At 60.9% G+C, this 230,686-nt stretch carries 183 protein-coding genes, 2 tRNA genes and 6 pseudogenes (2 of these 191 only partly in view); 113 read left to right on the top strand and 78 right to left on the bottom strand.

Annotated elements, in window-relative coordinates; translation table 11 throughout:
• Positions 1–365, top strand: partial view of a protein adenylyltransferase SelO gene (selO, locus tag PSH81_RS02235; RefSeq protein ID WP_226455560.1) — the 3' end only. Its footprint begins 1,099 nt before the window's first position; only the last 365 of its 1,464 coding nucleotides appear in the window; the start codon falls outside the window, past its left edge; it ends in the stop codon at positions 363–365.
• A gap of 25 nt (positions 366–390) precedes the next feature.
• A complete protein-coding gene (gene trxC / locus PSH81_RS02230) occupies positions 391–825 on the top strand; it encodes a thioredoxin TrxC (RefSeq protein ID WP_192298314.1) in 435 nt (144 codons plus the stop codon).
• A 100-nt stretch (positions 826–925) separates the two neighbouring features.
• On the opposite strand, the gene PSH81_RS02225 is transcribed toward trxC, so the two are convergent.
• A complete protein-coding gene (locus PSH81_RS02225; RefSeq protein WP_192298315.1) occupies positions 926–1,141 on the bottom strand; it encodes a DUF6124 family protein in 216 nt (71 codons plus the stop codon).
• A 453-nt stretch (positions 1,142–1,594) separates the two neighbouring features.
• The gene (locus PSH81_RS02220; protein WP_071482694.1) at positions 1,595–2,365 is read right to left on the bottom strand and encodes a ParA family protein; all 771 of its coding nucleotides are present in this window, start codon (positions 2,363–2,365) and stop codon (positions 1,595–1,597) included.
• Positions 2,366–2,713: 348 nt separating this feature from the next.
• Between PSH81_RS02220 and PSH81_RS02215 the strand changes: the two genes are divergently transcribed.
• Genes PSH81_RS02215 through PSH81_RS02120 form a run of 20 tightly spaced genes read left to right on the top strand, consistent with a single transcriptional unit; the run spans position 2,714 to position 20,113 of the window.
• Positions 2,714–3,430, top strand: coding sequence for a beta-ketoacyl synthase chain length factor (locus tag PSH81_RS02215; protein WP_192298316.1), 717 nt, complete (start codon positions 2,714–2,716; stop codon positions 3,428–3,430).
• Positions 3,409–4,224, top strand: a complete 816-nt coding sequence (locus tag PSH81_RS02210; protein ID WP_226455557.1) for a 1-acyl-sn-glycerol-3-phosphate acyltransferase — start codon at positions 3,409–3,411, stop codon at positions 4,222–4,224. Before PSH81_RS02215 ends, PSH81_RS02210 begins: the two co-directional genes overlap by 22 nt.
• Positions 4,199–4,471, top strand: a complete 273-nt coding sequence (locus PSH81_RS02205) for a phosphopantetheine-binding protein (protein WP_192298318.1) — start codon at positions 4,199–4,201, stop codon at positions 4,469–4,471. Before PSH81_RS02210 ends, PSH81_RS02205 begins: the two co-directional genes overlap by 26 nt.
• Before the next feature lie 9 nt (positions 4,472–4,480).
• Positions 4,481–4,735: an acyl carrier protein gene (locus tag PSH81_RS02200; RefSeq protein ID WP_003209389.1), complete on the top strand. Its 255-nt coding sequence runs from the start codon at positions 4,481–4,483 to the stop codon at positions 4,733–4,735.
• Positions 4,732–5,277 (top strand): hypothetical protein, encoded by a 546-nt coding sequence (locus tag PSH81_RS02195; RefSeq protein ID WP_226455556.1) that lies wholly within the window; start codon positions 4,732–4,734, stop codon positions 5,275–5,277. The genes PSH81_RS02200 and PSH81_RS02195 overlap by 4 nt, the downstream gene beginning before the upstream one ends.
• Positions 5,274–6,944, top strand: coding sequence for an acyl-CoA synthetase family protein (locus PSH81_RS02190; RefSeq protein ID WP_305391929.1), 1,671 nt, complete (start codon positions 5,274–5,276; stop codon positions 6,942–6,944). The genes PSH81_RS02195 and PSH81_RS02190 overlap by 4 nt, the downstream gene beginning before the upstream one ends.
• Before the next feature lie 17 nt (positions 6,945–6,961).
• Positions 6,962–7,696, top strand: coding sequence for a glycosyltransferase family 2 protein (locus PSH81_RS02185; protein WP_226455554.1), 735 nt, complete (start codon positions 6,962–6,964; stop codon positions 7,694–7,696).
• Positions 7,693–8,628, top strand: a complete 936-nt coding sequence (locus tag PSH81_RS02180; RefSeq protein WP_192298322.1) for a glycosyl transferase — start codon at positions 7,693–7,695, stop codon at positions 8,626–8,628. The genes PSH81_RS02185 and PSH81_RS02180 overlap by 4 nt, the downstream gene beginning before the upstream one ends.
• Positions 8,612–10,153, top strand: coding sequence for a histidine ammonia-lyase (gene hutH / locus PSH81_RS02175; protein ID WP_305391928.1), 1,542 nt, complete (start codon positions 8,612–8,614; stop codon positions 10,151–10,153). The genes PSH81_RS02180 and hutH (PSH81_RS02175) overlap by 17 nt, the downstream gene beginning before the upstream one ends.
• Entirely contained in the window at positions 10,146–10,571 is a 426-nt protein-coding gene (locus tag PSH81_RS02170; RefSeq protein WP_305391927.1) for a thioesterase family protein, read from the top strand. Before hutH (PSH81_RS02175) ends, PSH81_RS02170 begins: the two co-directional genes overlap by 8 nt.
• Positions 10,568–11,278 (top strand): outer membrane lipoprotein carrier protein LolA, encoded by a 711-nt coding sequence (locus PSH81_RS02165; RefSeq protein WP_305391926.1) that lies wholly within the window; start codon positions 10,568–10,570, stop codon positions 11,276–11,278. Before PSH81_RS02170 ends, PSH81_RS02165 begins: the two co-directional genes overlap by 4 nt.
• A complete protein-coding gene (locus PSH81_RS02160) occupies positions 11,268–13,580 on the top strand; it encodes an MMPL family transporter (RefSeq protein ID WP_305392747.1) in 2,313 nt (770 codons plus the stop codon). Before PSH81_RS02165 ends, PSH81_RS02160 begins: the two co-directional genes overlap by 11 nt.
• A 33-nt stretch (positions 13,581–13,613) precedes the next feature.
• Entirely contained in the window at positions 13,614–14,861 is a 1,248-nt protein-coding gene (locus PSH81_RS02155; RefSeq protein WP_305391925.1) for an NAD(P)/FAD-dependent oxidoreductase, read from the top strand.
• The gene (locus PSH81_RS02150; RefSeq protein ID WP_226455549.1) at positions 14,858–15,592 is read left to right on the top strand and encodes a class I SAM-dependent methyltransferase; all 735 of its coding nucleotides are present in this window, start codon (positions 14,858–14,860) and stop codon (positions 15,590–15,592) included. Before PSH81_RS02155 ends, PSH81_RS02150 begins: the two co-directional genes overlap by 4 nt.
• Positions 15,589–16,071: a hypothetical protein gene (locus PSH81_RS02145; RefSeq protein ID WP_305391924.1), complete on the top strand. Its 483-nt coding sequence runs from the start codon at positions 15,589–15,591 to the stop codon at positions 16,069–16,071. The genes PSH81_RS02150 and PSH81_RS02145 overlap by 4 nt, the downstream gene beginning before the upstream one ends.
• A complete protein-coding gene (locus tag PSH81_RS02140) occupies positions 16,068–17,234 on the top strand; it encodes a beta-ketoacyl-[acyl-carrier-protein] synthase family protein (RefSeq protein WP_192298327.1) in 1,167 nt (388 codons plus the stop codon). The genes PSH81_RS02145 and PSH81_RS02140 overlap by 4 nt, the downstream gene beginning before the upstream one ends.
• Positions 17,231–17,692 carry a hotdog family protein gene (locus PSH81_RS02135; protein ID WP_192298328.1) on the top strand — a complete coding sequence of 154 codons (462 nt, stop codon included), beginning with the start codon at positions 17,231–17,233 and terminating at the stop codon, positions 17,690–17,692. Before PSH81_RS02140 ends, PSH81_RS02135 begins: the two co-directional genes overlap by 4 nt.
• Positions 17,689–18,417: a 3-oxoacyl-ACP reductase FabG gene (fabG, locus tag PSH81_RS02130; RefSeq protein WP_305391923.1), complete on the top strand. Its 729-nt coding sequence runs from the start codon at positions 17,689–17,691 to the stop codon at positions 18,415–18,417. Before PSH81_RS02135 ends, fabG begins: the two co-directional genes overlap by 4 nt.
• Entirely contained in the window at positions 18,417–19,643 is a 1,227-nt protein-coding gene (locus PSH81_RS02125) for a beta-ketoacyl-ACP synthase (RefSeq protein WP_226455546.1), read from the top strand. The genes fabG and PSH81_RS02125 overlap by 1 nt, the downstream gene beginning before the upstream one ends.
• 26 nt (positions 19,644–19,669) lie before the next feature.
• A complete protein-coding gene (locus PSH81_RS02120; RefSeq protein WP_305391922.1) occupies positions 19,670–20,113 on the top strand; it encodes a hypothetical protein in 444 nt (147 codons plus the stop codon).
• Between the two features lie 225 nt (positions 20,114–20,338).
• Here PSH81_RS02120 and PSH81_RS02115 read toward each other — a convergent pair whose 3' ends face one another.
• Complete coding sequence (locus PSH81_RS02115; protein WP_192298332.1) at positions 20,339–20,725, bottom strand: type II toxin-antitoxin system PemK/MazF family toxin; 387 nt, start codon at positions 20,723–20,725, stop codon at positions 20,339–20,341.
• Positions 20,726–20,812: 87 nt separating this feature from the next.
• Complete coding sequence (locus PSH81_RS02110; RefSeq protein WP_305391921.1) at positions 20,813–21,706, bottom strand: LysR family transcriptional regulator; 894 nt, start codon at positions 21,704–21,706, stop codon at positions 20,813–20,815.
• Positions 21,707–21,862: 156 nt separating this feature from the next.
• Here PSH81_RS02110 and PSH81_RS02105 point away from each other — a divergent pair, with 156 nt between their 5' ends.
• Together PSH81_RS02105 and PSH81_RS27420 are read left to right on the top strand one after the other, a co-directional pair.
• On the top strand, positions 21,863–23,107 hold the full coding sequence (locus tag PSH81_RS02105; protein ID WP_370694904.1) for an MFS transporter: 1,245 nt from the start codon (positions 21,863–21,865) through the stop codon (positions 23,105–23,107).
• Positions 23,108–23,138: 31 nt separating this feature from the next.
• Positions 23,139–23,600: pseudogene (locus PSH81_RS27420) on the top strand (retron system putative HNH endonuclease); the annotation flags it as partial.
• On the opposite strand, the gene PSH81_RS02090 reads toward PSH81_RS27420, so the two are convergent.
• From PSH81_RS02090 to pilM, 11 genes and pseudogenes are all read right to left on the bottom strand, one after another.
• The gene (locus PSH81_RS02090) at positions 23,558–24,136 is read right to left on the bottom strand and encodes a cytochrome b/b6 domain-containing protein (protein ID WP_305391918.1); all 579 of its coding nucleotides are present in this window, start codon (positions 24,134–24,136) and stop codon (positions 23,558–23,560) included. The pseudogene PSH81_RS27420 and the gene PSH81_RS02090 overlap by 43 nt on opposite strands.
• A 194-nt stretch (positions 24,137–24,330) precedes the next feature.
• A complete protein-coding gene (gene hemE / locus PSH81_RS02085) occupies positions 24,331–25,398 on the bottom strand; it encodes a uroporphyrinogen decarboxylase (protein WP_192298336.1) in 1,068 nt (355 codons plus the stop codon).
• Between the two features lie 244 nt (positions 25,399–25,642).
• Positions 25,643–27,061: an FAD-dependent oxidoreductase gene (locus PSH81_RS02080; RefSeq protein ID WP_088423072.1), complete on the bottom strand. Its 1,419-nt coding sequence runs from the start codon at positions 27,059–27,061 to the stop codon at positions 25,643–25,645.
• A gap of 32 nt (positions 27,062–27,093) precedes the next feature.
• Positions 27,094–31,539: a glutamate synthase large subunit gene (gltB, locus tag PSH81_RS02075; RefSeq protein WP_305391917.1), complete on the bottom strand. Its 4,446-nt coding sequence runs from the start codon at positions 31,537–31,539 to the stop codon at positions 27,094–27,096.
• A gap of 353 nt (positions 31,540–31,892) precedes the next feature.
• The gene (locus tag PSH81_RS02070; protein WP_192298339.1) at positions 31,893–33,467 is read right to left on the bottom strand and encodes an SPOR domain-containing protein; all 1,575 of its coding nucleotides are present in this window, start codon (positions 33,465–33,467) and stop codon (positions 31,893–31,895) included.
• A gap of 10 nt (positions 33,468–33,477) precedes the next feature.
• Positions 33,478–34,578 (bottom strand): 3-dehydroquinate synthase, encoded by a 1,101-nt coding sequence (gene aroB, locus PSH81_RS02065; protein ID WP_192298340.1) that lies wholly within the window; start codon positions 34,576–34,578, stop codon positions 33,478–33,480.
• 125 nt (positions 34,579–34,703) lie between these two features.
• On the bottom strand, positions 34,704–35,222 hold the full coding sequence (aroK, locus tag PSH81_RS02060) for a shikimate kinase AroK (RefSeq protein WP_192298341.1): 519 nt from the start codon (positions 35,220–35,222) through the stop codon (positions 34,704–34,706).
• A 4-nt stretch (positions 35,223–35,226) separates the two neighbouring features.
• Positions 35,227–36,483 (bottom strand): annotated as a pseudogene (locus tag PSH81_RS02055) (type IV pilus secretin PilQ); the annotation flags it as partial.
• Between the two features lie 124 nt (positions 36,484–36,607).
• On the bottom strand, positions 36,608–37,579 hold the full coding sequence (locus tag PSH81_RS02050; RefSeq protein ID WP_226455539.1) for a pilus assembly protein PilP: 972 nt from the start codon (positions 37,577–37,579) through the stop codon (positions 36,608–36,610).
• Positions 37,576–38,127, bottom strand: a complete 552-nt coding sequence (locus tag PSH81_RS02045) for a PilN domain-containing protein (protein ID WP_192298343.1) — start codon at positions 38,125–38,127, stop codon at positions 37,576–37,578. Before PSH81_RS02045 ends, PSH81_RS02050 begins: the two co-directional genes overlap by 4 nt.
• Positions 38,127–38,780 (bottom strand): type IV pilus biogenesis protein PilM, encoded by a 654-nt coding sequence (pilM, locus tag PSH81_RS02040; RefSeq protein WP_226455538.1) that lies wholly within the window; start codon positions 38,778–38,780, stop codon positions 38,127–38,129. The genes PSH81_RS02045 and pilM overlap by 1 nt, the downstream gene beginning before the upstream one ends.
• 220 nt (positions 38,781–39,000) lie before the next feature.
• Here pilM and PSH81_RS02035 point away from each other — a divergent pair, with 220 nt between their 5' ends.
• A complete protein-coding gene (locus PSH81_RS02035) occupies positions 39,001–41,463 on the top strand; it encodes a penicillin-binding protein 1A (protein WP_370694903.1) in 2,463 nt (820 codons plus the stop codon).
• 138 nt (positions 41,464–41,601) lie between these two features.
• Here the strand turns inward: PSH81_RS02035 and PSH81_RS02030 are convergent, their stop codons facing one another.
• Both PSH81_RS02030 and rpmE read right to left on the bottom strand, forming a co-directional pair.
• Positions 41,602–42,870: a malic enzyme-like NAD(P)-binding protein gene (locus tag PSH81_RS02030; protein WP_192298346.1), complete on the bottom strand. Its 1,269-nt coding sequence runs from the start codon at positions 42,868–42,870 to the stop codon at positions 41,602–41,604.
• A gap of 287 nt (positions 42,871–43,157) precedes the next feature.
• Positions 43,158–43,391: a 50S ribosomal protein L31 gene (rpmE, locus tag PSH81_RS02025; protein ID WP_005784030.1), complete on the bottom strand. Its 234-nt coding sequence runs from the start codon at positions 43,389–43,391 to the stop codon at positions 43,158–43,160.
• 217 nt (positions 43,392–43,608) lie between these two features.
• Here rpmE and PSH81_RS02020 point away from each other — a divergent pair, with 217 nt between their 5' ends.
• From PSH81_RS02020 to PSH81_RS01975, 10 genes are all read left to right on the top strand, one after another.
• A complete protein-coding gene (locus PSH81_RS02020; RefSeq protein WP_305391915.1) occupies positions 43,609–45,828 on the top strand; it encodes a primosomal protein N' in 2,220 nt (739 codons plus the stop codon).
• A 182-nt stretch (positions 45,829–46,010) separates the two neighbouring features.
• The gene (gene argS, locus PSH81_RS02015; protein ID WP_226455536.1) at positions 46,011–47,747 is read left to right on the top strand and encodes an arginine--tRNA ligase; all 1,737 of its coding nucleotides are present in this window, start codon (positions 46,011–46,013) and stop codon (positions 47,745–47,747) included.
• A 1-nt stretch (position 47,748) separates the two neighbouring features.
• Positions 47,749–48,450, top strand: coding sequence for an SPOR domain-containing protein (locus PSH81_RS02010; RefSeq protein WP_192298349.1), 702 nt, complete (start codon positions 47,749–47,751; stop codon positions 48,448–48,450).
• Positions 48,451–48,706: 256 nt separating this feature from the next.
• Positions 48,707–49,237, top strand: a complete 531-nt coding sequence (gene hslV, locus PSH81_RS02005) for an ATP-dependent protease subunit HslV (RefSeq protein WP_003171209.1) — start codon at positions 48,707–48,709, stop codon at positions 49,235–49,237.
• A 37-nt stretch (positions 49,238–49,274) separates the two neighbouring features.
• The gene (hslU, locus tag PSH81_RS02000; RefSeq protein ID WP_012721807.1) at positions 49,275–50,612 is read left to right on the top strand and encodes an ATP-dependent protease ATPase subunit HslU; all 1,338 of its coding nucleotides are present in this window, start codon (positions 49,275–49,277) and stop codon (positions 50,610–50,612) included.
• Between the two features lie 168 nt (positions 50,613–50,780).
• Positions 50,781–51,158, top strand: coding sequence for a gamma-butyrobetaine hydroxylase-like domain-containing protein (locus PSH81_RS01995; protein ID WP_226455535.1), 378 nt, complete (start codon positions 50,781–50,783; stop codon positions 51,156–51,158).
• Between the two features lie 251 nt (positions 51,159–51,409).
• Positions 51,410–53,089 (top strand): class II poly(R)-hydroxyalkanoic acid synthase, encoded by a 1,680-nt coding sequence (gene phaC, locus PSH81_RS01990; RefSeq protein ID WP_226455534.1) that lies wholly within the window; start codon positions 51,410–51,412, stop codon positions 53,087–53,089.
• 149 nt (positions 53,090–53,238) lie between these two features.
• A complete protein-coding gene (phaZ, locus tag PSH81_RS01985; protein WP_017738853.1) occupies positions 53,239–54,084 on the top strand; it encodes a poly(3-hydroxyalkanoate) depolymerase in 846 nt (281 codons plus the stop codon).
• Between the two features lie 88 nt (positions 54,085–54,172).
• Positions 54,173–55,855: a class II poly(R)-hydroxyalkanoic acid synthase gene (gene phaC, locus PSH81_RS01980; protein ID WP_305391914.1), complete on the top strand. Its 1,683-nt coding sequence runs from the start codon at positions 54,173–54,175 to the stop codon at positions 55,853–55,855.
• A gap of 27 nt (positions 55,856–55,882) precedes the next feature.
• Positions 55,883–56,500 carry a TetR/AcrR family transcriptional regulator gene (locus PSH81_RS01975; RefSeq protein WP_192298353.1) on the top strand — a complete coding sequence of 206 codons (618 nt, stop codon included), beginning with the start codon at positions 55,883–55,885 and terminating at the stop codon, positions 56,498–56,500.
• Between the two features lie 41 nt (positions 56,501–56,541).
• Here the strand turns inward: PSH81_RS01975 and PSH81_RS01970 are convergent, their stop codons facing one another.
• Positions 56,542–57,237 (bottom strand): response regulator transcription factor, encoded by a 696-nt coding sequence (locus tag PSH81_RS01970; protein WP_226455532.1) that lies wholly within the window; start codon positions 57,235–57,237, stop codon positions 56,542–56,544.
• A gap of 308 nt (positions 57,238–57,545) precedes the next feature.
• On the opposite strand from PSH81_RS01970, the gene PSH81_RS01965 reads away from it, so the two are divergent.
• The 8 genes from PSH81_RS01965 to PSH81_RS01930 all read left to right on the top strand — a co-directional run bounded on the left by PSH81_RS01965 (position 57,546) and on the right by PSH81_RS01930 (position 64,903).
• The gene (locus PSH81_RS01965; protein ID WP_192298354.1) at positions 57,546–58,124 is read left to right on the top strand and encodes a fimbrial protein; all 579 of its coding nucleotides are present in this window, start codon (positions 57,546–57,548) and stop codon (positions 58,122–58,124) included.
• 91 nt (positions 58,125–58,215) lie between these two features.
• Entirely contained in the window at positions 58,216–58,992 is a 777-nt protein-coding gene (locus PSH81_RS01960; protein ID WP_226455531.1) for a molecular chaperone, read from the top strand.
• A gap of 8 nt (positions 58,993–59,000) precedes the next feature.
• Complete coding sequence (locus tag PSH81_RS01955; protein WP_370694877.1) at positions 59,001–59,768, top strand: molecular chaperone; 768 nt, start codon at positions 59,001–59,003, stop codon at positions 59,766–59,768.
• 123 nt (positions 59,769–59,891) lie between these two features.
• Positions 59,892–62,459: a fimbria/pilus outer membrane usher protein gene (locus tag PSH81_RS01950; protein WP_305391913.1), complete on the top strand. Its 2,568-nt coding sequence runs from the start codon at positions 59,892–59,894 to the stop codon at positions 62,457–62,459.
• A gap of 64 nt (positions 62,460–62,523) precedes the next feature.
• Positions 62,524–63,462 (top strand): fimbrial protein, encoded by a 939-nt coding sequence (locus PSH81_RS01945; RefSeq protein WP_226455529.1) that lies wholly within the window; start codon positions 62,524–62,526, stop codon positions 63,460–63,462.
• A gap of 15 nt (positions 63,463–63,477) precedes the next feature.
• Positions 63,478–64,002: a fimbrial protein gene (locus PSH81_RS01940; protein ID WP_226455528.1), complete on the top strand. Its 525-nt coding sequence runs from the start codon at positions 63,478–63,480 to the stop codon at positions 64,000–64,002.
• Between the two features lie 130 nt (positions 64,003–64,132).
• Positions 64,133–64,357: a hypothetical protein gene (locus tag PSH81_RS01935; protein ID WP_329959605.1), complete on the top strand. Its 225-nt coding sequence runs from the start codon at positions 64,133–64,135 to the stop codon at positions 64,355–64,357.
• A gap of 15 nt (positions 64,358–64,372) precedes the next feature.
• Positions 64,373–64,903 (top strand): fimbrial protein, encoded by a 531-nt coding sequence (locus tag PSH81_RS01930; protein ID WP_226455527.1) that lies wholly within the window; start codon positions 64,373–64,375, stop codon positions 64,901–64,903.
• Between the two features lie 83 nt (positions 64,904–64,986).
• Here the strand turns inward: PSH81_RS01930 and PSH81_RS01925 are convergent, their stop codons facing one another.
• The 3 genes from PSH81_RS01925 to PSH81_RS01915 all read right to left on the bottom strand — a co-directional run bounded on the left by PSH81_RS01925 (position 64,987) and on the right by PSH81_RS01915 (position 66,707).
• Entirely contained in the window at positions 64,987–65,892 is a 906-nt protein-coding gene (locus PSH81_RS01925) for a phasin family protein (protein ID WP_305391912.1), read from the bottom strand.
• 12 nt (positions 65,893–65,904) lie between these two features.
• The gene (locus PSH81_RS01920; RefSeq protein WP_192298362.1) at positions 65,905–66,327 is read right to left on the bottom strand and encodes a phasin family protein; all 423 of its coding nucleotides are present in this window, start codon (positions 66,325–66,327) and stop codon (positions 65,905–65,907) included.
• A gap of 104 nt (positions 66,328–66,431) precedes the next feature.
• Positions 66,432–66,707 carry a polyhydroxyalkanoic acid system family protein gene (locus PSH81_RS01915; protein WP_053140503.1) on the bottom strand — a complete coding sequence of 92 codons (276 nt, stop codon included), beginning with the start codon at positions 66,705–66,707 and terminating at the stop codon, positions 66,432–66,434.
• A 300-nt stretch (positions 66,708–67,007) separates the two neighbouring features.
• Here PSH81_RS01915 and ubiE point away from each other — a divergent pair, with 300 nt between their 5' ends.
• The 12 genes and pseudogenes from ubiE to PSH81_RS01860 all read left to right on the top strand — a co-directional run bounded on the left by ubiE (position 67,008) and on the right by PSH81_RS01860 (position 77,001).
• The gene (ubiE, locus tag PSH81_RS01910; protein ID WP_060754560.1) at positions 67,008–67,778 is read left to right on the top strand and encodes a bifunctional demethylmenaquinone methyltransferase/2-methoxy-6-polyprenyl-1,4-benzoquinol methylase UbiE; all 771 of its coding nucleotides are present in this window, start codon (positions 67,008–67,010) and stop codon (positions 67,776–67,778) included.
• Positions 67,778–68,401: an SCP2 domain-containing protein gene (locus PSH81_RS01905; RefSeq protein ID WP_192298363.1), complete on the top strand. Its 624-nt coding sequence runs from the start codon at positions 67,778–67,780 to the stop codon at positions 68,399–68,401. Before ubiE ends, PSH81_RS01905 begins: the two co-directional genes overlap by 1 nt.
• Positions 68,398–70,002 (top strand): ubiquinone biosynthesis regulatory protein kinase UbiB, encoded by a 1,605-nt coding sequence (ubiB, locus tag PSH81_RS01900; protein WP_192298364.1) that lies wholly within the window; start codon positions 68,398–68,400, stop codon positions 70,000–70,002. The genes PSH81_RS01905 and ubiB overlap by 4 nt, the downstream gene beginning before the upstream one ends.
• Before the next feature lie 41 nt (positions 70,003–70,043).
• A complete protein-coding gene (gene hisI / locus PSH81_RS01895; RefSeq protein ID WP_012721796.1) occupies positions 70,044–70,436 on the top strand; it encodes a phosphoribosyl-AMP cyclohydrolase in 393 nt (130 codons plus the stop codon).
• 2 nt (positions 70,437–70,438) lie between these two features.
• Complete coding sequence (locus PSH81_RS01890; RefSeq protein WP_003209299.1) at positions 70,439–70,771, top strand: phosphoribosyl-ATP diphosphatase; 333 nt, start codon at positions 70,439–70,441, stop codon at positions 70,769–70,771.
• Between the two features lie 25 nt (positions 70,772–70,796).
• Positions 70,797–71,075 carry a twin-arginine translocase TatA/TatE family subunit gene (locus tag PSH81_RS01885; RefSeq protein WP_003171180.1) on the top strand — a complete coding sequence of 93 codons (279 nt, stop codon included), beginning with the start codon at positions 70,797–70,799 and terminating at the stop codon, positions 71,073–71,075.
• A 10-nt stretch (positions 71,076–71,085) separates the two neighbouring features.
• Entirely contained in the window at positions 71,086–71,481 is a 396-nt protein-coding gene (tatB, locus tag PSH81_RS01880) for a Sec-independent protein translocase protein TatB (protein ID WP_192298365.1), read from the top strand.
• A complete protein-coding gene (tatC, locus tag PSH81_RS01875) occupies positions 71,478–72,269 on the top strand; it encodes a twin-arginine translocase subunit TatC (RefSeq protein WP_017738833.1) in 792 nt (263 codons plus the stop codon). Before tatB ends, tatC begins: the two co-directional genes overlap by 4 nt.
• Positions 72,266–72,973 (top strand): 16S rRNA (uracil(1498)-N(3))-methyltransferase, encoded by a 708-nt coding sequence (locus PSH81_RS01870; protein WP_226455524.1) that lies wholly within the window; start codon positions 72,266–72,268, stop codon positions 72,971–72,973. Before tatC ends, PSH81_RS01870 begins: the two co-directional genes overlap by 4 nt.
• A 97-nt stretch (positions 72,974–73,070) precedes the next feature.
• Positions 73,071–74,081 (top strand): annotated as a pseudogene (locus PSH81_RS27415) (methyl-accepting chemotaxis protein); the annotation flags it as partial.
• Positions 74,082–74,114: 33 nt separating this feature from the next.
• Positions 74,115–74,987: a methyl-accepting chemotaxis protein gene (locus PSH81_RS27410; RefSeq protein ID WP_370694902.1), complete on the top strand. Its 873-nt coding sequence runs from the start codon at positions 74,115–74,117 to the stop codon at positions 74,985–74,987.
• A gap of 106 nt (positions 74,988–75,093) precedes the next feature.
• Positions 75,094–77,001 carry a methyl-accepting chemotaxis protein gene (locus PSH81_RS01860; RefSeq protein WP_305391910.1) on the top strand — a complete coding sequence of 636 codons (1,908 nt, stop codon included), beginning with the start codon at positions 75,094–75,096 and terminating at the stop codon, positions 76,999–77,001.
• A 138-nt stretch (positions 77,002–77,139) separates the two neighbouring features.
• Here the strand turns inward: PSH81_RS01860 and PSH81_RS01855 are convergent, their stop codons facing one another.
• The 21 genes and pseudogenes from PSH81_RS01855 to hutC all read right to left on the bottom strand — a co-directional run bounded on the left by PSH81_RS01855 (position 77,140) and on the right by hutC (position 102,178).
• On the bottom strand, positions 77,140–77,874 hold the full coding sequence (locus PSH81_RS01855) for an amino acid ABC transporter ATP-binding protein (RefSeq protein ID WP_017738829.1): 735 nt from the start codon (positions 77,872–77,874) through the stop codon (positions 77,140–77,142).
• On the bottom strand, positions 77,867–78,826 hold the full coding sequence (locus PSH81_RS01850) for an amino acid ABC transporter permease (RefSeq protein WP_192298370.1): 960 nt from the start codon (positions 78,824–78,826) through the stop codon (positions 77,867–77,869). The genes PSH81_RS01855 and PSH81_RS01850 overlap by 8 nt, the downstream gene beginning before the upstream one ends.
• 141 nt (positions 78,827–78,967) lie before the next feature.
• On the bottom strand, positions 78,968–79,765 hold the full coding sequence (locus PSH81_RS01845) for a transporter substrate-binding domain-containing protein (RefSeq protein ID WP_192298371.1): 798 nt from the start codon (positions 79,763–79,765) through the stop codon (positions 78,968–78,970).
• Between the two features lie 219 nt (positions 79,766–79,984).
• Positions 79,985–80,785, bottom strand: coding sequence for a transporter substrate-binding domain-containing protein (locus PSH81_RS01840; RefSeq protein ID WP_226455521.1), 801 nt, complete (start codon positions 80,783–80,785; stop codon positions 79,985–79,987).
• 148 nt (positions 80,786–80,933) lie between these two features.
• Positions 80,934–83,542: pseudogene (gene mdoH / locus PSH81_RS01835) on the bottom strand (glucans biosynthesis glucosyltransferase MdoH).
• Positions 83,535–85,271 carry a glucan biosynthesis protein G gene (locus PSH81_RS01830; protein ID WP_305391909.1) on the bottom strand — a complete coding sequence of 579 codons (1,737 nt, stop codon included), beginning with the start codon at positions 85,269–85,271 and terminating at the stop codon, positions 83,535–83,537. The pseudogene mdoH and the gene PSH81_RS01830 overlap by 8 nt, the downstream one beginning before the upstream one ends.
• Before the next feature lie 267 nt (positions 85,272–85,538).
• The gene (gene dtd / locus PSH81_RS01825) at positions 85,539–85,976 is read right to left on the bottom strand and encodes a D-aminoacyl-tRNA deacylase (protein ID WP_305391908.1); all 438 of its coding nucleotides are present in this window, start codon (positions 85,974–85,976) and stop codon (positions 85,539–85,541) included.
• The gene (gene pip / locus PSH81_RS01820; RefSeq protein ID WP_192298376.1) at positions 85,973–86,944 is read right to left on the bottom strand and encodes a prolyl aminopeptidase; all 972 of its coding nucleotides are present in this window, start codon (positions 86,942–86,944) and stop codon (positions 85,973–85,975) included. Before pip ends, dtd begins: the two co-directional genes overlap by 4 nt.
• Before the next feature lie 103 nt (positions 86,945–87,047).
• Entirely contained in the window at positions 87,048–87,983 is a 936-nt protein-coding gene (locus tag PSH81_RS01815; protein ID WP_305391907.1) for an alpha/beta hydrolase, read from the bottom strand.
• 66 nt (positions 87,984–88,049) lie between these two features.
• Positions 88,050–88,985, bottom strand: a complete 936-nt coding sequence (locus PSH81_RS01810) for a choline ABC transporter substrate-binding protein (RefSeq protein WP_226455518.1) — start codon at positions 88,983–88,985, stop codon at positions 88,050–88,052.
• A 198-nt stretch (positions 88,986–89,183) separates the two neighbouring features.
• Entirely contained in the window at positions 89,184–89,984 is an 801-nt protein-coding gene (hutG, locus tag PSH81_RS01805; RefSeq protein ID WP_305391906.1) for an N-formylglutamate deformylase, read from the bottom strand.
• Positions 89,985–89,995: 11 nt separating this feature from the next.
• On the bottom strand, positions 89,996–91,201 hold the full coding sequence (hutI, locus tag PSH81_RS01800) for an imidazolonepropionase (protein ID WP_305391905.1): 1,206 nt from the start codon (positions 91,199–91,201) through the stop codon (positions 89,996–89,998).
• A gap of 106 nt (positions 91,202–91,307) precedes the next feature.
• Positions 91,308–92,840, bottom strand: coding sequence for a histidine ammonia-lyase (hutH, locus tag PSH81_RS01795; protein WP_192298381.1), 1,533 nt, complete (start codon positions 92,838–92,840; stop codon positions 91,308–91,310).
• 23 nt (positions 92,841–92,863) lie between these two features.
• Complete coding sequence (gene hutH / locus PSH81_RS01790) at positions 92,864–94,372, bottom strand: histidine ammonia-lyase (RefSeq protein WP_226455515.1); 1,509 nt, start codon at positions 94,370–94,372, stop codon at positions 92,864–92,866.
• Positions 94,373–94,509: 137 nt separating this feature from the next.
• Complete coding sequence (locus PSH81_RS01785) at positions 94,510–95,334, bottom strand: glycine betaine/L-proline ABC transporter ATP-binding protein (protein WP_192298383.1); 825 nt, start codon at positions 95,332–95,334, stop codon at positions 94,510–94,512.
• Positions 95,331–96,182 carry a proline/glycine betaine ABC transporter permease gene (locus PSH81_RS01780; protein WP_305391904.1) on the bottom strand — a complete coding sequence of 284 codons (852 nt, stop codon included), beginning with the start codon at positions 96,180–96,182 and terminating at the stop codon, positions 95,331–95,333. The genes PSH81_RS01785 and PSH81_RS01780 overlap by 4 nt, the downstream gene beginning before the upstream one ends.
• A 72-nt stretch (positions 96,183–96,254) precedes the next feature.
• Positions 96,255–97,220, bottom strand: a complete 966-nt coding sequence (locus tag PSH81_RS01775; protein ID WP_192298384.1) for an ABC transporter substrate-binding protein — start codon at positions 97,218–97,220, stop codon at positions 96,255–96,257.
• 69 nt (positions 97,221–97,289) lie between these two features.
• Positions 97,290–98,738, bottom strand: coding sequence for a cytosine permease (locus PSH81_RS01770; RefSeq protein ID WP_192298385.1), 1,449 nt, complete (start codon positions 98,736–98,738; stop codon positions 97,290–97,292).
• Positions 98,739–98,896: 158 nt separating this feature from the next.
• Positions 98,897–100,567: a urocanate hydratase gene (hutU, locus tag PSH81_RS01765; RefSeq protein ID WP_124525413.1), complete on the bottom strand. Its 1,671-nt coding sequence runs from the start codon at positions 100,565–100,567 to the stop codon at positions 98,897–98,899.
• Positions 100,568–100,910: 343 nt separating this feature from the next.
• Entirely contained in the window at positions 100,911–101,471 is a 561-nt protein-coding gene (locus PSH81_RS01760; protein ID WP_305391903.1) for a HutD family protein, read from the bottom strand.
• Entirely contained in the window at positions 101,468–102,178 is a 711-nt protein-coding gene (gene hutC, locus PSH81_RS01755) for a histidine utilization repressor (protein WP_370694901.1), read from the bottom strand. The genes PSH81_RS01760 and hutC overlap by 4 nt, the downstream gene beginning before the upstream one ends.
• A 147-nt stretch (positions 102,179–102,325) precedes the next feature.
• On the opposite strand from hutC, the gene PSH81_RS01750 reads away from it, so the two are divergent.
• On the top strand, positions 102,326–103,690 hold the full coding sequence (locus PSH81_RS01750; RefSeq protein WP_305391902.1) for a formimidoylglutamate deiminase: 1,365 nt from the start codon (positions 102,326–102,328) through the stop codon (positions 103,688–103,690).
• 117 nt (positions 103,691–103,807) lie between these two features.
• On the opposite strand, the gene PSH81_RS01745 is transcribed toward PSH81_RS01750, so the two are convergent.
• The 6 genes from PSH81_RS01745 to PSH81_RS01720 form a co-directional block, all read right to left on the bottom strand.
• Positions 103,808–104,377, bottom strand: coding sequence for a lipocalin family protein (locus PSH81_RS01745; RefSeq protein ID WP_192298390.1), 570 nt, complete (start codon positions 104,375–104,377; stop codon positions 103,808–103,810).
• A 30-nt stretch (positions 104,378–104,407) separates the two neighbouring features.
• Positions 104,408–104,662 (bottom strand): hypothetical protein, encoded by a 255-nt coding sequence (locus PSH81_RS01740; RefSeq protein WP_017734861.1) that lies wholly within the window; start codon positions 104,660–104,662, stop codon positions 104,408–104,410.
• A gap of 240 nt (positions 104,663–104,902) precedes the next feature.
• Positions 104,903–105,913 (bottom strand): class 1 fructose-bisphosphatase, encoded by a 1,011-nt coding sequence (locus tag PSH81_RS01735; RefSeq protein ID WP_033897713.1) that lies wholly within the window; start codon positions 105,911–105,913, stop codon positions 104,903–104,905.
• Between the two features lie 108 nt (positions 105,914–106,021).
• Positions 106,022–107,371: a DUF3999 domain-containing protein gene (locus PSH81_RS01730; protein WP_226457634.1), complete on the bottom strand. Its 1,350-nt coding sequence runs from the start codon at positions 107,369–107,371 to the stop codon at positions 106,022–106,024.
• Positions 107,371–110,892 carry a DUF2339 domain-containing protein gene (locus PSH81_RS01725; RefSeq protein ID WP_305391901.1) on the bottom strand — a complete coding sequence of 1,174 codons (3,522 nt, stop codon included), beginning with the start codon at positions 110,890–110,892 and terminating at the stop codon, positions 107,371–107,373. The genes PSH81_RS01730 and PSH81_RS01725 overlap by 1 nt, the downstream gene beginning before the upstream one ends.
• Positions 110,893–111,094: 202 nt before the next feature.
• Positions 111,095–113,545 (bottom strand): glycogen/starch/alpha-glucan phosphorylase, encoded by a 2,451-nt coding sequence (locus PSH81_RS01720; RefSeq protein WP_226457632.1) that lies wholly within the window; start codon positions 113,543–113,545, stop codon positions 111,095–111,097.
• Positions 113,546–113,784: 239 nt separating this feature from the next.
• On the opposite strand from PSH81_RS01720, the gene PSH81_RS01715 reads away from it, so the two are divergent.
• Complete coding sequence (locus tag PSH81_RS01715) at positions 113,785–114,219, top strand: YkgJ family cysteine cluster protein (RefSeq protein ID WP_017734855.1); 435 nt, start codon at positions 113,785–113,787, stop codon at positions 114,217–114,219.
• A 203-nt stretch (positions 114,220–114,422) separates the two neighbouring features.
• On the opposite strand, the gene typA is transcribed toward PSH81_RS01715, so the two are convergent.
• Positions 114,423–116,243 (bottom strand): translational GTPase TypA, encoded by a 1,821-nt coding sequence (gene typA, locus PSH81_RS01710; protein ID WP_181080294.1) that lies wholly within the window; start codon positions 116,241–116,243, stop codon positions 114,423–114,425.
• Positions 116,244–116,382: 139 nt separating this feature from the next.
• Entirely contained in the window at positions 116,383–117,837 is a 1,455-nt protein-coding gene (gene thiI, locus PSH81_RS01705) for a tRNA uracil 4-sulfurtransferase ThiI (protein WP_192298395.1), read from the bottom strand.
• Between the two features lie 334 nt (positions 117,838–118,171).
• Between thiI and glnA the strand changes: the two genes are divergently transcribed.
• The 4 genes from glnA (at position 118,172) to ntrC (ending at position 123,110) form a co-directional block, all read left to right on the top strand.
• The gene (gene glnA, locus PSH81_RS01700; protein ID WP_192298396.1) at positions 118,172–119,578 is read left to right on the top strand and encodes a type I glutamate--ammonia ligase; all 1,407 of its coding nucleotides are present in this window, start codon (positions 118,172–118,174) and stop codon (positions 119,576–119,578) included.
• 293 nt (positions 119,579–119,871) lie between these two features.
• Complete coding sequence (locus PSH81_RS01695) at positions 119,872–120,297, top strand: cupin domain-containing protein (protein ID WP_305391900.1); 426 nt, start codon at positions 119,872–119,874, stop codon at positions 120,295–120,297.
• Positions 120,298–120,591: 294 nt separating this feature from the next.
• Positions 120,592–121,677, top strand: coding sequence for a nitrogen regulation protein NR(II) (glnL, locus tag PSH81_RS01690; protein WP_010213871.1), 1,086 nt, complete (start codon positions 120,592–120,594; stop codon positions 121,675–121,677).
• On the top strand, positions 121,674–123,110 hold the full coding sequence (gene ntrC / locus PSH81_RS01685; protein WP_192298398.1) for a nitrogen regulation protein NR(I): 1,437 nt from the start codon (positions 121,674–121,676) through the stop codon (positions 123,108–123,110). Before glnL ends, ntrC begins: the two co-directional genes overlap by 4 nt.
• 548 nt (positions 123,111–123,658) lie before the next feature.
• Here ntrC and PSH81_RS01680 read toward each other — a convergent pair.
• Entirely contained in the window at positions 123,659–124,099 is a 441-nt protein-coding gene (locus PSH81_RS01680) for a hypothetical protein (RefSeq protein ID WP_192298399.1), read from the bottom strand.
• Here PSH81_RS01680 and PSH81_RS01675 point away from each other — a divergent pair.
• Positions 124,098–124,553, top strand: coding sequence for a tRNA (cytidine(34)-2'-O)-methyltransferase (locus tag PSH81_RS01675; RefSeq protein WP_226457630.1), 456 nt, complete (start codon positions 124,098–124,100; stop codon positions 124,551–124,553). The genes PSH81_RS01680 and PSH81_RS01675 overlap by 2 nt on opposite strands.
• A 128-nt stretch (positions 124,554–124,681) precedes the next feature.
• Here the strand turns inward: PSH81_RS01675 and secB are convergent, their stop codons facing one another.
• The 3 genes from secB to PSH81_RS01660 are packed head-to-tail and all read right to left on the bottom strand — an operon-like array spanning position 124,682 to position 125,862.
• Positions 124,682–125,161, bottom strand: coding sequence for a protein-export chaperone SecB (gene secB / locus PSH81_RS01670; protein ID WP_226457629.1), 480 nt, complete (start codon positions 125,159–125,161; stop codon positions 124,682–124,684).
• 34 nt (positions 125,162–125,195) lie between these two features.
• On the bottom strand, positions 125,196–125,447 hold the full coding sequence (grxC, locus tag PSH81_RS01665; RefSeq protein WP_192298402.1) for a glutaredoxin 3: 252 nt from the start codon (positions 125,445–125,447) through the stop codon (positions 125,196–125,198).
• A gap of 1 nt (position 125,448) precedes the next feature.
• Positions 125,449–125,862 (bottom strand): rhodanese-like domain-containing protein, encoded by a 414-nt coding sequence (locus PSH81_RS01660; RefSeq protein ID WP_192298403.1) that lies wholly within the window; start codon positions 125,860–125,862, stop codon positions 125,449–125,451.
• A 151-nt stretch (positions 125,863–126,013) separates the two neighbouring features.
• On the opposite strand from PSH81_RS01660, the gene gpmI reads away from it, so the two are divergent.
• From gpmI to PSH81_RS01630, 6 genes are all read left to right on the top strand, one after another.
• Positions 126,014–127,540: a 2,3-bisphosphoglycerate-independent phosphoglycerate mutase gene (gene gpmI, locus PSH81_RS01655; protein WP_226457628.1), complete on the top strand. Its 1,527-nt coding sequence runs from the start codon at positions 126,014–126,016 to the stop codon at positions 127,538–127,540.
• A gap of 259 nt (positions 127,541–127,799) precedes the next feature.
• A complete protein-coding gene (locus tag PSH81_RS01650) occupies positions 127,800–129,095 on the top strand; it encodes a murein hydrolase activator EnvC (RefSeq protein ID WP_192298405.1) in 1,296 nt (431 codons plus the stop codon).
• Positions 129,096–129,125: 30 nt separating this feature from the next.
• Entirely contained in the window at positions 129,126–130,442 is a 1,317-nt protein-coding gene (locus PSH81_RS01645) for a S41 family peptidase (protein ID WP_192298406.1), read from the top strand.
• A gap of 1 nt (position 130,443) precedes the next feature.
• Positions 130,444–131,229, top strand: a complete 786-nt coding sequence (locus tag PSH81_RS01640; RefSeq protein ID WP_226457627.1) for a divergent polysaccharide deacetylase family protein — start codon at positions 130,444–130,446, stop codon at positions 131,227–131,229.
• Between the two features lie 66 nt (positions 131,230–131,295).
• Entirely contained in the window at positions 131,296–132,885 is a 1,590-nt protein-coding gene (locus PSH81_RS01635; protein WP_226457626.1) for a serine protease, read from the top strand.
• A gap of 79 nt (positions 132,886–132,964) precedes the next feature.
• A complete protein-coding gene (locus tag PSH81_RS01630) occupies positions 132,965–134,230 on the top strand; it encodes a Vps62-related protein (RefSeq protein ID WP_226457625.1) in 1,266 nt (421 codons plus the stop codon).
• On the opposite strand, the gene PSH81_RS01625 is transcribed toward PSH81_RS01630, so the two are convergent.
• The 7 genes from PSH81_RS01625 to PSH81_RS01595 form a co-directional block, all read right to left on the bottom strand.
• A complete protein-coding gene (locus PSH81_RS01625) occupies positions 134,183–134,938 on the bottom strand; it encodes an ABC transporter substrate-binding protein (RefSeq protein WP_226457624.1) in 756 nt (251 codons plus the stop codon). The genes PSH81_RS01630 and PSH81_RS01625 overlap by 48 nt on opposite strands.
• 66 nt (positions 134,939–135,004) lie before the next feature.
• Positions 135,005–135,775 carry an imidazole glycerol phosphate synthase subunit HisF gene (gene hisF / locus PSH81_RS01620; RefSeq protein ID WP_003171107.1) on the bottom strand — a complete coding sequence of 257 codons (771 nt, stop codon included), beginning with the start codon at positions 135,773–135,775 and terminating at the stop codon, positions 135,005–135,007.
• A gap of 9 nt (positions 135,776–135,784) precedes the next feature.
• Positions 135,785–136,522: a 1-(5-phosphoribosyl)-5-[(5-phosphoribosylamino)methylideneamino]imidazole-4-carboxamide isomerase gene (hisA, locus tag PSH81_RS01615; protein WP_008435688.1), complete on the bottom strand. Its 738-nt coding sequence runs from the start codon at positions 136,520–136,522 to the stop codon at positions 135,785–135,787.
• A 39-nt stretch (positions 136,523–136,561) separates the two neighbouring features.
• Positions 136,562–136,819 (bottom strand): DUF2164 domain-containing protein, encoded by a 258-nt coding sequence (locus tag PSH81_RS01610; RefSeq protein WP_133076491.1) that lies wholly within the window; start codon positions 136,817–136,819, stop codon positions 136,562–136,564.
• Positions 136,820–137,458 carry an imidazole glycerol phosphate synthase subunit HisH gene (gene hisH, locus PSH81_RS01605; RefSeq protein ID WP_226457623.1) on the bottom strand — a complete coding sequence of 213 codons (639 nt, stop codon included), beginning with the start codon at positions 137,456–137,458 and terminating at the stop codon, positions 136,820–136,822. It abuts the gene before it with no gap.
• On the bottom strand, positions 137,458–138,051 hold the full coding sequence (gene hisB, locus PSH81_RS01600; RefSeq protein WP_003218037.1) for an imidazoleglycerol-phosphate dehydratase HisB: 594 nt from the start codon (positions 138,049–138,051) through the stop codon (positions 137,458–137,460). Before hisB ends, hisH begins: the two co-directional genes overlap by 1 nt.
• Before the next feature lie 221 nt (positions 138,052–138,272).
• Positions 138,273–139,934, bottom strand: a complete 1,662-nt coding sequence (locus tag PSH81_RS01595) for an OFA family MFS transporter (RefSeq protein WP_226457622.1) — start codon at positions 139,932–139,934, stop codon at positions 138,273–138,275.
• Positions 139,935–140,260: 326 nt separating this feature from the next.
• Between PSH81_RS01595 and PSH81_RS01590 the strand changes: the two genes are divergently transcribed.
• The 4 genes from PSH81_RS01590 (at position 140,261) to PSH81_RS01575 (ending at position 143,995) form a co-directional block, all read left to right on the top strand.
• Entirely contained in the window at positions 140,261–142,483 is a 2,223-nt protein-coding gene (locus tag PSH81_RS01590) for an AsmA family protein (protein WP_226457621.1), read from the top strand.
• Positions 142,480–143,547: an A/G-specific adenine glycosylase gene (gene mutY / locus PSH81_RS01585; protein WP_192298416.1), complete on the top strand. Its 1,068-nt coding sequence runs from the start codon at positions 142,480–142,482 to the stop codon at positions 143,545–143,547. Before PSH81_RS01590 ends, mutY begins: the two co-directional genes overlap by 4 nt.
• Positions 143,544–143,816, top strand: a complete 273-nt coding sequence (locus tag PSH81_RS01580) for an oxidative damage protection protein (protein ID WP_192298417.1) — start codon at positions 143,544–143,546, stop codon at positions 143,814–143,816. The genes mutY and PSH81_RS01580 overlap by 4 nt, the downstream gene beginning before the upstream one ends.
• A gap of 103 nt (positions 143,817–143,919) precedes the next feature.
• Positions 143,920–143,995 (top strand) — tRNA-Phe (locus tag PSH81_RS01575).
• Positions 143,996–144,127: 132 nt separating this feature from the next.
• Here PSH81_RS01575 and PSH81_RS01570 read toward each other — a convergent pair.
• Together PSH81_RS01570 and PSH81_RS01565 are read right to left on the bottom strand one after the other, a co-directional pair.
• Positions 144,128–145,726 (bottom strand): glycosyltransferase family 39 protein, encoded by a 1,599-nt coding sequence (locus tag PSH81_RS01570; RefSeq protein WP_305391899.1) that lies wholly within the window; start codon positions 145,724–145,726, stop codon positions 144,128–144,130.
• Between the two features lie 77 nt (positions 145,727–145,803).
• A complete protein-coding gene (locus tag PSH81_RS01565) occupies positions 145,804–146,769 on the bottom strand; it encodes an arsenic resistance protein (protein ID WP_305391898.1) in 966 nt (321 codons plus the stop codon).
• A 303-nt stretch (positions 146,770–147,072) separates the two neighbouring features.
• On the opposite strand from PSH81_RS01565, the gene PSH81_RS01560 reads away from it, so the two are divergent.
• Both PSH81_RS01560 and PSH81_RS01555 read left to right on the top strand, forming a co-directional pair.
• A complete protein-coding gene (locus PSH81_RS01560) occupies positions 147,073–148,038 on the top strand; it encodes an alpha/beta fold hydrolase (protein ID WP_305391897.1) in 966 nt (321 codons plus the stop codon).
• Between the two features lie 19 nt (positions 148,039–148,057).
• Positions 148,058–148,471: a hypothetical protein gene (locus PSH81_RS01555; RefSeq protein ID WP_305391896.1), complete on the top strand. Its 414-nt coding sequence runs from the start codon at positions 148,058–148,060 to the stop codon at positions 148,469–148,471.
• A gap of 93 nt (positions 148,472–148,564) precedes the next feature.
• On the opposite strand, the gene gabP is transcribed toward PSH81_RS01555, so the two are convergent.
• Complete coding sequence (gabP, locus tag PSH81_RS01550) at positions 148,565–149,956, bottom strand: GABA permease (RefSeq protein WP_305391895.1); 1,392 nt, start codon at positions 149,954–149,956, stop codon at positions 148,565–148,567.
• A gap of 553 nt (positions 149,957–150,509) precedes the next feature.
• On the opposite strand from gabP, the gene PSH81_RS01545 reads away from it, so the two are divergent.
• The 5 genes from PSH81_RS01545 to PSH81_RS01525 all read left to right on the top strand — a co-directional run bounded on the left by PSH81_RS01545 (position 150,510) and on the right by PSH81_RS01525 (position 154,713).
• On the top strand, positions 150,510–151,283 hold the full coding sequence (locus tag PSH81_RS01545; RefSeq protein WP_010213906.1) for an ABC transporter ATP-binding protein: 774 nt from the start codon (positions 150,510–150,512) through the stop codon (positions 151,281–151,283).
• A 13-nt stretch (positions 151,284–151,296) separates the two neighbouring features.
• Positions 151,297–152,049, top strand: coding sequence for an ABC transporter substrate-binding protein (locus PSH81_RS01540; RefSeq protein WP_226457615.1), 753 nt, complete (start codon positions 151,297–151,299; stop codon positions 152,047–152,049).
• A gap of 72 nt (positions 152,050–152,121) precedes the next feature.
• Positions 152,122–152,817, top strand: a complete 696-nt coding sequence (locus PSH81_RS01535) for an ABC transporter permease (RefSeq protein WP_017738340.1) — start codon at positions 152,122–152,124, stop codon at positions 152,815–152,817.
• 38 nt (positions 152,818–152,855) lie between these two features.
• Positions 152,856–153,545: an ABC transporter permease gene (locus PSH81_RS01530; RefSeq protein ID WP_026013808.1), complete on the top strand. Its 690-nt coding sequence runs from the start codon at positions 152,856–152,858 to the stop codon at positions 153,543–153,545.
• Positions 153,526–154,713, top strand: coding sequence for a methyltransferase (locus tag PSH81_RS01525; protein ID WP_305391894.1), 1,188 nt, complete (start codon positions 153,526–153,528; stop codon positions 154,711–154,713). The genes PSH81_RS01530 and PSH81_RS01525 overlap by 20 nt, the downstream gene beginning before the upstream one ends.
• A 241-nt stretch (positions 154,714–154,954) precedes the next feature.
• Here PSH81_RS01525 and bcsQ read toward each other — a convergent pair whose 3' ends face one another.
• Entirely contained in the window at positions 154,955–155,914 is a 960-nt protein-coding gene (gene bcsQ / locus PSH81_RS01520) for a cellulose biosynthesis protein BcsQ (protein ID WP_305391893.1), read from the bottom strand.
• Between the two features lie 269 nt (positions 155,915–156,183).
• Between bcsQ and lapG the strand changes: the two genes are divergently transcribed.
• Complete coding sequence (gene lapG, locus PSH81_RS01515; RefSeq protein WP_305392746.1) at positions 156,184–156,900, top strand: cysteine protease LapG; 717 nt, start codon at positions 156,184–156,186, stop codon at positions 156,898–156,900.
• An 11-nt stretch (positions 156,901–156,911) separates the two neighbouring features.
• On the top strand, positions 156,912–158,858 hold the full coding sequence (gene lapD, locus PSH81_RS01510; protein WP_305391892.1) for a cyclic di-GMP receptor LapD: 1,947 nt from the start codon (positions 156,912–156,914) through the stop codon (positions 158,856–158,858).
• A 56-nt stretch (positions 158,859–158,914) separates the two neighbouring features.
• Here the strand turns inward: lapD and PSH81_RS01505 are convergent, their stop codons facing one another.
• Together PSH81_RS01505 and PSH81_RS01500 are read right to left on the bottom strand one after the other, a co-directional pair.
• Complete coding sequence (locus PSH81_RS01505; protein ID WP_305391891.1) at positions 158,915–159,253, bottom strand: tryptophan synthase subunit beta; 339 nt, start codon at positions 159,251–159,253, stop codon at positions 158,915–158,917.
• Positions 159,254–159,376: 123 nt separating this feature from the next.
• The gene (locus PSH81_RS01500; protein ID WP_305391890.1) at positions 159,377–177,712 is read right to left on the bottom strand and encodes a retention module-containing protein; all 18,336 of its coding nucleotides are present in this window, start codon (positions 177,710–177,712) and stop codon (positions 159,377–159,379) included.
• Positions 177,713–178,053: 341 nt separating this feature from the next.
• On the opposite strand from PSH81_RS01500, the gene PSH81_RS01495 reads away from it, so the two are divergent.
• The 5 genes from PSH81_RS01495 (at position 178,054) to PSH81_RS01475 (ending at position 184,019) form a co-directional block, all read left to right on the top strand.
• Positions 178,054–179,406, top strand: a complete 1,353-nt coding sequence (locus PSH81_RS01495) for a TolC family outer membrane protein (RefSeq protein ID WP_305391889.1) — start codon at positions 178,054–178,056, stop codon at positions 179,404–179,406.
• Between the two features lie 45 nt (positions 179,407–179,451).
• Positions 179,452–181,605, top strand: a complete 2,154-nt coding sequence (locus PSH81_RS01490) for a type I secretion system permease/ATPase (RefSeq protein WP_192298430.1) — start codon at positions 179,452–179,454, stop codon at positions 181,603–181,605.
• The gene (locus PSH81_RS01485) at positions 181,595–182,971 is read left to right on the top strand and encodes an HlyD family type I secretion periplasmic adaptor subunit (protein WP_226456766.1); all 1,377 of its coding nucleotides are present in this window, start codon (positions 181,595–181,597) and stop codon (positions 182,969–182,971) included. The genes PSH81_RS01490 and PSH81_RS01485 overlap by 11 nt, the downstream gene beginning before the upstream one ends.
• A 108-nt stretch (positions 182,972–183,079) precedes the next feature.
• Positions 183,080–183,155, top strand: a tRNA-Thr gene (locus PSH81_RS01480).
• A gap of 522 nt (positions 183,156–183,677) precedes the next feature.
• Complete coding sequence (locus tag PSH81_RS01475) at positions 183,678–184,019, top strand: DUF6124 family protein (protein ID WP_305391888.1); 342 nt, start codon at positions 183,678–183,680, stop codon at positions 184,017–184,019.
• Between the two features lie 66 nt (positions 184,020–184,085).
• On the opposite strand, the pseudogene PSH81_RS01470 reads toward PSH81_RS01475, so the two are convergent.
• Positions 184,086–184,193, bottom strand: a pseudogene (locus PSH81_RS01470) (3-oxoacyl-ACP reductase); the annotation flags it as partial.
• 65 nt (positions 184,194–184,258) lie between these two features.
• Between PSH81_RS01470 and PSH81_RS01465 the strand changes: the two are divergent.
• The 8 genes and pseudogenes from PSH81_RS01465 to PSH81_RS01430 all read left to right on the top strand — a co-directional run.
• Positions 184,259–184,657: pseudogene (locus PSH81_RS01465) on the top strand (tyrosine-type recombinase/integrase); the annotation flags it as partial.
• A gap of 911 nt (positions 184,658–185,568) precedes the next feature.
• The gene (locus PSH81_RS01460; RefSeq protein ID WP_305391887.1) at positions 185,569–186,546 is read left to right on the top strand and encodes an integrase domain-containing protein; all 978 of its coding nucleotides are present in this window, start codon (positions 185,569–185,571) and stop codon (positions 186,544–186,546) included.
• A complete protein-coding gene (locus tag PSH81_RS01455) occupies positions 186,543–186,818 on the top strand; it encodes a hypothetical protein (protein WP_124431124.1) in 276 nt (91 codons plus the stop codon). Before PSH81_RS01460 ends, PSH81_RS01455 begins: the two co-directional genes overlap by 4 nt.
• A gap of 330 nt (positions 186,819–187,148) precedes the next feature.
• Complete coding sequence (locus tag PSH81_RS01450; RefSeq protein WP_305391886.1) at positions 187,149–188,324, top strand: nucleoid-associated protein; 1,176 nt, start codon at positions 187,149–187,151, stop codon at positions 188,322–188,324.
• Positions 188,325–188,382: 58 nt separating this feature from the next.
• Entirely contained in the window at positions 188,383–190,068 is a 1,686-nt protein-coding gene (locus PSH81_RS01445) for an AAA family ATPase (protein WP_305391885.1), read from the top strand.
• Positions 190,061–191,224 (top strand): hypothetical protein, encoded by a 1,164-nt coding sequence (locus tag PSH81_RS01440; protein ID WP_305391884.1) that lies wholly within the window; start codon positions 190,061–190,063, stop codon positions 191,222–191,224. The genes PSH81_RS01445 and PSH81_RS01440 overlap by 8 nt, the downstream gene beginning before the upstream one ends.
• Before the next feature lie 620 nt (positions 191,225–191,844).
• Positions 191,845–196,419 carry an AAA family ATPase gene (locus PSH81_RS01435; RefSeq protein ID WP_305391883.1) on the top strand — a complete coding sequence of 1,525 codons (4,575 nt, stop codon included), beginning with the start codon at positions 191,845–191,847 and terminating at the stop codon, positions 196,417–196,419.
• Between the two features lie 933 nt (positions 196,420–197,352).
• Positions 197,353–199,482 (top strand): M48 family metallopeptidase, encoded by a 2,130-nt coding sequence (locus PSH81_RS01430; protein ID WP_305391882.1) that lies wholly within the window; start codon positions 197,353–197,355, stop codon positions 199,480–199,482.
• A 73-nt stretch (positions 199,483–199,555) separates the two neighbouring features.
• On the opposite strand, the gene PSH81_RS01425 is transcribed toward PSH81_RS01430, so the two are convergent.
• Positions 199,556–200,851, bottom strand: coding sequence for an OprD family porin (locus PSH81_RS01425; protein WP_192298439.1), 1,296 nt, complete (start codon positions 200,849–200,851; stop codon positions 199,556–199,558).
• Between the two features lie 410 nt (positions 200,852–201,261).
• On the opposite strand from PSH81_RS01425, the gene PSH81_RS01420 reads away from it, so the two are divergent.
• Positions 201,262–203,337 (top strand): TonB-dependent siderophore receptor, encoded by a 2,076-nt coding sequence (locus PSH81_RS01420; protein WP_305391881.1) that lies wholly within the window; start codon positions 201,262–201,264, stop codon positions 203,335–203,337.
• 130 nt (positions 203,338–203,467) lie between these two features.
• On the opposite strand, the gene PSH81_RS01415 is transcribed toward PSH81_RS01420, so the two are convergent.
• The 3 genes from PSH81_RS01415 to PSH81_RS01405 all read right to left on the bottom strand — a co-directional run bounded on the left by PSH81_RS01415 (position 203,468) and on the right by PSH81_RS01405 (position 208,043).
• Complete coding sequence (locus PSH81_RS01415) at positions 203,468–203,680, bottom strand: hypothetical protein (RefSeq protein ID WP_192298441.1); 213 nt, start codon at positions 203,678–203,680, stop codon at positions 203,468–203,470.
• Positions 203,681–203,914: 234 nt separating this feature from the next.
• Complete coding sequence (gene aguA, locus PSH81_RS01410) at positions 203,915–205,021, bottom strand: agmatine deiminase (RefSeq protein WP_192298442.1); 1,107 nt, start codon at positions 205,019–205,021, stop codon at positions 203,915–203,917.
• Positions 205,022–205,142: 121 nt separating this feature from the next.
• Entirely contained in the window at positions 205,143–208,043 is a 2,901-nt protein-coding gene (locus PSH81_RS01405; RefSeq protein WP_305391880.1) for an aminotransferase, read from the bottom strand.
• Positions 208,044–208,194: 151 nt separating this feature from the next.
• Between PSH81_RS01405 and rfbB the strand changes: the two genes are divergently transcribed.
• Genes rfbB through PSH81_RS01370 form a run of 7 tightly spaced genes read left to right on the top strand, consistent with a single transcriptional unit; the run spans position 208,195 to position 215,263 of the window.
• Positions 208,195–209,277 (top strand): dTDP-glucose 4,6-dehydratase, encoded by a 1,083-nt coding sequence (gene rfbB / locus PSH81_RS01400; RefSeq protein ID WP_226456747.1) that lies wholly within the window; start codon positions 208,195–208,197, stop codon positions 209,275–209,277.
• A complete protein-coding gene (gene rfbA / locus PSH81_RS01395; protein ID WP_192298445.1) occupies positions 209,274–210,149 on the top strand; it encodes a glucose-1-phosphate thymidylyltransferase RfbA in 876 nt (291 codons plus the stop codon). The genes rfbB and rfbA overlap by 4 nt, the downstream gene beginning before the upstream one ends.
• On the top strand, positions 210,146–210,691 hold the full coding sequence (gene rfbC / locus PSH81_RS01390) for a dTDP-4-dehydrorhamnose 3,5-epimerase (RefSeq protein ID WP_305391879.1): 546 nt from the start codon (positions 210,146–210,148) through the stop codon (positions 210,689–210,691). Before rfbA ends, rfbC begins: the two co-directional genes overlap by 4 nt.
• A complete protein-coding gene (gene rfbD, locus PSH81_RS01385) occupies positions 210,688–211,569 on the top strand; it encodes a dTDP-4-dehydrorhamnose reductase (protein WP_305391878.1) in 882 nt (293 codons plus the stop codon). The genes rfbC and rfbD overlap by 4 nt, the downstream gene beginning before the upstream one ends.
• A 36-nt stretch (positions 211,570–211,605) precedes the next feature.
• Positions 211,606–213,414 carry an ATP-binding protein gene (locus PSH81_RS01380; protein ID WP_192298448.1) on the top strand — a complete coding sequence of 603 codons (1,809 nt, stop codon included), beginning with the start codon at positions 211,606–211,608 and terminating at the stop codon, positions 213,412–213,414.
• Positions 213,411–214,787, top strand: coding sequence for a sigma-54 dependent transcriptional regulator (locus PSH81_RS01375; RefSeq protein ID WP_192298449.1), 1,377 nt, complete (start codon positions 213,411–213,413; stop codon positions 214,785–214,787). The genes PSH81_RS01380 and PSH81_RS01375 overlap by 4 nt, the downstream gene beginning before the upstream one ends.
• A 20-nt stretch (positions 214,788–214,807) precedes the next feature.
• Positions 214,808–215,263 (top strand): YiiD C-terminal domain-containing protein, encoded by a 456-nt coding sequence (locus PSH81_RS01370; RefSeq protein WP_192298600.1) that lies wholly within the window; start codon positions 214,808–214,810, stop codon positions 215,261–215,263.
• 128 nt (positions 215,264–215,391) lie between these two features.
• Here PSH81_RS01370 and cysQ read toward each other — a convergent pair whose 3' ends face one another.
• Both cysQ and nudE read right to left on the bottom strand, forming a co-directional pair.
• Positions 215,392–216,228, bottom strand: coding sequence for a 3'(2'),5'-bisphosphate nucleotidase CysQ (cysQ, locus tag PSH81_RS01365; RefSeq protein ID WP_226456743.1), 837 nt, complete (start codon positions 216,226–216,228; stop codon positions 215,392–215,394).
• On the bottom strand, positions 216,225–216,791 hold the full coding sequence (gene nudE, locus PSH81_RS01360; RefSeq protein ID WP_305391877.1) for an ADP compounds hydrolase NudE: 567 nt from the start codon (positions 216,789–216,791) through the stop codon (positions 216,225–216,227). Before nudE ends, cysQ begins: the two co-directional genes overlap by 4 nt.
• A gap of 87 nt (positions 216,792–216,878) precedes the next feature.
• Here nudE and yrfG point away from each other — a divergent pair, with 87 nt between their 5' ends.
• The gene (gene yrfG, locus PSH81_RS01355; RefSeq protein ID WP_305391876.1) at positions 216,879–217,541 is read left to right on the top strand and encodes a GMP/IMP nucleotidase; all 663 of its coding nucleotides are present in this window, start codon (positions 216,879–216,881) and stop codon (positions 217,539–217,541) included.
• Positions 217,542–217,650: 109 nt separating this feature from the next.
• On the opposite strand, the gene lysM is transcribed toward yrfG, so the two are convergent.
• A complete protein-coding gene (gene lysM / locus PSH81_RS01350; RefSeq protein WP_305391875.1) occupies positions 217,651–218,091 on the bottom strand; it encodes a peptidoglycan-binding protein LysM in 441 nt (146 codons plus the stop codon).
• A 132-nt stretch (positions 218,092–218,223) separates the two neighbouring features.
• Here lysM and PSH81_RS01345 point away from each other — a divergent pair, with 132 nt between their 5' ends.
• The 4 genes from PSH81_RS01345 (at position 218,224) to PSH81_RS01330 (ending at position 223,108) form a co-directional block, all read left to right on the top strand.
• Positions 218,224–219,111 (top strand): LysR family transcriptional regulator, encoded by an 888-nt coding sequence (locus PSH81_RS01345; RefSeq protein WP_226456740.1) that lies wholly within the window; start codon positions 218,224–218,226, stop codon positions 219,109–219,111.
• Between the two features lie 97 nt (positions 219,112–219,208).
• Entirely contained in the window at positions 219,209–220,048 is an 840-nt protein-coding gene (gene fdhD / locus PSH81_RS01340; RefSeq protein WP_226456738.1) for a formate dehydrogenase accessory sulfurtransferase FdhD, read from the top strand.
• Entirely contained in the window at positions 220,045–222,393 is a 2,349-nt protein-coding gene (locus PSH81_RS01335; protein ID WP_226456736.1) for an FdhF/YdeP family oxidoreductase, read from the top strand. Before fdhD ends, PSH81_RS01335 begins: the two co-directional genes overlap by 4 nt.
• A 241-nt stretch (positions 222,394–222,634) precedes the next feature.
• Positions 222,635–223,108: a glycine zipper domain-containing protein gene (locus tag PSH81_RS01330; protein WP_017737565.1), complete on the top strand. Its 474-nt coding sequence runs from the start codon at positions 222,635–222,637 to the stop codon at positions 223,106–223,108.
• Positions 223,109–223,257: 149 nt separating this feature from the next.
• Here the strand turns inward: PSH81_RS01330 and PSH81_RS01325 are convergent, their stop codons facing one another.
• From PSH81_RS01325 to PSH81_RS01315, 3 genes are all read right to left on the bottom strand, one after another.
• Positions 223,258–223,689, bottom strand: coding sequence for a thioesterase family protein (locus PSH81_RS01325; RefSeq protein ID WP_226456735.1), 432 nt, complete (start codon positions 223,687–223,689; stop codon positions 223,258–223,260).
• Between the two features lie 23 nt (positions 223,690–223,712).
• Positions 223,713–225,650 carry an ATP-dependent DNA helicase RecQ gene (locus PSH81_RS01320; RefSeq protein WP_305391874.1) on the bottom strand — a complete coding sequence of 646 codons (1,938 nt, stop codon included), beginning with the start codon at positions 225,648–225,650 and terminating at the stop codon, positions 223,713–223,715.
• A gap of 232 nt (positions 225,651–225,882) precedes the next feature.
• Positions 225,883–227,058 carry a tetratricopeptide repeat protein gene (locus PSH81_RS01315; protein WP_192298459.1) on the bottom strand — a complete coding sequence of 392 codons (1,176 nt, stop codon included), beginning with the start codon at positions 227,056–227,058 and terminating at the stop codon, positions 225,883–225,885.
• Positions 227,059–227,233: 175 nt separating this feature from the next.
• On the opposite strand from PSH81_RS01315, the gene PSH81_RS01310 reads away from it, so the two are divergent.
• From PSH81_RS01310 to PSH81_RS01285, 6 genes are all read left to right on the top strand, one after another.
• On the top strand, positions 227,234–227,404 hold the full coding sequence (locus PSH81_RS01310) for a YhfG family protein (RefSeq protein ID WP_017737561.1): 171 nt from the start codon (positions 227,234–227,236) through the stop codon (positions 227,402–227,404).
• A complete protein-coding gene (locus tag PSH81_RS01305; RefSeq protein ID WP_226456732.1) occupies positions 227,404–228,003 on the top strand; it encodes a putative adenosine monophosphate-protein transferase Fic in 600 nt (199 codons plus the stop codon). The genes PSH81_RS01310 and PSH81_RS01305 overlap by 1 nt, the downstream gene beginning before the upstream one ends.
• Positions 228,004–228,268: 265 nt before the next feature.
• Positions 228,269–228,625 carry a hypothetical protein gene (locus tag PSH81_RS01300; protein ID WP_305391873.1) on the top strand — a complete coding sequence of 119 codons (357 nt, stop codon included), beginning with the start codon at positions 228,269–228,271 and terminating at the stop codon, positions 228,623–228,625.
• A gap of 273 nt (positions 228,626–228,898) precedes the next feature.
• Positions 228,899–229,369 carry a hypothetical protein gene (locus tag PSH81_RS01295; RefSeq protein WP_226456730.1) on the top strand — a complete coding sequence of 157 codons (471 nt, stop codon included), beginning with the start codon at positions 228,899–228,901 and terminating at the stop codon, positions 229,367–229,369.
• 277 nt (positions 229,370–229,646) lie between these two features.
• Positions 229,647–230,003: a DUF1493 family protein gene (locus PSH81_RS01290; RefSeq protein ID WP_305391872.1), complete on the top strand. Its 357-nt coding sequence runs from the start codon at positions 229,647–229,649 to the stop codon at positions 230,001–230,003.
• 186 nt (positions 230,004–230,189) lie between these two features.
• Positions 230,190–230,686, top strand: the 5' portion of a protein-coding gene (locus PSH81_RS01285; RefSeq protein WP_305392745.1) for an EamA family transporter. It continues 355 nt past the right edge of the window; the window shows 497 of its 852 coding nt (coding positions 1–497); its start codon is at positions 230,190–230,192; the stop codon falls past the right edge of the window.

Raw genomic sequence — 230,686 nt, 5'->3', positions numbered from 1 at the left:
CCCTGTTCTTCCGCCGCCTTGGCGATGAGTCGGCGGCGCTGGCCGTGGCGAAGCTGCGTGATGATTTTGTCGACAGGGCCGGGTTTGATGCCTGGGCCGACCTGTACAAGGCCCGCGTTGAACGGGACGGGGATTACAGCCAGGAACAGCGCCGCGAACGGATGCACGCGGTGAACCCGCTGTACCTCCTGCGCAACTACCTGGCGCAGAACGCCATCACCGCTGCCGAGTCCGGAGACTACAGTGAAGTGCAGCGGCTGCATGAGGTGCTGAGCAAGCCGTTTGAAGAACAGCCGGGGATGGAGCAATACGCGCAGCGGCCGCCGGATTGGGGTAAACATTTGGAGATTAGTTGTTCGTCGTAACCTTTCAATTACTGTAGGAGCCCTCATGTCCAACCCTCTCGTCATCCCCTGCCCTCACTGCAACGGCCTCAACCGCATCCCCGGCGAACGCCTGGGCGACGCGCCCAAGTGCGGGCGCTGCAAGCAGCCAGTCTTACTGAGCAAGCCTTTCGAGCTGAAGCAAGGCGACTACGCCAGCCAGATCAAAGGAGACTTGCCGCTGCTGGTGGACGTGTGGGCCGACTGGTGTGGGCCCTGCAAATCCTTTGCGCCGGTGTTTGAGCAGGCGGCGGGGCAACTGGAGGGTAAGTGCCGGTTGGCCAAACTGGACAGTGAGGCCAATCAGCAGCTGTCGGCGCAGTTGGGGATTCGTTCGATTCCTAGCTTGATCCTGTTCAAGAACGGCCGCGAAGTGGCGCGCCAGAGCGGGGCGTTCCCGTTGCCGCAGTTGATGGCCTGGCTGCGCAGCCAGGGCGTGTAACTCGGTCGAAATGTGGGAGCTGGCTTGCCTGCGATGACAGTGTTGAATTCACTACAGCTATCGCAGGCAAGCCAGCTCCCACATTGATCGCATTGCAGGTTCAGGCCAGTGGGGCTTCGCGGTCCATCATCTGGCCGACCAGCAGCACGCCCAGTTCGCTCAATTGGTGGATCGCCAAGGCCACGTCGCGGTGTTCGCCGGTGAGGTCGTTGGACAGGTTGAGCAGCAGGGTGCGCACGGAAGAGAAGGTTTCGTAGCTGTTGAGCACGAGGGTTTCGGTGGGGAGGTTGGGGGTGACGCAATAAACATTAGCCATGGATCGTCTCCTAAATGGAGCTGCAACCGACCGCTACTAAACAGAGGGTGGCAGCTGTACGCAGGTTAGTAGACCGGGAGACGCAACCGGCGCGCTCGAAAGCGCCCTCCGTACAGCCACCATAAAATGGAGAATTGCTGTACGCCTCAACACGGGCTACTAAACCCGATCACTGAACATTCAGCGACCGGCGAACCTTAAGAGACACCCCTCCAGACGCACAAGCCGGCGGATTCTGGCGTACGCGTAGGCAACGATACAAGGCTCATGCCCTATTGCCAGACCTGTCCTACAGCCTCTGTGGGACAAATCCAAATCCCTCTGCCGGAATGCAAAACAAATGTGGGAGCGGGCTTGCTCGCGAATGCGGTGGGCCAGTCAAAATATTTGTGACTGATACACCGCATTCGCGAGCAAGCCCGCTCCCACAGGGATTTTCAGTGATCTGTCAGATCAGGCGTTTTCCAGCAGGTTATGCAACTCCACAAACTGCTGGGTCAGCTTGTGCCGTGGGTCCAGGTGGATCAGCGGTTTGCTCTCCTGGTGCGATTCGCGCATACGTACCGAACTGGCCAGGTACACCGGCAGCACCGGCAGGCCCTCGGCAATCAACTCGTCGAGCATCTGCTGCGGCAGGCTCGCCCGGGCCTGGAACTGGTTGACCACGATGCCTTCCACTTCAAGGCCTTCGTTGTGGTCTTCCTTCAATTCTTCGATTTCCGCCAGCAGGCCGTACAGGGCCTGGCGCGAGAAACTGTCGCAATCGAAGGGGATCAGTACGCGATCAGCGGCAATCAGCGCTGAAACCGCATAAAAATTCAGGGCTGGCGGTGTGTCCAGGTAAATCCGGTCGTAGTCTTCGCTCAGCTCGTCCAACAACTTTCGCAGCTTGTTGATCTTGTGCTTGGCCTCAAGCTTGGGCTGCAAGTCAGCCAGCTCGGCGGTGGCGGTGATCACGTGGAGGTTATCGAAGGGGGTTTCGTAGATGTCCACCTGGTTTTTCTTGGAAAACGGCCCGGAAGACAGGGTCTGCTTGAAGAAATCCGCGATCCCCATGGGGATGTCGTTGCCGGTCAGCCCGGTAAGGTACTGGGTTGAATTGGCTTGTGCATCGAGGTCCACCAACAGGGTTCGATAGCCTTCGCTGGCGCTGACTGCCGCCAGGTTGCAGGCGATGCTGGACTTGCCCACACCGCCTTTCTGATTGAACACCACACGCCGCATGGAAAAACCTCCGTGTATCAATGAATGTCCGAGTGTAGAGGGCAAAAGCGCCTGTTAGCTACCTCGTTCATCCATGCATTGCTGCATCACGGGCGATTGGCGCGCGGACTGTCATCCATCGCCGACAAATGAAACAGAACGAACCGACAATCCAACCGGACCTGCGGTAACGGACAATCTGTAAATCTTTCCAACACATTTGTAATCAGCCTTGAACAATTCATTACCAAAGTTTGCTAGAACCCCACGGCACCGGGATAATGCGCGCCATTCGGCCATTGCTCCCTGTCCCGGTATTCGGGGCCAACGGCCGCACATGGAAGCCCGCAGGGGCGGGATAACCTCTCAGTGATCAATTTCAATATCGCCCAATGGCGTGCCTGGGCCCCAGGTCTCGACAGCGCGCAGGACTGGCACACCTGGTGCCAGGCCCCGGTGTTGCTGCCAGCCAGCGAAGCCTCCCCCGACGTGTCGTTCCTGCCGGCCATGCAGCGCCGTCGCCTCAGCCGCCTGGCGCGCATGGCGTTCAGCGTCGGTTGGCCATTGGCCGAAGGCCTGCAGGATCTGCCGCTGGTGTTCATCTCCCGGCATGGCGAAACCCCGCGCACCCTCGACATCCTCAGCGACCTGGCCAACGACCAGCCCCTGTCGCCGACCCAGTTCAGCCTGTCGGTGCATAACGCGGTGATTGGCCTGTGGTCGATCCTGCGCAATGAAACCAGCGAAATGACCGCCCTCGCCGCCGCCGGCGATGGCCTGGAGCACGGCGTGCTCGAAGCCGCCGCGCTGCTCAACGAAGGCGCCCCGGCGGTGTTGCTGGTGATCACCGAAGAACAGCCGCCCGCCGCCTACGCCAGCTGGATCAAAGACGTGCCATTCCCCTACGCCCTCGGTCTGTTGCTGACACCGGGCGACGAGTGGCAGCTGGAACTGCACACCGGCACTGTCCAACCCACTCAAACCCAGTGGCCCCACGCCCTGAACCTGCTGCGCACCCTGCTCACCGAGCAGGGCGCCTGCCAACATGCCTGGAAGAACCGCGTATGGAACTGGCAACGCAAGTAATGACCGACAAGCCACGGCAGGCCTACTACTGGCGCCTGTTCGCGACCGCCATCAGCTTCCTGACCTTTGGCATCGGCGGCCTGTGCCTGCGTTTGCTGGTATTCCCGCTGCTCAGTTGCCTGCCGGGCGATGCCAAGCAGCATCAACGGCGCGCCCGCCACACCATCAGTTGCCTGTTCTGGTTTTTCATTCGCCTGATGTACCGCCTGGGCATCCTCACCTACAGCGTCGAAGGTGCGGAAAAACTCGGCCGCCCAGGCCAGATGATCGTCGCCAACCACCCGTCGCTGATCGATGTGGTGTTTCTGATCGGCCTGATGCGCCAGACCAACTGCGTGGTCAAGCAGAGCCTGTTCCAGAACCCGTTCATGCGTGGCCCGGTGCGCGACGCGGGCTACATCAGCAATGACGGCAGCGCCGACATGCTCGACGCCGCCGCCGACGCCCTGCGCGACGGCCAGACCCTGATCATTTTCCCCGAAGGCACCCGCACCACACCCGGTGCCGCGCCCGCCTTTCATCGCGGCGGCGCCGCCATTGCCCTGCGCGGTGCGACAATCGTCACCCCGGTGGTGATCAAGGTCAGCCCCACGACCCTGACCAAGGCCGAACCCTGGTATCGCATCCCAAAACGCCGCTTTCACTTCAGTTTGCGCGTGGGTGCCGATATAGAACCACAGGCGTTCGCCACACTGGGGCCCGCGCCCCAGGCTTCACGCAAGCTCAACGATTACCTGCACGACTATTTTATTAAGGAGCTCGCCGAAGATGAGCAACCGAGACACACGCCTTGAGCAAGAAATAAAGGCGCTGATCATCGAGGCCCTGGGCCTTGAAGACATCAGCGTCGACGACATCGGTAGCGACCAAACCCTGTTCGGCGAAGGCCTGGGCCTGGACTCGGTAGACGCCCTGGAGTTGGGCCTGGCGATCCAGAAAAAGTACGGCATCAAGATCGATGCCGACGCCAAGGACACCCGCAATCACTTCACCGACGTGGCCAGCCTTGCGGCGTTCGTCACGGCCCGACAGGCAGCTTGAGACCGTACCATGCAAACTCGTGACGATATTTTCAACACCTTGCGCGATGCCCTGGTGGAACTGTTTGAACTGGAGCCGGAACGCGTCACCCTTGACGCCAACCTGTACCAGGACCTGGAAATCGATAGCATCGACGCGGTGGACTTGATCGACCATATCAAGCGCCAGACCGGCAAGAAAATCGCTGCCGAAGAGTTCAAGGCGGTGCGCACCGTGAACGACGTGGTTGAGGCGGTGTACCGTCTGGTCCAGCCCGCCGCATGAGCCGACTGATCGGCCTTGGCCTGTTGTTGGCGGGGCTGCTGTACCCCTTTGCGGTGTATTACGGCACCGAGCACTTTGCACCGTGGCAATTCGGCCTGCTGTTGGGCAGCCTGTGGCTATTGCGCGCAATGACCGGCGCGCGGCGTCCCGGCAGCCGCTGGATGGCCTTGGCGGTGATCGTGTTCTGCCTGCTGTTGGCCTGGTTCGACAACCCGCACTTGCTGCGCTGGTATCCGAGCCTGGTCAGCGCATTCATGCTGGCGCTGTTCGGCCTGAGCCTGAAATACGGCCCGCCGATGGTCGAGCGCCTGGCGCGCATGACCGATCCGCAACTGCCACCCCATGCGATTGTGTATACGCGCCAGGTCACCGTGGTCTGGAGCGCGTTTTTTCTATGTAATGGCCTGCTCGCCGCCGCCCTCACCCTATGGGCGCCACTGAGCTGGTGGACGTTGTACAACGGCCTGATCGCCTACGGGTTGATGGGGCTATTGTTTGCCGTGGAATGGCTGGTACGACAAAGGGTTCGAGGCCGCGTATGAATGGGTTGAAACTTGAGCAGTTGCTGCTTGAGCCGCTGGAACAGCGTCCGGTCACGACCGAACCTGCAATGAATCACGCCCAGCTGTGGGAGCAGTCCCTGAGCCTGGCCGCGGGCCTGCAAGCGCGTGGTATCCAGCACGTCGCCGTGCACCTGGAAGACGCCGGCCTGCTGGCGATCGCCCTGCTGGGTGCCTGGCGAGCCGGTGTCGGCGTACTGCTGCCCGCCGACTTGCAACCGCAAACCCGCCAACGCTGGGACGCAGCCGTCGACGCCTGGTTGACCGAAGTCGCGGACCTCGACGCCCTGTATCAGGCGCCGTTGAGCGCTGCGGCGCTGGATCTGGACACCTGTCAACTGAGCCTGTGCACCTCCGGTTCCAGCGGCGAACCCAAGCGCATCGACAAGACCCTGCGCCAACTGGCCAACGAAGTCGACGCCCTGGAAACCCTGTGGGGCGCAGACCTGAAAGACGCCTGCATCATCGGCAGCGTCGCCACCCAGCATATCTACGGGTTGCTGTTCCGCGTGCTGTGGCCCCTGTGTGCCGGGCGTACCTTTGTGCGCAAGCAACTGGCCTTTCCCGAGGACTTGCAGCGCGCCAGCCGCGAACACCCACAATTCGCCTGGGTTGCCAGCCCGGCGCTGCTCAAGCGCATGGGCGACAACCTCGACTGGCCGGCGCTGAGCCAGGTAGCGCGGGTGTTTTCCTCCGGCGGTGCCTTGCCCATCGAGGCCGCTGGCGAGTTGTACGACCGCTTGCAGCAATGGCCGACGGAAATCCTCGGCAGCTCGGAAACCGGCGGCATCGCCTGGCGCCAGGGCGCACAGCCCTGGCAGCCGTTCGCCGACGTGGCGCTGAGCCAGGACGCCGACGGTGCCCTGCGCATCGCCTCGCCCTATTTGCCCGCCGGGCATGTCGAACAGACCGCCGACGCCGCGCGCATCCATGCCGATGGCCGCTTCGAACTGCTCGGGCGCCTGGACCGCATCGTCAAGCTGGAAGAAAAACGCATCTCCCTGCCCATGCTCGAACAGGCGCTGATGGCCCACCCGTGGGTCGCCGAAACCCGCCTGGGCGTGGTCCAGGAAAACCGCGCCTCCCTCGGCGCGCTGGTGGTGCTGAGCGCCGAAGGCCTGCATGCCCTGCGCAATCAAGGCCGTCGTGCGCTCACCCAAGCCCTGCGCCAGCACCTGAGCCAACACTGCGAAGCCTTGGCGCTGCCGCGTCGCTGGCGTGTGCTGCGCCAGTTACCCCTCAACAGCCAAGGCAAACTGCCCCAGGCCCACGTCGAGGCGTTGCTGCTGGCCCCACGGCCAAAAGCCCCACAAGTGCTGGAACAAATCGAAGCCGACGGCGAATGGACCTTGCAACTGAGCATCCCGCCGGACCTGGCCTACTTCAGCGGCCACTTCCCGGTCACGCCGGTATTGCCGGGCGTGGTGCAGATCGAATGGGCGTTCAACCTCGGCCAGCAACTGCTCGACCTGCCCGCGACCTTTGCCGGGATGGAAGTGCTCAAGTTCCAGCAACTCGTACGGCCGGGCGACCACATCCAACTGCACCTGCGCTTTGATCAGGAGCGCAGCAAGCTGTACTTCGCCTACCGCAATGGCGAGGCGGCCTGCTCCAGTGGGCGGATTTTGCTGGAGAAACCAAGTGAATAAGCTTCTGTGGGCAAACCATGCATAACCCCTGCGCCCTGATCCCGGTCTACAACCACGAAGCCGCCGTGCCCGCCGTGGTCCAGAGCCTGCTGAACAGCGGCCTGCCCTGCCTGCTGGTGGACGACGGCAGCAGCCCGGCCTGTGCGGCGGTGCTGGCACAACTGGCAAGCCTGGACAACGTCACCTTGCTGACCTTGCCGAACAACCAGGGCAAGGGCGGCGCGGTCATGGCCGGTTTCCGTGAAGCCGCACGCCTGGGCTTCAGCCACGCCCTGCAAGTGGACGCCGACGGCCAGCACGACCTGCGTGAAGTCGAGACCTTCCTCGACGCCTCGCGCACCCACCCCGACGCCGTCATCTGCGGCTACCCCGAATACGACGAGAGCGTGCCCAAGGGACGGCTGTACGCGCGCTACCTGACCCACGTGTGGGTGTGGATCAACACCCTGTCGCTGCAGATCCGCGACTCGATGTGCGGCTTTCGCGTGTACCCGCTGGCCCCCACGCTGGCACTGATGGACTCGGCCTACATCGGCACGCGCATGGATTTCGACTCCGACATCCTGGTGCGTCTGGCCTGGCGCAACCAGCCGATGCGCTGGCTGCCGACCCAAGTGCATTACCCGGCTGATGGCCTGTCGCACTTCCGCCTGCTGCGCGACAACGTACGCATCTCGGCGATGCACACCCGCTTGTTCTTCGGCATGCTGGTGCGTGCGCCGATGATCCTGTGGCGACGGTGGCAGGCATGAGCGACAGCGCCAAGCACTGGGCCGACCGCGAGGAGCGCGGCAGCTTCCTGCTGATGAAACTCACCGCGTTCGCCGCCAAGGTTCTTGGCCGCCGCGTGCTGAGCCCGCTGCTGTACGCCATCGTCCTGTACTTCTACTTGTTCGGCCGCACTGCGCGCCAGAGCGCCTGGCAATACCAGCAGCGCCTGGCCGACTGGAGCGGGCGTGACGAGCTGCGCCCGACCCAGCGCAAAGTCTTCGGCCAGTTCATGGCCTTCGCCGACTCCCTGCTCGACAAGCTCGACGTATGGAACGGCAAGCTGCGCCTGGAGCAGATCGAGATCAACGATCCGGCCAAGTTACGCGGGCAACTGCGCGGCGAGCGCGGGCAAATGCTGGTGGGCGCACACCTGGGCAACCTCGAAGTGTGCCGCGCCCTCGCCGAAATCGGCGAGCAAGTGACCATGAACGTGCTGGTGCACACCAAGCACGCCGAACAATTCAACCGCCTGCTCGGGGAAGCCGGGGCGACCCACTTGCGCCTGATCCAGGTCAGCGAGCTGGACCCGGCCACCATGCTGCTGCTCAGCCAGCGCCTGGATGACGGCGAGTGGCTGGCCATCGCCGGCGACCGCGTGCCCCTGCATGGCGGGCGCACGGTACGCGTGGACTTCCTCGGCCACGATGCCGCCTTCCCCCAAGGCCCGTGGCTGCTGGCCGGCTTGCTCAAATGCCCGGTGAACCTGCTGATGTGCCTCAAGCACCAAAGCCGCTATCGCCTGACCATCGAGCCGTTCACGCCGTTGATCGAATGGAAACGTAATACCCGCGAGCAGGTCATAGCCCTATGGACCGCGCGTTACGCCGCACGCCTGGGTCAGTTCTGCCTGGAAGCGCCCCAACAATGGTTCAACTTTTACCCTTTCTGGAAGACCGATGACGACGCATCTTGAGCCGGTAACCTTTGGCGAACGCGCCTTGCGCATCGAAGACGTGCTGGCCCTGGCCAACCGTCAGGCGCCCACCCAATTGCAGTGCGATGCCGCCTATCGCCAGCGCATCGCCAAGGGCGCGCAGTTCCTCGACTCGCTGCTGGACAAGGAAGGCGTGATCTACGGCGTGACCACCGGCTACGGCGACTCGTGCGTGGTGGCCGTGCCGTTGCAGCACGTCGAAGCGTTGCCCCGCCACCTGTACACCTTCCACGGTTGCGGCCTGGGCAAGCTACTCGACGCCCAAGCCACCCGCGCCGTGCTGGCCGCGCGTTTGCAGTCGCTGTGCCACGGCGTGTCCGGGGTACGCGTGGAACTGCTGGAGCGCCTGCATGCGTTCCTCGAACACGACGTGCTGCCGCTGATCCCGGAAGAAGGTTCGGTGGGCGCCAGCGGTGATCTGACGCCGCTGTCCTACGTGGCCGCGACCTTGTCCGGCGAACGTGAAGTGATGTTCCGTGGCGAACGCCGCCAGGCCGCCGACGTGCACCGTGAGCTGGGCTGGGACCCGCTGGTGTTGCGCCCCAAGGAAGCCCTGGCGCTGATGAACGGCACCGCCGTGATGACCGGCCTCGCCTGCCTGGCCTTCGCCCGCGCCGACTACCTGCTGCAACTGGCCACGCGCATCACCGCGCTGAACGTGGTGGCGCTGCAAGGCAACCCGGAACACTTCGACGAACGCCTGTTCGCCGCCAAGCCGCATCCGGGGCAGATGCAAGTCGCCGCCTGGCTGCGCAAGGACCTGGCGATCGACGCGCCGACTGCACCGCTGCATCGCTTGCAGGACCGCTACTCGCTGCGCTGCGCCCCCCACGTGTTGGGCGTGCTGGCCGACAGCCTGAACTGGCTGCGTTCGTTCATCGAAATCGAACTGAACAGTGCCAACGACAACCCGATCATCGACGCCGAAGAGGAGCGCGTGCTGCACGGCGGCCACTTCTACGGCGGCCACATTGCCTTCGCCATGGACAGCCTCAAGACCCTGGTGGCCAACGTCGCCGACCTGCTCGACCGCCAGCTCGCACTGCTGGTGGACGTGCGTTACAACCACGGCCTGCCGAGCAACCTGTCCGGCGCCCCCAAGGACCGCGCGATGATCAACCACGGCTTCAAGGCCGTGCAGATCGGCACCAGCGCCTGGACCGCCGAAGCGTTGAAAAACACCATGCCGGCCAGCGTGTTCTCGCGCTCCACCGAATGCCATAACCAAGACAAAGTGAGCATGGGCACCATCGCCGCCCGCGATGCGATCCGCGTGCTGGAGCTGACCGAACAGGTCGCCGCCGCCACCTTGCTCGCCGCCAACCAGGGCGTATGGCTACGCGCCCAGGCCGAAGACGCCCGGCCGTTGCCGCCAGCCCTGGCCGCGATGCACGAACAACTGGCCCAAGACTTCCCGCCGGTGATCGAAGACCGTGCCCTCGAAGGCGAACTGCGCCTGTGCCTGCAGCGCATTGCCGCACAACACTGGAGGCTGCATGCGTAGCCCCGGCGTGCTGCACTGCGACACCGAAATCCTCGTGCCGTTTTTCGACGTCGACACCATGAACGTCGTCTGGCACGGGCATTACGTGAAGTACCTGGAAGTGGCGCGCTGCGCGCTGCTCGACAAGCTCGGCCACAACTACACGCAGATGCTGGAATCGGGCTATGCGTGGCCGGTGATCGACATGCAGTTGCGCTACGTGCGTGGCGCCGTGTTTGGCCAGACCATCAACGTGCGTGCCAGCCTGGTGGAGTGGGAAAACCGTTTGAAGGTCAATTACCTGATCACCGACCTGGCCAGCGGCGAGCGCCTGACCCGCGCGAGCACTGTGCAAGTGGCGGTGGAAATCGCCAGCCGCGAGATGCAACTGGCCTCGCCAAAAGTCTTCACAGACGCCGTAGAGAGAGCCCTGAAATGAGGTCCCCTGTGGGAGCGGGCTTGCTCGCGAAGGTCGTCAACGATATTGCAACCCGCCTGGCACTACGCGGCGTCCTCAGGTCCTTCGCGAGCAAGTCGAATCGTCGCACCGCCGCTCCCACATGGATCGCGCTGATCTTGCTGTTCAGTATTCCAAGTCTGGCCCGTGCCTTCGACTTGCAGCAACTCAGCGACCAACTCGCCAAACCCTCGGTGATCCACGGCAACTTCACCCAGGAAAAACACCTGCGCGCCCTGCCCCAGCCGCTGGTCAGCAAAGGCACCTTTGTGCTCGCCAAGGACCACGGCCTGCTATGGCGGCTCAAAACCCCGCTGCAACAGGACTACCGCATCAGCGCCCAGGGCATTGCCCGCCGCGACGCCAACGGTTGGCAGCCGCTGCCGAACAAGAGCGCCGGTGCCGAGCAGAATCGCCTGTTCCTCGCCGTGCTTCAGGGCGACAGCAGCGGCTTGCAACGCGACTTCGAACTGCAACTGCAAGGCGAAGCCAACGACTGGAAACTGACGCTGATCCCACGCTCGCTGCTGTTAAAACAAGTCTTCACCCAGATCAATATCGACGGTGGCGAGCTGGTGCAAAACATCGAGCTGCTGGAAACCCAGGGCGACAGCACCCTACTGCGCATGCAAGACAGCACCGCAGCCCTGCCCCTGAGCGACGCGGAGCGACATGACTTTGCCCAGTGAGCGCCTGCTGCCGCGCCTGTTCCTGATCCTGCTGGTGGCCGTGCTGGCCCTGGCCGGCTGGCAGTGGCGCCATGGCGCGCCGTTGTCGGCCAACCTGATGGAACTGGTGCCGGGCAACACGCCGGACGCGCTCGAACAAAAAGCCGAACAGCGCATGCAAGAGCCGCTGAACCGCGAAATGCTGGTGCTGGTCGGGCATGCCGACCGCCAGCAAGCGGTGGCCGTGGCGCAACAGTTGGGCGAGCGCTGGCAGGCCAGCGGGCTGTTTGAAAAGGTCCAGTGGAACCTGCAAGCGGACCTGCCGGCGCTGCGCGAGCAACTGCTGCGCGGGCGCCTGGCGATGCTCTCGGCCAAGGACCGCGAACAACTGATCGAACAGCCCGACGCGTTTATCCAGCAACGTGTGCAAGCGCTGTTCGACCCCTTCACCGGCTTCAGCCTGGTGCCGAGCCAAGATGACTGGCTGGGCCTGACCGGGCGCATCCAGAACAGCCAACCGCAGCACGGCGCGGTGCAGTTGGACATTGGCAGCGGCGCGTTGATCGCCGATGCCGACGGCAAGAGCTGGGTGCTGCTGCGTGCGCGCACCACCGGCAATGCCTTCGACATGAAATTGCCGCTGCAAGTGGCGGACCTGCTCCAAACCAGCCGTGCACAGGCCGGCGAGCAAGGCGCCCAGCTACTCGCCGCCAGCGGCCTGCTCTATGCGGCCAACGGTCAGCAGCAAGCCACGCGGGAGATCACCTGGGTCGGCGGTGGCGCCACCGTGGGCATCCTGCTGTTGCTGTTGCTCGCGTTTCGCCGCTGGCGCGTGCTGCTGGCGTTTGTGCCGGTGCTGGTGGGCATGCTGTTTGGCGCGGTGGCCTGTGTGGCGCTGTTCGGCCACATGCATGTGATGACCCTGGTGCTGGGCTCCAGCCTGATCGGCGTGGCGGTGGATTACCCGCTGCACTACCTGTCAAAAAGCTGGAGCCTGAAACCCTGGCGCAGTTGGCCGGCCTTGCGCCTGACGCTACCGGGGCTGAGCCTGAGCCTGGCCACCAGTTGCATCGGCTACCTGGCCCTGGCCTGGACACCGTTCCCGGCGCTGACCCAGATCGCGGTGTTCTCCGCTGCCGGCCTGGTCGGTGCCTACCTGTCCGCCGTGTGCCTGTTGCCGGCGCTGCTCAAGGGTGTGGAACTGCGCCCGGCGCAGTGGCCGCTGCGCATCGCCGAATGCCTGTGGCTGGTGCGTGCCTCGTTGCTCAAGCGCGTACCCAGCCCGGCATTGCTGGCGCTGCTGTTGCTGTTTTGCGCCGGTGGACTGTGGCAGCTCGACAGCAAAAACGATATTCGCCAGTGGATCGGTGCGCCGCCGCAATTGCTCCAAGAGGCCCAGGCCGTGGCGCGGATCACCGGGTTCCAGCCCACCAGCCAGTTCTTCCTGGTGCGCGCCGAGAACCAGCAGCAGTTGCTGGAGCGTGAAAGTGCCTTGGGCCAACGCCTGGATCAACTGGTGAACATGGACAAGCTCCAGGGCTACCTGGCGCTCAATCAACTGGTCAGCCTGCCCGCCGAGCAACAACGGGTGCGCGATGCGCTGAACAACCTGCCCCAACACTGGCAACCGCTGCTGGACCTCGGCGTCCCCGTCGCCGCCCTGCAGGCCGAAGTCGCACAACTGCAAGCGCTGCCCACCCAAGACATCGACGCCGCACTGGCCGGGCCCCTGGCCGAGCCTTGGCGCACGCTGTGGTTGGGCCCGGTGGACGGCGGCGTGGCAGCGATGGTCAGCCTGCAGGGCCTGAACAACCCGGCGTTGCTGCGCGTGCAGGCCGTGGATTTGCCAGGGGTGCAACTGGTCGATCGCCTCGGCGATTTGAACCGGGTATTTGCCGACACACAGATCAGCGCGGCCGAATTGAAATTGATGTCGTGCGTGCTGATCGTGTTGTTGCTGATCCTGCCGTTCGGCTTCGGCGGCGCCTTGCGCATCGTCGCGCTGCCGTTGCTCGCCGCGCTGTGCAGCCTGGCCAGCCTTGGTTGGCTGGGCCAGCCGCTGACCCTGTTCAGCCTGTTCGGCCTGCTACTGGTCACGGCGATCAGCGTCGATTACGCGATCTTGATGCGCGAGCAGATCGGCGGCCCGGCGGTCAGCCTGTTGGGCACGCTGCTGGCGGCGTTGACAACCTGGTTGTCGTTCGGCCTGCTGGCCGTGTCCAGCACGCCGGCGGTGAGTAATTTCGGCCTATCGGTCAGCCTCGGCCTGGCATTCAGCTTTATGCTGGCGCCCTGGGCCGGGCAACAGAAGCACGCCTTATGAATGTGATTATCGCCAAAGTGGCAAGGAGCCCTCGTGCCCATAGTTGAAATGGAACGTCGCCAGGTGGTGGTGATCGGTGCCGGTCCGTCCGGGGCCATCGCCGCCGCGCTGCTAAAGCGCAAAGGGCATGATGTATTGATCATCGAGCGCCAGCATTTCCCGCGGTTCTCGATCGGCGAAAGCCTGCTGTCGCACTGCATCGACTTCATCGAAGAAGCCGGCATGCTCGACGCCGTGCAGGCCGCCGGGTTCCAGGTGAAGACCGGCGCCGCGTTCGCCTGGGGCGAGCGCTACAGCGCGTTTGATTTCAGCGACACGTTCAGCCAGGGCAAGCCGACCACCTTCCAGGTGCAGCGCGGCGAGTTCGACAAGTTGCTGGCCGATCAGGCAGCGCTGCAAGGCGTGGACATCCGCTACGGCGAAACCATCGTCGGCGTCGATTTCAAAGGCGAGACCCACTACCTGCACGTGCGCCGCGAGAACGGCAGCGAGTACCACCTCAAGGCCAAGTTCGTGCTCGACGCCAGCGGCTACGGCCGCGTGCTGCCGCGCCTGCTGGACCTGGAAGCACCGTCGGATTTCCCGGTGCGCCAGGCGGTGTTCACCCATATCGAAGACCGCATCGAACACCCCGGTTTCGACCGCACCAAAATCCTCATCACCACCCACCCGACCCAGCGTGACATCTGGTTCTGGAGCATCCCGTTCAGCAACGGCCGCTGCTCGGTGGGCGTGGTCGCGGCCAAGGAGCATTTCGACGGCCGCGACGGCGACCTCGATGCCTGCCTGCGTGGGTTTATCGAGGAAACCCCAAGCCTGTCCACCGTACTGCAGAACGCCGTGTGGGATACGCCGGCGCGCACCATCGGCGGCTACTCGGCCAACGTCAAGACCTTGCACGGCCCGGGCTTCGCGCTGCTGGGCAATGCGGCGGAGTTCCTCGACCCGGTGTTCTCCTCCGGGGTGACCATCGCCATGCGTTCGGCGAGCATGGCTGCCGGCCTGTTGCATCGCCAATTGAAGGGCGAGGCGGTGGACTGGCAAACCGAATTCGCCGAGCCATTGAAGCGCGGTGTCGACACTTTCCGCTGCTATGTCGAAGGCTGGTACGCCGGGACTTTCCAGGACGTGATCTACCATCCGGACAGCTCGCCGGAGATCCGTCGGATGATCTGCTCGATCCTCGCCGGTTACGCGTGGGATGATCGTAACCCGTTTGTCAGCGAGCCCAAGCGGCGCCTGCGGATGTTGTCGGAAATCTGTGCGAGTGAGCCGGTATGAGCAGTCAGTACCTGAGTAAAAACTACGTCGAAGAAACCAAGTTCGGCTTCTGGTTCCTGCGCAGCCACACCTGGCAGCACCACGTGTTGCGCGTGGCGATCAACGACCTGCGCAGCCTGTTCAGCGACCCCTTGCCGCCCGCGCCGGTGTTGCTCGACGCCGGCTGCGGCCAGGGCAAGTCGTTCCAGTACTTGCAGCAGGTGTTTGCGCCCGAGCGCCTGATCGGCCTGGATGCCGACCCTCACAGCCTCGCACTGAGCCAAGCCGAAGCGGCGCGCCAGGGCCTGTCCGTCGAGTTGATCGGCAGCGACTGCGCCACCCTCGATGTGCCGGACGCAAGCGTCGACATCCTGTTCTGCCACCAGACCTTCCACCACCTGGTCGAGCAGCACCGCGCGCTGAAAGAGTTCTACCGCGTGCTCAAGCCGGGTGGTTATCTGCTGTTTGCCGAGTCCACCGAAGCCTATATCGACACCTGGGTGATCCGCTGGCTGTTCCGCCACCCGATGCATGTGCAGAAAAGCGCCGAGCAATATCTGGAGATGCTCCGCGAGCAGGGTTTTGAATTCGGTCCGCAGAACGTCTCGTACCCGTATCTGTGGTGGAGCCGTTCCAGCGATTTCGGCCTGCTCGAACGCTGGGGCCTGCGCAAGGCGCCGCCGGTGGGGCAGCGCGAAGAAACCCTGGTCAACTGTGTGGCTCGCAAACCATTGGCGAGCACCGCCCCATGATGCGTCTGTTGCTGATCGGTTGCCTGTTGCTGCTGGGCGCCTGCGCCAGCCAGCCGCCGCTGCCGAAGAATCCCCCGGCCCTGGCGTTGCCGTTGCAATTGCATGTGCAGCGCCTGGCCGACGGCCAGAGCCAGGACTGGCTGTTGGTGATCCAGCGCGAAGGCGCTGGCATCCGCTGGTCGATGATGGACCCGCTGGGCATTCCCCAGGCCCGGCAAAAACTGGTCAATGGCCAATGGCAGGCCGACGGCCTGCTGCCGCCCAATCCCCAGGCCCGCGAGCTGTTTGCCGCGTTGCTGTTTGCCCTGGCTTCGGCGGATGAGGTGCGCACGCTGTACCCCAGCGCGCAGGCCATGGACCTGACGCGCACACTGCCGGGGCATTGGCAGATCATCTACCAGTCGTCCGAGGCTTTCAGCGTGAACATCAGCGGGCAGCCGTTGAGCTACCGCATCACCCCGCTCGGAGCCGCCCAATGACCGCCTACCTGAATGCCCTCGGCGTGATCTGCGCCCTCGGCCGTGGCCAGGCCGAAGTCAGCCGCAGCCTGTTTGCCGGTGACTGTTCGGGCATGCGCGCCGAAAGCGGCTGGGTGCCCGAACGCGTGTTGCCGGTGGGCAGCGTGCACGGCGAACTGGCAGCCATCCCGCTGGAATTGGGCCAGCAGAGCAGCCGCAATAACCAGTTGTTGCTGGAGGCGGCATTGCAGATCGAGGGCGAGATTCGCCAGGCGATCCACACCTACGGCCCGTCGCGGGTCGGCGTTGTGCTCGGCACCAGCACCTCGGGCATCGACGAGGCCAGTCGCGGCATCGCCCATTACCTGCGCGAACACCAGTTCCCCGGCGACTACGATTACCAGCAACAGGAACTCAGCGCCCCGGCGAACTTCCTTGCCGACTGGCTGCAACTGAGCGGCCCGGCCTATGTGATCTCGACTGCCTGCACCTCCAGCGCCCGTGCGTTGATGAGTGCCCAGCGCCTGTTGGACCTGGGCGTGTGCGACGCCGTGATCTGCGGCGGCGTCGACAGTTTGTGCAAGCTGACGCTCAACGGCTTCAGTTCGCTGGAAGCGGTGTCGAACGAGCGCTGCAACCCGTTTTCGGTGAACCGCAACGGCATCAATATCGGCGAAGCCGCGGTGCTGTTCGTGATGAGTAAAGAGCCGGCGCCGATTGCCCTGCTGGGCAGCGGCGCGAGTTGCGATGCACACCATATCTCCGCCCCCGAGCCCAGCGGCAAGGGCGCGTTGCAATCGATGCGCAAGGCCCTGGCCAGCGCGCAACTGACGCCTGAGCAGATCGGCTACCTGAACCTGCACGGCACCGCCACCCAGCACAACGACGCCATGGAGAGCCTGGCCGTGGCCAACCTGTTCCCCGGCGGCGTGCCCTGCTCGTCGACCAAACCCATGAGCGGCCACACCCTGGGGGCCGCTGGAGCGCTGGAAGCGGCGTTCTGCTGGCTGAGCCTGACCCACGGCCAACTGCCGCCGCACCTCTGGGACGGCCAGCCCGATCCGGCACTGCCCGCCCTGAAGTGGGCGCACCTGGGCGAAACCCTGGAAAAACCCCGCCTGATGAGCAACTCGTTTGCCTTCGGCGGCAACAACGTCAGCCTGATTATCGGAGAGGCCCCATGACCCCTTGGCCACTCGCCGAACTGCTGCCCCATGCCGGCGACATGATCCTGATCGATCAGGTGCTGTCGTTCGATGAAGAGCAGATTCACACCCGCCTCACCGTCACCCCCGGCGGCCTGTTCAACCGCCCGGACGGCAGCCTGCCGGCCTGGGTCGGCATCGAGCTGATGGCGCAAAGCGTCGCCGCCTATGCCGGCTGCCGCGCGCGCCAGAACGGCGAAGCGGTGGAACTGGGCTTCCTGCTCGGCACACGCAAGTTCGAGTGCAACGTGGAGCACTTCCCGGCGGGCGCCGAGCTGAAGATCCACGGCATACGCTCCCTGGAAGACGACAACGGCATGGGTGTGTTCGAATGCCACCTCACTGGTGACGGGATCCAGGCCAGTGCGCGCTTGAATGTATTTCGACCGCCCCAGGCGGCCAACTATTTAGATGAATCGAAGGACGTAACGCCATGACTGAATCCGTACTGGTCACCGGCTCCAGCCGTGGTATCGGCCGCGCCATTGCCTTGCGCCTGGCCCAGGCCGGCCACGACATCGTGCTGCACTGCCGCAGTGGCCGTGCCGAGGCCGACGCGGTGCAGGTCGAGGTCCAAGCCCTGGGCCGCAAGGCGCGAGTGCTGCAATTCGATGTGGCGGACCGCGCGGCCTGCAAGGCAATCCTTGAAGCGGACGTTGAGACAAACGGCGCCTATTACGGCGTGGTGCTCAACGCCGGCCTGACTCGCGACGGCGCGTTCCCGGCCTTGTCGGAAGACGATTGGGACGTGGTGCTGCGTACCAACCTCGACGGTTTCTACAACGTGCTGCACCCGGTGATGATGCCGATGATCCGCCGCCGCGCCGCTGGACGCATCGTCTGCATCACTTCGGTTTCCGGGCTGATCGGCAACCGTGGCCAGGTCAACTACAGCGCCTCGAAAGCCGGCCTGATCGGGGCAGCCAAAGCGTTGGCCATCGAGTTGGGCAAGCGCAAGATCACCGTCAACTGCGTCGCACCGGGCCTGATCGACACAGCGATGCTGGATGAAAACGTGCCGGTGGAAGAGTTGATGAAGATGATCCCGGCACAGCGCATGGGCACCCCGGAAGAGGTCGCCGGTGCGGTGAATTTCCTGATGTCGGCCGAGGCCGGTTATATCACCCGCCAGGTCCTGGCCGTGAACGGAGGCCTGTGCTGATGAAACGCGTCGTAGTGACCGGCATGGCCGGCATGACTTCCCTGGGCAGCGATTGGGCGACCATCTCGGCCAACTTCCGCGCCAACCGCAGCGGCATCCGGCGCATGGATGAGTGGGACCGTTTCACCGAATTGAACACGCGCCTGGCCGGGCCGATCGACGATTTTGTCGTGCCCGCCCACTGGACGCGCAAGCAACTGCGCAGCATGGGCCGTGTCTCGCGCTTTGCGGTGTGGGCGGCGGAGCAGGCGTTGCAGGACGCCGGTTTGCTGGGTGACGAGTCGATCAAGGATGGGCGCATGGGCGTGGCCTGCGGTTCGTCCACCGGCAGCACCGACGAGATCAAGGCATTCGGCAATATGCTGCTGAACTCGGTGGCCGAGGGCCTGAATGCCAACTCCTACGTACGCATGATGCCGCACACCACGGCGGCGAATATCAGCATCTTCTTTGGCCTGACCGGGCGGCTGATCCCCACGTCCAGCGCCTGCACCAGCGGCAGCCAGGGCATCGGGTATGCCTACGAGGCGATCAAGTTCGGCCGCCTGCCGTTGATGCTCGCCGGTGGCGCCGAGGAACTGTGCCCCACCGAAGCCATGGTGTTTGATGCGCTTTACGCCACCAGCCTGAAAAACGATGCGCCGCAGACCAGCCCACGCCCCTACGACAGCGGCCGCGATGGCCTGGTGATCGGCGAAGGCGGCGGCATGCTGGTGCTCGAAGAACTGGAACATGCGCTGGCGCGCGGTGCCCATATCCACGCGGAACTGGTCGGTTTCGGCAGCAACGCCGACGGCCAGCACACCACGCGCCCGGAACAGAAAACCATGCGCCGCGCCATGGAGCTGGCGCTTGAGGATGCAGGCTTGGAGCCGGCGGCCATCGGCTACGTCAACGGCCACGGCACCGCCACCGACCAAGGTGACGTCGCCGAGACCCTGGCCACCCACGCCTTGTTCGGCAGCCGCATGCCCATCAGTTCGCAGAAAAGTTTTCTCGGCCACACCTTGGGCGCGTGCGGCGCGCTGGAGTCGTGGTTCAGCATCGAGATGATGAACCGCAACCAGTACGTGCACACCTTCAACCTGGACGTGGTGGACCCGCAATGCGGTGAGCTCGATTACCTGCAAGGTGAGTTCCGCGAGATGCACCACGACTACGTGATGAACAACAACTTTGCCTTTGGCGGCGTCAACACCTCGCTGATCTTCCGCCGCTGGTCCTGACTTTTTAATCGATTGGAGAATACGGAATGTCTTCCTTGCTACGCGCCACCCTGATCACTCTCGCCCTGTTGACCACCGCCGGTTGCACCAGCAAGCCGGTGCTCAACACCCAGCACGAACTGCCGGCCAACGCCCAGGTCGGCGAAGAAAAAATCAAGCAGGTCATCCTCAGCGCCCTGCAAAAACGCGACTGGACGGTACAACGCCTGAGCCCGCAACTGGTGCAGGCCGAGATCACCGTCCGCAACCAGTACTACGCGGCCATCGACATCCGCTACACCCGCAACAGCTACGCCATCACCTACCGCGACAGCCGCTCCCTGGGCTACAAGGACGGCAAGATCCATCGCAACTACAACCGTTGGGTGAACAACCTGGACAGCGACATCATGGCCGGGCTGCGCAGCAACGGCGTGAGCGAGTCGGGCTCGGCGGCGCAGTTGTTTGAACAGACGGGCACGACCAAATAACACTGAGACCGCTCCCGCGCCACATCCAGAAACGACAAAGGGCGCCTTTCGGCGCCCTCTTCACAAACAGGTTGGCTTGTCATCGCCTCGTCCTGCCTGGCTCTGCGATGGCTGGTTGCCCAGGATCCTCAGAGTCTCACAAGCCCCTTTCGGGAACGAGAGCAGTATGCCTGAAAGCAGCTCGCCTGCAATCAGTGGCAAAAAGCCGCTCGCCCAGCGCCAAGCTCATCGCAACCCAAGTGCACTGCGCACCGCCGCTTTTATCGCGTGAAACTGCTCACTGGTGAGCTCAGCGATTTTGTAAGTTCGTTTGCCATGACGATCTTTGCTTTTTATTCGGTCCAGCCGGCCCAAACTCACGGTCGCCACAATGTCGCATTTTGCCCAACAGATCGGATTGGCGCCGTGAAGATGACTGTCGAGTTGTAAGTGGTGCTCCAATACCGTCTGTGGAGCGGTAGTACTCAGCGGCACTACCGTTACCAGCAGCTTATTGGTTCGGTGCCTGCGTATCACAATAACGGGCCGAATCTTGATGATTTCCGGGACTTCATAGCCGCGAAAATCACAAATCAACACGCTGCCCTCCTTGGGCTGGTAGAGAAGTGTCATCCATATCACTCACTTGAGAAAAAGCGATTCTGCGCAACTTTCTCGCGAATAACTAAGTCGCTTGCGTTACCTGATATGTGACCGCGCCTACACCGACGCCTTGCGCGTCAACAACTCCACAAACGCTTGCGCCATCGGCGTTTGCACGCCCTTGCGCTGCACCAGCCACACCGATGTCACCGCCTCCTCATCCAGCAACGTGCGATAGACCACGCCATCAATCCGGATGCGCTGGTAAGACGCTGGCAGCACCGACACCCCCAATCCTGCCGCCACCAGGCCGATGATGGTCATCGCCTCCCCTGCCTCCTGGGCAAAGTGCGGGCTGAAGCCGGCGTCACGGCACAGGTTCAGCAACTGCGCATAGAGACCGCTGCCGTAGCTGCGCGGGAAAAACACGAAGGGTTCCTCGGCCAACTGCGCCAGGTGCAGGCCGCGCTCGCTGCCTTGCGCCAACGGGTGACCGGCGCTCAGTACGGCCACCAGCGGTTCGCGCATCAACTCGATCACACTCAGGGAGTCCGGCAACGGCAGCGGGCGCATCAAGCCGACCTGGATCGACTCGTCCACCAGTGACTCGGCCACTTCGGTACTGCTCATTTCCTGCAGGTTCAGATGCACCGCCGGGAACGCCTGGCGGAAGGCAAAAATCGCCTGGGGAATGCTCGCGTTGAACGGCGCCGACGAGGTGAAGCCGATCTTCAATTCACCCAGTTCACCCAATTGCGCACGCCTGGCCACATCAGCGGCCTTGTCGACCTGGGCCAACACCAATCGCGCCTCATGCAGGAACAAGCGGCCGGCCTCGCTCAGCTCGACCCGACGATTGGTACGCTCGAACAACCGCGCGCCTACCTCCTGCTCCAGTGCCTGGATCTGCTGGCTCAGCGGCGGTTGCGAGATGCCCAGCACCTGCGCGGCGCGGCCGAAATGCAGTTCTTCGGCGACAGCGATGAAGTACCGCAGATGTCGTAATTCCATGCCAGCCTCATTAGGTCGTAAAAGCTCTCAAACAGGTCGAACAATATATTGGAAAGAATCATTAGCCAGCTATATTCTTTTTGCATGGCCGGTCCTGGCACGCTTCCCCTCCCCGAGGTCCCCGTGAATTCTGCTGTCGCTCCACTCGCTCAAGAAGTGCCACCCACTGCCCTGGATGAGGTGGTGGCCCAGCTCAATGACGCGTACATCGAAAAAGGCACGCCGATGTTCATGCGCACGGTACTGGCGCTGTTCTGCGGTGGTTTTGCCACGTTTGCCCTGCTGTATTGCGTGCAGCCGATGATGCCGGCGCTGTCCCATGAGTTCTCGATCAATGCAGCGCAGAGCAGCCTGATCCTGTCGGTGTCCACCGCGATGCTGGCCCTGGGTTTGCTGATCACCGGACCGATCTCCGACACCCTGGGGCGCAAGCCGGTGATGGTCGCCGCGCTGTTCTGTGCAGCAACGGCGACGATTGCCAGCGGCCTGATGCCGACGTGGGAAGGGATCCTCTTGATGCGCGCGTTGGTGGGTTTGTCCCTGAGCGGCCTGGCCGCCGTGGCGATGACCTACCTGAGCGAAGAGATCCACCCGCAGCACATCGGCTTGGCCATGGGCTTGTACATCGGTGGCAACGCGATTGGCGGCATGAGCGGGCGCCTGATCATCGGCGTGCTGATCGATTTCGTCAGCTGGCACACCGCGATGCTGATCATCGGCGCCCTGGCGCTGATCGCCGCCACGGTGTTCTGGAAGATCCTTCCCGAATCGCGCAACTTCCGCGCCAGCAGCCTCAGGCCGCGCAGCCTGCTGGATGGGTTCGTCATGCACTTCAAGGACGCGGGCCTGCCGTGGCTGTTTCTTGAAGCGTTTCTGCTGATGGGCGCATTCGTGACGATGTTCAACTACATCGGCTATCGCCTGTTGGCCGATCCCTACGACTTGAGCCAGGCCGTGGTCGGCCTGCTGTCGCTGGTGTACCTGTCGGGCATCTACAGTTCGGCGAAAATCGGCTCCCTGGCCGACCGCCTCGGCCGCCGCCGCGTGCTGTGGGCCACCATCGTGCTGATGCTCAGCGGCATGCTCCTGACCCTGTTCTCCCCGTTGTGGCTGATCGTACCGGGCATGCTGATCTTCACCTTCGGCTTCTTCGGCGCCCACTCGGTGGCCAGCAGCTGGATCGGCCGCCGCGCGGTGAAGGCCAAGGGGCAGGCGTCATCGCTGTACCTGTTCTGCTATTACGCGGGGTCGAGCGTGGCGGGGACGGCGGGCGGGTTCTTCTGGCATTACGCCGAGTGGAATGGAATTGGCGGGTTTATCGTGGCGTTGTTGGTGGGGGCGTTGCTGGTGGCGTTGAAGTTGGCGAAGTTGCCGCCGTTGCAAGACGCAAAAAGCACGTAACACCTGTGCCTCTGGCAGTTCTGATGCCGCATCCAGGCATATCGAGCACTTCCGACCGCAAGAGCACTTCGCAGAGCTGGGGCTGGAGTACCAGAATCTTCACGCATCCTGCATCAGGGAAACCAAACGTGGCTCCCCACTGCATTGCGGACATGTCAAAGGCGACTGGTTTGACGAAGCCGAGCACATATCACCGGTGGAGGAAGGCTGCGAGGAGCGCTTTCGCTACTTATTGACCGGAGAAATACAAGCAACCAACACCGATGATTCGCCAGCAGCAAAAATGATCGAAGTCCTGGCTTTGAACATCGCCTACCTGAACAACCGACGCCAGAGTGCCATTAAGCGTGTTTTTGCCCCGGATTTTGTAGCGCAGGCCACCGATGAGGACTTCAAAACCCTGACTAAGGCGCTGCGCGAAACAGCACTCGCTGATCAGCAAGCCTTCGATCACGTCGTTGCACGATTCGCTGAACAGATTCTGACATCCTGATCCCTACGTACGGCAGCGGCTGTCTTATCAAACGACATCCGCGCCATCACCCGCTTACCACGCGTTTCATGCAGCACCACCGCACCAATATGTGCGACCAGCATCAGCAACAACCCCACACACGACAGCACATGCACGCGGGTGTACCAGACAATGGCCGCCGGGTCACTTTCGAACGGGGCGATGGTGAACAGGTTAAATACGTTGATCGGCCGGTCCATCATCAGCACGCCCGTGGCCAGTACCACCGCCAGCATCAGGTACATGGCCTTGTGCACCAGCAGCGCCAGGTACTCCTGCGGCGTACGCTTGATGGAAAAATCCAGGCCGTGGCCAAACGAGCAATACAGCCGCATGACAAAGACCGGGATGTACAGGCTGGTCAACGACACGTTGAAAAAGCCGACCCACGCCTTGACCGGGGCGGGCACGGTAAACATCGCCACAACAAAGCCTGACAGCAGCGCCCACAGAATAATGACGGCCGATATCCAGTGCAGGAGCTTCTGGATCGTTGAATAGGGGGAAGTCTTCATCTCGAAATCACCTGACAAGCAACGCCAATCAATGGCGAGTGGAAGAGTCGGGTAGGATTTTTACCGAGGCGAACTACCTAGACTGTAGGAGAAATCCTAAAGAACCGAGATTACCCAGACAGTGCTGAACGGCGGCTGAAACGCAACGAGCCCCCCTTTGCAGGCAAAGGAGGGCTCGTGTCAGGCGGGGGTGTTTACTGGTGGTATTGCGCAGACAGTTCATGCACCGCCCGCAAGAACGCACCCGCATGCTCCGGGTTCACTTCCGGCGTGATGCCATGGCCGAGGTTGAACACGTGCCCGCTGCCCTTGCCGTAGCTGGCCAGGATGCGGCCGACTTCGGCACGGATCGCTTCCGGCTTGGCGTAGAGCACGGTCGGGTCCATGTTGCCTTGCAGCGCGACACGGTTTCCGACGCGCTGGCGGGCTTCACCGAGGTCGCAGGTCCAGTCCAGGCCGAGGGCGTCGGCACCGGCGTCGGCGATGCTTTCCAGCCACAGGCCGCCGCCCTTGGTGAACATGATCACCGGCACTTTGCGGCCTTCGTGTTCGCGGATCAGGCCGCTGACGATCTTGCGCATATAGGCCAGGGAGAACTCCTGGTACGCCGCCGCCGACAGGTTACCGCCCCACGTATCGAAGATCTGCACCGCTTGCGCGCCGGCCATGATCTGGCCGTTGAGGTAGGAGGTGACCGACTGTGCCAGCTTGTCCAGCAGCAGGTGCATGGCTTGCGGGTTGTCGTAGAGCATGGCCTTGGTCTTGCGGAAGTCTTTCGACGAACCGCCTTCGACCATATAGGTGGCCAGGGTCCAGGGGCTGCCGGAGAAGCCGATCAGCGGCACGCGGCCGTTGAGCTCGCGGCGGATGGTGCTGACGGCGTCCATCACGTAGCCAAGGTCTTTGTGCGGATCAGGGATCGGCAGGGCTTCGATGTCGGCCAGGGTGCTGACGACCTTCTTGAAACGCGGGCCTTCGCCGGTTTCGAAGTACAGGCCCTGGCCCATGGCATCAGGAATGGTGAGGATGTCGGAGAACAGGATCGCCGCGTCCAGTTGCGGGTAGCGGTCCAACGGCTGCATCGTGACTTCGCAGGCGAACTCCGGGTTCATGCACAGGCTCATGAAGTCACCGGCATTGGCGCGACTGGCGCGGTATTCCGGCAGGTAGCGACCGGCCTGGCGCATCATCCACACAGGGGTGACGTCCACGGGTTGCTTGAGCAGGGCACGAAGGAAACGGTCGTTCTTCAGGGCAGTCATGTCGGCATCCGCAAAAAAAGTGCGGGCATTTTCTCAGAGCCGGACGCAAAAGGCACGGAGTGAGCCGTGCCTTTTGTCTATCGGGTTGATTTGAAGCAATGTCTTGAACACGCTGAAACCAAATGTGGGAGCGGGCTTGCTCGCGAAAGCGGTGGGTCAGTCGACACATTTGGTGACTGATACTCCGCATTCGCGAGCAAGCCCGCTCCCACAGTTTGATCCCGTTTCAGCTCGGGATCGGGGGTCAGACTTGCAGGTAATCCAGGATACCTTCGGCAGCATTGCGGCCTTCGAAGATCGCGGTTACCACCAGGTCAGAACCGCGCACCATGTCGCCACCGGCGAAGATCTTCGGGTTACTGGTCTGGTGCTTGTACTGGCCTTGTTCCGGGGCCACGACGCGGCCTTGGCTGTCGGTCTGGATCTGGAACTGTTCGAACCACGGCGCCGGGCTTGGACGGAAACCGAAGGCGATGACCACGGCGTCGGCAGGGATGATCTCTTCGGAACCCGGGATCGGCTCGGGGCTGCGACGGCCACGGGCGTCCGGTTCGCCGAGACGGGTCTCGACCACCTTCACGCCTTCGACGCGATCTTCACCGACAATCGCAATCGGCTGGCGGTTGTAGAGGAATTTCACGCCTTCTTCCTTGGCGTTCTTCACCTCTTTGCGCGAGCCGGGCATGTTGGCTTCGTCACGACGGTAGGCACAGGTCACCGACTTGGCGCCCTGGCGGATCGAGGTGCGGTTGCAGTCCATCGCGGTGTCACCACCGCCGAGTACCACGACCTTCTTGCCTTTCATGTCGACGAAGTCTTCCGGCGACTTTTCAAAGCCCAGGTTGCGATTGACGTTGGCGATGAGGAAGTCCAGCGCGTCATACACGCCCGGCAGGTCCTCACCGGCAAACCCGCCCTTCATGTAGGTGTAGGTGCCCATGCCCATGAACACGGCATCGTATTCTTCGAGCAGTTGCTCCATGGTCACGTCTTTGCCGATTTCGGTATTGAGACGGAACTCGATACCCATGCCGGTGAACACTTCGCGACGGTGGCTCAGGACGGTTTTTTCCAGCTTGAACTCGGGGATACCGAAGGTCAGCAGGCCACCGATTTCCGGGTTCTTGTCGAACACCACCGGGGTCACGCCGCCACGCACCAGCACGTCGGCACAACCGAGGCCGGCAGGACCGGCGCCGATAATGGCGACGCGCTTGCCGGTCGGCTTGACCTTGGACATGTCCGGACGCCAGCCCATGGCGAACGCGGTGTCGGTGATGTACTTCTCCACCGAACCAATGGTCACCGCGCCGAAGCCGTCGTTGAGGGTGCACGCACCCTCGCACAGACGGTCCTGCGGGCACACCCGGCCGCAGACTTCCGGCAGGGTATTGGTCTGGTGCGACAGCTCGGCGGCGGCGAGGATGTTGCCCTCGGCCACCAACTTCAGCCAGTTGGGAATGAAGTTGTGCACCGGGCACTTCCATTCGCAATACGGGTTACCGCAACCCAGGCAGCGGTGGGCCTGGTCGGCCGAGTGCTGGGGTTTGAAGGGTTCGTAGATTTCCACGAACTCTTTCTTGCGTTGACGCAACAGTTTCTTCTTCGGATCTTTGCGCCCGACATCGATGAACTGGAAGTCGTTATTCAGACGTTCAGCCATGTTAAAACCTCATCAAACTCTTCAGGCGCATATCACTGCGGGTTGGCACGGATGCTGGAAAGCAACGATTTCAGGTTGGCAGCCTTGGGCTTGACCAGCCAGAAACGACGCAGGTAATCATCGAGGTTTTCGGCGAGGTTGCGGCCCCATTCGCTGCCGGTCTCCTCGACGTACTCGTCCAGCACGTGCTGCAAGTGGTTCCGGTAGGACTCCATGGCTTCGCCGCTGATCCGCTGGATCTCGACCAACTCGTGGTTGACCTTGTCGACGAAGGTGTTGTCCTGGTCGAGCACGTAGGCGAAACCGCCGGTCATGCCCGAACCGAAGTTGTAACCGGTCTTGCCCAGTACCGCGACAAAGCCCCCGGTCATGTACTCACAGCAGTGATCGCCGGTGCCTTCCACCACGGTGTGGGCACCGGAGTTACGTACGGCAAAACGCTCACCGGCGGTGCCGGCGGCGAACAGCTTGCCGCCGGTGGCGCCGTACAAGCAGGTGTTGCCGATGATGGCACTGTCCTGAGTCTTGTAGACGCTGCCTTTAGGCGGAACGATCACCAGCTTGCCGCCGGTCATGCCCTTGCCCACGTAGTCGTTGGCGTCGCCTTCGAGGTACATGTGCAGGCCACCGGCGTTCCACACGCCAAAGCTCTGGCCCGCAGTGCCCTTGAAGCGGAAAGTGATCGGCGCCTTGGCCATGCCCTGGTTGCCGTGCTTGCGCGCGATTTCGCCGGAGATGCGCGCGCCGATCGAACGGTCGCAGTTGCAGATGTCCAGGGCGAATTCGCCACCGCTGGCCTCCAGGATCGACGAGCCGGCGATCTCCACCATCTTCTCGGCCAGCAGGCCTTTGTCGAATGGCGGGTTGCGCTCGACACCGCAGAACTGTGGCTTGTCGGCCGGGATGTGATCGCTGCCGAGCAGCGGCGTCAGGTCCAGGTGATGTTGCTTGGCGGTCTGGCCCTGAAGGATTTCCAACAGATCGGTACGACCGATCAGCTCTTCAAGGGAACGCACGCCCAGCTTGGCCAGCCACTCACGGGTCTCTTCGGCGACGTAGGTGAAGAAGTTCACCACCATGTCGACGGTGCCGATGTAGTGATCCTTGCGCAGCTTCTCGTTCTGAGTGGCGACGCCGGTGGCGCAGTTGTTCAGGTGGCAGATGCGCAGGTATTTGCAGCCCAGGGCGATCATTGGCGCGGTGCCGAAGCCGAAGCTTTCGGCGCCGAGGATTGCGGCCTTGATCACGTCGAGGCCGGTTTTCAGGCCACCATCGGTCTGCACCCGGACTTTGCCACGCAGGTCGTTGCCGCGCAGGGTCTGGTGGGTTTCGGCCAGGCCGAGTTCCCACGGTGCACCGGCGTACTTGATCGAGGTCAGCGGCGATGCGCCGGTGCCGCCGTCATAACCGGAGATGGTGATCAGGTCGGCATAGGCCTTGGCCACACCGGCGGCGATGGTGCCCACGCCGGCTTCTGCTACCAGTTTCACCGAGACCAGGGCCTGCGGGTTGACTTGCTTGAGGTCGAAAATCAGCTGCGACAAGTCTTCGATCGAGTAGATGTCGTGGTGCGGCGGTGGCGAGATCAGGGTGACGCCCGGCACTGCGTAACGCAGCTTGGCGATCAGACCGTTGACCTTGCCGCCTGGCAGCTGGCCGCCTTCGCCGGGCTTGGCGCCCTGGGCGACCTTGATCTGCAGCACTTCGGCGTTGACCAGGTATTCCGGAGTCACGCCGAAACGGCCAGTCGCCACTTGCTTGATCTTCGAGCTCTTGATGGTGCCGTAGCGCGCCGGGTCCTCGCCGCCTTCGCCGGAGTTGGAACGCGCACCCAGGCGGTTCATGGCTTCGGCCAGGGCTTCGTGGGCCTCGGGCGACAGCGCGCCCAGGGAGATACCGGCAGAGTCAAAGCGCTTGAGGATCGATTCCAGCGGCTCGACTTCGCTGATGTCCATCGGCGTGTCCAGGGTCTTCACCTTGAACAGGTCGCGGATCATCGACACCGGGCGGTTGTCCACCAGGCTCGTGTATTCCTTGAACTTGGCGTAGTCGCCCTGCTGCACGGCGGCTTGCAGGGTGTTGACCACGTCCGGGTTGTACGCGTGGTATTCGCCACCGTGCACGAACTTGAGCAGGCCGCCTTGCTGGATCGGCTTGCGCGCGCTCCAGGCTTCGGCCGCGAGGGCTTTCTGCTCGGCTTCGATGTCGACGAAACGCGCGCCCTTGATGCGGCTTGGCACGCCACGGAAGCTCAACTCGCAGACTTCTTCGGACAGGCCGATGGCTTCGAACAGTTGCGCACCGCGATAGGACGTGACGGTGGAGATGCCCATCTTCGACAGGATCTTCAACAGGCCCTTGGTGATGCCCTTACGGTAGTTCTTGAACACCTCATAGAGGTCGCCCAGCACTTCACCCGTACGGATCAGGTCACCCAGCACTTCGTACGCGAGGAACGGGTACACCGCCGAGGCGCCGAAGCCGATCAACACCGCAAAGTGATGCGGGTCGCGGGCAGTGGCCGTTTCGACAAGGATGTTGGAGTCGCAGCGCAGGCCTTTTTCGGTCAGGCGGTGGTGCACCGCGCCGGTGGCGAGCGAGGCGTGAATCGGCAGCTTGCCCGGGGCGATGTGGCGGTCGGTCAGCACGATCTGGGTGCGACCGGCGCGCACGGCTTCTTCGGCCTGGTCGGCGACGTTGCGCACCGCGGCTTCAAGGCCGAGGCTCTCGTCGTAGTTCAGGTCGATGATCTGGCGGTCGAAGCCAGGGCGGTCCAGGGTCATCAACGAACGCCACTTGGCCGGCGAGATCACAGGCGAGCTGAGGATCACACGGGAAGCGTGCTCAGGCGACTCCTGGAAGATGTTGCGCTCGGCACCGAGGCACACTTCCAAAGACATCACGATGGCTTCGCGCAGCGGGTCGATCGGTGGGTTGGTCACCTGGGCGAACTGCTGGCGGAAGTAGTCGTACGGCGTACGCACGCGCTGGGACAGCACGGCCATCGGCGTGTCATCGCCCATGGAGCCGACGGCCTCGTAGCCTTGCTCGCCGAGCGGACGCAGCACCTGGTCGCGCTCTTCGAACGTGACCTGGTACATCTTCATGTATTGCTTGAGCTGATCGACATCGTAGAACGCCGAACCGTGGTCGTTGTCTTCCATGGTCGCCTGGATGCGCAGGGCGTTCTTGCGCAGCCATTGCTTGTACGGGTGACGCGACTTCAAGCGGTTGTCGATGGCATCGGTGTCGAGGATCTGCCCGGTTTCAGTGTCCACGGCCAGGATCTGGCCAGGGCCGACGCGGCCTTTGGCGATGACGTCTTCGGGCTGGTAGTTCCACACGCCGATTTCCGACGCAAGGGTGATGAAACCGTTGGTGGTGGTGACCCAACGCGCCGGGCGCAGACCGTTACGATCGAGCAGGCACACCGCGTAGCGACCGTCGGTCATGACCACGCCGGCCGGGCCGTCCCACGGTTCCATGTGCATCGAGTTGTACTCGTAGAATGCACGCAGGTCCGGGTCCATGGTCTCGACGTTCTGCCACGCTGGCGGAATGATCATGCGCACGCCACGGAACAGGTCGATGCCGCCGGTGACCATCAGTTCGAGCATGTTGTCCATGCTGGAGGAGTCGGAACCCACGCGGTTGACCAGCGGGCCGAGCTCTTCGAGGTCCATCAGGTCGTTGGCGAACTTGGTGCGACGGGCCACGGCCCAGTTGCGGTTACCGGTGATGGTGTTGATCTCGCCGTTGTGGGCGAGGAAGCGGAATGGCTGGGCCAGCGGCCATTTCGGCAGGGTGTTGGTGGAGAAGCGCTGGTGGAACACGCAGATCGCGGTTTGCAGGCGCTCATCGCTCAGGTCTGGATAGAAGGCGGTGAGGTCCGCCGGCATCATCAGGCCTTTGTAGATAATGGTCTTGTGGGAAAAGCTGCAGATGTAGTGGTCGGCATCGGCGGCGTTGGCCACGGACGAACGACGACGGGAGGTAAACAGCTTGATCGCCATGTCCTGGTCGCTGAGGCCGTCGCCTGCGATGAACACTTGTTCGATCTGCGGCAGACGCTCGTTGGCCAGGCGGCCGAGTACGCTGGTGTCGATCGGCACTTTGCGCCAGCCGACCAGTTGCAGGCCGGCCGCGAGGATCTCGCGGTTCATGTTCTCGCGAGCGGCTTCGGCTTTTACCGGGTCCTGGTTGAAAAACACCATCCCCACGGCGTACTGCTTGGGCAGGTCGACCGCAAATTGCTCTTTGGCGACAGCGCGCAGGAACAGGTCGGGCTTTTGGATCAGCAAGCCGCAACCGTCACCGGTCTTGCCGTCGGCGTTGATCCCACCGCGGTGGGTCATGCAGGTCAGGGCCTCGATGGCCGTTTGCAAAAGGGTATGACTGGGCTCGCCCTGCATATGGGCTATCAGGCCGAAACCGCAGTTATCCTTGAATTCATCGGGTTGGTACAGACCTGCTTTCATAGACACTTTCTCACCAGGCTGCCTCTTATATCGAGGCAAATTTCTTTTCAATTCAACCGGTTACCTTCCACGCCGAACGTACGCCGGCTTAGCGGGGGCAAAAGGGAGGTCATTGTACACACCGACACAGACGCTCACAAATTTAGCGACGAAATGTCGCAAATCTATGTCGCATTTATGAAAGGTTTAAAGCGATATGCTGTGCTAGTCAAAACTTTTTTAATTCTGACCGCTACGACTCAAAAGCCACTGTGACGCAGACACCACAAAGCGCGCGGCCTGTGAGGGCAGCACGCACTTGCGGATATTTTTTGAGGTGCCGGGAGGGCGGCCTGGGTAAGGCCGCCGGATCTTCAGCGAGTTGCTGCCAGTTCTTGTTGAACGCTGGCGACAGTGCGAGGCCAAGGTTTACCAGCCTGAACCTTCGCTGGCAAGGATTTGATCGCAGAATCAGCGGCTGCACGGCTGGAGAAGTTGCCGTAGGTGATCACGTAGAGAGGCTTGCCGTTGAGTACTTTCTTGAAGTAACGGTACTCGCCGCCCTGCTCTTTCACGAACGCCTGGGCGTTGGCTTCGGAGCTGGTGCCTAGGATCTGCACCACGAAGTTGCTCGCAGGCTGGCTGCCGTACCAACCGCTACCCGCTGCACCGGCCTTGGCGACGGTGACAGGCTTTTCAGCCGGCTTGGCGGCCGGAGCCGGGGTTGGCTTGGCGGCTGGCGCTGGCGCCGCGACAACCGGCTTGGTCACTGGCGTCGGCTTGGCGGTGGCGACGGTCGGTGCCGGCGTCGGCGTCGGCTTGGCAACTGCCGCTGGCTGGCCTGCCGGCACGCCCGCAGGTGGCGCGGTGGTGGTCACGGTTGGCGGTGTGGCGCTGGAGCCTTCCACCGGCACGCCGTCGTCGCCTTCGGAGATGCCGCCGGCTTCTTCGGCGAGCGGGCCGCGCATCACCGGCTGGCCGACCATCGGCAGGTTGGTTGGCTGGCCGGAGTTGGCGAATTCGACATTTGGCGTGGGCTTGCCCAGTGGCAACTGCGCCTGTTCGGTTGGCGCGCCAGCGGTGGTCGGGGCCTTGTTGCGGCCCGGGATCAACCAGGCGGCGGCGACGGCAACCACGACAACGGCGGAAATCGCCAATACGTGCTTCTTAGGCATAGTGAACCCCATCTTTGGACGCTTGACCGCAGAGCGGCTGGCAATCATGGCTTCGATCATCGCATCGCGGGCGACCTGGTTGATGGTGCCAGGCCAGCCGTCGGAGCTTTCGTGAATATCAGAGATCTGCTGGGCGGAGAAAAGTTCGATACCGGCCCCTGCGCCTTCCAGGCGTTGAGCCAGGTATTCGCGGGTTTCCTCTTCTTCGTACGGTTGCAATTCGATCACGTGGAACAGCTCTTGATCGCCACTGATCTGCTCCAGATCGGCGATCAACGACGACTCACCAAACAGGAACACGTGGGGACGGCCTTCCGGCGTGCCGGCTGCCAGCGCCAACAGCGCTTCCAGCGCGGATTCGTCAAGCTGCTCGGCGTCATCCACCAGCAAGTAGACTTCCTGGCCGGTCAGGCCCAATTGCACCACTTGCTTGAGGATCGCATTCGGCTCGGCGCTGGACACGTCCAGGGCCTGGGCCACCTGGCGCAGCACACCCGCCGCATCACCGGCCCCGCGAGCGGATACGACCACGCTCTGCACCGATTGCTTGTTGGTACTGGCCACCAGGGCCTGGCGCAGCAAGGTCTTGCCGCTGCCCAACGGGCCGGTGACCACCAGCAGCAACTGGCTGTAGCGCGCCAGGTGGTGCAGTTGCCCCAGCACTGGCTTGCGCTGGGCCGGGAAGAATTTGAAGCCAGGCACCCGTGGAGCAAAAGGGTCGTGGCTTAACTGGTAATGGCCGAGGAACGCCTCGTCGGCATGCAAACTAGTCATCGGAATCTGGTTAACCTTTCAGCTGAGCCAGGGCGCGGTAATCCGCTCCCAGCGTGGCCTGTAGAATCTCTTTTGGATAATCGTCGGTCACCACCGCTTCGCCCATGCGGCGCAACAGCACCAGTCGTAGTCGACCGTCGATCACTTTCTTGTCTATCGCCATATGTTCGAGGAAGTCCGCCTCGGTCATTTCCTCCGGCGGAATGACCGGCAAACCGGCGCGCTGGAACAGGCGGATACCACGATCACGCTCCTGGGCACTGATCCAGCCCAGGCGCTGCGACATGTCCAATGCCATTACTGTGCCAGCCGCTACGGCCTCCCCATGCAACCACACACCATAGCCCATGTGCGTTTCGATCGCATGGCCGAAAGTGTGGCCGAGGTTCAGGGTGGCCCGTACGCCGGACTCCCGTTCATCGGCATTCACCACCAGCGCCTTGGCGGCGCAGGAGCGGGAAATCGCTTCGGTGAGGGCGACCTGATCGAGGTTGCGCAGGGCGTCGACGTGCTCTTCCAGCCAGGCCAGGAACGGCTCATCGCAGATCAGCCCGTACTTGATGACTTCCGCCAGGCCCGCCGACAACTCGCGCGGCGGCAAGGTATTGAGGGTGGCGGTGTCGATCAGCACTGCCTGAGGCTGGTAGAACGCGCCAACCATATTCTTGCCCAGCGGATGGTTGATACCGGTCTTGCCGCCCACCGACGAGTCGACCTGGGACAGCAAGGTGGTCGGCACCTGGATAAAGTCCACGCCACGCTGGTAGCAGGCCGCCGCAAAGCCGGCCATGTCGCCGATCACACCGCCGCCCAGGGCGATCACGGTGGTGCGGCGGTCATGGCGTGCGGTGAGCAGGCCATCAAAGATCAGTTGCAGGGTTTCCCAGTTCTTGTGGGCTTCGCCGTCGGGCAGGATCACCGAGATCACCGAATACGCCGCAAGACTGCGGCTCAGACGCTCAAGATACAGCGGCGCGACCGTTTCGTTGGAGATGATCGCCACTTGCCGCCCGGCAATATGCGGTGCGAGCAACTCGGGCTGGTCCAGCAGACCTTCGCCAATATGGATCGGGTAGCTGCGCTCGCCTAGATCGACCTTAAGTGTCTGCATGTGTCCCCGCGTTAGAGATGTATTGACGACCGGCAACGTCGAGACTCGGCGTTGCCTGATGGCTCTACGCCACACCCCAGAGGGTGATGGCGCGCCGCCGAGAATAGCGCATTTCGGGCCTGGCTTTAACGGGGTGGCAGCCGTTGCAGGCGCTCAAGAATATCGAGGACCACCATCCGAGGTGGCCGCTCATCGGTTTCCACCACCAGATCGGCGATCTCCCGATACAGCGGATCGCGCAGCGCCAGCAGGTCCCGCAAGGTTTTTTCCGGGTTGGCCGTGCGCAGCAGCGGGCGATTGCGATCGCGGGCGGTGCGGCCAACCTGTTGCTCGACCGAGGCATGCAGGTAAACCACCCGACCACCGGCATGCAGTGCCCGACGGTTCTCTTCGCGCATGACTGCGCCACCGCCGGTGGCCAATACCACGCCGTCGAGGCCGCACAGCTCGGCGATCATCGCCTGCTCGCGGTCCCGAAAGCCCAGTTCGCCTTCCTTATCGAAGATCCATGGGATATTGGCACCCGTGCGCACTTCAATTTCCTTGTCGGAATCTTTGAATGGCAGGCGCAGCTCTTTGGCAAGCAAACGGCCGATGGTGCTTTTTCCAGCGCCCATCGGTCCTACAAGAATCAAATTTCGCACAGAATCAACGACTCACAGCAATCGCCTGGTTATTCATAATACGCGGAGTCAGGAATACCAGCAGCTCGGATTTTTTCTCCGCCAGCACATCGCGCCGGAAAAGGCGGCCAAGATACGGCACATCGCCCAAAAATGGCACTTTATCTACCACTTTGCTTTGGGTATTGGAGAAAACTCCGCCAATGACAATGGTCTCGCCATCCCGGACCAGCACCTTGGCGTTGACTTCGTTCTTCTTGATCGGCGGCACATCGTTGAGTTTATTCAGGTAGTCGGGCTCGTCCTTGGTGACCTTGACCTCCATGATCACGCGGTCATCCGGGGTGATCTGCGGGGTGACCTCCAGGGACAGCGAGGCCTCCTTGAACGACACCGATGTGGCGCCGCTGGAGCTCGATTCCTGGTACGGAATCTCGGTGCCCTTGAGGATGCGTGCGGTTTCCTTATCGGATGTAACCACCTTGGGCTGTGAGACGATTTCGCCGTTACCGGTTTTCTCCATGGCGGTCAGTTCCAGGTCCAGCAGCAGGTTGTCGGTGACGTAGGCCACGCCCAGCCCCGAGGTGCCGGTAATCGCCCCCAAATCGACAAACGGCGAGCTGGGCGGGCTTTCCGGCAGCTCCGCGCCTTCCGGCAACGGCTTGCGGATGCCCCCGCCCGCCCAGTTTCCACGATTGAGCCGTCCGCCCCAGCGCGCCCCGAGGCTTTTGTCGTAATCCACGTTGGCCTCGACAATCCGCGCTTCGATCATCACCTGGCGCACCGGAATATCCAGTTGCGCCACAATCCGCCGCAGCTCCTCCAGGCGCTCGCCGGTCTGGTAGGCAATGATGTTATTGGTGCGTTCATCCACCGCCACCGAGCCACGCTCATCGGTGACACCCTCAAACCCGCTCATCGACTGGAACAGTTTGGCCAGATCAGCGGCCTTGGCGTAGTTGACCTGCAACAGTTCCCGGCGCAGCGGCGCCAATTCGGCCATCTGCCGGCGCGATTCCAAACTCAGCAATTCACGCGCGGCCAACTCCTCGGCGGGTGCAACCAGCAAGGCACCGGCCTTGATCCGTTTATCCAGGCCTTTGGCTTGCAACACCAAGTCCAGCGCCTGGTCCCAGGGCACATCCTTGAGCCGCAGGGTAATCGAGCCTTGCACGTCGTCGCCGGCCACCAGGTTGAGGCCCGCCACATCGGCAATTTGCTGCAACACGGCGCGCAGCTCGACATTCTGGAAGTTGAGGTTGAGCTTGTCGCCAGCACCCGCCACCGGGGGCGGCAGGTGGATCAGGTCGACGCGATTGGGCACAGCAGCAGCCATCGGTGCCGTGAACGCTATCCATAGCGCCACACCGAAGGACAGGAAAGTCCTTTTCATTGGTTTTATTCCGTTATGAGTTGACGTTTAACGCGAGGGTTCGCGGGCGCTCCAACCAGTCGCCCTGTTCATCGGGAAATAACTCGACCAGCTCGATATGCCCGGCGTAGATGGCGGTGATCCGACCGTGATGCGGCCCGAGGTAGTCGCCGACCGCCAGCCGATGCACTTCGGAAGCCGCACGCAGCAAGACAAAGGCCTGCATACCACGGGACAGGGTGCCGACCATTTCGAATTGATCGACCGCCAGCGCTTCGAGGATGCCCCGTGGCCGAGCAAGGTCCGGCGCTTGGGCCGGCCGACCACGGGTGCGGGTGACTTGAACCGCAAGGGGCTGGAAAGGATCGCGCAATCCCTGGGGGTCGTAGACAAAGGACGGGGCCTGCGCCACGTACTCACCCACCCCAGCGCTTTGCTGCGCGCGCCAATAAGTCCTGGCCAGCAGATCAAGGCGCAACAGCTTGCCGTCAGGCCGCAGGGCGAGGTCATGCACCGTGGTGATCCGCGACAGGCCGCCCAGGGCACTCACGAACCTTGCCAGGTCGTGAAAGGTCCCGCTGACGCCAATCTGCACCGGCTGCTCGATATAGAACGGACGCGCCTGCTCATCCAACGGCGTGATGCTTTCTACCAACAGACCATTGGCCAGCGCCAACCGCGCCGTGTCGTCAAGCAGACCGGGCATTGCGGACTCGCCGGGCAATTGCCGCCAACGCGCCTCGACCTGCTCGCGCAGCACCTGCAACTGCTGGGTACGCTGTTCAAGGCCGGCAGCCAGCACGCTTTTTTGCGCCAATTGCTGCTCAAGCGCCACGCCGTTCAGTTCAGCCTGGCGCAAACGGTCCTGTGACGCGTCGAGATACAGCCTATCGCCCACCAGCAGCACCAACCCTGCCAGCGCACAGCCTGACAAGAGCTTGCCTGCCAAAGGCCATGTTGCAGCGTTGTGATAGAGCGAGCCGACATCGAGCCTGACCCGGCTCATGGCTGAACCTCGCCTGGCGCTCCCTTGCGCACCATCAACTGGAATTCATTGTCGCCACGCACGCCTTCCGTTCGCACATGTTGCAAGCGGGTGGCGCTGGCACCTTGCGAGGCCTCCAGGCGGCGCATCAATTGGGCAATATCCTGGCTGGACTCGGCACTGCCACGGACACTCACCGCATCGCCCTTGGCCACCACCTCATGCAGGTGCACGCCATCAGGCACCGCGCGCGCCAACTGGTCCAACAGCTGGGCGCCGGACGAGCGAGCGTCGTGCAAGTCCTCGACCACCTTCATGCGCTGCGCCAATTGCCGGCCTTGCACGTGCAGGTCGTCGATGGTCTTGATGCGCGCATCCAGGACCGCAATGTCGCTATCGACGCGGCTATTGCGCGTGACCTGGCGGTCGATGGCTTGGTCGATCACTTGATTGGCCAGCCACACCGCTGCGAGCGCCACACCAGCGAATGCCAGCAGCAACATCAGGAAAAATTTGCGCCGCCGCTGCGCGAGTGCCTGGCGCCAGGGTAATAGGTTGATTCGTGTCATCAAGCGAAACTCCTCAGGGCCAACCCGCAAGCAACTCCCATTCCCTGGGCATCCATAGCCCATCGTTCGCCATCGACTTGATGGCTCGGCGTGAAGCTGGGGAAATCCTGAAGGCAAGCGCGCGCCAATGCAAACCGTTCTATGTCCACCACCCTCGGCATCAACCCAGCCAGGGCCAGGACCGCCGCGCGCGCCTCGACCTGTTCCCTGAGGCACGCCGCCAGCAGCACCTCGACGCGCATGGGGTCATGGGCACAAGGGCCCTGCACATAAAAGTCGAGCGCCATGTCATCCAGTGGATAGGGAATGTATTGATCCGCCTCCATCTGGATCTTCCAGCCCATCTCGTCGTCGCTGAGCCCAGCCTCCATTTCGATCACCTGCGTGATGACCGAAGGCCCCGCCACGGCAACGGCCGCGTACCTGGTCGATGTGTGCAGCCGCGACAACGCCTGGCGCAGCGCCTGCCCGGCAGCCGCAAGGTCGAGCACGGCGCCATCGACCACCACATGGGCCGGCAACGCCTGGATGACATAGCCTTGCACGCTGTAACCGCGAATTGAACGGCCCAGTTCGACCAGCTTGATCTCCTGATCATTAAGATCGACGCCCAGGACGCTGGCGACTTTTCGCCTGAAAAATCCCTTTTTCATAAAACTCCCCAAAACTTTCCCTGTCATACCGCCTGATTGCTGCCGCGCACCGTGCATTCGGTCGGCTTGTTTGAGAGGCGCGAATGACGCCCCAAGCCGAAAAATGCTTTAATGCGCAGCGTTTTTCCCCGCTTTTATCTGCAGCCCGGGTCGATCCATCGTTTGCCATGCATGCCCCGACGCCTAACCCATTCTTTTCTCTGGAAATCCAAAAGCCTTGATTCGTCTGCTGAAGTTTTTCGGGTACTCCATTGTCGCGATCGTCTGCGGGCTGCTGCTCGTACTCAGCGGGGCCTACCTCTACCTTAGTCCGGGTTTACCCTCCGTAGAGGCACTCAGAAGTATCCAGTTGCAGATTCCTTTGCGGGTCTACAGCAGCGATGAAAAGCTGATCGCCGAGTTCGGTGAAATGCGCCGCACCCCGATCCGTTTTGCCGATATTCCGCCCAATTTCATCAGCGCCTTGCTGTCGGCCGAAGACGACAATTTCGCCAACCACTACGGCGTCGACCCAAGCAGCCTGGTGCGTGCAGCCACGCAATTGGTAAAAAGCGGACACATTCAATCCGGCGGCAGCACCATCACCATGCAGGTGGCGAAGAACTTCTTCCTCACCAGCGAACGCAGTTTTTCGCGCAAGGCCACAGAGATCCTGCTGGCCTTGCAGATTGAACGCCAGCTGACCAAGGACGAGATCCTTGAGCTGTACGTCAACAAGATCTACCTGGGCAACCGTGCCTACGGCATCGAGGCGGCGTCGCAGGTCTACTACGGCAAGTCGATTCGTGATGCCAGCCTGGCGCAGATGGCGATGATCGCCGGCCTGCCCAAGGCGCCGTCGCGCTTCAACCCACTGGCCAACCCGGCGCGCAGCAAAGAGCGCCGCGACTGGATCCTGGGGCGAATGTACAAGCTGGGCAAGATCGACCAGCACGCCTACGAAACCGCCGTGGCCGAGCCGTTGAACGCCAGTTACCACGTGCCGACGCCGGAAGTGAACGCACCGTATATCGCCGAAATGGCCCGTGCCGAGATGGTCGGCCGGTATGGCAGCGAGGCCTACACCGAAGGTTTCCGCGTCACCACGACCGTTCCGAGCGACACCCAGGAAATCGCCAACAACGCCGTGCATTCCGGCCTGATCACCTACGACCAGCGCCACGGCTACCGCGGCCCCGAATCGCGTCTGCCGGGCAAGACCCTGAGCGCGTGGACCACCGAACTGGGCAGGCAGCGCGCGATCAGCGGCCTGGAGCCGGCCATCGTGACCCAGGTGAAGAAAGACGGCGTGCAGGTGCTGACCCGCACCGGCGAAGCCCATGTGTCGTGGGACAGCATGAAGTGGGCCCGCCCGTTCCTGAACACCAACAGCATGGGCCCGATGCCCAAGCAGCCGTCGGATGTGGCGCAGGTGGGCGATTTGATCCGCGTGCAACGCCAGAAGGACGATAGCCTCAAATTCAGCCAGGTGCCGGTCGCCCAGGGCGCGCTGGTCTCCCTGGACCCGCAGAACGGTGCGATCCGCGCCCTGGTCGGCGGCTTTGCCTTCGAGCAGAGCAACTACAACCGCGCCACCCAGGCCAAGCGCCAGCCGGGCTCGAGCTTCAAGCCGTTCATTTACAGCGCCGCGCTGGATAACGGCTACACAGCCGCCAGCCTGGTCAACGATGCCCCGATCGTGTTTGTCGACGAGTACCTGGACAAGGTCTGGCGTCCGAAGAACGACACCAACACCTTCCTCGGCCCGATCCGTATCCGCGAGGCGCTGTACAAGTCGCGCAACCTGGTATCGATCCGCCTGCTGCAAGCGATGGGCGTCGGCAAGACCATCGACTACATGACGCGCTTTGGCTTCAACAAGTCGGATCTGCCGCCGAACCTGTCCCTGGCCCTGGGCACCGCGACCCTCACGCCAATGGAAATCGCCACCGGCTGGAGCACCTTTGCCAACGGCGGCTACAAGATCACGCCGTACCTGATCGACAAGATCGAAAGCCGCAATGGCGACACCCTGTTCACCGCCAACCCACCACGGGTGCCGGGTGATGTGGTCAACGGCATCGCCGCCACGGACGGCCTGGCCGCGCCGAGCAACGGCGGTATCACCATCGAACCGACGCCAGGCGCCACGCCGGCCGCCAACGCCGCCGTACCTGCCGAGCCACAGGCGCCGGCAGTGGCCGAACGGATTGTGGATGGTCGCACCACCTACATCCTCAACAGCATCCTTGAAGATGTGATCAAGAAAGGCACCGGCCGCCGTGCCCTGGCCCTCGGCCGTGCGGACATCGCAGGCAAGACCGGCACCACCAACGACTCCAAGGACGCCTGGTTCTCCGGCTACAACGGCGACTACGTGACCACCGTATGGACCGGCTACGACCAGCCGGAAAGCCTCGGCCGTCGCGAATTCGGCGGCACCGTCGCGCTGCCGATCTGGATGAGCTACATGGGCGCTGCCTTGAAGGACAAGCCGTTGCATACCCAGCCGGAGCCGGAAGGCATTCTCAGCCTGCGGATCGATCCGGTCAGTGGCCGTGCCGCCTCGCCAAGCACGCCGAATGCGTACTTCGAACTGTTCAAGAGCGAAGACACGCCGCCGTCGGTCAATGAACTGGGCAATGGTGTGGTGCCAGGCAGCCCGCTACCTGCAGACGAGGCGGCGCCGATCGATCTGTTCTGATGCAGATCCAGTGTGGCAGCTGGCTTCTGTGGGAGCTGGCCCCACATTTAGATCTGTGCAAGGCTCAAACAAATCACCACACAGCAAAAAGCCCCGACTCGCGAGAGCCGGGGCTTTTTGTTGGTGCGCTACAACGGCTTAGCCGTTGAACACATCATCCACGCTTTGCAGCGGGTAGTTCTTCGGATACGGCAGGGTGGCCACACCGGTCTCGATGGCGGCTTTGGCCACGGCATCGGAGATCAGGGTGATCAGGCGCTTGTCCATTGGCTTCGGAATGATGTACTCACGACCGAATTCCAGCTTGGCGCCGCCGTAGGCGTCGCACACGTCCTGAGGCACTGGCAGCTTGGCCAGTTCACGCAGGGCGTTGGCAGCAGCCACTTTCATTTCTTCGTTGATGCGCTTGGCGCGAACGTCCAAGGCGCCACGGAAGATGAACGGGAAGCCCAGTACGTTGTTGACCTGGTTCGGGTAGTCCGAACGGCCGGTAGCCATGATCACGTCGTTACGGGTGGCGTGAGCCAGTTCCGGCGCGATCTCTGGGTCCGGGTTGGAGCAGGCGAACACGATCGGGTTGGCCGCCATGGACTTCAGGCCTTCGGCGCTCAGCAGGTTCGGGCCGGACAGGCCGACGAACACGTCTGCACCGTCAAGGGCATCAGCCAGGGTGCGCTTGGAGGACGGGTGGGCAAACATCGCCTTGTACTGGTTCAGGTCGGTGCGCTCGGACTGGATCACGCCCTTGCTGTCGACCATGTAGATGTTTTCCAGCTTGGCGCCCATGCTCACGATCAGCTTCATGCACGAGATAGCTGCCGCACCGGCGCCCAGGCAGACGATCTTGGCGTCAGCCAGGGTCTTGCCGGCGATTTCCAGGGCGTTGATCATGCCGGCCGCGGTAACGATCGCGGTGCCGTGCTGGTCATCGTGGAATACCGGAATGTCGCACTGTTCGATCAGGGCCTTTTCGATCTCGAAGCACTCAGGTGCCTTGATGTCTTCCAGGTTGATGCCACCGAAAGTGATGGAAATGCGCTTTACGGTGTCGATGAAAGCCTGCGGGCTCTCGGAATCGACTTCGATGTCGAAAACGTCAATGCCGGCAAAGCGCTTGAACAGCACGCCCTTGCCTTCCATGACCGGCTTGGAAGCCAATGGGCCAAGGTTGCCCAGGCCCAGAATCGCGGTGCCATCGGAAATCACTGCAACGAGGTTGCCTTTGCCGGTGTACTTGTACGCCAGCTCAGGGTCGCGTGCGATTTCACGTACGGGCTCGGCCACGCCAGGGCTGTAGGCCAGCGACAGGTCGCGGGCGGTGGCGGTGGCTTTGGTGAGCTCTACACTCAGCTTTCCTGGACGAGGATGGGCATGATATTCGAGAGCGGCAGTTTTCAAATCAGACATATCGGCATTCCGCTTTTACTGTTGGTCGACGGACCGCCGAGGATACGCGTGTCGTAAAGTCCCTACAAGACTGGGTAGTCACCGGTGTCAAGGCCCCAAACCGACGTACTTTGGTCTAAGGCCACGGGATACAAGGGCTCAACTGTTCACAATCGCCTAAAAAAATGTCTACAATTTTTTATTAATGCATCAATTAAATGCGATTCTCTCAAATTCCAGGCACAAAAAAGGCGTCCACAAGGGACGCCTCTTTTTTCAGCAGGAAAAGCCCAGGGGGCTTTTCAGCCTTACTCTGCTGGAGTAGCAGCAGGCTTCTTGCCGAAAGCGCCGAAACGGTCAGCAAAGCGCTGTACACGGCCGCCGGTGTCCAGAGTTTTCTGCTTACCGGTGTAGAACGGGTGGCACTCGTTGCATACGTCAGTACCCAGTGGCTTGCACAGGTTCGAACGAGTTTCGAACTTGTTACCGCAGCTGCAGGTTACTTCGATGGTTTCGTACGCTGGATGGATATCGGCTTTCATGGTGACTTCCTCGGGCTGCGTGCCGCCACTCGACACTATTGTCGAATACCGCACGTAATTAGGCCGCGGATTCTACCAGACCTTTTTAAACGCGCAAGCGGCGCTTTGGGCGTGAAACTTCCTTTCATCAGAAAACCATCGGCTACCCCAAGCCCTCCCCTGTCTGCTAGGCTCCCGCCCCTGCGCCACCGCCTGCCTTTATAGATGAGACCCCCGCGTGCCCGACGCCATCTTGCGCCTCGCCCTGCCTTCGCCCCTGCGCCGCCTGTTCGACTACCGGGCCCCGGCCGGCGTGCTGCGGACGCAGTTGCAACCAGGCATGCGCGTGCGCGTGCCGTTCGGGCGCCGGGAAATGATCGGCATCCTGGTGGAAGTCACCGACCACAGCGAAGTGCCGGCAGAGAAGCTCAAGCCTGCACTGGCAATCCTCGACGCCACGCCACCGCTGCCGCCCGCGCTGTTCAAGCTGTGCCTGTGGACCGCCCAGTATTACCAGCACAGCCTCGGCGACACCCTGAGCTGGGCGCTGCCGGTGCTGCTGCGCCAGGGCGAACTGGCCGAAGCGCGCCAGGAACGTTTCTGGTCGATGGTGCCCGGCGCGCGCCTCGATGACCCGCGCATCGCCCGCGCCCCGCGTCAGCGTGAGGCCCTGGCCACCCTGGCGCAGCATCCCCATGGCGTGGCCCATCAGCTGTTAAGCAAGCTGATGCTGAGCAAAGACAGTCTCGACCTGCTGCTGGCCAAGGGCCTGGTGCAGGTGGAAATCCGCAAGCACGCCCCCGACCCACGTCACGAACACTGGCTGGCCCAACCGGAACTGCCGCTGAACCCCGAGCAACGCGCTGCCTACGAGGCGATCCGTGCAGGCTTCGACAGTTTCCACGCGTTCCTGCTGGCCGGGGTCACCGGCAGTGGCAAGACCGAAGTGTATTTGCAACTGATCCGCGAAACCCTGCAGGCCGGCAAACAGGCGCTGGTGTTGATCCCCGAGATCAACCTGGGCCCGCAGACCCTGGCGCGTTTCGAGCAACGCTTCAACGCGCGCATCGCCCTGGTGCACTCGGCGGTCAACGACCGAGAACGCCTGGAGTCCTGGCTCGCCGCACGAGATGGCGAGGCCGACATTATTATCGGCACCCGCTCGGCGCTGTTCACCCCGATGAAAAACCCCGGGCTGATCATCATCGACGAAGAACACGACGGTTCCTACAAACAGCAGGAAGGCCTGCGCTACCACGCCCGCGACCTCGCGCTGGTACGCGCGCGCCAGGAAGACATCCCGATTGTGCTGGGTTCGGCCACGCCGTCCCTGGAGAGCCTGCACAACGCCTACACCGGCCGTTACGGCCTCCTGCGCCTGAACGAACGTGCAGGCGGCGCCAAACAGCCACGTTTCCTGCGCCTGGACGTAAAAAGCCGCCCGCTGGACAGCGGCATTTCCGGGCCGATGCAACAAGCCATCGGCCAGACCCTCGCCGCCGGCCAGCAAGTGCTGGTGTTCCTCAACCGTCGCGGCTTTGCGCCGACGCTGTTGTGCCATGACTGCGGCTGGATGTCCGAGTGCGAGCGCTGCGACGCGCGCATGACCGTGCATCAGCGCCACGGCGAGCTGCGTTGCCATCACTGTGGCCATGTGGAACGGGTGCCACGCCACTGCCCGCAGTGCGGCAAAGTCGACCTGCGGCCGGTGGGCGCGGGCACCGAACGGGCCGAAGAGCGCCTGGGCATCCTGTTCCCGGACTACCCGGTGTTGCGGGTCGACCGCGACAGTACCTCGCGCAAAGATGCGATGAACCAGCTGTTCGCCACCATCCAGAAAGGCCAGCCGTGCATTCTGATCGGCACGCAGATGCTGGCCAAAGGGCACCATTTCCCCAGGGTGACACTGGTTTCGATCCTGGATGCCGACGGCGGTCTGTTCTCCGGCGACTTCCGCGCCAGCGAGCGCATGGCGCAGTTGATCGTGCAGGTCGCCGGCCGTGCGGGGCGCGCTGAAGAGCCGGGCAAAGTGATTATCCAGACACACCTGGCCGACCATCCACTGCTGATTCAGCTGACAGAGCAAGGTTACTTTGCCTTCGCTGAACAGGCCTTGAGCGAACGCCGCTCCGCCGGCCTGCCGCCGTTTGCCCACTTGGCCTTGCTGCGCGCCGAAGCGCACAAGCCGGGGCAGGCCGAAGGTTTTCTCGACGAGGCATGCAGTGCCGCCGAACGTTTGCTCGGTGAGCTGGGTCTGAGCGGCATCGAGTTGCTCGGCCCGGTGCCCGCACCCATGGAGCGCCGCGCCGGGCGTTATCGTGCCCAGCTACTCTTGCAGGCGACGTCGCGAGCACCATTGCATCGGCTGTTAAGTAGCCTATTGCTTGCTCTGGAGCAAATGCCCAGCGGCCGGCAAGTGCGATGGTCGATGGACGTCGACCCCGTGGATCTGTATTGATCGATTGGTCCCACTGTTTGGATTGTGAACGCCCTTAAATGTGGGGGCGGGCTTGCCCGCGATGAGGCCCGCAGGTCCGCCAACCCGTCTGAACGGTTGGCAAGCCCGCCCTCGCCACGGATAATGCCCAGTTTTTCCACCTGCGCATCGCGCGCCGCCGCTTGCGGCACAAAGAGAACACCATGAAAGACACCATTCGCCAGCTGATCCAACAAGCCCTCACCCAACTCGTCAACGAAGGTGTGTTGCCTGAAGGCCTGACGCCGGCGATCCAGGTGGAAAATACCCGCGACAAGACCCACGGCGACTTTGCCAGCAACATCGCGATGATGCTGTCCAAGCCTGCAGGCATGAAGCCACGTGACCTGGCGGAAAAAATCATCGCCGCGCTGCCCGCCGATGACAGCGTGACCAAGGCCGAAATCGCCGGCCCTGGCTTTATCAACTTCTTCCAGAACACCCAGGCCCTGGCCTCGCGCCTCGATGCCGCGCTGGCCGACGCCAAGATCGGCGTGCACAAGGCCGGCGACGCCCAGCGCGTGGTCATCGACCTGTCTGCGCCAAACCTGGCCAAAGAGATGCACGTGGGCCACCTGCGCTCCACCATCATTGGCGACGGCGTGGCCCGCGTCCTGGAGTTCCTCGGCGACACGGTGATCCGTCAGAACCACGTGGGCGACTGGGGCACCCAGTTCGGCATGCTGATGGCCTACCTGCAAGAAAACCCGATCACCAGCAACGAGCTGTCGGACCTGGAAAACTTCTACCGTGCCGCGAAGAAGCGCTTCGACGAATCCGAAGAGTTCGCCGACCGCGCTCGTGGCCTGGTGGTCAAGCTGCAAGCCGGCGACGCCGAATGCCTGGCGCTGTGGAACCGCTTCCGTGAGATTTCCCTGTCTCACTGCCAGGAAATCTACGAGCTGCTCAACGTCAAATTGACCATGGCCGACGTAATGGGCGAAAGCGCCTACAACGATGACCTGATCAACGTGGTCAACGACCTCAAGGCCAAGGGCCTCTTGGTCGAGAGCAACGGCGCGCAGTGCGTGTTCCTCGAAGAATTCAAGACCGCCGATGGCGAGCCGCTGCCGGTGATCATCGTCAAGGCTGACGGCGGCTACCTGTATGCCACCACCGACCTGGCAGCCGTGCGCTACCGCAGCGGCGTGCTCAAGGCCGACCGTGCGCTGTACTTCGTCGACCAGCGCCAGGCCCTGCACTTCCAGCAGGTGTTCGAAGTGGCGCGTCGCGCGGGCTTCGTGACCCACCCGATGCACATGGAACATATGGGCTTCGGCACCATGAACGGCGCCGACGGCCGTCCGTTCAAGACCCGCGACGGCGGCACCGTCAAGCTGATCGACCTGCTCAACGAAGCCCAGGAACGCGCCTACACCCTGGTCAAGGAAAAGAACCCGGAGCTGGCCGAGGCCGACCTGCGCAACATCGCCCGCGTGGTGGGCATTGGCGCGGTGAAATACGCCGACCTGTCCAAGCACCGCACCAGTGACTACAGCTTCAACTTCGAACTGATGCTCAACTTCGAAGGCAACACTGCGCCGTACCTGCTGTACGCCTACACCCGCGTGGCCGGCGTGTTCCGCAAGTTGGGCAAGGACTTCAGCGAAGTCGAAGGTCATATCGTGCTGGATGCCCCGCACGAACAGGAACTGGCGGCCAAGCTGGCGCAGTTCGGCGAAGTGCTGAACAGCGTCGGCGAGAAAGGCACGCCGCACATCCTGTGCAGCTACCTGTATGAAGTTGCCGGCCTGTTCTCCAGCTTCTACGAGAACTGCCCGATCCTCACCGCCGACGACGAAGCGCAGAAGCAAAGCCGCCTGCGCCTCGCCGCCCTGGCTGGTCGTACCCTCAAGCAAGGCCTGGAACTGTTGGGCCTGGAAACCCTGGAGCGCATGTAAGTTGGCTGCCAAGAAAAAACCTGCACCCAAGCGCGGCGCCAGCCGCTACCAGGCCCCGGCGAAGAAGCCGATCCCGGGCTGGCTGTGGATGGCCATCGGCCTGTCGGTCGGCGCGTTTATCGTGTTCCTGATGAAGCTGGACCCGGGCAAGGGCGATGACGTCAAACGGGTCAAGCAGGAGCAGCAGAAGATCACGAAAATGGCCGAAGCCAACAAGACCGCGCCAAGTCCTACAGCACCAGTGAAGCCGAAGTACGACTTCTACACACTGTTGCCGGAGTCCGAAGTGATCGTGCCACCTGACGCCGTGCCGGAGAAAACCCTGCCGACCCCACAAGTGCCGACCACACCGGTCACGCCTGCGGAAGCGGCAAAGATCGACACCGCACGGGCCCAGGCCGCGCTGGCCGGGATCACCCCGCCGCCAGCACCGCCGGTTGCCGAGACCAAAGCGGCGCCGGTGACCAAGTTCTTCCTGCAAGCGGGCTCGTTCCCGAAGCAGGCGGATGCGGATCGCGTGAGGGCGCAGATCATTCTGCTGGGTCAGGCGGTGACCGTGGAATCCGGCACGGTGAAGGATGCGACCTGGTATCGCGTGCTGGTGGGGCCGTTCAGCAACCGTGAACAGCTGACCGTGGCGCAGAAACAACTGGCTGGCGCTGGGTTCAGCAACCTGTTGTTACAACAACGCCAGAGCCGCTAAACCCAAGAACACAGCAGGCCCATGTGGGAGCGGGCTTGCTCGCGAATGCGCTAGATCAGTCAATATTTTCGGCGGCTGACACACCGCTTTCGCGAGCAAGCCCGCTCCCACATTTGATCTATAGCGTTCTCAAGAGTGTGTCAGATCAATACACACCACTCGTCCGCACACCGCCCCCACGGTTGAAATCCCCCCCACCATCCCCATATCAGTTTTCACCAGGGCATTTTCGCCCCGCTGTGTGGAGACTCTCCCCTTGACCACCATCGTTTCAGTACGTCGCCACGGCAAAGTCGTCATGGGCGGCGACGGCCAGGTTTCCCTTGGCAACACCGTGATGAAAGGCAACGCCAAGAAAGTGCGTCGCCTGTACCACGGCCAGGTTCTCGCGGGCTTTGCCGGCGCTACCGCCGACGCCTTCACCCTGTTCGAGCGTTTCGAAGGCCAGCTGGAAAAACACCAAGGCCACCTCGTGCGCGCCGCAGTTGAACTCGCCAAAGAATGGCGCACCGACCGTTCCCTCAGCCGCCTTGAAGCCATGCTGGCCGTGGCCAACAAAGACGCGTCCTTGATCATCACCGGCAACGGCGATGTAGTTGAGCCCGAGCATGGCCTGATCGCCATGGGTTCCGGCGGTGGCTACGCCCAGGCGGCCGCCAGCGCACTGTTGAAGAAAACCGACCTGTCGGCCCGTGAAATCGTCGAGACCGCCCTGGGCATCGCCGGCGACATCTGCGTATTCACCAACCACAACCAGACCATTGAGGAGCAGGACCTCGCCGAGTAAGCCGTAGGCTTATTCCGGCTTGAGGCCGCCAAACATTATGTCCATGACTCCCCGCGAAATCGTCCACGAACTCAACCGCCATATCATCGGCCAGGACGATGCCAAGCGCGCCGTTGCCATCGCACTGCGTAACCGCTGGCGCCGGATGCAACTGCCCGAAGAACTGCGCGTTGAAGTAACGCCGAAGAACATCCTGATGATCGGCCCGACCGGCGTCGGTAAAACCGAGATCGCCCGCCGCCTGGCCAAACTGGCCAACGCACCGTTCATCAAGGTCGAAGCCACCAAGTTCACCGAAGTGGGCTACGTGGGCCGCGATGTCGAGTCGATCATCCGTGACCTGGCCGACGCCGCCCTGAAGCTGCTGCGCGAACAGGAAATGACCAAGGTCAGCCACCGCGCCGAAGACGCAGCCGAAGAGCGCATCCTCGACGCCCTGCTGCCGCCGGCACGCATGGGGTTCAACGAAGACGCCGCACCGGCCTCGGATTCCAACACCCGCCAGCTGTTCCGCAAGCGCCTGCGTGAAGGCCAGTTGGACGACAAGGAAATCGAGATCGAAGTCGCCGAAGTGTCCGGCGTCGACATCTCCGCCCCGCCTGGCATGGAAGAAATGACCAGCCAGTTGCAGAACCTGTTCGCCAACATGGGCAAGGGCAAGAAGAAAAGCCGCAAGCTCAAGGTGAAGGAAGCGCTGAAACTGGTGCGCGACGAAGAAGCCGGGCGCCTGGTGAACGAAGAAGAACTCAAGGCCAAGGCCCTGGAAGCGGTCGAGCAGCACGGCATCGTGTTTATCGATGAGATCGACAAGGTGGCCAAGCGCGGCAACTCCGGTGGCGTCGATGTATCCCGTGAAGGCGTGCAGCGCGACCTGCTGCCGCTGATCGAAGGCTGCACCGTGAACACCAAGCTGGGCATGGTCAAGACCGACCACATCCTGTTTATCGCCTCCGGTGCGTTCCACCTGAGCAAGCCAAGCGACCTGGTGCCGGAGCTGCAAGGCCGCCTGCCGATTCGCGTGGAGCTCAAGGCGCTGACCCCGGGCGACTTCGAGCGCATCCTCAGCGAGCCCCATGCGTCGCTGACCGAGCAGTACCGCGAGTTGCTGAAAACCGAAGGCCTGGGCATCGAGTTTCAGCCAGACGGCATCAAGCGCCTGGCGGAGATTGCCTGGCAGGTCAACGAGAAGACCGAGAACATCGGTGCCCGTCGCCTGCACACCTTGCTGGAGCGTTTGCTCGAGGAAGTGTCCTTCAGTGCCGGCGATCTGGCTGGGGCGCAGAATGGCGAAGTGATCAAGATCGACGCTGATTACGTCAACAGCCACTTGGGCGAATTGGCGCAGAACGAAGACTTGTCTCGTTATATCCTGTAAGGCCGCTTTGCTTTAATTGTGGGAGCTGGCTTGTGTGGGAGCTGGGCTTGCCCGCGATGCAGGCACCTCGGTGTATCAGTGATACCGAGGTGATGCCATCGCAGGCAAGCCAGCTCCCACATAAGCCAGCTCCCACATGTTTGAGCCGGTTTCTTCAGGATTATCGCCATGTCCAAATTCCCCACCGCTGTAAACCTGCACAAAACCTCCAACACCCTCGGCCTCACCTACGGGCCCGATGAGGTCTACCAACTCCCCGCCGAGCTGCTGCGCACCCACTCGCCTTCGGCCGAGGTCCAGGGCCACGGCAAACCCATCCTGCAATTCGGCAAGCTCAACGTGAAGTTGATCAAGATCGAACCGGCCGGCCAGTACGCACTGAAATTGACCTTCGACGACGGCCATGACAGCGGACTGTTCACCTGGGACTATCTCTACCAGCTGGCCGTGCGCCAGGATGCGCTGTGGGCCGATTATCTGGCCGAACTCAAAGCCGCTGGCAAAACCCGCGACCCGAGCCAATCGGTCGTGCGGCTGATGCTCTAGTCCAGGCGTCTTGCTCTTTAGAGGGCATTTTCTAATTTCATCTGCTTGAATGCCCTGTCGCGTGGCCAACGAATGGCCCGCTTGCGAAAAAAATTAAACTCGGGTAACCAATGGAACTGGCAAGTTCCCTGCATTTGACGATGCGGTATCAACGGTCACCCGAGTCGCAGTACCTGGCTTGTGTCGTGTATCGAAACTTGGTGCACAGAGCGGTAGCCGGTACTCGTCTTTCGGACAATGGAGCGTCGTAGATGAGTAACAAGAACAACGATGACTTGAAACGCCAGGCCTCGGAAAACACCCTGGGGCTGAACCCGATCATCGCGTTACGGAAAAAGGACTTACTCGCCTCGGCGAAGATGGTGCTGACCCAAGCCATCAAGCAACCGTTGCACAGCGTCAAGCATGTCGCGCACTTTGGCGTCGAACTCAAGAACGTGATGTTCGGCAAGTCCCAACTGGTGCCGGAAAGCGATGACCGTCGCTTCCATGACCCGGCCTGGAGCCAGAACCCGCTCTACAAGCGCTACCTGCAAACCTACCTGGCATGGCGCAAGGAACTGCACGACTGGATCGGCGACAGCAACCTGTCCCCCCAGGACATCAGCCGCGGCCACTTCGTGATCAACCTGATGACCGAAGCCATGGCCCCCACCAACAGTGCGGCCAACCCGGCGGCGGTCAAACGTTTCTTTGAAACCGGCGGCAAGAGCCTGCTCGACGGTTTGTCCCACCTGGCCAAGGACATGGTGCACAACGGCGGCATGCCGAGCCAGGTCAACATGGGCGCCTTTGAAGTGGGCAAGACCCTGGGCACCAGCGAAGGCGCCGTGGTGTTTCGCAACGACGTGCTGGAGCTGATCCAGTACAAGCCGATCACCGAACAGGTGCACGAGCGCCCGCTGTTGGTGGTGCCGCCGCAGATCAACAAATTCTACGTATTCGACCTGAGCCCGGATAAGAGCCTGGCGCGCTTCTGCCTGCGCAATGGTCAGCAGACCTTTATCGTCAGCTGGCGCAACCCGACCAAGGCCCAGCGTGAATGGGGCCTGTCGACCTATATCGAGGCGCTCAAGGAAGCGGTGGACGTCGTCACCGCGATCACCGGCAGCAAAGACATCAACATGCTCGGCGCCTGCTCCGGCGGCATTACCTGCACCGCCTTGCTCGGCCACTACGCCGCGCTGGGCGAAAAGAAGGTCAACGCCCTGACCCTGCTGGTCAGCGTGCTCGACACCACCCTGGACACCCAGGTGGCGCTGTTTGTCGACGAGCAAACCCTGGAAGCGGCCAAGCGCCACTCCTACCAATCCGGGGTGCTTGAGGGCCGCGACATGGCCAAGGTGTTCGCCTGGATGCGCCCCAACGACTTGATCTGGAACTACTGGGTCAACAACTACCTGCTGGGCAACGAGCCGCCGGTGTTCGACATCCTGTTCTGGAACAACGACACCACGCGCTTGCCGGCCGCGTTCCACGGCGACCTGATCGAACTGTTCAAAAACAACCCACTGGTACGCGCCAATGCCCTGGAAGTGTGCGGCACGCCCATCGACCTCAAGCAGGTCACCGCAGACATCTACTCACTGGCCGGCACCAACGACCACATCACACCCTGGCAGTCCTGCTACAAGTCGGCGCAACTGTTTGGCGGCAAGGTCGAGTTCGTACTGTCCAGCAGCGGGCATATCCAGAGCATCCTCAACCCGCCGGGCAACCCCAAGGCGCGCTACCAGACCAGCGACAGCCTGACGGCAACGCCGCTGGACTGGCAGGAAAATGCCACCAAGCACACCGACTCCTGGTGGCTGCATTGGCAGGTTTGGCAGGCGGAGCGGGCGGGGAAGCTGAAGAAGGCGCCGACAACATTAGGCAATAAAACCTACGTCGCGGCGGAAGCGGCGCCGGGCACCTACGTACACGAACGCTAGATTGAAATGAGATCCAAATGTGGGAGCGGGCTTGCTCGCGAATGCGGTGTGTCAGTCAGCACATCTGATACTGATGCACCGCATTCGCGAGCAAGCCCGCTCCCACATTCAGACTGCATTCCGGCAGTAACACTTCACAGGGCTTGAGCATGCCGCAACCGTTCATCTTCCGTACCATCGACCTGGATGGCCAGACCATCCGCACGGCGGTGCGCCCGGGCAAGCCTCACTTGACGCCGCTGCTGATCTTCAATGGCATCGGTGCCAACCTTGAGTTGGTGTTTCCGTTCGTCCAGGCCCTGGACCCAGACCTCGAAGTGATCGCCTTCGATGTGCCAGGAGTGGGCGGTTCGTCGACGCCCAAGCGACCGTACCGGTTTCCCGGCCTGGCCAAGCTCACCGCGCGCATGCTCGATTACCTCGACTACGGCCAAGTCAGCGTGGTGGGCGTGTCCTGGGGCGGCGCGCTGGCACAGCAATTTGCCTACGACTACCCGGAGCGCTGCAAGAAGCTGATCCTGGCGGCCACGGCGGCAGGCGCGGTGATGGTGCCGGGCAAACCGAAGGTGTTATGGCTGATGGCCAGCCCGCGCCGGTATATCCAGCCGTCCCACGTGGTGCGCATTGCGCCGATGATTTATGGCGGCTCGTTCCGCCGCGATTCAAAACTCGCCGCCGAACATGCGAGCAAAGTGCGCTCGGCCGGCAAGCTCGGTTACTACTGGCAATTGTTCGCCGGGCTGGGCTGGACCAGCATCCACTGGCTGCACAAGATCCGCCAGCCGACCCTGGTGTTGGCGGGGGACGACGACCCGCTGATCCCGCTGATCAACATGCGCATGCTCGCCTGGCGCATTCCCAACGCACAGCTGCACATCATCGATGACGGCCACCTGTTCCTGATCACCCGGGCCGAAGCCGTGGCGCCGATCATCATGAAGTTTCTTGAAGAGGAGCGCATGCGTGCGGTGATTCATCCACGCCCGGCGGTGTAAGGACACACCGCCGCGCAACTTGCCAGGAACCGACTAAGGTTCTGAATTGGCGTGCCCGTTTGATGGCTTGACGAAGGAGTGTTGGCTCATGCGAGAAAGACCCGTGACAGACCCGGCGCCCACCCCGGCCGCGTTTATCAATGCGCAAAATGCGATCACCGGCCTCAGGGGGCGGGACTTGCTCTCGACCCTGCGCAGCGTGGCCGCCCACGGTTTGCGCAACCCGGTGCACACCGCCCGGCATGCCTGGGCGTTGAGCGGGCAACTGGGCCGCGTTTTGCTGGGCGAAACCATGCATGAGCCCAACCCCAAAGACAGCCGCTTCAGCGATCCCACCTGGAAACTCAACCCCTTCTACCGCCGCAGTCTGCAGGCCTACTTGAGCTGGCAGAAACAGACCCGTCACTGGATCGACGACCTCTCCCTGAGCGCCGATGACCGCGCCCGCGCGCACTTCGTCTTTTCCCTGCTCAACGATGCGGTCTCCCCCTCCAACACCCTGCTCAACCCGCTGGCCATCAAGGAGCTGCTCAACTCCGGTGGCAACAGCGTGGTGCGCGGCGTGACCAACCTGTTCGAAGACCTGCTGCACAACAACGGCCTGCCGCGCCAGGTCAGCAAGCAAGCGTTCGAGGTCGGCAAGACAGTGGCCACCACCCCCGGCGCGGTGGTGTTTCGCAACGAGCTGCTGGAGCTGATCCAGTACAAGCCCATGAGCGAAAAGCAGTACGCCAAGCCGCTGCTGATCGTGCCGCCGCAAATCAACAAGTACTACATCTTCGACCTGAGCCCGGCCAACAGCTTTGTGCAGTACGCCCTGAAAAACAGCCTGCAGACGTTTATGGTCAGCTGGCGCAACCCGGATGTGCGGCATCGCGAATGGGGCCTGTCCACCTACGTCGCCGCGCTGGAAGAAGCGCTCAACGTATGCCGCGCGATCACCGGCGCCCGCGAGGTCAACCTGATGGGCGCCTGCGCCGGCGGCCTGACCATCGCCGCGCTGCAAGGCCACCTGCAAGCCAAGCGCCAGCTGCGGCGCGTCTCCAGCGCCAGCTACCTGGTGAGCCTGCTCGACAGCCAGATCGACAGCCCCGCGACCTTGTTTGTCGACGAGCAGACCCTGGAAGCGGCCAAGCGCCGCTCCTACCAGCAAGGCGTGCTGGATGGCCGCGACATGGCCAAGGTGTTTGCCTGGATGCGTCCCAACGACCTGATCTGGAATTACTGGATCAACAACTACCTGCTGGGCAAGGAACCGCCGGCCTTCGACATCCTGTACTGGAACAACGACAACACGCGCCTGCCCGCCGCGCTGCATGGCGACTTGCTGGACTTTTTCAAGCACAACCCGCTGAGCCATTCCGGTGGCCTTGAGGTGTGCGGCACGCCGATCGATTTGCAGAAGGTCACGGTGGACAGCTTCAGCGTGGCCGGGATCAACGACCACATCACGCCGTGGGATGCGGTGTATCGCTCCACCCAGCTGTTGGGCGGCGAGCGGCGCTTCGTGCTGTCCAACAGCGGGCATATCCAGAGCATCCTCAACCCACCGGGCAACCCCAAGGCCAACTACGTCGAAAACCCCAAGCTGAGCAGCGACCCACGCGCCTGGTACTACGACGCCAACCATGTCGACGGCAGCTGGTGGCCGCGATGGCTGGAGTGGGTCCAACAGCGCTCCGGCGTGCAACGCGAAACCCTGACCGCCCTGGGCAACCAGAATTACCCACCGATGGAGGCGGCACCTGGCACTTATGTGCGGGTGCGCTGAGCCCAACGATCAGATTAAGAAGACTGGATGAAGACCCGCGACCGTATCCTTGAATGCGCCCTGCACCTGTTCAACCAGAAGGGCGAACCGAACGTATCGACCATGGAGGTGGCCAATGAAATGGGGATCAGCCCCGGCAACCTCTACTACCACTTCCATGGCAAGGAGCCGCTGGTGCTCGGGCTGTTCGAACGATTCCAGAATGAGCTGGCGCCGTTGCTCGACCCGCCGGCGGATGCGCAGCTGGAGCCCCAGGACTACTGGCTGTTCCTGCACCTGATCGTCGAGCGCATGGCTCATTACCGGTTTCTGTTCCAGGACCTGTCAAACCTGGCCGGGCGCCTGCCAAAGCTGGCCAAGGGCATTCGCAACCTGTTGACGGCGCTCAAGCGCACCCTCGCCTCTTTGCTGGCCCGGTTGAAAGCCGGCGGGCAGTTGGTCAGTGGCACCCAGGCACTGGGCCAACTGGTGGAGCAGATCACCATGACCCTGTTGTTTTCCCTGGATTACCAACGGATTCTCGACCGAGAAGGCGAAGTACAAGTGGTTGTCTACCAGATCATGATGCTGGTCGCACCGCATCTGTTACCACCGGCGCGACAGGCGACCGAAAGATTGGCACTACAGTATGTAGATGCCCCCTAGTTAAATGCCACTAACTACAGATGCTTCTTACAAACCGCTCATTAACTGGGCTCACCAAACTGCCGAGTAAACTTGAAAAGCTCGCTATCGCTTTTGATTCCCAGCTTTCGATAGGCCGACTGTTTCTGCGTACTGATGGTACTTGCACTGCGCGAAAACTTTGCTGCAATTGAATTCACCGACATGCCATCGAGAAAGCAACGCAATACTTCCTGCTCTTTGGGCGTAAGACAAGCGTTCAAGCGAAACGGTGATGACAACTCAAGTTTGGTCTTTATGTTCTCCCCCTCAGAAATGGGTTGCATACCTTGAATGGCCGATAACATACAAGGCTGCAGGTAAATCCGCCCCTGGGCGACGGTGCGGATGGCCGCGATCAATTCAGTCATCTTCTGGGTCTTGCCCAGCACCCCCCAACTTCCAGCTTTCAAGGCCAACGAAACGCTTGCGGGGGTGTAGTGCGACGACACCACAATAGGCTTGCACTGCTTGAAACGCCGGCTTAACGCGCGGATCAGGGTCAGGCCATCAATGTCCGATGGCCCGAGGATAAAGTCCATGATCACTATGTCCGCCGGGCGCCGTGCAAGTGCCTCCAGCAACTCCCGCCCCGTCCCGAAGGAGCCGATCACATCGAAGTCGCCTTCATTGGCCAGCCCTAGTTCGATCCCCTGTCGAACCATCTCATGATCATCAAGCAACATGAGGGTATGCGTATTGGAAGAAGAAGTAGGCATCAAAAAACCCGTTAAGTGAGAACAACCAAAAACTCTCTAGCTTATAGCGAACACGGTATATCCCACCCACACCTGTGGATCAACACGGGAAAATAATAAGGACGGTTCTTTCAGGTGCGCCTTACAGTGGCGTCTTACACCGCAAAGTCAATGCAACAATTTTGATTGAATAGCGCATTTTTCGAATTATCACGAGATAAAACTCGCGACTTCTCTATAGGCAGTTTTCTTTTTCCCGCACACATTATGCCCCGCCCGCCAACTAGCAAAATGACGGGACATACTGAAAACTCATGATCGGGAATACTATGAAATTCAATACTCTGCCTACACTTGCTGCTATTGCCCTGGCCGCGGCCATCTCGCAAACCGCCCATGCCGCCAATGACGGCACCATCAACTTCAGCGGACTGGTCAACGATACAACCTGCACCATCGAAGGTTCGGCACCCGGTACGGGCGCTGTGGTCAAGGACGTCAACCTGGGCGGAGTCTCGGCTGCGCGCCTGGCGAAACCTGGCGACCGTGCCAACCTGACTGGCTTCACCATCCGCATCGGCGCACCGGGTGAAGGCAGCTGCACCAACGGCCGCACCGCAATGGTTGCGTTCGACCCCACCAGTCCGGCCATCGACGTAGCAACCGGCCGACTGAACATCGACGGCTACGACAACCCCGATGACACCGAAAACGCCAAGAACGTACAGGTGGAAGTCACCAACCGCAACGGCTCCCCAATCAACGTCTACACCGAAAAATCCGAAGGTGTGGTGATCGCCGACAACCAGGCTGTCATCCCGCTGGCCGCGCAAATGTACGCCACTGCCCCCGCTACCGAGGGTACGGTCAAGACGCGCGTAGGTTTTATGGTTGTGTACGCCGACTAAGGGGCCAGGGCCTGCGCACAAGCATGCCTTGTCTATAACGGACCTGCCTTAAACGCGCAGGTCCCTCCCCGATCCGAAGAGTTGCGAGACTATGAAAAAAATGGCCTGCCGAGTGCTTGCCACCTGTGCCTTTGGATGGTTAACGCTACAAGCGCTAACCGCCCATGCAGGCGTGATTATTTATGGCACACGTGTGATCTTTCCGGCTGAACAGCAGGAGGTCGTGGTGCGCCTGGAGAACAAGGGCGACCGTCCGGCACTGGTCCAAACCTGGCTGGATACCGGCGATGCGCGCTCGACACCCGCGACGGCGCAGACGCCCTTTACCCTCTCGCCGCCGATCTTTCGTATCGAGCCGAACCAGCAGCAAGCCCTGCGCCTGCGCTATCTGGGTGAAACAGCGCCCAACGATCGCGAAAGCCTGTACTGGCTGAATGTGCTGGAGGTGCCACCCCGCTCAGCCAATTCCGAGCAAAACAACCAGATAGAACTAGCGTTCCGGACCCGTTTGCGTGTGTTCCTGCGCCCGCCGGCACTGCCCTATCCAGTGGCCAGCGCACCATCGAAACTGCAATGGCAGCTGGTGCCTCACGAGCAGGGGTATGCCCTGCAAGCGACCAACCCGACGCCATACCATATTTCCCTGACCTCGGTTGACTTGCTGAGCGAAGGAAGACGCTTCAGCAAAGCACCCAACAAGGAAGCCAACGACAGTCTGCTGATGCCGGCCGGTGACGTGAAACGGTTTGCGCTACCGCTGCTGCGTGATCGCCCCAACGGCACACCGAAAGTGGAGTTCACCACCGTGAGCGACTTCGGCGCTCGGGTGCGCCACTCGGCCAGTCTTACTCCTTCAGTCGCCAGATGATCTCGCCCATGAAATCGATCTTTATCTCGTCTTTGTCATTCCCGTTCATGGCATGGGCATTCGCGTTGTTTGGCGCCACGTCCGTGCATGCGAGCGTGGTAATCAACAGTACACGGATCATCTATCCGCAGAACGACAAGGAAGTCACCGTCAGGCTGGAAAGCAAGAATCAGGCGCCAGTACTGATCCAGGCCTGGCTGGACAGCGGTGACGAACACTCGACTCCGGATCTGGCCGTAATTCCCTTTATCGCCACTCCCCCGATTTTTCGCATGGAGCCAGGCAAGCAACAGGTGGTGCGCCTGGCGTATACGGGCGACAACCTGGCGGCGAAGCAGGAAAGCCTGTTCTGGTTCAACCTGCTGGAGGTACCCGCACAGTCCCAGGACGCCAAGCAAGCCAATCAACTGCAGCTGGCCTTTCGCTCCCGGATCAAGCTGTTCCTGCGCCCGCCAAACCTGCCCTATGGGGTCGACGCCGCGCCGGCAAAACTGCAATGGCGCCATGAATCGACCGAGCGCGGCCAAATCCTGGAGGTCTATAACCCCACGCCTTACCACGTGACCTTCGACCAGATCGACGTGCTGGAGGCAAAGCTGCGCCATACACGCAAGGCCGCACTCTCTGGTGCCGAAAACATGGTGGCGCCTGGCGGCCGCAATCGCTTTGAACTGCCCAGCCTCAAGTCACCGCCGGGGGCTGCGACCACGGTGGAGTTCCAGACGCTTGACGACTTTGGCGTAAGGATCTCCCACAGCGCCAAGGTCTCGAAATGACCGACCTGGCCAGCCCGACACCGTAGTTCTCCAACCCCGGACACACCTGTTGGATGCCCTTTTTCCTGGGCAGGGCCTCCCCTTGCCCGAATTCGGACAGCACTTTTTTTGGAAATGGTAAACATGAGCTTGAACACGCCTGCCAGAGCAAGACACTGGTCCCCGACATGTCATCGGCTGAAGCTTACGGCGCAGAGCTTGTTGCTGCTCGGCGGAGCACACTCGATGGCCGCCCACGCGGTGGAGAATGTCGAGTTCAACCCGGCCTTCTTTCCGGATGGCACGGGTGGCCAGCAGCTCGATATTTCAAAATTCAGCCAGGGCAACGTCGTACTGCCCGGCAACTACCGCAGCGACGTCTACCTCAACGGTCAGTGGATTGGCCGCGAAACGTTGTCCTTCGTCGCGGTCGAGGGCCAGGACTCGGCACAGATGTGCCTGGAGCGTGACGCACTGCTCAGGTTCGGCATCGACCTGGACGCACCGCAAAAACAACCCATCGAGGACGGCCAGGCGCCGATTCCCGAGTTTGCCGGTTGCGAGGATATTTCAACCTACCTGCCAGGCAGTACCAGCCATTTCGACTCAGGCGAAAACCGCCTGACACTGCAGGTTCCACAGATCTACATGGCACGTACAGCACGCGGCTATGTCGACCCGAAACACTGGGACAGCGGCATCAATGCGGCCTTCGCACGCTACAACGTCAACACCTTCAATACACGCACGAACGGCCGCTCGATCAACTCCCATTACCTGGGCCTGAACTCCGGGCTCAATCTGGGTGACTGGCATTTGCGTCATAACGGCAGCTTCAGCCAGACCGACGCCGCCTCGGGTTATCAAAGCAGCAGCACCTATGTGCAACGCGAACTGAGCCCGCTGCGCTCACAAATGATGGTGGGCGAGATCTACACCCCGGGCGAGCTGTTCGACAGCGTGCGCCTGCGCGGTGCCAGCCTGTTCAGCGATGACCGGATGCTGCCGGATTCCATGACCGGCTTTGCGCCTGTGGTGCGTGGTGTCGCCGAGACCAATGCCCGCGTGACCGTGCGCCAACGTGGCGTGTTGCTGGATGAAGTCTCCGTGGCCCCCGGCCCGTTTGTGCTCAACGACCTGTTCCCCACGGGCTATGGGGGTGACCTGACTGTCACGGTCACCGAGGCCGATGGCCGCCAGCGCGAATTCATCGTGCCGTTTGCCGCCAACGCCAACCTGCTGCGTGCGGGCTACAGCCGCTATTCACTGAGCGTCGGCCTGCTGGATGAAATCGGCCTGAACCATCCACCCAAACTGATGCAGGCGACCTACCAGCACGGCCTCAACAATCTGCTGACCGGCTACACAGGGGCGGTGGTGGGTGAGGACTATCATTCGCAGTTACTGGGGACGGCCTTCAATACCCCGTTTGGCGCGCTGTCCTTCGACTTGACCAATTCGAACGCAAACCTGCCCGGCCACGGGTCCCGGGACGGGCAAAGCGTGCAGTTGCGCTACAGCAAGAACTTCACCGATTCCGGCACTCACTTTGCCCTCGGTGCCTATCGGTACTCCACGCAAGGCTTCCTGAGCATCGCCGACGCCGCGAGGGTGCGCGACCTGGCCATCGACGGGCGCAGCCTGGACAACCTGTCACGCCTGCGCGACAGAATGGATATCAGCCTCAACCAGAGCCTGGGCAACAGCTCGGTTTACCTCACCGGCTCTTCGCAGAACTACTGGAACCGCGCAAGCGGCAACCTGACCTTCACCGCAGGCTACACCGGTAGCTGGCGGGGCATGCACTACACCCTCAGCGCCCAGCGCACCAAGGACTTGCTGAGCGACAGGATCGACAAGCGAGTGGATCTGACCCTGAGCCTGCCACTGGGCAGGGATGCTCGCTCGCCGACCCTGACCACCACAGCCTTTCGCGGTAATCAAAGCAGCGGCGAACGTGTGAACCTCGGCGGCACCCTGGGTGAGCGCAACGAGTTCAGCTACGGCGTGGGCAGCAGCAGGACCCAGGGCAGTGACAACGCCCTGAGCGCCGACGTGAAATATCAGGCGAGCCATGGCGTGCTGTCCGCAGGGTATGGCCAGAGCAACAGCTACCGCGCAACGTCCCTCGGCATGACCGGCGGCATCGTCGCTCACTCGGGAGGCGTGACGTTCGCCCCGGAGCTCGGCGACACCATCGGCATCGTCCAGGCTCCCAGTGCACAGGGCGCGCGGATCAATGGCAACCACAGCGCCCAGGTCGGCAAGAGCGGTTACGCCGTGGTGCCCCACCTCACGCCTTACCGCCAGAACGTGGTGGAACTGGACCCCAAGGACTTGTCCGTGGATGTGGAGCTCAAGACCGCCGCACAAAACATCGCGCCGCGCGCCGGGTCGGTGGTGAAGTTGCAGTTCGATACGGTCAGCGGCCAGGCGCTCTTGATTACGGCGCAGCGTGAGGATGGCAGCCCGCTGCCGTTCGGTTCGGATGTGTTCGATGAGGATGGCGCCAGCGTGGGCATTGTTGGCCAGGGCGGCAAAGCGTTCGTGCGCGTTGCGAAGGATCAGGGGCTGTTGACCGTCAAGTGGGGCAGCAATGACGACGCCTCTTGCCGCCTGCAATACGGCCTGCAGAAAGACCCGGTGGGAGATGCGACACCGCGTTTACGTCATCTGAATGCTGGCACGTGCTCTGCCAACACACGTGGCTGATCCTGCGGGCGCGCACCTCGCGCCCGCGGTTCCCAATAACCTCTTCTGATTACAGGACATGAAGATGAAGTCCCCCATCCTGCTGGCTTCGACACTACTTGCGCTTGGCATGCCGATCGCCGCCCAAGCGAGGTGCGACAGGTTTCAAAATGACACGTTCACCTTGAACCTGCCCGCGAACATCACGGTCCCGGACAGCCTTCCCGTCGGAAGTGTCATCACTCGCCAAGCCTTCAGCGGTACGGCTCCCGCCTACTTTGCAAATTGCACCGTTGCCACCCCCACCGGAGTGTTTGGAAGATATTCACGCCTGCAAGACCCGGCTACCGGCGCCTACCACACCGAGGTTCCAGGCATCGGCTTGCGCATTACGATGACGTGGGCCGGCGGCGGCCCCGCCGCCTTCGCACTGTACAACCAAGGTTACCAACAGGTTTACGGGAAAATTCCCAGCTTCACCTCAGCGGAGGCCACCTTCTACAAAATCGGCCCTGTGACCAGCGGGACAGTACCGAGCGGCATGTTCTGGGAAAAGACCTGGGTTATCGCTCCAGAGCGTTTCCGCCTACAACTCGGCAGCCCTGTACGTTTTGTCAGGCCCGCAGCCACCTGCGACCTGGCAGCCGGTGACGTCAATCGCACCATCACCCTGCCCCCGATAAAAGTCGGCGACTTGAAAGACGTGGTTTCCGCAGGCGTGCACAACTTCGACCTGACCGCCACCTGCACCAACGCCTCCAATGTCACCTTTCGGTTTACCGGCACGCCCGCCCCAGGCAACAGTTTGCTGTTTGCCAATACCGGCACCGCCGGGGGCGTGGCCCTCTGGCTGTACTCGCGCATCAACGGCGTTCCCCAGACCATCAGTACCAATGGCACTCGCACGCTTGCCGTCTCGGGCAATCGCGCAGTCTTGCCGCTCAGCGCGGCTTATCACAAGAACGGCACGGTCAGCCAAGGCACGCTGGCCAGTACCACCACCGTCAACATCACTTACAACTAAAACCTGGGAGTCCCCATGAACATCCGAACCTTTCCCCTACTGCTGGCAATCACTGCAAGCCTCGCCATTCCTGCTGCCCACGCGGCCACGACAGGCACGTTACGCTTTGCCGGCCAGGTCGACGCCGGCACGTGCAACCTGGCTGCCGGCGATGAAAACCGCACCGTTACATTGCCCACGGTCAAGATTTCGGATTTTGATTCGGCCGTTTTCACGGGAGCAATGAATTTCGAGATTACGGCAGAATGCGAATCCGACATTCGCAACGTGATTTTCCTACTCACCGGTACGCCATCCGTTGACAACGGACTGCTATTCGCCAACGTCGGCACCTCGGGTGGCACGGCACTTTGGCTGAGAAGCGGTGCAAGCGGAGCAACCTTCCCTGCCAATGGCTCCCCTGCCGACCGCAGTCGAACGATTGCGACAAGCGGCAACAAGGCCGTACTGCCGATGTGGGCGGCCTACCACGTAACCGGCAAGGCGATCACCCAAGGCACCCTGGATAGCACGGCAACCGTTTCCATTACTTACAACTGACCACAGCCTGGCTGCCTGGCCACCTTCATCCGGCCGGGAGGGTCGGTTACGCCTTACACCCCCCGTCCATTTCATTAACAGAACAGAAGATGAAGCGTGACCTCACTTCACCTCGGTACGAGCCCGCGACGTGCTCTTCGCCAACACCGGCAGTACGGCTGGGGTAACCCTGTGGTTCGGTTCACGCATCGATGGGGTCCAGCGAACCATCTCGCCTAGTACCGACAACGCGCGCACGGTGACCGTTTCCGGCAATCGCGCGGTCTTGCCACTCAGCGCGGTTTATCACAAGAACGGCACGGTCAGCCAAGACAGGCTGTTCAACGCCGCCACTGTCAACATCACTTACAACTAAAACCTGGGAGTACCCATGAACGTCCGACCCCTTCCCCTACTGCTGGCAATCAGTGCAAGCCTGGCCATTCCTGCTGCCCAGGCGGCCACGACAGGCACGTTACGCTTTGCCGGCCAGATCAATGCTGGAACGTGTAACCTGGCGGCCAAAGACGTGAACCGCACCATCACCCTACCAACGGTCAAAGTGTCGGATTTCGATGACATCAGCGTTATTGGAGCAACGGAATTCGACATCACCGCCGAATGCGAATCGGACATCCGGAATGTAACGTTCCTGTTTACCGGCACTCCCGATACGCTCATACCGGCAATATTTGCCAGCACGGGAACGGCGAAGGGCGTTGCCGTGCGAATAAGGGCGGGGACGCCCACTGAAAAAACGGTGATGTACGCCATGGGCATCCCCATCCAGCGCAGCCGCACAATAGCGACAGCCAGCAAACAGGCAGTCCTGAGCGTTGAGGCCGCGTACCAGAAAAACACGGCCCCCCTTGCTCAGGGAACGGTGGACAGCACTGTCACCATTTCAATCACTTATAACTGACGCACACATGGGCCGAGCGCTTGGCCACAAACAAAAAAATGCCCGGCCTCTGCAGGACGGGCATTTTTGTGTCCGTGTAGAACTCAGGACTGACTGGATGGCGTCGGGGTTGCCGGCGCTGCAGTCGGGGTTGCCGCAGGCGTCGGTGCAGACACCGAGTTGGCGGTCGAAGCGGTAGGCGCCGTGGCAGGCTTGGCCGCGACAGCTGGCTTCGGTGCGACGGGCTTTTTGGCGACCGCTGGCTTCTTGACAGCAGGCTTCGCGGCTGGCTTGGCCACTGCCGGTTTAGCGGCGGGTTTAGCAGCTGCTGGCTTGGCGGCAGCGGTTTTAGCCGCAGGTTTCGCCGCTGGCTTTGCAGCGGATTTGGCGGCGGCTTTAACAGCCACTGGCTTGGCAGCAGGTTTAGCAGCGGCCGTTTTGGCCGCTGGCTTGGCGGCGGCTTTTGGCTTGGCGGCGGCTTTTGCCGGCGCCTTGGCCACGGGCTTGGCAGCCGCTTTCACCAACGGCTTGGCGGCGGTTTTTGCAGCCGGTTTGGCAGCCGCTGTTTTAGCGGCAGGCTTGGCGGCGGCTTTCACTGGAGCCACTTTGGCGCCGGTGAGTTTTTCGATTTGCTTGGTCAGGGTATCGACCTTGCTGTGCAGCGCTTTGACTTCAGCCTTGCTCGGCACGCCCAGACGCGAAATGGCACTGTTGAGGCGCTTGTCCAGAGCCCCTTCCAGTTCGCCCCAAGTACCCAGTACTTGTTTCTTCGCATCACTGATACGCGAACCGGCAGTTGCCTTGGCGGCAGTTACTTTTTTACCAACTGCGCTATTGGCTACTTTCTCGGCCTTCTCGCCGTCTTTAACCAGAGTCTCGAAGAGTTTGCTGCCGTCACTGTCGATCTTCGAGTAAACGCCTAAACCAGCCAGCCAGATTTTGCGGGAATATTCTTCAACTTTCCCGACCCACGAGCTGCCTTCTTTCTGAGGTTTCTTTTGAACAGCCATCCCGATGTCTCCTTAGTGTTTACGCGCGACACGTTCGAGCAATGCCGTCAGCTCTTCGAGCTTAGCAGAGAGTGTCTCCACGTCATGTTTAGACGCAATGCCGATTCGATTCAAGGCACTTGCAACACGAGTATCAAAAGCTTTTTCAACTTTATCCAGCTGAACTTCTACCAGACCTTTGACAGAGGAGACATTACTCTTTACTTGGTCAATCTGACTATTGGCGGCGTCAAGTTGTTCAACAGCAACTTTTTTACCTTTACTTTCAACATGTTGACCCGCCTTGACGAGTTCCTTGAAGTACTCGTTGCCCTCGCTTCCAACCTTGGCATACGCACCAAGGCCCGCCAGCCAGATCTTGCGGGCGTAGGTTTTAACCTCGCTCAGGGCAGTAGTCGGGGCATCGATTTTTTTCTTCAAGATAACTTTGGCCATGGTGCACCTCACGCGAAATAGGGTGGAGGAACGGCCCGCAGGAGTTGAGGGCTTGGGCACAAAGTAGGAGGAAAAATTAGAATCGGCACCCTAGAACACTCGGATCACGCCAATGCCTTATCCAGGGCTTTCTCGATTTCGGACTTGATGGTGCCACTCATGGCCGACATCAACAGGCCCAGTTCCACATCAATACGCAACGAATCATCTGCAACCAATACCGTGCCTTTAACCCCCGAACGCTTGAGGTTCAAGGTATCGCCAGACCACGATGGCTCCAGGCCATATTGCTCCTTGAGTTTATGCGCCAACTTCTCGGCCTTTGCCCGAGCGCCTTCTTTACCCAGGGAATGTGCACGCTCAACGGTAATACGGGCCATTGCAATGACTCCTCTTTATTGCGGTTTGGATACCTTCGATGCGGCAAAAGGTCTCGGTGACCATCCATCTTACCTATACGCAACTCGACAATCTGTAGTGAGCGGGCTTGCCCCGCGCTGAGTGGCGCAGCCGCCCCAAACCCAGGCAACGCGGTCTTTCTGAAACTCCCAGGCGTCCTTGCGGGGGGCGGCTTCGCCACCCAGCGCGGGGCAAGCCCGCTCACTACAGATTGAGCCTTGCCAAGACAAAGCAGGCCTTGGGGATTATCATGTGCCGCATTCTCTTTTGGTGACAGCGATATGACTGATCAGCGCAAAGGCAGCGATGCCGAACCCACCACTCACTTCGGCTTCAAGAACGTCCCGGAAAGCCAAAAGGCGGAAAAAGTCGCTGAGGTGTTCCACTCCGTTGCGGCCAAGTACGACCTGATGAACGACGTGCTCTCCGGCGGCATGCACCGCCTGTGGAAGCGCTTCACCATCGAGCTGTCCGGCGTGCGCGCCGGCAATCGCGTGCTGGACATCGCCGGCGGCACGGGCGACCTGGCAGCCAAGTTCTCCAAGCTCGTCGGCCCCACCGGCCAGGTGGTACTGGCGGACATCAACGGTTCGATGCTCAAGGTCGGTCGCGACCGCCTGCTCGACAAAGGCGTGGCCGGCAATATCGAATTCGTCCAGGCCGACGCTGAAAAGCTGCCGTTCCCCGACAACCATTTCGACTGCGTGACCATCGCCTTCGGCCTGCGCAACGTGACCCATAAAGAAGACGCGATCCGCTCGATGCTGCGCGTACTCAAGCCGGGCGGCCGCCTGTTGGTGCTGGAGTTCTCCAAACCGACCAACGCACTGATGTCCAAGGTCTACGACACCTATTCCTTCGCCTTCATGCCGTTGATGGGCAAGCTGATCACCAATGACGCCGAAAGCTATCGCTACCTGGCCGAATCGATCCGCATGCACCCCGACCAGGAAACCCTGAAGTCGATGATGGTAGAAGCCGGTTTCGACCGCGTGACCTACCACAACATGACGTCCGGCATCGTCGCCCTGCACCGCGGCATCAAGCCCTGATGCTGCTCCAGGGCCTTCTCGCCAGCGTTGAGCACGGCCTCAACCGTGTGCTGCGCCTGGACAGCACCGCCCTGGCGCGGCTCGCGCACTTGACCGGCAAGGTGATTGCCGTCGATTGCCGCAGCCCCGCCGTGCAGCTGTTTATCCTGCCCAGCGATGAAGGCCTGCTGCTCGCCAGCACCTGGGCCTGTGATGCCGACTGCACCCTGCGTGCGCCGGCCTCCAGCCTGTTGCACCTGGCCCTGAGCCGCAACAAGACCGCGATCCTGCACAGCACCGAAGTCGAACTGGAAGGCGACAGTTCGGTGCTGATGGACCTGGCCGCCGTATTGCAAGACCTGGAGCTGGATTGGGAATACGAGCTGTCACGCTGGATCGGCCCGGTGGCCACCCAGTTGATCAGCGGGCACCTGCGCAGCCGTTCGCGGTGGTATCAGCAAGGGTTCGCCAGCCTCAACCAGAACCTCGCCGAATACCTGAGCGAAGAATCGCGCACCCTGGTCGGACAACGGGAAGCGCAAGCGCGCTTTCGTGAACTCGACAAGGCCAAAATCGACCTGGAACGCCTTGAGGCACGCTTCGAGCGCCTGAGCCGTTCCCTTGATCCAAGCGATAACGCATGAAGCTGCTCGCCGTCCGCCGTTTGTTCCGTATCCAGCGCGTCGTAATCCGCTACCAACTCGATGACCTGCTGTTCGCCCTGCCACTGCCGTGGTTCCTGCTAGCGGTGCGCTATGTGCTGCCGTGGCGCTGGTTCCCGCGCAAGAAGCTGGAGCTGAGCCGTGGCGCGCGCCTGCGCCTGGCGTTGCAGGACCTGGGGCCGATCTTTATCAAGTTCGGGCAAATCCTCTCGACCCGCCGCGACCTGCTGCCCGAGGACATCGCCGACGAGCTGATGCTGTTGCAAGACCGCGTGCCGCCGTTCGACTCGCAACAGTCGATGAAGCTGATCGAAGAACAGCTGGGCCGGAAGATCAGTGAAGTATTCAGCCGTTTCGACGTCGAACCGCTGGCCTCCGCCTCGGTCGCCCAGGTGCACGCTGCGCAACTGAAGAGCGGCGAAGAAGTGGTGGTGAAAGTGATCCGCCCGGGTCTCAAGCCGATCATCGGCCAGGACCTGGCGTGGCTGTTCATCCTCGCCCGCGCCGCCGAGCGCTTCAGCGCCGATGCGCGCTTGCTGCACCCGGTGGACGTGGTTGCCGACTACGAAAAAACCATCTACGACGAACTCGACCTGCTGCGCGAAGCCGCCAACGCCAGCCAGCTCAAGCGCAACTTCGAAGGCTCGCCGCTGCTGTACGTGCCGCAGGTGTATTGGGACTGGTGCCGCCCCAAAGTGCTGGTGATGGAGCGCATCTACGGCGTGCAAGTCACTGACCTCGCGACCCTGGCCGACCAGCGCACCGACATGAAGATGCTCGCCGAGCGTGGCGTGGAGATCTTCTTCACCCAGGTGTTCCGCGACAGCTTCTTCCACGCCGACATGCACCCCGGCAACATCTTCGTCAGCACCGTCAACCCGTGGAGCCCGCAGTACATCGCGATCGACTGCGGCATCGTCGGCAGCCTGACCCCACAGGACCAGGACTACCTGGCACGCAACCTCTTCGCCTTCTTCAAGCGTGACTATCGCCGCGTGGCGCAGTTGCACATCGATTCGGGCTGGGTGCCGGCGGAAACCAAACTCAACGAATTCGAAGCTGCCATTCGTACGGTGTGCGAACCGATCTTTGAAAAACCGCTGAAGGACATTTCCTTCGGCCAGGTACTGATGCGTCTGTTCCAGACCGCCCGACGTTTCAATATGGAAGTGCAACCGCAGTTGGTCCTGTTGCAGAAAACCCTGCTGAACATCGAAGGCCTGGGCCGCCAGCTGTATCCGGACCTCGACCTGTGGAACACCGCCCAGCCGTTCCTCGAACGCTGGATGCGCGAGCGGGTCAGCCCGAAAACCCTGATCGGCAATCTGCACAGCCAGTTCGAACAACTACCGCACTTGGCCAACATGACCCGCGACCTGCTGGAGCGCATGTCCCAGCCCCACGCCAAGGACCCAGCGCCGCCGTGGCACAAGCGCAAGGACGACTGGTTCCTGCGCCTGCTCGGCGCCGCGCACCTGACCGGCGGCATTGTGCTGGCCCTGGGCGGGCCGTTGAATCAATTGGGCCACTGGCCGGCCGGTATCATGGTCGCCGTGGGCGTTTATCTGATCGTGCGCCGATAGCCGATCCGGTTATACACTGTCGCAAATTGCCGGAGCCGAACATGAAAGACTGGCTGGACGAGATCAAATGGGACAGTGACGGCCTGGTGCCGGCCATTGCCCAGGACTACAAGACCGGGCGCGTATTGATGATGGCCTGGATGAACCGCGAGGCCCTGAGCCTCACCGCCACTGAGCAGCGCGCCATTTACTGGTCACGTTCGCGTGGCAAACTGTGGCGCAAGGGCGAAGAGTCCGGGCACGTGCAGACCCTGCACGAGATGCGCATCGACTGCGACGCCGACGTGGTGATCCTCAAGGTCGAGCAGATCGGCGACATCGCCTGCCACACCGGCCGTCACAGCTGCTTCTACCGCGTGTTCGAGAACGGCGAGTGGAAGGTTGTCGAACCGGTGCTCAAAGACCCGCACGCCATCTACTCCGCAGGACACTAGACATGAGCGATACCCTGAACCGCGTGGCCCAGGTGCTGGAGGACCGCAAAGGCGCGGACGCCGACAGCTCCTACGTCGCCAGCCTTTACCACAAGGGCCTGAACAAGATCCTGGAAAAACTCGGCGAAGAATCCGTCGAGACGATCATCGCCGCCAAGGACGCGCAAATCAGCGGCGACTGCAGCGATGTGATCTACGAAACCGCCGACCTGTGGTTCCACAGCCTGGTCATGCTCGCCCAACTGGGGCAGCATCCGCAGGCCGTGCTGGATGAACTGGACCGTCGTTTCGGCTTGTCCGGGCATGCCGAAAAGGCATCGCGCCCCTCCGCCTGAATAACTTTTACTGAGGATTTGCAGCATGGGTATTTTTGACTGGAAACACTGGATCGTCATTCTGGTGGTGGTGGTATTGGTATTCGGCACCAAGAAACTCAAGAACCTGGGCACGGACGTCGGCGAATCGATCAAGGGCTTTCGCAAAGCCATGAACGACGACGAAAAACCTGCCGACCCGGCCGCCAACCCAGTGCCACCGGCGCAGCCAGTGCACCCGCAGGCCACCCAGCCGATCACCGAGCGTCGTACTTTCGACGTGCAGGCTGAGAAAGTCGAAGAGCCGACCCGCAAAGACTCGTGAGCACTGACTAATGTTTGGTATCAGCTTCTCTGAACTGCTGCTCGTCGGCCTCGTGGCCCTGCTGGTACTGGGGCCGGAACGCCTGCCCGGTGCGGCACGCACGGCCGGCCTGTGGATCGGCCGCCTGAAACGCAGTTTCAATGCGATCAAACAGGAAGTTGAACGGGAAATCGGCGCCGACGAGATCCGCCGGCAGCTGCACAACGAACATATCCTGTCGTTGGAGCAAGAGGCGCGCAAGATCCTGTCGCCGGTCCAGGAGCCCGCCAAACCGGTCGAGCCCGTGGCCGAGCAGAGCATCGCACCGACCACCCAGACCCCACCTGTTGCGCCCACCGAGCCTGCGCCGACGCCCGTTGCGTCGCCCGCGCCCCATGACCCTACATTGCCGCCGCGAGCCCCATGAGCGCTGATAAACCGGAAAACGACCAGCACATGCCGCTGGTCTCGCACCTCACCGAGCTGCGTACCCGCCTGCTGCGTTGCGTAGCGGCGATCTTCATCATCTTTGCCGGGCTGTTCGCCTTCACCCAGCAGATCTATACCTTTGTCTCGACGCCCCTGCGCCAGTATTTGCCGGCCGGCGCGACGATGATCGCCACCGACGTGTCGTCGCCGTTCCTCACGCCGTTGAAGCTGACGATGATGGTCTCGCTGTTCCTGGCGATCCCGGTGATCCTGCACCAGATCTGGGGCTTTATCGCACCGGGCCTGTACAAGCATGAGAAGCGCATCGCGGTGCCGTTGCTGGTATCGAGCATTTGCCTGTTCTACACCGGCATGGCGTTCGCCTACTTCCTGGTGTTCCCGCTGATCTTCAAGTTCTTCGCCGCCGCCACACCGGCCGGTGTGGAAATGATGACCGACATCACCAGCTACCTCGACTTCGTGATGACGCTGTTCTTCGCCTTTGGCGTGGCCTTCGAAATCCCGGTGGCCGTGGTGTTGCTGGTGTGGATCGGCGTGGTCAACGTGGCGTACCTGAAGAAGATCCGCCCGTACGTGATCATCGGCTGCTTTGTGGTCGGCATGATCCTCACGCCACCGGACATCTTCTCCCAGACCCTGCTGGCCGTGCCGATGTGGATGCTGTTCGAGATCGGCATCCTGTTCAGCAGCCTGATCACCAAGCGTGGCGACCACCCGGATGATCAGCCAGCCGACGACGACCAGCCGCCAGCGACCCAGCCGTGAACCTGCTGCTACTGGAAGACGCCGACTTCATCGCGGCCGACCGTGTGGTGCTGCGTGATCGGCGCCTGGTGCACATGCAGGAAGTCCACCGCGCAGCCGTCGGCGACAGCCTGCGCGTGGGCCGCATCGGCGGGCTGATGGGCAATGCCCAACTGCTACGCCTGGAAGACAGCGAGGCCGAACTGCAAGTCAGCTTCGACCAGCCGCCGCCGGCCAAGCTGCCGCTGACCCTGCTGCTGGCCCTGCCCCGTCCGAAAATGCTGCGCCGGGTCCTGCAAACCGTGGCGGCCATGGGCGTGCCAAAGGTGGTGCTGCTCAACAGCTACCGTGTGGAAAAAAGTTTCTGGCAGACGCCATTCCTCGAGCCGCAAGCCATTCGCGAGCAACTGATCCTCGGCCTGGAACAGGCGCGGGACACGGTGCTGCCCGACATCATCATCGAAAAACGCTTCAAGCCGTTCGTCGAGGATCGCCTGCCGGCCATGGCCGCTGGCACCCTTGGCCTGATTGGCCATCCCGGCGACTACCCGGCCTGCCCGCGTGGGCTGGACGAACCGGTGACCCTGGCAATCGGCCCGGAAGGCGGCTGGATTCCCTACGAGGTCGACTTGCTGGCCAAGGCGGGTTTGCAGCCGGTGCAACTGGGCGCCCGCATCCTGCGCGTCGAAACCGCCGTCACCGCCCTCCTGGCCCGACTGTTCTGACCCGCCCCCAGGCATCTGATCGCGTCGCTACAGAATCCCCGACACAGGCCGATACACCCTGAATAAGTCCAAGCCTTGTTCCAGGGGAGTTCGCAGCATGTATCGTTGGTTAGCCGAAAAGCTGGGGAATGTCAGCGTCAAATCCAAGTTGGGTGTAGGTTTTGGCCTGGTGTTACTGCTCACGCTCATGATTACCTTCACCGGCTGGAGCGGCCTGAGTGGCGTGATCAGCCGTGGCGACAAGCTGGGTTTCATCTCCAGCGTCAATGAACTGACCAAGGATTTGCGCCTGGCGCGCCTGGACTACGAAATGCGGCGCGGCGAACAAGGCCCGGCGGCGGTCAATGCGCTGCTGGTGAAACTGGAAGCCGGCCTGAAAACCGCCGACGGCATGATCGATCAGCCGGCCGACAACCTCCTGGTGGACGATCAACTGGCCGCCGTCGAGCAATACCGCCGCGCATTCGAGGCCATGGTCCAGGCCGGGGCAAACCGTGAAAATGCGCGCAGCAAGCTGGGCGATACCGCCGACAACGCGGTGCTCAAAGTCGGCGAAATCGAGAAAGCCCTGCTGCAAGGCGACAGCGTCACGCAGTTCAACAGCGTGGTAGACCTGAGTAAGTTGATCCAGCAAGCGCGCTTCCAAGTGCGCGGCTACACCTACAGCGGCAAGGTCGAAGCCGAGCAGCCTGCGCTGGACGCCATCGACAACGCCCTGAAGAAAATCGCCAGCCTGAACGGCCAGGTCCCTGATCAATATTCGACCAACCTGCAACAGGCCAGCGTCTCGCTGCAAGCCTACCGCGCCGCCGTCAGCCAGTACCGTGACTCCCAGGTTGCCAGCGTCGCTGCCATGAAAATCATGGCCGAGCAAGGCGACATCCTGCTCGATCGCAGCAAAAAACTCACCGCGTCCCAGACCGTGGTGCGTGACAACGATGCCGCCCAAGCCAAGCAAATGCTGGCACTGGCCACCGTACTCGCACTGGCGTTCGGCCTGATTGCCGCGTGGGCCATCACTCGCCAGATCATCATTCCACTGAACCAGACCCTCAAGGTCGCCGAGCGCGTAGCCTCTGGTGACTTGAGCCACAACCTCGACTCCGCGCGCCAGGACGAACTGGGTCAGCTGCAACGCGCCATGCAGAGCATGACCGTCGGCCTGCGTGAACTGATCGGCGGCATCAGCGACGGTGTTACCCAGATCGCCAGCGCCGCCGAGCAATTGTCGGCCGTGACCGAACAGACCAGCGCCGGGGTCAACAGCCAAAAAGTCGAGACCGACCAAGTCGCTACCGCGATGAACGAGATGGCCGCGACCGTGCAAGAAGTGGCACGCAACGCCGAGGAAGCTTCCGAAGCCGCCGTCGCTGCTGACCAGCAAGCCCGCGAAGGCGACAAAGTGGTCGGCGAAGCCATCGCCCAGATCGAACGCCTGGCCAGCGAAGTCGGCAACTCGACGGTGGCCATGGGCGATCTGAAACGCGAAAGCGACAAGATCGGCAGTGTGCTCGACGTGATCAAGTCCGTGGCCCAGCAAACCAACCTGTTGGCGCTCAACGCCGCGATTGAAGCCGCACGTGCCGGTGAAGCCGGGCGTGGCTTCGCCGTGGTGGCCGACGAGGTGCGCAGCCTGGCCCTGCGCACCCAGAAGTCCACCGAAGAGATCGAAGAACTGATCGTCGGCCTGCAAAGCGGTACCCAACAGGTCGCGACCATCATGGACAACAGCCGCGATCTCACCGACAGCAGTGTCGAGCTGACGCGCCGCGCCGGCAGCGCACTGGCGAGCATCACGCGCACGGTGTCGACCATCCAGGCGATGAACTCGCAGATCGCCACCGCCGCCGAACAGCAAAGCGCCGTGGCCGAAGAGATTAACCGCAGTGTGTTGAACGTGCGGGACGTGTCCGAACAAACCTCTTCAGCCAGTGAAGAAACGGCCGCATCCAGCGCCGAGCTGGCACGCCTAGGGATTTACCTACAAACACTGGTAGGACGCTTCCGCATTTAATTAGCAGCTTGTGAAATTTCCTACGCAGTTATCAGCCCGGCACTGAGCCAAATCGATTTAGCGTTTCCTTTACTGCGAAACGCTTAATTCGATTTGGAGGTGCGTCATGTTTTCCCGGCTGACCCGTTTGCTGGTCAACGCCAGCGTCCGCGTCAAGCTTGCCATCGGTTTCGGGCAAGTGCTGATGCTCAGCTTCGCCATCGCCGTCACCGGCTGGCAAGCCTTGAATGCCATGATCTACCGCTCCACCAACCTGACGACCCTGGGGCAATTGGCGGTTGCTGGCCAAGCCATGCGTGCTGATCGCATCGTCTACCGCACGCTGACGGACCCGAACAGCCGGGGCAAACTCACCACACACATCGAGACCATCGAAACCCATCTGGCCGCCCTTTCAAGCCGCATGCGAGACCCGGCCGACCGCCAGCGCCTTGAACAGGCCACACGCCTGGTCACCGACTTCAAGGCGGCACTCAGCGAGCTAGCGCCCCTGATCGAGCACCGCGAAAACGCCCGCAGCCCACTCGATAAGACCGCACAGCAAGCCAGCGACACCCTGGCCCAACTCGCCAGTGAGCTGCCCGACCAGCAAGATCAGACAGCCCTGGATGCCATCGAAAACCTGCGCCAGGCCATGGTCCGTGCCGATGAAGGCGCCCAGCGCCCCGCATGGGCCGCCGCATCGCTGGAGGCCTACGCCCAGGCAGTCAGCGACGCGTTGCAGGCGCTGGAGGCCGCACTGGCCGCTGTCACGGCTCTGCCGGTGGACTCGACCCTGCTCAAGAGCGACATCGCCAATTACCGCGAGCAGCTACTCAACCTCAAGCAAGCCCAACTCAACACCGAAACCGTGCAGAACCGCTTCGAACAACAGCTCGATCAATTACTGGAACAAAACGAGCAGATGAGCCAAGGCCAAACCTTCAAACGCGACGACGAAGCCGGCAAGACCCGTCTGCTGCTGATCAGTGTGACCGTCGTCGCACTGTTGCTCGGCACTCTGGCCGCCTGGTGGATCGCCCGGCAAATTGCGGTGCCACTGCGTGAAGTGCTGGCCCGCGCCAACCGTATCGCCGAAGGCGACCTGAGCCACGACATGCCGGTGGGACGCCGCGATGAACTGGGCCAACTGCAGCACGCCATCGGGGACATGACCCACAACCTGCGCCACCTGATCAGCGGCATCGGCGACAGCGCCCGGCAGATCGCCAGCGCGGCCACCGAGTTATCAGCCGTCACCGAGCAGACCCGCAACGGGGTCAACAAGCAAAAAGATGAAACCGATCAGGTCGCCACCGCGATGAACCAAATGCTCGCCACCGCCCAGGAAGTCGCCCGGCATGCCGAGCAAGCATCAATCGCGGCAAACGAGGCTGACCGCCAAGCGAGTGCCGGCGACAAGGTGGTGGCGCAGGCGGTTGAGCAGATCGGCCAGCTGGCCGAAGAAATGGCACTTTCAGGCCGCGCAATGCTGACGTTGCAGCAAGAAAGCCAGAAGATCGCCAGCGTGCTCGACTTGATCAAGTCCGTGTCCCAGCAGACCAACCTGTTGGCCTTGAATGCCGCCATCGAGGCCGCACGCGCGGGCAGTGCCGGCGAAGGTTTTGCGGTGGTGGCCGATGAAGTGCGCAGCCTGGCGCAACGCACCCAGGCGTCTGCCGAAGAGATCGAAGGTTTGATCCTCAGCCTGCACAACGGCACCCAGCACGTGGCCGAGACGCTGGACAGCAGCCGCAACCTGACCGACGACAGCGTCGACCTGACCCGCGACGCCGGCGAGGCACTGGCCGCGATTGCGCGCACGGTGGCGATCATCCAGGAAATGAACCCGCAGATTGCCGCGGCCGCCGAAGAACAAAGTGCGGTGGTCGAAGAGATCAATCGCAGCGTGTTGCAGGTGCGCGACGTGTCCGAACACACCGCCGCCGCCAGCGAAGAGACGGCGGCGGCGAGTGTTCAGTTGACGCGGTTGAGCATGGATCTGCAGGCGCTGGTGGGCAAATTCCAGCTCTGACCCCGTAGTGAGCGGGCTTGCCCCGCGCTGGGTGGCGCAGCCGCCCCAAATCCAGGCGCCTCGGTCTTCCTGAAACACCGCGGTGGACTGTTTGGGGCGGCTGCGCCACCCAGCGCGGGCAAGCCCGCTCACTTCAAGTTACAGGACCTGGCGCAGGAAGGCCTGGGCGCGTGGGTCTTTTGGCGCGTCGAAGAATTCGGCCGGGGCGGCGTCTTCGAGCAATTTGCCGTGATCGAAGAACAGCACGCGGTCCGCCACTTCGCGGGCAAAGCCCATTTCGTGGGTGACGCAGACCATGGTCATGCCTTCCAGGGCCAGGGTCTTCATCACGTCCAGCACTTCGCCGACCATTTCCGGGTCGAGCGCCGAGGTGGGTTCGTCGAACAGCATGACCTTGGGCTCCATCGCCAACGCACGGGCAATCGCCACGCGTTGCTGCTGGCCGCCGGAGAGGCGCGACGGAAACTCGTTGGCCTTCTGCGCAATACCGACCTTTTCCAGCAGCGCCAGGGCCTTGGCCTCGCGCTCTTTCTTGCCGCGCTTGCGCACGACTTTTTGCGCCAGGCAGAGGTTTTCCAGCACGGTCATGTGGGGGAACAGGTTGAAGTGCTGGAACACCATGCCGACTTCGCGACGGTAGGCGTTCACGTCGGTTTTCGGATCAGCCAGTTGCAGGCCGTCGATACTCACCGAGCCGGAATCGAACTCTTCCAGGCCATTGAGGCAGCGCAGGAAAGTGGACTTGCCGGAGCCCGACGGACCGATCACCACCAGCACTTCGCCCTTGGCCACCTGGGTGGTGACGTGGTCGACCGCGCGCACCACATGGCCACGGGTATCGAAGACTTTTACCAGATCGCGGACTTCAATCACTTTGGGCGAGCCTCCGCTCAAGCCGGCTGGCCATTTTCGACAGCGGCAGGTTGATCAGCAGGTACAGGCCTGCAACGCAGAACAGGATTTCAAACGGCGAGAACGAGGTGGTGATCACCTCGCGACCGCTCTTGAGCAGTTCGGTGATCGCGATCACCGAGACCAGCGAAGTGTCTTTCACCAGGCTGATAAATTGCCCAGCCAGCGGTGGCAGCACGCGCTTGAATGCCTGCGGCAACACTACGTGACGCATCGACTGGCTGGCGCTCAAGCCCAGGGAGCGCGCAGCTTCGTTCTGGCCACGGGTGATTGACTGCACGCCGGCGCGGACGATTTCCGCCACGTAGGCGCCCGTGAACAGCGACAACGCGGCAATCCCGGCAAATTCCCGGGACAGGTTGAGCACCGTGCCGATAAAGAAATAGAAGATGAAGATCTGCACCAGCAGCGGCGTACCGCGCACCAACTCGACGTAGATGGTCGACAGGTCGCGCAAGGTCGGGTTGTTGGACAGACGGCACAGGCCGGTCGCCAGCCCGATCGCCAGCCCCAGGATGCCGGAGACCACCGACAGCCACAGCGTGGTCCACAAGCCCCACATCAACGGGCCCAACGCCCAATGCCGGGTCACACCGATCACGTCGCCTTCGGCCACGTCATCGCCGCGCGCCACTTGCAGGCTGTTGTCGGCCACGGTCAGCGTCTGCAGGGCACCCGCGTCGTTGCGCAGGGTCACTTCGGCGACATCGCCTTTGCGCACCAACTCAACCACGGTAGAAATATCCGCCGCGCGCTGGGATGTTTCAGCCTGGTAGGCGAAGTACTGCGGTACGCGGTTCCAGCGCCATTCGTAGGACATCAGCGAAGTGGCGTAATACAAGGCACCAGCCAGACCGACCAGCACGACCACGGTCAGCAGGTGCCAGGGCCATTGGGCTTTTTTCTGTTTCATTTCAAATTCCGCGATTTGTGTTGCTTGTCAGGCCGTCTTCGCGAGCAAGCCCGCTCCCACACTCGACCGAGTTCCAACATGAAATGCGGTCAAAATGTGGGAGCGGGCTTGCTCGCGAAGGGCGCGACTCGGTCTAAACCTTTATTCCATGTCCTTGAGCCACTCGGAGCTCTTGAACCACTTGTCATGGATGCGATCGTAGGTGCCGTCGTTACGGATCTGGTGCAGGAAGTTGTTGATGAAGTTGATGCTGTCGTAATCGCCTTTTTTCAGGCCAAACGCCAGGGGTTCGAAGGTGAACGGTTCTTCGAGGAACACCAGCTTGCCGTTGCCGACTTTCTTCTCGGCGACCACGTTGTACGGCGCGTCATACACAAAGGCATCAGCCTTGCCGTTGACCACGTCCAGCACGCCTTCCTGCTCGTTGTCGTAGCCGTGGTACTTGGCTTTGGAGATCAGCTTCTTGGCGACCATCTCGCCGGTGGTGCCGAGCTTGGAAGTCAGGCGGTACTTCTCGTCGTTCAGGTCTTTGTAGGACTTGATGGTGCCTTCCAGATCCTTGCGGATCAGCAGGGTCTGGCCGACCACGATGAACGGTTCGCTGAAGTTCAGGCGCAGGTTGCGCTCCTGGGTCAGGGTCATGCCGCTGCCGATCATGTCGAACTTGCCGGTCAGGAAGGCCGGGATGATGCCGTCGTAGCCGGTGGAAACCAGCTCCAGCTTGACGCCCATGGACTTGGCCAGGGCCTTGAGGATGTCGACTTCGAAGCCGATGATTTCACCGCGCTTGTCTGTCATTTCGAACGGCATGTAGGTCGGGTCCATGCCGACCTTCAGCGTGCCGCGCTTGACCGCATCGTCGATCGCGCCGGCCTGGGCCGCAGTGGCCGCGACCAGCGCGGTGACGCCAAGCAGCAGCATCGAAAGATACTTTTTCATCATCAAGTCCCCTGAACGATTCTTATGAGGTCGGCGCGCAAAAGGGCTGCACCATTTCGGGGTGCGATCCTAACCCACTCGTCTGCCGTCACAAAGGTTTCACGGGTATTTGTTGTCGGCGTATGTCGGAAATGCCCCACAAATTCCGGAAGAACCCCAGGGGCAGACACTTCAGCACCTGGATTCGGCAACTGGCGGATGTGTAAGCAGTTATGACTTTCACTCAATGTCCGCCATCCAGTCGGTACCCCTGAACCACTTGTCGTGCAGCCGATCATAGGTGCCGTCCTGGGCCACCTGATTGAGGAAATGGTTGATCCAGTTGAGGCTGTCGTAATCGCCCTTTTTCAGGCCGAACGCCAAGGGCTCGTAGGTGAAGGGCTGCTCCAGGGCCAGCAAGCTGCTGTTTTCCGGCCGGCCACTGGCGATCAGGTTGTAGGGCGCATCGTGGATAAAGGCATCGGCCTTGCCTTCCACCACCTGCCGCACGCCTTCTTCGGGCGTGGCAAAACTGCTCAGCCGCGCCGCGCCCAGAAAACGTTGCGCGGCCAATTCCCCGGTGGTGCCCTCGGTGACGGCGATACGGTAGCCGGCCTCGTCCAGTTCTTCGACACTGCCGACCTTGCCCGCCAGGCTTGGATGCAGCAGCACGGTCTGGCCGACGACGATAAAGGCGTCGCTGAAATTCAGCTTGAGATTACGCTCCTGGGTGACGGTCATGCCGCTGCCGATCAGGTCGAACTTGTTGGCCAGCAGCCCCGGCAGCAAATCGGTGTAGGGCACCGCCACCAACTCCAGCTCAACCCCCAGCGCACGACTCATCGTCTGAAGCAGGTCGATTTCGAAACCGACAATGCGTCCCTGCCGGTCAGTCATTTCAAACGGCACATAGGTAGGCGTGGTCCCGACCTTCAGCACACCGCGCCGCACCGCATCGTCCAACGCACCGGCATACAGCGGGCCACCCTCCATCAATGCGACAGCGCCTATCAGCAGTGCCGAACAATACCTTTTGAGCATGAAAATCCCCGTGGCGAATCAAATTTGCGCGGCGATGCTAACCCAGTCGCAGGCACGGCAATACGCCTCGAAGCGGGGTCTTTTGTTTCGAAATAACAAGGAGTTAGCGCTTAAAGGAAGAAGCGCGAAACGCTGTAGGACCAGCGTTTCAAATGCCCCCGGAGTGAACCTCCGGGGGCGTCTGAATCAGGCCGGTTGGGCCTGGGAGACTTGCGGTTGCAGCGGCAGCAGTGGCGCGTGAGGATCGGACTTGATCGATTGACGCCAGGCCCCCAGCCATTCGGCGTGGCCTTCGCTCCAGACCTGCTCGTGCAGGCGGGCCAGGGCGACCGGGTCGCTGAGCAACGCCACACGTTCGCCGTTGTTGAGGCCGGCCGGGCCGACTTTCAACGCATGGCGCACACGCTCGGCACGCAGGTACTCGATCGGCTCCGCTTCGCGGTGACGCGAGGTGGCCAGGGCGCAGGCCAAGGCGTTCTGCTGCGGATCGACCACGGCACGCACGAAGCCGTCGTTCAGCGCATGCCAACGGTTTTCGTGGGTGTACTTCTCGGTCGACAACAGCGCCTGCGGCGGATTGTATTCCTCAGGGATCAGGAACAGGCTCTCGTCACGGGACTTGAGGCCCAGCTTGACCCGACTGGAGATGACCGACACCGGGATCGACAGCATCAGCGAGCCGACAATCGGCACCAGCCACCACAGGAAGCTCGGGTTCAGCCAGACCACCAGCAGGGCCCACAAGAAGCCCAGCACGGTTTGCGGACCGTGGCGCTTGACCGCTTCGCTCCATGGGGTGGAGTCATCGTCACGCTGCGGCGAGTTCCAGGTTGCCGCCCAGCCGAGGAACGCGGCCAGTACGAAACGGGTGTGGAAAATCATCCGCACCGGCGCCAGCAGCATGGAGAACAGCATCTCCAGCAGCATCGACACGGTCACCTTGAACTTGCCACCGAACTCTTTCGCGCCCTTGGCCCAGATCAGGATGATGCTCAGCAGTTTCGGCAGGAACAGCAGCACGATGGTGGTCGAGAACAACGCCACCGCCTTGTCCGGATGCCATTGCGGCCACAGCGGGTACAACTGGCGCGGGGCCATGAAGTACTGCGGTTCCATCAGCGTGTTCACCGCCAGCAGCGCGGTGGACAGCACCAGGAAGAAGAACCACAACGGCGCTGACAGGTACGACATCACGCCGGTCAGGAACACCGCGCGGTGCACCGGGTGCATGCCTTTGACCAGGAACAGGCGGAAGTTCATCAGGTTGCCGTGGCACCAGCGTCGGTCACGCTTGAGTTCGTCCAGCAGGTTCGGCGGCAGTTCTTCGTAGCTGCCCGGCAGATCGTAGGCAATCCACACGCCCCAGCCGGCACGGCGCATCAGCGCAGCTTCGACGAAGTCGTGGGAGAGGATCGCACCGGCAAACGCGCCTTTACCCGGCAACGGCGCCAGGGCGCAGTGCTCGATAAACGGCTGCATGCGGATGATCGCGTTGTGACCCCAGTAGTGGGATTCACCCAATTGCCAGAAGTGCAGGCCGGCGGTGAACAGCGGGCCGTACACACGGGTGGCGAACTGCTGCATGCGCGCATACAGGGTGTCCATGCCCGACGCACGCGGCGCGGTCTGGATAATCCCGGCATCCGGCGTGGCTTCCATCAGGCGCACCAGGCTGGTCAGGCACTCGCCGCTCATCACGCTGTCGGCGTCGAGAACGACCATGTACTTGTATTCACCGCCCCAGCGACGGCAGAAGTCGTCGAGGTTGCCGCTCTTGCGTTTGACGCGACGGCGACGGCGGCGATAGAAGATCTTGCCGAAACCACCGGCTTCACGGCACACGTCGAGCCAGGCTTGCTGTTCGGCGATGCAGATGTCGGCGTCGTTACTGTCGCTGAGCACAAAGAAGTCGAAACGGTCGAGGTCGCCAGTGGCGGCCACCGATTCGAAGGTAGCGCGCAGGCCGGCGAATACCCGGGGCACGTCTTCGTTGCAGATCGGCATCACCAGCGCGGTGCGGGCGTCTTTCGGGATCGGCTCGTCACCGGCACTTTTACCGGAAATGCGGTATTTATCGTGACCGGTCAGCAGTTCCAGGAAGCCCATCAACGCGGTCCAGAAACCGGCCGAGACCCAGCAGAACAAGATCCCGAACATGATCAGGATGCTGGTTTGCAGGGCGTAAGGCAGTACCTGGGTGGCGGTTTGCAGCAGGGTCTGGTTGCGGATCTCGTCGAAGTCGACCAGCGACCAGCCCTGGTACGGCATGATGCCCTTCATGTACCAGCCGGCGACGATGGTCTGGCCGAGCATCAGCACCAACAGGATGTAACGACGGATCGAACCCACGGTACGCCAGCGCGCAGCCGGCAGCACACGCTCGTCTTTCGGCGGCTTCGGCGGGTTGGTGCGACCTGTCAGCCGGCGCCAACCTCGCACCAGGATGTTGGTGCGCCAAGGCTCCGGCACCACTTTGGTCCGACGGATCGGCGGCGTGGCTTTCAGGCACACGCGCCCTTCGGCATCGACCGCGAGCATTTCGGCGTCTTGCAGTTCTTCGGCACTGTTGAGGGTCAACCGGCGGCCGACCGACGCTTGGGCGGCGTCGGTCGGCGCGTCAAAGGTCGACGACGACAAGCGTTCGTGCAGTTCGCTGAAAGACTTGCAGCCCGCCAGTTCGGCGCGCTGCTCAGCGGTCATCGGGAGATGCGCCAGGTACTCTTGCAGAGTCTCTGGCGTGGCTTGGGAATTACTCATCGGCAGGCAACTGATAGCTCCAGGTCTCGGTCAGGACTTGTTCAGTCTTGGCCGGTTCCGGTGTGGCTGGGGCAGCTTCTGGCTGCTTGGTTTCCTTGTCTTTCGCGTCTTTCTTGGCTTGTTTCTCGTGTTGCTTGGCCAGCACTTTGTCGGCTTTGAGCACGTGGCTCGAATCCTTCTCCGGCTCAGGCTTGACGATGTCCTGCACCAGGGCCGCACGCATCTCGGTCGGCTTGCCGGCGTCCTTGATCTTCAGGCGCAGGGTCAAGCGCCAGCCTTTGGTGTGCTCGTTGTAGCGCACGCTGTTTTCGACCACTTCGGCGTTGTCGCCAACACTGACCTGGCTGCGCACCGCGGCATCCGCAGGCAGGGCCTTGAGGGACGGGCCTTCGAAGTCCACCAGATAAGCCACGCTGCCATCCGGCTGACGGATCAGGTTGGACTGTTTCACATCACCAGTGGAACGCAGGGTCTGCTTGACCCAGGCGCTGTCGGCCGGGTGCAGGGATTTTTCGTCCATGGTCCAGTGCAGACGGTAGGCGACATCCAGCGGCTGGCCGACTTCCGGCAGTTTTTCCGGGCTCCAGAACGCAACGATGTTGTCGTTGGTTTCGTCGGCGGTCGGAATCTCAACCAGGTTGACGGTGCCCTTGCCCCAATCGCCTTCAGGCTCGATCCAGGCACTTGGGCGCTTGTCGTAGTTGTCGTCGAGGTCTTCGTAGTGGCTGAAATCGCGACCACGTTGCAGCAGGCCGAAACCTTTCGGGTTCTCGACGCTGAAGTTGCTCACCGACAGGTGTTTCGGGTTGTTCAGTGGGCGCCAGATCCACTCGCCGTTGCCGGCATGGATCGACAGACCGCTGGAATCATGCAGCTCACGGCGGTAATTGAGCACTTTGGACGGCTGGTTCGCGCCGAACAGGAACATGCTGGTCAACGGGGCAACGCCCAGCTTGCTGACCTTGTCGCGCAGGTACATCTGGGATTTCACGTCGACAATGGTGTCGGTGCCCGGACGCAGGGTCAGGCGATACGCGCCGGTGGCACGCGGGGAATCCAGCAGGGCAAAGATCACCAGCTGTTTTTCACCCGGCTTCGGACGTTCGATCCAGAACTCGGTGAACCGCGGGAATTCTTCACCGGACGGCAACGCGGTGTCGATCGCCATGCCACGGGCGGACAAGCCATAGGCCTGGCCCTTGCCGACGACGCGGAAGTAGCTCGCGCCGAGCATGGTCATGATTTCGTCTTGCTTGTCGGCCTTGTTGATCGGGTACAGCACACGGAAACCGGCATAACCCAGCTGTTCGGTGGCTTTTGGATCAAGCTTCATGTCGCCGAAATCGAAACGCGTTGGGTCGTATTTGATTTCGTTGACGCTGTCGGCCGTGACTTCGTTGATTTTCACCGGTGTATCAAAGTGCATACCCTGGTGATAGAAGGACAGCTTGAACGGCGTGTTCTGGTCGGCCCACTCAGCTTTTTCGTTGCGGAAACGAATCTTCTGGTAATCGGCGAATTTCATTTCGCGGAATTCGTTCGGCAGATTGCTGCGCGGCGCTTCGTATTTCTGCCCGGCCAGCTCTTTAGCCTTGGCCGACACATCATCCAGACTGAATGCCCACAGTTGACCCGCGCCGAACAGGCAAAACAGGGCAGAGCCCGTCACCAGTGCGTTTCGTAACCGTTTGGCAGACAATTTTGGTGCATTACAGGGACTAACAATCACGAGCAACCCTCGCCGAAAACAGATCAAAAAACCAACGGCCAGCTATCTATATGCCAGGTTGGCGAGCATTGTTCCGACTCCCCTGGGTCAAAATGATTCCCCATTGGTGATCGGACAAGTCTCTACCTAAGTCAAAAATGGACCAAACAACGCTGATCCCCGTAGCGCGCGATTATCTAGTAGCCTGCGAGACAACGCATCAGGGGCGACCAAGTATTTGTAGTGAAATCCTGCGTTTTTAGGCATTAAAAGTCGTTTTTAATACATTCATGTCTGAAGCAGGAAGGTCACAGGGCCATCATTGACCAAATGCACCTGCATATCGGCGCCAAAACGCCCGGACCCCACCTTGCCATGCAATTGTTGCGCTTGTAACAGCAAATGTTCGAAAAGCGCCGCTCCCAGCGCCGGAGGGGCCGCCGTGGAGAAGCTCGGCCGCAGCCCGCTCTTGGTATCCGCCGCGAGAGTGAACTGCGACACCAGCAGCAAACCGCCGTCGATGTCCTTCAAGGACAAGTTCATCTTGCCCTCGTCATCGCTGAACACCCGATAGTTAAGCAGCTTGTGCAGGAGTTTGTCGGCGCTCTCGGGCGTATCGCCCGGCTCGACGGCCACCAGCACCAGCAACCCCTGGTCGATGGCCCCGACAACCTCGCCTGCGACCTCGACCCGGGCGCCACGCACCCGTTGCAACAGGCCCTTCATGCTTCTTCAGGCGGCAAGTCAAGCAAACGGCGCGCCATCTCGCCAGTCGCACGCACCAGCGCATCGGTGATTCCAGGCTCGGAGGCCGCATGGCCCGCCTCGCGAATCACCTGCAGCTCGCTGTTAGGCCAGGCCTGATGCAGCTCCCAGGCGTTATCCAGCGGGCAGATCATATCGTAGCGGCCGTGGATGATTACGCCAGGCAGGTGCGCGATCTTGTGCATGTCGCGGATCAGTTGGTTGGGCTCCAGGAAGGAGTTGTTGGTGAAGTAGTGGCACTCGATCCGCGCGATGGACAGCGCACGCTGCGGCTCGGAAAACCGCTCCACATGCTGCGGGCTCGGGCACAGGCCGAGCATGCGCCCTTCCCAACCGGACCAGGCCTTGGCCGCGTGCATCTGGGCGATCTGGTCGTTGCCGGTGAGGCGCTTGTGGTAGGCCGCGATCATGTCGTGGCGCTCATCGGCCGGGATCGGCGCGATGTAGTCCTGCCAGTAATCCGGGAACAAGCGGCTCGCGCCTTCCTGGTAGAACCAATGGATGTCTTGCGGGCGGGCAAGGAAAATCCCGCGCACGATCAGGCCAAGCACGCGCTCGGGGTGGGTTTGCGCATAGGCCAGGGCCAGGGTCGACCCCCAGGAGCCGCCGAACAGCACCCACTTGTCGATGCCCAGGTGTTCGCGGATGCGCTCAAGGTCGGCGACCAGGTCCCAGGTGGTGTTGTTTTCCAGGCTCGCGCGCGGCGTGGAACGCCCGCAGCCGCGCTGGTCGAAGGTGACGATGTGATAGAGGTTCGGGTCGAAATAGCAGCGGCTGTTGGCATCGCAACCCGCGCCGGGACCGCCGTGGATGAAGACGACGGGCAAACCTTCGGGGGAGCCACTTTCATCGACGTACAGAGTATGCGTGTCATCGACGGCCAGATCGTGCCGGGCGTAGGGTTTGATCTGCGGAAACCAAGTCTGCATTGCGCGCTCCGTAAGGGGTCGAGTTCATCCCTGGGGGGACGTCTATTATTTTGCCGTCTGGCACTATAAACCCGAATTGTGCAATGAGCATGTCCTTGCGCGCTTAGACCTGTGTCAGCCCTTCGCTCCTGAGGTAATGCAGCAGGTGAGTGTAGAGTTGATCCACCTCCGCCACCTGCCCACGCGCCCGCAGGCAACCGTGCACCAGGCCTTTGCCGGGATACAGGAGCGTGTTGACGCCTGCGGCCTGCAAGCGTTCGGCGTACAGCCTGCCGTCGTCGCGCAACGGGTCGAATTGGGCTACGGCGATGAAGGCCTTGGGTAAACCCCTGAATGTTTCGGCACGCAACGGCATGGCATAGGGTGAGGATTGTGCCCCGTCTGATAGATACAAGGCCAAGTAGGCGTCGGTATCAGCCGTACTCAGCAACGGCGCATCCGCGCAATCACGCCGGGACGGCAAATCCGCCGCCCCGCCCAACCCTGGGTAAATCAGCACTTGCGCCAATGGCAACGGCTGCCCGTGGTCGCGCAACCCCAGGCATAACGCCGCCGCCAGGTTGCCACCGGCACTGTCCCCCGCCACCACCAGACGCTGACGGTTGATGGCATACGGCCCCTGCCCCGCCTGGATCGCCTGCCACACGCTGCGGCAATCGTCGTACGCCGCCGGGAACGGGTATTCAGGGGCCAAGCGGTAGTCGATGGCGATCACCAGCACCTGGAGCGCACTGGCCAATTCGAAGCAGATGAAGTCGTGGGAATCCAAACCGCCGACGACCCAGCCGCCGCCGTGCATATAAAGAAGGCACGGCCAGCCGTCGGATGGGGTGGTTGGGGTGGGCAGGTAGCTGCGGATGCCGACGCCACCCAGATTGGAGTCCGCAACCGTCAGCCCCTGGGGCGGTGATGGGGTGAACGCCTGGCACATGCGGTTGTAGTTCTGGCGCAGGCCGGCCAGGGAGGTGTCGGTGTTGGTGAAAGATTCGGTCTTATCCACAAAGGCGAGCATTTGCGCAGAAATCGGGTAGTCGGCCATGCATCAGTCTCCCTGACACTTGAGAGCAAATGTGGGCGCAGGCAAGCCAGCTCCCACAGGGGGGGCTCAGGGCTTGAGGCTGGCTTGTACGGCTGCCACGCCATCCTGGCCATCAAACGCCGTGACCCCGGCCAACCAACGCTGCACATCCTCGGGATGATCGCGCAGCCACTGCCTGGCCACATCCTGCGGCGATTGGCGCTCCATGATCGGCACCATCAACTGGCTTTCCTGGGCGGCGGTGAAGGTGAGGTTCTGCAACAGGCGATTGGCATTCGGGCAGCGCTCGGCGAAGTCCGGTGCGGTGACGGTGGACACCGTGGCGCGGCCTTCGTCGGGGCCGAATACGTCTTCACTGCCGGTGAGGTAGGCCATCTGCAGGTTGATGTTCATCGGGTGCGGGGTCCAACCGACAAAGACCACGAATTCCTTGCGATTCACCGCGCGCTGCACCGCCGCCAGCATGCCCGCCTCGCCGGAAGCGACCAACTTGAAGCCGCCAAGGCCAAAGCGGTCGGTGTCGATCATTTTCTGGATGTCGGTGTTGGCGCCGCTGCCGGGCTCGATGCCGTAGATCTTGCCGCCCAGCTTATCCTTGAAACGCGAGATGTCGGCGAAGGTCTTCAGCCCGGCGTCCGCCACGTACTGCGGCACCGCCAGGGTGGCCTGGGCGTCGGCCAGGCTGGGGGTATCGAAGACCTTGACCTGCTTGGCCGCGAGGAACGGTGCGATATTGTTGTCCATCGCCGGTTTCCAGTAGCCGAGGAAAACATCCAGGCGCTTGTCGCGGATGCCGGCAAAGATGATCTGCTGTACGGCGCTGGTCTGCTTGCTGTCGTAGCCCAGGCCGTTGAGCAGCACATCGGCCATGCCGGAGGTGGCCACCACATCGGTCCAGCTGACCACGCCCATGCGGATGGTTTTGCAGGAAGCCGGCTCGGCGGCCATGGCTTGCGCACTGAGCAGTGCGGCGCCGATCAAGCTCAACAAGGTTTTTTGCATGGGGGTGGTCTCACTCGGCTGTTGTTATTGCACAACCTTACCCAGTGAGACCTGGGTGAACACGAACTGGGGCGACGGGCAGTTGCACTGGGGCGACTGTAAGGCCGTCATCGCAGGCAAGCCAGCGCCCACCTTTGACTGCATTCCAAAGGTGGAACTCGGTCAACTGTGGGAGCTGGCTTGCCTGCGACAGCGATTTCAGCCGTAACGCTGTTGCCCCCAGGCCAACAACCGTTCCAGCAACTGCTTGAGCACCACCCGCGTCGGCTCAGCCAGATCCGCCCGATACCGAAACGGCTCGACCTCTTCCATGTACGTGCACTGCCCCAACTCCAGCTGCACCGCATGAATGTCCTGCGCCGGGTTGCCGTAGTGACGGGTGATGTGCCCGCCCTTGAAGCGCCCGTTCAGCACGTGGGTGTATTGCGGATGCTCGGCGCAGATGGCTTCCAGCTGGCTGGCCAGCGCGGGGTCGCAAGCGGCGCCGTTGAAGGTGCCGAGGTTGAAGTCCGGCAGCTTGCCGTCGAACAGGTGCGGGATCACCGAGCGGATCGAGTGGGCATCGAAGAGCAAGGCGTAGCCGAACTCGGCCTTGAGCCGCGTCAGTTCGTCTTGCAGGGTCTGGTGGTACGGGCCCCAGATCTGCTCGAGATAGGTGGCGCGCTCGGCCTTGCTCGGTTCCAGGCCTTCACGGAACAGCGGCACGCCGTCGAACAGCGTCGCCGGGTACAGCCCGGTGGTGGCACCGACGTACAGCGGCTTGTCGTCGGACGGGCGGTTCAGGTCGATCACAAAGCGCGAATATTCGGCAGCCAGGGTGCTGGCGCCGAGGTCCTCGGCAAAGTCATACAGCGTCGGGATATGCCAGTCAGTGTCCGGCAGGCTTTGCGCCTCGGGGATCAGCCCGGCCGCCACCGCAGGCGTCAGGCGCAGGCCGGCGTGGGGCATGCTGATCAGCAGCGGCACGCGGCCTCGTTTGAAGTTCAGAACCTTATCCACAGCATTGCTCCTTAGACGGTGACGTCGACGCCATGGCGCACGACGCGTTTATCCAGCTCGCCGCCCAGCCAGTAAGCCAGGTCGGCCGGGCGATCAATCTGCCAGGCGACAAAGTCGGCGACCTTGCCTACTTCCAACGAACCGTGGGTATCGCCCATGCCCAGGGCGGTGGCCGCGTGCTGGGTGACGCCGGCCAGGGCTTCTTCCGGGGTCATGCGGAACAGGGTGCAGGCCATGTTCAGCATCAGGCGCACCGACAACGCCGGCGAGGTGCCGGGGTTGAGGTCGCTGGCGATGGCGATCTTCACACCGTGTTTGCGCAGGGCATCCATCGGCGGCAATTGGGTCTCCCGCAGGAAGTAGAACGCGCCCGGCAGCAACACGGCGACGGTGCCGGCGGCGGCCATGGCGATGGCGTCTGCTTCGGTCATGAATTCCAGGTGATCCGCCGACAACGCCTGGTAACGCGCCGCCAGGCTGGAACCATGCAGTGACGAGAGCTGCTCGGCATGCAGCTTGACCGGCAAGCCCAGTTGTTGCGCGACCTTGAACACGCGCTCCACCTGCTCGGTGGAAAACGCCAGGTATTCGCAGAACGCATCCACCGCGTCAACCAGCCCTTCCGCCGCCAGGGCCGGCAGCATTTCGCCGCAGATGTGCTCGATGTAGTCGTCGGCGCGGTCCTTGTACTCCGGCGGCAACGCATGGGCCGCCAGGCAGGTGGCACGCACGCTGACCGGCAGTGCCTCGCCGAGGCGACGGGCCACCCGCAGCATCTTGCGTTCATTGGCCAGGTCCAGGCCGTAGCCGGACTTGATCTCCACCGTGGTCACACCGTCGCGCAACAAACTGCGCAGGCGTTTGTGGCTGCTGTCGAACAGCTCATCTTCGCTGGCGGCACGGGTGGCGCGCACGGTGCTGGCAATACCGCCACCCTTGGCGGCGATCTCGGCGTAACTCACGCCTTCAAGGCGCTGCTCGAATTCGCCGCTGCGATTGCCGCCGAACACCGTGTGGGTGTGGCAGTCGATCAACCCGGGGGTCACCCAGGCGCCTTGCAGGTCATGGATAGCGCTGTAGTCCGCTGCGGGCACGTCGCTGCGTGGGCCGATCCATTCAATCAGCGATCCTGCCGTGACCAGAGCCCCATCCTCGATGATCGAGTATTTGCCGTGGGCCAGGGTCGCAATGTGGCAGTGTTGCCATAGCGTTTTCATCAACGCCTCCGTCAGTGGTCGGTGAAACTCATCCCTGTGGGAGCTGGCTTGCCATCGCCAGTGCTGCCGTGTTGCAGCCACGCTGGGGCTCGACAGCTCCCACACATTACAGGCTCGGCAGCAACTGGGCCGGCAGCAGCTCGTTGAGGCAGCGGCTGGCGAGCAGTTCGCTGGCGGCGATGATGTCCGGCGCGAAAAAGCGGTCCTTATCGTAGAACGCCACTTTGCTGCGCAGGATGCCACGCGCCTGTTCCAGCTTCGGCGAGGTTTTCAGGCCTTCGCGCAGGTCCAGGCCCTGGCATGCGGCCAACCACTCCACGGCCAGGATGCCACGGGTGTTCTCGGCCATTTCCCACAGACGCTTGCCGGCAGCCGGGGCCATGGATACGTGGTCTTCCTGGTTGGCGGAGGTCGGCAGGCTGTCGACGCTGTGGGGATGGGCCAGTGCCTTGTTTTCGCTGGCGAGTGCGGCGGCAGTCACCTGGGCGATCATGAAGCCGGAGTTGACCCCGCCATTGCCGACCAGGAACGGCGGCAGTTGGGACATGTGCTTGTCCATCATCAACGAGATGCGGCGCTCACTGAGGGAGCCGATTTCAGCGATGGCCAGCGCCATGTTATCGGCGGCCATGGCCACCGGCTCGGCGTGGAAGTTACCGCCGGAAATCACGTCGCCTTCGGCGGCGAACACCAGCGGGTTATCCGACACGGCATTGGCTTCCACCACGAGCACTTCGGCTGCCTGGCGCAACTGGGTCAGGCAGGCGCCCATGACTTGCGGCTGGCAGCGCAGGGAGTACGGGTCCTGGACCTTGTCGCAGTTCTGGTGCGACTGCGACACCTGGCTGCTTTCGCCCAGCAGGTCGCGATAGGCCGCGGCCGCATCGATCTGCCCCCGCTGGCCACGCGCCGCGTGGATACGTGGGTCGAACGGCGAGCGCGAACCCAGCACCGCTTCCACGGTAAGGCCGCCGCAGGCGAGTGCGCCGGCAAACAGGTCTTCGCCTTCGAACAGGCCGCGCAGGGCATACGCGGTAGACACCTGGGTGCCGTTGAGCAGCGCCAGGCCTTCTTTGGCGGCGAGGGTCAACGGGGTCAGACCGGCGACTTTGAGCGCGTCGCTGGCTTGCAGCCATTCGCCCTTGTAGCGCGCCTTGCCTTCGCCCAGCAGCACCAGGGACATGTGCGCCAACGGCGCCAGGTCGCCGGAAGCCCCCACCGAGCCTTTCAACGGAATGTGCGGATACACCTCGGCGTTGATCAGCGCGATCAACGCGTCGATCACCTGGCGACGAATCCCGGAGAAGCCCCGGCTGAGGCTGTTGACCTTGAGCACCATGACCAGCCGCACCAGCGCATCGCTGATCGGCTCGCCCACACCGGCGGCATGGGACAGCACCAGGGACCGCTGGAGGTTTTCCAGGTCTTCACTGGCGATACGGGTCGATGCCAGCAGGCCGAAACCGGTGTTGATACCGTAGGCGGTGCGGTTCTCGGCGAGAATCTGCTCGACACACGCCACGCTGGCTTCGATCTGCGCCGAGGCGCTGTTATCCAGGCTGAGGGTCACCGGCTGCTGGTAGATGGCCCGCAGTTGGGCAAGGCTCAGTTGGCCGGGGATCAGGTTTAGCGCAGTCACATTCCTACTCCTTTGAATTGTTTTTAGTGCAAATCGGGTAATGCGGTGTCTTTGAGCAACTGGGCGGCAGCGGCAATATCCGGCGCCAGCCAGCGATCCTGCTCATAGGCTGGGACGACTTCACGCAGCAAGCGCCAGGCGCGGTCGGTGCCGGCGCCGAAGCGCCGGTCCTTGAGGAATTCAAACGCCTGGGCCGCCAGCAGGTACTCGATGGCAAGGATCTGGGTGACGTTGGCCAGCACCTGGTGCAGCTTGAGTGCGGCGTTGGTGCCCATGCTCAAGTGGTCTTCCTGCAGGCCCGAGGTGACGAAATTGTCGAGCACCGCCGGTTGCGCCAGCTGGCGGTTCTGCCCGCACAGGGACGCGGCGACGTACTGCACGATCATCATCCCGGAATTGACCCCGGGGTTACTGACGAGAAACGCCGGCAAGCCGCTGACATGGGGGTTGATCAGGCGGTCCAGGCGACGCTCGGCCACCGAGCCGATCTCGGCCATGGCGATGGCGAGCATATCCGCCGCCAGCGCGACCGACTGACCGTGGGGGTTGGCCTGGGATACGACGCGGTAATTCTCCGGCGTGCCGAGCAGCAGCGGGTTGTCGGTGGCACTGTTGAGTTCGGTTTCGATCTGGCGCGTGGCGTGCTCGACTTGATCGCGGGCGGCGCCGTGGATCTGCGGGATCGAGCGGATGCTCAACGCGTCCTGGGTGCGCAGGCCTTTGCTGCTGGCGATCACTTCACTGCCGTCGAGCAACGCGCGCAAATTGCTGCCGACGTGCTGCATGCCGGGGTGCGGCTTGAGGGCGATGATGTGCTCATCGAACGCGTCGATCTGGCCGCGCAGAGCCTCGAAACTCATGGCGCCGATGACGTCGGCCCATTGCAGTAAATGGTGCGCATCAGCCAGGGCCAGGCAGCTCAGGCCGGTCATGCACGGCGTGCCGTTGACCAGGCACAGGCCGTCCTTGGCGCCCAGCACCACCGGCTGCAAGCCTTCGGCGCTCAGGGCCTGTTGCGCCGGAACGATCTGCCCGCGATAGCTCACCGTGCCGACACCCAGCAGCGCCACGCCGACATGGGCCATATGGGTCAGGTAACCCACCGAACCCTGGGACGGCACTTGCGGCGTGATGCCGTGGTTGAGCAGTGCCAGCAACGCGTGCACCACCTGCGGGTGCAGGCCGGATTTGCCCTGGCTGTAATTGATGATGGCGGCGCAGATGATCGCGCGGGTCTGCTCGTCGCTGAGCACCGGGCCGACGCCGCAGGCGTGGCTGAGCAGGGTGTTGCGAGACAGCTGGCTGAGTTGCTCGCCGGCGAGCGAGACATTGCACAACGCGCCCAGGCCGGTGTTCACCCCGTAGGCACGCTCGCCGCTGGTGACGATGCGCTGCACGATGGCTTGGGCGTTGTCGATGCGTGCCCAGGCCTGGCCGGAGAGTTCGAGGACCGCACCGTGGCGGGCGACGGCGACCACGTCCTGCCAGTGCAATGGCGTATCCGCGATAGTGATTTTTGTTGGCTGGGACATCTTCATACCTTCGTTGATTCTTGTGCAGCGTTGCCGACGTCTTCGCGAGCAAGCCCGCTCCCACAGGGGGAATGCATTCCAAGTGTGGGAGCGGGCTTGCCCGCGAAGAGGCCAGCAGCCGCACCGCATTTCTTGGCTCAGACCACCGCCGCCCGCCGCTGAACAAATCGGTCCACATACTCATCCGCCGGCGAATGCAGGATCTCCCGTGGCGTGCCGACCTGGATCAGCCTGCCGTCCTTGAGGATCGCAATGCGGTTGCCGATGCGCACAGCCTCGTCGAGGTCGTGGGTGATAAACACGATGGTTTTGTGCAGGGTCTTTTGCAGCTCCAGCAACTGATCCTGCATCTCGGCGCGGATCAGCGGGTCGAGGGCGCTGAACGCTTCGTCCATCAGGATGATGTCGGTGTCGGCCGCCAATGCGCGGGCCAGGCCGACGCGCTGGCGCATGCCGCCGGAGAGCTGGTGCGGGTATTTGTTTTCATAGCCCTTCAGGCCCACGGTCTCGATCCAGTGCAGGGCGCGATCAACGCAGACCTGCTTGCTTTCGCCACGCACTTTCAGGCCGTAGGCAACGTTGTCGAGCACGCTCTTGTGGGGCAGCAGGCCGAAGCTCTGGAACACCATGCTGATCTTGTGGCGACGGAATTGACGCAGGGCGTCCATGTCCAGTTGCAGGATGTCTTCGCCGTCCACCAGGATCGCGCCGCTGGTGGGGTCGATCAGGCGGTTGAAGTGGCGCACCAGGGTGGATTTGCCGGAGCCCGACAGGCCCATGATCACGAAGATCTCGCCGGTGCCGATGCTCAGGGACAAGTCGTTCACGCCGACCACGCAGCCGGTTTCGGCCAGCACCTGGTCCTTGGTCTTGCCCTGGCTGATCAACGACAGCGCCTCCTTGTCACGGGCGCCGAAGATCTTGAAGACGTTTTTAACTTCGATTTTGCTGACAGTAGTCATTTGCTCGCCTCATGCCGTGGACGACCATAGGCCTGGGTAATGCGGTCGATGACCACTGCGAGAATCACGATCGCCAGGCCGGCTTCAAGGCCACGCCCGACGTTGAGGGTCTGGATGCCGACGAGTACGTCTTCACCCAAGCCACGGGCACCGATCATCGAGGCGATCACCACCATCGACAGGGCCATCATGGTGGTCTGGTTGATCCCGGCCATGATGCTAGGCAGCGCCAGCGGCAGTTGCACGCCGAACAGTTGCTGCCAGCGGTTGGCACCAAAAGCGTTGATGGCTTCCATGACTTCGCCGTCGACCTGGCGGATGCCCAGATCGGTCAGGCGGATCAGCGGTGGCGCGGCGTAGATCACCGTGGCGAAAATCGCCGGGACCTTGCCCAGGCCGAACAGCATCAGTACCGGGATCAAGTACACGAAGCTGGGCATGGTCTGCATGATGTCCAGCAGTGGCATCAGCACCGAACGCAGGCGATTGCTGCGTGCCGAGAGGATGCCCAGCGGAATGCCGATCAGCACCGAGATCACCGTGGCGACCATCATCAGCGCGAGGGTCTGCATCAGCTTGTCCCACAGGCCGACCGCCCCCACCAGAAACAGCAAACCGACGATCACCGCCGTGGTCACGACCTTGCGCGTGGCGTGCCAGGCGACAGCGCCGACGATGGCCAGCATCAGCCACCAGGGCGCCGTGCGCAGCAGCCCTTCCAGGTTGACGATGGCCCACAACAGGGTGTCGGAGATGTGCCGGAACACATCGCCGTAGTTGGTGACCAGTGAGTCCACCCAACCGTTGACCCAGTCGGCGATGGAAAACGTAAAACTCTCAGGAAACATAGCGTGCTCTCGATCCAATGGGTTGTAGCCAGGCGCCCGGCTGACCTCTCAGGGTAGCCGGGCACGCTTGACCTACAAGGCCGCGTCGATTTTCTTGGCTGCGTCTTCACTCACCCAGGCGTGCCAGACTTCAGGATGTTCCTTGAGGAAGATCTTCGCCAGTTTCGGCGACTCAATTCGTTCCTTGGCCATGCGCCCCAGGTTCTGGTTCAGCAGGTCGATTGGCAGGTTGACCTTTTCCAGCACGGCCACCAGTTCCGGGGCCTGCTCGTGGAAGGTCTTGGACAGGCCGACCTTGATGCTCACGCTTTTATCCACGCCGGGTTTTTCTTCCAGCTTGACCAGATCGACCTGGCCCATCAGCGGCGTTGGCGACCAGTAGTAGAACAGGATCGGCTCGCCACGCTTGTAGCTCGACAACACCGCCGCATCCAGCGCCGGGCCGGTACCCGGGCGGAAGTTGGTGTAGGTGCTTTCCAGGCCGTAGCTCTTGAGCATTTCGCTGTTGTCCAGCTCACAGGTCCAACCGGCCGGGCAGTTGTAGAAACGGCCTTTGGACGGTTCTTCCTGGTCCTTGAACACGGCGGCGTACTTGGCCAGGTCGGCGATGTTTTTCAGGCCCGGGGCCTTGGCTTCCAGCTTGCGCTTGGCGTCGCCTTCAATCACGTAGCGCGGCACGTACCAGCCTTCGATAGCCCCCACCACCGGGGCGCCGACGCCGACGACTTTGCCGGCCTTCTCGGCCTTGTTCCAGACTTCGCTGCGGCCCACCCATTCTTCGGCAAACACTTGGATGTCGTTGCTGCTCAGGGCGTTTTCCATGGTGATGGAGTTGCCTGGCAGGCTGTCGGTTTTGCAGTCGTAGCCTTTTTCCAGCACGGTTTGCAGGATGTCGGTTAGCAACATGCCGCTTTCCCAGTTCAGCCCGGCGAACTTCACCGGCTTGCCAGACTCGCACCAGCCGGCTGCCTGGGCACCGGCTGATGCCAGCACGCCAGCAGAGAACAAGGTGGCCAACAGGGTCTTATGCATTTTCATTGTTGTGACGCTCCCAATCTTGAAATGGATTACGGCAGTCAGTAGGCATCCAGCCATGTCCACGTCCCATCAGGCTTGTGCAACCAGCCCGTTTGTCGTCGTTGGTGCAGCGCCCTGCTCTACCGGCAGGATCAATTGATCGGGCACGCTGCCGTGCCATTTTTTCGCACACACGTAATACAGGGCGGCGGGCAGTACCAGGCCGATGATCCAGGAAATATCCACGTCACCCAGGGCGGCCACCAGGGGGCCGGTGTAGAACTTGGTGGAGATGAACGGCAACTGCACCAGCACACCGAACACATAGACGCTGATACCCAGCAGGTTCCAGCGACCGTAGCGGCCATTGGGGTCGGCCAGCGCCGGCACGTCATAGCGCTCGCGGGTGATGCAGTAGTAGTCCACCAGGTTGATCGCGCTCCAGGGCGTGAAGAACGCCAGCAGGAACAAGATGAACGACTTGAACGCGCCGAGGAACGAGTGCTGGCCGAGCAGTGCGATCAGGGTCGCCGTACCCACGATGGCCAGCACAAACACCAGGCGCTGCAGGCGCGTGACCTCCAGGCGACCACGAAAGCCGCTGATGATGGTCGCGATGCACATGAAGCTGCCGTAGGAGTTCAGCGTGGAGATGGTCACCTTGCCGAACGCGATGCTGAAGTACAACAGCGCAGCCGTGGCACCCGTGCCGCTCAAGCCGACAATGTAGGCCACTTCATGCCCGGCGAACTGGCCGTTGGACATGGCGGCGGCAAACACGCCGAGGATCATCGCCACCTGGGCGCCGATCACCGAACCTGCGCCAGCGGCGAGGAAGGTTTTCACCGACGACGTGCGGCTTGGCAGGTAACGCGAGTAGTCCGCCACGTAAGGGCCGAAGGCGATTTGCCAGGACGCCGCGAGCGACACCGCGAGCAAAAAGCTGCTCCAGCTGAAGTGACGGATTTGCAGGAGTGCACCCACGTCCGTCTGGCCCATCAGGCGGCTGAACAGATAAACAAAGGCGATCACCCCAATGACGCTGGCGACGCGGCCGATGAAGTGAATCACCCGGTAACCGAGCACCGTGACCAGCACGATGACACTGGCGAAGATCAGGATGCCGACGCTGTCGCTGACGCCAAACAACTGGCCCAGCGCCTGGCCGGACAGCACGGTGCCGGTGGCGGTGAACCCGAGGTACATCAGGCACACCAGCACAATCGGAATCGCCGCGCCGTACACCCCGAACTGCACCCGGCTGGAGATCATCTGCGGCAGGCCCAACTTGGGCCCTTGCGCCGCATGCAACGCCATCACGCCACCGCCGATCAGTTGGCCGATCAACAGACCGATCAACGACCAGAACACATCACCGCCCAGCACCACGGCCAGGGCCCCGGTGACAATCGCGGTGATCTGCAGGTTGGCCCCCATCCACAGGGTGAATTGGCTGAACAGACGACCGTGTCTTTCCGCTTCCGGGATGTAGTCGATCGAACGTTTCTCGATCAACGGGGTGGTGTCATTTGCAGCCATGTCGGTTCAACCTCTGGTGGATTGTTATCTAGATCAGCGCAGATCAAATGTGGGAGCGGGCTTGCTCGCGAATACGGTGGGTCGGCTACAGATGCATTGACTGAAAGTCCGCTTTCGCGAGCAAGCCCGCTCCCACAAAAGCCCGCTCCCACATTGGGTTACTTGATCATCGGAAGATTGAGGCCCTGCTCTTTGGCGCAGTCGATCGCGATCTGGTAACCGGCATCGGCGTGACGCATCACTCCGGTCGCCGGGTCGTTGTGCAGCACGCGGGCAATCCGCTCGGCCGCTTCGTCGGTGCCGTCGCAGACGATCACCATGCCGGAGTGCTGGGAGAAGCCCATGCCCACACCGCCGCCGTGGTGCAGCGAAACCCAGGTCGCGCCGCTGGCGGTATTGAGCAAGGCGTTGAGCAGTGGCCAGTCGGACACAGCGTCGGAACCGTCCTGCATGGCTTCGGTTTCACGGTTCGGGCTGGACACCGAGCCGGAGTCGAGGTGGTCACGGCCGATCACCACCGGCGCCGACAGCTCGCCGCTGCGTACCATTTCGTTGAACGCCAGGCCGAGTTTGGCGCGCTGGCCCAGGCCAACCCAGCAGATGCGCGCCGGCAGCCCCTGGAAGCTGATGCGCTCGCGGGCCATGTCCAGCCAGTTGTGCAGGTGGGCGTCGTCGGGGATCAGCTCTTTGACTTTGGCGTCGGTCTTGTAGATGTCCTGCGGGTCGCCGGACAGGGCCGCCCAGCGGAACGGGCCGATGCCACGGCAGAACAGTGGGCGGATGTAGGCCGGGACGAAGCCAGGGAAGTCGAAGGCATTTTCCACGCCTTCTTCCTGGGCCATCTGACGGATATTGTTGCCGTAGTCGAAGGTCGGAATGCCTTGTTTCTGGAAGTCCAGCATGGCTTTGACATGCACGGCCATCGACTGTTTGGCGGCCTTGATCACGGCGGCCGGTTCGGTCTTGGCGCGGGCGCGGTATTCGTCCCATGTCCAGCCGGCGGGCAGGTAGCCGTTGAGTGGGTCGTGGGCGCTGGTCTGGTCGGTGACCATGTCCGGGCGTACGCCGCGCTTGACCAGTTCCGGCAGGATTTCGGCGGCATTGCCCAGCAGCGCGATGGAGATCGCCTTGCCTTCCTTGGTGTATTTGGCAATGCGCGCCAGGGCGTCATCGAGGTCGGTGGCTTGCTCGTCGACGTAGCGGCTGGCCAGGCGGAAATCGATGCTGACCTGCTGGCACTCGATGTTCAGCGAGCACGCGCCGGCCAGGGTAGCCGCCAGCGGTTGTGCACCGCCCATGCCACCGAGGCCGGCGGTGAGCACCCAGCGGCCGGTCAGGTCGCTGTTGTAATGCTGGCGCCCGGCCTCGACGAAGGTTTCGTAGGTGCCCTGGACGATGCCCTGGCTGCCGATGTAGATCCAGCTGCCGGCGGTCATCTGGCCGTACATGGCCAGGCCCTTGGCATCCAGTTCGTTGAAGTGTTCCCAGCTGGCCCAGTGCGGCACCAGGTTGGAGTTGGCGATCAGTACGCGCGGGGCGTTGCTGTGGGTCTTGAACACGCCGACCGGCTTGCCGGATTGCACCAGCAGGGTTTCGTCGTCGTTCAGGTTGGTGAGGCTTTCGACGATCTGGTCGTAGCACTCCCAGTTGCGCGCCGCACGGCCAATGCCACCGTACACCACCAGTTCTTTCGGGTTCTCGGCCACTTGTGGGTCGAGGTTGTTCATCAGCATGCGCAGCGGCGCTTCAGTCAGCCAGCTTTTGGCGGTGAGCTTGTTACCGTGGGCGGCGCGGATTTCTACGTCACGGTATTTAGTAGGCTTGGTCACAACAAGAACTCCTCAGCGATCGATGCGCATACCTGATTGGTGCGAAGCGGACTCTTACGCACACATCTTTACTTGTACATACAAGCATATGCAATCGAGCGGCCAACTTGCTGAGGGAGCTGTTGAGAATTTTTTGGAAAGAGCGTGCGAGCCTTGGAAATTAAGGCTTCCGCGTTGGATGAAATTTCTTACGGGGGAGTTTTGTGGCGGGGGATAGTTGTCTTGCCCGCATGGCTTTGCGCCATGCTGGGGCGTTCGGTAACAAGTTGGTGCGCCGGTTGGAAACAGATCGAATGAACAGCGGGAAACAAATGTGGGAGCTGGCTTGCCTGCTCCCACACTTTTAACCGCGTGCGGTCAGTTCGATGATGCAGCTGCGGCCGCTGACGGCGATGTCCAGCAGGCCGGCGTTACCGTCGATTTGCAGGCAATCGTGATGGCCTAGCTTGTGATCCAGCACCTTCACTTCATCAGCGACACTGAACACCAGCACCGTCTGCGCCGTGCTGAAAAACCGCTGCTCGCCGTCGATCCACTGCAACCGCGCGTGATAACGCTGTGGCGAATAGATCAGGTTGAAATCGCGGATCGGCCCGGTGATCAGGCGGCATGACACCTGGCTGTCACCCTTGAACGCAAACGCCTGCAGCGGCAACAAGCCACGCTGCTCCTCGCCATCGACGGTCAACACCATGCCAGCGCCCTGGATCACGGTAATCACGCGCTGGTAACCGGCGAAGGTGGAAAAGCCGCCCGACTCGCCAATATCGGCAATCGACAGGCGCCAGCCAAAACCGTCCAGGCCCTGGCCCGCATCACGGGTGATTTCTTCGGTGCTGCCGCCGCCGTTCTTCCACGGCATGCGCACGTAATCGGCGGCGCGCCAGACTTTGACTGCAGTCATTTGCTGAAACGTCCTTCGAGACTGTGGCGCGAGCCGGGGTGGATCAAACGTGCGGCGGTCACCGGCTGGCGGCCCGACCAGGTGCGGCGACGAATCAACAGGCAGGGTTCGCCGGGTTCGATTTGCAGCAACTTGCACTCGGAGGCGTCGGCAAGGATCGCCTCGACCACATGCTCGCCTTCGGTCAACGGTGCGACCTGGTTCAGATAGGCGTAGGGGGTTTGTTGGGTGAAATCCTGTTGCAGGTATTCCGGCGCTACCAGGGCATTGACGAAACGGTCTTCGATTTGCACCGGAATATCGTTTTCGAAGTGCACGATCAACGAGTGGAACACCCGCCCGCCTTCGCGCATTTCCAAGGCGACGGCGCGCTCGGAACCGGCGGCCTCTTCGCCCAGGTGGATGACCTGGCAGGTGTGCCGGTGACCGCGGGAGGCGATCTCGTCGGCAATGTTGTGCACTTCAAACAGCGCTGACTGACTCTTGGGTTCGGCGACGAACGTACCGACGCCTTGCATTCGCACCAGCAACCCTTCGGCGGTGAGCTCACGCAGGGCGCGGTTGATGGTCATGCGGCTGAAGCCCAGCTCGCTGACCAGTTCGCTCTCCGACGGCACGCGGTAATGGGGCGGCCAATTGCCGTTGAGGATCTGCTGGCTGATCATCTGTTTGACGCGGGCATACAAGGGCGCCGGACTTTCGTCCATGTGGGCAGCCAGCGAAGAGTTGGCGGGCGGAGTCGGCACAGGGAATCCTTGCAGGTGGAAAAGATGCATAGATTGCCGGAGTTTACCGAGCAGGCAAACGTCTGTATATGTATATACAAATAAACACACGACCGGGGTGCTCTGATCATGTCCGCTTTCTTTGCCGAACGCGCACTGCTGCCTAATGGATGGGCCAATGATGTACGTCTTGAAGTCAGCGCCGATGGCCTGCTGACAAAGGTTGCGGCCAATGCCAACGCAGACGGCGCCGAACGGCTGAGAGGCCCGGTTTTGGCGGGCATGCCGAACCTGCACTCCCACGCTTTCCAACGTGCGATGGCCGGTTTGGCCGAAGTGGCAGGCAACCCGAACGACAGTTTCTGGACCTGGCGCGAGCTGATGTACCGCATGGTCGGCAAGATCAGCCCAGAGCAATTGCAGGTGATCGCGCGCCAGCTGTATATCGAAATGCTCAAGGCCGGCTACACCTCGGTGGCCGAATTCCACTACGTGCACCATGACGTCAACGGCCAGCCGTATGCCGACCGTACCGAGTTGTCACGCCAGATCAGCCAGGCGGCGGCCAGCAGCGGCATCGGCCTGACGTTGCTGCCAGTGCTCTATACCCACTCCGGGTTTGGCGGCCAGGCACCGAATGAGGGCCAGCGACGGTTTATCAACAGCACTGAAAGCTATCTGGAACTGCAAGCGCGCCTGCAGCCCATCCTCGCCGCGCAACCGGCGCAGCAGTTGGGGCTGTGTTTCCACTCGCTGCGCGCGGTCACGCCGTCACAAATCAGCGCAGTGCTGAGCGCCAGCGACAAAGCCTGCCCGGTGCATATCCACATCGCCGAGCAACAGAAGGAAGTCGACGACTGCCTGGCCTGGAGCGGCAAGCGCCCGCTGCAATGGCTGTACGACAATGTTGCAGTGGATGAACGCTGGTGCCTGGTGCATGCCACTCATGCCGATGCGGATGAAGTCGCGCGCATGGCCAAGAGCCGGGCGATTGCCGGGCTGTGCCTGACCACTGAGGCGAACCTGGGTGACGGGATTTTCCCGGCGGTAGACTTTCTCGCGCAAGGCGGGCGCATGGGGATTGGTTCCGACAGCCATGTGTCGTTGAGCGTGGTGGAGGAATTGCGTTGGCTGGAATACGGCCAGCGCCTGCGGGATCAGCGGCGCAACCGTTTGTATCGCAGCGATCAACCGATGGTGGGCCGCACGCTGTTTGATGCGGCACTGGACGGCGGCGCACAGGCGCTGGGCCAACCGATTGGTCGATTGGAGGTGGGTAGACGCGCGGATTGGCTGGTGCTGGACGGCAATGATCCGTACCTGGCGACGGCGAGCGACGATGGCATTCTCAATCGCTGGTTGTTTGCCGGTGGGGATCGGCAGGTGCGGGATGTGCTGGTGAACGGGAAGTGGGTGGTGCGGGAGGGTCGGCACGCTGACGAAGAAGACAGCAATCGCGCATTCACCCAAGTACTGAAGGACCTGCTCGGTTAAAAAATGTGGGAGCGGGCTTGCTCGCGAAAGCGGTGGGTCAGACAAAATATCTGCGTCTGATACACCGCTTTCGCGAGCAAGCCCGCTCCCACAATTTGATCGACGGTGGTCTCGGGGTTATTGCGAGGTCTTGGCCATCTCTTTGTCCGACGTGCGCCAGATCAACCGAGTGGTGTCATACCCCTGCTGGCGCGCCCTGCTCAGCAGGTCTTCGCGGGTGTCGGCACTGACCGTCGGCGAGCGCGACAAGATCCACATGTAGCGCCGGCTCGGGCTGCCCACGATTGCGGTCTTGTAGTCATCGCTGACATACAGCACCCAGTAATCGCCCTTGGCGACGCCCGGCAGCAGCGATGTGAACCAGTTATTGAATTCGACCCAGAGCTTGTCGGTCTTGCCCGGCACTTGCGGCGTGGCCGTGCCCTTGGCTTCTTCCCACTTCCATTCGGTCGTCAGGCAGCGGTTGAACACCGACATGTCGCCATCCGGCAGCAGGGTGTAGCGGGCTTCGGACTGCGCGCAGTTGCGCTGGAAGTACATCGGCAATCGCGCCAACTCATACCAGGTGCCCTGGTAACGCTTGAGGTTGACGTTGTTCGCTGTCTTGGGTTGCAGATCATCGCCAGAATGGCTGGCGCAGCCCGCCAAAAACAGGCTGGCACAAAGGAACACAACAAAACGGATCATTCTTCTTCTCCCGCAGGCTCACGCCCCGGTTTACTTCAGGCCTTGCCCGGAAAACATCAGAACCTTGTCACCGGCATATTGCACGCTGATAAAGCTGGTTTTATCGCCCCAGGTGCAGCTGGACATGCCCAGTGCGCCGGAACAATCGGTCGGCTTACCCAACAGCGACTCCACCTCGGCCTTGGCCATGCCAGCCGACAGCTTTGCGTAATTTTCTTGGTTGACCTTGCTGCAAGCGGCCAACAGCACGCAAAAAGTCAGCAAGGCGAGACGGCGTAACGACATGGAAAAACTCCTGGAGGGACGAAGCAGCATGGGGGTCTGCCAGAAGCTTAGAAGGGAAAAGGGGTGTCTGGTTCCCGATGGGCAAAAACAAAAAAAACCCCGAAAACGCTGAAACGTTTCGGGGCTTTCTAGCCGACACAAAATCTTGTAGTGAGCGGGCTTGCCCGCGCTGCGGTACACCAGGCGCCTTAAGCTAACCTGACACACCGCCGCGCGGGGCAAGCCCGCGCACTACAAAGGTTACTTCTTGTGGTAGGCGGTTACACGCTCGACTTCTTCTTTCGAACCCAGGAACACCGCCACACGCTGGTGCAGGCCTTCAGGCTGGATGTCGAGGATGCGCTGATGGCCGTCGGTGGACGCGCCGCCCGCTTGCTCAACCAGGAAGGACATCGGGTTGGCTTCGTACATCAGGCGCAGTTTGCCTGGCTTGGATGGCTCGCGGCTGTCGCGTGGGTACATGAACAGGCCACCACGGGTCAGGATGCGGTGTACGTCGGCCACCATCGCGGCAACCCAGCGCATGTTGAAGTTTTTCTTCAGCGGGCCTTCTTCGCCAGCCATCAGCTCGCCCACGTAGCGGGTCACCGGCTCTTCCCAGTGGCGCTGGTTGGACATGTTGATCGCGAATTCCTGGGTCGATGCAGGAATGGTGATGTCTTCGTGGGTCAGCACGAAACTGCCCATTTCGCGGTCCAGGGTGAAGCCCTTGACGCCATCGCCCAGGGTCAACACCAGCATGGTCTGTGGGCCGTAGATCGCGTAACCGGCGGCAACCTGCTGGGTGCCGGGTTGCAGGAAGGCCTTCTCGTTCAGCGGCTCGTTCTGGCTCAGGTATTCGTTCGGGCAACGCAGTACCGAGAAGATGGTGCCGACCGGCGCGTTGATGTCGATGTTGGACGAACCGTCCAGTGGGTCGAATACCAGCAGGTACGCACCTTTCGGGTATTTGCCCGGAATCTGGTAGGCATTGTCCATTTCTTCGGACGCCATGCCGGCCAGGTGACCACCCCATTCGTTGGCTTCGAGCAGAATCTCGTTGGAGATCACGTCGAGTTTCTTCTGTACTTCGCCCTGCACGTTTTCAGTGCCCATGCTGCCCAGGACACCACCCAGTGCGCCTTTGGACACGGCGTGGCTGATTTCCTTGCAAGCACGCGCCACCACTTCGATAAGGAAGCGCAGATCGGCAGGCGTGTTGTTGCTGCGGGTCTGCTCGATCAAATAGCGACTCAAGGTAACGCGGGACATGTAAGGCTCCGGAGAATGGGGGGCTAAAAACCCGCGCAGTTTAGCGCGAGTCGGGGCGTATTTCCTCCTATCAGAGGATTTAAACCCAATAGAGTTCATGGACTTTATCTAACGTGCCACCGGCGGCTTGCGCAGCAAACTGTAGGCCATGGCGCCCAGCGCCGCCACGCCAAGCAGCAGCACGGCCCAGAGCCCGAGTTTTTTCCAGTCGGGCCCGCTCTCGACGGCGGCGGCGGCAACAGGCGTGTTGACCACCGCGTCCCCGGCGACCGTGGCCTGGCCCAACGCCCTGAGGCGCTCGGCGCTGTAATCAGGAATCAGTGTCGACAACGGCAAATTCGCCGCCTTCGCCGCAGCATTGCCCAGCGCCAGGGTGAACGGCGGCTCACCCCGCGCCAGGAACACCAACTGCGTGCTGCGCACGGCAAAGTGCAGGGCCGGCGCCTCGACGCCCAGGCCTGCGCCGCGCTCGTCTACCTGCAACTTGAGTTCAGCGACGGCCTGCCCCGGCAGCTGCAACTCATCCTGCACCACCTCCTGGCCGTTACTGGTCAGGCGGTAGAGCAACCCGTTGCTCAACGGTTGCCAGGCCTGCTTGCTGTCGCGACGCCCCGACAAGGTGACGGGCGCCAGGGTATTGGGCTGTTTCAGTTCGATGCGCAAACGCTCGACATTCAGCCCGGTCGGCAACTGCCAGCTGTATTCCCCGGCGCTGAGCCGCGTGCCTGCCAACGGCTGCGACCATACCAACGGCAGTGGCAGGCTGCTGCTAGTGGCACTGACCAGCTTGGCCGAGGTCAGCAACGGCGCTGCCTGGCCTTGCCACACCAGGCGCAGGTAGCGCGCCGATTGCCCCGGCAGGTTTACGTCATGCTGCTCGACCCGCTCGTCGGCAAACGACAGGCGCGCAACCTGCCCGTCGCCCCACGGCGTCCAATGCTGCAAATCATCGCTGGCCTCGATGCTGAAGCGTTGGAAGCCGTCGTGCTCACGACTCCAATCCAGGCTCAGTTGCTGCAACGGTGCCTTGATCGCGCTGGCGTCGAGCACCCAGCCGCGCAGCACCTGCGGCCCCTTGGCGCTGGACGGGCGGATTTCCAGCAGCGTGCCCTCGGTGGTGGATTTCATCACCACGCCGGGCAGCGCCTGCTGGGTATCGGCGGCGTACAGCGGGAACCACTTCACCTCGGTGACAGTGCGGCTTTCGCTGCGCTGCGAGGATTGGCGCGACAACGCGTAGGCCTGCGGCTCACCGGCGGCGTTGAACACACGCACGTCACTGAGGTCTGCCTGGCGCGCACTCAACTGCACGGCCAGCGGCAACTCCAGCCGATACCACGGGCCGTTGCCGCTCACGGCCAATGGCACCCGCACCGAAAAGTCGGCCGGCGTTTCCTGGGCGCAGGCCGCCGAACCCAACAGCCACAGCGCCAACCCACTCAGACTCAGCTTGCCCATCAAGACGATGCTCCTTCAGTTTCAACGCGCTTGGGCGGCAGCGGCGCAAAGTAGCCCACCACCAGCAACAACCCGCCCACGCCGATAAACGACACGATCCGCGCCAGGCCGCCACGGTTACTCAATTCGACAAAGAACAACTTGGCCACCACCACGGCAATCAGCGCCGCACCGATCAACCACACTTCGCGACGATGGCGCAGGTGGCCGCCGATCATCAGCCCAAGGGCGATCAGGGTCCACACGATCGACAGGCCGGCTTGCACCAGCATCGATTCAAGCAACGCCTCCAGCTGGAACGGCACGCCGCCCCAATGGTGCGCGGTGCGCATCACCAGCGCGGTAAAGAACCCAAACAGCGACAGGCCCGCGACCCCCTGGGCGAGCAACTCTGCGCGCGGCCCACGCTGTGGCGCGACACTGCGCGCCCACAGGTACACGCCCAACAACGCGAACAACAGGCCCAGGTCCAGCGGGTTGAGCAGCGGCACATACGGCAACGGTTCGGCAGTGCCGTCGCTGAAGATGTTCGCCAACCAGAACCAACCGAGCATCAGCACCGCCAATGGCAACGCCGCGAGCACGCGGTATTCCCGTGGGTATGCCGACACCGGCCACGGCCAGTTGCGCGGCGCAGCGGCCAGCACCAGATACAGGCTTGGCAGAATCGCCCAACCGAGCCAGCGCCAGGCGTTGTACTGATCCGACAGCAACAGCAGGCCGTAACGCAGTTCCAGCGCGAGCACGCCGATCAGCATCCAGCAGCCCAGCACATGGGCCACGCTCAACACCGTGCCAGGCACTGTCGAAGCCAAGCGCCGCAGCGAAATGAAGTGCACGACGAAAACGGCCAACCACGCCAACCAGCCAAATTGCGCCGCCGGGTGGTAATAGGCATCCAGGGACGCCAGCAACACCACGCCCGCCGCCGGCATCAACAAGGTGCTGAGCACGCCCAGCGACGGCCAGCGCAACCGCTGCGCGCCAAACGCCCAGAGCGCCACGCTTACGGCGGCGATGCCGAGCAAGGACGGGCCTTGCAAAGCGTTCGGGACAAAGCGCAGCACCTCGCTGATCAACGCCAGCGCCCACCACGCGGCGCCCCACACCAACAGCACGTCGGACAGGCGTTGCAGTTTCAGCACCGCAAACACCGGCACATGCCGCTCGCGCTGCAAGCGCCAGGCGCCGACCAGCGCGGCCAGGCCCAGGACCATCGGTGTCCAGAAACCGCTATGCCCCAGCAGGCGCAAGCCTTCGCCGCTCAACGGCCCCAGCAGCTGCGGCACCGACAGCAGGAACGAACCGCCGCCGATCAGTTGCAGCAGCAAGCCAAACACAAAACTCACGCGCTGTTGCAGGTACAGGCTCAACCAGATGATCAACAGACCACTGGCCGCCCACACGCCACTCGCGCTTTGCCATGGCAGTACGAACAGCACCGCAAGGTTGATCAGCACCAGCCCGGCCAGCAACACCACCGACAGCCCACGCAACAAGCGCACGTCACCACGCACCATGTCGTCGCGCGCCGCCAGCAACATGCCGCCGATCAGCGCCAGGCCGATCAGCGAAGCGGTGAGCAAACCACTCCAACCCGCACTGAATACCGCCGCGCCCTCGCCACCCTGCAAGCGCAGCAGGAACAACGCGCCGCCGAGCAGTTGCACGGCAAACGCGGTGAACAGGAAGGTGCGCGAGCCGATGCGCAGGCCGACAAACAGCGTCGCCAGCCCGGCAATCGCCCAACTGATGGCAGTGCCCTGGGTCTGCAACAGCAACGGCGCCAGCAGGTACACAAAGCTCAAGCCCAGGCTCGCCAGTACCGGCAGGCCTCTACGTTCCCAATCCGCCGCCTGTTCAGCCGGCGCCTTGCGCAGTTGATCAAAGCTGAACAGCAACGCCGCGCCCAGCAGCAACGCCCCCAATGGCGCGCCGTCGAGCAGGCTGTGTTCGCCGATGCGCAACTCGCTGAGGAACGCCATTGCCGAGCCCAGTTGCAGCAGCAGGCCGAAGGCTCGCGCCAACGGCCGCTGTTGACGCAACCCGAGCCAGAAAATCCCCGCGCCCTCCACCGCCCACGCCGCGGCAGTCCAGCGCGCGTCGAGCCCAAGGGGAATCGCCAGACTGGCAAAGATCACACCCAGGGCCAGGCAGGTTTCCGCCAGCAACAAGGCGCGCCCACCACTGAGCAGACGGGCCAGGCCCATGTAGATAATGCCCAGGCCCAACGCACTGAACGCAGCGGCGAACTCCAGGTGCTGCACCAGCGCGAACTGCAAGCCAAAGCCCACCAGGGGTGGGCCGAACAGCATGCTGCCGTCGACATAATCACCCTTGGCCGCCGACCAGCGCAGCAGCGCTCCACGGCTTTTGTCCTCGGACGCGTCACTCATCTCCAGCAATTTGCGCCGGGTGAACAACAGGCCGATGGCCAGGTACATCAGGAAAAACAGGATCAGGAACGGCTCGGTGCTCCACAGCAGTTCCGGCGTGTAGGAACGCAGGCCCCAGGCGAAGCCGATGCCGAAGGTGCCGACAAAGCCGATCAGGTTGAGCAGGCGCCAGGCCTTGAACCAGGCAATCGCGAGGATGCCCGCGTTAAGCAACGCGAAGTAACTGAACAGCGCCACATGGTTGCCGGCCCCCGTGGAAGTGAGGATCGGCGCGGCGAAACCACCGAGCGCGGCCGCACAGGCCAACCCCAGTGCGTCCTGGGTGATCGCCAGGATCGCCGAGAACACCGTAACCGCCACCAGCAGGCCCAGTGCCGCGCTGGGATCGATCAGCGGATGCAGGCGCATCGCCGCAAACACCGTGAGGTACAACACCGCGATCCCGGTGCCTTGCAGCATTAAGCCGTAATGGCTGTTGCGCAGGCGCAGCCACCAACCCAGGCCCAACAGGCCGACCGCAGCGGCGGCGACACCGGCGTAGCGCAACTCGATCGGCACCACCATGCCTTCGGTGGCATACCGCAGCAGGAACGCCAGGCCAAGGAACAACAGCACCACGCCGACGCGCAGCACGGTGTTGCCGCCAAACAGCCAGTTGCGCGCACCGCTGATGGCGCGCTCGATCAGGTTGGGGCCACGCGGGGTTGCCGGTTCTTGCGGGCTTGGTGTCGGCATCGGCGCGGGCGCTGGCGCCCAGACATCATCCGGCAGCGGCTGGCTGGCCTCGGCAACCATCGGCACAGGCGCCAACTCGGTCGGCAGCTCCCAGACAAGGTCGGGCGCCTTGGCGACAGGGGTGGGGTCAGGAATGGAGGGTTCGACCCTGGCACTGCCGACCGGCGGCGTGGGCACTTCCAGTAGCCGCAGGCGTTCACCCAGGGCGATCAGCGCCTTTTGCGTGGTTTCCAACTGGCTCGCCTGCTTGTCTGCCTGGGCCGACAGTTGCGACAGGCGAATCGCCTGGCCAAGCCCCAAGCCCAGCAGCGCACCGATGCCGGCGTCACTGAACGACTCGTCGAGTGTCCAGCCGAGCGCGAGGCCAATCAGCATGAAAATCCATTGCATGGTCGATATTCCCTAGGCAAACCGGGGCCTAGTATATCGACGCGAGAGCAATGTGGGAGAAGGCTTATGTGGGAGCGGGTTTGTGTGGGAGCGGGCTTGCTCGCGAAGACGGCGTGTCAGGCAACTCATCTGATACTGCCCCACCGCTTTCGCGAGCAAGCCCGCTCCCACACAAGCCCGCTCCCACAACGTAGTGCGGCGTCTAGTCCAACGCTTTCCAGATTTCGGTGGCGTATTCGCGGATGGTCCGGTCGGAACTGAACCAGCCCATCCGCGCCGTATTGAGCACCGCCGAGCGCCACCACGCCTTGGAATCGTGCCAATGCGCTTCGACCCGCGCCTGGGCGTCCCAGTAGGAATCGAAGTCGGCACACACCAGGAAACGGTCGTAGTCGATCAACCCGTCGATCAGGCCCACATAACGCCCCGGATCATCCGGCGAGAACACCCCGCCGCGGATCGCTTGCAGCACATCGTTGAGGCGATGGGAGGCGGCAATATCGGGGCCGGCATTGAACTCCCCGGCATGTTTGCGCGCTTCCACCTGCTGCGCACTGAGGCCGAAGATGAACATGTGTTCGGCGCCGACGCGTTCGTGCATTTCCACGTTGGCGCCGTCCATGGTGCCGATGGTCAGCGCGCCGTTGAGGCCGAACTTCATGTTGCTAGTGCCCGAGGCCTCGAAGCCGGCGGTGGAGATTTGCTCCGACAAGTCCGCCGCCGGAATGATGCTTTCGGCCAGGCTGACGTTGTAGTTAGGCAGGAACACCACCTTGAGCAGCCCGCGCACGGTGGGGTCGTTGTTGACGGTGCGGGCGATGTCGTTGGTCAGCTTGATGATCAGCTTGGCCTGGTGATAACTGGCCGCCGCCTTGCCCGAGAAAATCTTCACCCGCGGCACCCAGTCGGTGCCCGGCTCGGCGCGGATCGCCTGGTACAGCGCCACGGTGTGCAGCAGGTTGAGCAGTTGGCGCTTGTACTCGTGGATGCGCTTGACCTGTACGTCGAACATTGCCGCCGGGTTGACCGAAATGCCCAGGCGTTCGTGGATGATTTGCGCCAGCGCCCGCTTACTGTGCAAGCGCTGCTCGGCGAAGGCTTTGCGGAACGTCTGCTTTTCGGCAAAGGTTTCCAATTCGCCCAGGCGGGTTTCCATGTTGTCGAGAATGTCCGGGCCCAATGCCTCCACCAACATCTCGGTGAGCTTGGGGTTGGCCTGGTACAGCCAGCGGCGGAAGGTGATGCCGTTGGTTTTGTTGTTGATGCGTTCGGGGTAGAGCTTGTGCAGCTCAGAGAACACCGTGCTGCGCATCAATTGGGTATGTAAACCAGACACGCCGTTGACGCTGTGGGAGCCGAGGAACGCCAGGTTACCCATGCGCACGCGGCGGCCGTTGTCTTCTTCGATCAGCGATACGGCGCGCAGTACGTCGAAGTCGTGGATGCCCTTGGCGCGCAGCGAATCGATGTGCTGGGCGTTGATCAGGTAGATGATCTGCATGTGCCGGGGCAGCATGCGTTCCATCAAACCCACAGGCCAGGTTTCCAGTGCCTCGGGCAGCAGGGTGTGGTTGGTGTAGGAAAGGGTTTCAACCGTCACATCCCACGCGGCGTCCCACGGAATGTCATGCAGGTCGACCAGTTGGCGCATCAACTCGGCCACGGCGATGGACGGGTGGGTGTCGTTGAGCTGGATCGCGGCGTGTTCGCCCAGGCTGAGCACCGAGCCGTGCATGTTCTTGTGGCGGCGCAACAGGTCTTGCAGGGACGCGGCGACGAAGAAATATTCCTGGCGCAAGCGCAGTTCCTGCCCCGCTTCGGTGCTGTCGGCCGGGTAAAGCACCCGGGAGATGCTTTCGGCACGGGCGACCTCGGCGACGGCGCCAAGGTGATCACCGGCGTTGAAGCGCTCCAGGTGCAGGTCTTCCACCGCACGGGCACGCCACAGACGCAGGGTGTTGACGCTGGCGCCGCGCCAGCCGACAACCGGGGTGTCGTAGGCAATGGCGCGGACGGTTTCGTTGGGGGTCCAGATCTGGATCGACTTGCCCGCGCCGTCTACCGTGGTTTCGACGCTGCCGCCAAAGCCGATCGGGTAAACCACCTCAGGGCGCTCGAACTCCCAGGGGTTGCCGAAATCCAGCCAGTGTTCGGTCTGTTCCTGCTGCCAGCCATCGACAATCGCCTGGCGGAACAGGCCGTGTTCATAACGGATGCCATAACCATGGCCGGCAATGCCGAGAGTCGACATGCTTTCCATGAAGCACGCGGCCAGACGGCCCAGGCCGCCGTTGCCAAGCGCCGCGTCGGGCTCCAGCAGACGGATGCGCTCAAGGTCCACGCCCAACTCGGCCAGGGCTTCGCGGGCAATCTCCAGCACGCCGAGGTTGCTCAGGCTGTCGTAGAGCAAACGGCCGATGAGGAACTCCAGGGAAAGGTAATACACGCGTTTCTGACCTTTGCGGTAAATGCGCCGCGTGTGGTCCATCCAGTGGTCGACCATCTGGTCGCGGGCGGCCAGGGCAATGGCTTCGAACCAGTCATGGTCGAAGGCGTGATCCGGGTCCTTGCCCACCGCGTAAGTGAGTTTGGTCAAGACAGCATCGCGAAATGCGGCTACCTCTGCTTCTCGTGCAAGTGGTTCCTGAGACATCAGATGCGACCTCGGGCGAGATAGAAGGAGTTGCTAGAGCCTAGACGGTCTGACAGACGGTGACCGCTCTGGTTCGGCACTTTTTTAACGCATTTACCTTTGGCGGTTTTTGATGCATTGGCCGTGCCTGCTTTGGCCCAGACACGCCTTCTGGCCGAAACCGGCAAAATATTGTTCAAAAAACCACCAATCCCGGTATGATCGCGCGCCCGGATACCGCCCCACCTTTTGGAACCCTGATGAAGCCTCAACTGATCGCCGCCGCGGAACTCGACCGTCTTGAAACATGGCAGAAATACTCCGCACACATGTGCGGTGGCTGCGTGTCCAGCTGCTGTACGCTGCCGGTCGAAGTGAAGGTCAAGGACCTGATCCGCATTGGTCTAGTCGATGAGTTCGAGCTGGGCGACCCGGCGAAGAACATCGCCAAGCGCTTGCAGAAGGAAGGCATCGTCGAGCGCTTCAATTCCAAGTCCGAGATTTTTACCCTGCAGCGCATGAGCAACAACGACTGCCTGTTCCTGGATCGTAAGACGCGCTTCTGCACTATTTATGACAAGCGCCCGGATACTTGCCGCAACCACCCTAAGATCGGGCCGCGGCCGGGGTATTGCGCGTACAAGCCCAAGGAAGTGGTGCGCGAGACCAAGTTCAAGACGCTCGATAAGTTCTGATCCGCATTTTGTATTGCTTGGGCTACCGCTTTCGCGAGCAAGCCCGCTCCCACATTTGACCGAGTTCCAACTTTGGAATGCATTCAAATGTGGGAGCGGGCTTGCTCGCGAAGGGGCCGGCACAGTCATCACATATTTTGCAGGCACAAAAAAACGCCCCCGGCCTTTCGACCGGGGGCGTTTTTCATTCAGCCTGAGTTAACTCAGTTCTTGGCTTTCTTGGCAGCGCGGGTACGCTCGCCTTCGTCCAGGATCTTCTTACGCAGGCGGATCGACTTAGGCGTGACTTCGCACAGCTCGTCGTCCTGGATGAATTCCAGGGCCTGTTCCAGGGTGAAGCGAACAGGTGGAACCAGAGCGATGGTTTCGTCTTTGCCCGAAGCACGCATGTTGTCGAGCTTCTTGCCTTTGGTTGGGTTGACGCCCATGTCGTTGTCACGGCTGTTCAGACCAACGATCTGACCGTTGTAGATCTCTTGACCGTGTTCAACGAACAGCTTGCCACGTGCCTGGAGGGTTTCCAGGGAGTAGGTCAGCGCCTTGCCGGTTTCAACCGATACCAGAACACCGTTCTGACGGCCGGACATGTCGCCGGACTTCATGGTGTCGTAGCGATCAAAGATCGAGGTCAGGATGCCAGCACCGTTGGTCAGGGTCAGGAACTGGTTACGGAAACCGATCAGACCACGAGCAGGGATGTTGTATTCCAGACGCACACGGCCTTTGCCATCCGGCACCATGTTGGTCAGGTCGCCTTTACGCAGACCCATCTCTTCCATCACCTTGCCCTGGGATTCTTCCGGGGTGTCGATGGTGACGTTTTCGAACGGTTCCTGCTTCACGCCGTCAACCTGACGGATGATCACTTCCGGACGACCAACGCCCATTTCGAAGCCTTCGCGACGCATGGTTTCGATCAGTACCGAGAGGTGCAGCTCACCACGGCCGGAAACCTTGAACTTGTCAGCCGAGTCGCCTTCTTCAACACGCAGTGCAACGTTGTACAGCAGCTCTTTGTCCAGACGTTCCTTGATGTTACGGGAAGTCACGAACTTGCCTTCTTTACCGCAGAAAGGCGAGTCGTTTACCTGGAAGGTCATGGAAACGGTTGGCTCGTCAACGGTCAGAGGCTTCATCGCCTCGACGTTGTCCGGCTGGCACAGGGTGTCGGAGATGAACAGGGAGTCCATACCGCTCACGCATACGATGTCGCCTGCGAAAGCTTCTTCAACGTCGATACGGTGCAGACCGTGGTGACCCATCAGCTTCAGGATACGACCGTTACGCTTCTTGCCGTCAGCGCCGATAGCAACAACCGGGGTGTTCGGCTTGACGCTACCACGAGCGATACGGCCAACGCCGATAACACCCAGGAAGCTGTTGTAGTCCAGTGCCGAGATTTGCATCTGGAACGGGCCGTCACGGTCAACTTTTGGCGCCGGTACGTTGTCGACGATCGACTGGTACAGCGGGGTCATGTCTTCAGCCATGTCGTTGTGGTCCAGACCGGCAATGCCGTTCAGGGCCGAGGCGTAGACGACTTTGAAATCCAGCTGTTCTTCGGTGGCACCCAGGTTGTCGAACAGGTCGAAGATCTGGTCCAGAACCCAGTCCGGACGCGCGCCTGGACGGTCAACCTTGTTGATGCACACGATCGGACGCAGGCCGGCTTCGAACGCCTTCTTGGTCACGAAACGGGTTTGCGGCATAGGGCCGTCCTGGGCATCAACCAGCAGCAGAACGGAGTCAACCATCGACATTACGCGTTCAACTTCGCCGCCGAAGTCGGCGTGGCCCGGGGTATCCACGATGTTGATGTGGTAGCCGTTCCAGTTGATGGCGGTGTTTTTCGCCAGGATGGTAATACCGCGCTCTTTTTCCTGGTCGTTGGAGTCCATCACGCGCTCGTCATTGAGCTCGTTGCGCTCCAGGGTGCCGGACTGACGCAGGAGTTTGTCTACCAGGGTGGTTTTACCATGGTCAACGTGAGCAATGATGGCGATGTTACGTAGATTTTCGATCACTTGTGTATCTCGATCAGAGGATTCGGTGTGCTGACAGGTCGTGGCAGCGATTAACAGTAGAGTCAGGCCTTGCCGTTACAGCTTGACGGCAGAGTCGGGGGGCCGGTGACGCAGGCCACAGGCAAACAGCCCCGGGCTCTTAGCTCGGTCGATAAACGCGCACATTGGCATGCCCCTCACTGAGCAAATGGTGGGCATGCAGGCGACTCATCACGCCTTTGTCGCAATACAGCAGGTACTGACGGCTGTTATCCAGTTCCTTGAAACGCGCGTTCAATGCATAAAACGGCAGCGTTTGTACGTCGATGCCAGGAATCTCCAGCGGCTCATCTTCAGCGGCATCCGGGTGACGGATGTCGATGACGATCTGGCCGGCCAGGGCTTCGCTGACTTCTTCGATCTTCACGTCCTGGCCCAGTTCGTCGATGACACGATCGATAGGGACCAGCTTGGCGTTCTCGAGCGCACGCTCCAGAACCGCCATGTCGAACTGTTGTTCTTCGTACTCCACGCGGTTGCGCTTGGCGTGGGTCTTGGGGTTCACCGAGATGACCCCGCAATATTCAGGCATGTGCTTGGCAAAATCCGCCGTGCCGATTTCTTCGGCCAGGTCGATGATGTCCTGCTTGTGACTGGCGATCAGCGGGCGCAAGACCAGCTTTTCGGTGACGCAATCGATCAGCGACAGGTTCGGCAGCGTTTGGCTGGACACCTGGGAGATTGCTTCACCCGTCACCAGGGCGTCGATCTGCAACTGATCGGCGATCCGGGACGCAGCGCGCAACATCATACGCTTCAATACCACGCCCATATGACTGTTATCGACTTTGCCGAGAATTTCGCCCAGCACTTCTTCGAACGGTACGCTTACAAATAGCACGCGTTGGGAGCTGCCGTACTTCTTCCAGATAAAGTGCGCAACTTCCATCACGCCCAATTCGTGTGCACGCCCGCCCAGGTTAAAGAAGCAGAAATGGCTCATAAGGCCGCGGCGCATGATCTGGTAGGCGGCAACCGTGGAATCGAAACCGCCGGACATCAGGACCAGGGTCTGTTCCAGGGCGCCCAGCGGGTAACCGCCGATGCTGTTGTGCTGGCTGTGGATGACAAACAACCGTTGGTCGCGAATTTCCATGCGCACTTCAATTTGCGGCGCTTTCAGGGAAATTCCGGCAGCGCCGCACTCGCGACGCAGCTTGCTGCCGACGTATTTCTCGACATCCATGGAGCTGAAGGTGTGCTTGCCGGCGCGCTTGCAACGCACCGAAAAGATCTTGCCTTCAAGCTCGCTGCCGTAGTGCTGCTTGCACTTCTCGGTGATGTCGTCGAAGTCGCCCAGCGGGTACTCATCCACCTGCAGGAAATGCGCGATGCCCGGCATGCAGCTCAGGCGTTCGGTCATGTCCTTCAAGGCTTTGGCGTCGGTAATGCGGGTTTCCAGCTCGAGATTGTCCCACACGCCGTTCACCACCACAGCCGGGTCCAGGTCACGGAGCACGGCACGGATGTTCTTGGCCAATTGACGGATGAAACGCGTCCGTACCGGTCGGCTTTTGATGGTGATCTCGGGGAAGACTTTAACGATTAATTTCATGGAAACAGCGCGCGCCGGGCCTGCTGAAAAAGGGGGGCGCGGATTATAGCGGAAATCGCTCAAGGTTTAACCAGTTAATATGCATCGGACTGCAAGCGCACTAAAGCAGTGCATTTTCCAGTGCGTGCGCTACATTGCGGTGCGCCATTTTCGGGCTTTTGTCGCAATGCACCTTTATAGGGGCGTTTTTGGACCAGAAAACCCATGTTGGCGCACTGGCATGCAATTTGCTCTCTTGTGAGGCAGGTTGCCATGGCGGACTATCCGCGCCGGCATCACCCACATTCTAAGGGCTAACTCCACTACCCCAGCCCGAAGCCACCCGGAGGACACTATGTCGAAGTCGGTTCAACTCATCAAAGATCATGACGTTAAATGGATTGATCTGCGCTTCACGGACACCAAAGGCACTCAGCACCACGTGACCATGCCGGCTCGCGACGCGCTGGAAGACGACTTCTTCGAAGTTGGCAAGATGTTCGACGGTTCCTCCATCGCTGGCTGGAAAGGCATCGAAGCCTCCGACATGATCCTGCTGCCGGACGACGACTCTGCCGTACTGGACCCGTTCACCGAAGAGCCGACCCTGATCCTGGTCTGCGACATCATCGAACCTTCGACCATGCAAGGCTACGATCGCGACCCGCGCGCCATCGCCCACCGCGCCGAGGAATACCTGAAGACCACCGGTATCGGTGACACCGTCTTCTGCGGTCCTGAGCCTGAGTTCTTCATCTTCGACGAAGTGAAGTTCAAGTCCGACATCTCCGGCTCCATGTTCAAAATCTTCTCCGAGCAAGGCTCGTGGATGTCCGACCAAGACATCGAAGGCGGCAACAAAGGCCACCGTCCAGGTATCAAAGGCGGCTACTTCCCGGTTCCTCCGTTCGACCACGACCACGAAATCCGTACCTCCATGTGCAACGCACTGGAAGAAATGGGCCAGGTCGTTGAAGTTCACCACCACGAAGTGGCAACTGCCGGCCAGAACGAAATCGGCGTCAAGTTCAACACCCTGGTGAAGAAAGCTGACGAAGTTCAAACCCTGAAATACGTTGTACACAACGTTGCCGATGCATACGGCCGCACCGCGACCTTCATGCCTAAGCCTCTGTACGGCGATAACGGTTCGGGTATGCACGTTCACATGTCCATCGCTAAAGATGGCAAGAACACCTTCGCTGGCGAAGGTTATGCCGGCCTGTCGGAAACTGCCCTGTTCTTCATCGGCGGTATCATCAAGCACGGTAAGGCCCTGAACGGCTTCACCAACCCGGCGACCAACTCCTACAAGCGTCTGGTTCCAGGCTTCGAAGCACCGGTAATGCTGGCCTACTCGGCGCGCAACCGTTCCGCTTCGATCCGTATTCCTTACGTCAACAGCCCACGCGGCCGTCGTATCGAAGCACGTTTCCCGGACCCGGCTGCCAACCCATACCTGGCTTTCGCAGCCCTGCTGATGGCTGGCCTGGACGGTATCCAGAACAAGATCCACCCTGGCGACGCCGCCGACAAAAACTTGTACGACCTGCCGCCTGAAGAGGCCAAAGAGATCCCACAAGTGTGCGGTAGCCTGAAAGAAGCCCTGGAAGAGCTGGACAAGGGCCGTGCGTTCCTGACCAAAGGCGGCGTGTTCAGCGACGACTTTATCGATGCCTACATCGCCCTGAAAAGCGAAGAAGAAATCAAGGTTCGCACCTTCGTACACCCACTGGAATACGAGCTGTACTACAGCTGCTGATCCGGTAGCGCTGCTTAAAGTAGCGTGATGAAAAAGACCTCCTTCGGGAGGTCTTTTTTTGCCCCGGATTCAGTCGCCCGGGGTATCGCGGCCGAGCATCTGCACGCCCGGCGCGCTCGGTTGGTGGATGCCCGGACGGCATCGTGAGCCTTGCCTTCCGTCGCTTCAGATACGCTGAACAAAAGGGTGCTGACAATTGTGTACGCGGCCTACTTGATTTGAAGCACCGTCCTGCATCTTCACTTGGATAAGTCGCCATAGCCTGACCGTTCACTTACAGAACAGGATGGACCATGGACACTCTCAAGCTCTTGATTGCAGCAGCGTCGGGCTTATCGTTGCTGGGATGCAACAGCCAGCCAAAGGGCGCCGTACAGATCGAAAAGGAGGTGCTGCTTGAGCGCAGCGAGTCGTGGGACGGCGAGCCTTACAGAGTCTACCCCTCCGGGCCGCCGCAGCTCACGCTGATAAGGCTCAGGATTCCTGCGCACACGCAATTGCCATGGCACACCCACCCAATGCCTAACGCCGCCTATATCGTCTCCGGAGAATTGACCGTTGAAACCCGCCAGAGCGGGGTTACTCGCACATTGAGACAAGGGCAAACCCTCGCCGAGATGGTGGGCACCGAACATCGTGGAGTCACCGGCGACACCCCCGTCGAACTTCTGGTCTTTTACGCCGGCACCGCGGGCATGCCGCTTTCCGAGCAACGTTGACCCACCGGCTATCGAGGATCGTTTTCACCACACACAGAAAGCGATCCGCCCACCACTTCCTGAACAACAGGCACAAAACCGCACTATATTGGTGCAACTGGCTGCACCCGTCACACCTGCCAGCCCATTTTGGTTCGAAACTACCCGAGCAAGCTGGCAGAACGCCACAGATTCGCGCCTTAAACCCCTATTCCAGGGCATTTACGCTTCTTTTCGGAGCCTTGGTTTGGTTTTTGCATTTTCCTTGTATCAGCGTGTGCCTCAAGCCCGCGCCTTGCTCCAAAAGAGGTCCTGATGACCATCAGTGATGCACTGCACCGTTTGTTACTCGACAACCTGACCACCGCGACCATCCTGCTCAATGACGACCTGCGCCTTGAGTACATGAACCCGGCGGCAGAGATGCTCCTGGCCATCAGTGGTCAGCGCAGCCATGGGCAGTTCATCAGCGAATTGTTCACCGAGTCGGCCGAAGCCTTGAGCTCACTGCGCCAGGCGGTGGAGCAGGCACACCCATTCACCAAGCGCGAGGCGATGCTCACCGCACTCACCGGCCAGACGCTGACCGTCGACTACGCCGTAACCCCGATCCTCAGCAATGGCGCCACCCTGCTGCTGCTCGAAGTTCACCCCCGCGACCGCCTGCTGCGTATCACCAAGGAAGAAGCGCAACTGTCCAAGCAGGAGACCAGCAAGATGCTGGTGCGCGGCCTGGCCCACGAGATCAAGAACCCCCTGGGCGGCATCCGTGGCGCCGCGCAATTGCTCGCCCGCGAGCTGCCGGACGACAACCTCAAGGACTACACCAACGTCATCATCGAGGAAGCCGACCGCTTGCGTAACCTGGTGGACCGCATGCTCGGCTCCAACAAGCTGCCCTCCCTGGCGATGACCAACGTGCACGAGGTCCTGGAGCGCGTTTGCCAGCTGGTCGAGGCCGAAAGCCAGGGCTGCATCACCTTGGTGCGCGACTACGACCCAAGCATTCCCGACGTATTGATCGACCGCGAACAGATGATCCAGGCGGTGCTCAATATCGTGCGCAACGCCATGCAGGCCATCAGCAGCCAGAACGAGCTGCGCCTGGGCCGCATCAGCCTGCGCACCCGCGCCCTGCGCCAGTTCACCATCGGCCACGTGCGCCATCGCCTGGTGACCAAGGTCGAGATCATCGACAACGGCCCCGGCATTCCTGCGGAACTCCAGGAAACCATCTTCTTTCCCATGGTCAGCGGCCGCCCGGACGGTACCGGGCTGGGCCTGGCCATTACCCAGAACATCATCAGCCAGCACCAGGGTCTGATCGAATGTGAGAGCCATCCTGGCCACACCACGTTCTCGATCTTTCTGCCTCTGGAACAAGGAGCCCCATCGACATGAGCCGTAGTGAAACTGTCTGGATCGTCGATGACGACCGTTCTATCCGCTGGGTCCTCGAGAAAGCCTTGCAACAGGAAGGCATGACCACCCAGAGCTTCGACAGCGCCGACGGCGTGATGAGCCGCCTGGCACGCCAGCAGCCCGACGTGATCATCTCCGACATCCGCATGCCCGGCGCCAGTGGCCTGGACCTGCTGGCGCGCATCCGTGAGCAACACCCGCGCCTGCCGGTCATCATCATGACCGCGCACTCGGACCTGGACAGCGCTGTGGCGTCCTACCAGGGCGGCGCCTTTGAATACCTGCCCAAACCGTTCGACGTGGACGAGGCGGTGGCGCTGGTCAAGCGCGCCAACCAGCACGCCCAGGAACAGCAAAGCCAGGAAGCCCCACCCGCCCTGGCCCGCACCCCGGAAATCATCGGCGAAGCGCCGGCGATGCAGGAAGTGTTTCGCGCCATCGGGCGCTTGAGCCACTCCAACATCACCGTGCTGATCAACGGTGAGTCGGGCACTGGTAAAGAGTTGGTGGCCCACGCCCTGCACCGTCACAGCCCACGGGCGGCCTCGCCGTTCATCGCGCTGAACATGGCGGCGATTCCCAAGGACCTGATGGAGTCCGAGCTGTTCGGCCACGAAAAAGGCGCGTTCACCGGCGCAGCCAACCTGCGCCGCGGGCGTTTTGAACAGGCCGACGGCGGCACGTTGTTCCTCGATGAAATCGGCGACATGCCGGCCGACACCCAGACACGCTTGCTGCGCGTACTGGCCGATGGCGAGTTTTATCGCGTGGGCGGGCACACGCCGGTCAAGGTCGACGTGCGCATCATCGCGGCGACGCACCAGAACCTCGAAACCCTGGTGCATGCGGGCAAATTCCGTGAGGACCTGTTCCACCGTCTCAACGTGATCCGTATCCACATCCCGCGCATGTCGGACCGTCGCGAAGACATCCCGACCCTGGCCCGCCACTTCCTCAGCCGCGCCGCCCAGGAACTGGCCGTCGAGCCGAAGCTGCTGAAAAGCGAGACCGAGGAATACCTGAAGAACCTGCCGTGGCCCGGCAACGTGCGCCAACTGGAAAACACCTGCCGCTGGATCACCGTAATGGCGTCCGGCCGCGAAGTGCACATCAGCGACCTGCCGCCGGAGCTGTTGAGCCTGCCGCAGGACTCGGCGCCGGTGACCAACTGGGAGCAGGCATTGCGCCAATGGGCCGACCAGGCCCTGGCTCGCGGCCAGTCGAACCTGCTGGACAGCGCCGTGCCGGCGTTCGAGCGCATCATGATCGAAACCGCCTTGAAGCACACCGCCGGTCGCCGTCGCGATGCCGCGGTGTTGCTGGGTTGGGGGCGTAATACCCTGACGCGCAAGATCAAGGAATTGGGAATGAAGGTTGACGGTGGAGATGATGACGAGGGCGATGACGCCTGATTCTCAGCTCCACTGAAAATCCAATTTGCTAGCGGGCTTGTGTGGGAGCGGGCTTGCTCGCGAATACGGTGTAACAGGCACACATGTTCTGTCTGACCCACCGCTTTCGCGAGCAAGCCCGCTCCCACATTTGGATCGCCATAAACTTCGGGGATGTGCACCGCTTGAATGCACCATGAACCGGCATCGGGCACAGGTTTAGCGCTTCAAATCCTGGCCGCGCTGAAAAAAACAGCAGCCAGAAACCACCAAAGCCCCGTATTCCGGGGCTTTGCGCTTTCTGTAGTAATTTTTTGGCACAACTCGGCCACTCTGGCACGCACCCTGCAATAACCCCTGTACAACCCGGTTTCGGGGACCTTGGTACAGGCAGGCCGAGAATCCCCTCTTTACACCCTGGGGTGCTTGATGCGAACCGCGTCGCGCCCCGCCCCCGTTTCGGGAACCTCGGTACAGGCAGGCCGGGGCTTCCCTCTTTAACACCGAAGTCGTTGCGGCTTCAGCCCGTTTTGGGAGCCCTGGTACAGGCAGGCCGGGAACTCCCTCTTTTATTGCTCCTGGAGATGGATCTCCAACCGCCAGCGGCCGTCGGCCTTCTCGCCCTTCCACTCCCCGCGCAACGGCCGAGCCGCCACCAGGTTCAGCAGCAAGCCGCCATCGGTCTTGCGCACGCGCCAGTTCACATCCTTGTCATTGACCTTGAGTTGCCCGCCGGCGGCCTTGCCCTTGGCGTCGAACAGCAGCGCCACGGTGCCATCGATCAGCTCGCCATGCAGCTTGGGTTCGCTGTTGAACCACACCACCACACCGTCCGCGGCGGTCTCGACCTGTTGCAGTTCAACCGGGTCCGGCGTGGTCAGGCGGCCAATCATCAGCCCGACCATCATGCCGACAATCGCCAAAGAGCCCATGACCCTCGGCATTAGCTTCGGCCTTGGGTCGTCTTCGGGGGTAGAATGCAGCGCATCTTTACCTTCGGAGCCGTGCATGTTTCACGTCATCCTTTTTCAACCAGAAATTCCGCCGAATACCGGCAACGTTATCAGGCTGTGCGCCAACAGCGGCTGCCACCTGCATTTGATCGAGCCCCTGGGCTTCGACATGGACGATAAACGCCTGCGCCGTGCCGGGCTGGACTACCACGAGTACGCCACGCTCAAGCGCCACGCCGACCTGGCCAGCTGCCTGGAAAGCCTGGGCCACCCACGGTTGTTCGCGTTCACCACCAAGGGCTCGCGGCCGTTCCATGATGCCAGCTTTGCCGAAGGCGACGCCTTCCTGTTCGGCCCGGAAAGCCGTGGCCTGCCGGCCGAGGTGCTGGATGCCTTGCCTGACGGGCATCGCTTGCGTTTGCCGATGCGTGAAGGGTGCCGCAGCCTGAACCTGTCCAACACCGTGGCCGTCGCTGTTTACGAAGGCTGGCGCCAGCTGGGCTTTAGATAGCACCGCATAACAAATGTGGGAGCGGGCTTGCTCGCGAAAGCGGTGTGTCAGTCACTGAAAATATCGACTGATGGACCGCATTCGCGAGCAAGCCCGCTCCCACATTTAGTTCTGCGTCAGGTTCAGGATTACTGAACCGTCGAAGAACCTTCCTGTTGCATGCGCTGCAGCTCTTGCGCGTACAGGGCATCGAAGTTCACCGGAGCCAGCATCAGCGCCGGGAACGAGCCACGGGTGACCAGGCTGTCCAGGGTCTCACGGGCATACGGGAACAGGATGTTCGGGCAGAACGCGCCCAGGGTGTGGCTCATGGAGGCTTCGTCCAGGCCCTGGATCAGGAAGATACCGGCCTGTTGCACTTCAGCGATGAAGGCAACTTCTTCGCCGTTCTTGACGGTGACCGACAGGGTCAGCACGACTTCGTGGAAGTCGCCTTCCAGTGCCTTTTGACGGGTGTTCAGGTCCAGCGCGACGCTTGGGGTCCATTCCTGACGGAAGATGGCCGGGCTTTTCGGCGCTTCGAACGACAGGTCACGCACGTAGATGCGCTGCAGCGAGAACTGTGGGCTTTGGTCTTGCGCAGCTTCGGTGTTCTGTTGGTCAGTCATCGCAGATCCTTGTGATCTTGGGGTCTTTTAGGGGTTAGGCGAGCAGCGCATCAAGCTTGCCGGCGCGCTCCAGGGCAAACAGGTCGTCGCAACCACCGATATGCCGGGTGCCGATCCAGATCTGCGGCACGGACGTGCGCCCCGCTTTCTGGGCCATCTCGGCACGCACCTGGGGTTTGCCGTCGACCTTGATCTCTTCGAAGGCAACGCCCTTCTGCTCCAGCAAGGCCTTGGCCCGCATGCAGTAAGGGCACCAATCGCTGGAATATACGACAACCTGGCTCATATCACTTCACCAGCGGAAGGTTGTCGGCTTTCCAGCTGCCGATACCGCCGGACAGTTTGGCGGCAGTGAAACCGGCCTTGAGCATTTCGCGGGCGTGGGTGCCGGCGTGTTGGCCCTGGGCGTCGACCAGGATAATGGTCTTGGCCTTGTGCTTTTCCAGCTCGGCCATGCGCGCGACCAGCTTGTCCTGTGGAATGTTCAGGGCTCCGACGATATGGCCGGCGGCAAATTCCTTGACCGGGCGGATGTCCACGACAACGGCCTCATCCTTGTTGACCAGCGCGGTCAGCTCCGATGTGCTCAGGCTGCGGCCACCACGGCTCATCTCGTGAGCGATCAGCAGCGCCAGCAGGATGACGAAGGCACCCACGAGCAGATAATGGGCAGTGGCAAATGCAATCAGGTGATCAACCATCAAGGAGGTTCCAGGGCGTTAAAATGGCGGTAAGTATACACAGCCGTCAGGGGGGGCCAACCCCCGTAAAGCGGTGACGCGGTTGGAACTTCGCTTTAAACTGCCACTCCCTTTTCAATCGCCTTCCTTTATTACCGCCACGAGAGGATCTATGACTACTACGCCTAAACCTTTGGTCCTGATAATTCTCGATGGCTTCGGACACAGCGAAAGCCACCACGACAACGCGGTGTACGCGGCCGACAAGCCGGTCCTCGACCGCTTGACCGCCAGCATGCCCAACGGCCTGATTTCGGGTTCCGGCATGGATGTCGGCCTGCCGGACGGCCAGATGGGCAACTCGGAAGTCGGCCATATGAATCTCGGCGCCGGACGAGTGGTCTATCAGGACTTCACCCGCGTCACCAAAGCGATCCGCGACGGCGAGTTCTTCGAGAACCCAACCCTCTGCGCCGCCGTCGATAAAGCTGTCGCTGCCGGCAAGGCCGTGCACTTCATGGGCCTGCTGTCCGATGGCGGCGTGCACAGCCACCAGGACCACCTGGTCGCCATGGCCGAGCTGGCCTTCAAGCGCGGTGCCGACAAGATCTACCTGCACGCCTTCCTCGACGGCCGCGACACCCCGCCGAAAAGCGCGCAATCGTCCATCGAACTGCTCGACGCCGCCTTCGCCGCCCTGGGCAAGGGCCGCATCGCCAGCCTCATCGGCCGCTACTTCGCCATGGACCGCGACAACCGCTGGGACCGCGTGTCCCAGGCCTACAACCTGATCGTCGACGGCCAGGCCGAGTTCAACGCCGCCACCGCCCAGCAAGGCCTGGAAGCCGCCTACGCCCGTGGCGAAAGCGACGAGTTCGTCAAAGCCACCACCATCGGTGAGCCGGTCAAAGTCGAAGACGGCGACGCCGTGGTGTTCATGAACTTCCGCGCCGACCGTGCCCGCGAACTGAGCCGCGTGTTTGTCGAGGATGACTTCAAAGAGTTCGCGCGCGCGCGCCAGCCGAAAGTGCACTACGTCGGCCTGACCCAATACGCCGCCAGCATCCCGGCCCCCGCCGCGTTTGCACCGGGCAGCCTGGAAAACGTGCTGGGCGACTACCTGGCGAAAAACGGCAAGACCCAGCTGCGCATTGCCGAAACCGAAAAATACGCCCACGTGACCTTCTTCTTCTCCGGCGGCCGTGAAGAACCGTTCCCGGGCGAAGAGCGCATCCTGATCCCATCGCCAAAAGTCGCCACCTACGACCTGCAGCCGGAAATGAGCGCACCGGAAGTCACCGACAAGATCGTCGACGCCATCGACAACCAGCGTTACGACGTGATCGTGGTCAACTACGCCAACGGTGACATGGTCGGCCACAGCGGCAACCTCGCCGCCGCGATCAAGGCCGTGGAATGCCTGGACACCTGCGTCGGCCGTATCGTCGAGGCTCTGGAGAAAGTCGGTGGCGAAGCGCTGATCACCGCCGACCATGGCAACTGCGAGCAGATGTCCGACGAATCCACCGGCCAGGCCCACACCGCCCACACCACCGAGCCGGTGCCGTTCATCTATGTGGGCAAGCGCGACCTGAAAGTGCGCGAAGGCGGCGTGCTGGCGGATGTGGCGCCGACCATGCTGAAGCTGATGGGGCTGGAGAAGCCGGTTGAAATGACCGGCACTTCGATTCTGGTCTGATCCACAGCACACCACCAACCCCTTGTGGAAGCGGGCTTGCCCGCGAATGCGTTCGTTCAGTCGACAGCTTCAGTGACTGACACACCGTATTCGCGGGCAAGCCCGCTCCCACATTGGTTTTGCGTCGTCTGGAAGATGTCCTTTTGCCATCTCCCCACCGCTCGGCACCTATCTTGCCCACCAGCCCGAATTGGGCGTTTTTTTTGCAGCGCTTGCCGGGCATACTAGGCCGTCCATTTCCCTGGTGTCGCCCGCCTCTATGCTTCGCGCCCTGATTACCCTTGCCCTTGCCTGCCTGCTCCAACCGGCGTTTGCCGATGAGCGCGCACAAACCCAACAACAGTTGGACGCCACGCGTCAGGACATTACCGAGCTGAAAAAGCTGCTCGGCAAGCTCCAGGAAGAAAAATCCGGGGTGCAGAAAGACCTGCGCGGCACAGAGACCGAGATGGGCAAGCTGGAGAAGCAAGTCCAGGAGCTGCAAAAAGAACTAAAGAAGAGCGAGTCGGAACTGGAGCGACTCGACGCTGAGAAAAAAAAACTCCAGGGCGCCCGCGTTGAACAGCAACGCCTGATCGCGATCCAGGCCCGTGCCGCCTACCAAAGCGGCCGCCAGGAATACCTCAAGCTGCTGCTCAACCAGCAGAATCCGGAAAAATTTGCGCGCACCCTCACCTATTACGACTACCTGAGCCAGGCGCGCCTCGCGCAATTGAAGGGTTTCAACGAAACCCTGCGCCAACTGGCCAACGTCGAACAGGAAATTGCCGACCAGCAATCGCAGCTGCTTGACCAGAAAACCGCCCTGGACACCCAGCGCGACCAACTGGAGCAGGTGCGCAAGGAACGCCAGCTGGCCTTGGCCAAGCTCAATGACGACGTAAAAGCCCGCGACGCCAAGCTGCAGGCCCGCGAGCAGGACCAGGCCGACCTGGCCAAAGTGCTCAAGACCATTGAAGAAACCCTGGCGCGCCAGGCACGCGAGGCTGAAGAAGCGCGGCAAAAAGCGCTGATCGCCCAGCAGGAAGCCGAAAAAAAGCGCCAGCGTGAGGCCGAGCTGGCCGCCAGCTCGGACGCCCCGGCGCCGCGTAAACCGGCGCATGCAGCCCCTGGCCCACTGGTTTCCAGCGCCGGCGAGAACTTCGGCGGTCCTTTTGCTTCAGCCCGCGGCAAACTTCCATGGCCTGTTGATGGTCGATTACTGGCACGCTTTGGGGAAACCCGTGGTGATGACACCCGTGCCAAGTGGGACGGCGTGATGATCAGCGCCTCCGCCGGTAGCCAGGTGCATGCCGTTCACGGTGGGCGCGTGGTGTTTGCCGATTGGCTGCGGGGCGCCGGTTTGTTGGTGATTTTGGATCACGGTAATGGCTATTTGAGCCTTTATGGCCACAATCAGACATTACTCAAGTCGGCAGGTGATGTTGTAAAAGCCGGTGAATCCATCTCCACTGTCGGTAACAGTGGTGGCCAGGACACCCCGGCGCTGTACTTCGCTATTCGTCAGCAGGGTCGCCCGAGCGATCCTGCACAATGGTGCCGTTCCCAAGGATAGGGCCGCACCTACATTAGGAGTTCGTTCGACATGCTGCATTTGTCCCGCCTCACTTCGCTGGCTCTGACGATCGCCCTGGTGATCGGCGCGCCTCTGGCTTTCGCCGACCAGGCCGCACCGGCTGCACCTGCCGCCTCGGCCGCGACCACCAAGGCGCCGTTGCCGCTGGACGAGCTGCGCACCTTCGCCGAGGTCATGGACCGGATCAAGGCAGCCTATGTCGACCCCGTAGACGACAAGACCCTGCTGGAGAATGCCATCAAGGGCATGCTCAGCAACCTCGACCCGCACTCCGCCTACCTGGGCCCGGAAGATTTCGCCGAGCTGCAGGAAAGCACCAGCGGTGAATTCGGCGGCCTGGGCATCGAAGTCGGCGCCGAAGACGGCAACGTCAAGGTCGTCTCGCCCATCGATGACACCCCGGCGTCCAAGGCCGGCATCCAGGCCGGCGACTTCATCGTCAAGATCAATGGCCAGCCTACCCGCGGCCAGACCATGACCGAAGCCGTCGACAAGATGCGCGGCAAGATCGGCCAGAAAATCACCCTGACCCTGGTGCGCGACGGCGGTGCGCCATTCGACGTGACGCTGACCCGCGCGACCATCACGGTCAAGAGCGTGAAGAGCCAGTTGCTGGAGTCGGGCTACGGCTACATCCGCATCACGCAGTTCCAGGTCAAGACCGGCGACGAAGTGGCCAAGGCCCTGGCCAAGCTGCGCAAGGACAACGGCAAGAAGCTCAACGGCATCGTGCTCGACCTGCGCAACAACCCCGGTGGCGTGCTGCAGGCGGCGGTGGAAGTGGTCGACCACTTCATCACCAAGGGCCTGATTGTGTACACCAAGGGCCGTATCGCCAACTCCGAGCTGCGTTTCTCGGCCACGGGCAACGACCTCAGCGAAGGCGTGCCCTTGGCCGTGCTGATCAACGGCGGCAGCGCCTCGGCCTCGGAAATCGTCGCCGGCGCCCTGCAAGACCAGAAGCGCGGCGTGCTGATGGGCACCACCAGCTTCGGCAAGGGCTCGGTGCAAACCGTGTTGCCGCTGAACAACGACCGCGCCCTGAAGATCACCACCGCGCTGTACTACACGCCGAACGGTCGCTCGATCCAGGCCCAGGGCATCGTACCGGACATCGAAGTACGCAAGGCCAAGATCACCAACGAGGCCGACGGCGAGTACTACAAGGAGGCCGACCTGCAAGGTCACCTGGGCAATGGCAACGGCGGTGCCGACAAGCCTAGTGGCAGCGGCGTCAAAGCCAAGCCGATGCCGCAGGACGATGACTACCAACTGGCCCAGGCGCTGAGCCTGCTCAAGGGCTTGAGCATCACCCGCAGCCGTTGATATGCGTTTTGCCCTGATCATCGCTGTGCTGTGCAGCCTGGCAGGCGTCGCGCAAGCGGCCCCTGCCGGCGCGCCGCACAAAGCCTACCTGACCCTCATCATCGACGACCTTGGGCAAAACCTGCCCAGGGATCGCCGTGTATTGGCCCTGCCCGGCCCGGTAACCACCGCGATCATGCCCGACACGCCCCACGCCGCCGAATTCGCCCGCGAGGCGCACAAGGCCGGCAAGATCGTGATCCTGCACATGCCCATGGACCCGGCCACCGGCCCGTTCGCCTGGCACCCCGAGCTGCCCATCGAAGAGCTTGGCAAGCGCCTGGACGCCGCGTTCAAGGCCGTACCCTACACCGCCGGCATCAACAACCACATGGGTAGCCGCATGACCGCGCAACCGGCAGCCATGGCCTGGTTGATGGATGAGCTGCAACGGCGCAACAAGTTCTTTGTCGACAGCCGTACCAGCGCGCAGACGGTGGCCGCCGCCCAAGCGCAGAAGATCGGCCTGGCCAGCGTTTCCCGCGACGTGTTCCTGGATGACGAACGCACCGAAGCGGCGATCACCGCGCAACTGCAGACCGCAATCAAGCTGGCCCACAAACAAGGCTCGGCAGTGATGATCGGCCACCCGTACCCGCAGACCCTGGCGGTACTCGAGCGTGAATTGCCCAAGCTCAAGGCCCAGGGCGTGGACTGGATCGACATCAAGCTGATGATCAGCCTACGCAGCAACCAGGCGATGGCCGGGCATGGCAAGGACGGCACCTACCGTCCAGCAGCTAGGTAAGTACCACCCATCCCCAACCCCGGTCCTGAATAGTGCGCCTTTAGGTTCACGCTTACAGGACACTTCATGAACATCACCCACCTCACACTCTGCGCCCTGCTGCTCGGCAGCCTCACCGGATCACTCACAGCTGCACCGCGGGATTTCGGCGAAGGCCTGCCAAACAGCAGCCCCGCACGCATGCTCAGCAACGCGCGCCATGAACACGACCACTGGAATGGCGTCGGCCGTATTCGCAACGAAGCCCAGACCCTGTGTACGGCTACTTTGCTGGACACCCGCGACGCCGCCGGAAAATCCGGCCCGGCCTACGTACTCACCAGCAGCCATTGCCTGCACCGCCTCAACGGCGCAGTGCAAAAGGACCTGCCGATCAAAGGCAGCATCAGCTTCAACTACTTCGACGACACCCTGGAGTCGATCAAGACCTATTCGCTCAAGACCCTGAAATGGGGCAGTAGCCAAGGCATGGACCTGGCCATTATCGAATTGCAGACTTCACTGGCGGCCTTGCTCAAGGCCGGAATCAACCCACTCAAACTCGCCGAAGAAGTCCCTGCCGATGGCAATGACATCCTTGCCCTGACCGCTCCGGAATGGGACACCCTGCACCTCGGCGCATGCGTCCAGCAAAGCTCCCAAGAGCTGGTGGAGCAACCGTTCGTATGGCGCGTCACCCTGAAAAACCAATGCCCGGGCATCATGCGCGGCAGCTTTGGCGGGCCTCTGCTCGACCGTGCAACCAACACCGTGTTCGGCATTCTCAGCACCAGCACCAGCGGCCAACCCGAGGAGCGCAAATGCCAGCGGGACGCGCCGTGCGAAGTCAACCAAGGCCAAGCCTCCTGGCACGCCGAGACCAACTATGGCAGCCCGGTGACGTTCCTCAACCGCTGCTTCGCGGCCGGGGTATTGAAACCCGACAGCGAGCACTGCGACCTCTTCCCGACAACCACGATCACCTTCAAAAATCCGGAGCCGATCCAGCAGTACTTCATCAAGCAGCCTGGCACCAAAGGCAAGGACATCGTGCCGCGCTGGAACCTGGCCTTCACCACCAACACCCCGTTCTACCGCTACAAGACCACACGCCGTGCGATTGACTGCGAAAACCCGGTGCACTACAGCTCGCCCATCAACGCCGAAAACGCCCACATCAACGATGCCATCGGCCCACAGACCGGCATGCAGATGCTGTGCATCGTCGGCGTAGCTTCCGCCGAACAACCTGTGACCAACGGCATGATGCGCAACGCGTTGACCCTGGCCGTCGAACTCGCCGAACCCGGGCCGGCGCGCACGCCCAACCTGACGATCAGCCTCGACAAACATGGCCTGGGGGCCTACACCGTGATCTGGAACCTGGCCTCGCCATTCATGCATCGCTACACCTACAAATATGGCCCGGCCGCGACCACCGATTGCCTGCGTCCTGCCGCCTACTTGCCAATCCCACCCCCGCCATTGCTCACCGAAGTGGACGAGGACGAGCCCATTGACCTGGTGCGGCCCCTCAATGACTTCCCTGGGATGCAGACGGAAAAGTTCGCCCAACTGATCAGCGTCAGAAACACGCCAATCAAGATTTGCACGTATGCATTCGACCAGGCCGACCAACCTTCAACCCTGCGGGTCGATCTGCTCAAGCCGCGCTGAATGCACCCTACATAGCTACCGCTGGACGCCGCCGGGATTGACCGATAGTGCCCCCTCCAATCAACTGGAGAGATTCCCCATGAATCCGCTGCAATTCAACGACCTGCTCATCAGCTTTACCTGCGAGTTCCTGCCGCTGTGGAACGACAAGGGGTCAGGCGCCCACCGCGCCATCGGCCTGTGGCGGCCCAGCACGACATCCGATGCCCTCAGTCAGTTTTTCCCACTGGGTGACATCGCCACCGGCAGCTATCGCAACATCAATCAACGCAAGATCGTCGCCGTGGTCAGCGATGCCAACAAGGTCAATGGCACCGCACTGCGCCCGCCGGCAGACTATGAGCAAGTGTGGAAGGATGCAGGCTCGGGTGCGCGAAACGATTTTTCCATCTGGCGGCCGCTGCCACCTGAAGGCTATGTAGCTATGGGCCTGGTGTGCGGCGTAGGTTATGAAAAACCTTCGAGCAATGCCGTACGCTGCGTGCGCGCCGACCTGGTGACGAGCGCCCAGCCCGGCGATTTGATCTGGAGCGACGAAGGCAGTGGCGCCTCTCGGGACTTCAGCGCCTGGTCGATCAGAGTGCCGGACGCAGCGCCCGGCGAGATCAACCTGGCGCCCGGGACGTTCGTCGCCAACGCACGCTACACCCGGCCCACCGAGCCGACCTACGCACTGCGCTTGCCCCTCAGCGCGCCACTGCGCGAACCCCCGCCACCGCCGGTCCTCACCAGTTACGCCGGCCCCGACGAGGCCGCAACCACGCCCACGACCCATGTGTGCCTGCTGCCGTGGTTCAGCGTCAAAGACCCGGAGTTGAATGCCATCGAACAGCTGCTGTCCTCACCGACCTACCGCCTGGAACGCACCGACCGCCATCTGTTCGCCGGCTTCGGCCACAACACCACCGACACCAGCCAACCGTTCATGTGGACCGCCAACAAGGGCGAAACAGGCAACCATTCCAGGGCCCTGGCCGCGACAACCTGCGTCGATCTGTGCAGCGAATGGCCTCCCAAATACCGTGTATTCGAATTGAATTTCTCGGCGCATCTGGAACAGGACTTCACCCACACCCAACGTTCGGCCAAGGGCTGGAATCAAGCCTCGTCGCTGGACATCATCACCTACGTTCCCGCCAACAAGGCCGTCGCCGCTTACCTGATCCAGAGCGAATACCGCTTGCTGCGCCAGGACGGCAGCCAGGTGTCGACCACCGTCAGCTACACCAGCGGCGATCAAATCTATATGAGTGAATTTCCCCGCGAAGAATCGCCGCCGGCGGTGACGCAAGCCGCGCTAGAGGTAGCGGGCCATGATCTCGTCGATGAGACCGTCGCGCCGTAGCTGATCGAGCGTCGCCTGCAGCTTGAGCACCACCTCGTCCGGCACTTGCTTGTTGAGCGCCAGGTACAACTGCGCACTGTTGAAGCGCAGCACGGTCTTGAGGCCGGTGACGCCCACCTGGCGGGCAAGGTAGCGCCCGGCGGGATCGCCGGTGGCCCACAGGTCGATCTGACCATCCAGCAGCTTTTGCGCATTGTCCTGGTCGCGCAATACCACTACCGGGTTGAGGCCCTGCTTCTCCAGGGTCTGAGCAATGGCATCGCCCTTGTACGCGCCGATCCTGTAACGGCGCGCATGTTCGAGGTCAGTCAGTTGGATCGTGCTGTCGGCCTTGGCCAGCAGCACCCAATCGTCCGGGCCGATGGGGCCGACCCATTTGAACAGGGACTCGCGGTCCGGCAGGCGAGCCATCACGAATACGCCGTAGCCGGGTTTTTCCAGGGCGAGCTTGTAGATGCGCTCCCAAGGAAAACGTAGGGTCAGGTTGTAGGAAATGCCGGCACGCTTGAAAGTCTCGCGGACGATGTCCACGGCAATGCCTTCGATGTTCTCTTCCTTGGCGAAGTTCTTGCCGTTCTTCGCCATGTTGTACGGCGGGAAGTTTTCCGTCAGCAGCACCAGGGAGGTGTCGGACGGCTCCTCGGCGTGGACAGAACCCGCCAAAAGAATGGAGGTACTGGCGAGGACGAGCAGAAGATCTTTGAACATGAAGGTTACCGGAATCCATGGCAAGCGCAGAGAGTGCCCCGCGCCTGCCATGGTGTCCAGCAGCGTTTAGCGAACGACGATACCGCGCGCCGCCATGTAGGCCTTGGCCTCGGGAACGGTGTATTCGCCAAAGTGGAAAATACTCGCCGCCAGTACCGCACTGGCGTGGCCTTCGATGACACCGTCGGCCAGATGTTGCAGGTTGCCGACGCCGCCGGAGGCGATCACCGGGATACCCAACGCATCGCTGATGGCGCGGGTTACGCCCAGGTCGAAGCCGTTTTTCATGCCGTCCTGGTCCATGCTGGTCAGCAGGATTTCACCGGCGCCCAGGCCTTCCATTTTCATCGCCCACTCCACCGCGTCCAGGCCGGTCGGCTTGCGACCGCCGTGGGTGAAGATCTCCCAGCGCGGGGTTTCGCCCGGGCCGGAGACTTTCTTGGCGTCGATGGCCACCACGATGCATTGCGAGCCGAAGTGCTGCGCGGCTTCGCCGACGAACTCCGGGTTGAACACGGCGGCGGTGTTGATCGAAACCTTGTCCGCACCGGCATTGAGCAGGTTGCGGATGTCTTGCACGGTACGCACGCCACCGCCCACGGTCAGCGGGATGAACACCTGGCTGGCCATGCGCTCGACGGTATGCAACGTGGTGTCGCGACCGTCGACGCTGGCGGTGATGTCGAGAAAGGTAATCTCGTCGGCACCTTGCTCATCGTAGCGACGGGCGATTTCCACCGGGTCGCCGGCGTCACGGATGTTCTCGAACTTGACGCCCTTGACCACGCGACCGTTGTCGACGTCCAGGCAAGGGATGATGCGTTTGGCCAGCGCCATGGTCAGTCCTCAGCCGTTATAGGCGTCGCAGTAAGCCTGGGCTTCGGCGACGTCCAGGGTACCTTCATAAATCGCGCGGCCGGTGATGGCGCCGATGATGCCGGGCGCCTTGGCGTCCAGCAGCGACTTGATGTCACCCAGGTTGTGAATGCCGCCCGAAGCGATCACCGGGATTCTGGTCGCCGCAGCCAGCGCCGCAGTGAACGGCACGTTGCAGCCCTGCATCATGCCGTCTTTGGCGATGTCGGTATAAACGATGGCAGAAACGCCGTCGGCTTCGAACTGCTTGGCCAGGTCGATCACCTGCACCGTGCTGATTTCAGCCCAGCCGTCGGTGGCGACGAAACCGTCCTTGGCGTCCAGGCCCACGATCACTTTGCCCGGGAACGCGCGGCAGGCTTCGGCGACGAAGGCCGGGTCTTTGACGGCCTTGGTGCCGATGATCACGTAGCTCACGCCGGCCTTGACGTAGTGCTCGATGGTTTCCAGGGAACGGATACCGCCACCGATCTGGATCGGCAGGTTCGGGTAGCGCTTGGCGATCGCCGTGACCACTTCACCGTTGACCGGCTGGCCTTCGAAGGCGCCGTTCAGGTCCACCAGATGCAGACGACGGCAGCCCCCTTCCACCCATTTGGCAGCCATGCTCACCGGATCATCGGAGAACACGGTGGAGTCTTCCATGCGGCCTTGGCGCAGACGTACGCAGGCGCCGTCCTTGAGATCGATAGCGGGGATAATCAGCATCTGGCAAACCTTATTCGATATTCAGCAATGCTTGGGAAATCAGGGTTTCTCAAGCGACCACAGGTCGCTTTCGATGCTTTCGAAGCGCTCTTTGAGCAGCGTCTGTGCGTCGAAAATCGCCCTGTTGTAATAGTGCGGAGCAACTTCGGTGGTGAACAGTTCGAGGATCTCGGCGACCTCGAACGAACCCAGCTTCAGCTCGAAGCGATCTTCCATGAACCGCTTGATCTTGAGGGTAGCCTCACTCTCCTGTTCGGGCGTGAGGTTCAAGAGCGGCAACTTCGGCTTCTTGGCCATTTACCAGCTTCCGTTCCAGGTGGCGAAGTTCTGCAGCAATTGCAGGCCATGGGTATGGCTTTTCTCCGGGTGGAACTGCACGGCAAAGCGCGAACCTTCGGCCAGCGCGGCGGCGAAGTCGACGCCGTAGTGCCCGCCACCCACCACCTGGCCCGGGTTACCGGCGGCGATGTAGTAGCTGTGCACGAAGTAGAAACGCGCCAGGTCCGGGATGTCGTGCCACAGCGGGTGGTCGACGGTCTGGCTGACCTCGTTCCAGCCCATGTGCGGCACTTTGAGGTGTGCGCCGTCTTCATGCAGGTCCTTGCCGAAGAACTTCACCTGGCCCGGGAACAGCCCGATGCAGTCGACGCCATCGTTCTCTTCACTGCGATCGAGCAAGGCTTGCATGCCCACACAGATGCCGAGGAACGGACGGTCCTGGCTGACTTCACGCACCAGGCTGTCGAAGCCCAGGCGGCGGATCTCGGCCATGCAATCGCGAATCGCGCCAACGCCGGGGAATACCACCCGGTCGGCTTCGCGAATCACGTCTGCATCGCTGGTGATCAGCACCTTGCCGGCACCTACGTGTTCGAGGGCCTTGGCCACCGAGTGCAGGTTACCCATGCCGTAATCGATAACCGCGACCGTCTGCATTACAGGACGCCCTTGGTCGAGGGCATTTGCCCGGCCATGCGATCATCCAGCTCCACGGCCATGCGCAGGGCGCGGCCGAAAGCCTTGAACACGGTTTCGATCTGGTGGTGGGTGTTGGTGCCGCGCAGGTTGTCGATGTGCAGGCTGACAAGTGCGTGGTTGACGAAACCCTGGAAGAATTCCTGGAACAGGTCGACGTCAAAACCGCCCACGGTGGCGCGGGTGTAGGGCACGTGCATCTGCAGGCCTGGGCGGCCGGAGAAGTCGATGACCACACGCGACAGCGCTTCGTCCAGCGGGACATAGGCGTGGCCGTAGCGACGGATGCCTTTCTTGTCGCCGATGGCCTTGGCAAATGCCTGGCCGAGGGTGATGCCAACGTCTTCCACCGTGTGGTGGTCGTCGATGTGCAGGTCGCCCTTACTGACGATATCCAGGTCGATCAGCCCGTGACGGGCGATCTGGTCCAGCATGTGCTCAAGAAAAGGTACACCGATATCAAATCGGGCCTTTCCGGTGCCATCCAGGTTGATCGAGGCTTTGATCTGGGTTTCCAGAGTGTCGCGCTCGACGGACGCCTTACGTTCGGCCATCACCAGCTCCGCAAAATCATTGGGCGAAAAAGGCAGCCATTATAGGGGCGCGGGCGCCAAACAGAAACATCGGAGGGGATAAGACTGATGGAGTGTCGAGGATAGACATGTGCATACAACTGTGGGAGCTGGCTTGCCTGCGATGCGGGCACCTCGGTCACTCAGACAGACCGAGGTGATGCTATCGCGGGCGAGCCAGCTCCCACAGGGTTTTTGCGGTATTAGTGGAACAGTACCGCCGTCTTCTGCAGGGTCACCCACACACCCCACGCCAACGGAATACCGACCACCAGCCACGCGGCAATCGCCAATGGCACGGTGCCGGGCGCCGCTTTCCACTCCAGGGAAGTGGTGGCGTCCGCACCTTTGTCATGCCCCAGCGCCTGCTCGGCCGCCAGTTCGGCATCGGTCATGAAGTACTTGTCCGCCACCGGGCGGACCAGCATGTTGCAGACGAACCCCAGCACCAGCAGGCCAGCGAGGATATACAAGGTGATGTCGTAGGCCGCGGCACGTTCAACGCCGATGCTCAGTTGATATTCACGCAGGTAGTTCACCAGCACCGGGCCCAATACGCCCGCCGCAGCCCATGCGGTCAGCAGGCGACCGTGGATCGCGCCGACCATCTGCGTACCGAACAAGTCGGCCAGGTAAGCCGGAACCGTCGCAAAGCCACCGCCGTACATCGACAGGATGATGCAGAACGCCGCCACAAACAGCGCCACGTTGCCCAGGTGCCCCAGGTTCGGGATCAGCGCGTACAGGGCAAAGCCCAGGGCGAAAAACACGAAGTAGGTATTTTTACGGCCCAGGTAGTCGGAGAACGACGCCCAGAAGAACCGGCCACCGATGTTGAACAAGCTCAGCAGCCCGGTGAAGCCCGCCGCGATGGCGGCGATGGACGCCAGTTGACCCGCATCCAGCTGGCCGAACGGCACATCCACGCCCAGCAATTTGCCGCCGAACACTTCCTGCAGCAGTGGCGAAGCCATGCCAAGGATACCGATACCAGCAGACACGTTCAGGCACAGCACCAGCCACACCAGACGGAATTGCGGGGTCTTCCACGCCACATTCACGTGCACGTGACGGTGGGTGATCATCGCATTGCTGGCTTTTTTCGCCGGCGCGGTCCAGCCCTCAGGCTTCCAGCCGGTCGGCGGTACGCGGTAGGACAAGGCACCGCCGATCATGAACACGAAATAGATCGCGGCCATCACCAGGAAGCTCTGCCATACCCCCACGCTGTCGGGCGTGGCGAAGTGGCCCATCAAGGCTGCCGCCAACGGGGCGCCCACCATCGCGCCGCCGCCGAAGCCCATGATCGCCATGCCGGTCGCCATGCCGCGCTTGTCCGGGAACCACTTGATCAGGGTCGACACGGGCGAGATGTAGCCCAGGCCCAGGCCAATGCCGCCAATCACGCCGGAACCGATCCACATTAGCCAGATCTGGTGGGTGTAGATACCCAACGCCGAGATCAGCAGGCCGCCACACCAGCACAGCGCCGATACGACACCGGCCTTGCGAGGCCCGGCATGTTCCAGCCAGCCGCCCCAGATCGCTGCCGAGCAGCCCAGGAAAATGAAGAACAGGGTGTAGATCCAGCCCAGCATGGAAATGGGCCAGTCGCATTGGGACGAGAAGACTTGTGCGATAAAGCTCATGTCCGGCGCGCAGGCCAACGGCTTGGTGATCCCCAGCGCCTTCGACAACGGCAGCCAGAACACCGAAAAACCGTAGGCCATGCCGATGCACAGGTGGATAGCCAGCGCGGCCGGCGGGACCAGCCAGCGGTTGAAGCCCGGCTTGGCGATGATGCGCTCCTTGGACAGGAACGCAGGCTGTGCGGCAGTTAAAGCTGCCGCAGTGCTTGTGCTCATTGGTGTTTCCCCCAGTTGTTAGTATGTGTTCGTCAGGCGCTCTCTCCCTCGACCTTGCACGCAAAGCGTTGGCCGTTGTTTTGAGTCAAGCTCCATTTGATGCGCGACGTTGTGTCGCAGAAGGCAGACGAACCCGCGCAGATTAGCACCTGTGAATGCCAGAAAAACCAAACTGACATCACCTTTTTCGGGTTATCTGTTTTATTTGACGCCAAAATCCCGTTTTGCTGGGCGTGGATACAATGTAACGATCGGCGAACTGACGTACGGTTACCGGCGGTATACTCTTCGGCTAAATTTTAATCTCGACATACAAGGACTCGCCCATGAAAGCGTTCGGCAAAATCCTGGGTCTGGTACTTCTCGGGCTGTTGCTGATCATTGTGGCGCTGGGCTTTGCCCTGACCCACCTCTTCGATCCCAACGACTATAAAGACGAGATCCGCCAGATTGCCCGCGACAAGGCCCACATCGAGCTGACGCTCAATGGCGACATCGGCTGGAGCCTGTTCCCCTGGCTCGGCCTTGAGCTGCACGAAGCCAGCGTGGCGACCCTGACCACTCCGACACAACCGTTCGCCGACCTGCAAATGCTCGGCCTGTCGGTGCGCGTGCTGCCGCTGCTGCGCCGCGAAGTGCAGATGAGCGATGTGCGCGTCGAAGGCCTGAACCTGCGCCTCAACCGCGACAAGCAGGGCCACGGCAACTGGGAAGACATCGGCAAGACCGTACCGGTCGCCAGCACCGAAGCGCCTGCCACTGCGCCCGCGCCTGCCGAGCCGGCTGCCGAGGCCAAGCCGGAGAAGCCGCCGCAGCCGATCCGCCTGGACATCGACAGCCTGACCATCAACAACGCCCGCGTGGAATACAACGACGAGCAGACCGGCAAGCAATTCAGTGCTGAAAGTATCCAGCTAAGCGCCGGTGCGATTCACGATGGCGCGAGCATTCCGGTGAAGCTCACCGCATTCTTCGGCAGCAACCAGCCAGTGATGCGCGTCAAGACCGAGCTCAATGGCAACCTGCGCATCCAACGTGCGCTCAAGCGCTACCAGTTCGAAGACATGCGCCTGAGCGGCGAGGCCACCGGCGAGCCGCTGCAAGGCAAGACCGTGACGTTCTCCACCCAAGGGCAGATTTTGGTGGACTTGGCGGCGAACATCGCCGAATGGACCAACTTGAAACTGTCGGCCAACCAATTGCGCGCCCTGGGCGAGCTGAAGGTCAACGACCTGGACAAGACAGCCCAACTGAACGGCGCCCTGTCCATCGCCCAATTTGACCTGGCCAAGTTTCTCGACAGCGTGGGCAACCCATTGCCAGCGATGGCCGAGGGCAGCCTGAGCAAGGTCGAGCTGGTCAGCCGCCTGGCGGGTACGCCCACCAGCGTGGTCCTCGACGACCTGAACCTGAAGGTCGATGGCAGCACCTTCACCGGGCGCATTGCCGTGGAAGACTTCGCCAAGCAATCGCTGCGGGTCCAGCTCAAGGGCGATACGTTCAACGTCGACAATTACCTGCCGGCCAAGTCCGAAGCCGCCAAAGGCGCAACCGCCGCACGCCAGGCCGAAGTGCAGAACAGCGAAGCCGGGGCCATGGCCGCCGGTGGTACCACGCCGCTGCCGGACGCACCCACCAAAGGCGCCTGGAGTACCGACAAGCTGCTGCCCGTGGCACGCCTGCGCGCGCTGGACGTGAATGCCGACCTGGCCTTCGGCCAATTGACCTTGAGCAAGCTGCCGATCCAGAACGCGGTGCTCAAAGCCACCGGCATCGACGGCCAACTCAAGCTCAGCACCCTGAGCGGCAGCCTCTACAACGGCTCCTTCCAGGCAACCGGCAACCTTGACGTGCGCCAGGATATTCCTGTGTTGGCGCTGCAAAGCCAGATCAGGCAAGTGCCGGTCGAGCGCATCCTGCAAGCCCAGGGGCAAACGCCGCCGGTGAAGGGCCAGGTCACCCTCGACAGCAACCTCAGCGGCCGCGGCAACAGCCAGAAAGCCCTGATCGACAGCCTCAACGGCACCGCCAGCTTTGTGATCAACAACGGCGTGCTGCTCAACGCCAACCTCGAACAACAGCTGTGCACCGGCATCGCCCTGCTCAACCGCAAGACCCTGAGCAGCGCACCGCAAGGCAAGGACACGCCGTTCCAGGAACTGCGTGGCAACCTGACCTTCCGTAACGGCGTCGCCAGCAACCCGGACCTGAAAGTGCGCATCCCGGGCCTGACGGTCAACGGCAACGGTGACATCGACCTGCGCGTGCTGGGCATGGACTACCGCGTGGGCATCCTCGTCGAAGGCGACCAGCGCGAAGTACCGGACCCGGCCTGCCAGGTGGGCGCCAACTTCCAGGGGATCGAAGTGCCGCTGCGCTGCCGTGGCCCGCTGGAACTCGGCGCCAAGGCTTGCCGCCTGGACAAGGACGGCCTCGGCCAGGTCGCTATCAAGGCCGCCGGCAACAAGCTCAGCGACAAACTTGAAGAGAAGCTCGACAAGGTCAACCCGCAGCTCAAAGACGCGCTCAAAGGTCTGTTCAAACGATGAGAAACGAGCAGTTTTCAACGGCGGTGCTGGATTGGTACGACCGCCACGGTCGCCACGACCTGCCCTGGCAACAGGGCATCACGCCTTATCGGGTGTGGGTCTCGGAGATCATGCTGCAACAGACCCAGGTCAGCACCGTGCTGAATTATTTCGACCGTTTCATGGCCTCGCTGCCGACGGTCGAAGCCCTGGCCGCCGCACCGGAAGACGAGGTGCTGCATTTGTGGACCGGCCTGGGCTACTACACCCGCGCACGCAACCTGCAAAAGACCGCGAAGATTGTGGTGGCCGACTATGGCGGCGAGTTTCCCCGGGACGTGGAAAAACTCACCGAGCTGCCGGGCATCGGCCTGTCTACCGCCGGCGCAATCGCGAGCCTGAGCATGGGCCTGCGCGCACCGATCCTCGACGGCAACGTCAAGCGCGTGCTGGCACGCTTTACCGCGCAAGAGGGCTACCCGGGCGAACCCAAGGTCGCCAAGCAGCTGTGGGCCACGGCAGAGCGCTTCACACCCCATGATCGCGTCAACGCCTACACCCAGGCGATGATGGACATGGGCGCCACCCTCTGCACCCGCAGCAAACCCAGCTGCCTGCTGTGCCCGCTGGAAAAAGGCTGCGAAGCCCACATGCTCGGCCTGGAGACCCGCTACCCGATCCCCAAGCCGCGCAAGACCATCCCGCAGAAGCGCACGCTGATGCCGATGCTGGCGAACGCCGAGGGCGCGATCCTGCTTTACCGCCGCCCATCGACAGGGCTCTGGGGTGGGCTGTGGAGCTTGCCGGAACTGGACGACCTGCAAGACCTGGAACACCTCGCCCACCAGCACGCGCTCGAACTGGGCAAGCAACAGGAACTGCCGGGGCTGGTCCACACCTTCAGCCATTTCCAGCTGGCCATCGAACCCTGGCTGGTACGGGTCGAGGAATCCGCCCATCACGTGGCCGAGGCCGACTGGCTCTGGTATAACCTCGCCACCCCGCCGCGCCTGGGCCTTGCCGCCCCGGTCAAGAAACTGCTGAAGCGCGCGGCCGATGTTTTGAATGCAGGAGTGTCGTCATGACCCGCACCGTAATGTGCCGCAAGTACAAAGAAGAACTGCCAGGCCTGGAACGCCCTCCGTACCCAGGCGCCAAGGGCCAGGACATTTACGAGCATGTCTCTGCCAACGCCTGGGGCGACTGGTTGAAACACCAGACCCTGCTGATCAACGAAAAACGCCTGAACATGATGAACGCCGAAGACCGCAAGTACCTGGCAGGCGAGATGGACAAGTTCTTTTCCGGCGAGGATTACGCCAAGGCCGACGGCTACGTGCCACCTGCTCAATAATTGATCAAAAACCGGGGTCGGCACGTAAGCGACGGTAATAATTAAATATTTTTTGAAAACTTGCTTGACGACCCCCTGAAAAACCCGTTTAATGCGCCCCGTTGCCCAGATAGCTCAGTCGGTAGAGCAGGGGATTGAAAATCCCCGTGTCGGCGGTTCGATTCCGTCTCTGGGCACCACTAATTAGTTTTAGGTGGTGCGAACATCATCTGAAACACACAAAAAACCCGCCTAGTGCGGGTTTTTTGTTGCCCGGGATTTATTGAGCTGCATCGGAGCAACCTCTGTCGCCCCGAAGCCCGTCATCTCAATCACTCAAGCAAAAACACCATCAACGGATTGTCATTCAACCGCCCGCTGTACACCGGCGCCTGATGTTCCAGCGGCGTCCCCGCCAGCAGCTTGGTTTCCTTGCGTGCCACGATCACCCATGCCGGCTTTGGCAACGTAGCCAACCGCTCGACCTCGCTCCCCGCGACAAACAACGGCTGCTCATCATGATCCAGGTTCATCATGTAGCGCACCGCCCAGGTATCCCGGCCGAGATTGACAAACACCAACGGCCCCGGCTGCTTCACCCGTAGCGCTTCCACCTCGCCAACAAAGGTGCGGGTGTCGAATTGCAGATCCTTGGCCGGACCGATCACGGCCACCAGCAACAGCCATTGCGCCGCCAATGCGATCGCGCTGAGCCCCACCAGACGACGCCAGGCGATCACTGCCGCCACTTGCAGGACCAGCAGCGCGCCTATCAGCAGCGGCAACGAAACGTCCGGCCAATAACCGTGCTTCTGCCACCCATGCCGACAGACAAAGACTACAACCACGCACAACGCCGGTAGCGCCACGACAAGCCATTCGTAACACCTGCGCACGCCAACGAGCCAGCCTTGCGCCTGGAGCAGCCCATAGGCGGCGACAGCGGCAAACATCGGCACCATGGGCAGGATGTAATAAGCGCGCTTGAAGTGCGGCACCGATAGCCCGAGCAGGATCATCAAGCCGCAGGCGCCCAGGCGCACCACCATCTGCACGTCGTCATTCACAAACCGTTCAGACCAGCGATGGCGCAGCGCGATCAACGTTGCCAGCGCCAGCGGCACCACCGGGAAGTAGCGGTACACACTCAACTGGAAGTAGAAGTAGAACGGCTCGCCACTTTCATCGAGGCGCCCGCCGACCTGCATCTTGAACACTTCGTCGGCAAAGGCATCGCCACCGCTGATCCGCGCCAGCTTCACCAACAGCCACCAGCACGCCGCCAACAGCAGCACGCCAACCACACCATGGATCAGCACCTGCCTGACCCGCTGCCCGGGGCGGCTCAACGCCCAGTACACGCACACCACGCCACAGACTTCGATCAACCCCAGCGGCCCGCGAATCGCAAAGCCGAGGACGAACAGCGGGAACACGGCGAGTTGGCGCCAGCGCGATCCCAAGCGCTCACCCGTGTGCAACAGGTAGAAACTGCCGACACAGAGCAGCGACACCATCTGATCCAGGCACACCGAACGCGACTTATCGAGCAACTGCGCAGTGAGCAACGTCAGCAGCACCGTGAGCAGCGCCCATTGCCGGCTCGACGGCACCAGCAGGCGATAGATCAGGGCAACGGTGCCGGCAGACGCGAGGGCGGTGGGCAGGATATTTGCCAGGTGGTTGGGCGCACCAAACAGCCGGGCAAACACAAAACTGAAGAAGGTCGCGGTGCCGGGATAGTCCGCGTAGGGCTGACCGTAGGTGGTCGGGAAAAAACTCGCGCCGTGGCGAAAAATTTCCTGCAGGAACAACGCCCAGCGCCCGTCAAAACCCTGAGGCTGCTGATCCCAGATCCCCAGGGTAAACAGCAGAGAGGCGAGCAAGAAAATGCCCAGGGACTCCAGGCGAAAACGGTTGTGGTGATCCATCGGTTGACCCGTCAGGTAAAGAGTGCCGACTTATGGTGCCGGCCACCCTGCTGAATAGCGCCTGAACAGACTCACATTTACCGACGCACGGGCCATACCAACGCCGGGATCAGACGCACATAGATCAATTCACCGACCAACTCGATCAGGGTTTGCAGGATCACCGCCGTCGCCGCCAACCCGCGTACACCCTCGGGCAGGGCCAGCGCCAAGGGCAACACCACCAACGAGTTGCGTGTCGATGCGCTGAACGTCACCGCACGCGCCGTCAACGCCGGCAACGCACAGACACGCGCCGCCAAAGCGCCCATCAGCGGCGCCAGCAACAGGAAGCCCAGGTAGACCGGAATCACCGGCAGCAACAGGCTGAAATCACGCACCACCGCAGTGATCTGCGAGGCGATCACCACGAACAACACCAGCGCCATGGCCGGCACCGGCAACCAGGCCCAGGCGTTGTTCCACGCATTGATAACGGTCGAGCTGCGCGCCAGCGCCGTGGTGCCCACCGCCAACACCATCGGCACCACAATCAACATCAGGAACGCCTCGACGAAAGGCCCCGCCTCGACCACCACCCCAGACTGCGGCCCCAGCATCAACCCCAGGTACACCGGCAACAGCGCCAACTGCACCAGCAACAACACCGGCGTCGCCGCCAGCATCAGCCGCGAGTCGCCCTTACCCATATGGGTAAACACCACCACGTAATCGATGCACGGCGTCAGCAACACCAGCAACGCACCCAGCAATAGCGCCGGGTGCGCGACCAAGCCACGGGTCAACGCCCACACCAGCAACGGCACCAGGATGAAATTGACCAGCAGCAAAGCCGACAGGAAGCGTTTGTTGCCCCAGCCCTGGCGCAGCTTCAGAAACGGGATTTGCAGGAACATCGCGTACATCAGCACGGCGATGGCAGGTGTGACCAGTGCGCCAAGGCCATTGGCCGATGAGGGCGCGAGCAGGCCGAAGGTGGCTGCCAGGAGGACCGTGATGAAGTAGAGGGGGATCTGATGGTGTTCGAGGGTGTCGCGGGTCATGAAAGCGCCCTGGCTGATCGCAAAGGCAACAAGCCTATGGATCTATTGGCAAAACGGTCGTAGCTGGCAGCCGGCTCTTCTGTTTCAAACTCTGAAACGATGGGAGAAAGTGGGATGCTCATAAGAGACCTCCAAAGTGGGTGCCTGCCAGTCTAATCGGACCATGATCGGGTGTCGTTCCTCTAGGATATATGGCTCTATCAGTGAGCGCCGAGATTAGTGGGGCCGCCGAATGGCACACACGTACTGGCAAGCTGGCCAACTGTTACTAAAAAAATAAAAACCGACATAGGCAGAAAACCAATGAACTTGAATGACGCCTCTTCGCGAATACCACTCGCAACACGCAACCCAGGTCAAAGCACGCCCTTCAAGGAACCCGCTGCCGACAACCACCTCATCGGCGGCTTCACCTGGCGCCATCTGCGCACCGACTTCGGCCGCCCCGTCGTCATCATCAACGCCGCCACGTCCCTGCGCTGCCGCTATTACTCGCGTTTCGCCGACTACCTGTTTGCCAACGGCCTCGACGTCATCACCTACGACTACCGTGGCATCGGCGAATCCCGCCACGGCTCGCTAAAGGGCTTCAAAGCCTCGTGGTCGGACTGGGGCGTGCTGGATTTCGAAGCGATCTTGCAGCGCGCGCAACGGGAGTTTCCAGGCCAGCCGATCGACGTCGTCGGCCACAGCTTCGGCGGCTGTGCGGCGGGGCTGGGAGCCTCAGGCGCGGCGATCCGCCGGATTGTTACCGTGGGCGCCCAATTTGCGTACTGGCGCGACTACGCAGCGAGTGAACGCTGGAAGATGTTTGCCAAATGGCATGTGGCAATGCCGCTGATGACCGCGCTGTGCGGATATTTCCCCGGCAAGCGCCTGGGCTGGATGGAGGACACGCCGGCAGGCGTGGTACGCGACTGGAGCACCCCCACACCCCGCTACGAAACACGCCCCAGCGGGCGCGGCTTGCGTGAGTTGCCCTTCAGCCAGGTGCAAGCGCAGATACTGGCCATCAGCATCACCGATGACCCATTCGGGACCGTAGCAGCCATCGAGCGGTTACTGGGTTACTTCGACAACAGCGAACGCACCCATCTGCGGATAGCGCCTGAGGACATCGGCGAGAAACAGGTCGGGCATTTCGCATTTTTCCGTAGCGAGTATCAGGACCGCTTGTGGCCGATTGCACTGGCTTGGCTGCAAAACGGCCAATTAGCAGCGGATACCCTTGGGATTTCCCGCAACCTGCGCTTCAATAGCCCACTCTGAACCCTAGGACGTCACACCCATGGCCTCGCCAAACAAGCAGCAAAAACGCGCCCACCGGGCAAAGGCCAAGGCCAAGCAGAACCGCACCCAACGCGCCGTTGCGAGCAAGCCGGACGCCTTTGCCGGCGATGACAGCCGCATTGACCTTGAGTCGGTGGATTTGACCGAGCTGTTCGTAGAGATGCGCACCGCGGGAGAAATCAACCAGCAGGCATTGTGCGCCGCGTTCCTGTCGCACCCGCTGCTGGCGGTCGTGCTGGAACAGGAAGGCGAAGAAGAAGCCACCGACTTTATCCTCGCGGCACTGATCGAATATCGCCAATGGGCCACAGATAGCGATGATGAAGCGGCCGCCTTGGCGTGGATCGAATCGCCGCAGTTCCAGGCGGATTACGTGGCGGCGTCCCAGGCACTGGCCAACTCAGCAGACTGACGTAAAACCAATTGTGGGAGCGGCAAGTCGAATCGTCGCACCGCCGCTCCCACATTTGAACTGCGGCGCAATCAAGCACCGCACTCAATCACATCAATTGAGTACCGCAGCACCCACTTTCTGCGCCTTGCGACGGCTCGATACCATCAACCCCGCCGCCACCACCAGCAAGCTCAGCACGCCAGTCGCAATGATCTCGACCCGGTGCGCTTCCTGGAACAGCATGATGGTCAACGTACCGACGATGAACACCATCACCGCGTAGGTCAGGCCCGGGAACAACCACATCTTGAAGACAATCTTCTCACCCGCCGCCGTACGCTTCTGGCGCATGCGCAATTGCGACACCGCGATCACCAGGTACACCAGCAGCGCGATCGCGCCGGAGCTGGCCAGCAGGAATTCGAACACCGCCGCCGGAGCGACATAGTTGGCAAACACCGCCAGGAACGCAGCGCCGGTAGACAGCATCACCGCCCAGTAAGGCGTGCCGCTGCTGTTGGTGCGCTTGGCCACGGCCGGTGCATCACCGCGACGACCCAGGGAGAACAGCATGCGCGACGCGGTATACAGGGCCGAGTTCAGGCAGCTGGTCACGGCAACCAGGACCACGATGTCAACGATCATCTTGGCGTTCGGGATGCCCATGCGTTCCAGCACGGTCTGGTAGGAACCTACGGCTGCCAGGGTCGGATCGTTCCATGGCACCAGGGACACCACGATGAAGATCGACAGCAGGTAGAACAAACCAATCCGCCAGATCACCGAGTTGGTAGCCTTGGTGATTTGCTGGCCAGGGTTCTTCGATTCAGCGGCAGCGATGGTAACGATCTCGGTACCCATGAAGGAGAACATGGTGGTCAGGATCGCGGCCAATACCGCGCCCATGCCGTTAGGCATGAAGCCTTGGGTGTCGAACAGGTGCGAAACACCGCTGACCTGACTGGTCGGCAGGAAGCCAAAAATTGCCGCCAGGCCGAGGATCACGAAGCCCACGATCGCGACCACCTTGATCAGCGCAAACCAGAACTCGAACTCGCCGTAGTTCTTCACGCTGAACAGGTTGGTCGCTGTCAGCAGCAAGGTGATGACCAAGGTAAACGCCCAGATCGCAATGTCCGGGAACCAGGCATGCAGGATGGTCGCGGCGGCGTTGGCTTCCAGTGGAATCACCAGCACCCAGAACCACCAGTACAGCCAACCGATGGTGAAGCCGGCCCAGTGACCGATGGCGCGGTCGGCGTAAGTCGAGAACGAACCGGTGTCCGGTGACGCCACGGCCATTTCGGCCAGCATGCGCATCACCAATACCACCAGCGTACCGGCGGCGGCATAAGCCAGCAGCACAGCAGGGCCGGCGGCAGCAATCGCGTGGCCGGAGCCAACAAACAAACCGGCACCAATAACGCCGGCAATCGACAGCATGGTGACGTGACGCGGTTTGAGCCCCTGTTCGAGGTCATTGGAGCTTTGCGTACTACTCATTGACACACCTTTGCGAGGAATTGCGAAAACGGTCCGCCCGGCCTGAGCTCTTTCTCGTGAAAAGAAACCAACAGGGCGTTCTTTATTTTTTACGCAATATTTGCGCCAAAATGTTACAAGCCCGCAATTGACGCGGGCTGTAGGACAATTCAACAGCCGTCGCAACTCATTGAGAACACTGAGATTCCGCTATAGCGTTACCGTGCGACTCACTTTTAAACGAACGCGCGCACCAAAAACACACACAAAAAGTACGTGACGCTCCATAACAGGGCTGATAAGCACCGTTTGCCCGATTGACCCTTCCAACACCCGGCCAAAGCTGGCACCATCGCGCCCTTTTTTACGCGAAGCCTGCGGGTTTTCCGGTTCAAACGGCTGTTCGGTTGTAGATGGCGCGACACGCCGCTGTGCCGATGCGACACCCTGCCGCACACAGCCCGTCAACCGTCCGCAGCGTTGTTGGCTGCCATCCAGACGCTATGCTAGCTTGGCGCCTCGCCAGGAAGGCGGCCCAACAGCAAGCACGCAACGAACACAATGAGGACCGCACATGGCCGAGGCCACGCCCGCGCTTGAAATCCGCAACTTGCATAAACGCTATGGTGAGCTGGAGGTACTCAAAGGTATCTCGCTGACCGCTCGCGACGGCGACGTGATCTCGATCCTGGGTTCCTCCGGTTCCGGCAAGTCCACCTTCCTGCGCTGCATCAACCTGCTGGAAAACCCGCACCAGGGCCAGATCCTGGTGGCCGGCGAAGAGCTCAAGCTCAAGGCCGCGAAAAACGGCGAGCTGATGGCCGCCGACGGCAAGCAGATCAACCGCCTGCGCAGCGAAATCGGTTTTGTGTTTCAAAACTTTAACCTGTGGCCGCACATGAGCATCCTCGACAACATCATCGAGGCCCCGCGCCGTGTGCTCGGCCAGAGCAAAGCCGAAGCCATCGAAGTGGCCGAAGCGCTGCTGGCCAAGGTCGGCATCGCCGACAAACGCCACGCCTACCCTGCGCAACTGTCCGGCGGCCAGCAACAACGGGCGGCCATCGCGCGCACCCTGGCGATGCAACCTAAAGTCATCCTGTTCGACGAGCCCACATCCGCCCTTGACCCGGAAATGGTCCAGGAAGTACTTAATGTGATCCGCGCGCTGGCCGAGGAAGGCCGCACCATGCTGCTGGTCACCCATGAAATGGGCTTCGCCCGCCAGGTGTCCAGTGAAGTGGTGTTCCTGCACCAGGGCCTGGTCGAGGAGCAAGGATCGCCACAGCAGGTGTTTGAAAACCCGCTTTCGGCGCGCTGCAAACAATTCATGTCCAGCAACCGCTAACGGAGCAACATGCATGCAGAACTATAAAAAATTCCTTCTGGCCGCCGCCGTCTCGATGGCGTTCAGCGCCACGGCCATGGCAGAAACCTTGAAGATGGGGATCGAAGCGGCTTACCCGCCCTTCAACAATAAAGACGCCAGCGGCAACGTCGTGGGCTTCGACAAAGACATCGGCGACGCCCTGTGCGCCAAGATGAAAATCGAGAAGTGTGAAGTGTACGTGTCCGACTGGGACGGCATCATCCCGGCCCTGAACGCCAAGAAGTTCGACTTCCTGGTGTCCTCGCTGTCCATCACCGATGAACGCAAGCAGGCCGTCGACTTCACCGACCCGTACTACTCCAACAAGCTGCAGTTCATCGCGCCGAAAGCCACCAAAGACTTCAAGACCGACGCCGGTTACCTCAAAGGCAAGATCATCGGTGCACAACGCGCGACCCTGGCCGGTACGTACCTGGAAGACGAGCTGCCGGACACCACCTCCAAGCTCTACGACACCCAGGAAAACGCCTACCTCGACCTGATCTCGGGCCGCCTCGACGGCATCCTCGCCGACAAGTACGTGCAGTACGAATGGCTCAAGAGCAAAGACGGTTCCGCCTATGAGTTCAAAGGCGACCCGGTTGTGGAAAGCGACAAGATCGGCATCGCCGTCCGCAAGGGCGACCCACTGCGCGAGCGCCTGAACAAAGCCCTGGCAGAGATCAAGGCCGACGGCACCTACAAGAAAATCAACGACAAGTACTTCCCTTTCAGCATCGAATGATCTGAACGGTATGCCCGACGCGCTCACTAGAGCGCGTCGGCTTTTAGCAATGCCTTGCGATATGAAAACACCATGAATTTCGATCTCTACGGATTCGGCCCCGCGCTTGCCGCCGGCGCGCTGATGACCGTCAAACTGGCGCTCACGGCCCTGTGCCTGGGGCTGGTGCTCGGCCTGGCCGGCGCCTTGGCCAAGACGTCCCCGTACAAGCCGCTGCAGTGGCTTGGCGGCGCTTACTCGACCCTCGTGCGCGGCATTCCCGAACTGTTGTGGGTGCTGCTGATCTATTTCGGCACGGTCAACCTGATGCGTGCCCTGGGCGAGTTCTTCGGCAACCCCGACCTGTCCCTCAGCGCCTTTGCCGCCGGGGTGATCGCCCTGGGCCTGTGCTTTGGCGCCTACGCCACCGAAGTGTTCCGTGGCGCAATCCTCGCCATTCCCAAGGGCCACCGCGAAGCCGGCGTGGCACTGGGCCTGTCGAAGTTTCGGATCTTCACCCGCCTGATCATGCCGCAGATGTGGCGTATTGCCCTGCCGGGCCTGGGCAACCTGTTCATGATCCTGATGAAGGACACCGCGCTGGTCTCGGTGATCGGCCTTGAAGAAATCATGCGCCACGCGCAGATCGGCGTGACCGTGACCAAGCAGCCCTTCACCTTCTTCATGGTCGCGGCCTTCATGTACCTGGGCCTCACCGTCCTGGCGATGACCGCCATGCACTTCCTGGAAAAACGCGCCGCCCGCGGCTTTGCAAGGAGCACCCAATGAGCGGCGACTACAGCTGGCTGGCGCATTTCGACCTGGGCCTGAACTGGGCCGTGATCATCAAATGGCTGCCCAAACTGGCCCAGGGCGCAACCCTGACCCTGGAACTGGTGGCCATCGCCGTGATCGCCGGCCTGCTGCTGGCGATCCCGCTGGGCATCGCCCGTTCCTCGCGACGCTGGTACGTCAGCGCCCTGCCCTACGCCTACATTTTCTTCTTCCGTGGCACGCCGCTTCTGGTGCAGCTGTTCCTGGTCTACTACGGCCTGGCGCAGTTCGATGCGGTACGCGAGAGCTTCATGTGGCCGTACCTGCGCGATCCGTTCTGGTGTGCCACGGCCACCATGACCCTGCACACCGCCGCCTATATCGCCGAGATCCTGCGCGGTGCGATCCAGGCGATCCCGCCGGGCGAGATCGAAGCGGCACGCGCCCTGGGCATGTCCAAGCCCAAGACGCTGTTCTACATCATCCTGCCGCGCGCCTCGCGCATCGGCCTGCCGGCGTACAGCAACGAAGTAATCCTGATGCTCAAGGCCAGCGCCCTGGCCAGTACCGTGACCTTGCTGGAACTGACCGGCATGGCGCGCACGATCATCGCCCGCACCTACTTGCCGGTAGAGATCTTCTTCGCCGCCGGGCTGTTCTACCTGTTGATGGCCTACATCCTGGTGCGCGGTTTCAAACTGCTGGAACGCTGGCTGCGCGTCGATGCGTGCCAAGGACGTTGAAGCGCGCTTCGCGGCGCTCGATGCATTCCTGATCGAACACCAAGGGCTGTGGCGACCACGGCCCTTCACCCACCGGCAATTACCCTGGGAAGCCGAACACCCCGCGCTCTCCCAGTGGCTGCGCCAACGTTCGCTGGCTGACGCCGAAACCGCCCACAACCAGCCCCACGACCTGCCCGCCCCGGCCCCTTTTCCACAGCTTGCCGCCCAGGCTCTCGCGCTCAGCGCTGTGGATAACTTGCCGAGGGTGCCCCTTGAACCGGCTCATCCGCGCCTGCATGTCGACGTGCCCGGGCGCAAGTGGCAACAGATCGAAGCCTTCGGCGCGGCCCTGTCATTTGCGGCAACGCCAACGCACTGGCTGGACTGGTGCGCCGGCAAGGGCCACCTCGGCCGCCGCCTGCTGCACACCGGGCAACAATTGACCTGCCTGGAATATGACACGGCCTTGATCGCCGCCGGCCAGGCCTTGAGCGATCACCACGGCTTGCCCGTGACCCATCGCCTGCAAGACGTGATGGCCGACGTGCCGCTCAGCGCCGAACACACCCCCGTCGCCCTGCACGCTTGCGGCGACCTGCACGTACGCTTGCTGCAAGCCGCCAGCGCGGCTGGCTGCAAGCAACTGGCACTAGCGCCATGCTGCTACAACCGCATCAGCGCAGACCGCTATCAAGCCCTGTCGGGCCTGGGCCGCGCTTCGGCGTTGCAGCTGTCGATCGACGACCTTGGCCTGCCCCTCAGCGAAACCGTGACCGCCGGCGCCCGCGTGCGCCGCCAGCGCGACAGCTCAATGGCGCGGCGCCTGGGCTTCGACCGACTGCAACGTGAACTGCGCGGCTGCGACGACTACCTGCCCACGCCGTCATTGCCCAGCGCCTGGCTAGACAAACCCTTCGCCGACTATTGCCGGGAGCTGGCGACCCTCAAAGGGTTATCCACAGGCGCACAGGATTGGGCGGCACTGGAAGCCCACGGCTGGCAGCGCCTGGCCGAGGTCAGGAACCTGGAATTGCTGCGTGGTCTGTTTCGGCGCCCGCTGGAGCTGTGGCTGGTGCTGGATCGGGCACTGTTTCTCAGCGAAAACCGCTACCGGGTTGAAGTAGGCAGTTTCTGCGAACCGGCACTGACGCCGCGCAACTTGATGGTGCTTGCCGAGCGCAATTAAAGGGCAAAATTGTCGCAGCCCAGCCTGTGGATAACTCTGTTGATGAATTCTTTTCAGCGCCTGTCGCGGCCTACGCTGAAGGCAAAAAGCCACGCTGGTCATTTTTTGTGCACAGAATAAAAAGCACGCAAAACAGGCAGTTGCGACGTGTTGAGAACAGCTCCACAAAATCGTTGTTTACCCTCGACCGCAACCTACCGATTGTGCATAAGCATCTGGCGTCATGCGTCTAACAAGCGGTTCAGGGCGTGGTTTTCGGGCGGATCAGCAACTGACAAAGTTCATTGAGATCGTCGCTCGCCAGGCTCTGGCCCAGGTTATCCAGCGGGTCCGAACCAAAGGCCAGGGCTTCGCTGATGGACGGATCGCGGTGCACGACCTCCAACAGGCTGTCACCCAGACGCAGCTTGAAGGCTTCGAGCATGTCCAGGCTGAACGCCGAATGCTCGTCCAACTGGTTGATCACGAAGTGACAACGCGGCGGGAAATTGCGCGCCAGATAGGGCGCCAGCAACGCATCCATCTGATCCAAAGTACCCAGGCACGCGGCGTCCGGCTGGACCACGACCAGCACAATGTCGGCCACGTTCAACGCTTGATGCAGGTACACATTATTGCCGGCCGGGGTATCGACGATCACCGTGTGGCGCTCGCTCAAGCCCAGCACCGACAGGCGCTGCGCCAGCCACTTGGGTTCACGTGTGAGCCAGTGCTGCAGGTTGTCCTGCTGCTGGGGGTCGGTGTCACCAAAGGGCATCACCTCGCAACCGGCAAACCCGGTGTGCAGCACGTTCTGCCAGGGTCCGTTGACCAGGCTGGTGCGGCCGATGCCGGGCGATTCATGATCCACACCGAAGTGCTGGCGCAAGGCGTTCTGCGGGTCGAGGTCGAGTGCCACCACCGACTCCCCCAAACGCTGCAGGCCGCTGCTCAGGGCCGTGACCAGGGTACTGCGGCCGACGCCGCCGTTGACGGACACCACAGCGACCACGTTCGGGCGCGGTGCGGTTTCGTCAAAGGCCAGGGGTTGTTCGTGAGCAGATGGCGTGTTGGGGCTGAAACGTGAACCGTCTTTCACGTTCACGCGAGTGCCATCATCGAACGGAACGGTGCCGAAAAAGTGCAGCCGAGCATTGCGCCCTTTCGGGTCGCGGGACACGCTCTTGCCGAACAGGGCAAGCAGATCATCAGTGCGGCTCATGGCCGGAGCTCCTTCACGGCGCGAATAAAGACGTGGGAGGTCGGCAAGAAAACAAGGGGGCTTACCGCAGTCTTTTTGTAGGCGCTTTCGTTGAGACATTTTGTGACAGCGCTCGGCAAGTGTCATTATTTTGATGATATTCGCGCAAGCCTTTCAGACGAGCGGAAAATAGTCACTTTAATGACGCCTGGTTCGCGTAAATTCAGCCCCGTGATTCCACCGTGCCATTGTTTTTTACCCGCCAGCACCGCACCATTGCCGCACCTTCAATGCTGCAAGCTTGGATATTCGCAGTGGCGATACGCTTTAAATTCCCTCGGTTTCTCTACGGCCTTGCCATCACCCTGCTGCTGGGTGGCGGCCTGCTGGGCAATTTGCTTGCCGATTGGGATTTCAGCCAGATCAGCCGCCGCGCCGAGTCGCTTTACGGCCCATTGGGTGCCGGGCGTCAACGCATCGATGCCTGGCAACAATTACTCTCGACGCAAAAGCAGATCGGCGAGCTTGAGCAACTCAAAGTGGTCAACTTGTTCTTCAACCGCCAGTTGCACTACGAGGAAGACATCGACCTGTGGCACGAGATTGACTACTGGGCGACGCCCATTCAATCCCTGTGGAAAGGTGCCGGTGACTGTGAAGACTATGCCATCGCCAAATACTTCAGCCTGCGTAACCTCGGTATCCCCGCGCAAAAGCTGCGGATCACCTACGTTAAGGCCTTGCGCCAGAACCGCGCGCACATGGTGCTGACCTACTATGCCAGCCCCAACGCGATGCCACTGGTACTGGACAGCCTGATGGACCCGATCCTGCCCGCCAGCCAGCGTACGGACTTGTTGCCCGTCTACGCGTTCAACGGTGAAGGGTTGTGGCTGACAGGCGCTGCGGGCAACAAAAAAGTCGGTGACACCAAGCGCCTCTCGCGTTGGCAGGATGTCTTGAAGAAAATGACCGCCGAAGGGTTTCCGGCCAGTTCGGATAATTAACAGGAGCTACGATGTCACTGTTCAAACAATTGCTGATCGCTATCTGTGTGTTTCTCGTGGTCGCCTTCAGCGGTAGCTTCGTGGTCAGCCTGGAAAGCTCGCGCTCGCAGTACGTCAACCAGTTGCGCTCCCACGCCCAGGACGCGGCCACCGCGCTGGCGCTGTCGCTGACGCCAAACATCGATGACCCGGCGATGACCGAGCTGATGGTCAGCTCGATCTTTGACAGTGGCTACTACGCCAGCATCCGTGTGATCGACTTGAGCAACGACCAGGTGCTGGTGGAACGCGCCGCCGAGCCCGACGCCAGTGGTGTACCCGCCTGGTTTGTGAAGATGATCGGCCTTGCGCCAGCCGGCGGTGATGCCATCGTCAGCCGCGGCTGGCAGCAGGCGGCGCGCGTGGAGGTGGTCAGCCACCCGATGTTCGCCCTCGCCAAACTGTGGCAGAGCGCCTTGGGCAGCCTGGGTTGGCTGCTGCTCTGTGGTGCGGCGAGCGCGATCCTCGGCGCATTGCTGCTGCGTCGCCAACTCAAGCCGTTGGACTACATGGTCGAACAATCCCACGCCATCGCCCGCCGCGAGTTCCTCAGCCTGCCCGACCTGCCGCGCACCCCGGAACTGCGCCGTGTGGTGCAAGCGATGAACCAGATGGTGGAGAAGCTCAAGGCACTGTTCCACGAACAGACCGAGCGCAGCGAGAAGCTGCGGGTGGAGTCCTACCAGGACAGCCTGACCGGGCTGGCCAACCGACGCTATTTCGAGATGCAACTCAACTCCCGGGTCAGCAACCTGGAGGAGCACAGCTCGGGCTACCTGCTGATCCTGCGGGTCAACGACCTCGCCGGCCTCAACCAGCGCTTCGGCGGGCAACGCACCGACCAACTGCTGCAAGCCGTCAGCCAGCTACTGGTGCGCACCTGCGCCAAGTACCCGGAGACCCACAACCTGATCACCCGCAGCCGTGGCGGTGAGTTCGCGGTACTCGCACCGGGCCTGGTGCGTGACGAAGCCCTGCAACTGGCCCAGGAACTGGAAACCACCCTGCAAAGCCTGCACGAAACCGGCGCTACCGACATGCAGACCGTGGCCTACATCGGCCTGGCCCCCTACAACGCCGGCGACGCCTCGGCCGACCTGTTGATGCTGGCCGACCAGGCCCTCACTCAAGCCGAAGCCAACAGCGGCCAGAGCTGGGTCTGCCTCGAACACCACACCGCCGGCACCGTCAGCGATGACCCGCACAGCTGGCATACCCTGCTTGACGATGCCCTCAAGCAAGGACGTTTCCGCCTGTTCTTCCAGCCAGTGGTGAGCAGCGCCGATACCCAGCGGGTGCTGCACTACAAGGTGTTGTCGCGTTTGCTGGACAACCAGGACCAGACCATCGCCGCCGGCCACTTCCTGCCGTGGCTGGAGCGCTTTGGCTGGACCGCGCGCCTGGACCAAGTGATGCTCGACCTGGTGATCAAGCAACTGGCCCAGCACAACCAGTCGGTGGCCCTGAACCTCTCGGCCGCGACCCTGAACGACCCGCAGGCGCTGGAACGCATCTTCGAACGCCTGGCCCAGCACCCGACCCTGGGGCCGCGCCTGATCCTGGAGATCGGCGAAGAACAAGTGCCCGAGCAAACCCAGCTGGAGTTGATGATCCGGCGCATGCGCAACCTCGGCTACAGCCTTGGCCTGCAGCGTTTCGGCGGGCGCTTCAGCATGATCGGCAACCTGGCGCACCTGGGCCTGGCCTACCTGAAAATCGACGGCAGCTACATCCGCGCCATTGATCAGGAGAGCCACAAACGGATCTTTATCGAAGCGATCCAGCGGGCCGCCCACAGCATTGATTTGCCGTTGATTGCCGAGCGCGTGGAAACCGAGGGTGAATTGCGGGTGATCCGCGAGATGGGCGTGGAGGGGGTGCAAGGCCAACTGGTCGGTGAACCGGCGCCCTGGAAGTAAAACGTTGGACCCTCATGCCTCCTTGACGCTGATGCCGTGAAGGAGGTGTGCCCGGTTCAGATCAAACCGGTTTCGTCATCATTGATCAGCTCGCTCAAACCGCCCAGCGCCGCCCGTGCCTGGGTCCGTTCGAGGAACTTGGCCTGTGCCGCCGGTGGCAAGTCAGTGATGCGAATCACGCCTTTGGACGTCAGCACCTGAATCAAGTCATCCAGCACTCGAATCATCTCAAGGTCACTGCTCTTGAGCTGCTTGAGGCTGTTTTCGATCTCGTCCCCGGCAAACCACGCCTGGATCTCATGGTGATCCGCCGGTAGCGTCTCGGTGGCTTCCGCGTAGGCCTGCGCCTCGACGCGCACCAAAGCGTTGTTTTGATCGCGTTGCACGTAGAACATCAGCGTTCTCCCAATAAAAAATCCCTGCAGGCGCCGCGTACGACGCCTACAGAGATTACACACTTTTTCCCGCAGCCGATGCCAAGGGGCGCCAATCCCGAAAGATTGACGCCCCCGTGGTGATCAGTCGTGGTGCTTGACGGTCAGGTCGCCACCGGCGATCAGGTTGTTGATCGCGGTGCTGCCACTGCCCCAGTTCGCGCCATCGACCTTGATTGTCACATCGGCCGTGCCGCCGCTGGCGGTGAACGAACCGGTGCTGCTCACGCTCAGCGTCGAGTTGCCCGCCGAGTCGGTGGTCAACTTCAGGTAGTTCGCCAAGTTGGTGTCGTTGTTGCCTTGCAGCAAGTCGGACAGGTCCAGCTTGTCGCCTTCGCTGTGCTTGAAGTCCTTGATCTGATCAAAGCCGCCGTTGGTGTTGGTGTCGCCTTTGAGCCAGACGAAGGTATCGGCACCCGCGCCGCCGGTGAGGATGTCGTTACCCTTGCCGCCGACCAGGATGTCGTTGCCTGCGCCGCCATTCAAGGTGTCGTTGCCGCCTTGGCCGAACAGGATGTCGTTGCCGGCATTACCGATCAGGCTGTCGTTGCCATCATTGGTGTTGTAGATGTTCGACGCGTTGGCCAACGCCCCCACGTCCTGCACGTGCTCAGTGATGTACTGGTGCAGGGTGCGGTCATCGATCTGGTCGACGGTAGTGGACAGCTTCTCGGCGGCGAACGCCTTGAGTGCCGCACTGCCTTCCTGGCCTTTGTAGCTGATCAGGTCGCCGAACAGGATGTCGTTGCCCGAACCACCGGAAATGCTGTCGGAACCCGCATCGGCGGTGTGGCCGGTGATGGCATCCGCCAGCTTCGCGGTATCAATGTTGGCAACCACTTTGTCGGTATCGAACTGCTTGAGCACGGTGCTATCGATGTCCGAACCCAGGCCGATCGCCTCGACCACTACTTTGCCGGTGACCGCGTTGACCAAGTCGTTGTAGGCGGTCTTGGCGTTCGCCAGTGCGGTGCTGGAGCTCTGGTAGACCGACGCAACGTCGAAGCCGCCATTGCTGTTGGCCACGACCGTACCCTCGAAGTAGCGGCTGCCACGGCTGTCGTAGGAGTAAACGTTACCGCTACCGTCGACGATCATCTGCGACTTGCCATTGATCGTCGTATAGAGCGCGTTGCTCTGGCCCAGGACGTAATTGGAGTTATTCACAACGCTGTCAAAGTAGACGGTCGAACCCCAGAAGCTGGTCGTGCCCAGGTTCGGGTTGCCCTGCACGTCGGTGTACACGTTCGGCGAACCGTCGGTGATGAAGTACGTGAGGTTTTTCGCGCCGGTGTTGCTGGTCGCGTCGCTGCTCTTGAACCAATCGGAGGCCGCTTTGAACGCGTCCTGGTAGTTGGTCATGTCGCTGGAATTGGACACCATCTGGTTCAACACAGCCTGCAAGGCAGCCTTGGCAGCCGTCTTGTCGGCCAGGTTGACCGAGACCTGCGACTCGACACGGGTGTCGAAGTCGACCAGCAGCACTTTCACCACACCCGAGTCTTTATTGCCGGCATTGGCAATCAAGGTATCGAAGATGCCCGAGAGTTGGTCCTTGATCGACTTCATGGCCGAGGAGCCGATACTGCCCGAGGTGTCGACCAGGAACGCGATGTTGTAGTTGGTGCCCGCAGTGGTGATACCACCCTTGTCGCCGACCACAACGTTATTCGCCGAGCTCGAACCCAGGTCGATGGTGTCGGCAGCAGCGCCGCCTTCGGTGACCGGGGTGTAGACCTGCGGCTGAACGGTAATGGTGCTGGTAGCGACCAACGAACTCAGGCTGTTGCCGCCTTCGTTGTCCGTCACCGAGATCTCGACCGTACGATCGCCCAGGGTCGGGTACTTGCTGGTGCTGGAATATTGGAACGACTCCAGCAGTGCCTTGTAAGTCGCCGAATCCGCGGTGCCCGAGAGGGTCAGCACGATTTTGCCGCTGACGTCGGTACCGACGCTGGTCAGGGTGATGCCTTTGTACGTACCGCCCACCGAAACCAGGCTCGAGCTGAGCTGATCGCCGGCACTCGCGTTTTTCAGGGTGATGGTCGCGTTTTGCATCTGGGTACTGTCGACGTCGCCGATAGCGACGACGCCAGTGATCGCCACACCCGCGGCGGCACGTTCGGTGTACGCCGTGTTGTAGCCGGTGGCGACAGCACCGTCCGCAGTGCTGAGGTCCAGGGTCGGCGCGTCGTTGACCGCGGTGATCACAATGCTCACTTTGCCGGTCGTTACCGCTTCAACCCCAGTGCTCAACTCTTTGGCGGTCGCTTTCACGGTCAGGTCGAAGCTGGCGGTCGAATCCTTGAACGGAGTGACCGTCAGGGTTTTCAGGTTCCAGGTGCTGACGTCGTACAGCGTGGTACTGCCGGTCGAGGTGATGCTGTTGCCAGTGGTGCCATCGGTGATCACGGTGCCTTTGGGCAGACCGCTGATTTCCACCTTGTGGGATTCCGAGCCGTCATTGTCGACAAACGTCGTGGTGATCGGGCTGACCTTGATCGCGGTGTCTTCCAGGCCACGGTTGTAGACGTAGCCGGTGTAATAGCCTTCGCCATTGACCACGTGGCTGTCGCCGAGCACCGCACCGGCGGCTTTCAACGCATCCACGCTGGTGTAGGTCTGCACGCCGCTGTTGCCCAGGGACATCGACGGGCCGTTGTTGATCGACACGTTGACGTCGTAGTTGCCCCCGCCGGCCTGGTTGTAGTGGTAGATGTCGAGGGTGTAGTAGCCCGACTCGGTCGGCGTGTAAGCCGTGCCGGTAATCGCGCTGCCCTTGCTCCAGGTCTCGGTCGCAACCAACTTGCCGCCCACGGTGATAGCCAGGCTGTCATCGGCTGTACCCGTGAAGGTATAGCTCTTGCCGGCTTCCAGGTAGATCAGGCCAGAGACCTTGGTCGCGGTGCCTTCCACTACGTTGCTGTTGCTCACGTTGCTGGTCACGCCAGTGGACGCGGCGCTGGCAGCGGTTTTGGCGTCGATGACCTTGATCAGGTCGTCGGCTTTGGCCACGCCATTACCGTTGGTGCCCAATGCGCTCGGCAGGTTGCCGCCGGTCCAGGTCTGGATGACCAAGCCGGTTGGTACCGCGTTGAACGCATTGATCGTGACGACAGGCACGTCCGTCACCGGGTGGATGTCCACGGTGATGGTTTTGGTGTCGCTGTAAGTGTTGCCGTCGGTGGCCTGGAACTTCAGCTCGGTGTAATCACCTTGCTTGTTACCCACGCCGGTGCCGCCGAAGCTGTTGTCACCCGACTCGTTGGCCGCCGGACTGTAACGCACGTTGTGGTTGTCGAAGTCAGCCTGGCTGAACGACTTGCCGGCCGAGGTATCGGTCTTGAGGTCAGCGGTGGTGAGCGCAACCCACACGCCGTTGACTTTGTACTCGATGGAACCGGCAGGCAGGCTGGTGAACACCACTTTCGGGTTCGCCGAGTCTTCATCCTTGACGCCAAAGGTCGCCCAGGTCAGTTCGACCGGGGTGTCTTCGTCGCTCTGGATGTAGCCGTTGGTAGCGGTTGGCGTGTCGTCGACCAGGGTGACCGTCGGCTGGCCAGTGCTGTGGGAGCTGGCGTTGTCGGCGTCGGTCACGGTCAGGTCGATCTTCGGCAATTGGTTGCCGGCGTTGACCCAATCGGCGCCCTTCTGCGTCAGCACGACGTTGCTACCGGACAGGCTGTAGTAGCCGTCGGTGTTGGTGCCAGTGGTGAAGGTGATCTTCAGCTGGGCAACAGGAGTTTCTTCGTCGCTCGCGGAGAACGTACCGGCCACGGTGCCGACTTTAGCGGTGTCTTCAACGATGGTGGTCGCCGTGATGGCGATCACTGGCACGTCGTTGTGCAGGTTGACCACTGGCTGCGCGTTGTTGCTGGAGTGCAGGCCTTCTGGATCGGTGACGGTCAGATCGATTTTCGGCAACTGGTTGCCGGCGTTGACGAAGTCCGCGCCTTTCTGGGTCAGCACAACGTTGTTGCCGGAGATGCTGTAGTAGCCATCGGCGTTGCTGGTGCCGGTGAAGGTGATGGTCAGACCCGAGCGTGGAGTCTCTTCGTCGGTCGCGGTGAAGGTACCGGCGACGGTGCCCGCAGTGGCCGAGTTTTCTTCCAGGGTGTTGGCTGCGACGGTGATGACCGGTACGTCGTTGTGCAAGTTAACGTTCGGTTGGGCCGCTGCGTTGGAGTGCAGGCCTTCTGGATCGGTAACAGTCAGGTCGATCTTCGGCAACTGGTTACCGGCGTTAACGAAGTCCGCGCCTTTCTGAGTCAGCACAACGTTGTTGCCGGAGATGCTGTAGTAGCCATCGGCGTTGCTGGTGCCCGTGAAAGTGATGGTCAGGCCAGCACGTGGGGTTTCTTCGTCGGTCGCGGTGAAGGTACCGGCGACGGTGCCCGCAGTGGCCGAGTTTTCTTCCAGGGTGTTGGCTGCGACGGTGATGACCGGCACGTCGTTGTGCAAGTTAACGTTCGGTTGGGCCGCTGCGTTGGAGTGCAGGCCTTCTGGATCGGTGACGGTCAGGTCGATCTTCGGCAGCTGGTTACCGGCGTTGACGAAGTCAGCACCTTTCTGGGTCAGCACAACGTTGTTGCCGGAGATGCTGTAGTAGCCATCGGCGTTGCTGGTGCCGGTGAAGGTGATGGTCAGGCCAGCACGTGGGGTTTCTTCGTCGGTCGCGGTGAAGGTACCGGCGACGGTGCCCGCAGTGGCCGAGTTTTCTTCCAGGGTGTTGGCTGCGACGGTGATGACCGGTACGTCGTTGTGCAAGTTAACCACTGGCTGAGCGTTGTTGCTGGAGTGCAGGCCTTCTGGATCGGTAACAGTCAGGTCGATCTTCGGCAGCTGGTTGCCAGCATTAACGAAGTCCGCGCCCTTCTGGGTCAGGACCACGTTGTTGCCAACAATGCTGTAGTAGCCGTCGACGTTGCTGTTGCCAGTGAAGGAGATGGTCAGGCCATCACGCGGCGTCTCTTCGTCGGTGGCGGTGAAAGTACCGGCGACGGTGCCCGCAGTAGCCGAGTTCTCTTCGATGGTGGCAGGAGCAACCTCGATTACCGGCACATCGTTGTGCAGGTTAACGGTCGGTTGGCCTTCGCCATTCGAAGAAGCGCCCGCTGGGTCGGTGACGGTCAGGTCGATCTTCGGCAGCTGGTTGCCAGCGTTAACGAAGTCCGCGCCTTTTTGGGTCAGCACGACGTTGTTGCCGGAGATAGCGTAGTAGCCATCAGCGTTGCTGGTGCCCGTGAAGGAGATGGTCAGGCCATCACGTGGAGTCTCTTCGTCCGTTGCGGTGAAAGTACCGGCAACGGTACCCGCAGTAGCCGAGTTCTCTTCGATGGTGGCCGGAGCAACCTCGATTACCGGCACATCGTTATGCAGGTTAACAGTCGGTTGGCCTTCACCATTCGAGGAAGCGCCCGCTGGGTCGGTGACGGTCAGGTCGATCTTCGGCAGCTGGTTGCCAGCGTTAACGAAGTCAGCACCTTTCTGGGTCAGGACCACGTTGTTGCCAACAATGCTGTAGTAGCCGTCAACGTTGCTGTTGCCCGTGAAGGAGATGGTCAGGCCATCACGTGGGGTTTCTTCGTCGGTCGCAGTGAACGTACCGGCCACGGTACCCGCAGTGGCGGAGTTTTCTTCCAGGGTATTAGCAACGACTTCAATCACCGGCACGTCGTTATGCAGGTTAACGGTCGGCTGGCCTTCGCCATTCGAGGAAGCGCCCGCTGGGTCGGTAACAGTCAGGTCGATCTTCGGCAGCTGGTTGCCAGCGTTAACGAAGTCCGCGCCTTTTTGGGTCAGCACGACGTTGTTGCCGGAGATAGCGTAGTAGCCATCAGCGTTGCTGGTGCCAGTGAAGGAGATGGTCAAACCATCACGTGGAGTCTCTTCGTCGGTCGCAGTGAACGTACCGGCCACGGTACCCGCAGTGGCGGAGTTCTCTTCGATGGTGGCAGGAGTAACCTCGATTACCGGCACATCGTTGTGCAGGTTAACGGTCGGTTGGCCTTCGCCATTCGAAGAAGCGCCCGCTGGGTCGGTAACAGTCAGGTCGATCTTCGGCAGCTGGTTGCCAGCGTTAACGAAGTCCGCACCCTTCTGGGTCAGCACGACGTTGTTGCCGGAGATAGCGTAGTAGCCATCAGCGTTGCTGGTGCCAGTGAAGGAGATGGTCAGGCCATCACGTGGGGTTTCTTCGTCGGTCGCAGTGAAAGTACCGGCGACGGTGCCCGCGGTGGCGGAGTTCTCTTCGATGGTGGCAGGAGCAACCTCGATTACCGGCACATCGTTGTGCAGATTGACGGTCGGCTGGCCTTCGCCATTCGAGGAAGCGCCCGCTGGGTCGGTGACGGTCAGGTCGATCTTCGGCAGCTGGTTGCCAGCATTAACGAAGTCCGCGCCTTTTTGGGTCAGCACGACGTTATTGCCGGAGATAGCGTAGTAGCCATCAGCGTTGCTGGTGCCGGTGAAGGAGATGGTCAGGCCATCACGCGGCGTCTCTTCGTCGGTCGCAGTGAAAGTACCGGCGACGGTGCCCGCAGTGGCGGAGTTCTCTTCAATGGTGGCCGGAGCAACTTCGATCACCGGCACGTCGTTATGCAGGTTAACGGTCGGCTGGCCTTCGCCATTCGAGGAAGCGCCCGCTGGGTCGGTGACGGTCAGGTCAATCTTCGGCAGCTGGTTGCCAGCGTTAACGAAGTCAGCACCTTTCTGGGTCAGGACCACGTTGTTGCCAACAATGCTGTAGTAGCCGTCGACGTTGCTGGTGCCCGTGAAGGAGATGGTCAAACCATCACGTGGGGTTTCTTCGTCGGTCGCAGTGAACGTACCGGCCACGGTACCCGCAGTGGCGGAGTTCTCTTCGATGGTGGCAGGAGTAACCTCGATTACCGGCACATCGTTGTGCAGGTTAACGGTCGGTTGGCCTTCGCCATTCGAAGAAGCGCCCGCTGGGTCGGTGACGGTCAGATCGATCTTCGGCAACTGGTTGCCAGCATTAACGAAGTCAGCACCTTTCTGGGTCAGCACGACGTTGTTGCCGGAGATAGCGTAGTAGCCATCAGCGTTGCTGGTACCCGTGAAGGAGATGGTCAGGCCATCACGCGGCGTCTCTTCGTCGGTCGCAGTGAAAGTACCGGCGACGGTGCCCGCAGTGGCGGAGTTCTCTTCGATGGTGGCAGGAGCAACCTCGATTACCGGCACGTCGTTATGCAGGTTAACGGTCGGCTGGCCTTCGCCATTCGAGGAAGCGCCCGCTGGATCGGTAACAGTCAGGTCGATCTTCGGCAGCTGGTTGCCAGCGTTAACGAAGTCAGCACCTTTCTGGGTCAGGACCACGTTGTTGCCAACAATGCTGTAGTAGCCGTCAACGTTGCTGTTGCCCGTGAAAGAGATGGTCAAACCATCACGCGGAGTCTCTTCGTCCGTTGCGGTGAACGTACCGGCAACGGTGCCCGCAGTAGCCGAGTTTTCTTCGATGGTGGCAGGAGCAACCTCGATTACCGGCACATCGTTGTGCAGGTTAACAGTCGGTTGGCCTTCGCCATTCGAGGAAGCGCCCGCTGGATCGGTAACAGTCAGGTCGATCTTCGGCAGCTGGTTGCCAGCATTAACGAAGTCCGCGCCTTTTTGGGTCAGCACGACGTTGTTGCCGGAGATAGCGTAGTAGCCATCAGCGTTGCTGGTGCCAGTGAAGGAGATGGTCAGGCCATCACGTGGGGTTTCTTCGTCGGTCGCAGTGAAAGTACCGGCGACGGTGCCCGCAGTGGCGGAGTTCTCTTCAATGGTGGCCGGAGCAACTTCGATCACCGGCACGTCGTTATGCAGGTTAACGGTCGGCTGGCCTTCGCCATTCGAGGAAGCACCCGCTGGATCGGTGACGGTCAGGTCGATCTTCGGCAACTGGTTGCCAGCATTAACGAAGTCCGCGCCTTTCTGGGTCAACACAACGTTGTTGCCGGAGATAGCGTAGTAGCCGTCGACGTTGCTGTTGCCCGTGAAGGAGATAGTCAAACCATCACGTGGGGTTTCTTCGTCGGTCGCGGTGAAGGTACCGGCAACGGTGCCCGCAGTAGCCGAGTTCTCTTCGATGGTGGCAGGAGCAACCTCGATTACCGGCACATCGTTGTGCAGATTGACGGTCGGCTGACCTTCGCCATTCGAATGCGCGCCCGATGGATCGGTAACAGTCAGATCAATCTTCGGCAGCTGGTTGCCAGCGTTAACGAAGTCCGCGCCTTTCTGGGTCAGCACAACGTTGTTGCCGGAGATAGCGTAGTAGCCATCAGCGTTGCTGGTGCCAGTGAAGGAGATGGTCAGGCCATCACGTGGGGTTTCTTCGTCGGTCGCAGTGAACGTACCGGCCACGGTACCCGCAGTAGCCGAGTTCTCTTCGATGGTGGCAGGAGCAACCTCGATTACCGGCACATCGTTATGCAGGTTAACAGTCGGCTGGCCTTCGCCATTCGAATGCGCGCCCGCTGGATCGGTAACGGTCAGATCAATCTTCGGCAACTGGTTGCCAGCGTTAACGAAGTCCGCGCCTTTCTGGGTCAGCACAACGTTATTGCCGGAGATAGCGTAGTAGCCATCGGCGTTGCTGGTACCGGTGAAGGAGATAGTCAAACCATCACGCGGCGTCTCTTCGTCGGTCGCAGTGAAAGTACCGGCAACGGTACCCGCAGTAGCCGAGTTCTCTTCCAGGGTGTTGGCAACAACTTCAATCACCGGCACGTCGTTGACCAACGTCACATCCGGTGTAGCCGCGTCGTGCGAGCTGCCTTTATCGGCATCGGTCACGGTCAGGTCAATCGCAGGCAGCTTGTTACCGGTGTTGACGAAGTTCGCACCCGCCAGGGTCAGTACCACGGCATTGCCAACGAGGGTGTAGTAGCCATCTTTGTTGCTGTCGCCAGTGAAGGTGACTTTCAGCTGGGCAACCGGGGTTTCAACATCGCTGACGGTGAAGGTACCGGCAACGGTGCCTTCAGCCACCTGGCCTTCCACCAGGGCATTGGCGACTACTTCGATGACGGGTAGGTCGTTGACCGAAATCACATTGATCGGCAGCGTGATCGACTCGGACTTAGGCGCCGCATCACCATCCTGCGCGGTGGCGGTCACGGTCAGGTTCACCAGACCGTAGGCGTTTGGCACCGGGTTGTAGACCAGTGTGGCCTTGCTCCAGTCGCTGATGTCGACGCTTTGGTTGCCGGCCGACGCGGTAAAGGTGTGGCCCGCGCCATCGGAAATGGTCGCGCCTTGCGGAATGCCGCTGATTTCCAGCTTGAGCGTCTCGGAGCCATCCTTGTCGGTGGCGTAGGCGTCAATTGCGGACAACTTGATCGCGTGGTCTTCCAGGCCGGTGTTCAGCACCTGGGTCACGCTGATGTTGTCCATCACGCCGCCAAGGGAGTTGTTGGCTTGGCCGGCCGGGGCCTTGAATTCGAGTTTGGCGTCACCGTCGACAGTCACCGGCACCACGAAGGTGTAGGTCTTCATGCCAACGACGGTGGTGTCCAGGGTGCCGACTTTGACGCCGCCCCAGAACACATCGATGACCGAGTTGTTCTCGGCGCCGGCACGCGGCGAGTAGTCGACCGAGATGGAGTACGCGGTACCGCTTTCAGCCTTGATGATGGTGTACAGGCTGGAGTCGTCGCCAGCGTTTTTCTCAAGCTCGATGACCTGGCTGTTGCCCGGGGTCTCTACGCCGTAGATGCTGCTCTGGCCGATTTCGACTTTGCCGTCGCTGTTGCCGGTCAACCACTGGGTGGTCGGTGCGGTGCCGGCTGCGTTGTTGGCATCGCCAACGGCAACCGTGCCCCACGAACCGTTGAGGTTCGCGCTGTCGAAGTTGATCGCGCTGACAACGCCGCCACCGAGCAGGCCCAGGTGCGGGGTGTCGGTGACCGGCGCGATGGTCACTGGAGCAGTGGTGACATCGCTGGCTTTACCGGCATTGTCGACCGCCGTGAAGGTCAGCGAGGTGCTGCCACTCCAGTCGGCGGTTGGGGAGAAGTAGACCGACGCCTTGCCGTCAGCGCCCGCAGGCACCGAATCACCGACCTTCAGTTCGGTGGTCAGGCTGGCGTCGCTGTACAGCTTGCCGTTTTCCGGCAAGGCGGTAATGACGAAGTTGGCAACGGTACCGTCCACATCGGCGCCGCTGAGTACGATCGTGGCCGCGTGGTCTTCGTCCGCGCCTGCCGAGGTGGCGGTTGCAGTCGGTGCGTCGTTGAACAGCTCGACGGTGACCTTGCCCGTGGCAGTGCTGGTTTCTGGCGGCTCACGGTCGAGGTTGCCGCCACCGTTATCGGTGACAGCGATGGACACAGTGCGATCAGTGCCGGCCGGGTTGTTGCCCGGGGCCTGGAAGGTGATCGCTTCAACCAGCTTGATGAAGTCGGCGGCGCTGCTGCCAGCCGGCGAGCTGCTGGTCAGGGTGTAGACGATCTTGCCATCGGCGGCGCTGCCGCTTTCGGTGATGGTGATACCGGCAACCGCGAGGGCCTTGAGCACGTCGGCGCTGCTGAGCAGGTCGCCGGACACCAGGTGATCAACGGTGACCACCACTTTGCTGAAGGTCTTGTTGTCGACGTCGGTGATGCTCAGGTTTTCAACCAGGGCCACTGCGCCTTTTTGCTCGACAAATTTGCTGCTGTCGAAGCCGATCACCGGCGCGTCGTTGACCGGAACCACGTAGATCACGGAGGTCGCCGGTGCCGAATCCGCCTGGCCGTCATTCACGGTGATGGTCAGGTTGCGGTTGGCCGGGCTTGGGTCTTCGCTTTCGCTGGCGAAGTGCACCGAGCGCAGGACTTCCTGGTATTCAGCCTTGGTGGCTTCACCGGACAGGGTCAGCACGCCGGTGGTCTTGTCGTAGCTGACGGTGATTTTGGTGCTGCTGACATCCGCGATCAGCACGTCGTCGGCCAGGTGGTTGACCAGCGTGACCTTGGCGCTTTGCAGGGTGCTGTTGTCGACGTCGGTGATGGTCAGGTGCGCCGCGACATAGCCGCCTGGCTTGCCTTCGATGTAGGTGTCGCCGAACGCGTTGGTCGAATCGTTGCCCAGTACTGGCGCGTCGTTGACCGCCGTGACCACAACGCTGATTTTGCCGGTGGTGACTTCTTCAACGCCGGTGCTCAGCTCTTTGGCCGTGGCTTTCACGGTCAGGTCGAAGCTGGCCGTCGAGTCCTTGAACGGTGTAACCGTCAGGGTGCTCAGGTTCCAGGTGCTCACGTCGTACAGCGTGTTTGCGCCGGTCGAAATGATGCTGTGGCCAGTGGTGCCGTCGGTGATCACGGTGCCTTCCGGCAAGCCGCTGATTTCCACCTTGTGGGATTCCGAACCGTCGTTGTCGACAAACGTGGCGGTGATCGGCGCGAGCTTGATCGCGGTGTCTTCCAGGCCGTGGTTGTAGACGTTGCCGGTGTAATAGCCTTCGCCATTCACCACGTGGCTGTCGCCCAGCACCATGCCGGCGGCTTCCAGCGCGGCTGCACTGGTGTAGGTCTGCAGGCCGCTGTTGCCCAGCGACGTCGACGGGCCGTTGTTGATCGACACGTTGACGTCGTAGTTGCCCGGGCCGTTCTGGTTGTAGTGGTAGACGTCGAGGGTGTAGTAGCCCGACTCGGTCGGCGTGTACGACGACCCGTTGATCCCGCTGCCTTGGCTCCAGGTCTCGGAAGCAACCAGCTTGCCGCCCACGGTGATTGCCAGACTGTCGTCGGCCGTACCCGTGAAGGTGTAGCTCTTGCCGGCTTCCAGGTAGACCAGGCCGGACACTTTGGTCGCGGTGCCTTCGGCCACATTGCCGTTGCTCACGTTGCTGGTCACGCCAGTGGACGCGGCGCTGTCAGCGGTCTGGCCGTTGATGACCTTGATCAGGGTGTTGGAGTCGGTCACGCCTTGACCATTGGTGCCCAACGCGCCCGGCAGGTTGCTGCCGGTCCAGGTTTGAATGGTCAGGCCGGTTGGTACCTGGCCGATGTTCAAGATCGGCACATCCGTCACCGGGTGAATATCCACGGTGATGGTTTTGGTGTCGCTGTAGGAGTTGCCGTCGGTGGCCTGGAACTTCAGCTCGGTGTAGTCACCTTGCTTGTTGCCCACGCCGGTACCGCCGAAGCTGTTGTCGCCGGACTCGTTCTCTGCCGGGGTGTAGCGCACGTTGTGGCCGTCGAAATCAGCCTGGGTGAAGACCTTGCCCGACGAGGTGTCGCTTTTCAGGTCGGCGGTGGTGAGCTTGACCCACTCACCGTCGACTTTGTATTCGATGGAACCGGCCGGCAGGCTGGTGAACACCACGCCTGGGCTGGTGGAGTCTTCATCCTGGACACCGAAAGTCGACCAGGTCAGTTCGATCGGGGTGTCTTCGTTGCCTTCGATATGGTTGTCGATGGCGGTTGGGGTGTCGTCGACCAGGGTCACCGTCGGCTGGCCGGTGCCGTTGGAGTGGAGGCCTTCTGGGTCGGTGACGGTCAGGTCGATTTTTGGCAGTTGGTTGCCGGCGTTAACGAAGTCCGCGCCCTTTTGGGTCAGCACGACGTTGTTGCCTACGATGCTGTAGTAGCCGTCGACATTGCTGTTGCCGGTGAAGGAGATGGTCAGGCCATCGCGCGGGGTTTCTTCGTCGGTTGCGGTGAAGGTACCTGCGACGGTGCCTGCGCTGGCGGTGTCCTCAACAATGGTGCTGGCCGCAATTTCGATGACCGGTACATCGTTGTGTAGGTTGACGCTCGGTTGGTCGGAACCCGTGGAGTTCGCGCCCTGAGGGTCGGTAACGGTCAGGTCGATCTTCGGCAGTTGGTTGCCGGCGTTAACGAAGTCGGCGCCTTTTTGGGTCAGGACGACGTCGTTGCCAACGATGGTGTAGTAGCCGTCGGCGTTGCTGTTGCCAGTGAAGGAGATGGTCAGGCCATCACGTGGGGTTTCTTCGTCGGTGGCGGTGAAGGTACCGGCCACGGTGCCCGCAGTGGCGGAGTTCTCTTCCAGGGTGTTGGCGACCACTTCGATCACCGGCACGTCGTTGTGCAGGTTGACGGTCGGCTGAGCGCTGTTGCTGGAGTTCAGGCCTTCTGGGTCGGTGACGGTCAGGTCGATCTTCGGCAGTTGGTTGCCGGCGTTAACAAAGTCCGCGCCCTTCTGGGTCAGGACGACGTCGTTGCCAACGATGCTGTAGTAACCGTCGACGTTGCTGTTGCCGGTGAAGGAGATAGTCAGGCCATCACGCGGCGTCTCTTCGTCGGTCGCGGTGAAGGTACCGGCCACGGTGCCCGCAGTGGCGGAGTTTTCTTCCAGAGTGTTGGCAACGACTTCAATCACTGGCACATCGTTGTGCAGGTTGACGGTCGGCTGAGCACTGTTGCTGGAGTTCAGGCCTTCTGGGTCGGTGACAGTCAGGTCGATCTTCGGCAGTTGGTTGCCAGCGTTAACGAAGTCCGCGCCCTTCTGGGTCAGCACAACGTTGTTGCCCACGATGCTGTAGTAGCCGTCGGCGTTGCTGTTGCCGGTGAAGGAGATGGTCAAGCCATCACGCGGGGTCTCTTCGTCGGTCGCGGTGAAGGTACCGGCCACGGTGCCCGCAGTGGCGGAGTTCTCTTCCAGGGTGTTAGCGACCACTTCGATCACCGGCACATCGTTGTGCAGGTTGACGGTCGGCTGAGCACTGTTGCTGGAGTTCAAGCCTTCTGGATCGGTGACAGTCAGGTCGATCTTCGGCAGCTGGTTACCAGCGTTAACGAAGTCGGCGCCCTTCTGGGTCAGGACCACGTTGTTGCCAACGATGCTGTAGTAACCGTCGACGTTGCTGTTGCCGGTGAAGGAGATGGTCAAGCCATCACGTGGGGTTTCTTCGTCGGTCGCGGTGAAGGTACCGGCCACGGTGCCCGCAGTGGCGGAGTTTTCTTCCAGGGTGTTGGCGACCACTTCGATCACCGGCACGTCGTTGTGCAGGTTGACCACTGGCTGAGCGTTGTTGCTGGAGTTCAAGCCTTCTGGATCGGTGACGGTCAGGTCGATTTTTGGCAGCTGGTTGCCGGCGTTAACGAAGTCGGCGCCTTTCTGGGTCAGCACAACGTTGTTGCCAACGATGCTGTAGTAGCCGTCGGCGTTGCTGTTGCCGGTGAAGGAGATGGTCAGGCCATCACGTGGGGTTTCTTCGTCGGTCGCGGTGAAGGTACCGGCGACGGTGCCCGCAGTGGCGGAGTTTTCTTCCAGGGTGTTAGCGACCACTTCGATCACCGGCACATCGTTGTGCAGGTTGACGGTCGGCTGAGCACTGTTGCTGGAGTTCAGGCCTTCAGGGTCGGTGACAGTCAGGTCGATTTTTGGCAGTTGGTTGCCAGCGTTAACGAAGTCGGCGCCTTTTTGGGTCAGGACGACGTCGTTGCCAACGATGGTGTAGTAGCCGTCGGCGTTGCTGTTGCCAGTGAAGGAGATGGTCAGGCCATCACGTGGGGTTTCTTCGTCGGTCGCGGTGAAGGTACCGGCGACGGTGCCCGCAGTGGCGGAGTTTTCTTCCAGGGTGTTAGCGACCACTTCGATCACCGGCACATCGTTGTGCAGGTTGACGGTCGGCTGAGCACTGTTGCTGGAGTTCAGGCCTTCAGGGTCGGTGACGGTCAGGTCGATTTTTGGCAGCTGGTTGCCGGCGTTAACGAAGTCGGCGCCTTTTTGAGTCAGCACAACGTTGTTGCCAACGATGCTGTAGTAGCCGTCGGCGTTGCTGTTGCCAGTGAAGGAAATGGTCAGGCCATCACGTGGGGTTTCTTCGTCGGTCGCGGTGAAGGTACCGGCGACGGTGCCCGCAGTGGCGGAGTTCTCTTCCAGGGTGTTGGCGACCACTTCGATCACCGGCACGTCGTTGTGCAGGTTAACCACTGGCTGAGCGTTGTTGCTGGAGTTCAGGCCTTCAGGGTCGGTGACGGTCAGGTCGATCTTCGGCAGTTGGTTGCCAGCGTTAACGAAGTCGGCGCCCTTCTGGGTCAGGACCACGTTGTTGCCAACGATGCTGTAGTAACCGTCGACGTTGCTGTTGCCAGTGAAGGAGATGGTCAGGCCATCACGCGGCGTCTCTTCGTCGGTGGCGGTGAAGGTACCGGCGACGGTGCCCGCAGTGGCGGAGTTCTCTTCCAGGGTGTTGGCGACCACTTCGATCACCGGCACGTCGTTGTGCAGGTTGACGGTCGGCTGAGCACTGTTGCTGGAGTTCAGGCCTTCTGGGTCGGTGACGGTCAGGTCGATCTTCGGCAGTTGGTTGCCGGCGTTAACGAAGTCGGCGCCTTTCTGAGTCAGCACAACGTTGTTGCCAACGATGCTGTAGTAACCGTCGGCGTTGCTGTTGCCAGTGAAGGAGATAGTCAGGCCATCACGCGGCGTCTCTTCGTCGGTCGCGGTGAAGGTACCGGCGACGGTGCCCGCAGTGGCGGAGTTTTCTTCCAGGGTGTTGGCAACGACTTCAATCACTGGCACGTCGTTGTGCAGGTTGACGGTCGGCTGAGCACTGTTGCTGGAGTTCAAGCCTTCTGGGTCGGTGACGGTCAGGTCGATCTTCGGCAGCTGGTTACCGGCGTTAACGAAGTCGGCGCCTTTCTGAGTCAGCATGACGTTGTTGCCAACGATGCTGTAGTAACCGTCGACGTTGCTGTTGCCGGTGAAGGAGATAGTCAGGCCATCACGCGGCGTCTCTTCGTCGGTCGCGGTGAAGGTACCGGCCACGGTGCCCGCAGTGGCGGAGTTTTCTTCCAGAGTGTTGGCAACGACTTCAATCACCGGCACATCGTTGTGCAGGTTGACGGTCGGCTGAGCGCTGTTGCTGGAGTTCAGGCCTTCAGGGTCGGTGACGGTCAGGTCGATCTTCGGCAATTGATTGCCAGCGTTAACGAAGTCCGCGCCTTTCTGGGTCAGCACAACGTTGTTGCCGGAGATAGCGTAGTAACCGTCGGCGTTGCTGTTGCCGGTGAAGGAGATGGTCAGGCCATCACGCGGCGTCTCTTCGTCGGTTGCGGTGAAGGTACCGGCGACGGTGCCCGCAGTGGCGGAGTTTTCTTCCAGGGTGTTGGCAACGACTTCAATCACTGGCACATCGTTGTGCAGGTTGACGGTCGGCTGAGCACTGTTGCTGGAGTTCAAGCCTTCTGGATCGGTGACAGTCAGGTCGATCTTCGGCAGTTGGTTGCCAGCGTTAACGAAGTCGGCGCCTTTCTGAGTCAGCACAACGTTGTTGCCAACGATGCTGTAGTAACCGTCGACGTTGCTGTTGCCGGTGAAGGAGATAGTCAGGCCATCACGCGGCGTCTCTTCGTCGGTCGCGGTGAAGGTACCGGCGACAGTGCCCGCAGTGGCAGAGTTTTCTTCAAGGGTATTGGCAACGACTTCAATCACCGGCACATCGTTGTGCAGGGTGACGGTCGGTTGGTCGGAACCTGTGGAGTTCGCGCCCTGAGGGTCGGTAACCGTCAGGTCGATCTTCGGCAATTGATTGCCAGCGTTAACGAAGTCCGCGCCTTTCTGGGTCAGCACAACGTTGTTGCCGGAGATAGCGTAGTAGCCGTCGGCGTTGCTGTTGCCGGTGAAGGAGATGGTCAGGCCATCACGCGGCGTCTCTTCGTCGGTTGCGGTGAAGGTACCGGCGACGGTGCCCGCTGTCGCGGTGTCTTCAACAATGGTGTTGGCCGTGACTTCAATCACCGGCACATCGTTTTGCAGGGTGACGGTTGGTTGGCCGGTAGCGGTGGTGCTGACGTTGTCAGCATCGGTAACGGTCAGGCCGATCTGCGGCAGTTGGTTGCCGGCGTTAACGAAGTCTGCACCCTTCTGGGTCAGGACGACGTTGTTGCCGTCGATGGCGTAGTAGCCATCTTTGTTGCTGTCGCCGGTGAACGCGATTTTCAGCTGGTCAGCTGGCGTTTCTGCATCGCTGGCAACAAAGGTGCCCGCCACACTGCCGGCGACCGCGGTGTTTTCGACCAGGGTGTTGCCCGTTACTTGAATCACTGGGGCATCGTTAACCGGCGTCACCGTCACGTTCAGCGTGCTGCTGGACCCGGTGTTGGTGGTGTAGCCAATCGTTGGCACCTCACCGTTGTAATCCTTGATCGGCGTAAAGGTGTACGCGCCATCCGTGCCAATCGTGATGCTGCCCACGCCTTCGATGTTGGCGGTTTGACCGGCGTTATAGGTATTGCCGCCCACCTGGAAGGTGGCCACGGTCAACACGTTGTCGATGTCGCTGTCGTTGCTCAGCACGTTGCCAGTGGCGAGGGTATCTTCGGCAATCGTGTTGGTATCGGGCTTCAATACGCTCGGATCATCCACGGCAACGACCGTCGAAGTGGCCGCCTGCGGATTGATCGCAAGGTTCTCGTAGTTACCGCCGGTCGCGCTGGTGATGGTGGCGCTGACAGTGAGGTCTTTGCCGTCGGCCAGGTTGGCAGGTGTGTCGACCGTGACCGTACCAGTGGTTTTACCGGCTTCGATGGTGATGGTCTTGTCGTTCGACAGCTTGATCACCACGTCGGTCTGCGCCGCGTTGGTCACGGTCGCGGTGTAGACGATCTGGCCGCCTTCATTCACCGAGGCGGTCGCGGTCAGGGTGACGGTGGTGGTGTCGATGGTGTCGGTGATCTGCGTAACAGCCGGCGCCGGGTCGGTGGTGATGATCAGGTTGCCGCCGCCGGAAGTGCCGGCGATGGTGGCGGAGATCGACGAGGCGTCCAGGTAAGGCGTGTCGTTACCGGCGAAGGTGACGTTCAGCGCGCCCGAGGTCTGGCCGGCGGCGATCACCACGGAGAGGCCGTTGGACAGGGTGACGGTCAGGTCGCTGGTCGGTGCCTGGGTGATGAATACGGTGTAAACGACGACGCCACCGGCTTCGGTGATGGTCGGCGTGGCGGTCAGAGTGATCGTGACGTTACGCGGGTCGACACCATTGTTGGTGGCACCGGTATCGAGGGCGGTGGTGGCGCTGGCGGCGTTCAGACCGTTCGTCGGATAGCCGATGGTCGGGTCAACCACGCCTGCGGTGGCTTCCAGCACGATAAAGCTGTGGCCGCCGCCCGCGGCGCCGTCTGCGCCTGCGGAGGTCGGGCCGGCGGCGGTGGCTTCGAGGTCTTGGGTCGGGTCGGCGCCGGCGGCGATGGCTTGCTGCAGTTCGGCAACGGACGGTGCGGCTTGGGCAGTGGCGGCGCTGAGGTCGGTGACCGAATCAGGAGCGTTTGCGCTCCACTGAGTGTCACGCCCCAGGTCAATGGTGCGGCCGTCGGCCAGTTCCAGGGAGACAGCGCCCGATGCGCCGGTATCGACTTGCTCACCCGAGAGCAGGCGATCCCCTTCTACAAGCAGGCGACGAATCCCTTCCGGGGATACCGCGAACACTTGACCGACAATGCTTTTGACGACCGCAACGCTGCTCATAAAAGACTCTCCGTGTATTACCGTTCGAGGTATCCATCATGGAGACCGGCCTCATTACCTATGCCGATTCGATAGCTGGAGTACTTAACTGTGTGTGATAAATTTGGCGTCAATAATTTGTTGTTTGATTCAGCAAATTACTTTTCCGTCAAGGTATTGACCTATTTGGCGCCATCCTAAACAATCCGCCCAGTAATGTCACATTGATATTTAATCGGCACGCGACTTTCTGTTTGGACTACCAGGTTCCTATGACAAGCAGTCATTTCGGTTGCCAATTCCAATGCAATATTTCACGTCTGTTGCGTTTTTCAGGCAACCATCCCCGGGGAAGAATCAGAATGCGTTTGCACCTTTTTAAAGCTGTGCCGTTTGCTTTAGCCGCCAGTTTCGTCCAGGCCCAAACCCTGCCTGAAGCCATGCAAGATGCGGTGAAAAATCACCCGGAGATTCAGGCAGCTATTAATGCACGCATTGCTGCCGACTATCAGGTACGCGAAGCCCAGGGCGGCTACCTGCCTAAAGTCGACCTGTTGGGCGGCTATGGCCGTGAAAGCTCCGACAACACCACGACGCGCGCCAACAGCAACAGCCATGATTGGAAGAACCTGAACCGCGGCGAGTCGACCATTCGCCTGCAACAAAATTTGTTCCAGGGCTTTGGCACCATCAATGAAGTCGGCCGCCAACAAGCCACCGCCAACTCCCGTGGTTATGCGCTGCTCAACACCTCCGAGCGCACCGCGCTGACCGTTGCCCAGGTTTATCTGGATGTCTTGACCCGTCGCGAGATGGTGCAACTGGCAGAAGACAACCTGAAGAGCCACGAACGTATTTTTGACCAGATCAAACTGCGCACCAGCCGTGGCGTCGGAAGAATGGCGGACATGGACCAGGCCGAAGCCCGTCTGGCTCAAGCGCAAAACAACCTGATCACCGAGCAGACCAACCTGGCTGACGCAAACACCAACTTCCTCAGTGTTGTCGGCAAGGAACCGGACCAGCTTGAAAGGCCTACAGGCGTGGTGACCGAATTGCCGGCCAGCCTGGAAGAAGCACGCCGCCAGATGGTTGCCGACAGCCCGGTATTGCGCTCGGCCGAATCGGACATCGCCGCTGCGGAGAAGCAGTACGAAGCCGCCAAGTCGACCTTCTACCCACGTTTTGATGCGGTGCTGCAGCGTTCGGCCAACAACAACATCGGCGGCCAGGAAGGTCATGAAAATGGCTACTCCGCGATGCTGAACATGCAGTTCAACCTGTTCAACGGCGGCAGCGACAAGGCCAGCCTGCAATCGAAGGCGTCCCAGGCCAGCCAGGCACTGGACATCCGCAACAACGCCCTGCGCCAGCTGAACGAAGAGCTGGGCCTGGCGTGGAACGCCTACAACAACGCCACCCAGCAAGTGCCGATCGCGCAGCAGTATGTTGACCGCAGCACCAAAGTACGGACCTCGTACCAGCAGCAGTTCAGCCTCGGTGAGCGTACACTGCTCGACTTGCTCGACAGCGAGAACGAATTGTTCACCGCCCAGCAGCGCTTGGCACAGATCAAAAGCCTGCAAACTTACACGCAGTACCGTATCAAGGCCGACATGGGCCAACTGCTGAGAAGTCAGGGCGTGGTGGCTCCGATGGCATCAGTTGTGCAAAACGATCTTAAACCGTCGGTAAACCTGCCAGGGATGAACTGATTCTTGACGGCGTTGAACCACAAAACCGCTTAAGAGAGAGTCAGCTTGGATCCTGAAATTGGTGTGGCGCAACTCAACCATGACCCGCGCACTCAGCACGACGACCCATTGCTAGATGGGTTGTTGGCTCTCTGCTCCCTGCATTACAAGCCCGCCAGCCGGGCCATGCTGACCACTGGCCTGCCTCTGGCAGGCCAACGCATGAGCGCCGATCTGCTGCCGCGTGCAGCAGCCCGGGCGGGTTTGCAGGGGCGGTTGCTACAGCGCAAGCTGGAGCAGATCCCGTCCATCGCCTTGCCGGCCTTGCTGCTATTAAAGGAAGGCCGCAGTGCGGTGCTGTTGGGTTGGGAGGGTGATACCGCCCGCCTGCTGCTCAGCGAAAGCGACGGCGGTGAGGTGCAAGTCAGCCGAGAAGTGCTGAGCCAGGATTACAGTGGTCGGGTGTTCTTCGCCCAGCCACAGCACAAATTTGACGTCACCAGCGGCACCCTGATTCCACGCGCACGCTCGTGGTTCAAAGACACCCTCAAACGTTCACGCTGGCTGTACGCCGACGCCATCGCCGCAAGCCTGGTGATCAACCTGATCGCCCTGGCCGCGCCGTTGTTCGTGATGAACGTGTATGACCGCGTCGTACCGAACCAGGCCACCGCCACCTTGTGGGTACTGGCCATCGGTATCTGCGGCGCCTACCTGTTCGACCTGCTGCTCAAGAGCATGCGCAGCCTGTGCCTGGACCTGGCGGGCAAGAAAACCGACCTGATCATCTCCGCGACGCTGTTCGAACGCATCGTCGGCATGTCGATGAAAATGCGCCCGGCGCGCGTCGGCAGCTATGCGTCCAACATCCACGAGTTCCAGGGGATGCGTGACTTCCTCACGTCCCTGACCCTCGCCAGCCTGATCGATTTGCCCTTTACCCTGATCATCCTCGCGGTGATCGCGCTGCTGGGCGGCCACCTGGTGTGGATTCCCATCGTCGCCTTCCCGCTGGCCCTGGGCATCGGGCACTTCCTGCAAAAACCGTTGACCGCGACACTTGAACGCACCATGGCCCTGGGCGCCGAGCGCCAGTCGAGCCTGATCGAAACCCTCGCCGGGCTGGATGCGGTGAAGGTCAACAACGCCGAAAGCGAGCGCCAGTACCAGTGGGAACAAACCATTGGCACCCTCAGCCGCCTGGAACTGCGGGTCAAGGTGCTGTCCGGCCTGGCGATGAACATCACGCTGCTGATCCAACAACTGGCCGGCGTGGCGATGATCATCTTTGGTGTGTACCAGATCATCGACGGCACCCTCAGCATGGGCGGCCTGGTGGCCTGCTACATGCTCAGCGGCCGTGCACTCGGCCCGCTGGCCCAGCTGTCGGGCCTGTTGACGCGCTACCAGCAAGCCAAGGTGACGATGGTCTCGGTGGACCAGATGATGGAACTGCCGCAGGAACGCAACTTCGACGAACGCCCCCTCAGCCGTAAAACGCTGCAAGGCGCGATGACCTTCCGCGACGTCAATTTCACCTACCCGGACCAGCAGAACCAGGCCCTGCACGGGATCAACCTGAACGTTCGTCCCGGTGAAAAAATCGGCATCATCGGCCGCAGCGGTTCGGGCAAAAGCTCGCTGGCCAAGCTGCTGGTGGGCCTGTACCAGCCGGACTCCGGCTCGTTGCTGGTGGACGGCGTAGACATCCGCCAGATCGACGTCAGCGAATTGCGCCACAACATCGGCTACGTCGCCCAGGACATCCAGCTGCTGGCCGGTACCCTGCGTGACAACCTGGTCTCGGGTGCGCGCTACGTGGACGACGAAATGGTGCTGCAAGCCGCCGAACTGGCCGGCGTGCACGAGTTCGCCAGGCTGCACCCGCAAGGCTATGAGTTGCAGGTGGGCGAGCGTGGGCAGAACCTCTCCGGCGGTCAACGCCAGAACGTCGCCCTGGCCCGTGCGCTGCTGCTGAACCCACCGATCCTGCTGCTCGACGAACCGACCAGCGCCATGGACAACACTGGCGAAGAGCGCCTGAAACAGCGCTTGCAAGCCGTCATCGAAAACAAGACGGTGATTCTGGTCACCCACCGCGCCTCGCTGTTGAGCCTGGTGGATCGCCTGCTGGTGATCGACCGTGGCCAGATACTCGCGGACGGTCCAAAAGCGGCCGTTATGGAAGCGCTGAAAAAGGGGCAGATCAGTGTTGCTTAAGTCCGGCCCAGGCCGTTGGAAAGATGTGATCTTCCGCTACTTCAAGGGCAGCGCCTCGCTTGATGGCCAGCCCCTGCCCGAAGTCGAAAAAGCCCTGATCGACGACGCCCCGCGCATCGTGCGCCTGACCATCTGGGGCGTGATCGGCTTTTTCGTGTTCCTGCTGCTGTGGGCCCACTTCGCGATCATCGACGAAGTGACCAAGGGCGAAGGCAAGGCGATTCCGTCCTCGCGCATCCAGAAGATCCAGAACCTGGAGGGCGGCATCGTCGCCCAGATCTACGTGCACGAAGGCCAGATCGTCGAAGCCGGCGCGCCGCTGATCCGCCTGGACGACACGCGCTTTGCCTCCAACGTCGGCGAAACCGAAGCCGAACGCGTATCCATGGAGCTGCGTGTGGAACGTCTCAGCGCGGAAGTCGACGACCGCCCGCTGAAGATCACCGACGCCGCGCGCAAGGCCGTGCCCAATCAGGTGTCGAGCGAAGAATCGCTGTACGCCAGCCGCCGCCAGCAACTGGCCGATGAAGTGGGCGGGCTGCAACAACAGCTGCTGCAACGCCAGCAGGAGCTACGCGAGTTCAGCTCCAAGCAGGAACAGTACCGCAACAGCCTGAACCTGCTGCGCCAGGAAATCGGCATGTCCGAACCGCTGGTCGCACAGGGCGCAATTTCTCCGGTAGAAGTCCTGCGCCTCAAGCGCTCGGAAGTTGAAACCCGCGGCATGCTCGACGGCACCACCCTGGCCATCCCCCGTGCCCAGGCGGCGATCAACGAAGTGCAACGCAAAATCGACGAAACCCGCGGCAAATTCCGCAGCGAGGCCCTCGCCCAACTGAACGAAGCGCGCACCCTGCTGAGCAAGGCGCAAGCCACCTCCAAGGGCCTGGAAGACCGCGTCAGCCGCACCATGGTCACCTCGCCCGTGCGCGGCATCGTCAAGCAGATGCTGGTCAACACCGTCGGCGGCGTGATCCAGCCTGGCAGCGACATGGCCGAAGTGGTCCCGCTGGACGACACGATCCTGGTAGAAGCAAAAATCCGCCCGCAAGACATCGCCTTCCTGCACCCCGGCCAGGAAGCCATGATCAAATTCACCGCCTACGACTACACCATCTACGGTGGCCTCAAAGGCAAACTCGAACAGATCGGCGCCGACACCGTGATGGACGAAGAGAAGAAAAACACCTTCTACATCATCAAACTGCGCACCGACCGCAGCCACCTGGGCACGGACGAGAAGCCACTGCTGATCATCCCCGGCATGGTGGCCTCGGTGGACATCATCACCGGCAAGAAGAGCATCTTGAGCTACCTGCTCAAACCGATCATCAAGTCCCGGGCCGAGGCGATGCACGAGCGGTGATTGCGGGGAAATACCGGGTGACGATGGGAAAACTGGGGTTTTCGCAAAAATAGTCAGATTTCAGGGGTTTACAGAACCTTGGCAGTCGCTATAATCGTCGCCCAACACGCCGGTATAGCTCAGTTGGTAGAGCAACTGACTTGTAATCAGTAGGTCCCGGGTTCGACTCCTGGTGCCGGCACCATACAAAACGAAGCCCCTGCAGAAATGCAGGGGCTTTGTTGTTTCTGGGATGTTCATATTCTGTCTACGCTTGGCGCCCCAGCTAAACAAGCCGGTGAGCCTCCAGAAATCGCAACTCCTGTAGCGAAGTCCCGCCTTCAGAGTTTTATGCAGAATTATGGGTAGCCAATAATTATGGCGTATCCATAAAGAGAGCTAACTCATGAGCACATGCCGCTGCGGCCCCGAATTTTCGTACACCCATATCAGCTTGCCTCCCTATCCTCCACCCCGCTAACCTCCCCCAGCCGCAGCAAAATCAGCGGCCGGATGTGGAAGTCCGTACTATGGCTAAAGGCGCTCAAACGCCCATGAACACCTGCCGGCGTTTTTTTTCGCCTGTATTCTTGTGTTATGGCGGCTGTGTGCGGGGCACTTCGGTGCGCCGGGTTCCTTTAGCCCCGGTCTTCCACACCTGCGCACAGCTGCCACCCTCATGTGGAAGTGAGATTGGCAGTTTCTGAATCGCTAAAGGAGCTTCGCCATGTTCAAGGTCACACCCAACCCGCCTCAAGCCCCAATCGACACCAAGCTTCATGCCGCTGCGCAGCGGGCGATTGATCATTACTTGCCCCCATCAGACGGCGCAGAACCTGCGGCGCGTCCAGGCGGTAATCTGTTCTCCGTTTCGCCCGGCGTTGATACCGAAACACTGCTTACTAATGCCGCAGAAACCCTCTCATCAGCCAACGAGATGGTCTCTAATCTGGCATTTGAACTGGAAGGATCACAAAGGGCTGTGGCATTGGGGATTCAGCAACTGATCGAGTTGAGTTCAATGCTGGCAGATCGAGCGTTGGAACAAATTGCGCCCGCAGCCAGTTAACTCCGACAGACCCAAAAACGCCCCGAACCATCACGGCCCGGGGCGTTTTTCGTTAAGCCGTATCGCTTAGTGCCCAGCACTCTGCCCACCGTCCACATGCAGAATTTCCCCCGTCACAAACCCAGCCGACTCCAAATGCACAATCGCCCGCGCAATATCCCGCGCTTTCCCCAGGGAATAGGCGTCACACCACTCGTTCAATTCAATAGCGAAAATCGTGGTCTGACCCCGATTTTCCACTCACAGGCAAATTCGCATTGGTCTTCGCAGGCGATGCCAAACCCTGGAAACCCATGTCCGGAAATACCGCGAACAACGCGCTTCGGGCGATGGGATACGGCACCAAAACCGGTATCTGCGGGCATGGGTTTCGTTCGATGGCCTGCAGCGCATTGATCTAGTCAGGATTGGGGTCGGAGACAGCCATTGAACGGCAGATGAGCCACAAGAAGCGCAACAACGTCCGTGCCGCTTACATCCACAAGGCCGAGTTTATTGAGGAGCGCAGGCTGATCATGAACTGGTGGAGCCGGTACCTGGAGACCAACCGGCAGGAGCATGTCACTCCACACGAATTCGCGAACCAGGCCGGAGCGAACGTCACTCGCCTAAAAGCAAAACGTGGCGCAACCGAGTAAGCGCTCGGTCTTCATATCTCAGTGATCCGTTTGTCCACGCGGGTCCATCCAAACAGGGCTGCAAAGCCGCCCTGTTTGGATGGACCTCACTTAAAAAATCTAAAGCCCACGCAACTGTCTGTGGAAAACCACAGATTTCCACCGGTGGATAATTTCATCCACAGCAGCAGAATTCCCAAGAACTGGAGCCTTAACCCGAATTATCCACAGGCGTAGAAAAGATCGGGCAAAGCGCTGTCGTTGACAGCAACCCAGGTAGCCAGAACCTTTAAGGCTACGCCACACCGTGCTGGTTCTCCCAAAGTGCGATTAGCGTCCGGCGGCTCGCACGGTCATAGCGATGTGATGGATGCCTACTTTTACCAGTGTGCCCACTGCGGCAACTCATCCCCTTTCATAGCTGCCCTGCGGCAACCTATCCGCTTGGCCATTTCCTTGCGCCAACCTGCGCCCGTCTCTTTCTTCCAGAAAGAGACGGGCGCTCGTACCGCTGCTGCAGCCCAACTCGTACAAGGCTTTGCGGCATTCCCCCTCGTGACAATCGGCGTGACAAACACCGAAGTCACCAGCAACAGCGATGCCGATGATGGTGCCGCAGCCCACGGAATGGACTGCACCTGACTGACAGTCAGGCATGCCCCGGTCATCGCTTCACTGCTTTTACCTGACTCAGGATCTCGCGGCGTTGGTTTCGTCAGCCGATGCAGCCCCCACCCGCCCACTTCCTCGGAAGTGTTCAGGAGGCCAGATCATGAGATGCCCAAGCTCCCGGTCGTAAAGAGCCGCCAGTCCCGCGTTAGTGGACAACCCTCACAGGTCGCAGGGGCCTTGATCCCTGATAACACTCAACATTCGTGGCGGGATGACGTGGGGGAGGCTTTAAAGATTTTGGCTTCGAGAGGTGTTCGATCATGGCACTATTAGGTAGACACAACGGACGCAACTTCGGCTATGGCCGGCAACTGAGCTACGCCGGGCCGCAGGCGTTGAAAGACATGTTTGGCGGCGGCCATTACGGCACAGTCAAAGCGCACAGCGATCGCTGGCAGGCTTTCGTCCGCTGGTGTCGATCGGACGATGGGCCAGGGTACAACGATGCGCGACAGATTGATCGGCAAACCTTGTTGGCTTATGCAGTGTACCTCCACAGCTTGGTCGAGCGCGGTGACCTAGCCATCGCCACCGCGCAGAACCGATTGTCCAGCGTTAACCGGACGATGGCTGCGCTTCGCGGTGATCAGTACGTAAAAGTGCCGAGCCCACGCAAGACGTTGGGAATGCAGCGGACCTCCGTTCGGACAGCGGCTCCCCAAGGCCAAGATCGCGACCAGGTGGCATGTATCGTCGAAGCACTTCGCGAACAATACCCTCGTGCAGCCGCCATAGCCCAATTAGCCCGCACCACCGGTATGCGTTTACGCGAAGCCATATTGGCCGATCTGCCGCGCCTAAAACGCGAAGCCAATCACCTCGGCAGGATCAACATCCAAGACGGCACTAAAGGCGGCCGCGGAGGAGCCAGAGCGCCACGATGGATTAATGTGGATGAGCATATTCGCGCCGCACTGAGGTATGCGGAACAGATAGCACCCAACGGTAGTCGGAATCTACTCGCACATAACGAAAGCTATCTCGATTTCCAACGGAGTGTTGTGCGCCCAGCTCGAGAGATTCTCCATGGGCAAAACCTGAAGGGCTTTCATGAAATGCGTGCAGCGTACGCCTGCGAACGCTATATGCAGATCACGAATTACAAAGCGCCCATCAACGGTGGCAATTGCTCTTGGACAGATCCAGACCTTGATCAGGTGGCACGCTTACAAATCAGCCACGAACTCGGGCACGGTCGAATCGACGTGGTATCAGCCTATATTGGTGGTCGAGCATGACCAAACAATTCGATATGGAGCTGTTTCTAGGAGGAGTACTTACCGGGGCGCATGCAACACGCACACGTCACATCCGGCAGGCCAATCTGATCCAAGTCGCGATTGCCAGTCGCTGGCACCTAGATAGCCCATGGGCTTGGCAGAGAAAACATCTTGCTTGGTTTGTGGATAACCACCTCGACACGCTTTCGAAATCGACGCGCTACTACTACCTGCTCACCATAGGCATTATCACGCTGCGCCTAGGGAAATCCTGGAAGTTCGTACATTAGCCGATATTCGGCACCAGTCGAAGCCGGCCTCGATTGAATATCCAGACATTTGGAACGGACCCGGTAGCGGCTACCTCACCCGCCTCACAGCCAATGATCCGCGAAAAGGGAGCGTTTCGCGTCATTGGGAAACACGGACGAAGGTCGGATGAGAAAATGCAGATGGTGATAACCGCGTCTAGGCATTGGCTTAATGATAGCAGGAGGCTACTCTCGCTACGGCATACAGGCGATCAGCCAGCAGCGTTCCGAGAGATCGACTACAACGGCTAGCAATTTTTGATATTTTCTGCAATTTCTCATTCGTATACTTTTAGAGGGAACTTAAGTATGAACATCTCCGTGGAAAACCTTCAGCCACACGAAGCAGGTGAAACGTCCCTGTCAGAAATGATAGTAATGAGTGCAATTACGGCTGACCTATTTAAGGACCGAATCGGCAGCACAGTGTTCTACGATGCAAAAATAGGAACTAGCTGGGATCTAACAAAGGATACCGCACTGGAATTTGTGAACGTCATTGAGCGAAAGTTTGCAAAAAATAACAAATTCCACGGATATCTCCCACCTGACAAAACGCAACTAGTTCCCAAAACTTTGTTGGGCTTTGTAAATAACGATCTCGACTTTGATAGCACGGTCAAGACGTTCGTTGACAATGTATGTAGAGAAGCAAATTTGCCAACTCGTGGGAGCCTGACTCTTGGCCACTTGGTAATGGTACACTATAAAACTAGGAATGATGCAGATGATATTGGTCGATTCCTAGCTGTACTTGTCGGAAAACAAGATGGGTTTGATTTCGACTCAGACCTGCAGCCCGTAGACTTGACCAGCATAAATACAAGCGAACTGCGCCACGCTGCAATGTTCGACTTAACTCTATTTAAAGAAATGTACCCTGACAATGAAGGGGACGCTTATCTAAAGTTTATTACCGGAAAATCCAGAAGTGCTTTCTTAAAAGATGCATTTGGCTGCACTGACTACATCCCAAACAAAGATAGTGTTGACCAAGTAAACACAGCTGTACGCGCTTTCCTTGATGACCCGTCCATCCCTTCTCAACGGCGACTATTGATTGTTGAAAAAGTTACTACTCACCTCGCTACTGCAGCAAAAAAAAATATCGCTGTATCAATAAGAGATATTCAGCAGGTAATTAACGGGAACTTGCCTGTCGGATCACAAAAAATAGACGGATTCAGCGACTTCGTTAACCTTGGCGGCTACACGATCAGCGAGCGATTTCAACCCACACGCCTTAGCGCTTTGTCCTTGAAAAGTGTGGACATTACTGATCCACAGGGCGTCTTTAAGTGCAGCGTAAATCTTGAGGCTATTGGCTATTTTGATTCGGAAGCGGGAAAGCCAATTGTCGTTGATGATGCTCTGCAATATATTACACTCCCACTAACTCCACAAGCGAGCGCGATAATCAAGCAGATTCTCGGCAAGAAAGAAAATTCAAACGGAGAGACGTCATCACCCTTGACTTCAAGCTGATAGGAAGTTAAACCAACAAGCTCTTCATCGGCTGGGCATAATTACTTCGGCTTATAATATGAATCTAATTCATGTATACATACAAGAGCACAAAGCAGTACGGAATTTAAACATCTCTTTAGGCGGTAAGGCGGAGTGCCTTGTTAAAGACCAAATAGTTGATGTTAGTTTTCGCCGTGACACTACAATCTACTATCGCAACTATCATTGCTCAGCAATAATTGGCGCCAATGGCGTTGGAAAAAGCTCCGTACTAGATTTTATTGAGAGCGCTTACTTTCCTACGGACTCAAGTGGGCTGCTAATTTTTTTAGATGACGCTAACAGCCTTCATATTTGTCAAATAAACTATAGCGTTTTCGGTTGCGCTATTCCATTCGAACGCCATGATGATTACGAAGTTTTTGCCAAAAATCATAATATCAGCCTAATCAAAATAAACAACGTATCTTCGGCCCAAGCAAAATTCGGATATGGCAGAAAACATCGGCACCCTCTCATTCAAGAGAGATCCCTAGAAGAATACGCCAGAACGAAAAGCCAGAGAAAGAAATACTTCAAAAATTTACTGAGTTATTACAGATGGGATCAGACAGAAAACAATCTGATTCAAGATGTTGGGTTTGAGTTCACTTTCGACAACTCTAGCAATAAGATGAGTGCAGTATTTCCTATTGACCTCTTGGAAACGGAATCACAAAATGAATTCCGGAAAGCACTTCTATATTTTGAAGAAACTCGCAACTTAAAACGCTCTGTCAATAGCACAATAGAAGTCACCACTTATTTGATTGAGCTTAATTTGGTTTCACTATTTGTAGAGCTGGCAGCTCAAGTAGGCGGAGATCAAAGAAAGCCAGTTCTAGCTATGCTGATTTTCTACTTCTTAAAAAGTCATCTTTTCAGGAAAAATACAGACATTAGCGAGTGCATTCTGCAGGCTTTGGAGGCACTGAGGTATGAAGAGAACTGGACAATATCTCTAGAGGAAAGTTTTAGCGAAAGCGCCCGCTACGACTTCGAATCTCGACCTATTGATGTCGATAGCATGCATGAAAGATTCGAGTCCTTACAAGATCTCCTCAATGATATTGCTGAGTCGCTCCGGAATCGCAGGACTGAAATTAACGATTCCGGATCCCTTATCGTACTAATTGAAGAATTCGAACCTGTCAGCAAAATAGTACATTTAGCATCAATGCTACCTCGCAATCTTTTATCAAATATAAGCTGGGGCTGGCGCGGAGTCAGCACCGGAGAGATGGCCCGCTCTCATCTATTTTCAGAAACCTACAATTGTTCTACGGGCTCAAAATATCGTCATCCCATAATTGTGATCGATGAGGCCGATTTGTACTTGCACCCGGAGTGGCAAAGAACTTTTCTAGATTCATACTTAAATCTTTTGGACAGGCTGGACTGGCGCTCATCAAAACCCCAATTGCTGTTCACTACCCACTCTCCGATAATAGTAAGTGACTTCCTTCCTCAAGATATAGTTTCTTTATTCAAAGATCAGGACGGCGTAGTGAGAGTTAAAGACTCTCTAGGCTTCGGAACCAATATAACAAATTTGTTCATTGATGGAATGCATATAGAATCAACCATCGGCGAGCACTCTAGAAAGGCAATCGTATCCCTAATGCAGAACGCAAACACTCAAAGCTTAAGCGACCTGGATAGAGAACTGGTCAACTCTATGGGCAATAAGTTTGTCAGGGAGTTTTTGCTAAAAAATGATTAAATTCAAATTTACTACCAGCAATGAACTACAAGAAATTTACAAAAAGGAAATTGTTTCTCGAACAAAACAGCGAATGGCTGATTTTATTTTGACTATCCCCGCACCTCACACAGAAAAATTCAAACAATACTTTCACGATTTAAAAATTGAAAACATATTAAATTGCGAGCCTGGCGAACTCCTGCACTATATAGATGAAGTATACCTTACCTTACCTGTACTTGCAGATAGGTATTGGCCATCGCTTTTACTACGGGGGGTGCCAGTACCAGAAAATATTAAAGAGTTTGGCGCGCGCACAGCCAAAGAAAAAGAGGTTCTTGAGGCCATCTATCAAGAAACAAAGGCATTTCTGAAGGGTTTGGTAAGTGACGACAAACACTATTTAGCCTGGCTTCTGGCTAAATTAAAATCGGCGAACACTTCTAGCGACAAGAGAAAAATTCTGGAATTAATTCTAGGCACCTCGCAAGGAAACACCCGCGCGACCGAGGACTACTTAAAAATCTTTCCAGATTGGGTAAACGATTTTTCAGACGTTTTCAATTATCCAGAACTCTCTGCAAAAATAGGTCACGACATAGTCGACGAGTGGAAAATAGATGTTTGCCTATACTGCAACCAAGAACCAATACAAACTCAAGGAAAGCGAGTAAAATATAGAACCGATCTTGATCACTTTTACCCTAGAACAAAATTTCCATTTCTAGCAGTAACGCTGTCAAACTTAATACCTTCCGGAAAGATATGTAATCAATCATATAAGAAAAATCAAGACATGATCGATTATGCGCACCCCTTTGTGGATGGAGTTAATGATTCTAGTCTTTTTTATCTAGATATTCCTCCTGGTGAAAAAGTCACCGAGAGTAACTTTAAGGTAAAAGTATCAAAACAAGACACCAATCTTGATTTTAACTTAACAGGCTTCGAGATCGAATATAACTATGGCAACAGCAACGAATTAAAAAGCTGGGTTAGCAATGCACACGGCATGGTCGAAATTATCTTGAGTTTAAACGAACCGAAAATCCAGAGCACATTGCTTGACAGCTTAGTTAATACAAAAAAACCTGCACACAATGAGCGCCAAAAGAAATTTAAGGCAGACTCTATAAATCAGTTTGCAAATAGGAAACTAGTATCTTACCCCTGACTTCGAGGCCTAAATCAGCACCTTAACCAGCGAACTGAGTCAACTCGCTATTACTGTCTGCTGACCGTGCATTTACTCACTATTCGCGTAGGTAAGCCACGGCATTTCAAACTAAGCGAAGTCAACATCTATATCATTGCACACAAAAAGGGGCGACAAGCGGAGATCGGCCAAGTACGGAAAGCAGGCGTCGTCCACTTTGCTGTCCGGCGAGAATGGCAGGATAGCACCACCCACTGATCACGATCACTGGTCAGCCATGACCTGCTCTGGGAAGGCGTGGAGTTCTCATGCTCGGTCTTCCTTGGCTAAAGCTCGACAGCCCTGCAGAATGCCCTGTGACAACATCCATATTAACGGTCAATCTATGCCAGATAACGGCTCACTTCCCCAGACCGCTTTTGGCAACCAATGAACTACAACGTTATGTGGCATCGGACGCGATATTTCATCAGCCGGCGCTACGCACGAGAAAAGGTTACCCCCCACTTTTATAGCGTTGTGGACGTATTCGAATATCGCGTGGCGCATCGGCTAATCGTGCCGGGAAAAATAAGGTGCGGCACGGCACGGCTGCTGAATAGTTCTGGGGGGCAGTCGTAGTCAAATAGGACAAGCAAATGAGCAAAGCAGGTATTCAGTCCAATCGAGGCGATGGTTACCAAACGCTGGTTGCCTTTGACTGGGCTTTGAGCGTTCTTTCGGAGCCTGGTTACCAGTGGCTTGAAGTAGATTCAGTAAGCTGGTCAGTGGACGATGTGGTGATCGGCAAAGTAGATGGCACCAAAATTTACTGCCAATGCAAAAAAAACCAGACGCTGCATAAGGCCTGGTCTACTGCCGACCTCGCCGACGAATTGCGCAAGGCAATCAGCTTGTTGACTAGCGATCCGACAGCGGAAATTCGCTTCTATTCGCGCAGCGCGTTTGGTGATCTCTCAAGACTGCGGGAATACAGCACCAACTATGCCGATGAAGCAACCTACCAAACCAATCTGGGCAAGGCGCTCCAAGAGTCAGATACCGAACTAGGAAGTCTGCTTGTCGAACAGGCGTCAAATCTTTCAACCTACCAGTTCCTACAACGCACGACGTTTGAAATCAGTCCAGAACTGGATCGCATGGAGGCATTTCTGCGCGAGCGTTTGTGGCGGTTGGTAAGCAACGGTTCAGCGGCTTACAACACCCTATGGACACGCCTTGACTACCTCGGAATGCGCGTTAGCGGCCACGGCGAAAGTAGCGCGACGCAACATCGACTGACAAAGGACAACCTGAAAGTCTTGCTGGACAACGCAGGCTCGCTGCTGACCCCTCCCATGGACATGGTAAAGGTTCGTACTTCATTCAAAAGCACTTCTGCCGTTGGCCGGTCATGGCGCAGAGATATTGGCAGTGAAAGCGTTTCGAATCCATCCGTCAACGAACTCATCGAAGCCATTGAAGCCAAACATGGCTCTATCTTGCTCACCGGTTTGCCGGGATCTGGCAAGACCTGCGTAATGCTGGCAGTGCAAGAAGCACTGGAACAACTCGCCCAAACCCGCACTAACCTACTGCCGCTGTTCATTCAATCGCGCGAGTTCGCCGACATCGTCACTGCGCAAGACCGTCAAGCCCTAGGCCTGCCTGAACATTGGGTAGAAGGAGCGGCACGCATGGCGGAAGATGCGCACGTGGTCGTAATGATCGACTCGTTAGATGTACTTTCCATTGCCCGTGAACACAGTGTACTTACGTACTTCCTTGCCCAAATTGATCGTCTGCTGCTGGTTCCCAACATTACCGTTGTCACTGCCTGTCGCGACTTTGACTGTCATTACGATCGGCGTATTGCCCAGCGCAGTTGGGGTAAAAAAATCACCTGCCAGCCGTTGGAATGGGATACCGAGATAGCGCCGCTGCTCGTAAAACTCAGCATTGACGCATCGGCCACCGATACGACCACGCGCGAATTGATTTGTAATCCACGTGAATTGGCCTTGTTTGTTGAATTAGCGCAGCAAGGAGGTAGCTTCAATGTAGTGACCAGCCAAGCGCTGGCACAGCGCTACCTTGCCACGATCGTGCAGGCCAATAGCGCACTGGGCGATGCCGCCATGCAAGCCATCGAAGCCATCGCGGCTGAAATGCTAAAGTTGCGCAGTCTTGCGGTGCCACGTCAGCGATTCACCGCCTCACAAGATATTCAACGTGCACTTCTCAGTAATAAGGTGCTGCATGAGACGCAGGATGGGCAACTGACATTCGGGCACCAGACGCTGCTCGACGTATTGGTGATCAGCGGCGCGGTACGCCAAGCTGTTACTTTGAACGCATTCATACAACGTTTACCGCCCGTGCCTTTTGTGCGCCCCAGCATTCGCAGCTTTGTCACGCAGCTGACAACCGGAGATCGACGCGAATTCCGAAAACAGCTGCGTACTGTTTTGACAGGCAACAATGCCTTCCATATTCGCCGTCTTGTGGCGGAAACCTTTACAGAACACCCCCCACACGATGACGACTGGCTTCTAATACGCGACCTGCGCAACCAGCATCGTGATGTCTTTCAGGTGATCTACACCCAGGCGGCTCGGGTGGAATGGCATCACTTCTGGATGAAGCATCTAGTCCCGTTTTTGAAAGATACCCGCGATGTTGACGGGTTAACGATGCATGTGCACCGAGTATCTCAATGGAAAAATGACGATGCTGTAGGGGTGTTCGCATTTTGGACCGAGGTACTGGCACTGGATGGGGTGGATAATACCCAGCTGACAAATTCTATTGCACATGCGATCACGCAAGTCCATGCAGACCATTCGGCGATGCTTGTGCCTTTGCTTGTCGAATTGCTTAAGTTACCGAGGCAAGAACACAGCTTTCTCGGGCATGCACTCGCGCGCTGCGTAAAAGATGGCGGTATGGATGATACGGTTCTGTGGCGTTATGTCGCTGGCGAAGTCACCGACGAAGATGTGCTTGCCTATAGCTTTGACAAAAAGCTGCACTGTCAACCGCATGAGTTTGGGGCAAGCAATAAAAGTTTTCTCGCAGATCGAATGCGAAAGTCCACGGCATTGCTTGACCTGGCTATAGCATCGATTGAGCGATGGAGCCAAATCAAGAACTCACGCTATGGCGAGGCTCCGAAAAATTTTTGGAGCGGCTTCCTACACCAAACGTCATACAACGACGCACACACCCAGACCGACCACCGGCACCTTGATAGTGAACGCATACTGCTGGATGCCGTTGAAACCGCCATCGTGCATCACGCAAACACGCAATCGAATTGGTGGAAAAGCAACAGCGAACGTCTGTGCTTCAGCACAGAAGGCGCATTGCGCTATTTCGCCATCCTCGCGTGCATGGCAGCACCAACCGCTAACCTGGATTTGATTGGCCGCATGCTTTGCAACAAAAAGCTGCTCGAATCCGCTTTGTCGTATGAACTCGGCACGCTTATACAGACCACTTTTCTGCACCTTGATGCGGCTACGCAAGACGCAATACATTCGACCGTTTTAACCCTTCACCTGGAAACTGCAACTGACCCGAAGCACCATGCATGGGCGCTACGAGATCAAGCGCAACTAATTCTTACCATCCCCTGCCATCTGCGTTCACCCGACGCACAGGCTGTATTGGATGAGTGCGAAAAAGAAATATGGCCTCTGATTCGCCAGCCGGACATTCACATGCGTGGAGGAATGGTTAGCGCACCGTTTTCTTTCGAGGTGTTTCTTGGTGCAAGCGATGACTCCGTGCTGGGCCTGCTGAATCACTACAAAGCGCATGCCAGTAGCCCTTTTGATGACTTTCTGATGGGGGGAGAGAGAGAGGTTGGCTCACAATTACGTGAGGCGGCTTCGCGCCACCCCACCCGCTTTATGAGTCTTTTATCAGCCAACTGGGAGCGGATCTCGGACCGCTTTCGAGACGACCTCATGGAGGGCATTGCGACCTACCTGGCTCACCGCTACGGCAACTTGCAGGTAAATGGCACTTGGTCACCCAAAGATGAGCCCAATGCGGCAGCGTTGGTGCAGCAAATCCTGAATGAGCTGGAAGCGCATCCGAGTCATTGGCACCACAACCGCGTCGCATCTAAAGCAATAGAGAGCTGTGCGCACGTAGTTGAACTGTCACAGGACGCTACGCGGCTAGTGTCTTTGGCTGCGGATTTTTCGACACTACAGGAGGAGAGCTCCATCTCAGGGGACTCCGTTGATTTGGTCACAGCTGGCATCAATATGGCCAAAGGGAACGCAGCGGAAGCCTTGATGATCGTGGCCAATCAACTTGAAAAGAACGGCGTACCGTGGCCCCAATTGCTACCGAATGCGCTGCGCCTATTTGCCGCAGACCCGCACCCCGCTATTCGCGCCCTATTGCTGCGGCGTATGCCCTATTTGCAAAGCCATCACCCTGAACTTGGCTGGGAGCTGTTTGGCCTTACCATGCAGGAGAAATCCCCCGGACTTTGGCCAATAGCCGAATCTAGCCTGTATTACGCTTGCTACCAAAAATTCGAAATTGTCGCTTTGTGGCTAGCACGTCTTTATCGCGAAGGCAGCAACAAGGATTTTGAGACTTGGGGGCGTATATCCGCACTGGCAGCTCTTTCGAAACGATTGGAGTTTTCTTCCCTTCTCGTAGAAATCAACGCAGGGGAAACCGTCGAAGCGTGGTGTGGTGCGGCGAGCGTTTGGACTCACAGCGACAACATTCAGCAGCACCGGGAACAGTGTCTTGCCGGTCTTGAGGCCGGCTTGGATGCAGAGAATCATTATGCTCTTGCCGTTGCCCGCAAATTCCGCAACCTCTTCCAGGAGACAACGCCGCTGGTTGCTGTACCCATTGAGCTAATTCGGCGCTGCTTGTTCTTGCTAGGAACAGAAGCTGATTCTGCACGAAACGACATCTATGGCTTCGATGCATGGCTGAACGCTATGTCACTTCGCGATCCAATGTATGCATTAGAAGCGACCGAGATTTACCTTGATTTTGTTCGACAGACAAAACCCTATCTATACGACCATGAGAACAACCTCACACAACTGCTAACCCGCCTTTTCGCGCAGGCTGAAGAACAGGAGGAGTCAGACGGTGGTGCCATGCTGCAGCGAGTGGTAGCGACGCAGGATTCGCTGCTGACTCTGGGTGTCGACGGCATGAATGACTGGCTTAAAGCCGCGGAGCGTCCATGACCATAAATAGCGAAACAGGTGCTTTACGAAGGCATCGCCATAAAACTCATGGGATTCATGCGCAGCACCAACCACAACAATCCAACGACTCCAAAGGGTGATAAAAGCAGCGATCACAGCGATACGGCTGTAACCGTTCCGGAGAACGGCCTGCGGCACGCCAACGATTTGGGTGCCAAGTAGCCATCTGCATCCTGATGTGCCTATTTTTATAGCTATCAACAAGCGAGCGCACGTCTTGAGGTAGTTTTAGAGGTAGAAAAACGCAGTCTCATAGATAATAACGACCGTCATCAATAAGTTATTGATTGGTTCGACTCCTGGTGCCGCACCATATCTCAAAGCCCCGCAATGCGGGGCTTTGTGGTTTCTGGGGTTTAGAAAAACACTCCTCCTAAAACCACCAAAAACCCCACTCCGTCCAAAATTCGTCCAATTTCATTTTTTGGACGCTTTCCTACTATCAGCTTTCCTTCCGCCCTCTTCCTCTCAAAAAAACACCCGCCAACTGATTCAACAAAACTACCTCCCCCATATGCCCAGAGCTGAAATGCGCATTCTTCATCGCCATCACCAACGATGCATGCCTCGTCGTGCTGAGGCAGGCTCTGTCGCAGGAGGTGCCTTGGGCAACGCATTTAGCGGATGGATAGGTAAGAAGATCTACGAGGCTGTTAAATGACACTGAGCACGGGCGATGCGGTTCTTTAACAGAGTTCGGTTATCACGACTTGGGCGCCGATCCGGCGCCTAGGATAATTTCTCCCAGGCCCCACTGTGGCAGGTGGACCTGATGGCCCGCTACCCGATCACCGACAACGCCTCGGCCACTGATCAGCCGAGGCGTTTTGCATCACATCACGGCAAATTTTGGCCTCCCGCCCGCGCGTTTTTCGGTATAACCCAAATTTAACGCGTCGCGAACGGACTCCCATGAACGCCCTGAAACTCATCTTTCTGCTGGTCATTTTCCCGCTGCTGCTGGCCGCCCTCGGCGGCTGGGAGTTGCAGCGGGCGGACCGCGCCACAACGGCGATGATCGACCAGCACATCAGTACCGACCTCTACAAACAAACCCTGCAAGCCGTGGCGGCCAGGCAACCCGAGGCCGATGTCGCGCCGCCGGAAGGCATGATCACCGTCCAGGCCGCCCTCGCGCGTCTGGAGAAGGTCGAAGCCGAGTTTCCCACCGCCCACCGCATCAACCGCGTCTTGCGCGCACTGGCCCCCTGGGTGATCGGCCTCGGGCTGCTCGCGACGTTGATCGGCCTGGCCGCACTCGCTGGCACGCATTGGGCCGGGCGCCGCGCGCAGCAGTCCCGCGAACAGTTGCTGCGCGTGTTCAGCCTGGGCAGCCGCCTGTTGCCCTACGTGTTGGTGAGTCATGTGGTGGCAATGGCCGCGACGGTAGCGCTGGTGCTGGTCTTCGAGGGGCTGGCGCTGTGGCATGTGGGCAAGCTCGGCAGCGGCGTAATGAAGCTGATGGGCATGCTGGGAATGGTCGCGGCGTTGTGCCTGTATTCGATCTGGCTGCTGCTCAAGCAATTGCGCCCGATGCTGGCGATGTTCGAGCCCACGCCGCTGGAGATGTTTGGCCAGCCCGTGACGCCCGAGCAGGCGCCGGGGTTATGGCGCCATGTCGATGAGTTGGCCGCCAGGTTGGGGGCATTGCCACCGGAGCATATCGTGGCGAGCCTGACCCAGGACTTTTACGTGACCTCCAGCGCAGCCCTGGTGATGCCCGCCGAAACCCTTTTGCACGGCCGCACCCTGCATGTCCCGCTGCTGTACCTGGGGCTGCTGGACCGTGAAGAAATCGGCGCGGTGATCGGGCACGAACTGGCGCACTTTGCCGGTGAAGACACCGAGTACAGCCTGCGTTTTTTGCCGATCTACGATGGGGTCAACCGCAGCCTTGGCGCATTGGCTGACACGATACTGGCCAGCGATCCGCTCCAGGGTCGCCTGATGCGCCCGTCGTTCATGCTTGGCGTGTTTTTCATGGAGCGTTTCGACCACGCCGTAAACCATTGGCGCCGCGAGCGCGAGTTGCTTGCCGACGCCGCCGGCGCACGGCTGGTGGGCAGTGCCGCCATGGCATCGGCGTTGTTGCGGGTGTCGGTGTTACACGCGGCGCTGGACGATACCTTGATGGACAAGGGCGCAAACGCCGCTGAACGCGATCTGCCAAACGCCGTACTCATGGCGCTGCAAGGCATGGAGTTGCAACTGCCACCCGAGGCATTGGAGAGCCAGCAGCCGCACCCCACCGATACCCACCCGTCCAATGGCGAGCGCCTGCAGGCATTGCAAGTGACCGTCGATGACAGCGTGCGCAGCGCCACACGTGCCGTGGATGCAGGGGCAGCCAACACACAGATCGACGCGTGCTTCAGCGCGCCGCAGGCCCTGCGTGAAGCCCTGTCCCGCGACCTGACCGCCGTGATGGCGTCTGAAGAATCGGCACATATGCAGTTGCTGGAAACCATGGTGGACTCGGTCGAGGGCGAACGGACCTTCCATGAAGGCGGTCGCTGGCGCGGTGCGCTGATGGCGCTGGCGTCGACACCTTTTGTACTCGCCGGGTTGTTTGCCATCAGCCGTCCCTGGCTCGCCCCGGAACGCTTGAAGGGCACGCCGCTGTCGGCGCTTGGCGCAGGTGCGTGCCTCAGTCTGATCGGGCTGGCCCTGCTGTGGCTGGGCATCCGCCGCTTCAAGCGTGCACCCCAGACTGCGTTGCGCCTGACGCCGGAGCATTTTGTGTTCAACAACCTCGCGCAACCGCTGCCGATCGAGCATATCGACGAGGTCAGCTTGCAGTTCGTCCAGGGCATCTGGGTAACCGTGCACCTCACACCCGAAGCGCCGCTGCCGGCAACGCGCAAAACCGCGTTCGGCGTACCCGGCGCACGGGTCAACAGGAAGAAGCGCCAGGTGCTGCTGCACATGGCGCAACTGTGTGTCGACAATAAGAAGATCGAACCCTATGAAGGGCTGTCGATGATGCTCAACTACAAAAACGCGGCACTGGCGCGCAGGATCTTGCAACAGCGCGAGGACTGATCCGGCGGCATAAAAAAACCCCGAACCAGTCGGGGTTTTTTATCGCCTTGAATCAGGCGCTACACACGATCACTTAGAAAACGTTGATCGGGTAGTCAGCGAACAGACGCAGTTCGTTACCGCCAATGTTGTAGTTGCTGGCGTTGTTCGAAACGCGCAGCCACGAGGCGCGAGCGCGCAGGCTCAGGTCTTTGGCCGGGCCGCTCTGAACCACGTATTTGAACTGGTTGAAGATCTCCCGCTCGGTGCCATTGCCGCGGTTGGAACCGTCGTCGATGTTGGTGCCGCGCACGTACGCCACGTTGTAGCTCAGGCCAGGCACGCCGTAGGCGCTGAAGTCCAGGCCGTAGCCAACCTGCCAGGAACGCTCGTCCTTGCCGTTGAAGTCAGACCAGTAGGAGTTGGCCAGCAGGATGGTGTTGCCACCGTCGCCGATGCCGCTGTTCTTGTTGTCCTGGTGGTAGCCGCTGTACAGGTAGCCGGTGTCGCCGGTGCTGCGCTGATGAGCGAGGGTGAAGCTGTGTGCGCCAACAGCCCAAGTGGCGGCCAGGCTCCAGATTTTGTTGTCGCGGGCGTCTTGGTCGCCTTGGGTCAGCTGGGCGAAATCTTTGTCCAGCTTGGTTTTGTAGCCGTTGAAGTCAAAGGTCAACGATTGCTTTTCTGGCAGGGCCAGCACGTAGTTGACGTTGACGTATTGCTTCTTCAGCACGTCCTGCATATCGGAAGCGTACAGCGCGGCCGACAGGCTTTCGGTGAACTTGTAGCTACCGCCGACGTAGTCGATGCTCTTCAGGTGACCGCTGTCGCTGCCTTCGGCGCTCTTGCGACCTTGCTTGGTGAAGTGACCAGCGTCCAGTTGCAGACCGGCGATTTCCTTGGAAACAATCGAGGTGCCCTCGTAGGTTTCCGCCAACAGACGGCCACTGTCGTAGGCCAGGACCGGTACGTTCGGCAGCTGCTGACCGTATTTCAACACGGTGTTGGAGATACGTGCCTTGACCGCTGCGCCGCCTTTGGCCAGGTCATTGGCGGCCGAGCCGCTGTCGCCTTGCTTGAAGAAGTCGATACCGCCACCGCCGCTGCGACCTTTACCACCGTCCAGACGGATAGCGTATTGGCCCAGCACGTCCACACCCACACCGACGGTGCCTTGGGTGAAACCGGACTCGAACTTGCCGATGAAGCCTTGGCCCCATTCCGCTTTGTCCTGGTTGTGGTCTTTGTAGTCACGGCTGATGTACGCGTTACGTGCAGCGATGTTCAGGTGGCTGTCTTCAACGAAACCCTTCGATTCCGCTTGATCGTTAGCCATTGCTGTCGATGCGCTCAAAATCCCCAGAGCGATCAGACTCATCCGTTGCTTCAACATTTCTTATATTCCTTATTACTGGTTGAGTACGCGCTATGACACCAGGCTCCGTATTGCTTTCTGGCGTCGACTTTTCCCGGAAAAAAGAAGGCCCGCGGACGACGAGTCTGCCGCGGGCCTTTTTTTATTGGAGGAGTCATGGCTGTTAGCCACAGGCGTTGGACGCAATCCTAGTCGCGCCCGGAACTATGTGTCAATTTCGCGAATCGTCTGTATTTAGGCGAAAAAATTCTAAGCAAAGGCCTACAGCCTTTCTGAAAACGACCAAAAAACCCTTCCAACGACGAAAAACACACATTTCGTAACATATTTCGAAGTCTATACATTTGGTATTGGATAACGCGCGCAAATGCAAAGCATTACCATTAACGCGCAGTTTTCCTCCCCAATAATCCGGATACATTTCCCCCATGCCTGCCCCACGCCTGTCGCCCATCACCCTTGGGCTTTCCGTCTTGCTGTCTGCCGGTTTTGCCTGTGCCACCACCACCTTGCCTGCCACCTCGATCAGCGCCGAATCGGATGAAGACGACCCGCGCATCAAGCAAACCAGCACCGCCACACGCACTGCCACCCCGGTGCGGTATGTGCCCCAAGCCATCGACTCGGTAAAGACTGAAAGCCTGCGCTCCTACGGCACCAACGACTTGGGCCAGGCCTTGAGCGGTATCCCCAACGTCAGCAGCGGCGCCGACACACGCTTCGACAGCCTGCGCATTCGCGGTTTCGACGCGAGCAACGATTTCTACCTCGATGGCATTCGCGACGACAGCCAATATGTACGCGACCTGCACAACATCGAGCGCATCGAAGTGCTCAAGGGCCCGGCGGCCGTACTCTACGGGCGAGGCGGTCAGGGAGGGATCGTCAACCGTGTGAGCAAGCTGCCGATCGCCGGGCACAAGTCCAGCATCGAAGCCCAGGGCGGCAGCAACGACCTGCGCAGTCTGTATGCCGACCTGAGCACCGACCCCAGCGATAACATCAGCCTGCGCCTGAACATGGGCAACCAGGACAACAACAGTTTTCGCGACGGTGTCAGTGGCAACCGCCAACTGTTTGCGCCGTCCATGAGCTGGCAGCTCACGCCGGACCTGAACTGGCTGGTGCAATACGAATACAGCCGCTACAACCGCACACCGGATCGCGGCATTCCCGGCGTCAACGGCCGCCCGGCCGATGTGAGCCGCAGCACCACCTACGGCGACAGCCGCGACTACATCGACGACAAGTCCCAGTCGCTGCGCTCCAAGCTGAGCTATGAACTCAACGACAACTGGCAGCTGCGCCAGACCCTGGGCGTGTTCAAGCTCGACAGCGATTTCGACAACACCTATCAAACTGCCTACGTTCCGGCGACCAACAGCGTCACGCGCCAGCGCTGGCAGCAGGACCTGACCACCCGCAACGTCTTCAACAACGTCGAACTGGAAGGTGGCTTCAGCACCTACGGCCTGGAACACCGCTTGCTGACAGGCCTTGAACTGGGCAACCAGCGCCGGGACCCGAAGCTGTACACCGCGGCGGTCAGTCGCACCGTGCCAAGCCTCGACCTCAACCAGCCCAATCGCAACCAGCGCCACACCGGGCGAATGAACGTGTGGAGCAACGCCCACACCGAAGTCGAAAGCCGCGCCGTCTACGTGCAGGACCAACTGCGCCTGAACGATCAATGGCAAGTGCTCGCCGGCCTGCGCTACGACCGGTTTGAAGTGGACTCCAAGAACAAGCTGCTCAACCGCCAGCAGGCTGTCGAAAGCCACAGCACCAGCCCGCGTTTCGGCCTGGTCTGGACGCCGCTGGAAAACCACTCGTTCTACGCCTCGTGGAGCAAGACCTTCTCGCCAGCGGGCGGCGGCGTGATCGGCATCACCCCGAATGCCGCAGGCAGCGTCAACGACCTGAGCCCCGAGCTGACCAAGCAAAAAGAAATCGGCGTCAAAAGCGACTGGTTCGACGACCGCCTGAGCACCACCCTGGCGGTATACGAACTGGAACTCTACAACCGCCGCACCGCCGACCCGCAGGACCGCTCCATCACCCTGCTCAGCGGCCTGCAACGCTCGCGCGGCGTGGAACTGACCGCCAGCGGCAAGATCGTCGGCAACTGGTACGTGCGCGGTGGTATCGGCCTGCAGGACGCCACGGTCGTGAAGGACAACAACGGCTTCGAAGGCAAGCGGGTCAGCGACGTGGCCAAGCGCAATGGCAGCCTGTTCATCACCTGGAAACCGGAAATGGGCTGGTACGCGGAAACCGGCTTGACCCTGGTGGGCGATCGTTATGCCGACAGCTTGAACACCGTGGTCCTACCGGGATATGGCCGCTGGGATGCGCTGGCCGGGTTCCGTCAGAAGGAATGGGATGTGCGTGCAGCGCTGAACAACATCGCCGACAAGACCTACTACGCCTCGGCGACGAGTGTGGCGCAGATCCAGCCGGGGGAGCCGCGTAGCCTGGTCGTAACCGGCACCTACAGCTTCTAAGACAGAACACCATCCCAATGTGGGAGCGGGCTTGCTCGCGAATACGGAGTGCCAGTCACCAGATGTATTGACTGATTCACCGTATTCGCGAGCAAGCCCGCTCCCACATTTTTTTGAATGCAGTGTTCTTTTAATTTTTCAGCAAATCACACAACGCGTGCACTTCATCTTCACTGAACAGCCCCACCGGATACCGTTGGCTCATCATGCTGCGCAAATCCGGCAGCCTGCTCTTCCGTGAGCCGTTTTCCTTCAACCAGAGCCCCAGTGCTTGGATCGCGTCGCCGTCAACCCGCATAGGGTGAAACGTGCGCGTGTACATCAGGTTGATTTGAGGACTCATTTCAGCGCTCTCTCCTACTGCGTGAGCGGCCAACTTACTCAAGGTTTATGACAGAACTGCACAGCCATAAACCTGGATCACTGTCGCAACAGCGATACAAGAGCTATGCCAATGTCGGCGTTTTATCGCCAGGCGCACACAAAAAAGCCCGCGGCCTTGCTGGGCCGCGGGCTTGCTGTGGGTGATGGCAGCGTTGGGGCGCCAGTCACCGTCACGCTGCTGTTACAACTGCACTCAGTTTTTCTGTGGAGCCGGCTGCTGTTGGGTAAGGCAATGAATATTCCCGCCGCCCAGTAACAGTTCGCGGCCCGGCACCATCACCACTTCATGCTGTGGGAACAGGTTCTGCAGGATGACCCTGGCCTGGCCGTCCAGTGGGTCGTCAAAACTTGGCGCGATGATGCCGCCGTTGACGATCAGGAAGTTCACGTAGGAACCGGCCAGGCGCACGCTCGGATTACGTTCCTGCGAACCGTCCACCGGGTCGACACCGGCGCACTCTTCCTCGGTGGCGTACAACGGCCCCGGGATCGGCATTTTGTGCACTGTGAACGGGCGGCCCTTGGCGTCGGTGCTGCTTTGCAGCACGTCCAGGGCGGCGTGGCAGCGCGCGTAGTTGGGGTCTTGCGGGTCGTCGGTCCAGGCCAGCAGCACTTCGCCAGGGCGCACGTAGCAGCAGAAGTTATCCACATGGCCGTCGGTTTCATCGTTGAACAGGCCATCCGGCAACCAGATGATCTTATCCACAGCCAGGTTGGCGCTGAGCACCGCTTCGATTGCCGTGCGATCCAGATGTGGGTTGCGATTGCGGTTGAGCAGGCACTCTTCGGTGGTGATCAACGTGCCTTCGCCGTCGACGTGAATCGAACCGCCTTCCAACACAAAACCCTCGGTGCGGTAGCGCGGCGCGCGTTCAATCTCGAGGATCTTGCCGCCCACTTGCGAATCGCGGTTCCACGGCGCGTACAGGCCACCATCAAAGCCGCCCCAGGCGTTGAAGTCCCAGTTCACACCGCGCACTTCGCCGCTGTCGTTGATCACGAAGGTCGGCCCGGTGTCACGCACCCAGGCGTCGTCGCTGGACATTTCCACCACACGGATATTCGGCACATCCAGGCGCGCACGGGCGTTTTCGTACTGGCCGGCGGACACCGCCACCGTCACCGGTTCAAAACGCGCAATGGCCTTGGCCACCGCCACATGCGCCGCTTGCGCCGGCTTGCCGCCCAGGCGCCAGTTGTCCGGGCGCTCGGGCCAGATCATCCAGGTCTGGGTCTGTGGCGCCCATTCGGCAGGCATGTAGAAGCCATCGGCGCGAGGTGTGCTGTGCAGGGTGGTCATGGCGATCAGGACTCCGAATGGGGCAAAGGCCGACTTTATAACGGATAAAAATCGGCTTTAAAAGCAAGCAATGATGCTAGCCAATAAATATGACAAGAAATAACCGATAACAATCGATTAACTACAGTTGCTCGTCGAGCACCTTCGACAGCATGTCGACAAAAAAATCCACGCTGCGCCTGGACGTGACCATCGGCGGTTTGATCTTGAGGATGTTCAGATAGTCGCCGGTTGGCTGCATGAAAATCCCCAGCTCGCGCAGGCGATCACACAGCAACGTGGTTTCTTCGGTGGCCGGCTCCAGAGTCTGACGGTTGCGAACCAGCTCCAGCCCCAGATAAAAGCCGGAACCGTGAACCGCCCCGACCAGTGGATGCCGCTCGATCAATTCCTCCAGGCGTGCCTTGAAATGCCCGCCAACCACCTGGGCGTTTTCCCACAGCTTTTCCTCCTCCATCACATCCAGCACCGCCATGCCGATCCGGCAACTCACCGGGCTGCCCCCCGACGACGAGAAGAAATACCCCTCGGCCTCCAGCGCCTCGGCAATCTCCCGCCGGGTGATCACCGCGCCCAGCGGCTGGCCGTTACCCATGCCCTTGGCCATGGTGATGATGTCCGGCACCACGCCCTGCTCTTCAAAGCCCCAGAAGAAGCGGCCCATGCGCCCGTAACCCACCTGCACCTCGTCGGCGATGCATACGCCACCCTGGGCGCGGACCAGCCCATACACTTGCTGCAAATACCCCGCGGGCAACGAGATGCCACCGGCATTGCCGTACACCGGCTCGCAGATGAAACCCGCCAGCTGGCGCTGATTAGCGGCGATTTTCGCCAGGTTGTGCTCCACACTTCGTACGTAGTCCGGCGCACTGTCCGGCCCGCGAAACTCGCCTCGATAGGTGTTCGGCGCAGTCACCGGATGCACCCAATCCGGGCGGCTGCTCAGCGCCTGGGGGTTGTCGGCAATCGAGGTGGACACCGCGTCCGCCGCCACCGACCAGCCGTGATACGCCTCCAGCACGCTGAGCATGTCGCGCCCGCCGCTGTAGGCCCAGGCCAGGCGGATCGCCAAATCATTGGCCTCGGTGCCGCTGTTGACCAGGAACACCCGGTCCATCCCCTTGGGCGCCAGCGCCAGCAAGCGCTCGGAAAATTCGGCAATCGCCGCGTAATGGAAGCGCGAGTTGGTATTGAGCAGCGACCACTGCCGCGCCGCCACCGCCGCCATGCGCGGGTGGCCGTGGCCGAGGACCGCGACGTTGTTGAGCATGTCCAGGTAGGAGCGGCCCTGCATGTCGATCAGGTGGTTGCGCCAGCCGCGTTCGATACGCGGCGGGTCGACGTAATAGTGTTTTTGCGAACGGGCGAAACTGGCGTCGCGTCGGGCCAGCAATGCCTTGGGGTCCAGCTCGGGTTCGGCATCACAGGCCAGCCCCAGCAACGCCGCTGGCGACGGGCACAGGGCCTGCCAGGCCATGGCGCGCGACGGCGTGCAGAACAGCGGTGGCGTAACGTCCGCCCGGCACAGTTGCACGATCAACGGCGCATGCACCTCGCCGAGCACCTGGCCCTCAACCAGCAGCGCCCCCGGTTTCAACCCGGTTGTCAGCCCCCACAACCGCAGGCTCAACTCGACGCCCTGCACACTCACAAGACCGTCGGCGTCGTGATGCAGCGTCCCGGCGAAAGGCGCTTCCAACAGCGTGCCGTGGGGCAGATGCAGCTCAACATGCAGCGCGAATGTCTCAGGCTCCGCGGCACTGTCCGGGTTGGTGCGCGAAAGCCGATATTGGCCGTAGCGGCTGGCCGCCAACCCATGCACCGCCGCCGCTTCGTCCAGCAGCCGGCGATCAATACCGGGCTGCTCCCAATTGCCCGCCTCGAAATGCGGGCTGAGCACGCCCAGGTCGATCAACGCAAACTCACGCCCCACCAGCTCCGGCAACAACGGCGCGAAATCCTGGCTGGCAAACGGCAGCAGGTTCTCGCCGACGCTGCGCAAGATCGCCGCGTCCATCAACGCGAACGGCACCGACGTTGCCACGTGGAAAATTTCCCACTCATGTTCAGCGTTCTTCAGCAGGTAAGCGTTATCCGGGTCCAGCCGCTGTTGCTGCTCACTGCTCAGTACCAGCACCGCCGCCCGCGCCACGATCAGCGGCCATAGCGCCTGCAACTCTTCACGGCGCAGCGGCGTAACCGCATGAAACGCCTGCACTGCCGGCAAGATCGCAAAGGGGTCGCCCTCGGCGTGATGCAGCAGCGCCGCGCAGGTCACCGACAGGTCGGCAATGCGCCAGGTGTGCACCAGATCACCGAAATCAATCACGCCCTCAACCCGCCAATGCCGCTGGGCGTCACGCTGCCAGACCACATTGTCGTCGGTGATGTCCATGTGCACGGCCTGCCAAGGCAGGTGCTCCGCCAGCGGCCGGATATGCGCCTCGACCTGCTCGGAGACCCGCTCCAGTTCGGCGCGGTACGGCAGGTTTTCCAGGGTTGCCAACAAGTGCGTGATCAACTCAGGCGCGTGGCGCGGGTCCCATTGCAGCGTGCGGTCCAGGCCCGGGTGCCCGAACGGCGCCAGGGCCAGGCTCATGCGCCCGCACAGGTCGCCGAAGCCTGCGATCACCTCGCGGCCCAGGTGCGGCAGATGGGTCAGCGGCTGGCCATCGATGTAGTCCAGCACGCGCAGGTGCAGGGTTTGCCCGGCGTGGGTGATGGTCAGCAACTCTTCGCCATTGAGCGCCTTTATCACCTGTGGTACGCGTACGGCGTGCAGGCTGTTGAGTGCGGCATGCTGGGCCTGCAACTCCACAGCGGCGTAGTCGCCCCGGCAGATTTTCAGAACGAACCGGCCACGGGCGCTGTCGACCTTGTAATTGAGGTCTTGTTGGCTGCCCAGTGATTGCAAGGTGCCAGTTAGCCCGTAATGCTGCTCAAGTAATTGTGCCGCCTGGTCGAGGCCCACTTGCGGGCAGGGTAGACTGGCGCGGTGAATCAACGTGGCGAGCAGCATGGGGGCATCCTCTATTTTTTAGACGTGTATCTCGCCACTGTTCGGGGGGTTTAGGCAACCCCCTGCGCATACCGTGCTTGCGCCGCCCGGCTCCACAACTCAAGCTATGCTCCATTCGCAAAACACCCGTCTTAGAAAAAGGCCCTCCGACATGCGCATTCTCATCACCGGCGGAGCGGGTTTTATTGGCTCCGCCCTGATCCGCCACCTGATTCAACACACCGAGCACGAAGTGCTCAACCTGGACAAGCTGACGTACGCTGGCAATCTGGAATCATTGACCAGTATTGCCACCAACAGCCGCTATGAGTTCGTCCAGGCCGACATCATTGACCAAGCCACAGTCAGCGCCGTGCTCGCACGTTTCGAGCCACAGGCAATCATGCACCTGGCTGCCGAGTCCCATGTCGACCGTTCGATTGACGGCCCATCGGACTTTATCCAGACCAATATCGTCGGCACCTACAGCCTGCTGGAGGCCACCCGCGCCTACTGGCAGACGCTGACCGAGCCGGCCCGCAGTGCGTTCCGTTTCCACCACATTTCCACCGACGAAGTGTACGGCGACCTGCACGGCGTGGACGATCTGTTCACCGAAACCACGCCCTACGCCCCCAGCTCGCCTTACTCCGCGAGCAAGGCAGCGTCCGACCACCTGGTCCGCGCCTGGCAGCGCACCTATGGCCTGCCGGTATTGCTGACCAACTGCTCGAACAACTACGGCCCCTTCCACTTTCCCGAAAAGCTCATCCCGCTGGTGATCCTCAACGCCCTTGCGGGCAAGCCGCTGCCGGTCTATGGCGATGGTTTGCAGGTGCGCGACTGGCTGTTCGTCGAAGATCACGCCCGTGCGCTGCTCAAGGTCGTGACTGAAGGTGCGGTGGGCGAGACCTACAACATCGGCGGGCATAACGAGCAAAAGAACATCGACGTGGTGCGCGGTATCTGTGGCCTGCTGGAAGAACTGGCGCCTCAACGCCCGGCGGGTGTCGAAAAATTCACCGACCTGATCACCTTCGTCAAGGATCGTCCAGGCCACGATCAGCGCTACGCGATCGATGCCGGCAAGATCGAACGCGAATTGGGCTGGACCCCCGAAGAAACCTTCGAAACCGGCCTGCGCAAAACCGTACAGTGGTATCTCGATAACCTGGAATGGTGCCGCAGGGTCCAGGACGGCAGCTATCAAGGTGAACGACTCGGCAACACCAATCTAAAGGATCTGATCGCATGATGAAGGGAATCGTATTGGCCGGCGGCTCCGGCACCCGCCTTCACCCCATCACCCTGGGTGTCTCCAAGCAACTGCTGCCGGTGTATGACAAGCCGATGATCTACTACCCGATCTCGGTGCTGATGCTGGCGGGGATCAAGGAAATCCTGGTGATCTCCACGCCGGTGGATTTGCCGCAGTACCGCAACCTGCTCGGCGATGGCAGCCAGTTCGGCGTGCGCTTCAGCTATGCCGAGCAGCCGTCGCCGGACGGCCTGGCCCAGGCCTTCATCATCGGCGAGGAGTTCATCGGTGATGACCCGGTCTGCCTGATCCTGGGCGACAACATCTTCCACGGCCAACACTTCGGCGACCAGTTGCGTGCCGCCGCGCAGCGCCCTTCGGGTGCCACCGTCTTCGGCTACTGGGTCAAGGACCCGGAGCGCTTCGGTGTCATCGACTTCGACAAAGACGGTCGCGCCCTGTCCATCGAGGAAAAACCGGCCAAGCCCAAATCATCGTATGCCGTGACCGGCCTGTACTTCTACGACAACGACGTAATCAGCATCGCCAAGGCCGTCAAGCCTTCGCCCCGTGGCGAGCTGGAGATTACCGACGTCAACAACGCCTACCTCAAGCGTGGCGACCTGCACGTAGAGCGTTTCGGTCGTGGCTTTGCCTGGCTCGATACCGGCACCCATGACAGCCTGCTCGAAGCCTCCACCTACGTGCAGACCATCGAACATCGCCAGGGCCTGAAGGTGGCCTGCCTGGAAGAAATCGCCTACGAGAATAGCTGGATCGACCGGGATCACTTGCTGGCGCGTGCCAAATACTTCGGCAAGACCGGCTATGGCCAATACCTCTACTCTCTTGCCGGGGAAAACCTATGAATGTAACCGCCACTGAGTTGCCCGGTGTATTGATCATCGAGCCAAAGGTTTTTGGCGATGAACGCGGTTTTTTCTATGAGAGTTTCAATGCCCGGGCGTTTGCCCAGGCCACCGGGCTGCAACAGCATTTCGTGCAGGACAACCACTCTCGCTCGCAAAAAGGCGTATTGCGCGGCCTGCACTACCAAGTCGAGCACGCCCAGGGAAAACTGGTCCGCGTGACGGCCGGTGAAGTGCTGGACGTGGCCGTGGACATTCGCCGCAGCTCGCCTCATTTCGGCCAATGGGCCAGCGTACGGCTATCTGCCGACAATAATCGCCAACTGTGGATTCCACCGGGATTTGCCCACGGTTTTGTGGTGCTCAGTGACCACGCCGAGTTCCTGTACAAGACAACGGATTACTACACACCGTCGGCAGAGCGCTGCATCCGCTGGGACGATCCAGACCTCAATATCGATTGGCAGTTGACCGCAACCCCGACCCTGTCCGCCAAGGACCAGAATGGCAAAAGCCTGAAAGAAGCCGACCTGTTCCCATGACCAGCCCTCTGAAAATCCTCATCACCGGCCAACACGGCCAAGTCTCCCAGGCCCTGCAACAGCAGCTCCTGGGCCTTGGCGAACTGATTGTGCTGGGCCGCGACAGACTCGACCTGGCCAACCCCGAGCAAATCCGCCAGCAGGTGCGCGCCCAGCGTCCCGACCTGATCATCAACGCCGCCGCCCACACCGCCGTCGACCTGGCCGAAAGCGAACCGGACGTCGCGTTCGCGATCAACGCCAGCGCCCCCGGCATCCTCGCCGAAGAGGCCAAGGCCCTGGGCATCCCGTTGATCCACTACTCCACCGACTACGTGTTCGACGGCCGCAAACCGGCGCCCTACACCGAAGCCGACACGCCGAACCCGCTCGGTGTCTACGGCCAGAGCAAGCTGGCCGGCGAGCAGGCGATTGCGGCGGTGGGCGGCGAATACCTGATCCTGCGTACCAGTTGGGTGTACTCCAACCATGGCAAGAACTTCCTGCTGACCATGCAACGCCTGTTGCAGGAGAAGCCGCAGATGCGCATTGTCGCCGACCAGATCGGCGCACCCACCTGGGCCGGCAGCATTGCCAGCAGCACCCGCGCCTTGATCGAACGCTGGCAGGCCGGTGATGCGGGGCAATGGGGCGTCTATCACCTGACGGCCCAGGGCGAAACCTCGTGGTTCGGCTTCGCCCAGGCGATTGGCGAACATTTGCGCGCCGAGGGCAAAGCCTGTGCCGAGCTGGAAGCGATCCCCTCCAGCGCCTACCCGACGCCCGCGCAGCGCCCGTTGAACTCGCGCCTCGATTGCCGCCGCCTGCAACAGCAATGGCAGGTCAGCCAGCCGCAGTGGCAAGACGCATTGCGCGAGTGTCTTGCACAGCAGCACTAGGCATAATGCGCCTGTACTCACAGGCGCCCGACTCCCATGACTCCACCTCTCCCGCGAAGACCCCGCTGGCGCAGCCTCGCCCTGTTGGCGTTGTGCCTGGCACCGCTGCTGTGGCCGCTGGAGCACCTGGCCGAGCGCTACTACCGCAGCGAACTGGCCGGGCAGAACCGCCAGACCCTCGACCTGTACGTCGCCAACCTGCTCGGCACCCTGCACCGCTTCGAAGTACTGCCGCAGATCCTCGGCGACCTGCCGGCCCTGCGCACCGCATTGGCGGCGCCCCAGGTCAGCACCAACCTGGCCAATGCCAACCAGCTGCTCAAGGACGTCGCCGCCCAGGCCGGGGTGGAAGTGATGTACCTGATGGACACCCACGGCAAGACCCTCGCCGCGTCGAACTGGGATAAACAGGACAGCTTCGTCGGGCGCAATTTCTCGTTCCGTCCCTATTTCAGCGAAGCCATGGCCGGGCGCCTGGGGCGTTTCTTCGGCCTGGGCACCACCTCGGCCAAGCGCGGCTACTTCTTCGCCGCCGCCGTGCGCGATGGCGAAAACATCATCGGCGTGCTGGTGGTCAAGGTCGACCTGGACCACACCGAAAGCCTCTGGGGCAAGACCCCGGAACAACTGCTGGTGACCGACCACAACGGCGTGGTGATCCTCACCTCACGCCCGCAATGGCGCTTCCGCGCCACCCGCCCGCTGACCGCCGAAGAGCGCCAGGCAATCACCGCCATCCAGCCCTACCCGACCCGCGACCCGCAGCCGCTGACCCTCAGCTCCACCGCGTGGCTGCGCCAATCCACGGCCATTGCCGAAACCGGCTGGAACGTGGAGATCCTCGCGCCGCAATCCCTGATCAACCGCCCGGTGCGCACCGTGGTCGCCGTCGGCGGCGCGACGTTGCTGGTGCTGATGCTGTTGCTCGGCCTGATGATGCAGCGCCGTCGCCACTACCTGGAGCGCATCGCCTTTGAAGCCAAGGCGCGTCGCGAACTGGAAGCCCGCGTGATCGAGCGCACCAGCGATCTGGAAGGCCTCAACCGGCGCCTGAAACAGGAAGTGCTGGAGCGCGAACACGCGCAGCAGGAATTGGTGCGTGCCCAGGATGACCTGGTGCAGGCCGGCAAACTGTCAGCGCTGGGCACCATGTCGGCGAGCATCAGCCACGAGCTCAACCAGCCCTTGGCAGCGATTCGCAGCTATGCGGAAAACGCCGAGATCCTGCTCGACCACCAGCGCACCGACGACGCCCGCGGCAACCTCAAGCTGATCAGCGAACTGACCGGGCGCATGGCCTCGATCATCGCCCACCTGCGCGCCTTCGCCCGTCGCGACCGGCATGCGCCGGAGAGCGTCGGCCTGCAACCGGCGCTGGACGATGCACTGGCGTTGCTGGCCAAGCGACGCCGCTCGATGGAAGTCGAGCTGATCCGCGATTTGCCGGAAGCAACGTTGTGGGTAGAAGCCGGCGAAACCCGGCTGCGCCAGGTGCTCGGCAACCTGCTGGCCAACGCGCTCGACGCCCTCACCGAAAAAGGCCCGCCGCGCAAGCTCTGGCTGAGTGCCGAAACCACCGAACAGGGCGTCAACCTGTACATCCGCGACAACGGCCCAGGCTTTTGCATGGAAGCCCTGGGCCGCGCCAGCGAGCCGTTCTACACCACCAAGACGCGCACCCAGGGCCTGGGGCTCGGCCTGGCGATCTGTGACACCCTGATGCGGGCGTTTGGTGGCGAGTTGCTGTTCGCCAACCACAAGGAAGGCGGCGCGTTGTTAACCTTGAAATTGCGTGCCGGCTCGCCGGGCGTCAGTCTGCAACCGTCCGAGGACCGCAGTGTATGAGTATCGAGAACGGCATTCAGGTGGTGTTGATCGACGACGATCCACACCTGCGCCAGGCCCTGTGCCAGACCCTGGACCTGGCCGGGCTGAAAGTCCTGCCCCTGGGCGAAGCCAACGGCCTCACCGCACGCCTGTCGCGGGATTGGCCAGGGGTGGTGGTCAGCGACATCCGCATGCCTGGCATGGACGGCCTGGAGCTGCTCACCGAACTGCACGGCCAGGACCCGGACCTGCCAGTGCTGCTGATCACCGGCCACGGCGATGTGCCGCTGGCGGTGCAGGCCATGCGTGCCGGGGCCTATGACTTCCTCGAAAAACCCTTCGCCAGCGACGCCCTGCTCGACAGCGTGCGCCGCGCCCTGGCCCTGCGCCGCCTGGTACTGGACAACCGCAGCCTGCGCCTGGCCCTCAGCGATCGCCAGCAATTGAGTACCCGACTGGTCGGCCACTCGCCCCAGATGCTGCGCCTGCGCGAGCAGATCGGTGCCCTGGCGGCGACCAAGGCCGATGTGCTGATCCTGGGCGAAACCGGTGCCGGCAAAGAGGTGGTGGCCCGTGCACTGCACGATTTGTCGAGCCGCCGCAGCGGGCCGTTCGTGGCGATCAACGCCGGTGCCCTGGCCGAATCGGTGGTGGAAAGCGAGCTGTTCGGCCACGAGCCGGGCGCGTTCACCGGCGCGCAGAAGCGCCGCATCGGCAAGTTCGAATTCGCCAACGGCGGCACGTTGTTCCTCGATGAAATCGAGAGCATGAGCCTGGACGTACAGGTCAAGCTGCTGCGCCTGCTGCAAGAACGCGTGGTGGAACGCCTGGGCGGCAATCAGTTGATCCCGCTGGACATCCGCATCATCGCCGCCACCAAGGAAGACTTGCGCCAGTCCGCCGACCAGGGCCGTTTCCGCGCCGACTTGTATTACCGCCTCAACGTCGCCTCGCTACGCATTCCGCCACTGCGCGAGCGCGGCGAAGATGCGTTGATGCTGTTCCAGCACTTCGCCGACGAAGCCAGCAGCCGCCATGGCCTGCCCCTGCACGAACTGCAACCAGGCCAGCGCGCCCTGCTGTTGCGTCACAACTGGCCAGGCAACGTGCGCGAACTGCAGAACGCCGCCGAACGCTTCGCCCTGGGGCTTGAGCTGGCTCTGGACGCCACGCCCGACAACCCGTTCGCCAGCGTACTGACCTCCACCCCGGGCGGCTTGAGCGAGCAGGTCGAACAGTTTGAAAAAAGCCTGATCGCCGCCGAACTGACGCGCCCCCACGGTTCCATGCGCAGCCTCGCCGAAGCCCTCGGCGTGCCGCGCAAGACCCTGCACGACAAACTGCGCAAGCACGGCCTGAACTTCGCCAACCAAAGCGGCGACGACGAATGACCCACGCCAAAGAGACCGCCATGAGCCGCGACAGCCAATACCTCGAATCCGTCCTGCACCACGACATCCCCCTGACCCGGGAAATGGGCCTCAAGGTACGCGGCTGGCAGCACGGGCGGCTGGAATTGCACCTGCCGTTGCAGGCCAATATCAACCACAAGAGCACCATGTTTGGCGGCAGCCTGTACTGCGGCGCAGTACTGGCGGGTTGGGGTTGGCTGCACTTGCAGTTGCGTGAAGAAGGGATTGAAGACGGGCACATCGTGATTCAGGAGGGGCAGATCAGTTATCCGCTGCCCGTCACCCGCGACGCGACCGTGGTGTGCCAGGCGCCGGAGGAGAAGGTGTGGAAGCGGTTTGTGGCGACCTACAAGCGCTATGGTCGTGCACGGTTGACGCTGCAGACGTGGATTGTGAATGAGGGTAGCGAGGACCGCGCCGTTGCCTTTACCGGTCAATACGTCCTGCACCGCTAACCGCAACAACACCAAACAATTTTGGGAGCGGGCTTGCTCGCGAATGCGGAGTGTCAGCTAGAACATTTCTGACTGATCTACCGCTATCGCGAGCAAGCCCGCTCCCACACTTTTGATCTGCTGTAGTTCTAAGACCGAGCCAGGCTCAGCAAGCGTTCGCGCCACGGCGCTTTGGCCGGCAATGCCAAAAAGAACGGATTCAACAACGACGCCCGCGCCGGATAACTGAACGGCACGCCGCTCAACTCCAACACTTCGCCACCCGCGCCTTCCAGCACGCCTTGGGCCGCGGCGGTGTCCCACTGCGATGTCGGCGCCAGTCGTGGATAACAGTCGGCACTGCCTTCGGCCAACAGGCAGAACTTCAGCGAACTGCCGATATTCGCCAGCTTCAGCGCTCCCAAGCCTTCACTCAAACCGTCCAGCAGACGCTCCTGCTCCGGGCTGGTATGCCGACGGCTGGCGACCACGGTAAACGCCTCGCCGGCCGCCGGGGCCGTGCGCACCTGGATCGGCTTGTGCGCTTCATTCACATCCGAACGCCATGCGCCCAGGCCCGCACCACCGAAGTAACAACGCCCGTTGGTCGGCATCGACACCACGCCAAACACCACGCGGCCCTGCTCGATCAAGGCGATGTTGACGGTGAACTCTTCGCTGCCGGCGATAAATTCCTTGGTGCCGTCCAGCGGGTCCACCAACCACCAGCGCTGCCAAGCGGCGCGTACGCTTTGATCAATGTCGGCATCCTCTTCGGACAGTACCGGGATGCTCGGGTCCAGCGCGGTCAGGCCCGCGAGGATGAGGTGGTGAGCGGCAAGATCGGCCGCCGTCACCGGCGAATCATCGGCCTTGGACGTCACGGCAACCCCGGCGCGCCAGTACGGCAGGATCACTTCACCGGCCTGGCGAGCCAGCTCGATAACGGGGGCGATAAACGGGTGGCCTAAAAACAATTCGCTCATGCCTTAAACGCTCCTCGCTGGGTCAACAGGTCTCGTACCAGGTACAACGCGGCCAGGGCGCGGCCTTCGCTGAATTGCTCGTTTTGCGCCAGCATCGACAGCTCACGCAGGTTGACCTTGTCCACCCGCATCGGCTCGGGCTCATCACCTTCAAGACGCTCTTCGTAGAGATCGGTGGCCAGCACCACCTGGATTTTCTGGCTCATGTAGCCGGGCGACAGCGACAGCTCGGTAATCAGTTCCAACTGCCGTGCGCCATAGCCCGCCTCTTCCTTGAGCTCACGGTCGGCAGCCGCCAGAACATCTTCGCCGGGTTCGATCAGGCCCTTGGGCAAGGACAGTTCATATTCATCGGTGCCGCCGCAATACTCTTCCACCAGCACCGCGTGCTCGTCATCGAGCATCGCCACGATCATCACCGCGCCGTAGCCGGCACCGCGACCCACCAGGCGCTCGTAGGTCCGTTCAACGCCATTGGTGAAGCGCAATTGCACTTCCTCCACGCGGAACAAACGGCTACTGGCGACTATTTCGCGGGCGAGGACGGTGGGTTTCTGGCGCATAAGCGGCTCCTTGGCGTGATCGGGTTACTATACCGTGGCTTTTCCGATTGTCTGTGTCGGATATTTCAACTTACAAGAGACCGCCCCATGCCCTCTTTGCCCTGGCACGCCATCGACACCGTCCTGCTGGACATGGACGGCACCCTGCTCGACCTGCATTACGACAACCATTTCTGGATGGAGCACCTGCCCCAACGCTACGCCGAACTGCACGGCGTGAGCCGGGCCATCGCCGAGATGGAGTTGCAGCCCCTGTTCGAGCGTAACGCCGGGCAGTTGCAATGGTATTGCCTGGATTTCTGGAGCGCCGAACTCAAGCTCCCGGTACGCGAACTCAAGCTGGAAACCGCCCACCTGATAGCGCTGCGCGCGGATGCAGACACCTTCCTCGCGGCGATCAAACGGGCCGGCAAGCGTGTGATCCTGATCACCAACGCGCACCGTGATTCGCTGTCACTGAAATTGGAACGGATTGAGCTGGCACCGTACTTCGAACGCCTGATCAGCTCCCACGACTACGGTTTTGCCAAGGAAAACCCGCAGTTTTGGGATGCGCTGCAAGCCGACATCGGCTTCGACCCGGCGCGCAGCCTGTTTATCGACGATACCTTGCCGATTTTGCGCAGTGCGCGGGCGTTTGGTGTGGGGCATTTGTTGGCGGTCAAAGAGCCGGACAGTAAAAAAGGGGCCAAAGACACAGGGGAATTCGAGGCCGTCGACGACTACCGCGATCTCATTGCCGGACTCTAAACCCTATGTGGGAGCGGGCTTGCCCGCAAAGGCGGTGGATCAGAAACACATTCAGTGACTGACACTCCGCTTTCGCGGGCAAGCCCGCTCCCACATTTTGCTGCGCGTATTACTCAGGGATACGCAGTGTCTGGCCTGGATAGATCTTGTCCGGGTGCGACAACAGCGGCTTGTTCGCCTCGAAAATCTTGTTGTACTGATTGGCGTTGCCATATACCGCCAGGGAAATCGCGCTCAACGTGTCGCCCTTCTTCACCACGACAAAACGGGCGGCAGCCACTACCGGACCGGTTACCTTGATCTGATCATCCACCCTGGCCACACCGGCAATATTGCCCAGCGCCAGCAGGATCTTCTCTTTCTCTTCCTGGGTGGCCACTTCACCGGTCACGGTCACCTTGTCGCCGTCCACCGTGGTCTGCACATTCGGATTCCCCAGACCGACTTTGGACACGTGGTCCTTCAACTGCTCACTGGCGTTTGCATTACCCGGCGTCAACAGGTCGACAATCTTTTCGCCGGCTTCCTTGATAAAGCTGAAAATGCTCATAGTGCGCTCTCCTTGGGATTTGAGTTCCAGATGCCCAAGACTAGACCAGTCCCGAGGATTTGGGTTCCAGCCCGGCCAAAGACCCAAACGCGCTAGAATCCCCCCGCCATTGGAATAAGCCCTGGAGCGAAGATGGACATCAAACAGCTGAAATTCCTCATCGCCCTCGACGAAACCCGTCACTTTGGCCAGGCGGCGGCGCGTTGCCACATTACCCAGCCGACCCTGTCGATGCGCCTGCGCAGTCTTGAAGAAGAGTTGGACCTGCCGTTGGTCAATCGCGGCCAGCGCTTCGAAGGCTTTACCGCCCCCGGTGAACGCGTGCTGGCCTGGGCCCGAACAGTCCTGGCCGCCTATGACGGCTTGCAGGCTGAAGCCGCCGCCTGTCGCGGCAACCTGGTCGGTACGTTGCGCCTGGGCGTGGTGCCACTGTCGAGCTTTGATCCGTTGGCCTTGATGCAGCAACTGCACAAGGAGCACCCGAGCCTGCGCTTCGAGCTGTCGGCACTCAGCTCCGAACAGATCCTCGAACAGCTGGCCAGCAACCGCCTGGACCTCGGCGTGTCCTATCTGGAGCGCCTGGACACCGAGCGTTTCGACTCCCTGGCCCTGGGCGAAACCCGCATGGGCCTACTCTATGACCAACGCTTCTTCAGCTTCGGCGACAAACCGTTGAGCTGGGAAGCGCTGACCGAACTGCCCCTGGGCATGCTCACCAGCGGCATGCACTTTCGCCAATCCATCGACCATAACTTCCACAGCCGTGGGCTCAACCCGCAGCCGCTGCTGCAAACCGATGCCGTCCATCAGTTGTTGCAAGCGGTGCATGGCGGTTTGTGTTGCGCGGTGATGCCGCTCGATGGCGGCCTCGATGCGCTCACCGAGCACCTGCGCCTGCAACCCATCGAAGACGCGCATACCCTGGCGCGCCTGGGGTTGATCATGCGCCGTAGCGCGCCGCGTTCGGCGTTGGCCGAGGCGTGCTTCGCGCTGTTTCAGAAATCGCAAATCGAGTCTTGATCGACGTCATCTATCGGTGGATCAGTACTGGCAATTAGACGCGACGCTTTGTCGCGCCTAGTCTAAACACTGATCAATCCGCCGGTGGTATTGCCCCATGAACGCCAAGCGCCCAGTCTGCGCGGCGCCCGCCCTTGATACGCCCGCGCCGGCCGCCAGCCAGAGCTACCAGTTTTGCAATCTCGAACACACGGAAGTCGCCAGCACCGCGCTGGCGGAAGAAGTGGCGTTGGCAATTGCCTACAACGACATCAGCCAGGCGGTGATGCTGGTAACGCCCACCGACCTGCAAGATTTTATCGTCGGTTTCAGCATTGGCAGCGGCATTATCGCCGACGTTAGCGACATTTATGATCTGAAACTCAGCGGATCTGGCTCAGCGCAGTACGCTCAGGTGCAGATCTCCAGTCGCGCGTTCTGGAACCTCAAGCAGCAGCGCCGCCAATTGGCCGGCACCAGCGGCTGTGGCCTGTGCGGCGTGGAGGCGGTGGAACAAGCCCTGCCCGACCTGCCAGTGCTGCCCGGCGCACCCTTGCCGCCTGCCGCATGGCTTGATGGCCTGCGCCAACGCATCAGCGCGTTCCAGCCGTTGGGGCAGTACAGCGGCGCGGTGCATGCCGCCGTATTCATGAACAGCCAGGGCGAGTTGCTGCTGGGCCGCGAAGACATCGGCCGGCATAACGCCCTGGATAAATTGATCGGCGCCTTGATCCGCCAAAAGATTCCGACCGAAGGCGGCCTGGCGATTGTCACCAGTCGTTGCAGCCTGGAGCTGATCCAGAAAGTCCTGCGCGCGGGCATCCAGACCCTGGTCAGCCTGTCGTCGCCCACCGGCCTGGCCCTGCAATGGGCGCGCCGGCATAACCTCAATCTCATTCACCTGCCGCAGAAAAGTGCGCCGCGAGTCTACAGCCCCGCGATGGAGAACCAGCCGTGAGCAACCATAATCAAGCCGACCAAACCCCAACCCCGCGCTACAAGCCCTACAAGGGCGCAGCCGGCGGCTGGGGCGCACTGATCAGCGTGGCCCAGGCCTGGCTGACCAGCGACAACGCGCTGAAAAACCTGCGCATGATGCTCAAGACCAACCAGAACGGCGGCTTCGACTGCCCAGGCTGCGCCTGGGGCGACTCGCCGGAAAGCGGCATGGTCAAGTTCTGCGAGAACGGCGCCAAGGCGGTGAACTGGGAAGCCACCAAGCGCCGTGTCGATGCGGCGTTCTTCGCCAAGCACAGCGTCACCTCGCTGCTGGCGCAAAGCGACTACTGGCTGGAATACCAGGGCCGCCTGACCGAGCCGATGCGCTACGACGCCGACACCGACCGCTACCAGCCCATCAGCTGGGAAGCCGCGTTCGACCTGGTGGGCAAGCACCTCAACGCCCTGCCCAGCCCGGATATGGCCGAGTTCTACACCTCGGGCCGCGCCAGCAACGAAGCGGCATACCTGTATCAACTGTTTGTGCGCGCCTACGGCACCAACAACTTCCCGGACTGTTCGAACATGTGCCACGAGGCCAGCGGCGTCGCGCTGGCGCAAAGCGTGGGCGTGGGCAAAGGCACCGTGACCTTTGACGACTTTGAACATGCCGACGCGATTTTCGTCTGGGGCCAGAACCCTGGCACCAACCACCCACGCATGCTTGAACCCCTGCGCGAAGCGGTGACCCGTGGTGCCCAGGTGGTGTGTATCAACCCGCTCAAAGAGCGCGGCCTGGAACGCTTCCAGCACCCGCAACACCCGCTGGAAATGCTCACCAACGGCGACAAACCGACCAACACCGCCTACTTCCGCCCGGCCCTGGGTGGCGACATGGCCATTTTGCGCGGCATGGCCAAGTTCCTGCTGCTGTGGGAACGCCAGGCCCAGGCCGAAGGCAAGGAAGCGGTGTTCGACCACGACTTCCTCAACGAACACACCGCCAACGTGCTGGACTACCTGGCCAGGATCGACGACACCTCGTGGGATGAAATCACCGAGCAATCGGGCCTGACGCTGGTCGAGATCGAGCAGGCGGCGCGCATGTACGCCAAAGGCAAGAACGTGATCATGTGCTGGGCCATGGGCATTACCCAGCACCGTCACTCGGTGCCGACCATCCAGGAAATCGCCAACCTGATGCTGCTGCGCGGCAACATCGGCCGCCCCGGCGCCGGCCTGTGTCCGGTGCGTGGCCACAGCAACGTGCAGGGCGACCGCACCATGGGCATCAACGAACGCCCACCGGTGGCGTTCCTCGACGCCCTGGAACGGCGCTTCCAGTTCCAGGTGCCACGCACCAACGGCCACAACGTGGTCGAAGCGATCCACGCCATGCTCGAAGGCCGCTCCAAGGTGTTTATCGGCCTGGGCGGCAACTTCGCCCAAGCCACCCCAGACAGCCCGCGCACCTTTGAAGCGCTGCGCAACTGCGACCTGACCGTGCAGATCAGCACCAAGCTCAACCGCAGCCACCTCATGCACGGCAAAGACGCGCTGATCCTGCCGTGCCTGGGCCGTACCGACATCGACATCCAGGCCGACGGCCCGCAAGCGGTGACCGTGGAAGATTCGTTCAGCATGGTCCACGGCTCCAACGGCCAACTGCAACCGCTGTCGAAACTGATGAAATCCGAGCCGGCGATCCTGGCCGGTATCGCCGCCGCCACCCTGGGCAGCAAACCAGTGGACTGGAACTGGCTGGTGGCCGACTACGGGCGCATCCGTGAACTGATCGCCGACACCATCCCGGGCTTCAAGGACTTCAACGAGAAGATCAAGCACCCGGGCGGTTTCTACCTCGGCAACTCCGCCGGCTCACGGCGCTGGAACACTCCGTCGGGCCGCGCCAACTTCCGCGCTAATATCCTGCCCAAGGACCTGATCCACGAACGCACCCACGCCACCGGCAAGGTGCCGGACCTGATCATGCAGTCGATGCGCTCCCACGATCAGTACAACACCACCATTTATGGCCTGGACGACCGCTACCGTGGGGTCAAGGGCCAGCGCGACGTGCTGTTTGTCAACGAAGCCGACATCATCCGCCTGGGCTTCAAGCCGGGGCAGAAGGCCGACATCGTGTCGCTGTGGGAGGACGGCCGTGAACGCCGTGTGAAAGGCTTTACCTTGCTGGCGTTCGATATTCCGGCAGGACAGGCGGCGGCCTACTACCCGGAAGTGAACCCACTGGTGCCACTGGAAAGCACTGGGGATGGCAGCCATACGCCGACGTCGAAATTCGTGGCGATCCGGCTGGAAGCCGCGAGCGACAACGGCCTGATCATGGCCCGCAGCGCCTGACCATCACCTCGTAGTGAGCGGGCTTGCCCGCTCACTACAATTGCGGGCACAAAAAAAGGCCGCTTTTGCATAAAAGCGGCCGTTCCGAAGTAGCTAAAGACCCATAAAACCAGCTTAAGTTCCCTAGCCAAAACAGTAACTTAGCGAATTGTGCACAACTCGTGTTACTGGTCGGATTTCTATTGTCACAATACCGATACAGCCTCAGGATCGCGCCGTCATCCCCTTGAGGTTTCCCTGAATGAAGTTCTCCTCGATTCTCTTGTTGTCCCTTGGCCTGGTCAGTGGCGCAGCCATGGCCGGTGGCACCACCGAAGCCGGTGTAGGCGGCGCATTGGGCGGGGTTCTAGGTTCGGTTGTTGGCCAGCAGCTTGGCGGCAACACCGGCTCGACCATTGGCGCAGCCCTGGGTGGCGCCGGTGGTAGTGCGGTCGGCGCCGACAAACGCAGCCGTGGCGAAGCCGCCATCGGCGGTGCGTTGGGCGCAGCGGGCGGCAACGTTGTGGGTCGCAGTGTCGGCGGCAGCACCGGCAGCCTGATCGGCGCAGCCGCCGGCGGTGGTGCGGGTGGTGCGCTGGGCAACTACATGGGCAACAAGAGCGATGACGATGATCGTCGTTCGCGTGACAACCGTCGTTATGATCGTGATGACCATCGTGGCCGTGGGCATGCTTACGGGCATCGCAAGAACAAGCATCACTACCGTCACCGCTAAGCCCGCGACCTAGAGCACACAGCACGATTCATGTGGGAGCGGGCTTGCCCGCGATAGCAAACAGTCAGGCAATACGGCTTGACCTGACCCACCGCTATCGCAGGCAAGCCAGCTCCCACATTTGATTTCCACGGATCGCGAGATTGCGATCAGGCCACCAACCGCTGCAACGCCTCGCGCAACACCCCCGCAATCGGCACCGGCTGGTTCGACCCACGCTCCACAAACACATGCACAAAGCGCCCCGCCGCACAGGCTTCGTCCTCGCCTGCCTTGAACACCGCCAACTCGTACTGCACCGAACTGTTGCCCAACTTGCCCACCCGCAAGCCAATGTCGATGCGCTCGGGAAAGGCAATCGACGCGAAGTAATCACACGCCGAACTCACCACGAACCCCACCACTTCGCCGTCGTGAATATCCAACCCACCCTGTTCGATCAGGTAGGTATTCACCGCCGTGTCGAAAAAGCTGTAGTAGGTCACGTTGTTCACATGGCCATACACATCGTTGTCGTGCCAGCGCGTGATGATGGGCTGGAAGTGAAGGTAATCGGCACGTTGTGGCACGGAATCAGGCATAGGGCTCACCTCTAAAGAAGGGTTCAAAGCGCATTCAAATGGACCTCGGCCCACTGGCGTACCTCGGCATACGGATAATCTTCCAGCGCAGCAAAGCCCGGAATACCCCGCGCCTTCAACTTGGTAAACAACGGCACGCTGATTCCGCCGAGGAACCGCGTCAGGCGTTCCGCTTCGGGCAATTGGCCGGTGTGCTGATGATGCCTGTGGATAAAATCACCGCACAGCCCCATGAAGTTTTTATCCACAAGCGGCGGCAAGACCGGCGGCGGCGGTAAGTGCGCCACATCACCGTGGCAGACCGAACAATGCCCACAGCGCTGCGGCGCGTTTTCATCGCCAAAATACTGCGCCAGGCGCTGCCCCAGGCAGCGTTCGGTGGCGAACAGATCAAGCATGGCGTGAATCCGTGCCACCTCACCGATCTCGTGCTGCTTGAAGCCTGTGTATAACTCGGCGCTCAAGGCCTGTGGGTCGAAATCCGTATCGAGCAGGCTGTAGACCTCGGTCATCTGCTTGCTTTCCAGCTCGACCAAGCCCTGTTCCTGGAAGTAATCCAGCGCCTTCACCACGCGGTCGCGCCCGGCGTTGTGCTGTTGATAAAGCGCGTCGAAGTCCACCGTCGCCCAAGTCCTGGCCCGCTTGCACACCTGGATAATCGCCGCGACAAACTGCTGCCGCTCGCCGGAAAAACGCGCCAGCAGGGCTTCGGGTTCGATCAGGTACTTGAAGCGGTATTCGGCATAAAACGCATAGCGCGGCGCGATCACGCCCTTGAGTTCCAACTGCACCAGCAACGTTTTCAGCGGCAGCTCGCGGATGTTGCTGTGGTCCGACAGCGAGCGCAGCAGGAACTCCCACTGCCCGTCACCCCGCGCGGCCTGCAGCTCGTCGAGCACACGGCGAATGCCGTCCCGCTCCGGCGTGTCGCCATAGACGAAGTTTTCCAACACGTTGAGGCTGTCGCGGTTGGCCAGTACCAGGCAATCGGACGGTTGACCATCACGCCCGGCGCGGCCGATTTCCTGGCTGTAGTTCTCGATGGACTTGGGCAGGTCGAAATGCACCACATTGCGGATGTCGCTCTTGTCGATGCCCATGCCAAACGCGATGGTGGCGACGATGCAATTGGAGCGCCCGCCCATGAAGCGCTGCTGGATACCCTCGCGCTTATCGTGGGGCAAACCGGCGTGATACGCCTCGGCCTGGATACCATGGCGATTGAGATGCTCGGCAATCTGTTCGGCGGTTTTTTGCAAGGTGACGTAAACGATGCTCGGCTGGCCCACCCGCTCGCTCATCCACTGCACCAGTCGGCGGCGCTTGTCTGCACCACTGACGGGTTCCACCAACAGGTTGAGGTTGGGCCGGTAGAAGCCCGTGGTGACCACATCGTCCGCAGCAATGGCGAACTTCGCCTGCATGTCGGCAATCACCTTGGGCGTCGCCGTAGCCGTCAACAGCAGGGCTTGTGGGATATTGAACTGACGCTGGTAGTCCGGCAGCTTCAAATAGTCCGGACGGAAATTATGGCCCCATTCGGAAATACAGTGCGCCTCATCCACCACCAACAGCGAGATCTGCACGCTTTGCAGGAAGTTGCGAAAACGCTCGTTCTTCAAGCGCTCCACGGAAATCATCAGGATCTTCAACTCACCCGAACGCGCACGCGCCATCACATCATTCGCGTCTTCGCGGCTCTGGGCCGAATCGATACTGCCCGCCGAAATGCCATGGCGTTGCAGGAAACCCAGCTGGTCCTGCATCAGCGCCAGCAGCGGCGACACCACCAGCGTCAGGTGCGGCAACAGCACTGCCGACAGCTGATAACAAAGGGACTTGCCGGAGCCCGTGGGGAAAATCGCGGCAGCAGAACGACCGGCCAGCACGGCGCTGACCGTTTGTTCCTGGCCCAAACGAAACTGTGGATAACCAAAGACCTGCTGGAGGGTGTCGTGCATAAGCTGTCACTCCATTGACCGCTGAGTAGGCTCAAAAACATAGTCCGCAAATCTCAGCGCATCGAGAAAGGTCGCATGGAAAAAAGAGACAGGATGATACACAGGGCGGGGATGGCGCAGGGCCGAAGTGGGATGTTTCACCAGGTTTTGCAGGAGCACCGCAAACCAAATGTGGGAGGGGGCCAGCCCCTTCCCACATTGTTTAGATCTGTATTTCTGTATTACCGGTGAATCAGCGGTTTTTCACCCGCTCAATCGCCGTGTCATACACCGGATTGGCTTTCTGTTCCTTGGCCAACTGGTAGTGACGCAACGCATCCTGGAACTGCCCGGCCGCTTCATAGATCCGCGCAATGTTGTAGTAAGACCCTGCACGCACGGTAGGGGCATTCGCACCAGTCGCCAAAGCGATGGCCTTGCGGTTGGCCCAGATCGACTCGGCGGTGTTGCCAGCCTTCTGATAGGCCAGGCCCAGGTTGCCGTAGGCCTTGCCGAAGCCATTGTCCAGCTCGATGGCTTGGCGGAACAGGTCGATCGCCTGGTCCAGCTTGCCAGCCTGGTAGGCCGCTTCACCTTGCAGGTTAAGACGTTTCGCATCGGTTTGTGCGGAGGAGCTGACCGCCACTGCCGAGACCGCCACGCTGTCATCCAGCAACGGCTTGACTTCGTTCAGCACGTTCGCCGCGTCCACAGTCACGCCGGTGAAGGTGTTGATGTCCTGGAAGTCGCCGCTGCCGGTCATGCGGAATACTGTCCACAGGTTGCCGGTGCGGTTCTGCGGCACGTAGTAGGTACGTACCAGCGATTGGCCCATATACACAAACACCTTGGCCTCGCTGTTGGACAGCTGGCGCGAGCTTGGATTGCTGCCGTTGGTGAAGTCATGCACCGCATACACGTAGCTTTCGCCGTAGTGTTTTTTCTGCAGGGTGATGGTTTCCGGGCCGTAGCTGTCAACGTCGTCCACGTCCAGCTCGGCGTCGGTACCTTGCTTGTTTTCGAAGTAGATATTGTTGCCGGGGAAGATCATGTGGGAATCGAGGTCTTCCGGGGTCTTGCCCCACGTCAGCACCACACGCAGGCCGTCGAGGTTTTCCATCACCGGGCTGACCGCATAGGTCATGCCCTTGCACGGGCACTTCACCACCAGGTTGGAATAGCCAGGCTTCTTGATGATCAGCAGGCTGCTGCCATCATCGGCGCCTTCGCTGGTGAGCGTCACCTGGCCTTGCGCGTTGGTACGACCCACCACGTTCTGTGCGCCGTTGCGTTGCAGCAGCACTTCGGCGTCAGCGATTTTCTGATCCTTGACCACCGCGCTGAGCACTTCGATCGGCAACTGTTCGGCCTGGACGGAAAACGCTACCGCACACAATGACATCGCCGAAGCGACACGCAGCAAACCCATGCTTAACTCCCTTTAAGTAGTGGGCGGAATCGCCCTACAAGATTTTGCGCTGCAACATACGCTGAATTCAGCGAGCTGGCAGTTTATTTGTACAAAATGTGACGTGGTTTTTATCGCGCCTGCCCTCGGAAGCATTGCGCTACAATCAAGCCTTGCTACCCAGGAGTACGCTGCGATGAGCGAACTGACGTTTGAGCAAAAACAGGATCATTACCACAAGATCCGCCGTTCCAATTACCTGGCCAGCCTGCGCCTGGAAGGGTTCGACACCCAACCGGCCGACGTCGACAAACCCCTGCCGACCCGCGAAGCCGTCCTTGCCAAGTACCGCGACACCCCACGCTGATGCTCGACAAATATGGCGTCGGCCAGGACCCGTACTGCTATCCCGGTAGCAGCGTGCTGCGCAACCGCCTCGATTTGCACGACGAAGCCCGCCTGCACCAGGCTGAGCGGGAACTCTCCGAAATCGCCGTAGGCAACCTCCCGCTCTTCCCTCCGCCCTACGACCTCGATCGCCTGCAGCACATCCACCACATCCTGTTCGACGACCTCTACGACTGGGCCGGCGAGTTGCGCAGCGTCAACATCCAGAAAGGCGACACCCTGTTCTGCACCCCGGAACGTATCCCACCGGAAGCGGCGAAAATCATCCGGCATATGGAAGCGGCCAACTGGTACGTGGGCGCGACTCAGTCCGAGCTGGTGACGCAGATTGCCGAGGCGTACGGCGACCTCAACGTTATTCACCCCTTCCGCGAAGGCAACGGGCGGGCGCAGCGGATTTTGTTTGAACAGATCATCGTGAATGCGGGGTTTTCAGTGAACTGGTGGCTGGTGAAACATGCCGCATGGGTGCCGGCGAATATTGATGCGGTGGCGTGTGATTACCGGGGGTTGGAGGCGATTTTTGAGCGGTGTATCAGCAGGCCTGTTGGCGCCTGATCGAACCCCGCCCAGTTAAACCATCTGTTTATTGCCCGGAAACTGACTCACTTCTAAGGTTCGCTTCGTCGCTGCCAAATCAGCGACCGGGTTTGGTCACCCGAAAAACAGCACACATAAGTGCCATTACTTACTCTTCGAACGTCTATCGTCTCGTATCGCAGTGCTATGGCGGCTGTGTGGGGGACGTCTTCGGACGTGTCGGAGTGCTGTTTCCGGCTGGCCAACCCGCGCACAGTCCGCCACCCACCGTTTGGCCACGGTGATGTCGGTTACCCAACAGCAAACCGAGTACCTTCAAATGCAAATAATTGAAACGATGGACCGCTATCGTCAGTTGCGTACCAATTTCACAGATACTCATCCGCTACTCATAGACACCCAAGCTACCGCTGAAGACATTCAGTCCGCCGCCCACCAACGCATCCGCGCTGCCACCGACTTGCTGGAAACCTTCTCCTGCATGACCTTCGAACACGCCGACCTCAAAGACATATCCCACATCACAAACGCGCTATACCTCCTCGTCCAGGATGGCTGTGATTTGCTGGAAGCTGCACAGCATGTACAGCTGCAACCGGCGGCCGAAACACCAAAGCAACCTAACCAGCCACACGGCTAAATCTGTGGGAGCTGGCTTGCCTGCGATGGAGGTGTATCGGTCCGTATTTCCCCAACTGTCCCACCGTCATCGTGGACAAACTCGGCTCCCACAAATAACCAATTTCGTCCAAACGATTCACGTCAAACCATGCAATCGGAAACACCTGTAAGAAACCGCCAAATGCCGTGCCATCCTCCTCCGAAACTGCTTAAAACACCCTTCCTTAGCTCTACAAAAATCACCTTTGCCTGACCGAAACTAGCGCCTTATAAAGTTTCGGGGCAAGGCCTCATGCACATCGAAAAGACTCAACACATCGGTCACTATGGCGTCATTTTCAAGGTGATTCGCTTCACTGTTTTGCCTGGCAATCGACACGCTTTAGCCAACCTTTGCCTACCGGAAGCCAAAACAGCAGCCCAGCAAGTTCGCGATCAAATACGCAATCTGTACGAAAAAATGCTGGCTAAGGATTTTCCATGCGAGATCACAGTCGCAATTTCGAATCCGTTGAGACGAAATCAAGCTGATCGGTTAAACGACCAAAACATCCTCATCAAACAAATAATTTCCGGAGCTATTTCAACGCCAGGAATTGTCATTTCAGCGGTAACTGCTGGCTTTGTTGGCGATACGATTTCGAACAAGCTTCGCAAATATCACACGGGTGACATCATCATAGGTCTTGAGGCCAGCGTGAAAGGAGGGATAGGCCCTCAGCACTCAACACTCTCGATGCATATCTACTCGGAAGAGCCTTAGTTGCATGGCCATGTACCTTCAATCCGTATTTTTTTTCATCACGTATTTGGTGCTGCATCACCAAATCACAGACCCCACCCTCAGAAAGCGTTTCGCACTCACATTTCTCGTGACCGGGCTCACTTTAACGTTCCTACTACCCTACGTAGCGGTGATCCTCAGAATGCCCTTCCTACCTGTCTTCGTATTCTTGATAGGCTTGGCCCTCTTCATCACCCGAAACAAATACCGCCTGCAACGCGACCATCCCCCTCACCCACTCCTGCGTGCCCCCACCATGAACCTCGCCCCCGACTTCCCCGAAGACCTCGCGATGCAGCAACTCCTGCAACTGCTGCACGAAGAAATCGGCCTGCCGAAACACAAGACCCTGCGCCTGCAAACCGCGATCAACTTCGACCTCGGTTGCGACGGTGCAGAGGCCAAGCAGTTCATAGAAGCCGTTGAAGAGGAATTTGCGCTCGATATGGGCGACTACGACGCCTATCGCTACTTCAACCCGCCGGTGTTCGATGTATTCCTGAAGCATCGCGCCAAGGGTCGCGGCGACAAAATCCCGCTGACCATCGGCATGTTGTACCTGGCGATCAAGACGCAAAGATGGGACACACAGACCTTGGAAAACCTGAGCTGATTGAGCGCAGACCCAAAGCACAACAACGTTCCAATGTGGGAGCGGGCTTGCCCGCGAATACGGAGTGTCAGCCGATACACCTCCAACTGAAATACAGCATTCGCGAGCAAGCCCGCTCCCACATTCGATCTGCGCTAATCTGGCAAGCCGCGCACGAACCAACAAGGACCTTACATGGACGTAACAATGGGCCTGCTGGCCGCCCTGCTCTGGGGCGGCACGGACTTTCTCGTGGGCCTCAACGCCCGTGCCGTCGGGGTCAAGCGCGCGGTGTACTTCGGCCAGGCCCTGGGCTTTTTGATCATGACCCTGTTGCTGGTCATCTTCCCGACCTTCCTCGTCAAATCCCTCGATGCAGCGCTGAGCGTCTGGCTACTGGGCATCACCGCCGCCCTGCTCACCGTCTCCGGCGCTCTCGCACTGTCCAAGGCGTTCGCCCTGGGCAAGGCTGCCATCGTCGCACCGCTGGTGACGTCCTACGGCGTAGTCACCACGCTGCTGTCCTGGGCCAGCGGTGAACACATCAGCCTGACGCAACTGGGCTGCATCGCGCTGTGCGTGATTGGCGTGATCCTCTCCAGCATCCACAAGGACAACGACGTCCCTCACAACAACCCGCGGCTGTCCATCATCTACGCCATGCTCGCGGCAACGCTGTACGGCACCAGCTTCTGGCTGCAAGG

Source organism: Pseudomonas sp. FP2335 (genome assembly GCF_030687535.1).
Lineage (GTDB): Bacteria > Pseudomonadota > Gammaproteobacteria > Pseudomonadales > Pseudomonadaceae > Aquipseudomonas.
Note: the sequence above shows the minus strand (reverse complement) of the source record. Positions and strands in the feature narration are given on the sequence as shown.

Excerpts from the sequence above, each read along its gene's own strand:
- hisI (WP_012721796.1), top strand. The coding sequence starts at position 70,044 with ATGAAAGACTGGCTGGACGAGATCAAATGGGACAGTGACGGCCTGGTG.
- PSH81_RS02170 (WP_305391927.1), top strand. The coding sequence starts at position 10,146 with ATGCGTAGCCCCGGCGTGCTGCACTGCGACACCGAAATCCTCGTGCCG.
- PSH81_RS02220 (WP_071482694.1), bottom strand. The coding sequence starts at position 2,365 with ATGCGGCGTGTGGTGTTCAATCAGAAAGGCGGTGTGGGCAAGTCCAGC.
- PSH81_RS01625 (WP_226457624.1), bottom strand. The coding sequence starts at position 134,938 with ATGTTCAAAGATCTTCTGCTCGTCCTCGCCAGTACCTCCATTCTTTTG.
- lysM (WP_305391875.1), bottom strand. The coding sequence starts at position 218,091 with ATGAGCATTTTCAGCTTTATCAAGGAAGCCGGCGAAAAGATTGTCGAC.
- lapD (WP_305391892.1), top strand. The coding sequence starts at position 156,912 with ATGTCACTGTTCAAACAATTGCTGATCGCTATCTGTGTGTTTCTCGTG.
- PSH81_RS01745 (WP_192298390.1), bottom strand. The coding sequence starts at position 104,377 with ATGATCCGTTTTGTTGTGTTCCTTTGTGCCAGCCTGTTTTTGGCGGGC.
- argS (WP_226455536.1), top strand. The coding sequence starts at position 46,011 with ATGAAAGACACCATTCGCCAGCTGATCCAACAAGCCCTCACCCAACTC.
- PSH81_RS01580 (WP_192298417.1), top strand. The coding sequence starts at position 143,544 with ATGACCCGCACCGTAATGTGCCGCAAGTACAAAGAAGAACTGCCAGGC.
- PSH81_RS02190 (WP_305391929.1), top strand. The coding sequence starts at position 5,274 with ATGAATGGGTTGAAACTTGAGCAGTTGCTGCTTGAGCCGCTGGAACAG.
- PSH81_RS01295 (WP_226456730.1), top strand. The coding sequence starts at position 228,899 with ATGCACATCGAAAAGACTCAACACATCGGTCACTATGGCGTCATTTTC.
- ubiB (WP_192298364.1), top strand. The coding sequence starts at position 68,398 with ATGAAGCTGCTCGCCGTCCGCCGTTTGTTCCGTATCCAGCGCGTCGTA.
- fdhD (WP_226456738.1), top strand. The coding sequence starts at position 219,209 with ATGAACGCCAAGCGCCCAGTCTGCGCGGCGCCCGCCCTTGATACGCCC.
- PSH81_RS01660 (WP_192298403.1), bottom strand. The coding sequence starts at position 125,862 with ATGGTTGATCACCTGATTGCATTTGCCACTGCCCATTATCTGCTCGTG.
- PSH81_RS01915 (WP_053140503.1), bottom strand. The coding sequence starts at position 66,707 with ATGGCCCGTATTACCGTTGAGCGTGCACATTCCCTGGGTAAAGAAGGC.
- cysQ (WP_226456743.1), bottom strand. The coding sequence starts at position 216,228 with ATGAGCGAATTGTTTTTAGGCCACCCGTTTATCGCCCCCGTTATCGAG.
- PSH81_RS01675 (WP_226457630.1), top strand. The coding sequence starts at position 124,098 with ATGTTTCACGTCATCCTTTTTCAACCAGAAATTCCGCCGAATACCGGC.
- rpmE (WP_005784030.1), bottom strand. The coding sequence starts at position 43,391 with ATGAAAGCCGATATCCATCCAGCGTACGAAACCATCGAAGTAACCTGC.
- PSH81_RS01305 (WP_226456732.1), top strand. The coding sequence starts at position 227,404 with ATGCTCGACAAATATGGCGTCGGCCAGGACCCGTACTGCTATCCCGGT.
- PSH81_RS01950 (WP_305391913.1), top strand. The coding sequence starts at position 59,892 with ATGAGCTTGAACACGCCTGCCAGAGCAAGACACTGGTCCCCGACATGT.
- PSH81_RS01370 (WP_192298600.1), top strand. The coding sequence starts at position 214,808 with ATGAGCCGCGACAGCCAATACCTCGAATCCGTCCTGCACCACGACATC.
- fabG (WP_305391923.1), top strand. The coding sequence starts at position 17,689 with ATGACTGAATCCGTACTGGTCACCGGCTCCAGCCGTGGTATCGGCCGC.
- PSH81_RS01785 (WP_192298383.1), bottom strand. The coding sequence starts at position 95,334 with ATGACTACTGTCAGCAAAATCGAAGTTAAAAACGTCTTCAAGATCTTC.
- PSH81_RS01735 (WP_033897713.1), bottom strand. The coding sequence starts at position 105,913 with ATGTCCCGCGTTACCTTGAGTCGCTATTTGATCGAGCAGACCCGCAGC.
- pilM (WP_226455538.1), bottom strand. The coding sequence starts at position 38,780 with ATGAAAAAGGGATTTTTCAGGCGAAAAGTCGCCAGCGTCCTGGGCGTC.
- mutY (WP_192298416.1), top strand. The coding sequence starts at position 142,480 with ATGAGAAACGAGCAGTTTTCAACGGCGGTGCTGGATTGGTACGACCGC.
- PSH81_RS01890 (WP_003209299.1), top strand. The coding sequence starts at position 70,439 with ATGAGCGATACCCTGAACCGCGTGGCCCAGGTGCTGGAGGACCGCAAA.
- PSH81_RS01780 (WP_305391904.1), bottom strand. The coding sequence starts at position 96,182 with ATGTTTCCTGAGAGTTTTACGTTTTCCATCGCCGACTGGGTCAACGGT.
- PSH81_RS01635 (WP_226457626.1), top strand. The coding sequence starts at position 131,296 with ATGAACATCACCCACCTCACACTCTGCGCCCTGCTGCTCGGCAGCCTC.
- PSH81_RS01645 (WP_192298406.1), top strand. The coding sequence starts at position 129,126 with ATGCTGCATTTGTCCCGCCTCACTTCGCTGGCTCTGACGATCGCCCTG.
- PSH81_RS01570 (WP_305391899.1), bottom strand. The coding sequence starts at position 145,726 with ATGGATCACCACAACCGTTTTCGCCTGGAGTCCCTGGGCATTTTCTTG.
- PSH81_RS01565 (WP_305391898.1), bottom strand. The coding sequence starts at position 146,769 with ATGACCCGCGACACCCTCGAACACCATCAGATCCCCCTCTACTTCATC.
- PSH81_RS01375 (WP_192298449.1), top strand. The coding sequence starts at position 213,411 with ATGAGTATCGAGAACGGCATTCAGGTGGTGTTGATCGACGACGATCCA.
- PSH81_RS01590 (WP_226457621.1), top strand. The coding sequence starts at position 140,261 with ATGAAAGCGTTCGGCAAAATCCTGGGTCTGGTACTTCTCGGGCTGTTG.
- PSH81_RS02180 (WP_192298322.1), top strand. The coding sequence starts at position 7,693 with ATGAGCGACAGCGCCAAGCACTGGGCCGACCGCGAGGAGCGCGGCAGC.
- PSH81_RS01970 (WP_226455532.1), bottom strand. The coding sequence starts at position 57,237 with ATGCCTACTTCTTCTTCCAATACGCATACCCTCATGTTGCTTGATGAT.
- PSH81_RS01715 (WP_017734855.1), top strand. The coding sequence starts at position 113,785 with ATGAAGCCTCAACTGATCGCCGCCGCGGAACTCGACCGTCTTGAAACA.
- PSH81_RS02195 (WP_226455556.1), top strand. The coding sequence starts at position 4,732 with ATGAGCCGACTGATCGGCCTTGGCCTGTTGTTGGCGGGGCTGCTGTAC.
- hslU (WP_012721807.1), top strand. The coding sequence starts at position 49,275 with ATGTCCATGACTCCCCGCGAAATCGTCCACGAACTCAACCGCCATATC.
- PSH81_RS01975 (WP_192298353.1), top strand. The coding sequence starts at position 55,883 with ATGAAGACCCGCGACCGTATCCTTGAATGCGCCCTGCACCTGTTCAAC.
- tatB (WP_192298365.1), top strand. The coding sequence starts at position 71,086 with ATGTTTGGTATCAGCTTCTCTGAACTGCTGCTCGTCGGCCTCGTGGCC.
- hisH (WP_226457623.1), bottom strand. The coding sequence starts at position 137,458 with ATGCAGACGGTCGCGGTTATCGATTACGGCATGGGTAACCTGCACTCG.
- PSH81_RS01525 (WP_305391894.1), top strand. The coding sequence starts at position 153,526 with ATGCGTGCCAAGGACGTTGAAGCGCGCTTCGCGGCGCTCGATGCATTC.
- grxC (WP_192298402.1), bottom strand. The coding sequence starts at position 125,447 with ATGAGCCAGGTTGTCGTATATTCCAGCGATTGGTGCCCTTACTGCATG.
- PSH81_RS02120 (WP_305391922.1), top strand. The coding sequence starts at position 19,670 with ATGTCTTCCTTGCTACGCGCCACCCTGATCACTCTCGCCCTGTTGACC.
- PSH81_RS27410 (WP_370694902.1), top strand. The coding sequence starts at position 74,115 with ATGCAGAGCATGACCGTCGGCCTGCGTGAACTGATCGGCGGCATCAGC.
- PSH81_RS01505 (WP_305391891.1), bottom strand. The coding sequence starts at position 159,253 with ATGTTCTACGTGCAACGCGATCAAAACAACGCTTTGGTGCGCGTCGAG.
- PSH81_RS02150 (WP_226455549.1), top strand. The coding sequence starts at position 14,858 with ATGAGCAGTCAGTACCTGAGTAAAAACTACGTCGAAGAAACCAAGTTC.
- hutH (WP_226455515.1), bottom strand. The coding sequence starts at position 94,372 with ATGTCCCAGCCAACAAAAATCACTATCGCGGATACGCCATTGCACTGG.
- glnA (WP_192298396.1), top strand. The coding sequence starts at position 118,172 with ATGTCGAAGTCGGTTCAACTCATCAAAGATCATGACGTTAAATGGATT.
- PSH81_RS01810 (WP_226455518.1), bottom strand. The coding sequence starts at position 88,985 with ATGCAAAAAACCTTGTTGAGCTTGATCGGCGCCGCACTGCTCAGTGCG.
- PSH81_RS01430 (WP_305391882.1), top strand. The coding sequence starts at position 197,353 with ATGAACGCCCTGAAACTCATCTTTCTGCTGGTCATTTTCCCGCTGCTG.
- PSH81_RS01775 (WP_192298384.1), bottom strand. The coding sequence starts at position 97,220 with ATGAAAATGCATAAGACCCTGTTGGCCACCTTGTTCTCTGCTGGCGTG.
- PSH81_RS01995 (WP_226455535.1), top strand. The coding sequence starts at position 50,781 with ATGTCCAAATTCCCCACCGCTGTAAACCTGCACAAAACCTCCAACACC.
- PSH81_RS01320 (WP_305391874.1), bottom strand. The coding sequence starts at position 225,650 with ATGCACGACACCCTCCAGCAGGTCTTTGGTTATCCACAGTTTCGTTTG.
- bcsQ (WP_305391893.1), bottom strand. The coding sequence starts at position 155,914 with ATGAGCCGCACTGATGATCTGCTTGCCCTGTTCGGCAAGAGCGTGTCC.
- secB (WP_226457629.1), bottom strand. The coding sequence starts at position 125,161 with ATGACTGACCAACAGAACACCGAAGCTGCGCAAGACCAAAGCCCACAG.
- rfbB (WP_226456747.1), top strand. The coding sequence starts at position 208,195 with ATGCGCATTCTCATCACCGGCGGAGCGGGTTTTATTGGCTCCGCCCTG.
- hisF (WP_003171107.1), bottom strand. The coding sequence starts at position 135,775 with ATGGCGCTGGCCAAACGCATCATCCCTTGCCTGGACGTCGACAACGGT.
- PSH81_RS01495 (WP_305391889.1), top strand. The coding sequence starts at position 178,054 with ATGCGTTTGCACCTTTTTAAAGCTGTGCCGTTTGCTTTAGCCGCCAGT.
- PSH81_RS02090 (WP_305391918.1), bottom strand. The coding sequence starts at position 24,136 with ATGAAGACTTCCCCCTATTCAACGATCCAGAAGCTCCTGCACTGGATA.
- hemE (WP_192298336.1), bottom strand. The coding sequence starts at position 25,398 with ATGACTGCCCTGAAGAACGACCGTTTCCTTCGTGCCCTGCTCAAGCAA.
- aguA (WP_192298442.1), bottom strand. The coding sequence starts at position 205,021 with ATGACCACCCTGCACAGCACACCTCGCGCCGATGGCTTCTACATGCCT.
- thiI (WP_192298395.1), bottom strand. The coding sequence starts at position 117,837 with ATGAAATTAATCGTTAAAGTCTTCCCCGAGATCACCATCAAAAGCCGA.
- PSH81_RS01540 (WP_226457615.1), top strand. The coding sequence starts at position 151,297 with ATGCAGAACTATAAAAAATTCCTTCTGGCCGCCGCCGTCTCGATGGCG.
- PSH81_RS01300 (WP_305391873.1), top strand. The coding sequence starts at position 228,269 with ATGTCGGTTACCCAACAGCAAACCGAGTACCTTCAAATGCAAATAATT.
- PSH81_RS01695 (WP_305391900.1), top strand. The coding sequence starts at position 119,872 with ATGGACACTCTCAAGCTCTTGATTGCAGCAGCGTCGGGCTTATCGTTG.
- PSH81_RS01435 (WP_305391883.1), top strand. The coding sequence starts at position 191,845 with ATGAGCAAAGCAGGTATTCAGTCCAATCGAGGCGATGGTTACCAAACG.
- PSH81_RS02185 (WP_226455554.1), top strand. The coding sequence starts at position 6,962 with ATGCATAACCCCTGCGCCCTGATCCCGGTCTACAACCACGAAGCCGCC.
- nudE (WP_305391877.1), bottom strand. The coding sequence starts at position 216,791 with ATGCGCCAGAAACCCACCGTCCTCGCCCGCGAAATAGTCGCCAGTAGC.
- PSH81_RS01425 (WP_192298439.1), bottom strand. The coding sequence starts at position 200,851 with ATGTTGAAGCAACGGATGAGTCTGATCGCTCTGGGGATTTTGAGCGCA.
- PSH81_RS01730 (WP_226457634.1), bottom strand. The coding sequence starts at position 107,371 with ATGGGCAAGCTGAGTCTGAGTGGGTTGGCGCTGTGGCTGTTGGGTTCG.
- PSH81_RS01500 (WP_305391890.1), bottom strand. The coding sequence starts at position 177,712 with ATGAGCAGCGTTGCGGTCGTCAAAAGCATTGTCGGTCAAGTGTTCGCG.
- PSH81_RS02110 (WP_305391921.1), bottom strand. The coding sequence starts at position 21,706 with ATGGAATTACGACATCTGCGGTACTTCATCGCTGTCGCCGAAGAACTG.
- PSH81_RS01720 (WP_226457632.1), bottom strand. The coding sequence starts at position 113,545 with ATGTCTCAGGAACCACTTGCACGAGAAGCAGAGGTAGCCGCATTTCGC.
- rfbD (WP_305391878.1), top strand. The coding sequence starts at position 210,688 with ATGACCAGCCCTCTGAAAATCCTCATCACCGGCCAACACGGCCAAGTC.
- PSH81_RS01885 (WP_003171180.1), top strand. The coding sequence starts at position 70,797 with ATGGGTATTTTTGACTGGAAACACTGGATCGTCATTCTGGTGGTGGTG.
- PSH81_RS01930 (WP_226455527.1), top strand. The coding sequence starts at position 64,373 with ATGAACGTCCGACCCCTTCCCCTACTGCTGGCAATCAGTGCAAGCCTG.
- PSH81_RS01850 (WP_192298370.1), bottom strand. The coding sequence starts at position 78,826 with ATGAAACAGAAAAAAGCCCAATGGCCCTGGCACCTGCTGACCGTGGTC.
- PSH81_RS01860 (WP_305391910.1), top strand. The coding sequence starts at position 75,094 with ATGTTTTCCCGGCTGACCCGTTTGCTGGTCAACGCCAGCGTCCGCGTC.
- PSH81_RS01405 (WP_305391880.1), bottom strand. The coding sequence starts at position 208,043 with ATGCTGCTCGCCACGTTGATTCACCGCGCCAGTCTACCCTGCCCGCAA.
- PSH81_RS01420 (WP_305391881.1), top strand. The coding sequence starts at position 201,262 with ATGCCTGCCCCACGCCTGTCGCCCATCACCCTTGGGCTTTCCGTCTTG.
- yrfG (WP_305391876.1), top strand. The coding sequence starts at position 216,879 with ATGCCCTCTTTGCCCTGGCACGCCATCGACACCGTCCTGCTGGACATG.
- PSH81_RS02225 (WP_192298315.1), bottom strand. The coding sequence starts at position 1,141 with ATGGCTAATGTTTATTGCGTCACCCCCAACCTCCCCACCGAAACCCTC.
- PSH81_RS01415 (WP_192298441.1), bottom strand. The coding sequence starts at position 203,680 with ATGAGTCCTCAAATCAACCTGATGTACACGCGCACGTTTCACCCTATG.
- dtd (WP_305391908.1), bottom strand. The coding sequence starts at position 85,976 with ATGAAGGGCCTGTTGCAACGGGTGCGTGGCGCCCGGGTCGAGGTCGCA.
- PSH81_RS01555 (WP_305391896.1), top strand. The coding sequence starts at position 148,058 with ATGGCCTCGCCAAACAAGCAGCAAAAACGCGCCCACCGGGCAAAGGCC.
- PSH81_RS02125 (WP_226455546.1), top strand. The coding sequence starts at position 18,417 with ATGAAACGCGTCGTAGTGACCGGCATGGCCGGCATGACTTCCCTGGGC.
- PSH81_RS02115 (WP_192298332.1), bottom strand. The coding sequence starts at position 20,725 with ATGACACTTCTCTACCAGCCCAAGGAGGGCAGCGTGTTGATTTGTGAT.
- PSH81_RS01905 (WP_192298363.1), top strand. The coding sequence starts at position 67,778 with ATGCTGCTCCAGGGCCTTCTCGCCAGCGTTGAGCACGGCCTCAACCGT.
- PSH81_RS01770 (WP_192298385.1), bottom strand. The coding sequence starts at position 98,738 with ATGGCTGCAAATGACACCACCCCGTTGATCGAGAAACGTTCGATCGAC.
- PSH81_RS02045 (WP_192298343.1), bottom strand. The coding sequence starts at position 38,127 with ATGACACGAATCAACCTATTACCCTGGCGCCAGGCACTCGCGCAGCGG.
- hisB (WP_003218037.1), bottom strand. The coding sequence starts at position 138,051 with ATGGCCGAACGTAAGGCGTCCGTCGAGCGCGACACTCTGGAAACCCAG.
- PSH81_RS01960 (WP_226455531.1), top strand. The coding sequence starts at position 58,216 with ATGAAAAAAATGGCCTGCCGAGTGCTTGCCACCTGTGCCTTTGGATGG.
- aroB (WP_192298340.1), bottom strand. The coding sequence starts at position 34,578 with ATGCAGACACTTAAGGTCGATCTAGGCGAGCGCAGCTACCCGATCCAT.
- gltB (WP_305391917.1), bottom strand. The coding sequence starts at position 31,539 with ATGAAAGCAGGTCTGTACCAACCCGATGAATTCAAGGATAACTGCGGT.
- PSH81_RS01475 (WP_305391888.1), top strand. The coding sequence starts at position 183,678 with ATGTTCAAGGTCACACCCAACCCGCCTCAAGCCCCAATCGACACCAAG.
- ubiE (WP_060754560.1), top strand. The coding sequence starts at position 67,008 with ATGACTGATCAGCGCAAAGGCAGCGATGCCGAACCCACCACTCACTTC.
- lapG (WP_305392746.1), top strand. The coding sequence starts at position 156,184 with ATGCTGCAAGCTTGGATATTCGCAGTGGCGATACGCTTTAAATTCCCT.
- PSH81_RS01845 (WP_192298371.1), bottom strand. The coding sequence starts at position 79,765 with ATGAAAAAGTATCTTTCGATGCTGCTGCTTGGCGTCACCGCGCTGGTC.
- PSH81_RS02165 (WP_305391926.1), top strand. The coding sequence starts at position 10,568 with ATGAGGTCCCCTGTGGGAGCGGGCTTGCTCGCGAAGGTCGTCAACGAT.
- phaZ (WP_017738853.1), top strand. The coding sequence starts at position 53,239 with ATGCCGCAACCGTTCATCTTCCGTACCATCGACCTGGATGGCCAGACC.
- PSH81_RS01440 (WP_305391884.1), top strand. The coding sequence starts at position 190,061 with ATGATTAAATTCAAATTTACTACCAGCAATGAACTACAAGAAATTTAC.
- PSH81_RS01750 (WP_305391902.1), top strand. The coding sequence starts at position 102,326 with ATGTCCGCTTTCTTTGCCGAACGCGCACTGCTGCCTAATGGATGGGCC.
- PSH81_RS01345 (WP_226456740.1), top strand. The coding sequence starts at position 218,224 with ATGGACATCAAACAGCTGAAATTCCTCATCGCCCTCGACGAAACCCGT.
- PSH81_RS02030 (WP_192298346.1), bottom strand. The coding sequence starts at position 42,870 with ATGTCTGATTTGAAAACTGCCGCTCTCGAATATCATGCCCATCCTCGT.
- PSH81_RS01815 (WP_305391907.1), bottom strand. The coding sequence starts at position 87,983 with ATGGCCGACTACCCGATTTCTGCGCAAATGCTCGCCTTTGTGGATAAG.
- hutC (WP_370694901.1), bottom strand. The coding sequence starts at position 102,178 with ATGGACGAAAGTCCGGCGCCCTTGTATGCCCGCGTCAAACAGATGATC.
- PSH81_RS01380 (WP_192298448.1), top strand. The coding sequence starts at position 211,606 with ATGACTCCACCTCTCCCGCGAAGACCCCGCTGGCGCAGCCTCGCCCTG.
- PSH81_RS01940 (WP_226455528.1), top strand. The coding sequence starts at position 63,478 with ATGAACATCCGAACCTTTCCCCTACTGCTGGCAATCACTGCAAGCCTC.
- PSH81_RS01445 (WP_305391885.1), top strand. The coding sequence starts at position 188,383 with ATGAATCTAATTCATGTATACATACAAGAGCACAAAGCAGTACGGAAT.
- PSH81_RS01920 (WP_192298362.1), bottom strand. The coding sequence starts at position 66,327 with ATGGCCAAAGTTATCTTGAAGAAAAAAATCGATGCCCCGACTACTGCC.
- PSH81_RS02205 (WP_192298318.1), top strand. The coding sequence starts at position 4,199 with ATGAGCAACCGAGACACACGCCTTGAGCAAGAAATAAAGGCGCTGATC.
- PSH81_RS01560 (WP_305391897.1), top strand. The coding sequence starts at position 147,073 with ATGAACTTGAATGACGCCTCTTCGCGAATACCACTCGCAACACGCAAC.
- gabP (WP_305391895.1), bottom strand. The coding sequence starts at position 149,956 with ATGAGTAGTACGCAAAGCTCCAATGACCTCGAACAGGGGCTCAAACCG.
- PSH81_RS01740 (WP_017734861.1), bottom strand. The coding sequence starts at position 104,662 with ATGTCGTTACGCCGTCTCGCCTTGCTGACTTTTTGCGTGCTGTTGGCC.
- rfbA (WP_192298445.1), top strand. The coding sequence starts at position 209,274 with ATGATGAAGGGAATCGTATTGGCCGGCGGCTCCGGCACCCGCCTTCAC.
- PSH81_RS01315 (WP_192298459.1), bottom strand. The coding sequence starts at position 227,058 with ATGGGTTTGCTGCGTGTCGCTTCGGCGATGTCATTGTGTGCGGTAGCG.
- glnL (WP_010213871.1), top strand. The coding sequence starts at position 120,592 with ATGACCATCAGTGATGCACTGCACCGTTTGTTACTCGACAACCTGACC.
- ntrC (WP_192298398.1), top strand. The coding sequence starts at position 121,674 with ATGAGCCGTAGTGAAACTGTCTGGATCGTCGATGACGACCGTTCTATC.
- PSH81_RS01455 (WP_124431124.1), top strand. The coding sequence starts at position 186,543 with ATGACCAAACAATTCGATATGGAGCTGTTTCTAGGAGGAGTACTTACC.
- pip (WP_192298376.1), bottom strand. The coding sequence starts at position 86,944 with ATGCAGACTTGGTTTCCGCAGATCAAACCCTACGCCCGGCACGATCTG.
- phaC (WP_305391914.1), top strand. The coding sequence starts at position 54,173 with ATGCGAGAAAGACCCGTGACAGACCCGGCGCCCACCCCGGCCGCGTTT.
- PSH81_RS02145 (WP_305391924.1), top strand. The coding sequence starts at position 15,589 with ATGATGCGTCTGTTGCTGATCGGTTGCCTGTTGCTGCTGGGCGCCTGC.
- PSH81_RS01630 (WP_226457625.1), top strand. The coding sequence starts at position 132,965 with ATGAATCCGCTGCAATTCAACGACCTGCTCATCAGCTTTACCTGCGAG.
- PSH81_RS01640 (WP_226457627.1), top strand. The coding sequence starts at position 130,444 with ATGCGTTTTGCCCTGATCATCGCTGTGCTGTGCAGCCTGGCAGGCGTC.
- hisA (WP_008435688.1), bottom strand. The coding sequence starts at position 136,522 with ATGCTGATTATCCCCGCTATCGATCTCAAGGACGGCGCCTGCGTACGT.
- rfbC (WP_305391879.1), top strand. The coding sequence starts at position 210,146 with ATGAATGTAACCGCCACTGAGTTGCCCGGTGTATTGATCATCGAGCCA.
- PSH81_RS01545 (WP_010213906.1), top strand. The coding sequence starts at position 150,510 with ATGGCCGAGGCCACGCCCGCGCTTGAAATCCGCAACTTGCATAAACGC.
- PSH81_RS01310 (WP_017737561.1), top strand. The coding sequence starts at position 227,234 with ATGAGCGAACTGACGTTTGAGCAAAAACAGGATCATTACCACAAGATC.
- PSH81_RS02080 (WP_088423072.1), bottom strand. The coding sequence starts at position 27,061 with ATGGCTGAACGTCTGAATAACGACTTCCAGTTCATCGATGTCGGGCGC.
- PSH81_RS01925 (WP_305391912.1), bottom strand. The coding sequence starts at position 65,892 with ATGGCTGTTCAAAAGAAACCTCAGAAAGAAGGCAGCTCGTGGGTCGGG.
- PSH81_RS01760 (WP_305391903.1), bottom strand. The coding sequence starts at position 101,471 with ATGACTGCAGTCAAAGTCTGGCGCGCCGCCGATTACGTGCGCATGCCG.
- PSH81_RS01330 (WP_017737565.1), top strand. The coding sequence starts at position 222,635 with ATGAAGTTCTCCTCGATTCTCTTGTTGTCCCTTGGCCTGGTCAGTGGC.
- PSH81_RS01650 (WP_192298405.1), top strand. The coding sequence starts at position 127,800 with ATGCTTCGCGCCCTGATTACCCTTGCCCTTGCCTGCCTGCTCCAACCG.
- trxC (WP_192298314.1), top strand. The coding sequence starts at position 391 with ATGTCCAACCCTCTCGTCATCCCCTGCCCTCACTGCAACGGCCTCAAC.
- PSH81_RS02135 (WP_192298328.1), top strand. The coding sequence starts at position 17,231 with ATGACCCCTTGGCCACTCGCCGAACTGCTGCCCCATGCCGGCGACATG.
- gpmI (WP_226457628.1), top strand. The coding sequence starts at position 126,014 with ATGACTACTACGCCTAAACCTTTGGTCCTGATAATTCTCGATGGCTTC.
- PSH81_RS01325 (WP_226456735.1), bottom strand. The coding sequence starts at position 223,689 with ATGCCTGATTCCGTGCCACAACGTGCCGATTACCTTCACTTCCAGCCC.
- PSH81_RS01955 (WP_370694877.1), top strand. The coding sequence starts at position 59,001 with ATGAAATCGATCTTTATCTCGTCTTTGTCATTCCCGTTCATGGCATGG.
- PSH81_RS01460 (WP_305391887.1), top strand. The coding sequence starts at position 185,569 with ATGGCACTATTAGGTAGACACAACGGACGCAACTTCGGCTATGGCCGG.
- PSH81_RS01535 (WP_017738340.1), top strand. The coding sequence starts at position 152,122 with ATGAATTTCGATCTCTACGGATTCGGCCCCGCGCTTGCCGCCGGCGCG.
- PSH81_RS01725 (WP_305391901.1), bottom strand. The coding sequence starts at position 110,892 with ATGCAATGGATTTTCATGCTGATTGGCCTCGCGCTCGGCTGGACACTC.
- PSH81_RS01290 (WP_305391872.1), top strand. The coding sequence starts at position 229,647 with ATGAACCTCGCCCCCGACTTCCCCGAAGACCTCGCGATGCAGCAACTC.
- hutH (WP_305391928.1), top strand. The coding sequence starts at position 8,612 with ATGACGACGCATCTTGAGCCGGTAACCTTTGGCGAACGCGCCTTGCGC.
- PSH81_RS01945 (WP_226455529.1), top strand. The coding sequence starts at position 62,524 with ATGAAGTCCCCCATCCTGCTGGCTTCGACACTACTTGCGCTTGGCATG.
- PSH81_RS02070 (WP_192298339.1), bottom strand. The coding sequence starts at position 33,467 with ATGACTAGTTTGCATGCCGACGAGGCGTTCCTCGGCCATTACCAGTTA.
- PSH81_RS01965 (WP_192298354.1), top strand. The coding sequence starts at position 57,546 with ATGAAATTCAATACTCTGCCTACACTTGCTGCTATTGCCCTGGCCGCG.
- PSH81_RS01595 (WP_226457622.1), bottom strand. The coding sequence starts at position 139,934 with ATGAGCACAAGCACTGCGGCAGCTTTAACTGCCGCACAGCCTGCGTTC.
- PSH81_RS01610 (WP_133076491.1), bottom strand. The coding sequence starts at position 136,819 with ATGGCCAAGAAGCCGAAGTTGCCGCTCTTGAACCTCACGCCCGAACAG.
- tatC (WP_017738833.1), top strand. The coding sequence starts at position 71,478 with ATGAGCGCTGATAAACCGGAAAACGACCAGCACATGCCGCTGGTCTCG.
- PSH81_RS02200 (WP_003209389.1), top strand. The coding sequence starts at position 4,481 with ATGCAAACTCGTGACGATATTTTCAACACCTTGCGCGATGCCCTGGTG.
- PSH81_RS01450 (WP_305391886.1), top strand. The coding sequence starts at position 187,149 with ATGAACATCTCCGTGGAAAACCTTCAGCCACACGAAGCAGGTGAAACG.
- PSH81_RS02210 (WP_226455557.1), top strand. The coding sequence starts at position 3,409 with ATGGAACTGGCAACGCAAGTAATGACCGACAAGCCACGGCAGGCCTAC.
- PSH81_RS01840 (WP_226455521.1), bottom strand. The coding sequence starts at position 80,785 with ATGCTCAAAAGGTATTGTTCGGCACTGCTGATAGGCGCTGTCGCATTG.
- PSH81_RS01680 (WP_192298399.1), bottom strand. The coding sequence starts at position 124,099 with ATGCACGGCTCCGAAGGTAAAGATGCGCTGCATTCTACCCCCGAAGAC.
- phaC (WP_226455534.1), top strand. The coding sequence starts at position 51,410 with ATGAGTAACAAGAACAACGATGACTTGAAACGCCAGGCCTCGGAAAAC.
- PSH81_RS02050 (WP_226455539.1), bottom strand. The coding sequence starts at position 37,579 with ATGAGCCGGGTCAGGCTCGATGTCGGCTCGCTCTATCACAACGCTGCA.
- PSH81_RS02140 (WP_192298327.1), top strand. The coding sequence starts at position 16,068 with ATGACCGCCTACCTGAATGCCCTCGGCGTGATCTGCGCCCTCGGCCGT.
- hutI (WP_305391905.1), bottom strand. The coding sequence starts at position 91,201 with ATGAAAACGCTATGGCAACACTGCCACATTGCGACCCTGGCCCACGGC.